The 230,686-nt window shown below is 42.3% G+C and carries 205 protein-coding genes, 6 tRNA genes, 3 rRNA genes, 4 pseudogenes and 1 riboswitch (2 of these 219 cut by a window edge); of the genes and pseudogenes, 131 read left to right on the forward strand and 87 right to left on the reverse strand.

Annotation, left to right across the window (positions count from 1 at the left end):
• On the forward strand, positions 1-1,034 hold the 3' portion of the coding sequence (locus ACFN7Z_RS02780; RefSeq protein ID WP_131230591.1) for a phospholipase D family protein. Its footprint begins 430 nt before the window's first position; only the last 1,034 of its 1,464 coding nucleotides appear in the window; its start codon lies off the left edge, out of view; the stop codon is at positions 1,032-1,034.
• Between the two features lie 108 nt (positions 1,035-1,142).
• Here the strand turns inward: ACFN7Z_RS02780 and ACFN7Z_RS02785 are convergent, their stop codons facing one another.
• On the reverse strand, positions 1,143-1,595 hold the full coding sequence (locus ACFN7Z_RS02785; protein WP_131230589.1) for a hypothetical protein: 453 nt from the start codon (positions 1,593-1,595) through the stop codon (positions 1,143-1,145).
• A gap of 197 nt (positions 1,596-1,792) precedes the next feature.
• Between ACFN7Z_RS02785 and ACFN7Z_RS02790 the strand changes: the two genes are divergently transcribed.
• On the forward strand, positions 1,793-2,248 hold the full coding sequence (locus ACFN7Z_RS02790; RefSeq protein WP_228260969.1) for an RcnB family protein: 456 nt from the start codon (positions 1,793-1,795) through the stop codon (positions 2,246-2,248).
• Positions 2,249-2,318: 70 nt separating this feature from the next.
• On the opposite strand, the gene ACFN7Z_RS02795 is transcribed toward ACFN7Z_RS02790, so the two are convergent.
• From ACFN7Z_RS02795 to ACFN7Z_RS02810, 4 genes are all read right to left on the reverse strand, one after another.
• Positions 2,319-2,816, reverse strand: coding sequence for a phosphate-starvation-inducible protein PsiE (locus ACFN7Z_RS02795; RefSeq protein ID WP_131230587.1), 498 nt, complete (start codon positions 2,814-2,816; stop codon positions 2,319-2,321).
• Between the two features lie 140 nt (positions 2,817-2,956).
• Positions 2,957-4,738: an acyl-CoA dehydrogenase C-terminal domain-containing protein gene (locus ACFN7Z_RS02800; protein WP_131230585.1), complete on the reverse strand. Its 1,782-nt coding sequence runs from the start codon at positions 4,736-4,738 to the stop codon at positions 2,957-2,959.
• Between the two features lie 193 nt (positions 4,739-4,931).
• Complete coding sequence (locus ACFN7Z_RS02805; protein ID WP_131230583.1) at positions 4,932-6,734, reverse strand: acyl-CoA dehydrogenase C-terminal domain-containing protein; 1,803 nt, start codon at positions 6,732-6,734, stop codon at positions 4,932-4,934.
• 305 nt (positions 6,735-7,039) lie between these two features.
• Positions 7,040-7,657 carry a hypothetical protein gene (locus ACFN7Z_RS02810; protein WP_131230582.1) on the reverse strand — a complete coding sequence of 206 codons (618 nt, stop codon included), beginning with the start codon at positions 7,655-7,657 and terminating at the stop codon, positions 7,040-7,042.
• Positions 7,658-7,794: 137 nt separating this feature from the next.
• Between ACFN7Z_RS02810 and baeS the strand changes: the two genes are divergently transcribed.
• The 3 genes from baeS (at position 7,795) to ACFN7Z_RS02825 (ending at position 11,719) form a co-directional block, all read left to right on the forward strand.
• Positions 7,795-9,447: a sensor histidine kinase efflux regulator BaeS gene (baeS, locus tag ACFN7Z_RS02815; RefSeq protein WP_131230580.1), complete on the forward strand. Its 1,653-nt coding sequence runs from the start codon at positions 7,795-7,797 to the stop codon at positions 9,445-9,447.
• 19 nt (positions 9,448-9,466) lie between these two features.
• Entirely contained in the window at positions 9,467-10,153 is a 687-nt protein-coding gene (locus ACFN7Z_RS02820; protein ID WP_004697755.1) for a response regulator, read from the forward strand.
• 210 nt (positions 10,154-10,363) lie between these two features.
• Entirely contained in the window at positions 10,364-11,719 is a 1,356-nt protein-coding gene (locus tag ACFN7Z_RS02825) for an amino acid permease (protein ID WP_395442580.1), read from the forward strand.
• An 898-nt stretch (positions 11,720-12,617) separates the two neighbouring features.
• Here ACFN7Z_RS02825 and ACFN7Z_RS02830 read toward each other — a convergent pair.
• The 7 genes and pseudogenes from ACFN7Z_RS02830 to ACFN7Z_RS02860 form a co-directional block, all read right to left on the reverse strand.
• Entirely contained in the window at positions 12,618-12,989 is a 372-nt protein-coding gene (locus ACFN7Z_RS02830) for an MmcQ/YjbR family DNA-binding protein (RefSeq protein ID WP_130235108.1), read from the reverse strand.
• Positions 12,990-13,058: 69 nt separating this feature from the next.
• The gene (locus tag ACFN7Z_RS02835; RefSeq protein WP_130235109.1) at positions 13,059-14,504 is read right to left on the reverse strand and encodes a YdiU family protein; all 1,446 of its coding nucleotides are present in this window, start codon (positions 14,502-14,504) and stop codon (positions 13,059-13,061) included.
• A 78-nt stretch (positions 14,505-14,582) separates the two neighbouring features.
• Positions 14,583-14,898: pseudogene (locus tag ACFN7Z_RS02840) on the reverse strand (DHCW motif cupin fold protein).
• A 119-nt stretch (positions 14,899-15,017) separates the two neighbouring features.
• Positions 15,018-16,184: a fatty acid desaturase gene (locus ACFN7Z_RS02845; RefSeq protein ID WP_010327490.1), complete on the reverse strand. Its 1,167-nt coding sequence runs from the start codon at positions 16,182-16,184 to the stop codon at positions 15,018-15,020.
• Positions 16,185-16,461: 277 nt separating this feature from the next.
• A complete protein-coding gene (locus ACFN7Z_RS02850) occupies positions 16,462-17,184 on the reverse strand; it encodes a glycerophosphodiester phosphodiesterase (protein WP_010327489.1) in 723 nt (240 codons plus the stop codon).
• A 306-nt stretch (positions 17,185-17,490) separates the two neighbouring features.
• Positions 17,491-18,069, reverse strand: a complete 579-nt coding sequence (locus ACFN7Z_RS02855) for a cob(I)yrinic acid a,c-diamide adenosyltransferase (RefSeq protein ID WP_010327488.1) — start codon at positions 18,067-18,069, stop codon at positions 17,491-17,493.
• A gap of 100 nt (positions 18,070-18,169) precedes the next feature.
• The gene (locus ACFN7Z_RS02860; RefSeq protein ID WP_029575107.1) at positions 18,170-20,005 is read right to left on the reverse strand and encodes a TonB-dependent siderophore receptor; all 1,836 of its coding nucleotides are present in this window, start codon (positions 20,003-20,005) and stop codon (positions 18,170-18,172) included.
• Positions 20,006-20,039: 34 nt separating this feature from the next.
• Positions 20,040-20,247: riboswitch (cobalamin riboswitch) on the reverse strand.
• A 143-nt stretch (positions 20,248-20,390) separates the two neighbouring features.
• On the opposite strand from ACFN7Z_RS02860, the gene ACFN7Z_RS02865 reads away from it, so the two are divergent.
• From ACFN7Z_RS02865 to ACFN7Z_RS02880, 4 genes are all read left to right on the forward strand, one after another.
• Positions 20,391-21,032 carry a phosphoribosylanthranilate isomerase gene (locus tag ACFN7Z_RS02865; RefSeq protein ID WP_010327486.1) on the forward strand — a complete coding sequence of 214 codons (642 nt, stop codon included), beginning with the start codon at positions 20,391-20,393 and terminating at the stop codon, positions 21,030-21,032.
• On the forward strand, positions 21,016-22,245 hold the full coding sequence (gene trpB, locus ACFN7Z_RS02870) for a tryptophan synthase subunit beta (RefSeq protein WP_010327485.1): 1,230 nt from the start codon (positions 21,016-21,018) through the stop codon (positions 22,243-22,245). The genes ACFN7Z_RS02865 and trpB overlap by 17 nt, the downstream gene beginning before the upstream one ends.
• A 514-nt stretch (positions 22,246-22,759) precedes the next feature.
• Entirely contained in the window at positions 22,760-23,272 is a 513-nt protein-coding gene (locus ACFN7Z_RS02875; RefSeq protein ID WP_010327484.1) for a DUF1543 domain-containing protein, read from the forward strand.
• A 162-nt stretch (positions 23,273-23,434) separates the two neighbouring features.
• Positions 23,435-24,427: a DUF2804 domain-containing protein gene (locus ACFN7Z_RS02880; RefSeq protein ID WP_010327483.1), complete on the forward strand. Its 993-nt coding sequence runs from the start codon at positions 23,435-23,437 to the stop codon at positions 24,425-24,427.
• Positions 24,428-24,475: 48 nt separating this feature from the next.
• On the opposite strand, the gene ACFN7Z_RS02885 is transcribed toward ACFN7Z_RS02880, so the two are convergent.
• Positions 24,476-26,308, reverse strand: a complete 1,833-nt coding sequence (locus ACFN7Z_RS02885) for a DUF3413 domain-containing protein (RefSeq protein ID WP_029575106.1) — start codon at positions 26,306-26,308, stop codon at positions 24,476-24,478.
• A gap of 113 nt (positions 26,309-26,421) precedes the next feature.
• Positions 26,422-27,297 (reverse strand): metal-dependent hydrolase, encoded by an 876-nt coding sequence (locus tag ACFN7Z_RS02890; RefSeq protein WP_010327481.1) that lies wholly within the window; start codon positions 27,295-27,297, stop codon positions 26,422-26,424.
• A 135-nt stretch (positions 27,298-27,432) separates the two neighbouring features.
• Between ACFN7Z_RS02890 and ACFN7Z_RS02895 the strand changes: the two genes are divergently transcribed.
• Complete coding sequence (locus tag ACFN7Z_RS02895) at positions 27,433-28,455, forward strand: AraC family transcriptional regulator (protein ID WP_010327480.1); 1,023 nt, start codon at positions 27,433-27,435, stop codon at positions 28,453-28,455.
• A 52-nt stretch (positions 28,456-28,507) separates the two neighbouring features.
• Here ACFN7Z_RS02895 and ACFN7Z_RS02900 read toward each other — a convergent pair whose 3' ends face one another.
• Positions 28,508-29,839, reverse strand: a complete 1,332-nt coding sequence (locus tag ACFN7Z_RS02900; protein ID WP_010327479.1) for a Na+/H+ antiporter NhaC family protein — start codon at positions 29,837-29,839, stop codon at positions 28,508-28,510.
• Between the two features lie 372 nt (positions 29,840-30,211).
• On the opposite strand from ACFN7Z_RS02900, the gene trpA reads away from it, so the two are divergent.
• Genes trpA through ACFN7Z_RS02920 form a run of 4 tightly spaced genes read left to right on the forward strand, consistent with a single transcriptional unit; the run spans position 30,212 to position 34,192 of the window.
• A complete protein-coding gene (trpA, locus tag ACFN7Z_RS02905; protein WP_004983629.1) occupies positions 30,212-31,015 on the forward strand; it encodes a tryptophan synthase subunit alpha in 804 nt (267 codons plus the stop codon).
• Positions 31,012-31,908 carry an acetyl-CoA carboxylase, carboxyltransferase subunit beta gene (gene accD / locus ACFN7Z_RS02910; protein ID WP_004697788.1) on the forward strand — a complete coding sequence of 299 codons (897 nt, stop codon included), beginning with the start codon at positions 31,012-31,014 and terminating at the stop codon, positions 31,906-31,908. The genes trpA and accD overlap by 4 nt, the downstream gene beginning before the upstream one ends.
• On the forward strand, positions 31,905-33,188 hold the full coding sequence (folC, locus tag ACFN7Z_RS02915) for a bifunctional tetrahydrofolate synthase/dihydrofolate synthase (RefSeq protein ID WP_010327478.1): 1,284 nt from the start codon (positions 31,905-31,907) through the stop codon (positions 33,186-33,188). The genes accD and folC overlap by 4 nt, the downstream gene beginning before the upstream one ends.
• Positions 33,179-34,192: an SPOR domain-containing protein gene (locus ACFN7Z_RS02920; RefSeq protein ID WP_372239167.1), complete on the forward strand. Its 1,014-nt coding sequence runs from the start codon at positions 33,179-33,181 to the stop codon at positions 34,190-34,192. Before folC ends, ACFN7Z_RS02920 begins: the two co-directional genes overlap by 10 nt.
• A 26-nt stretch (positions 34,193-34,218) precedes the next feature.
• On the opposite strand, the gene ACFN7Z_RS02925 is transcribed toward ACFN7Z_RS02920, so the two are convergent.
• From ACFN7Z_RS02925 to ACFN7Z_RS02935, 3 genes are all read right to left on the reverse strand, one after another.
• Positions 34,219-34,794 carry a dual specificity protein phosphatase family protein gene (locus ACFN7Z_RS02925; protein WP_010327476.1) on the reverse strand — a complete coding sequence of 192 codons (576 nt, stop codon included), beginning with the start codon at positions 34,792-34,794 and terminating at the stop codon, positions 34,219-34,221.
• A complete protein-coding gene (locus tag ACFN7Z_RS02930; RefSeq protein ID WP_010327475.1) occupies positions 34,791-35,615 on the reverse strand; it encodes an MBL fold metallo-hydrolase in 825 nt (274 codons plus the stop codon). The genes ACFN7Z_RS02925 and ACFN7Z_RS02930 overlap by 4 nt, the downstream gene beginning before the upstream one ends.
• 309 nt (positions 35,616-35,924) lie before the next feature.
• Positions 35,925-36,566: a peroxiredoxin gene (locus tag ACFN7Z_RS02935; RefSeq protein WP_010327474.1), complete on the reverse strand. Its 642-nt coding sequence runs from the start codon at positions 36,564-36,566 to the stop codon at positions 35,925-35,927.
• A 343-nt stretch (positions 36,567-36,909) separates the two neighbouring features.
• Here ACFN7Z_RS02935 and ACFN7Z_RS02940 point away from each other — a divergent pair, with 343 nt between their 5' ends.
• The 9 genes from ACFN7Z_RS02940 to ACFN7Z_RS02980 all read left to right on the forward strand — a co-directional run bounded on the left by ACFN7Z_RS02940 (position 36,910) and on the right by ACFN7Z_RS02980 (position 43,961).
• Entirely contained in the window at positions 36,910-37,335 is a 426-nt protein-coding gene (locus ACFN7Z_RS02940) for a hypothetical protein (RefSeq protein WP_010327473.1), read from the forward strand.
• A 214-nt stretch (positions 37,336-37,549) separates the two neighbouring features.
• On the forward strand, positions 37,550-40,273 hold the full coding sequence (gene secA / locus ACFN7Z_RS02945) for a preprotein translocase subunit SecA (RefSeq protein ID WP_010327472.1): 2,724 nt from the start codon (positions 37,550-37,552) through the stop codon (positions 40,271-40,273).
• A gap of 192 nt (positions 40,274-40,465) precedes the next feature.
• Positions 40,466-40,813, forward strand: a complete 348-nt coding sequence (locus tag ACFN7Z_RS02950) for a hypothetical protein (RefSeq protein WP_010327471.1) — start codon at positions 40,466-40,468, stop codon at positions 40,811-40,813.
• 157 nt (positions 40,814-40,970) lie between these two features.
• Positions 40,971-42,191, forward strand: a complete 1,221-nt coding sequence (argJ, locus tag ACFN7Z_RS02955; RefSeq protein ID WP_010327470.1) for a bifunctional glutamate N-acetyltransferase/amino-acid acetyltransferase ArgJ — start codon at positions 40,971-40,973, stop codon at positions 42,189-42,191.
• Positions 42,192-42,334: 143 nt separating this feature from the next.
• On the forward strand, positions 42,335-43,402 hold the full coding sequence (gene nadA / locus ACFN7Z_RS02960; protein WP_010327469.1) for a quinolinate synthase NadA: 1,068 nt from the start codon (positions 42,335-42,337) through the stop codon (positions 43,400-43,402).
• A gap of 153 nt (positions 43,403-43,555) precedes the next feature.
• Positions 43,556-43,632, forward strand: a tRNA-Pro gene (locus ACFN7Z_RS02965).
• Between the two features lie 46 nt (positions 43,633-43,678).
• A tRNA-Arg gene (locus ACFN7Z_RS02970) sits at positions 43,679-43,755 on the forward strand.
• A 35-nt stretch (positions 43,756-43,790) separates the two neighbouring features.
• A tRNA-His gene (locus ACFN7Z_RS02975) sits at positions 43,791-43,866 on the forward strand.
• Positions 43,867-43,884: 18 nt separating this feature from the next.
• A tRNA-Pro gene (locus tag ACFN7Z_RS02980) sits at positions 43,885-43,961 on the forward strand.
• Positions 43,962-44,076: 115 nt separating this feature from the next.
• On the opposite strand, the gene ACFN7Z_RS02985 is transcribed toward ACFN7Z_RS02980, so the two are convergent.
• Genes ACFN7Z_RS02985 through ACFN7Z_RS02995 form a run of 3 tightly spaced genes read right to left on the reverse strand, consistent with a single transcriptional unit; the run spans position 44,077 to position 46,293 of the window.
• Positions 44,077-44,556 (reverse strand): OmpA family protein, encoded by a 480-nt coding sequence (locus tag ACFN7Z_RS02985; RefSeq protein WP_010327468.1) that lies wholly within the window; start codon positions 44,554-44,556, stop codon positions 44,077-44,079.
• Positions 44,550-45,788 (reverse strand): sensor domain-containing diguanylate cyclase, encoded by a 1,239-nt coding sequence (locus ACFN7Z_RS02990; protein ID WP_063454543.1) that lies wholly within the window; start codon positions 45,786-45,788, stop codon positions 44,550-44,552. The genes ACFN7Z_RS02985 and ACFN7Z_RS02990 overlap by 7 nt, the downstream gene beginning before the upstream one ends.
• 4 nt (positions 45,789-45,792) lie before the next feature.
• Positions 45,793-46,293 carry a YfiR family protein gene (locus tag ACFN7Z_RS02995; protein WP_010327466.1) on the reverse strand — a complete coding sequence of 167 codons (501 nt, stop codon included), beginning with the start codon at positions 46,291-46,293 and terminating at the stop codon, positions 45,793-45,795.
• A 506-nt stretch (positions 46,294-46,799) separates the two neighbouring features.
• Between ACFN7Z_RS02995 and ACFN7Z_RS03000 the strand changes: the two genes are divergently transcribed.
• The 5 genes from ACFN7Z_RS03000 to rrf all read left to right on the forward strand — a co-directional run bounded on the left by ACFN7Z_RS03000 (position 46,800) and on the right by rrf (position 52,214).
• Positions 46,800-48,337, forward strand: a 16S ribosomal RNA gene (locus ACFN7Z_RS03000).
• Between the two features lie 61 nt (positions 48,338-48,398).
• A tRNA-Ile gene (locus ACFN7Z_RS03005) sits at positions 48,399-48,475 on the forward strand.
• A 67-nt stretch (positions 48,476-48,542) separates the two neighbouring features.
• Positions 48,543-48,618: transfer RNA gene (locus ACFN7Z_RS03010), tRNA-Ala, on the forward strand.
• 349 nt (positions 48,619-48,967) lie between these two features.
• Positions 48,968-51,861: ribosomal RNA gene (locus tag ACFN7Z_RS03015) — 23S ribosomal RNA — on the forward strand.
• Positions 51,862-52,099: 238 nt separating this feature from the next.
• A 5S ribosomal RNA gene (gene rrf, locus ACFN7Z_RS03020) occupies positions 52,100-52,214 on the forward strand.
• The 16S, 23S and 5S rRNA genes sit together here with 2 tRNA genes alongside, the layout of an rRNA operon.
• A gap of 161 nt (positions 52,215-52,375) precedes the next feature.
• On the opposite strand, the gene ACFN7Z_RS03025 is transcribed toward rrf, so the two are convergent.
• The 8 genes from ACFN7Z_RS03025 to ACFN7Z_RS03060 all read right to left on the reverse strand — a co-directional run bounded on the left by ACFN7Z_RS03025 (position 52,376) and on the right by ACFN7Z_RS03060 (position 56,732).
• The gene (locus tag ACFN7Z_RS03025) at positions 52,376-52,720 is read right to left on the reverse strand and encodes a roadblock/LC7 domain-containing protein (RefSeq protein ID WP_010327465.1); all 345 of its coding nucleotides are present in this window, start codon (positions 52,718-52,720) and stop codon (positions 52,376-52,378) included.
• 18 nt (positions 52,721-52,738) lie between these two features.
• Positions 52,739-53,287 carry an ATP/GTP-binding protein gene (locus ACFN7Z_RS03030; protein ID WP_004695077.1) on the reverse strand — a complete coding sequence of 183 codons (549 nt, stop codon included), beginning with the start codon at positions 53,285-53,287 and terminating at the stop codon, positions 52,739-52,741.
• A 9-nt stretch (positions 53,288-53,296) separates the two neighbouring features.
• A complete protein-coding gene (locus ACFN7Z_RS03035; RefSeq protein WP_228127582.1) occupies positions 53,297-53,854 on the reverse strand; it encodes a hypothetical protein in 558 nt (185 codons plus the stop codon).
• A 191-nt stretch (positions 53,855-54,045) separates the two neighbouring features.
• Positions 54,046-54,261 (reverse strand): hypothetical protein, encoded by a 216-nt coding sequence (locus ACFN7Z_RS03040; protein ID WP_224216478.1) that lies wholly within the window; start codon positions 54,259-54,261, stop codon positions 54,046-54,048.
• Complete coding sequence (locus ACFN7Z_RS03045) at positions 54,254-54,565, reverse strand: roadblock/LC7 domain-containing protein (RefSeq protein ID WP_010327464.1); 312 nt, start codon at positions 54,563-54,565, stop codon at positions 54,254-54,256. Before ACFN7Z_RS03045 ends, ACFN7Z_RS03040 begins: the two co-directional genes overlap by 8 nt.
• A 396-nt stretch (positions 54,566-54,961) precedes the next feature.
• Positions 54,962-55,621 (reverse strand): hypothetical protein, encoded by a 660-nt coding sequence (locus tag ACFN7Z_RS03050; protein WP_010327463.1) that lies wholly within the window; start codon positions 55,619-55,621, stop codon positions 54,962-54,964.
• Between the two features lie 17 nt (positions 55,622-55,638).
• Positions 55,639-56,070: a ClpXP protease specificity-enhancing factor gene (locus ACFN7Z_RS03055; RefSeq protein ID WP_010327462.1), complete on the reverse strand. Its 432-nt coding sequence runs from the start codon at positions 56,068-56,070 to the stop codon at positions 55,639-55,641.
• A gap of 8 nt (positions 56,071-56,078) precedes the next feature.
• Complete coding sequence (locus ACFN7Z_RS03060) at positions 56,079-56,732, reverse strand: glutathione S-transferase N-terminal domain-containing protein (protein WP_004695093.1); 654 nt, start codon at positions 56,730-56,732, stop codon at positions 56,079-56,081.
• A gap of 123 nt (positions 56,733-56,855) precedes the next feature.
• Between ACFN7Z_RS03060 and ACFN7Z_RS03065 the strand changes: the two genes are divergently transcribed.
• Positions 56,856-57,185: a hypothetical protein gene (locus ACFN7Z_RS03065; RefSeq protein ID WP_029575104.1), complete on the forward strand. Its 330-nt coding sequence runs from the start codon at positions 56,856-56,858 to the stop codon at positions 57,183-57,185.
• 125 nt (positions 57,186-57,310) lie between these two features.
• Here ACFN7Z_RS03065 and rpsI read toward each other — a convergent pair whose 3' ends face one another.
• Complete coding sequence (gene rpsI, locus ACFN7Z_RS03070) at positions 57,311-57,697, reverse strand: 30S ribosomal protein S9 (protein WP_004695095.1); 387 nt, start codon at positions 57,695-57,697, stop codon at positions 57,311-57,313.
• 12 nt (positions 57,698-57,709) lie between these two features.
• Complete coding sequence (gene rplM, locus ACFN7Z_RS03075; RefSeq protein WP_004695096.1) at positions 57,710-58,138, reverse strand: 50S ribosomal protein L13; 429 nt, start codon at positions 58,136-58,138, stop codon at positions 57,710-57,712.
• Positions 58,139-58,630: 492 nt separating this feature from the next.
• On the opposite strand from rplM, the gene pdxA reads away from it, so the two are divergent.
• The 3 genes from pdxA to ACFN7Z_RS03090 are packed head-to-tail and all read left to right on the forward strand — an operon-like array spanning position 58,631 to position 61,294.
• Positions 58,631-59,599: a 4-hydroxythreonine-4-phosphate dehydrogenase PdxA gene (gene pdxA, locus ACFN7Z_RS03080; RefSeq protein ID WP_010327460.1), complete on the forward strand. Its 969-nt coding sequence runs from the start codon at positions 58,631-58,633 to the stop codon at positions 59,597-59,599.
• Positions 59,600-59,631: 32 nt separating this feature from the next.
• The gene (rsmA, locus tag ACFN7Z_RS03085) at positions 59,632-60,444 is read left to right on the forward strand and encodes a 16S rRNA (adenine(1518)-N(6)/adenine(1519)-N(6))-dimethyltransferase RsmA (RefSeq protein WP_004695098.1); all 813 of its coding nucleotides are present in this window, start codon (positions 59,632-59,634) and stop codon (positions 60,442-60,444) included.
• Between the two features lies 1 nt (position 60,445).
• On the forward strand, positions 60,446-61,294 hold the full coding sequence (locus ACFN7Z_RS03090; RefSeq protein ID WP_004695099.1) for a symmetrical bis(5'-nucleosyl)-tetraphosphatase: 849 nt from the start codon (positions 60,446-60,448) through the stop codon (positions 61,292-61,294).
• Positions 61,295-61,337: 43 nt separating this feature from the next.
• Here ACFN7Z_RS03090 and ACFN7Z_RS03095 read toward each other — a convergent pair whose 3' ends face one another.
• From ACFN7Z_RS03095 to hflX, 5 genes are all read right to left on the reverse strand, one after another.
• Positions 61,338-61,787, reverse strand: a complete 450-nt coding sequence (locus ACFN7Z_RS03095) for a DUF2147 domain-containing protein (RefSeq protein ID WP_004695101.1) — start codon at positions 61,785-61,787, stop codon at positions 61,338-61,340.
• Between the two features lie 280 nt (positions 61,788-62,067).
• Positions 62,068-62,511, reverse strand: coding sequence for a DUF2147 domain-containing protein (locus ACFN7Z_RS03100; RefSeq protein WP_010327459.1), 444 nt, complete (start codon positions 62,509-62,511; stop codon positions 62,068-62,070).
• An 87-nt stretch (positions 62,512-62,598) separates the two neighbouring features.
• Positions 62,599-63,273: an LrgB family protein gene (locus ACFN7Z_RS03105; protein WP_004695104.1), complete on the reverse strand. Its 675-nt coding sequence runs from the start codon at positions 63,271-63,273 to the stop codon at positions 62,599-62,601.
• Positions 63,274-63,283: 10 nt separating this feature from the next.
• A complete protein-coding gene (locus ACFN7Z_RS03110) occupies positions 63,284-63,655 on the reverse strand; it encodes a hypothetical protein (protein WP_004695106.1) in 372 nt (123 codons plus the stop codon).
• 43 nt (positions 63,656-63,698) lie between these two features.
• Positions 63,699-65,030: a ribosome rescue GTPase HflX gene (hflX, locus tag ACFN7Z_RS03115; RefSeq protein ID WP_058951672.1), complete on the reverse strand. Its 1,332-nt coding sequence runs from the start codon at positions 65,028-65,030 to the stop codon at positions 63,699-63,701.
• 387 nt (positions 65,031-65,417) lie between these two features.
• Between hflX and ACFN7Z_RS03120 the strand changes: the two genes are divergently transcribed.
• Positions 65,418-66,242 (forward strand): 1-acyl-sn-glycerol-3-phosphate acyltransferase, encoded by an 825-nt coding sequence (locus ACFN7Z_RS03120; protein WP_029575103.1) that lies wholly within the window; start codon positions 65,418-65,420, stop codon positions 66,240-66,242.
• A gap of 4 nt (positions 66,243-66,246) precedes the next feature.
• Here the strand turns inward: ACFN7Z_RS03120 and ACFN7Z_RS03125 are convergent, their stop codons facing one another.
• On the reverse strand, positions 66,247-67,875 hold the full coding sequence (locus tag ACFN7Z_RS03125) for a phospholipase D family protein (protein WP_010327456.1): 1,629 nt from the start codon (positions 67,873-67,875) through the stop codon (positions 66,247-66,249).
• A gap of 101 nt (positions 67,876-67,976) precedes the next feature.
• Between ACFN7Z_RS03125 and ACFN7Z_RS03130 the strand changes: the two genes are divergently transcribed.
• The gene (locus tag ACFN7Z_RS03130) at positions 67,977-68,987 is read left to right on the forward strand and encodes a metallophosphoesterase (protein WP_010327455.1); all 1,011 of its coding nucleotides are present in this window, start codon (positions 67,977-67,979) and stop codon (positions 68,985-68,987) included.
• A 7-nt stretch (positions 68,988-68,994) separates the two neighbouring features.
• Here ACFN7Z_RS03130 and ACFN7Z_RS03135 read toward each other — a convergent pair whose 3' ends face one another.
• From ACFN7Z_RS03135 to ACFN7Z_RS03145, 3 genes are all read right to left on the reverse strand, one after another.
• Positions 68,995-69,417, reverse strand: coding sequence for a hypothetical protein (locus ACFN7Z_RS03135; RefSeq protein WP_010327454.1), 423 nt, complete (start codon positions 69,415-69,417; stop codon positions 68,995-68,997).
• A 142-nt stretch (positions 69,418-69,559) separates the two neighbouring features.
• On the reverse strand, positions 69,560-70,873 hold the full coding sequence (locus ACFN7Z_RS03140; RefSeq protein WP_010327453.1) for an MFS transporter: 1,314 nt from the start codon (positions 70,871-70,873) through the stop codon (positions 69,560-69,562).
• Between the two features lie 143 nt (positions 70,874-71,016).
• On the reverse strand, positions 71,017-71,658 hold the full coding sequence (locus ACFN7Z_RS03145; RefSeq protein WP_395442581.1) for a PAQR family membrane homeostasis protein TrhA: 642 nt from the start codon (positions 71,656-71,658) through the stop codon (positions 71,017-71,019).
• A gap of 106 nt (positions 71,659-71,764) precedes the next feature.
• Between ACFN7Z_RS03145 and ACFN7Z_RS03150 the strand changes: the two genes are divergently transcribed.
• Both ACFN7Z_RS03150 and ACFN7Z_RS03155 read left to right on the forward strand, forming a co-directional pair.
• Complete coding sequence (locus ACFN7Z_RS03150; RefSeq protein WP_279043895.1) at positions 71,765-72,979, forward strand: SAM-dependent methyltransferase; 1,215 nt, start codon at positions 71,765-71,767, stop codon at positions 72,977-72,979.
• Positions 72,980-73,038: 59 nt separating this feature from the next.
• Positions 73,039-73,473 carry a GNAT family N-acetyltransferase gene (locus tag ACFN7Z_RS03155; RefSeq protein ID WP_279043894.1) on the forward strand — a complete coding sequence of 145 codons (435 nt, stop codon included), beginning with the start codon at positions 73,039-73,041 and terminating at the stop codon, positions 73,471-73,473.
• A 32-nt stretch (positions 73,474-73,505) separates the two neighbouring features.
• On the opposite strand, the gene ACFN7Z_RS03160 is transcribed toward ACFN7Z_RS03155, so the two are convergent.
• The 4 genes from ACFN7Z_RS03160 to ACFN7Z_RS03175 all read right to left on the reverse strand — a co-directional run bounded on the left by ACFN7Z_RS03160 (position 73,506) and on the right by ACFN7Z_RS03175 (position 78,873).
• Complete coding sequence (locus tag ACFN7Z_RS03160) at positions 73,506-73,847, reverse strand: hypothetical protein (protein ID WP_279043893.1); 342 nt, start codon at positions 73,845-73,847, stop codon at positions 73,506-73,508.
• A gap of 188 nt (positions 73,848-74,035) precedes the next feature.
• Complete coding sequence (locus ACFN7Z_RS03165; protein WP_279698037.1) at positions 74,036-76,168, reverse strand: 3-hydroxyacyl-CoA dehydrogenase NAD-binding domain-containing protein; 2,133 nt, start codon at positions 76,166-76,168, stop codon at positions 74,036-74,038.
• Positions 76,169-76,466: 298 nt separating this feature from the next.
• Positions 76,467-77,672, reverse strand: coding sequence for an acetyl-CoA C-acetyltransferase (locus ACFN7Z_RS03170; RefSeq protein ID WP_279698036.1), 1,206 nt, complete (start codon positions 77,670-77,672; stop codon positions 76,467-76,469).
• 190 nt (positions 77,673-77,862) lie between these two features.
• Positions 77,863-78,873 (reverse strand): AraC family transcriptional regulator, encoded by a 1,011-nt coding sequence (locus tag ACFN7Z_RS03175; RefSeq protein ID WP_125274303.1) that lies wholly within the window; start codon positions 78,871-78,873, stop codon positions 77,863-77,865.
• A gap of 209 nt (positions 78,874-79,082) precedes the next feature.
• Between ACFN7Z_RS03175 and ACFN7Z_RS03180 the strand changes: the two genes are divergently transcribed.
• The 6 genes from ACFN7Z_RS03180 to ACFN7Z_RS03205 all read left to right on the forward strand — a co-directional run bounded on the left by ACFN7Z_RS03180 (position 79,083) and on the right by ACFN7Z_RS03205 (position 87,147).
• Complete coding sequence (locus ACFN7Z_RS03180) at positions 79,083-80,201, forward strand: CaiB/BaiF CoA-transferase family protein (protein WP_125274304.1); 1,119 nt, start codon at positions 79,083-79,085, stop codon at positions 80,199-80,201.
• Positions 80,202-80,320: 119 nt separating this feature from the next.
• The gene (locus ACFN7Z_RS03185; protein WP_279043891.1) at positions 80,321-81,598 is read left to right on the forward strand and encodes a carbohydrate porin; all 1,278 of its coding nucleotides are present in this window, start codon (positions 80,321-80,323) and stop codon (positions 81,596-81,598) included.
• Positions 81,599-81,782: 184 nt separating this feature from the next.
• Positions 81,783-84,185, forward strand: a complete 2,403-nt coding sequence (locus ACFN7Z_RS03190) for a glucose/quinate/shikimate family membrane-bound PQQ-dependent dehydrogenase (RefSeq protein WP_125274306.1) — start codon at positions 81,783-81,785, stop codon at positions 84,183-84,185.
• 380 nt (positions 84,186-84,565) lie between these two features.
• Positions 84,566-86,209: a nitrite/sulfite reductase gene (locus ACFN7Z_RS03195; protein ID WP_262470694.1), complete on the forward strand. Its 1,644-nt coding sequence runs from the start codon at positions 84,566-84,568 to the stop codon at positions 86,207-86,209.
• Positions 86,202-86,687 carry a DUF934 domain-containing protein gene (locus ACFN7Z_RS03200; RefSeq protein ID WP_062034136.1) on the forward strand — a complete coding sequence of 162 codons (486 nt, stop codon included), beginning with the start codon at positions 86,202-86,204 and terminating at the stop codon, positions 86,685-86,687. The genes ACFN7Z_RS03195 and ACFN7Z_RS03200 overlap by 8 nt, the downstream gene beginning before the upstream one ends.
• Before the next feature lie 106 nt (positions 86,688-86,793).
• Positions 86,794-87,147: a DMT family transporter gene (locus tag ACFN7Z_RS03205; RefSeq protein WP_395442582.1), complete on the forward strand. Its 354-nt coding sequence runs from the start codon at positions 86,794-86,796 to the stop codon at positions 87,145-87,147.
• A 14-nt stretch (positions 87,148-87,161) separates the two neighbouring features.
• Here ACFN7Z_RS03205 and ACFN7Z_RS03210 read toward each other — a convergent pair whose 3' ends face one another.
• From ACFN7Z_RS03210 to ACFN7Z_RS03220, 3 genes are all read right to left on the reverse strand, one after another.
• Positions 87,162-87,614 carry a VOC family protein gene (locus tag ACFN7Z_RS03210; RefSeq protein WP_010327441.1) on the reverse strand — a complete coding sequence of 151 codons (453 nt, stop codon included), beginning with the start codon at positions 87,612-87,614 and terminating at the stop codon, positions 87,162-87,164.
• Between the two features lie 183 nt (positions 87,615-87,797).
• A complete protein-coding gene (locus ACFN7Z_RS03215; protein ID WP_005400250.1) occupies positions 87,798-88,973 on the reverse strand; it encodes an acetyl-CoA C-acyltransferase in 1,176 nt (391 codons plus the stop codon).
• A 100-nt stretch (positions 88,974-89,073) separates the two neighbouring features.
• Positions 89,074-89,598 (reverse strand): GspH/FimT family protein, encoded by a 525-nt coding sequence (locus ACFN7Z_RS03220; protein ID WP_010327440.1) that lies wholly within the window; start codon positions 89,596-89,598, stop codon positions 89,074-89,076.
• A gap of 375 nt (positions 89,599-89,973) precedes the next feature.
• On the opposite strand from ACFN7Z_RS03220, the gene omp38 reads away from it, so the two are divergent.
• Positions 89,974-90,996 (forward strand): outer membrane protein Omp38, encoded by a 1,023-nt coding sequence (omp38, locus tag ACFN7Z_RS03225; RefSeq protein WP_010327439.1) that lies wholly within the window; start codon positions 89,974-89,976, stop codon positions 90,994-90,996.
• A 649-nt stretch (positions 90,997-91,645) separates the two neighbouring features.
• On the opposite strand, the gene ACFN7Z_RS03230 is transcribed toward omp38, so the two are convergent.
• The 3 genes from ACFN7Z_RS03230 to ACFN7Z_RS03240 all read right to left on the reverse strand — a co-directional run bounded on the left by ACFN7Z_RS03230 (position 91,646) and on the right by ACFN7Z_RS03240 (position 95,582).
• Positions 91,646-93,109: an amino acid permease gene (locus ACFN7Z_RS03230; protein ID WP_010327438.1), complete on the reverse strand. Its 1,464-nt coding sequence runs from the start codon at positions 93,107-93,109 to the stop codon at positions 91,646-91,648.
• Positions 93,110-93,118: 9 nt separating this feature from the next.
• Positions 93,119-94,144 (reverse strand): class I SAM-dependent methyltransferase, encoded by a 1,026-nt coding sequence (locus tag ACFN7Z_RS03235; protein WP_010327437.1) that lies wholly within the window; start codon positions 94,142-94,144, stop codon positions 93,119-93,121.
• Positions 94,145-94,211: 67 nt separating this feature from the next.
• The gene (locus tag ACFN7Z_RS03240) at positions 94,212-95,582 is read right to left on the reverse strand and encodes a uracil-xanthine permease family protein (protein ID WP_058951674.1); all 1,371 of its coding nucleotides are present in this window, start codon (positions 95,580-95,582) and stop codon (positions 94,212-94,214) included.
• 171 nt (positions 95,583-95,753) lie between these two features.
• Here ACFN7Z_RS03240 and typA point away from each other — a divergent pair, with 171 nt between their 5' ends.
• The 3 genes from typA (at position 95,754) to ACFN7Z_RS03255 (ending at position 98,699) form a co-directional block, all read left to right on the forward strand.
• Entirely contained in the window at positions 95,754-97,592 is a 1,839-nt protein-coding gene (typA, locus tag ACFN7Z_RS03245) for a translational GTPase TypA (protein WP_010327435.1), read from the forward strand.
• Between the two features lie 201 nt (positions 97,593-97,793).
• The gene (gene mscL, locus ACFN7Z_RS03250) at positions 97,794-98,228 is read left to right on the forward strand and encodes a large conductance mechanosensitive channel protein MscL (RefSeq protein ID WP_004695171.1); all 435 of its coding nucleotides are present in this window, start codon (positions 97,794-97,796) and stop codon (positions 98,226-98,228) included.
• Positions 98,229-98,354: 126 nt separating this feature from the next.
• A complete protein-coding gene (locus tag ACFN7Z_RS03255) occupies positions 98,355-98,699 on the forward strand; it encodes a gamma-glutamylcyclotransferase family protein (RefSeq protein WP_010327434.1) in 345 nt (114 codons plus the stop codon).
• A gap of 39 nt (positions 98,700-98,738) precedes the next feature.
• On the opposite strand, the gene ACFN7Z_RS03260 is transcribed toward ACFN7Z_RS03255, so the two are convergent.
• On the reverse strand, positions 98,739-99,023 hold the full coding sequence (locus ACFN7Z_RS03260; protein ID WP_004695176.1) for a peptidylprolyl isomerase: 285 nt from the start codon (positions 99,021-99,023) through the stop codon (positions 98,739-98,741).
• A complete protein-coding gene (gene mutM / locus ACFN7Z_RS03265; protein WP_010327433.1) occupies positions 99,020-99,874 on the reverse strand; it encodes a bifunctional DNA-formamidopyrimidine glycosylase/DNA-(apurinic or apyrimidinic site) lyase in 855 nt (284 codons plus the stop codon). Before mutM ends, ACFN7Z_RS03260 begins: the two co-directional genes overlap by 4 nt.
• A 353-nt stretch (positions 99,875-100,227) precedes the next feature.
• Between mutM and ACFN7Z_RS03270 the strand changes: the two genes are divergently transcribed.
• The 3 genes from ACFN7Z_RS03270 to ACFN7Z_RS03280 all read left to right on the forward strand — a co-directional run bounded on the left by ACFN7Z_RS03270 (position 100,228) and on the right by ACFN7Z_RS03280 (position 103,765).
• Positions 100,228-101,508 carry a carbohydrate porin gene (locus ACFN7Z_RS03270; RefSeq protein WP_010327432.1) on the forward strand — a complete coding sequence of 427 codons (1,281 nt, stop codon included), beginning with the start codon at positions 100,228-100,230 and terminating at the stop codon, positions 101,506-101,508.
• Positions 101,509-101,616: 108 nt separating this feature from the next.
• On the forward strand, positions 101,617-102,732 hold the full coding sequence (locus tag ACFN7Z_RS03275; protein WP_010327431.1) for an NADH:flavin oxidoreductase/NADH oxidase: 1,116 nt from the start codon (positions 101,617-101,619) through the stop codon (positions 102,730-102,732).
• 109 nt (positions 102,733-102,841) lie between these two features.
• Positions 102,842-103,765, forward strand: coding sequence for an AEC family transporter (locus tag ACFN7Z_RS03280; protein WP_010327430.1), 924 nt, complete (start codon positions 102,842-102,844; stop codon positions 103,763-103,765).
• A gap of 40 nt (positions 103,766-103,805) precedes the next feature.
• Here the strand turns inward: ACFN7Z_RS03280 and ACFN7Z_RS03285 are convergent, their stop codons facing one another.
• On the reverse strand, positions 103,806-104,615 hold the full coding sequence (locus ACFN7Z_RS03285; RefSeq protein ID WP_010327429.1) for a tetratricopeptide repeat protein: 810 nt from the start codon (positions 104,613-104,615) through the stop codon (positions 103,806-103,808).
• 292 nt (positions 104,616-104,907) lie between these two features.
• Between ACFN7Z_RS03285 and ACFN7Z_RS03290 the strand changes: the two genes are divergently transcribed.
• Together ACFN7Z_RS03290 and ACFN7Z_RS03295 are read left to right on the forward strand one after the other, a co-directional pair.
• Positions 104,908-105,153 carry a hypothetical protein gene (locus ACFN7Z_RS03290; RefSeq protein WP_004695190.1) on the forward strand — a complete coding sequence of 82 codons (246 nt, stop codon included), beginning with the start codon at positions 104,908-104,910 and terminating at the stop codon, positions 105,151-105,153.
• 337 nt (positions 105,154-105,490) lie between these two features.
• Positions 105,491-106,680: pseudogene (locus ACFN7Z_RS03295) on the forward strand (PQQ-dependent sugar dehydrogenase).
• Between the two features lie 73 nt (positions 106,681-106,753).
• Here ACFN7Z_RS03295 and ACFN7Z_RS03300 read toward each other — a convergent pair.
• Entirely contained in the window at positions 106,754-107,476 is a 723-nt protein-coding gene (locus ACFN7Z_RS03300) for a folate-binding protein YgfZ (protein ID WP_010327426.1), read from the reverse strand.
• A gap of 261 nt (positions 107,477-107,737) precedes the next feature.
• Between ACFN7Z_RS03300 and acnD the strand changes: the two genes are divergently transcribed.
• From acnD to ACFN7Z_RS03340, 8 genes are all read left to right on the forward strand, one after another.
• Positions 107,738-110,344 (forward strand): Fe/S-dependent 2-methylisocitrate dehydratase AcnD, encoded by a 2,607-nt coding sequence (gene acnD / locus ACFN7Z_RS03305; RefSeq protein ID WP_010327425.1) that lies wholly within the window; start codon positions 107,738-107,740, stop codon positions 110,342-110,344.
• A gap of 79 nt (positions 110,345-110,423) precedes the next feature.
• Positions 110,424-110,645, forward strand: a complete 222-nt coding sequence (locus ACFN7Z_RS03310) for a hypothetical protein (RefSeq protein WP_010327424.1) — start codon at positions 110,424-110,426, stop codon at positions 110,643-110,645.
• Positions 110,646-110,649: 4 nt separating this feature from the next.
• Complete coding sequence (locus ACFN7Z_RS03315) at positions 110,650-111,588, forward strand: hypothetical protein (protein WP_010327423.1); 939 nt, start codon at positions 110,650-110,652, stop codon at positions 111,586-111,588.
• Positions 111,589-111,660: 72 nt separating this feature from the next.
• Positions 111,661-111,891 (forward strand): antitoxin, encoded by a 231-nt coding sequence (locus tag ACFN7Z_RS03320; RefSeq protein WP_010327422.1) that lies wholly within the window; start codon positions 111,661-111,663, stop codon positions 111,889-111,891.
• The gene (locus ACFN7Z_RS03325) at positions 111,891-112,310 is read left to right on the forward strand and encodes a type II toxin-antitoxin system VapC family toxin (RefSeq protein ID WP_010327421.1); all 420 of its coding nucleotides are present in this window, start codon (positions 111,891-111,893) and stop codon (positions 112,308-112,310) included. The genes ACFN7Z_RS03320 and ACFN7Z_RS03325 overlap by 1 nt, the downstream gene beginning before the upstream one ends.
• A gap of 130 nt (positions 112,311-112,440) precedes the next feature.
• On the forward strand, positions 112,441-112,584 hold the full coding sequence (locus ACFN7Z_RS03330; RefSeq protein ID WP_004695201.1) for a zinc ribbon-containing protein: 144 nt from the start codon (positions 112,441-112,443) through the stop codon (positions 112,582-112,584).
• A 118-nt stretch (positions 112,585-112,702) separates the two neighbouring features.
• Positions 112,703-113,278 carry a DUF4126 domain-containing protein gene (locus ACFN7Z_RS03335; protein WP_010327420.1) on the forward strand — a complete coding sequence of 192 codons (576 nt, stop codon included), beginning with the start codon at positions 112,703-112,705 and terminating at the stop codon, positions 113,276-113,278.
• Positions 113,279-113,509: 231 nt separating this feature from the next.
• On the forward strand, positions 113,510-113,716 hold the full coding sequence (locus ACFN7Z_RS03340) for a hypothetical protein (RefSeq protein WP_004695205.1): 207 nt from the start codon (positions 113,510-113,512) through the stop codon (positions 113,714-113,716).
• An 81-nt stretch (positions 113,717-113,797) separates the two neighbouring features.
• Here ACFN7Z_RS03340 and ACFN7Z_RS03345 read toward each other — a convergent pair whose 3' ends face one another.
• Positions 113,798-114,151 (reverse strand): hypothetical protein, encoded by a 354-nt coding sequence (locus ACFN7Z_RS03345; RefSeq protein WP_010327419.1) that lies wholly within the window; start codon positions 114,149-114,151, stop codon positions 113,798-113,800.
• Positions 114,152-114,363: 212 nt separating this feature from the next.
• On the opposite strand from ACFN7Z_RS03345, the gene ACFN7Z_RS03350 reads away from it, so the two are divergent.
• The 14 genes from ACFN7Z_RS03350 (at position 114,364) to ACFN7Z_RS03415 (ending at position 124,272) form a co-directional block, all read left to right on the forward strand.
• On the forward strand, positions 114,364-115,062 hold the full coding sequence (locus ACFN7Z_RS03350) for a hypothetical protein (protein WP_010327418.1): 699 nt from the start codon (positions 114,364-114,366) through the stop codon (positions 115,060-115,062).
• Between the two features lie 106 nt (positions 115,063-115,168).
• A complete protein-coding gene (locus ACFN7Z_RS03355; RefSeq protein WP_010327417.1) occupies positions 115,169-115,441 on the forward strand; it encodes a hypothetical protein in 273 nt (90 codons plus the stop codon).
• A gap of 589 nt (positions 115,442-116,030) precedes the next feature.
• Positions 116,031-116,426, forward strand: coding sequence for a VOC family protein (locus tag ACFN7Z_RS03360; RefSeq protein ID WP_010327416.1), 396 nt, complete (start codon positions 116,031-116,033; stop codon positions 116,424-116,426).
• A gap of 637 nt (positions 116,427-117,063) precedes the next feature.
• Positions 117,064-117,729: an RluA family pseudouridine synthase gene (locus ACFN7Z_RS03365; RefSeq protein WP_029575102.1), complete on the forward strand. Its 666-nt coding sequence runs from the start codon at positions 117,064-117,066 to the stop codon at positions 117,727-117,729.
• 277 nt (positions 117,730-118,006) lie between these two features.
• Positions 118,007-118,963, forward strand: a complete 957-nt coding sequence (locus ACFN7Z_RS03370) for a DUF5660 family protein (RefSeq protein ID WP_010327414.1) — start codon at positions 118,007-118,009, stop codon at positions 118,961-118,963.
• A gap of 150 nt (positions 118,964-119,113) precedes the next feature.
• Positions 119,114-119,500, forward strand: a complete 387-nt coding sequence (locus ACFN7Z_RS03375) for a ribonuclease E inhibitor RraB (protein ID WP_004695219.1) — start codon at positions 119,114-119,116, stop codon at positions 119,498-119,500.
• A 169-nt stretch (positions 119,501-119,669) separates the two neighbouring features.
• Complete coding sequence (locus tag ACFN7Z_RS03380; RefSeq protein ID WP_010327413.1) at positions 119,670-120,116, forward strand: SRPBCC family protein; 447 nt, start codon at positions 119,670-119,672, stop codon at positions 120,114-120,116.
• A 59-nt stretch (positions 120,117-120,175) separates the two neighbouring features.
• Complete coding sequence (locus tag ACFN7Z_RS03385; RefSeq protein ID WP_029575101.1) at positions 120,176-120,526, forward strand: DUF488 domain-containing protein; 351 nt, start codon at positions 120,176-120,178, stop codon at positions 120,524-120,526.
• 179 nt (positions 120,527-120,705) lie between these two features.
• The gene (locus ACFN7Z_RS03390; protein WP_004695225.1) at positions 120,706-121,044 is read left to right on the forward strand and encodes a zinc ribbon domain-containing protein YjdM; all 339 of its coding nucleotides are present in this window, start codon (positions 120,706-120,708) and stop codon (positions 121,042-121,044) included.
• 141 nt (positions 121,045-121,185) lie between these two features.
• On the forward strand, positions 121,186-121,551 hold the full coding sequence (locus ACFN7Z_RS03395; protein WP_010327411.1) for a 5-carboxymethyl-2-hydroxymuconate Delta-isomerase: 366 nt from the start codon (positions 121,186-121,188) through the stop codon (positions 121,549-121,551).
• Positions 121,552-121,782: 231 nt separating this feature from the next.
• A complete protein-coding gene (locus ACFN7Z_RS03400) occupies positions 121,783-122,118 on the forward strand; it encodes a YegP family protein (RefSeq protein ID WP_004695228.1) in 336 nt (111 codons plus the stop codon).
• A gap of 110 nt (positions 122,119-122,228) precedes the next feature.
• Positions 122,229-122,675 carry a nuclear transport factor 2 family protein gene (locus ACFN7Z_RS03405; protein WP_004695230.1) on the forward strand — a complete coding sequence of 149 codons (447 nt, stop codon included), beginning with the start codon at positions 122,229-122,231 and terminating at the stop codon, positions 122,673-122,675.
• A gap of 98 nt (positions 122,676-122,773) precedes the next feature.
• Positions 122,774-123,178, forward strand: a complete 405-nt coding sequence (locus tag ACFN7Z_RS03410) for an NUDIX hydrolase (RefSeq protein ID WP_010327410.1) — start codon at positions 122,774-122,776, stop codon at positions 123,176-123,178.
• Between the two features lie 38 nt (positions 123,179-123,216).
• Complete coding sequence (locus ACFN7Z_RS03415) at positions 123,217-124,272, forward strand: DUF1176 domain-containing protein (protein ID WP_010327409.1); 1,056 nt, start codon at positions 123,217-123,219, stop codon at positions 124,270-124,272.
• On the opposite strand, the gene ACFN7Z_RS03420 is transcribed toward ACFN7Z_RS03415, so the two are convergent.
• From ACFN7Z_RS03420 to ACFN7Z_RS03435, 4 genes are all read right to left on the reverse strand, one after another.
• Positions 124,269-125,204, reverse strand: a complete 936-nt coding sequence (locus ACFN7Z_RS03420; RefSeq protein ID WP_010327408.1) for a tRNA-dihydrouridine synthase — start codon at positions 125,202-125,204, stop codon at positions 124,269-124,271. The genes ACFN7Z_RS03415 and ACFN7Z_RS03420 overlap by 4 nt on opposite strands.
• A 62-nt stretch (positions 125,205-125,266) precedes the next feature.
• Entirely contained in the window at positions 125,267-126,853 is a 1,587-nt protein-coding gene (locus ACFN7Z_RS03425; protein WP_395442583.1) for an ATP-binding cassette domain-containing protein, read from the reverse strand.
• A gap of 458 nt (positions 126,854-127,311) precedes the next feature.
• Positions 127,312-127,674 carry a hypothetical protein gene (locus tag ACFN7Z_RS03430; protein ID WP_010327406.1) on the reverse strand — a complete coding sequence of 121 codons (363 nt, stop codon included), beginning with the start codon at positions 127,672-127,674 and terminating at the stop codon, positions 127,312-127,314.
• A gap of 37 nt (positions 127,675-127,711) precedes the next feature.
• Positions 127,712-128,521, reverse strand: a complete 810-nt coding sequence (locus ACFN7Z_RS03435) for an inner membrane protein YpjD (RefSeq protein WP_010327405.1) — start codon at positions 128,519-128,521, stop codon at positions 127,712-127,714.
• A gap of 138 nt (positions 128,522-128,659) precedes the next feature.
• Here ACFN7Z_RS03435 and ffh point away from each other — a divergent pair, with 138 nt between their 5' ends.
• Together ffh and ACFN7Z_RS03445 are read left to right on the forward strand one after the other, a co-directional pair.
• Positions 128,660-130,066, forward strand: coding sequence for a signal recognition particle protein (gene ffh / locus ACFN7Z_RS03440; RefSeq protein WP_010327404.1), 1,407 nt, complete (start codon positions 128,660-128,662; stop codon positions 130,064-130,066).
• Positions 130,067-130,245: 179 nt separating this feature from the next.
• Positions 130,246-130,845, forward strand: a complete 600-nt coding sequence (locus ACFN7Z_RS03445) for an alpha/beta hydrolase (protein ID WP_010327403.1) — start codon at positions 130,246-130,248, stop codon at positions 130,843-130,845.
• On the opposite strand, the gene ACFN7Z_RS03450 is transcribed toward ACFN7Z_RS03445, so the two are convergent.
• Both ACFN7Z_RS03450 and ACFN7Z_RS03455 read right to left on the reverse strand, forming a co-directional pair.
• Entirely contained in the window at positions 130,836-131,567 is a 732-nt protein-coding gene (locus tag ACFN7Z_RS03450) for a type III pantothenate kinase (protein ID WP_010327402.1), read from the reverse strand. The genes ACFN7Z_RS03445 and ACFN7Z_RS03450 overlap by 10 nt on opposite strands.
• A 16-nt stretch (positions 131,568-131,583) precedes the next feature.
• Complete coding sequence (locus tag ACFN7Z_RS03455; protein ID WP_010327401.1) at positions 131,584-132,339, reverse strand: biotin--[acetyl-CoA-carboxylase] ligase; 756 nt, start codon at positions 132,337-132,339, stop codon at positions 131,584-131,586.
• Positions 132,340-132,367: 28 nt separating this feature from the next.
• Between ACFN7Z_RS03455 and ACFN7Z_RS03460 the strand changes: the two genes are divergently transcribed.
• From ACFN7Z_RS03460 to ligA, 5 genes are all read left to right on the forward strand, one after another.
• Positions 132,368-133,171: a sulfite exporter TauE/SafE family protein gene (locus ACFN7Z_RS03460; RefSeq protein WP_010327400.1), complete on the forward strand. Its 804-nt coding sequence runs from the start codon at positions 132,368-132,370 to the stop codon at positions 133,169-133,171.
• Between the two features lie 159 nt (positions 133,172-133,330).
• Positions 133,331-134,026, forward strand: coding sequence for a GntR family transcriptional regulator (locus ACFN7Z_RS03465; RefSeq protein WP_004983028.1), 696 nt, complete (start codon positions 133,331-133,333; stop codon positions 134,024-134,026).
• 10 nt (positions 134,027-134,036) lie between these two features.
• Complete coding sequence (gene smc / locus ACFN7Z_RS03470) at positions 134,037-137,489, forward strand: chromosome segregation protein SMC (RefSeq protein WP_010327399.1); 3,453 nt, start codon at positions 134,037-134,039, stop codon at positions 137,487-137,489.
• A gap of 4 nt (positions 137,490-137,493) precedes the next feature.
• Positions 137,494-138,489, forward strand: a complete 996-nt coding sequence (locus ACFN7Z_RS03475) for a cell division protein ZipA C-terminal FtsZ-binding domain-containing protein (protein ID WP_010327398.1) — start codon at positions 137,494-137,496, stop codon at positions 138,487-138,489.
• Between the two features lie 94 nt (positions 138,490-138,583).
• A complete protein-coding gene (gene ligA / locus ACFN7Z_RS03480) occupies positions 138,584-140,623 on the forward strand; it encodes an NAD-dependent DNA ligase LigA (protein WP_010327397.1) in 2,040 nt (679 codons plus the stop codon).
• 356 nt (positions 140,624-140,979) lie between these two features.
• On the opposite strand, the gene ACFN7Z_RS03485 is transcribed toward ligA, so the two are convergent.
• Positions 140,980-142,047, reverse strand: a complete 1,068-nt coding sequence (locus ACFN7Z_RS03485; RefSeq protein WP_010327396.1) for an aldehyde reductase — start codon at positions 142,045-142,047, stop codon at positions 140,980-140,982.
• Positions 142,048-142,321: 274 nt separating this feature from the next.
• Between ACFN7Z_RS03485 and ACFN7Z_RS03490 the strand changes: the two genes are divergently transcribed.
• The 5 genes from ACFN7Z_RS03490 to bfr all read left to right on the forward strand — a co-directional run bounded on the left by ACFN7Z_RS03490 (position 142,322) and on the right by bfr (position 147,456).
• Complete coding sequence (locus ACFN7Z_RS03490) at positions 142,322-144,463, forward strand: TonB-dependent siderophore receptor (RefSeq protein ID WP_010327395.1); 2,142 nt, start codon at positions 142,322-142,324, stop codon at positions 144,461-144,463.
• Between the two features lie 73 nt (positions 144,464-144,536).
• Positions 144,537-144,809 carry a hypothetical protein gene (locus ACFN7Z_RS03495; protein ID WP_155115400.1) on the forward strand — a complete coding sequence of 91 codons (273 nt, stop codon included), beginning with the start codon at positions 144,537-144,539 and terminating at the stop codon, positions 144,807-144,809.
• Positions 144,793-145,086: a hypothetical protein gene (locus ACFN7Z_RS03500; protein ID WP_058870177.1), complete on the forward strand. Its 294-nt coding sequence runs from the start codon at positions 144,793-144,795 to the stop codon at positions 145,084-145,086. The genes ACFN7Z_RS03495 and ACFN7Z_RS03500 overlap by 17 nt, the downstream gene beginning before the upstream one ends.
• 3 nt (positions 145,087-145,089) lie before the next feature.
• On the forward strand, positions 145,090-146,721 hold the full coding sequence (locus ACFN7Z_RS03505; protein WP_010327392.1) for a PepSY domain-containing protein: 1,632 nt from the start codon (positions 145,090-145,092) through the stop codon (positions 146,719-146,721).
• Between the two features lie 270 nt (positions 146,722-146,991).
• Entirely contained in the window at positions 146,992-147,456 is a 465-nt protein-coding gene (gene bfr, locus ACFN7Z_RS03510) for a bacterioferritin (RefSeq protein WP_004695301.1), read from the forward strand.
• Positions 147,457-147,557: 101 nt separating this feature from the next.
• Here bfr and ACFN7Z_RS03515 read toward each other — a convergent pair whose 3' ends face one another.
• Complete coding sequence (locus ACFN7Z_RS03515) at positions 147,558-148,127, reverse strand: peroxiredoxin (protein ID WP_029575099.1); 570 nt, start codon at positions 148,125-148,127, stop codon at positions 147,558-147,560.
• Between the two features lie 154 nt (positions 148,128-148,281).
• On the opposite strand from ACFN7Z_RS03515, the gene ACFN7Z_RS03520 reads away from it, so the two are divergent.
• The 5 genes from ACFN7Z_RS03520 to bioD all read left to right on the forward strand — a co-directional run bounded on the left by ACFN7Z_RS03520 (position 148,282) and on the right by bioD (position 153,035).
• Complete coding sequence (locus ACFN7Z_RS03520) at positions 148,282-149,028, forward strand: hydrolase (RefSeq protein WP_010327390.1); 747 nt, start codon at positions 148,282-148,284, stop codon at positions 149,026-149,028.
• Positions 149,029-149,133: 105 nt separating this feature from the next.
• A complete protein-coding gene (gene bioA / locus ACFN7Z_RS03525; protein ID WP_010327389.1) occupies positions 149,134-150,453 on the forward strand; it encodes an adenosylmethionine--8-amino-7-oxononanoate transaminase in 1,320 nt (439 codons plus the stop codon).
• On the forward strand, positions 150,450-151,607 hold the full coding sequence (locus ACFN7Z_RS03530; RefSeq protein ID WP_010327388.1) for an 8-amino-7-oxononanoate synthase: 1,158 nt from the start codon (positions 150,450-150,452) through the stop codon (positions 151,605-151,607). The genes bioA and ACFN7Z_RS03530 overlap by 4 nt, the downstream gene beginning before the upstream one ends.
• Positions 151,608-151,614: 7 nt before the next feature.
• Positions 151,615-152,394 (forward strand): malonyl-ACP O-methyltransferase BioC, encoded by a 780-nt coding sequence (gene bioC / locus ACFN7Z_RS03535; RefSeq protein ID WP_010327387.1) that lies wholly within the window; start codon positions 151,615-151,617, stop codon positions 152,392-152,394.
• Positions 152,391-153,035: a dethiobiotin synthase gene (gene bioD, locus ACFN7Z_RS03540; RefSeq protein ID WP_010327386.1), complete on the forward strand. Its 645-nt coding sequence runs from the start codon at positions 152,391-152,393 to the stop codon at positions 153,033-153,035. Before bioC ends, bioD begins: the two co-directional genes overlap by 4 nt.
• 72 nt (positions 153,036-153,107) lie before the next feature.
• On the opposite strand, the gene ACFN7Z_RS03545 is transcribed toward bioD, so the two are convergent.
• The 5 genes from ACFN7Z_RS03545 to ACFN7Z_RS03565 form a co-directional block, all read right to left on the reverse strand.
• Positions 153,108-153,524: a biopolymer transporter ExbD gene (locus ACFN7Z_RS03545; RefSeq protein WP_004695313.1), complete on the reverse strand. Its 417-nt coding sequence runs from the start codon at positions 153,522-153,524 to the stop codon at positions 153,108-153,110.
• An 18-nt stretch (positions 153,525-153,542) separates the two neighbouring features.
• Positions 153,543-153,968, reverse strand: coding sequence for a biopolymer transporter ExbD (locus ACFN7Z_RS03550; RefSeq protein WP_010327380.1), 426 nt, complete (start codon positions 153,966-153,968; stop codon positions 153,543-153,545).
• Between the two features lie 18 nt (positions 153,969-153,986).
• Complete coding sequence (locus ACFN7Z_RS03555; protein WP_010327379.1) at positions 153,987-154,868, reverse strand: MotA/TolQ/ExbB proton channel family protein; 882 nt, start codon at positions 154,866-154,868, stop codon at positions 153,987-153,989.
• Positions 154,869-154,902: 34 nt separating this feature from the next.
• The gene (locus ACFN7Z_RS03560) at positions 154,903-155,601 is read right to left on the reverse strand and encodes an energy transducer TonB (RefSeq protein ID WP_010327378.1); all 699 of its coding nucleotides are present in this window, start codon (positions 155,599-155,601) and stop codon (positions 154,903-154,905) included.
• A 141-nt stretch (positions 155,602-155,742) separates the two neighbouring features.
• Positions 155,743-158,424 (reverse strand): TonB-dependent receptor, encoded by a 2,682-nt coding sequence (locus tag ACFN7Z_RS03565; protein WP_010327377.1) that lies wholly within the window; start codon positions 158,422-158,424, stop codon positions 155,743-155,745.
• Between the two features lie 754 nt (positions 158,425-159,178).
• Between ACFN7Z_RS03565 and ACFN7Z_RS03570 the strand changes: the two genes are divergently transcribed.
• The 6 genes from ACFN7Z_RS03570 to ACFN7Z_RS03595 are packed head-to-tail and all read left to right on the forward strand — an operon-like array spanning position 159,179 to position 168,679.
• The gene (locus ACFN7Z_RS03570; RefSeq protein WP_165382158.1) at positions 159,179-160,969 is read left to right on the forward strand and encodes an ABC transporter substrate-binding protein; all 1,791 of its coding nucleotides are present in this window, start codon (positions 159,179-159,181) and stop codon (positions 160,967-160,969) included.
• 17 nt (positions 160,970-160,986) lie between these two features.
• The gene (locus tag ACFN7Z_RS03575) at positions 160,987-162,795 is read left to right on the forward strand and encodes an ABC transporter substrate-binding protein (RefSeq protein ID WP_010327375.1); all 1,809 of its coding nucleotides are present in this window, start codon (positions 160,987-160,989) and stop codon (positions 162,793-162,795) included.
• 24 nt (positions 162,796-162,819) lie between these two features.
• The gene (locus tag ACFN7Z_RS03580; protein ID WP_010327374.1) at positions 162,820-164,835 is read left to right on the forward strand and encodes a M3 family metallopeptidase; all 2,016 of its coding nucleotides are present in this window, start codon (positions 162,820-162,822) and stop codon (positions 164,833-164,835) included.
• 11 nt (positions 164,836-164,846) lie between these two features.
• Positions 164,847-165,785: an ABC transporter permease gene (locus ACFN7Z_RS03585; protein ID WP_004695335.1), complete on the forward strand. Its 939-nt coding sequence runs from the start codon at positions 164,847-164,849 to the stop codon at positions 165,783-165,785.
• A gap of 7 nt (positions 165,786-165,792) precedes the next feature.
• Positions 165,793-166,938, forward strand: a complete 1,146-nt coding sequence (locus tag ACFN7Z_RS03590; RefSeq protein WP_010327373.1) for an ABC transporter permease — start codon at positions 165,793-165,795, stop codon at positions 166,936-166,938.
• 10 nt (positions 166,939-166,948) lie between these two features.
• On the forward strand, positions 166,949-168,679 hold the full coding sequence (locus ACFN7Z_RS03595; protein ID WP_010327372.1) for an ABC transporter ATP-binding protein: 1,731 nt from the start codon (positions 166,949-166,951) through the stop codon (positions 168,677-168,679).
• 164 nt (positions 168,680-168,843) lie between these two features.
• On the opposite strand, the gene rluB is transcribed toward ACFN7Z_RS03595, so the two are convergent.
• From rluB to ACFN7Z_RS03625, 6 genes are all read right to left on the reverse strand, one after another.
• On the reverse strand, positions 168,844-169,950 hold the full coding sequence (rluB, locus tag ACFN7Z_RS03600) for a 23S rRNA pseudouridine(2605) synthase RluB (RefSeq protein WP_010327371.1): 1,107 nt from the start codon (positions 169,948-169,950) through the stop codon (positions 168,844-168,846).
• A 41-nt stretch (positions 169,951-169,991) separates the two neighbouring features.
• Complete coding sequence (gene scpB, locus ACFN7Z_RS03605) at positions 169,992-170,579, reverse strand: SMC-Scp complex subunit ScpB (protein WP_010327370.1); 588 nt, start codon at positions 170,577-170,579, stop codon at positions 169,992-169,994.
• On the reverse strand, positions 170,579-171,373 hold the full coding sequence (locus tag ACFN7Z_RS03610) for a ScpA family protein (RefSeq protein ID WP_005400316.1): 795 nt from the start codon (positions 171,371-171,373) through the stop codon (positions 170,579-170,581). The genes scpB and ACFN7Z_RS03610 overlap by 1 nt, the downstream gene beginning before the upstream one ends.
• A 449-nt stretch (positions 171,374-171,822) precedes the next feature.
• Positions 171,823-172,089: a hypothetical protein gene (locus ACFN7Z_RS03615; protein WP_010327369.1), complete on the reverse strand. Its 267-nt coding sequence runs from the start codon at positions 172,087-172,089 to the stop codon at positions 171,823-171,825.
• A 54-nt stretch (positions 172,090-172,143) separates the two neighbouring features.
• A complete protein-coding gene (locus ACFN7Z_RS03620) occupies positions 172,144-172,761 on the reverse strand; it encodes an L-threonylcarbamoyladenylate synthase (RefSeq protein WP_004695345.1) in 618 nt (205 codons plus the stop codon).
• An 85-nt stretch (positions 172,762-172,846) separates the two neighbouring features.
• Positions 172,847-173,509, reverse strand: coding sequence for an elongation factor P hydroxylase (locus tag ACFN7Z_RS03625; protein WP_010327368.1), 663 nt, complete (start codon positions 173,507-173,509; stop codon positions 172,847-172,849).
• Between the two features lie 97 nt (positions 173,510-173,606).
• On the opposite strand from ACFN7Z_RS03625, the gene ACFN7Z_RS03630 reads away from it, so the two are divergent.
• The 6 genes from ACFN7Z_RS03630 to lysM all read left to right on the forward strand — a co-directional run bounded on the left by ACFN7Z_RS03630 (position 173,607) and on the right by lysM (position 177,359).
• Positions 173,607-174,164 carry a DUF177 domain-containing protein gene (locus ACFN7Z_RS03630; RefSeq protein WP_004982945.1) on the forward strand — a complete coding sequence of 186 codons (558 nt, stop codon included), beginning with the start codon at positions 173,607-173,609 and terminating at the stop codon, positions 174,162-174,164.
• A gap of 76 nt (positions 174,165-174,240) precedes the next feature.
• Entirely contained in the window at positions 174,241-174,423 is a 183-nt protein-coding gene (gene rpmF, locus ACFN7Z_RS03635; protein ID WP_004279227.1) for a 50S ribosomal protein L32, read from the forward strand.
• 176 nt (positions 174,424-174,599) lie between these two features.
• Positions 174,600-175,586, forward strand: a complete 987-nt coding sequence (fabD, locus tag ACFN7Z_RS03640; RefSeq protein WP_010327367.1) for an ACP S-malonyltransferase — start codon at positions 174,600-174,602, stop codon at positions 175,584-175,586.
• On the forward strand, positions 175,583-176,317 hold the full coding sequence (fabG, locus tag ACFN7Z_RS03645) for a 3-oxoacyl-ACP reductase FabG (protein WP_010327366.1): 735 nt from the start codon (positions 175,583-175,585) through the stop codon (positions 176,315-176,317). The genes fabD and fabG overlap by 4 nt, the downstream gene beginning before the upstream one ends.
• Before the next feature lie 86 nt (positions 176,318-176,403).
• Positions 176,404-176,640, forward strand: coding sequence for an acyl carrier protein (acpP, locus tag ACFN7Z_RS03650; protein WP_004695351.1), 237 nt, complete (start codon positions 176,404-176,406; stop codon positions 176,638-176,640).
• 245 nt (positions 176,641-176,885) lie between these two features.
• Entirely contained in the window at positions 176,886-177,359 is a 474-nt protein-coding gene (gene lysM / locus ACFN7Z_RS03655) for a peptidoglycan-binding protein LysM (protein ID WP_004982938.1), read from the forward strand.
• Positions 177,360-177,425: 66 nt separating this feature from the next.
• On the opposite strand, the gene ACFN7Z_RS03660 is transcribed toward lysM, so the two are convergent.
• From ACFN7Z_RS03660 to atzF, 3 genes are read right to left on the reverse strand one after another with little or no spacing between them, the layout of a single operon-like run.
• The gene (locus ACFN7Z_RS03660; RefSeq protein ID WP_159151640.1) at positions 177,426-178,130 is read right to left on the reverse strand and encodes a GntR family transcriptional regulator; all 705 of its coding nucleotides are present in this window, start codon (positions 178,128-178,130) and stop codon (positions 177,426-177,428) included.
• A 3-nt stretch (positions 178,131-178,133) separates the two neighbouring features.
• Positions 178,134-181,736, reverse strand: a complete 3,603-nt coding sequence (gene uca / locus ACFN7Z_RS03665) for an urea carboxylase (RefSeq protein WP_395442584.1) — start codon at positions 181,734-181,736, stop codon at positions 178,134-178,136.
• A gap of 20 nt (positions 181,737-181,756) precedes the next feature.
• A complete protein-coding gene (atzF, locus tag ACFN7Z_RS03670) occupies positions 181,757-183,586 on the reverse strand; it encodes an allophanate hydrolase (RefSeq protein WP_159151642.1) in 1,830 nt (609 codons plus the stop codon).
• Between the two features lie 1,089 nt (positions 183,587-184,675).
• On the opposite strand from atzF, the gene ACFN7Z_RS03675 reads away from it, so the two are divergent.
• From ACFN7Z_RS03675 to ACFN7Z_RS03690, 4 genes are all read left to right on the forward strand, one after another.
• Complete coding sequence (locus ACFN7Z_RS03675) at positions 184,676-187,756, forward strand: type VI secretion system Vgr family protein (RefSeq protein ID WP_395442585.1); 3,081 nt, start codon at positions 184,676-184,678, stop codon at positions 187,754-187,756.
• Positions 187,753-189,231, forward strand: a complete 1,479-nt coding sequence (locus ACFN7Z_RS03680; RefSeq protein ID WP_005239026.1) for a hypothetical protein — start codon at positions 187,753-187,755, stop codon at positions 189,229-189,231. The genes ACFN7Z_RS03675 and ACFN7Z_RS03680 overlap by 4 nt, the downstream gene beginning before the upstream one ends.
• A gap of 5 nt (positions 189,232-189,236) precedes the next feature.
• Positions 189,237-190,304: a PoNe immunity protein domain-containing protein gene (locus ACFN7Z_RS03685; protein ID WP_029575095.1), complete on the forward strand. Its 1,068-nt coding sequence runs from the start codon at positions 189,237-189,239 to the stop codon at positions 190,302-190,304.
• A gap of 78 nt (positions 190,305-190,382) precedes the next feature.
• Complete coding sequence (locus ACFN7Z_RS03690; protein ID WP_010327360.1) at positions 190,383-191,306, forward strand: PoNe immunity protein domain-containing protein; 924 nt, start codon at positions 190,383-190,385, stop codon at positions 191,304-191,306.
• A 75-nt stretch (positions 191,307-191,381) separates the two neighbouring features.
• Here the strand turns inward: ACFN7Z_RS03690 and ACFN7Z_RS03695 are convergent, their stop codons facing one another.
• The 3 genes from ACFN7Z_RS03695 to ACFN7Z_RS03705 all read right to left on the reverse strand — a co-directional run bounded on the left by ACFN7Z_RS03695 (position 191,382) and on the right by ACFN7Z_RS03705 (position 195,896).
• Positions 191,382-192,665 carry a ribonucleotide-diphosphate reductase subunit beta gene (locus ACFN7Z_RS03695; RefSeq protein WP_010327359.1) on the reverse strand — a complete coding sequence of 428 codons (1,284 nt, stop codon included), beginning with the start codon at positions 192,663-192,665 and terminating at the stop codon, positions 191,382-191,384.
• 137 nt (positions 192,666-192,802) lie between these two features.
• Positions 192,803-192,940, reverse strand: a complete 138-nt coding sequence (locus ACFN7Z_RS03700) for a hypothetical protein (protein WP_164996881.1) — start codon at positions 192,938-192,940, stop codon at positions 192,803-192,805.
• Positions 192,941-193,064: 124 nt separating this feature from the next.
• The gene (locus ACFN7Z_RS03705; RefSeq protein ID WP_004695373.1) at positions 193,065-195,896 is read right to left on the reverse strand and encodes a ribonucleoside-diphosphate reductase subunit alpha; all 2,832 of its coding nucleotides are present in this window, start codon (positions 195,894-195,896) and stop codon (positions 193,065-193,067) included.
• 595 nt (positions 195,897-196,491) lie between these two features.
• Between ACFN7Z_RS03705 and bfmR the strand changes: the two genes are divergently transcribed.
• Together bfmR and bfmS are read left to right on the forward strand one after the other, a co-directional pair.
• Positions 196,492-197,208, forward strand: a complete 717-nt coding sequence (gene bfmR, locus ACFN7Z_RS03710; RefSeq protein ID WP_004695375.1) for a response regulator transcription factor BfmR — start codon at positions 196,492-196,494, stop codon at positions 197,206-197,208.
• A gap of 36 nt (positions 197,209-197,244) precedes the next feature.
• Positions 197,245-198,909: a sensor histidine kinase BfmS gene (bfmS, locus tag ACFN7Z_RS03715; RefSeq protein WP_029575094.1), complete on the forward strand. Its 1,665-nt coding sequence runs from the start codon at positions 197,245-197,247 to the stop codon at positions 198,907-198,909.
• A 55-nt stretch (positions 198,910-198,964) separates the two neighbouring features.
• Here the strand turns inward: bfmS and ACFN7Z_RS03720 are convergent, their stop codons facing one another.
• Positions 198,965-199,321 (reverse strand): hypothetical protein, encoded by a 357-nt coding sequence (locus ACFN7Z_RS03720; RefSeq protein ID WP_004695379.1) that lies wholly within the window; start codon positions 199,319-199,321, stop codon positions 198,965-198,967.
• 491 nt (positions 199,322-199,812) lie between these two features.
• Between ACFN7Z_RS03720 and ACFN7Z_RS03725 the strand changes: the two genes are divergently transcribed.
• The 16 genes from ACFN7Z_RS03725 (at position 199,813) to ACFN7Z_RS03800 (ending at position 216,852) form a co-directional block, all read left to right on the forward strand.
• Positions 199,813-200,361: an NADH-quinone oxidoreductase subunit A gene (locus ACFN7Z_RS03725; protein ID WP_004695380.1), complete on the forward strand. Its 549-nt coding sequence runs from the start codon at positions 199,813-199,815 to the stop codon at positions 200,359-200,361.
• A 6-nt stretch (positions 200,362-200,367) separates the two neighbouring features.
• Complete coding sequence (locus ACFN7Z_RS03730; protein ID WP_004695382.1) at positions 200,368-201,045, forward strand: NADH-quinone oxidoreductase subunit B family protein; 678 nt, start codon at positions 200,368-200,370, stop codon at positions 201,043-201,045.
• 88 nt (positions 201,046-201,133) lie between these two features.
• A complete protein-coding gene (gene nuoC / locus ACFN7Z_RS03735; RefSeq protein ID WP_010327357.1) occupies positions 201,134-202,921 on the forward strand; it encodes an NADH-quinone oxidoreductase subunit C/D in 1,788 nt (595 codons plus the stop codon).
• A 14-nt stretch (positions 202,922-202,935) separates the two neighbouring features.
• On the forward strand, positions 202,936-203,445 hold the full coding sequence (nuoE, locus tag ACFN7Z_RS03740) for an NADH-quinone oxidoreductase subunit NuoE (protein ID WP_004982912.1): 510 nt from the start codon (positions 202,936-202,938) through the stop codon (positions 203,443-203,445).
• Positions 203,442-204,773, forward strand: coding sequence for an NADH-quinone oxidoreductase subunit NuoF (gene nuoF / locus ACFN7Z_RS03745; protein WP_005400342.1), 1,332 nt, complete (start codon positions 203,442-203,444; stop codon positions 204,771-204,773). The genes nuoE and nuoF overlap by 4 nt, the downstream gene beginning before the upstream one ends.
• Positions 204,774-204,784: 11 nt before the next feature.
• Positions 204,785-207,466, forward strand: coding sequence for an NADH-quinone oxidoreductase subunit NuoG (nuoG, locus tag ACFN7Z_RS03750; RefSeq protein WP_010327356.1), 2,682 nt, complete (start codon positions 204,785-204,787; stop codon positions 207,464-207,466).
• A gap of 3 nt (positions 207,467-207,469) precedes the next feature.
• A complete protein-coding gene (gene nuoH / locus ACFN7Z_RS03755; protein WP_004695391.1) occupies positions 207,470-208,477 on the forward strand; it encodes an NADH-quinone oxidoreductase subunit NuoH in 1,008 nt (335 codons plus the stop codon).
• Between the two features lie 16 nt (positions 208,478-208,493).
• On the forward strand, positions 208,494-209,036 hold the full coding sequence (nuoI, locus tag ACFN7Z_RS03760) for an NADH-quinone oxidoreductase subunit NuoI (RefSeq protein WP_004651038.1): 543 nt from the start codon (positions 208,494-208,496) through the stop codon (positions 209,034-209,036).
• Positions 209,036-209,554, forward strand: coding sequence for an NADH-quinone oxidoreductase subunit J (nuoJ, locus tag ACFN7Z_RS03765; protein WP_171056751.1), 519 nt, complete (start codon positions 209,036-209,038; stop codon positions 209,552-209,554). Before nuoI ends, nuoJ begins: the two co-directional genes overlap by 1 nt.
• A complete protein-coding gene (nuoK, locus tag ACFN7Z_RS03770; RefSeq protein WP_004695395.1) occupies positions 209,554-209,862 on the forward strand; it encodes an NADH-quinone oxidoreductase subunit NuoK in 309 nt (102 codons plus the stop codon). Before nuoJ ends, nuoK begins: the two co-directional genes overlap by 1 nt.
• The gene (gene nuoL, locus ACFN7Z_RS03775; protein WP_010327355.1) at positions 209,859-211,748 is read left to right on the forward strand and encodes an NADH-quinone oxidoreductase subunit L; all 1,890 of its coding nucleotides are present in this window, start codon (positions 209,859-209,861) and stop codon (positions 211,746-211,748) included. Before nuoK ends, nuoL begins: the two co-directional genes overlap by 4 nt.
• Positions 211,749-211,755: 7 nt before the next feature.
• Entirely contained in the window at positions 211,756-213,363 is a 1,608-nt protein-coding gene (gene nuoM, locus ACFN7Z_RS03780) for an NADH-quinone oxidoreductase subunit M (RefSeq protein ID WP_395442676.1), read from the forward strand.
• Between the two features lie 3 nt (positions 213,364-213,366).
• Positions 213,367-214,863: an NADH-quinone oxidoreductase subunit NuoN gene (nuoN, locus tag ACFN7Z_RS03785; protein ID WP_005400347.1), complete on the forward strand. Its 1,497-nt coding sequence runs from the start codon at positions 213,367-213,369 to the stop codon at positions 214,861-214,863.
• Between the two features lie 122 nt (positions 214,864-214,985).
• Positions 214,986-215,621 carry a uracil phosphoribosyltransferase gene (gene upp / locus ACFN7Z_RS03790; protein ID WP_058870138.1) on the forward strand — a complete coding sequence of 212 codons (636 nt, stop codon included), beginning with the start codon at positions 214,986-214,988 and terminating at the stop codon, positions 215,619-215,621.
• An 81-nt stretch (positions 215,622-215,702) separates the two neighbouring features.
• The gene (locus tag ACFN7Z_RS03795; RefSeq protein ID WP_005400349.1) at positions 215,703-215,996 is read left to right on the forward strand and encodes a cold shock domain-containing protein; all 294 of its coding nucleotides are present in this window, start codon (positions 215,703-215,705) and stop codon (positions 215,994-215,996) included.
• 121 nt (positions 215,997-216,117) lie between these two features.
• Positions 216,118-216,852, forward strand: coding sequence for a cold shock domain-containing protein (locus tag ACFN7Z_RS03800; RefSeq protein ID WP_010327352.1), 735 nt, complete (start codon positions 216,118-216,120; stop codon positions 216,850-216,852).
• 33 nt (positions 216,853-216,885) lie between these two features.
• On the opposite strand, the gene gigC is transcribed toward ACFN7Z_RS03800, so the two are convergent.
• Entirely contained in the window at positions 216,886-217,764 is an 879-nt protein-coding gene (gigC, locus tag ACFN7Z_RS03805; RefSeq protein ID WP_010327351.1) for a LysR family transcriptional regulator GigC, read from the reverse strand.
• Positions 217,765-217,849: 85 nt separating this feature from the next.
• On the opposite strand from gigC, the gene ACFN7Z_RS03810 reads away from it, so the two are divergent.
• From ACFN7Z_RS03810 to ACFN7Z_RS03820, 3 genes are all read left to right on the forward strand, one after another.
• Positions 217,850-218,611 (forward strand): ferredoxin--NADP reductase, encoded by a 762-nt coding sequence (locus ACFN7Z_RS03810; protein ID WP_010327350.1) that lies wholly within the window; start codon positions 217,850-217,852, stop codon positions 218,609-218,611.
• Between the two features lie 132 nt (positions 218,612-218,743).
• Positions 218,744-220,411 (forward strand): sensor domain-containing diguanylate cyclase, encoded by a 1,668-nt coding sequence (locus ACFN7Z_RS03815; protein WP_010327349.1) that lies wholly within the window; start codon positions 218,744-218,746, stop codon positions 220,409-220,411.
• Positions 220,412-220,488: 77 nt separating this feature from the next.
• Positions 220,489-221,511, forward strand: a complete 1,023-nt coding sequence (locus tag ACFN7Z_RS03820) for a hypothetical protein (protein WP_029575092.1) — start codon at positions 220,489-220,491, stop codon at positions 221,509-221,511.
• Positions 221,512-221,596: 85 nt separating this feature from the next.
• Here ACFN7Z_RS03820 and ACFN7Z_RS03825 read toward each other — a convergent pair whose 3' ends face one another.
• The gene (locus tag ACFN7Z_RS03825; protein ID WP_395442586.1) at positions 221,597-222,847 is read right to left on the reverse strand and encodes a transposase; all 1,251 of its coding nucleotides are present in this window, start codon (positions 222,845-222,847) and stop codon (positions 221,597-221,599) included.
• A 157-nt stretch (positions 222,848-223,004) separates the two neighbouring features.
• Here ACFN7Z_RS03825 and ACFN7Z_RS03830 point away from each other — a divergent pair, with 157 nt between their 5' ends.
• Both ACFN7Z_RS03830 and ACFN7Z_RS03835 read left to right on the forward strand, forming a co-directional pair.
• Positions 223,005-223,328 (forward strand): endonuclease domain-containing protein, encoded by a 324-nt coding sequence (locus ACFN7Z_RS03830; RefSeq protein WP_010327347.1) that lies wholly within the window; start codon positions 223,005-223,007, stop codon positions 223,326-223,328.
• A 151-nt stretch (positions 223,329-223,479) separates the two neighbouring features.
• A complete protein-coding gene (locus ACFN7Z_RS03835; protein ID WP_129556767.1) occupies positions 223,480-224,169 on the forward strand; it encodes a hypothetical protein in 690 nt (229 codons plus the stop codon).
• 41 nt (positions 224,170-224,210) lie between these two features.
• Here the strand turns inward: ACFN7Z_RS03835 and ACFN7Z_RS03840 are convergent.
• The 3 genes and pseudogenes from ACFN7Z_RS03840 to ACFN7Z_RS03850 all read right to left on the reverse strand — a co-directional run.
• Positions 224,211-224,366, reverse strand: a pseudogene (locus tag ACFN7Z_RS03840) (hypothetical protein); the annotation flags it as partial.
• A gap of 35 nt (positions 224,367-224,401) precedes the next feature.
• The gene (locus ACFN7Z_RS03845) at positions 224,402-224,998 is read right to left on the reverse strand and encodes a hypothetical protein (protein WP_058951680.1); all 597 of its coding nucleotides are present in this window, start codon (positions 224,996-224,998) and stop codon (positions 224,402-224,404) included.
• Between the two features lie 62 nt (positions 224,999-225,060).
• Entirely contained in the window at positions 225,061-227,955 is a 2,895-nt protein-coding gene (locus tag ACFN7Z_RS03850; protein WP_010327342.1) for a valine--tRNA ligase, read from the reverse strand.
• Between the two features lie 184 nt (positions 227,956-228,139).
• Between ACFN7Z_RS03850 and ACFN7Z_RS03855 the strand changes: the two genes are divergently transcribed.
• Both ACFN7Z_RS03855 and ACFN7Z_RS03860 read left to right on the forward strand, forming a co-directional pair.
• Positions 228,140-228,814, forward strand: a complete 675-nt coding sequence (locus tag ACFN7Z_RS03855) for a hypothetical protein (RefSeq protein ID WP_010327341.1) — start codon at positions 228,140-228,142, stop codon at positions 228,812-228,814.
• 12 nt (positions 228,815-228,826) lie between these two features.
• Complete coding sequence (locus tag ACFN7Z_RS03860; RefSeq protein WP_010327340.1) at positions 228,827-229,633, forward strand: SDR family NAD(P)-dependent oxidoreductase; 807 nt, start codon at positions 228,827-228,829, stop codon at positions 229,631-229,633.
• Between the two features lie 94 nt (positions 229,634-229,727).
• Here the strand turns inward: ACFN7Z_RS03860 and ACFN7Z_RS03865 are convergent.
• A pseudogene (locus ACFN7Z_RS03865) lies at positions 229,728-230,686 on the reverse strand (agmatine deiminase family protein); it runs 77 nt beyond the window's last position.

Raw genomic sequence — 230,686 nt, forward strand, 5'->3', positions numbered from 1 at the left:
TATATGGTGGGCTATTACCTGAGCATTACCATAAGTTACGTCAGGCAGGCGTGGATGTAATTGAAACCGATTTACGTCCGCTCCGCGCATCGAATCCCATTTGGTCTGGTTTTTGGTATATCTGTTGTCAAAACGCAGGCAATAATCCCGACGGCGGTTGGTTAAGAAACCCGTTTGGGGATGAAAAAATTACTTTACGTAGTTATTTAAACTTATTTAACTTTAAAGCCAATCACCGCAAAACTTTGGTGGTCGATACCGCCGAAGGTTGGAAAACCTTGGTCACATCGGCGAATCCACATGATGGCAGTTCGCGACATTCCAATGTAGCCCTGTTGGTGACAGGCAATACAGCAATTGATGTATTGAAAACCGAGCAAACTGTGGCACATATGTCTCAGGGCGATGTGCCGATGGTGATTTTGGGCGAAATTGCAGGAATTCCATCGCAGCCGCAGGTACAGGTGCTGACGGAAAAAGCAATCCTAGATGCAACCCTCAACTTGTTGAATACTGCAAAAGCCAATGACCAGATTGATTTGGCGATGTTCTATTTGTCTGAGCGTCAAATTATCAATGCTTTAAAAGATGCGCAGAATCGTGGAGTTAAACTTCGGATTTTACTCGACCCAAATAAAGATGCATTTGGTCGTCAAAAGAATGGAATTCCGAACCGTCAAGTTGCGTCTGAGCTTAACGATGCAGGTATTACAGTGCGGTGGTGTAATACTCAAGGAGAGCAGTGTCATAGCAAAATGATTTTAAAACGCCATGCACAAGAAGCAGAGCTCATTTTGGGTTCAGCGAATTTTACCGCACGAAATTTGAAGAATTATAACTTAGAGACCAATTTACGTGTGATAGGCCAGTCTAATGTAGCGGTGTTTACAGATGCACAGCAATATTTTGATGGGGCATGGTCGAACTTAAATGGTCGTCAAATGAGTGTGGGCTATGAGCAATATAAAGATGAGTCAAAACTCAAATATGGGCTATATCGCTTTATGGAGTGGAGTGGTTTGTCGACATTTTAATTTCGAATTCCTTTTGCCATTTCATGAAAAGCGGCACTTCCTACGCTGTGCAAGATGAAAAGTCCCTCTTTTTAAAGAGGGATTTAGGGAGATTTAATTTTTAAGATTTTATTGCTCAGGATTTGGCGGGATGATTTGATCCAAATCTTTATCGGTCATCTTATCGAGTTCATGCAGATCGGTTTTGATTTTCCATTTTTCGGCATCTTCCACTGGGCTTGGTAGACGTGCCTCTAACCAGTCGCAAATGACATCGGGTGGAAAGTCAGGATGGTTACACTGAATGACCCATGCCAAGAATTGCTTGGCTTCACCATTCATATACGGCGGCGGTGACACAGGTAAAAACTGCGTCGGTAGGCGCTCATTTTTAGAAATATAGTTCAGTACATGTCCCAGCTCTTGTACCGTTTGCCATGCCAAAGGATGATCTACATCAATTTGAAACTTAAACCACCATGCACTTTTTCCATCTGTGCCATAAGCATCAATCAGATTTTTTTGAATACTGGGCACTTTTGTAAAATATTCATAGAGTCGATCAAAACTTAATTCAGCCACGATTGTTCATCCACTACATTTATAAACAAAGATTAAGTATAAACTGAAAACATATACGATTTTTTGCTTTTCAAAGAAATCCTGCTTCAAACCTTATAGCGGTGATAATGGGCAGTGATCTAAAATTGACAACTTGTGCATTTTTTATCCATAAAATAGGTTTAAAATAATAATATTCACCTCAGTGGAGGAAGAAGATGATGAAATATTTAAAAATAATCTATGGAATAAGTTTACTCAGCTTATGTCCTGCACTGAGTTTTGCTCAACCAGCGACGCGTTATTATGGAAAACCGCTGACTTCGCAAACCCAGCGTTTCCCAACCTATGCTGGGCCGTATCAAGGTGCAATGCCCAGACCTACATCACCGCCTCAAATTGAACCCCCTCATCACAGACCACCTCCGCACCATCCACCACATGGCGGATATCCAATGCGACCAGGTGTGAGTATTATTTACCGAGCACCCAGCTATTCAACCTATAGTCAGGAAACCAATAGCTATGTGTATGGGGATGGCGACTCCAGTATTGAAAGCCGTGATTATGTGCTGATTACCGATTGGCGACGTTTGGGATTGCCAGACCCACCTGAAGGCATGCACTGGATCTATGAAAATGGACGCTACGCTTTAGAAGCGGATTCAAAATAAATGAAGCTTTGATTGATATAAAAAAACCTCCGTTGTTTAGACGGAGGGGTTTTTAGTGGTCAATAAAGAATTAAGCGAGTTCATCATCTTGTGGGCGTGGTGTTTTCCCTTCAGGTAAAGGCTTGTCGGCATGTTTATCTCGAATTACTGAAGGATAATTCCACGATGCATAACGCACCACCAAAATTGCAATCGCCATAATTAAAATTGAACCCGTAATAATCACCAAATCCATATCCGCTTTGTGGTCATGCTGGATATCGGAAATTAAAAGTCGGGTGAGGGCCGTGATCGCAATATAAATTAAAAAGCGGACAGGCATGTGGTTGGTTTTAAAATAGATCCCGACCATTGCGCCCAGTTCTAAGTAGATGAATAACAGTAAAATATCATCAATTGAGGCATATTGTTTAATGGTCAGGATCTCATAAACGGTATGTCCTGCCGACCAAATCACCATACAGCCAATAATAAATAAAGCCATATAGTGAAAACTTTCTACTGCAGTATTGCCCAGTTTATCGAGGAGGGTTTCTATTTTCTCTATTTTAGGGTCTCGGTTAGTCATGGCTGCCTCCTGATATGTTGATGGTGGTTTATTGCATCATAAGCAAATTTCATGCACATGACGTATAAAAGCAAAAATAAAGCTGAGTAATAAAAAAACGCCTGACGAAGCAGGCGTTTTTTTATTCAGTCTTTAAGCAATTAAGCTTGGCTGGTGAAGTAGTCTTCAGAGAAGTTCATGATGACTTCTGCACCTGCTTTTACTTTTGCAATACGTAAGTCGATTTCAGGCAAAATACGTTGAGCAAAATAAGCTGCAAGCGCAAGTTTGTTTTGATAGAAGTCACCATCTTTAGCTTTTGCAGCATTGGCAATTCTTGCAAACATATAGGCAAAGCTGAGTAGGCCGACTGCATGTAAGTAATCTACTGCTGCTGCATTCGGGAACTCTGCACTTTCAGCAGCACGTTCAAGGATGTACTTGGTCACTTCTTCCACTTCAGTTGCTGCATCGAGTGTTGCATCTTTAATGAAGTTTAGGTCTGCATCTAAGCCGTTAGCAAAGTCACGGATTTCAGTAATGTAGTCTGCGATGAATGCACCACCACATTTAATGGTCTTACGACCGATTAAATCTTGAGACTGAACGCCGTTGGTGCCTTCATAGATTTGTGCAATACGTAAGTCACGTACACATTGCTCCATGCCCCATTCACGAATATAGCCATGACCACCGAAGACCATTTGTGAATCAATTATTGCGTTAAATGCAGTATCGGTTAAATACGCTTTTGCAATAGGAGTTAACAGTGCAACGCGGTCATTGGCTGCTTTCACAGCTTCAGGGTCTGTTGAGAACTTAGTGATATCCAGTTGCTGACCCACGTAAACTGCAAAGGCACGAGATGCTTCATTGTTCGCACGTGCATTCAGCAACATACGACGCACATCACCATGAACTAAAATGCTGTCCGCAGGTTTAGCCGGTGATTGAACACCAGACGCGCTACGACCTTGTAGACGGTCTGTTGCGTACTGTGCAGCATTTTGGTAGGCAAATTCAGATGCACCTAAACCTTGAATACCCATCGATAAACGTTCGTAGTTCATCATCACGAACATTGCCGCAAGGCCTTCATTTTCTTTACCGACCAAGTAACCTTTGGCACCATCAAAGTTCATTACACAAGTCGCAGACGCTTTGATCCCCATTTTGTGTTCAATTGAACCTGGACCTGCCGCATTACGCTCGCCTACAGAACCATCTGCATTCACTAGGAATTTAGGCACGATGAATAATGAAATACCACGTGAACCCGCAGGTGCATCAGGCGTTTTTGCCAAAACTAAGTGAATGATGTTTTCAGCTAAGTCGTGGTCACCGCCAGTAATAAAGATTTTAGTCCCTGTAATGTTATAGGTACCGTCTTCGTTGCGTTCAGCTTTAGTTTTGATAATGCCTAAATCTGTACCTGCATGAGGCTCAGTTAAACACATGGTCCCAGACCATTCGCCTGAGTAAATTTTAGGTAAATAAGTTTCTTTTTGCTCTTGTGATGCATAGCTGTTTAACGCCATGCCTGCACCTACAGAAAGAAGCGGGTAGAGCATGAATGATGGGTTAGTTGCAAACAGCATTTCATCAGACAGAACAGTCAGCATTTTCGGCATGCCTTGACCGCCCCATTCTTCATCTGCGCCTAGACCAATCCAGCCACCTTCAGCATATTGCTTAAACGCTTCTTTAAAACCAGCAGGTGTAGTCACTGCACCGTTGCTAAAAGTTGCGCCTTCTTCATCACCGGTGCGGTTGATGGGTAGAGTGACGTTTTGCGAAAATTTAGCCATTTCTTCGAGGATCGCTTCAGCCGTCGCACTGTCTACATGAGCTAGATTTTCATTAGACTGCCAGAACTGTTCAGCGTTAAAAACGTCATTGAGGATAAACTTCATATCCGCAAGGGGAGCATTATAAATGGGCATGTTGGTTCACCTGTTTATTGTTTGAATCCGGGTAGACTTAGGGCAGCTTAGTAAACAACTGCAGAGGTTGTTAGATGACCCAAGGGAAATAACGCTTTATTTATAAAGAAAAAGGACCATCAAAGCTATGACCGTCCTTTTTCATTTCTGTACTCAAGAGTACAACATTTTGAATATCATTTAGAGATTCAGATTAGAATGCAAAGTGTTCTGCATCTAATGCAAGTAACGGTTCTACGCCGCCTGCAATCACATCTACATGTGAACGAACACGTGGCAGAATCTTCTTAAAGTAGAAGCGCGCTGTCGTTACTTTCGCGTTGTAGAAGTCTACATCACTGCTGCCCGCTGCAAGCTTGTCTTGTGCAACCAAAGCCATACGTGCCCATAGGTAAGCAAGCGTTACATAGCCAGAGAAATACATGTAATCAACTGCAGCTGCACCCACTTCATCAGGGTTTTGCATTGCGCGCATACCAATTTGCATGGTTAAGTCGCCCCACTCTTTGTTTAGAGCAGCAAGAGGTTCAACAAACTCTTTTATTGCAGCATTGTCTTTGTTTGCTTCAACAAACTTATGGATGATTTTGGTGAAGTCTTTCAACATTGCACCTTGTGTACCCAACACTTTACGGCCTAAAAGGTCAAGTGCTTGAATCTCAGTGGTTCCTTCATAAATGGTAGAGATACGTGTATCTCGTGCAATTTGTTCCATACCGTATTCAGAAATGAAACCATGACCACCCAATACTTGAATACCGTGTTTTGCTGACTCTGAACCTGTTTCAGTTAAGAACGCTTTTGCAATTGGGGTTAAAAGAGACAAGATATTGTCAGAAGATTTGCGTTCTTCTTCAGTTGCACCTTGTTCAACGATATCTGCGTGTAGACACAACAGATACACTAGTGCGCGACCACCTTCTGCAAATGCTTTCTGCGTCAAGAGCATGTTACGTACCGCAGGGTGCACAATGATTGGATCTGCTTCTTTTTCAGGGGCTTTAGGGCCAGAAAGTGAACGCATCGCTAAGCGATCTTTGGCATAAGTCAAAGCACCTTGGAATGCACCTTCAGAGGCTGAAAGACCTTGTACAGCAGTACCAATACGTGCAGTGTTCATGAAAGTGAACATGCAGTTTAAACCACGGTTTTCAGGACCAATCAAGAAACCTTTCGCGTTATCAAAGTTGATGACGCAAGTTGCGTTACCATGAATCCCCATTTTGTGTTCGATTGAACCACAACGAACTGCGTTACGCTCGCCTAAAGAGCCATCTGCATTTACATTGAACTTTGGTACGATAAATAAAGAAATACCTTTGGTGCCTTTAGGTGCGCCTGGTAAACGTGCCAATACGATGTGCACGATATTCTCTGCCATGTCATGTTCACCAGCAGAGATAAAGATTTTCTCGCCAGAGATTGCATAGCTACCGTCTGCTTGAGGCTCAGCTTTGGTGCGAATGATACCTAAATCAGAACCTGCATGTGATTCAGTAAGACACATGGTGCCGGTCCAAACACCTGAAACCAAGTTAGGTAGGTAGGTGGATTTTTGTTCGTCTGAACCATGATGTTCTAGGGTACGTACTGCACCGTGAGAAAGGCCAGGATACATTCCCCATGCCCAGTTCGCAGTACCCACCATTTCAGAAATCACGTTACCTAAAGATACAGGAAGGCCTTGACCGCCGTATTGCTCTTCAGCCGACAATGATGGGAAACCCAGTTCGATATATTTTTGATACGCTTCTTTGAAGCCCGCTGGTGTTGTGACCACACCATCGTTCCACGTACAACCTTCTAAGTCACCGCTTTGGTTAATTGGAGATAATTCATTTTCACAGAAGTCTGCAGCAGCTTCTAAATATTGGTCAACCAATTCACGGTTTACAGTTTCCTGAAATGCAGGCAATTTAGAGTAATGTTCTTCTGCGTTAAGTAACTCATGCAGTACAAATTGCATATCACGTAAGGGCGCTTTGTATTGTGGCATCTCGGTTTCCTCAATACTGGTTTAACCAGCTTATAATCCTAATAAACATGAAAACGTGTCTTCATTGACACGTGTTGGAATGGTTCAATCGTGCAACATCTTCTAATTTGGTACAAGCGTTTCAGGGGCTTTTCTTGGTGACTGTAAAGTCAAATAAATATTATTTAAAATCGCTAAGTGGGTTGAGTGTAAACAGTTTTGGCTGTTCTAGCATGACATAAATAGTCAAAAAGCGTAAAAAGTTATGTCCAATAAAAAAGGCGCAATTAGCGCCTTTTTTATCTATTTATGCTTTTTAGAGTGGTTTAAGCGGCCTTATTCGGTGCTGAAACAGGGGCTTTAGGCTGGAAGTGAACCATACACTTGCCATCTACTGTTTGTGTGCCAATTTTTAACTGCACGGCTTTACCATTGGTTTGACCTTGGCAGGCTTTGGCCGCAGCTTGTTGACGCGCTTGATGTTCAGCTAAACGTTGATCGTATTGCTGGGTTAACTCAGCACGTTTCGCATCGGTTAGTGGTTCGCCGCGTTGCATATGCATGCCACGGAATTCACCACGATCGGCTTGATCACCATGCATTGGTCGATGTTCACCACGTTTCATTTCATCACGGTTCGGTTTAAACGAAATCGCACATGTGCCTTCTAGTGTTTGTTCACCTGCTTTAATTTGGACTGCTGAACCCACCGCTTTGCCATCGCAGGCTTTTTTAATGTCTTGCATGACCTGTTTGCGTTCAGTACGCATTTTTTCAAACTGTTCGCGTTGTTCAGGTGTCATGTGACGGTCTTTTTGATAATGACCATGCATATGTTGCGACTGCTCCATATCTTTTGGTGCTTGGGTGGATTGACAGGCAGTCAACGCACCTACAGATAAAACGCTGGCAGTGGCTAAAGCAATTTTTGTCATCTTATTCATTCTACAATTCCCCCATACAAGAGCATGTGATTTTGGATGATTAAAGATTAAATAATAAAGATGTAGAAACAATGGAGAGTTTTTTGATGCAGTGTTCTATACAATAACAAGGCAAAAGAACGACCGAGAGATTGCTTTTGAAGATTCGCCGCGTACCGATTGCTTTACGCTTATTCCTCACTGTATTGCTGACCACTTTGGTGATTACCACGGTGAGTTTAGGTGTGTTGCATTGGACGATGCAAAAGAATTTTGCCAAATATGTGGCGGACGTGGAAATGCAAAAGCTCGATCATCTGATTGATAACTTGGCAGGCGTTTATAGCACTTATCATGACTGGGGCAATGCCATTCAAGCGCAAATTTTGCAGATTGAAGGACATGCTGCGCCAGATGATTATGACCGTCTCTCTCGTTGGTGGTTACGTCGCCAGTACGACATTGCTTTGCAACAGCGTTATTTTAAAGAGAATACCAAAACCTTACTCAGTGATGTCTCTACCACTGAAGTCAAACATGAAAAACAGATTTTAACCGAACAAGAACTGCAAGCTTTGGAGGAAAACTTACCTTCGGAGTTTCAACCCTTTGAAGGTTTAAAGTTCCCGCTCAGCGCCAATCAAAATGTTTTCCGTCCAGATCGTAAAAAAGAAGAGATTGAACAAGAGAGCAAACAAAACACAGGCAAAAAACAGTTTATTTCCACGCCTGACCGTTTAGGCCTTAGCTCGCGTTTATCTTTATACGATACGCAGCGTCAGTTTGTGGTCGGTGAACCCTCGGATGATCAAGTTTCTTTCCGTCCTATTGTGGTGAATAACCAAGTGGTGGGGTACTTGGGGCTGAAACCAGTCCTCGATCAAGATGATGCATTGAGTATCAATTTCTTTAGTAATCAAAAACGTTATTTATTACTGGTCTATGGTTTAACCGTTTTTGCCAGTTTAATTGCTGCGTTGTTACTTGCGACTTATTTTAAGACACCGATTCAACGCTTGTTGAATGGTACGCGTGAATTAACGAAGGGTAATTTTCAGCATCAAGTTAAAGTGAATCGAAACGATGAGCTGGGTGATTTATCCAATGAACTGAACCAACTGGCGGTGATTTTAGATCAGCATGAAATTTCACGTCGTCAGTGGGTGTCAGATACTTCACACGAGTTGAATACACCGCTAGCAGTTTTACAAGCGCAGATCGAAGCTATGCAAGACGGTATTCGAAAGCCAACGCCTGAGCATTTTGAATCGATGTTACGCCAAGTCACCAGTTTGAAAAAACTCACGCATGATTTGGCCGATTTGGCACAAGCGGAAGCACAGCAATTAAACTGTTACTTTGCAACCGTGAACCCGTGGGCGGTGATTGAGCAAGAAGTGGAAAACTTTAAGCCCAAATTTGAACAGGCCCATTTAAGCATCAGTGTCGAAGGTGAGGGCGCCGAGTTACAACTTGATATTGACCGCTTTAAGCAAATCATGGTCAATTTGTTGGGTAATAGCATTCGTTATACCGAAGCAGGTGGTCAGGTTCGAGTTCATACGGAACAGTCTGCAACAGATTGGACAGTCTATGTCGATGACAGTCCATATGGTTTAACTGATGAGCAACTGGCACGACTCGGTGAGCGTTTCTATCGAGTCGATGACTCGCGTACGCGGAGCACAGGTGGTACAGGTTTAGGTTTGGCTTTATCGGCTAAACTGGCACAAGCTTTGGGCGGCGAATTGAATTTTGATCATTCGCCTTTGGGTGGTTTACGTTGCAAGTTAACGTTCCCAAAAAAATGAAACACAAAAGGAAGTATGTATGAAACATATTATGCTGGTTGAAGATGAAGTAGAACTTGCACAATTGGTCCGCGATTATCTTGAAGCAGCGGGTTTTGAAGTCAGTATGTTTCATGATGGTCAGGAAGCTTACGATAGCTTTACGCAGCGTAAACCGAGTCTGATGATTTTAGACTTAATGGTGCCTCGTATGGATGGCTTGACCATTTGCCGTAAAGTCCGTGAACAGTCGGATTTGCCGATTATTATGGTCACTGCACGTACGGAAGAAATCGACCGTGTGCTTGGCTTGAACATGGGGGCAGACGACTATGTGTGTAAACCCTTTAGCCCGAAAGAACTGGTTGCGCGTGTCCAAGCCGTGTTACGTCGTTTAGAGCGTAAAGCTGAGCCTGAAGATCAGTCTTTGTTCCGTATGGATAAAGCGCAACAACGCATTTGGTATCAACAAAAGCCTTTAAACTTAACGCCGACCGAGTTTCGTTTACTGGAGTTGTTTTTAGAGCATGTGGGTCAAGTCTATTCACGTGCACAGCTACTGGATCATATCAACCCAGACAGCTTTGAAGTAGCTGACCGTGTGATTGATAGCCATATTAAGAACTTACGTCGTAAGATTTCGGATGCAGCTGAAACAGGCAACCGTCATGAATGGGTTCAGGCGGTATATGGGGTAGGCTACCGTTTTGAATATCCTGAAGATTAATTCAGTTTTCTGAACGATAGAGGAAGCGGATAAGCCTTGGGCTATCCGCTTTTTTATGGGATGGAGTCAAAGCGGCAATCAAAATCAGCAGTTCACTTAAATCTCCAACTGGTGAAATGAAACCGAGTAATCTGCGATTTTAAAGGGCAAGACTGGTTGATCGCTTGTGCAAGCGGTACAATTCATTTTTTTATCAGATGAGCATGTGTTTTGAGCAGCGAGACGCCTAAACTTCAGCGCCGTTTAAAGAACCGCCATATCCAGTTGATCGCCATGGGTGGTGCAATTGGCACAGGGCTGTTCTTAGGTTCAGCACATATTATTGAATCTGCTGGCCCATCGATTATTTTGGGTTATATGATTGGCGGTTTGATTGCATTTTTAATTATGCGTCAGCTCGGTGAAATGATTGTGCATGAGCCAGTGACGGGTTCATTCAGCTACTTTGCCTTTAAATATTGGGGGCGGTTTTCAGGCTTTTTAACGGGCTGGAACTACTGGGTGCTGTACATCTTAGTGGTGATGACTGAGCTGACCGCGATTGGTAAATATGTGAATTACTGGTGGCCACATATTCCTGCGTGGGTCTCGGTGCTGGTGTTTTTTGTGGTGATCACACTGGCCAATCTTGCCAATGTCAAACTGTATGCGGAGTCTGAGTTTTGGCTGTCGATGATTAAAGTTGTGGCGATTATCGCCATGATCATTTTCGGGGTTTACCTGTTGTTGACGGCTGATGTCGCTTCAACCGCATCTGTCACGAACTTATGGGCACATGGCGGGTTTTTCCCACATGGCTTTGAAGGCTTGTTTTATATGCTGGCCTTTATGATGTTTGCCTTTGGTGGCATTGAGCTGATCAGTATGGCGGCTGCGGAAACCGAAGATCCTGAAAAGAACATTCCAAAAGCCGTCAATCAAACGGTGATTCGGGTTTTCCTATTCTATATTTGCTCGCTGGCGATTCTTTTGTCTCTGGTGACTTGGAATCAATTGGATTTGGGGGGCTTAGATAAAAGCCCATTCGTACTGATTTTTAAGCAAATAGGCATTGATTGGGCAGCGCATTTACTCAATTTTATTATTCTGACGGCATCGGTTTCTGTTTGTAATAGTGGGATGTATGCCAATAGTCGCATGCTATTAGGTCTGGCCGAACAGGGTAATGCCCCGCAAGTTTTTAAGCAGGTTAATCGACAAGGGACACCGATTGCGGCTGTTTTATTTTCAGCATTACTGATTTTTGGTTGCGTGCTGTTGAATTACTTTTTGCCTGAAAAAGCGCTCAGTTATCTGATTTATATTGTGGTCAGTGCTGCGGTGTTGAATTGGATGATGATCAGTTTGATCCATCTTAAATTTAGACAGAGTATCAAAAAGCAGGGCATTCAAACTAAGTTTCCAGCGTTATTTGCACCGTTTAGCAATTATTTTGTTTTAGTGTTTATGCTGATGATTTTATATATCATGTGGAATCAAGGTTTTATGCTTTCCGTGTTGATGCTTCCTGTGTGGATCCTCGTGTTATTTGTGTTATTTAAAACATTGAAGGCGAAGAAGAGCTAAAGCGCAAGTGATGATGTTGAAAAGGACTCATATTGAGTCCTTTTTTTATTGGGTTTTTGATCATTTAGGGTTCTGGTTCATGGGTGAATTATAAGTATCTAAAATAATGTTTTAATTTGTCTTTTTACTTTTACGTTTGTTTTAGACAAAGTCGATGAGTCGATATTCAAATCAGCAACTGAATATGAAAATGAACAAGATTTTACTGATTCTCAATGGGTCTTTATCTGAGGTTTGGCATGACCTGCTGATTAACTTGGGTGGAGAGTGAGCTACTCTCATACTTCAACTTTTCGGATTGATATGTATAGATAATTAAATAGGCAAAATTGAGAAAAGAGTGCTTGTATTTCCGACAGATTGAAGCAGTGGGCTATAAAGTTGCTTTTAAAGTACTCAAAAATTAACTTTAAGGAGTCAGGTTTAGCTTCGGTTATCCTGAAAACTATCCACAATTTCTGCGGATAATTTTGGGGGTAAGTCTAATTAAGCTTATTTTTCCATGTACGTTTTGGCTTACAACTATTCAAGTCGATTGCGTCTAGGTCAGTCCCAAGATTTTTTATATGATGCAGTCATAGAGAACAGGAAGTTCCAAAACATAAAACAAAAATGATAAGTTCAATACTAGGATGTGAGGTACGACAGGAGTTATACCTAGCTAACCAATACGAAAAAGCTCGACAGGATGTCGGGCTTTTTTTATGATCTATGAATGCCTCATTTCACTTTTCGTTTCAAAATTTGGGTTCAAATGGGCAATACGTAGAAAACGTCGAAAAACTGTTTAGCCGAGACAATATGCGTTCAAACCGATGATCTGTTTGATACAGTGATAGGGTTGTGCTTTAGAACATGTAATAGGAATAATTAACAATCTTTTTCACTCAATACATATTTAGGTGATGGCTTGAAGCGCAGCGATTCGCTGTCTTTGTCGTTTATTCAGCTTGGATACCACGAGCTCATAAGAGCTATGTACCAGATCAATGACTAAATCAGGATCTAAGTTTTCATCCTCATAAATTGAAATCCAATGCTTTTTATTCATATGCCATCCTGCATGAATATACGAATAAATATCACGTAGCATCGTGCCGTGGTCAGGCATAACTTTTAAGTTACTTAAAGCTGCCCCACTTAATGATGAATTGAGTAAAAACATTTTATCCATGACTTTATATACATCACAGCCTTCACCAAAGGGCTGACTACACGTCACTTCTGGCAGGGCAAGTGCAGCTTTTGCAGCAATAAGGTGTAAGGACATGGTGATCATCACTCAGTGGGCGAAGCCCTGTGGATATTGTTTAATTTATCCACAGTTTAAGCCAAACGCTTAAGATGAACAACTCACCATTACCTCAGGAACATCCGTTGGCAAAGGTGCTAAATCTTCCGCTTTCTCTAGTGCGACATTCCGCTCAAACGGTTGGCTAAGCAGGTCAAATAAGCGTTCGACTTCTGAGAAATCATTCCGCTCAGCCAGCTCAATCGCTTTTTGCGCCATGTGATTGCGTAGGATATAAACAGGGTTGGCTTGTTGCATGGCTGCATTGAGTTCTGCCGTGTCTTGATTTGCACGAATTTGTTCATACTGAGCGAGGAAACTTTCAAACTGACGACGGTCAAGGCAGTCATCTTTAATCATTTCATATTGCTGCTCTTGCAAACGCGTAAAGCTTTGTGTGTAGTCGAGCTGTTCAGTTTGTAGAATCCGTAAGAAAGTCATGGCACAGTCAAAACTGTCCGTGTGGAAATGAGGTAAGCCCATTTTCTGACTTAAACCTAGTTTGTAGTGCTCCAAGAACGTGGGTTCATAGTGCTCTAGGCAATCGGCAAGATCTTGCTTCCATTGTTCTTTGTCATAGTCTTGCGGACAAAGCGGAATGAGGTTATTCAACCATGTCCATAAGTTCCAGTGTCCAATGCTCGGCTGCTGCTGATAGGTATAGCGGCCTTGATAGTCAGAGTGATTGTTAATCCAATTCGGACGGAAGCGTTCCATAAAGCCATAAGGGCCAAAATCGAGGGTTGAACCTGTAATGTTTAAATTATCGGTATTCATTACTCCATGTGCGAAGCCGACCAGTTGCCATTTGGCAATCATTACCGCAGTCCGTTGAATCACTTGGGTTGCAAATGCCAAAACAGGTTGTTCCGCATCTAAACACTCGGGGTAATGCCATTCGATGCATTTCTGGCTAAATTCGTCAAGTAAGTCAGGTTGATACTGATTAATCCACTCAAAATGCCCCAAGCGAATATGACAGTCCGATGTACGTAACATCATTGCACCGAGTTCCAATTTCTCCCGTTGCACGCCTTGAGCCGACGAGGTAAAGCCTACGGCATTACTCGATGCGACGCCTAAATTATTCAGCGCATGTCCAGCCAAATACTCACGAATGACGGAGCGAAGTACCGCACGACCATCTCCCATACGCGAATAAGGAGTAGAACCTGCGCCCTTTAAATGCAGGTCAACGGTTTGCCCATGTTGATCGAGAATTTGCACAATCAATAAACCTCGACCATCACCGAGCTGTCCTGCCCACTGACCAAATTGATGCCCAGCATAGACCATTGCCAATGGTTCAAATTCACTAAAGGTTTTTTGTCCGCTACAAATCTCTATCCAAGACTGTTTGTCGGCTTCAGACCATTGCAACTGTTCTGCTAAAGCGGCATTGAAATGACCTGCTTTTGCCCCTTTTAGTGGCAAGGGCTGTTGATGGTGATAAAGTTTTGAAGGAAGGAGGGAGTAGCGTGAATTGAACTGCATAGTGAAGGATCACAAGGGATAAGCCATGACCCCATCAATATAGCAAAGTTTTAGTGTTAAGACATATATCCAACTGTTTTAGTCAACTATAAACAGCTTGGCACGCTTTGAGGTGGACGAGCGATGAGCTTTAGCTTGATCTGCAACTTGGTAACTCATGCCAGCCGTGAGGGTAAAAGTTCGACCATCATCTAGTTCCGTGTGTAGTTCGCCTTCTAAGAACGACAGGATATGTCCTTTAGAACACCATGAGGATAAATCAAGCACTGCTTTATTTATACACAAGGGCCATATAGTTCTCAGAATACTCCACCATACGCACGCGAATCGCGTCAAATTGCTGAGTACGCCATAGGGCAGAACCCTGATCACCTGTATGGCGGGTGGTTGGTATCTCGGCCTAGTTGGTGAGACCGAAAGGAATATTCTTAATATCCATGTTGTTATCCTTTATGAACTGCTAAAAAAAGCCCCTTGCGGAGCTTTTTTTGGAATGGTGAATCAGATAATTAATTACTGAGAAACAGGGGCTTTTTTAATGCTGCGCATCAGTGTGGTCAAGGTTTGACGATGATGACCTAAGCGCTGTTCGACTAACTGAAACTCAATTTTGAGCTTCTCATCCATTTGATGGATTTTTTCAGCCACTGCTGTTTTCTTGGCTTGAATTTCTTGTTCTTTCAATTTTGCCCAGTCATTCAAGGTTTGGGTGAATGCATCATACTCTTGTGCAATACGAGCTTTCGCGGAACTAATGTCATCACTGACATTTAGACCATGAACTTCTAAGTCTTGTTCAGCGTATTTAAACTTCATCGCAAGTTCAGCTTTTTTAATATTAAAGCTCGGAATACGACGTAAGTTTTTAGCTAAACCCAGTTTTGAGCATGACCAAATCAACCATTTGGTTGGATCATATTGCCACCATTTCACACCGTTACGATAGTCGTATTGGAAAATGTGGTGGTAGTTATGATAACCCTCACCCCAAGTGGCAATGGCTAACCAGAAGTTGTCACGTGCGGTATTTTCGTCTGTATATGGACGTTTGCCCCACATGTGGCATAAAGAGTTAATGAAGAACGTGACGTGGTGGCTGAGGATTAAACGCATTAATCCGCCCAACAATAACACGCCCCATAAGTCGCCTACAGCCCAACCAATCGGTAATAAAATACCCATGTGGACGATGATCACTAAAGGAACATAGTATTTGTGTTGGAACATCACCAATTTGTCATTGAGCAAATCGGGTGCATTTTTAAAATCAGGTTCTGCTGATGGATAGTCACGAAGCATCCACCCCATGTGCGCATACCAAAAACCATTGTTAATCGAGTACGGATCTTTCTCGATATCATCGACATGGCGGTGATGGGTACGGTGACCTGAACCCCAGTATAAAATACTGTTTTGCACGGCAAAGGTACCCATAATCATCAAAATGATTTTTAAAGGTAAGCTTGCTTCATAAGCACGGTGTGCCCATAAGCGGTGATAGCCAGCGGTAATACCTAAGCTACTAACACCCAGTAATACAAACATACTGATCCAAGCGGCTAAGCTGAAATCATGCTGAAAGGCATATAAGGGAATTGCAATCACAGCCACAATGGGAAGAAAAACCAATGCAAAAATTGCAACCCAGTTAAATGGGGCTTTGGGTAGGGGAGCATTCATCTCCAACAGCACTCCTGAAACCTTGGGAGGTATAAATGGAAGGTCAATCCATTACTTTTTGCATGGATTAAGCTACAGCATATTAGCATGAGCGAACCTTGGTTCACTAGCATTATTGTACAGATGTATTGTACTAAACAGTAACAGAATACGAATGTTTAGATATCGAAATTATCGAAGCATTTCTAAGCTTTATCGTAGCAGAGCGATCAATATGGAAAATCAATATTTTCAGTGCCACTGCTCATGTAAAACTCAAGTCAATCTTTGGCATTGTTCAATGCTCATCTGCCAAATGTTGTAGCATCATTTTAGGAAAATCGGTAATTAATCCATCAATGCCAAAGTCACGTAAATGTTTAGCTCGCTCGATGTCATTCACTGTCCAAACACTAATGGCTAAATTCGCTTGTTGTGTGGCTTTTAACAAGTCATCGGTTGCCAGTTGGTTCATCCAGCCGATTTGGCAACAGTCGTATTTGAGCGCTTGTTCAATCGCAAGATGTTGAATATCGTCTTCAATCAATAAGCCACGTTTAAATGTTGAGTGTTGATCTTGGAGTGCTTGTAGGATTTTAAGATCAAAACTAGTAATGACCGCACTGTGTTCAAAGCCTCTAAGTTGCTGTGTGAGATGTTGTGTTAGTCGTTCCGCTTCAGCGTGTGTTTCTACAGCTTTGACTTCAACTTCAAGATGTTCAAAGTCCTGCATAATCTGGAGTGCTTGTCGTAGTGTTGGGGTACTTTGCTTTTCCCAGTCTAGCCAAATATGTGCTTGGTTATAGCTATCGAGTTGTGTGCTGCTTAATGGGTAGAGCGCTTGGTCGATACCGGTGGTCCGAAGCATGTTGTCATCATGCATAATGATCAGCTCATGGTCTTTGAGCTGACGAACATCAAACTCAACCGCACGTATGCCCAGATCATGAATATATTGAAAACCGCCGAGTGTATTTTCTGGGGCTTCGCCACGTGCACCACGATGTCCGATGATTCTCATATTGAACCTGAGCTATATACGTCTTTTGAGTGATTGTAGCGCTAAAAATATTTGATTGGGATAGATTCTAAGGTGGAAATATCAGATATGAGTAAATGCGATTCGTAATGGTTTGAGGCAGAACTGAATTTGAATGAAAGGCTTCTGTGATATTCAAGATAAGAAAAGGCATTTGACGAGTTTTACGATTGGAAAAATGGTTTTGATTGCTTTGCCCAAAAGAAAAGTAACATCAAAAAGTCTTGCAGTGAATTGATCACTGCAAGACTCCGAAAAGATCTATTTCGTTCTAAAACTTAGAAACGTTTAAATAGTTTCATTGATATTTTTTTGCCAAAGCACTTCTGAGCCACCTTCAGCGCGTTGTAAAGCACGCGATGCAACAAAAAGCCAATCCGATAAGCGGTTGAGTAACTGTAGTGCGGTGTTTTGAATATTTTGATCACGCGTGTGTACTGACATTAAGCTACGTTCAGCTCGGCGACATACCGCTCGTGCTTGATGTGCATAGCTACATGCTAAAGAACCCGAAGGTAAGATAAATTCTTTCAGCATGGGTAAGTCTTCATTCATGCGGTCAATTTCTTGTTCAAGAAACTCAATACAAACAGGTTGGAGCAAATGATAGTTGGGAATGCACACTTCACCACCTAAATCGAACAGCCAATGTTGAATGAGGCTTAAGCTTTTATCCCATGTGGCTTTGTCCGTGATTTGACTTGCGGTAATTTGAGCACGAAGTACGCCAATTGTTGAATTAAGTTCATCCACATCACCAAGTGCGGTAATTCTTAGATCATCTTTAGTGACACGTGATCCATCACCCAGACCTGTGGTGCCTGAGTCGCCAGTACGGGTATAAATTTTACTTAAACGGTGGCCCATAATTTGTCCTGCCTAAAGAATGAAAAAAAGGATAATGCCGGTCAAAACATTATCCATAAACTGCGCTGTTTTAAATTGTTTTTTGAGTCTTTAGATTAAATTAATAACGGAAAGTGACTCCTGCGGTAGCTAGACGGCCGCTTGCAAGGTAGTAAGAACTAACTTCGTTATTCCATGCTGCTTTATAAGTTGTATCACCGAGGTTATGAATGTTTGAGAAAACTTTGACGTGTGGATTAATTTGCCAATAAGCATTCATATCAATCGTTGCATATCCAGGAATCTCTTGAACATCTTTAGATGGACCTTTAGCAACTAAAGAAGTTGTAAAGCCATAAACGCCATTATCCCAACCAGCAGATAATGTAAAGTTTTGACGTGGACGGTTTGGGGCATCTTCGTCAGTATCATCATTTTTTGGTTGTACATAAGCATATTCTGCATTTGCAAATAAGCTATCCTGTTTCCACTTTAAACCAAGCTCGGATCCAGTGAACGTTGCTTTCTTCAGATTATAAAACTTAAATCCTGTAGAGGCATCAGATACCATGAGGTTATCGACTTTGGTTTGATAAACAGAACCATACAGTTGAATACCGTAATTAAGGGAATGATCAAAACCTAGTTCATAAGAAATACTTTCTTCTGGTTTTAAGTCTGGGTTACCGCCCCACCATGATGGTTCAGAAATAATTTGGCCTACAACAGGTGCTCTAAACGCTGTACCTACGTTGGTATAAAAACTTGTCTTTGGTGTGGCAAAGTAGCGAGCAGCGAGTTGACCAACTGTGTGTGTTCCAAACTGCTGATTATCTTCTACACGAACACCTGCTTGGGTTGAGAATAAGTCATTTTTAAACTGGTGTTGTATGTAATAGCCAATAGTTTCATTGTCTGATTTAAAGCCTTCATCACCTACATAAGCTGCAACTTTCTCTGCTTCAGTTTTATTGTATTCAACACCAACGAGTATGTTTTGGTGTTGGGTGAATTGCCATTTTAAGTTGGAATCAATTTCTTGCTGCTCAGTATTTACAATAGACGGATATGAGCCTTTTACTACTTCATATTGGTCTTCAAATTGAGAAAGACGCGTATTCCAAGTTAGGCTATCGCTAAAGTTTAAGTGGCCTTGGACATTGTATAGGCGGTTAAGAAAATCATAAGCTTTAGGAGCGCCGAAGGAAAAATAATCGCCCGTTCCTTTATTTTCTTTAACTTCAGCAGAAAGACCATAAGCTTCTTTTTCTACGCCAACTTTCGCGCTATAGCCTTTTTGGTCAAAGCCTGCTTTACGGTCATCATTGGCAATAATTTGATCACCATCAGTTTCAAAACGTTGACCGCGGAGCTGAGCATAAAAACCGTCTTCTGCAACATCAACACCTAAAATAGTTTTATAGGTACTACGTTCACCCGCTTCAACCGTTGTGAATATTGAGTTTTCTGTTGGAATCTTAGAAATGAGTTGAATCACGCCCCCAATTGCATCAGTACCGTATTGGACTGATGCTGGGCCTTTAAGGATTTCAATTTGTTTAACATCCGAAAGATCAAAAAGGGGAATGTTAGTCCCAGCTACAGTTGCAATATTTGAGCGCATCCCATCTTGTAGAAATAAAGTATGTGATGCATTGGTTCCGCGTAAATATACTGATGCTGTTTGTCCGTAGCCGCCGACTTGCTTAACAGTTAGCCCTGCTTCTTTAGTAAGTAAAGTTGGAAGATCTGTAATTGGAGACTGTTCAATGGTTTTTTCATCAATTACAGAAATACGCGCTGGTACGTCTTTAACCTTTTCTTCAGAACGTGTTGCAGTGACAACTAGTGTATCTAAAGATGCATTAATGCTGTCTTGTGCAGATGCAGAAACGGAGAAACCCATCGCAATAGCGATTGCGCCCACTAAAGCTGTAGGCTGAAATAAATTTGGCATGCTGGCTCCATACATTCACCCCCCGTGAATGATTGAGTTAAATGGCGCAATAAGCAGGTCTCCGGACTTAAATATAAATATTGCGAACAATATTGGTATATCCATCTTCCCACACGAGTGCAGTGATGTAAGTGCAAACACTTATAAAGATATACGTTTCGTTTTACCGTTGCGGGGGCAGTGTTGGACTCTCACCAACTTCCCTAAAGCATAGTGCTTAGACTTATTGCATTTGGGCGAAGTATAAGGTTTGTATGTGAATTAAACAATCTATGTAAAGATTTTTCAGGATGAACTTTACGCAAGGTGAAAAAATTGCATTACAATGATTCGCCCTGTTATTTATAGATCAGCTATAAATAGGGTTGAGCCAGAGTCATAACCTATGCGAACCCGTGCCAAAATTTGTGGAATTACCCGTAGCCAAGATATTCAAGCTGTGGTCAATGCCGGGGCAGATGCAATTGGTTTTGTATTTTTCCCGCCTAGTCCACGCCATGTCAGTGCCGCTCAAGCTAAAGAATTGATTCGACATGTGCCTGCCTATGTGCAAACTGTTGGGCTTTTTGTGAATGCCACTGCGGATGACATTGCAGATGTGTTAAAACAAGTGGCGCTCGATATCATTCAGTTTCATGGTGATGAAACACCAGAAGACTGTCAGGCAATTGCGGCACAAGTGGGACGTCGTTGGTATAAAGCCATTCAAGTGAGACCTGAACTGGATGTAGTAGCAGAAGTTCAACGCTTTCAACAGGCAGGGGCAAGCGCAGTGCTCTTAGATGCATGGCATCCTGAACTGAAAGGGGGAACAGGACACAGTTTTGACTGGTCTCAATTCCCCAAACTGGATATTCCTTTAATTTTAGCTGGTGGTTTAACCCCAACTAATGTTGAAGACGCTATAAAGACGACTGGGGCTTATGCTGTAGATGTCAGCGGAGGCGTCGAATCCGCTAAAGGTATAAAAGACCAACAACTTATAGAAAACTTCATGCAAGGAGTCCATCGTGGATCAGCAAAGTAATGTGATTGACTATACCCAATACCCAGATGAACGTGGGCATTTTGGTATCCATGGCGGACGTTTTGTGTCAGAAACTCTAATGGCAGCATTAGAAGACTTAGAAAAGCTCTATTTCCGTATGAAAGATGATGAGCAGTTTCTGGCAGAATTCGACCGTGACCTCGCCTATTATGTAGGTCGTCCTAGTCCTTTATATTATGCTGAGCGATGGTCGAAAGAATTGGGTGGTGCGCAAATTTACTTAAAACGTGAAGACCTCAATCATACAGGTTCACATAAAGTGAACAACACGATTGGTCAGGCTTTATTGGCAAAATTGTCGGGTAAAAAACGAATTATTGCTGAAACTGGCGCAGGTCAGCACGGTGTTGCAACGGCTACGATTGCAGCGCGTTTAGGGCTTGAATGTGTGGTATTCATGGGTGCAGAAGACGTGAAACGTCAAGCCATGAATGTCTATCGTATGCGTTTACTCGGTGCGACCGTTGTGCCTGTGGAAAGTGGCTCTAAAACATTGAAAGATGCCATGAACGAAGCAATGCGTGATTGGGTGACCAATGTTGATTCAACTTACTATGTGATTGGTACAGTTGCAGGCCCGCACCCATATCCTCAATTGGTTCGTGATTTCCAATCGATTATTGGTCGTGAAGCTCGCAAACAAATTCAGGAACAAGCAGGGCGTTTACCTGATGCCTTGGTAGCATGTGTAGGTGGTGGTTCAAATGCAATGGGCTTGTTCTACCCATTCTTAAACGATGCTGATGTGAAAATGTACGGTGTTGAAGCTGCAGGTTATGGCATTGAAACGGGCAAACATTCTGCACCGTTAAATGCTGGTCATGTTGGTGTATTGCATGGTAACCGTACATATTTGATGTCTGATGAACAAGGTCAGATCATTGAAACCCATTCGATTTCAGCAGGTTTAGATTATCCAGGTGTAGGCCCTGAGCATAGTTTCTTAAAAGATATGCACCGCGTGGATTATGTGCCAATCAATGACAATGAGGCTTTACAAGGTTTCCGTGATTTAACCCATATTGAAGGGATTATTCCAGCACTGGAAAGCTCTCATGCCATGGCCTATGTGACTAAACTTGCGCCAACCATGTCTAAGGATCAAATTATTATTGCGACTGTTTCAGGCCGTGGTGATAAGGACTTAATGACTGTGGCACGTATTGATGGCGTAGAAATGGTTGAGATGTAATTTTTCCTTTGGTGTGAAGCTTCTCTCTGTGGAGAAGATTATACAATATGAAAATCGTGCTGAAGTAATTCAGCACGATTTTTTTGAAATAGACGTTTATCAAAAACATGAATAAGTGAAGGCGACATGGATGTTGCCCGTTGAGTAGCTTTACAGGGATGTAATGTCCGCTCAACAAGATGGTTTTGTTACTTTTGCTGAAACAAAAGTAAGATATTTCCTCCCAATGAAAGCTCTGGTCAAATCTATCTTACTGGTCATGTAGCGTTATCTGCATTTTGACGGAGTCTTGCTGCTTACACCTCAAATGTAAGGAGTTCATAATGTTACTTTGGATAAGCCCAAAGTAACCAAAGGCATTGTCATTCGCAAAACTCGTCCTATACTTTCATGTGATTAATGGAGTTGCAAAAACATGTCTCTCGAAGGGTAGTTTACCTCGAACAATTATGAATGATGCTTACGTGCAACGCCTGTTAGCTATAAAAAAATATCTCAAAAGAAAGGAAATAGAATGCCCAACCTATTTATGGTTATGCTCGGTGGTCGCCATGCCCGCGCCAATACCGAAGTCCATGATGTGGTATTTGCAGTCGCTGACAGTTTAGAAGACAGTTACCCACAACTTAAAAATGCATGGTTTGGTGAACAAAAAGGCTTACATATTGATGCTTGGACGCAAGTGAATGGTATTGAATGTCGAGGGAAAAAATACCAAATACAGTTTAGTGATGCCCAGCCTCAAGTCACAGATGCAAAACTGTGGCTCATCAATTTAGGTGGTTATGACGCACGTGAATTTGGGGAGTTACATCGTTATGTACTCGTCGTTGCTCCGCATACCGCGGAAGCTAAACAACTTGGCAAACAATATTTTGATCAAAAATGGCAAAAGCAACATACTGACCGTGTTTTAGACGTTGATGACTGTATTGCGATTGATTGTGTATATGGGCGTTATGTGGTTTTGGTTGAAGCTGAGTTTGATGCAAACATCTGGGAAAATACATATCTGATGTTAAATTAAGGTTGGATCATTCTTAATTTTTAAGTGGTGTCTTCAAATGAAAGAGAGTAGGTTTAGCGAACAATTTGATGAAAAAACAAACTAAAGACTTTTCACCTTTAAAATTATAGGCATAATAGGCTTAGGGATATTAATTAACTTTTGCTTAAGGATAAAGCATCAATGGATTTGATTCAGTCCAACGGACAACCCCATTATGGTCGGTTTAGCGAACTTCCAAAAACCATTGATTTAAATAAGTATCAGTATAAAACCCCATATGGTGAAGTACTTACGGGATGGCGGAAAAAGCTGAAATATAAGAAATTTAAGTTTTGTAGCATTCAACATGAACACTACACCATTGGTTTAGCGATTGCTGATATTGCTTGGGCTGGGCATGGTTTCGTTTATATTTACGATCATCTCAAAAATGAAGTACTTGAATGGAACGCCGTGAATTTTCTGGCGCGTAAAACCGTTTTAGATGAACAGCCTTTGTATAACCAAAGTGTGTTTGCAAATTCACCGTTTCAAATTGAAATTCAGCATGCTAATGGGGTGCGCTATGTTCAAGTCACCAAGTATGGTGAAATTAAGCTGAGTGCCCGTATTTTCTGCGCAGGCACTGATCCATTGAGTATGTGTAGTCCAACAGGGATTAATGGCTGGACTTATACCCAGAAATTGACCACCTTAGCTTGTGAGGGTTTTTTTACCAATAAAGCAGGGCAGATGATTCAGTTTAACGAGCGGACTTTGGCTGCGTTAGATGATACCTGTGGCTTCCTCCGGCCAGAAACAGCTTGGTTTTGGCTCTCTTGTAGTTTTTGGGATGCTGAGGGCAGACGTATTGGTCTGAACTTAGCCTCTGGTGTGAATGAAAGTTTTGGTAATGAAAACTGTCTGTGGGTGAATGGAAAGCTCTACAACGTGAGTGATGTTCTGTTCCAAATGAAAGAAGAAGGGCGTTGGAGCATTCGTTCTCTAGATGAACGCTTAAATTTAACCGTGACCACAGGTTGGCGCCGTTTTGAAAACCTAAATTTGCGTCTCGTGGGCAGTCAGTTTAGTCAGTGGCAAGCCAAGATTAGCGGTACAATTCAGCAGGGTGATCAAGAGATTGTATTGCTGAATGAATATGGGCTGCTCGAACAGCACTATGCAAAGTGGTAAAAAGACCTGTGATAAAAAACCGACATCATGCCGGTTTTTCTTTTGCCTTTATTTATTAAAACGACTAATTTGCTCCAATGCTGCTTGAACATGAGCATAGTTTGGCTCTTGATCTGACATTGGCTGATTCTTTTTATCTAAGATTTCGAACTGCCCAACAGCCCCCACTTCTAAGATGTTTTTAGGGGTAACAATGCCATATTTACTATAGCTTGAGGTTAAAATCCAATCACGTTGAATTTGTGGTCCCAACAAATCTTCACCCACTGAATAGTCGTGAATTTTTGTGGTCACACCCAAATAGTTCTTCATGAGAGTTGGAACAATATCTTGATGGCTAGTTAAAACTTGGTTATTCCATAGTTTATCAGCTTGAATCTTCGGACCAATGATTGCAAAAGGAACTTTGACTTGAGGGTCGGTAAAGTTACCATTATGTCCCCAGAAGTTTTGAAGATTATCATTCACCTCTTGTCCGTGGTCGCCAGTAATGATGACCAATGTGTTTTCTGCATCACCCGTTTCTTTTAGTTTATCTAAAACCTGTTTCACAATGCTGTCGACGTAGTGCACACTGGTTTTATAACGATTCATCATTAATGAACGATCAGAATCATTACTTAACTTGAGATAATTAACCTCATCCAGCATAGGTTTGTACTGGTGTGGATAGTCTTTAGGGAAGCTGTATCCGTGTGGGGAGTCGTAAAATAAAAATGAAAAGGTCGGTTTGTTTCGATCTCTTTTTTCATACCACTTTAACCAATCCTGCGTTAGTTCTTCATCTATACCCCCCGCCACTTTGCCAGAAGAACCAATACGTAAATTTGGCACTTTTGAAAACGCGGTTTCGTGGAATTCAGGGTTGGTTAATTTGGCAGCAGCAAATAAACCGAGTTGATAATTCAGTGCTTGCAAACGGTCAATAAATACTGGACTTTGGCGGTTCACAATCATGCCATGCCAGTAAGTACCAGGAATACCATAAAACATGCCGAAAATACCTGTGCGTGTGGCATTTCCTGTTGAATAGTGTTGATTAAAAATCTTTCCGTTCTGCGCATAACTCCACAAGTTTGGTGAGTTATCTGCATTAAATGTATCTGCACGCCAAGAATCAATCACGATAAACATAATATTGGTGGGTTGCTTTGGAGCTTCTCCAACAATCGGCGTCAGCGGATAATTCAGGTCACTTTTACGTTCTAAAGACATAGCCTTTTGTTTTTCTAAAGCTTCTTCATCAATCCAGCCGTATTTTTTCATGGTTTTATTCGAGGTCATCGGATAAAACATTGGTAAATAGCGTTGTGTCATGGTCACAGGCTGATACACATGTGCCGCTGCCCAAACATGGATACCATTACTTAAAAGTAACGTGACAAACACTAAGCCTGTAAACTTTTTACCAATGCTCCATGAAAACGTGGGTAATTTTTTCTCTAAGAATCGAATGAAGTAAAATTGTGCCGCAAAAATACAGGTAATCGCAGCAATGACCATCAGCCATGTTGAGAGTGAGAAACTCACAACCTGACCTGACATCACCAGTTCCAACATGACAGTATTGATGTGGAAACGGTACTGTGCATAAACAAAGGTATCTATGATCAGTGCAATGAGTGCCAAGCTAGCAATACTTGCTTGCGTAATATGACGTAGCGTATTGGGTAGAAATAAGCTCGGAATCAAGATCAAGCCAATCAGGGACGCAAGCACAGTCATGTGCGAGAATGTTCCAGTAAATAAGAAACTGAATCCCAGTAAATCTGTTGGAAACTCAGATAAATACAGGAAATATCTGCAAGCAATGAGCATCGAAATCACTGCATTGACCATGATCAGATAACCAAGAACGCGGAGTTTGAATTTAAACGACATTTTTAACTTCGGATGTAATTGGACATACAAATTCAACTTCATATGCCCATGTTTTAAGATGGGCGTATGATACCTAAACTCATCCAAAGTGTATATTTGTTGCGCTTACTGAATTATTTCCCAGCTTGCCAAAAAGCTTCACCTGCTAAAATTGGGTCATGACTTTCTGCTAGGGTGTCCATCCAAACATCGTACTGTGCAATCACAGGATGTTGATTGGGATGAAAGTCTTTCTTAAACCAATCGAGATATTGACCACGCATCCGAGACAGTATCCCTTTTTTCCCAAAGAACCAGGGCAGTCCTTTACGCATCATTTGCAAGCGTTGAATACGGCTAAAGCCATCATGCTTGAGCATGACATCTGCACGATAGGTAGTGAAACCAAACATCATCACCGTGGTAAAGGCCAATGCAAATAGACGCGTTGTTTCGGGTACATGTCCGACTTGTTTCATCACATCAAACGCCACATCACGGTGTTCCATTTCTTCAATGGCATGCCATGCAAATAAAGCACGCACATAAGGATGAGCCTCAGCCAACGTGGCTTTATGGCTATAAAAAGTCTCGGCCATCAGTGCAGTTAAATGCTCTGCCGCAGCCGTCATGGCAATGTTGTACTGAGGTGAGCGTTTACTCAGTTCAAATTTAAAAATTTTATTTAAACGCTGAATAAACTGATCGACTGGCATGCCTTGTTCTCGCATGACTTGATTCATTTTGTCATGGGCAATGCCATGCTGTGCTTCCTGCTTAATAAAATCGCTTACACGTGCAGCTAAGCTTGGGTCTGTAATTTGGTCCCGAAACAAACGCACGCTTTGAATAAAATAGCGTTCTCCATCGGGGAAAGTGAGGCTGAGTGCATCAAACATACGCGTCCGAAATGGGTCACCGCCAAACCAAAAACGGGGCACTTCATCAAGCTTAAAATTGAGTTGAGTTCGCACAATTGGTTCAATAGGGGCTGTAACAATGGCATTCATTTTGTTTTACTTCATTTGCCTTGGATGATTGCAGTATGTCGGAGAAAATGCAGTTTGTTTTGACAGATATTGCCATTTTTTATACATTTTACGCCAATGTGAAAATATCGCATGTCAAATAGTGGGTGGGCTATCATGCAAGAATTACAAATCCCCAATGGTTATTTTCAGCTCTGGAACATGTACCTCTTAGAGCAAGGAATTGATTTTCATCAACTCGGTTTTTTAGCGCAATATCAGTATGATCTGGAGCATGTATTACAACTGCCAATCGATACCCAATCGCCATTTTCGTTCTTTCAAACGATTTTACAACTGACGCGAGAACAATTGGATTGTCCTCAGTTGATTATGGAGATGGCAAAATTTATTCAACCTGAGCATTTTGGTGTTTTAGGTTATATGGCCACACGCAGTAATAGCGTGGCTGAAGCACTGAGTTATGTGATGCGTTTTAGTCGTTTGGTGATTGATGGTGCTGAAGTTAGTCCCATGCAGATGCAGCAAAGGGGCAGTGAGATTTGGCTGACTTGGCCTTTTCTCAATGAGAAATATGCTTCACTGAATGAAATGACCATGGCATCCATTGTGCATTTGGCCAAGAAAATTTTTCCCGATCAATTACAGTTCTTAAAAGTCCAAATGGCGCATCCAGCCCAAATGGCAAAGTATCATTATCAAAAATTTTATGGCTGTGAAGTGAGCTTTAATCAAGCCTGCTATGCCTATGTGATGAATGTGGACAGTTTGACTTTAAAATCGGGTTTTGCTGATCCTTCTTTAACGCAGCTTTTACTGAAACAAGCAGAGGTTGCAATTGCCCTCAAGCCTCGTTATGAAAGCGTATTGCAACAGATTCATAGCGCCGTGGCTGATTATCTTAAAGCGCATGCAGAAGCCCCTAAAATTGAACAGATTGCTAATGAATTACACTTGTCAACGCGGACCTTACAACGCCAGTTACAAGACTGGGATAGTTCATTTAAGCGAGTACTTGAGTCAGAGCGCATGAAGCGATGTGAATATCTCTTACAACAAGGTTTGAGTTTAACTGAAATCGCCTTACAACTCGGCTATTCGGGACAGTCTGCTTTAGCGCGTGCCTATAAACAGCACAGTGGACAGACCTTATTACAGTTGAAACGACAACTGAAATAACAGCAGGCATAAAAAAAGCGCCTTTTGGAAGGCGCTGAAATGTATGAAATGATCAGGCTGATTTCAGTCGTGGAAAACGGAATGCAATTGCAAGGATGGCAAAGATTGCCAGTATCCAACAGTAGTAAATGCTGCCGATGAGTTCAACTGGTGAAAGCTTTGCAATTGAGCAGGCCAATAGAAGTTGTGCACCATAGGGAATAAGCCCTTGTACAACACATGAAAAGATGTCGAGCAAAGCGGCTGCACGTTTTGGGTCTACGCCATATTCTTTCGCGACTTCACGCGCCATATCGCCCGATAAAATAATCGCTACAGTGTTGTTGGCCACAAAAATGTTGGAAAACACCACTAAAAAGCTCAATCCGATTTCCCCTGCGCGCTCACGACCAACTTTAAATAAACGGGTGAGGCTGTAAATACGTTGAATAAGCCAGTCGAGACCACCTTCTTTTTGCATAATGGTCGAAAGACCGCCCAAGAACATCGACAGTAAAGCGACTTCAAACATACCAACAAAACCATCATAGATGGCTGTGTTGAGTTGAATGACGGTAAATTCTGGCTGTGTAATCAGTCCCATCACCCCAGAGAGCACTACACCGACTGTAAGTACCGCAAGCACGTGTAAACGACTGAAGGCGAGGAAAAATACCACGACATAGGGCAACACCAGCCAAGGATTAAAGTCTTTGGATTGAATGGTTTCGGTTTGGTGAATGCTAAAGAAATAAATCGCGATCGTGACTAAAGCTGCAGGTACTGCAATCCAGACATTAACGCGAAACTTGTCTCGAAGCTGAACGTTTTGACTAGTGGTGGCTGCAATGGTGGTATCCGAAATCATTGAAAGATTGTCACCAAACATCGCACCGCCCACGACCGCACCTATGGCATAGACTGCAGCAATATCAGTGGCTTGAGAGAAACCAAAGGCAATGGGTGCACAGGCCGCAATGGTGCCCATTGAGGTACCCATTGCTGTTGCAATGAACGCTGAAATAATAAATAGCATCGGTAACACAAAGGCGGGTGGAATTGCAGACAAGCCCATTTGTACTGTGGCATCTACACTGCCAATGGCATTGGTGGTACTGGCAAATGCACCTGCCAGCATGAATACCATGAACATTAAGATAAGGTTCGGGTGACTTGCACCGCGCAGAAAGGTTTCGATGCCTTGATTCAGTTCACCGCGATAAATCAATACCGCCAAAATAATGGCAGGAATGGCCGCAACAGGTGCTTTCATTTGATAGAACGCAAACTCGGTTCCAATCACAGAATGGTAAATACCACTGCCTAAGAAAATGGCTAAAAAAACAATAAGCGGTAACAGCGCAAGCGCACGTGCTTGCACGAAACCTGAGTTATCGGTGGTCATAGGAGATAGGGAAATGAAAGAATGTGCGTAGTATAATGCAGGTTTTGCTATTTCATAAAACTTTAAATGTAAAAGCTAAGCCACCTATTTTTATCATTTTTTTGCAAATAAAAATAAGTTTATCTAAAACTTAGACATTTTGGTATTTCCTAAAATTAGGCATCTTTGATCATTGAGAAAAAAAGCGAAATATCAGTAAATGGTGCTTTACGGTTGTTCTGAAAATATTTGACGAAAAATGAATTGGAACGCGAACGCGATGTGCTCTATTCAATGAGTAAAAAATAGCGTTACAATGCAGCGTCTTGTATTTTTACAAAGCCAACTCCTCAGTAGTTTTAATTTTAAACAAGTTAAGGAAAGCACAACCCTATGTCACGTTTAGCCACTCGTTTTGGACAGCTTAAATCTCAACAGCGTAAAGCTTTGGTTTCTTATGTTATGGCTGGTGACCCTCATCCACAGGTAACAGTTCCTTTGTTACATCAGATGGTTGAGGCGGGTGTAGATGTGATTGAACTCGGTCTTCCATTTTCAGACCCTATGGCAGATGGTCCTGTGATTGCCCTTGCTGCAGAACGCGCATTGGCAGGTGGCACCAATACCTTAGACGCTTTGAATATGGTCAAAGAGTTCCGTCAAAAGGATCAAGAGACCCCAGTCGTATTGATGGGTTATCTGAATCCAGTTGAAGTCATTGGTTATGAAAAGTTTGTATCGACTGCGCATGCATGTGGTGTCGATGGCATTCTACTGGTGGACTTACCACCAGAAGAAGCAGCAGAGCTTGATGTTGTATTGAAGCAATTTGATATGGATCAAATCTTTTTACTAGCGCCAACCTCAACGGACGAACGCATTAAACATGTGGTGAAACAGGCGAGTGGTTTCATCTATTACGTGTCTTTAAAAGGGGTCACAGGTGCAGCAACTTTAGACGTTGCTGAAGCTGCAAACCGAATTGCGAAAATTAAAGCAGAAACAGATATTCCTGTCGGTGTTGGTTTTGGGATCAGTGATGCGACATCTGCCAAAGCAATGGGCGGAGTGGCTGATGCTGTGATTGTTGGTAGTGCTTTTGTTAAGCAATTTGCAAGCTTAGCACCAGAACAAGCCGTGGTTGAAACGGTTAATAAAGTCAAGGAGCTTCGAGCAGCGCTCGATGAGTTAGTATGAGTCAAGATGTTAAATCAGGGAAAATCCTAAGCCCATCGACGCCATGGACTGAACGTGGTGTACCCGGTATTCAAGTACCTGATGAGCAAACCTCACTCAAGGCGACGTTTACAGAACCAACGATTGAATGCCCTGAGTGCCATGCACTTGTTACACGTACTGCAATGTCATTTAACGCGTATGTTTGCCCTCAGTGTGATGAACATTTGCGTATGAAAGCCCGTGATCGTTTGAATTGGTTCTTTGACCAAGTGCAAACAGAGTTGGGACAAGAATTTAAAGCCAAAGATCCGTTGAAATTTGTCGACTCAAAGCCATATCCAGCGCGTATGAGTGAAGCACAGACCAAAACAGGTGAAACTGAAGCCTTGGTGGTGATGCAAGGTTTACTTAAAGGTATTCCTTTGGTTGCCTGTGCCTTTGAATTTGACTTCATGGGTGGTTCAATGGGTACGGTTGTTGGTGACCGTTTTGTGCAAGCGGCTGAAAAAGCCATTGCGGACAAACAACCTCTGATTTGCTTTGCTGCTTCGGGCGGTGCACGTATGCAAGAAGGCATGTTGTCTTTGATGCAAATGGCGCGTACATCAGCAGCCATCCAAAAAATGAAAGACGCGGGTCTGCCATATTTGGTGGTGTTGACGCATCCTGTTTATGGTGGTGTAACGGCATCTTTAGCGATGCTCGGTGATGTACATATTGCAGAGCCGAAAGCGATGATTGGTTTTGCTGGTAAACGCGTGATTGAACAAACGGTACGTGAAAAGCTAGAAGAGCCGTTCCAGCGTGCGGAATACTTGCTTGATCATGGTGTAATCGATCAAATTGTTCACCGTCACGCATTACGTGATACAGTTTATCGTATTGTCGCGAAACTGATGAATTTGTCTTGAACACAGCACCACTTGCAACAGACTCTTTAGAAACATGGCTCGATTATTGGGGCCATGTTCACGTTACGGGGATTGATTTAGGATTGGAACGGGTCATTCCTGTAGCTGAAAAGCTCGGTGTGACGCGTCCCGATGCTAAAGTTTTAACCGTAGCGGGAACCAATGGAAAAGGTTCGACCACCACCACACTGGCTGCCATTTTAAATGCGCAAGGCTATAAGGTGGGACTGTATCAGTCACCACATATTTACCGTTTTAATGAACGGGTTAAATTGCGTGGTGTAGAGGTCGATAACCAAAGCTTGGTCAATGCTTTTGTACAAGTGGATCAAGCGCGCCGTGATTGTGATTTAAGCCTCTCGTTTTTTGAGGCGACTACACTCGCGGCTTTTGTCATTTTTAAAGACCAAGCATGTGATGTTTGGGTGCTTGAAGTGGGTCTAGGTGGTCGCTTAGATGTGGTCAATGTAATTGAACCCGATGTTGCGGTGATTACCAATATTGGTTTAGACCATACCGACTGGTTGGGCGATACCATTGAAAAGATTGCTTTTGAAAAGGCAGGTATTATCCGTCCCAATATTCCTGTGGTGTTTGGCGGCTTACAACAAATCCCTCAAGCGATTATCGATAAAGCGGATGCTTGTGCTGCAAAACTTTATGCAGTGAATCGTGACTATTTTTATCAACGCAGTGAGCATGGTCAGTCGTGGATGTTTGCATCCTCTGGTACAACCTTAAAATTACCGCAGGGTGCACTCGCTGTTGAAAATATTTCAACAGCCGTTGCTGCTGTTTTATTGAGTGGTTTAACGGTTACTCAAGTGGCTATTTCTGAAGGAATTCAAAACGCAAAATTGCAAGGTCGTTTTGAAATTCGCCAAATACAGAACAAAACAGTGATTTTTGATGCAGGGCATAACCCGCATGGTGTTGCTTTTTTATTAAATCAATTGCGAAATTTCCTAAAATACAATAAACAGTACACTGAAGTAGTCAGTGTTTTCTCGATGTTGGCAGATAAAGATGTGAAATCTGTCACAGAGTTATTGAAAGACTCCATACAAACGTGGAAAATTGCGGCATTAACGGTCCCGCGTGCAGCTCCAATTGAACAATTGGATCAAGCGCTGCAAGGGCAACATGTGCAGCACTTTGACAGTGTGAAATTGGCTTTTAAATCAGCGCTCGACGAAACAAAGAATAATCAGCTGATTTTGGTATGTGGTTCATTTCATACCTTAGAAGCGGTATGGGAGTATTTGGAAGAATGTCAATGAATAGCAAACAACGTTGGATGGGTGGCGTTGTTTTATTAGGTGGTGGTGTCCTTTTGGCGGCATTACTGCTTAAAGGCAAAGAAGAAATACATCAAAATAATATTAAAACACCAGAGCTAGTCACACAAAATGTGCAACGTAATGCCGAAGGTGAGTTGGTTCAACTTCAGCCGTTAACGGTTGATGTCGAAACAGAAAAGCGTTTGCTGGAACAACAACGTGTAGCACGTGAAAAATCGGTTGCTGAACAAGAAGCTCGTGCGGCCGAATTTTTAGCAATGCAACAGCAAGCCGAAGCAGATGCTGCACGTAAAGCAGCGGAAGAATATGCCGCGTTGAATGCGCACCGTAATGCTGCACAGCAAAGCTCGGACAACATTCCACCAGAATTGGTTGAAGATGAAAAAGCCAAGCAACAGCGAATTGCTACGGACAAAGCGGCTGAAGTAAAGAAGTTGGAACAGCAAAAGCTGCAAGCGCGTACTGAAGCTGAAAAAGCAGCGGCTGCAAAAAAACTGGCTGAGCAAAAAGCCTTAGCAGAAAAGCAAGCACTTGAAGATAAAGCTAAGCGAGAAGCAGAGGCTAAACGTAAAGCAGAAGATGAGCGTAAGGCTGAAGCGAAAAAAGAAGCTGAACGTAAAGCAGATGCTGATAAAAAAGCGGAAGACAAACGTAAGGCAGATGAAAAGCGTAAAGCTGATGAAGCCAAGAAAAAGGCGGAAGCTGAGAAAGCGCGTGATTTGCTTGAACATGGCGATAAGCAATGGATGGTACAGGTGGCATTGGCTGCCAATGAAGCCAATGCGGATGCACTGGCTGCTAAGCTTCGTGCCAAGGGTTATAAGGTCACTAAAAGTCCAACCTCTAAAGGCGTACGGATTATGGTGGGGCCATCCAAAGACCGTGATACTGCCGATGCAGCCCGCAAGAAGATTACTTCAGATGCGAGCCTCGGCATGAAGTCCGCATGGGTGATTGACTGGGTGCCACTCGACAAACGCTAAGATCGGATTCAACCTAATTGCCTTCACTAAGATGGATTCAACAGTTGCTGTTGAATCCATTTTATATTTTCGGGACTAAATAACGGTTCGATATTTTGCCAAATCGGATGAAAACCATAACCGCCATATTTCATCTCAGCCAAGGCATCAGCGGTAGGCCAGTTTTGAAAGATAATGCGGTACATAGCTACACTCGCACCTGTACGGTCTGAGCCATGGTAGCAATGCAGTAAAACTTTTTGCTGGTTTTGCTCCGCATGTTGAATTTGCTGCATCACCTTTAACAAGTCTTCTCGGTCAATCGCCCATGTATGAATCGGGATATGTACCAGTTCAAACCCTTGGTTGGACAGTTTTTTAAGGTCTTGATTGCGTGAGCGTAAATTAATAATCACATCAATTTCTTGCGCCTTTAAACTCTGAACTAAATCTTGATCGGGTTGCTCACTACGAAAAACAGTTTCACTGATTTGATAGAAATTATGCGCAGGTTGGATAGACTGTCCCCAGTGTTGTGGACGCTCTGTCTCGGGCAGCGCAGGCGTAGTCATACAGCCAGAAACACTGATACACAGAGAAAGAATAACAAGATATTTGGTCATAGGATCAGGCTCTGATGGTGTGAAAGTTCAACCGGATCATGCGCGCAAAAGATTTCGATACGTGGTTCCGACTGTGCCAATTGTTGAATTTTATGCAGGTTGCTTAAACGCTGTGCATTATCTTCGGCAAAAAATACTTCCAAGGCATTTAAGCTGCGAAGTCTGTTTTGGGGATTGAGTTCTAGGTGGGAGTAGTAGGCATCCCCGCAGAAGAGTGTCCAACCCTGTTGGGTTTTAATGGCAATGCCACAGTGACCTTCAGTATGCCCAAACAGTGGAATCAAAAGAATCTCATTATGAAATAAGTCAAACCCTTGCACTTGAGTCAAATTAAACCATGCGTCACCGTGGATCGGCTCAATAAAGTGCCAATGGCGATGCTGCTGAAATTGTTGTGTTTTATAACGGGCTTTATTTTTAAATGATTTCAGGTTTTGTGCTGCATTATATTCGTTAGACAGAATATGTACGGTTGCATTGGGAAAGTCAGAAATACCCCCCGCATGGTCAAAATCCAGATGTGAAACCAAAATATGTTTGACATCCTTTGGGCTAAAGCCAAGTTTTTGGATTTGTGCAATTGCGGTTAATTCTAAGTTTTGTTCAATTTTTCCAATTCGAGCCACCAACTGCCCCAAACGCTGCTTGGTGTGTAGATAGTCCTGTATGCCTAAGCCCGTATCAATCAGCACCAGCCCTTGATCTGTTTCAACCAAAAGACAATGGCACACAACCTTAGCTTGAAAACCTTTTTGACCAAAGAGAGGGGCACACACTGGACACATGGTGCCGCAATGTAAATGGTGAATGTTATAAATCATAAAGTCGTTTTTATCGTATTGTTTTGATTGTTATAGCGGAAGATGTGAGTTTTAACAGTTTGATTTTGTTAAAGAGTCATGTGTATCTGCTTTAAGCGGAAAAAAGCCTGTCGATTGACAGGCTTTCAAAAGTTCAAACTCGGCTCGTCATTGGAGTTTGAAACGATCATACAAGGTGACTCTGAACGTATTTTTATGGGTTAGTTTCCTCTTTGGATTGCTTGGAGCTCAGTGTCCCATTTTTGTTTTCAATAGGGCTGCTCGGTTAAAACTTCGGGCTTCGCTTGTCTAGTGCAAGAGTAGAGTATTTTATCCTTGCTCAGGCTGTGGAGTCAGGCGTAAATACGGGGTGACTGCTTTATAACCTTTCGGAAAGCGCTGTGCGATTTCAGCTTCATCTTTGAGTGATGGCACAATCACCACATCTTCGCCTTGTTGCCAGTTCGCAGGAGTTGCAACTTTGTAGTGATCGGTCAGTTGCAGTGAGTCAATCACGCGTAAGATTTCATGGAAATTACGACCAGTTGATGCAGGGTAGGTAATAATCAAACGGACTTTTTTGTTTGGGTCGATAATCACTAAAGAGCGAACCGTTAATGTTTCACTGGCATTGGGATGGATAAAACCATATAACTCAGACACTTTACGGTCTTGGTCGGCAATGATCGGGAAGTTCACCGTGGTGTTTTGGGTTGCATTGATGTCTTTAATCCAACCCTGATGTGACTCGACATCATCGACTGAGAGGGCAATGGCTTTTACGCCACGTTTTTCAAATTCATCTTTGAGTTTTGCGGTAAAGCCAAGCTCGGTGGTACATACTGGCGTGTAGTCAGCAGGATGTGAAAATAGTACTCCCCAGCTATCGCCTAAAAATTGATAAAAATCGATTTCGCCTTCGCTCGAAGCCTGTTGAAAGTTGGGTGCGATGTCGCCTAAACGTAAACTCATGTTGAACCTCAAATTATCTTTATGTCTATGGAATGAACATCACTATGGCGCAATTTCTTTTGCATGAAAAATAGTGTTTTATTATTTATTTATACAAAATATTCATAATTAGTCGGATAGGTGTTCTGTATTTGGGTATACCAAAGATGACCTCATTGTTGCTCTAGAGACCGCTTATTTGCATATTTGGTAACGGTGTTTAGACGAGATTATTTCTGCTTCTGAAGTGTATCGCTCTATAGAATTGATCGCGTATATGATTGGCTACAATTCTTTTCATTATTGATTTATATTTGTTTTTTAAAGCAATTTCACAAAGTATAAAAACTTGAGTATTAGAACAATGAAAAAAATAGGTATCGCCCTGACTTTAGTGTTATGGGGACTGGAAGTAACCCATGCGCAGAATGGTGGGCAATTGAAACAAGCCCAAGTCAGTACTGCTTGCCAAACGCCACAACAAATTACAGATCAATATCTAGCGTCTCAAAAAAGCCTTACACAGCGGAAAGTGGCACTGTCTCAGGCTCTCGAGCGTGAGTTGGCTCAAGGTCAGAATACGAATGCGAGTAATGTCTATAATATTACCTGCGTACAGCTTGTTCCGATTCTTACCGCAATGCGGGTCAATGATGAACAACTCTTGGGTTTCCTACAGAGCATGAATCCAAGTCAGTCCAATAATGGGGTGAAAGCCTTGCTGCGGCAAAATCAAGCACTTGAAAGCAAAACCTTGAATAACTGCGAACAATTAAAGTCACTACTTTAAAAAAGACCTTGAATCCTGATGAGTTCGGATGAAATCTCTATGTCGGCTGTTTAAAATTTGTTACATTAGTTTGCCTTAGATTCGACGGGCTAGAAACAATGAATAGATTTTTTAAATGGTTTTGTGTAAAGCCCTTGTACTTCAAATTTCTAGCACCATAATAACGACTAAGAAAACATATTCATTTGACAAGCAAGATTTAGAGAGTCTATTCATGTTGGCAAGTCTGATCGGAGGAATCTTCGGTACCAAAAATGAGCGCGAACTCAAACGCATGCGTAAAATCGTAGACAAGATTAATGCGCTCGAGCCGACGATATCCGCTCTTGGCGATGCAGACTTATCTGCAAAAACTGAAGAATTTAAACAACGTTATAACAAGGGCGAAAGCCTCGATAAATTACTCCCGGAAGCATTTGCCGTCTGCCGTGAAGCAGCTAAGCGTGTAATGGGCATGCGTCATTATGATGTACAGTTGATCGGTGGTATTACCTTACACGAAGGTAAAATTGCAGAGATGCGTACAGGTGAAGGTAAAACCCTGATGGGTACCTTGGCGTGTTATTTAAACGCGATTAGTGCTCAAGGTGTTCACGTCATTACTGTGAATGACTACTTGGCACAGCGTGATGCTGAATTAAACCGTCCGCTGTTTGAATTCTTGGGTTTAAGCATCGGGATTATCTATTCCATGCAAGATCCAACAGAGAAAGCTGAAGCCTATCGTGCTGATATTACCTACGGTACCAACAACGAATTTGGCTTTGACTATCTACGTGACAACATGGTGTTCTCGCTTGCTGAGAAAAAACAACGTGGTTTGATCTATGCCATCATCGATGAAGTTGATTCGATCTTAATTGATGAAGCGCGTACGCCTTTGATTATTTCAGGTCAAAGTGATGACTCTTCACAGTTGTATGCTGCAATCAATAGCATTCCACCCAAACTGCATGCGCAGAAAGAAGAAAAAGTGGCGGATGGTGGTCATTTCTGGATTGATGAAAAACAACGTTCTGTTGAAATGACAGAAATTGGTTTTGAAACGGTTGAAAATGAACTGATTGAAATGGGCTTGTTGGCTGAAGGTGAAAGCCTGTATTCATCGACTAACCTAAACCTAGTTCATCATGTTACTGCTGCCATTCGTGCGCATTACTTGTATCAACGCAATGTGCATTACATCATCAATGATGGTGAAGTGATCATTGTCGATGAAAACACAGGACGTACCATGCCAGGTCGTCGCTGGTCAGAAGGTTTACACCAAGCAGTTGAAGCAAAAGAAGGCTTAGAAATCCAGCCTGAAAACCAAACGCTTGCAACTACGACCTTCCAGAACTATTTCCGTCTATACAAAAAGCTTTCGGGTATGACTGGTACTGCCGATACTGAAGCTGCGGAAATGAAAGAAATTTATGGTCTAGACGTGGTGATCATTCCAACGCACCGTCCAATGATTCGTCTCGACCAAAACGATTTAATCTATTTAAATCGTAATGGTAAATACAATGCAATTATTCAAGAAATTCAACGCGTACATGAGTCTGGTGTAGCCCCAATTTTGATTGGTACAGCAACCATTGAAGCTTCTGAGATTCTTTCTGATAAATTACGTGATGCTGGTATTCAGCACGAAGTGTTGAACGCGAAACAACACGAACGTGAAGCGGATATTATTGCGCAAGCGGGTGCACCGCGAGCAGTAACTATTGCAACCAACATGGCAGGTCGTGGTACAGACATTCTGCTCGGTGGTAACTGGAAAGCTTTACTGGCAAAAATTGAAAACCCAACCCCTGAAGATGAAGCGCGCTTAAAAGCCGAATGGGAACAAAACCATGAAATGGTATTGAGTTCTGGTGGCTTACACATCATTGGTTCTGAGCGTCACGAATCACGTCGTATTGATAACCAGCTCCGTGGTCGTGCAGGTCGTCAGGGTGACCCTGGTGTATCACGTTTCTACTTATCACTTGAAGATGACTTAATGCGTATCTTTGCGGGTGATCGTGTTGTGGGCATGATGCGCGCGATGGGCTTACAAGAAGATGAAGCCATTGAGCATAAAATGGTGTCACGTTCGATTGAAAATGCGCAGCGTAAAGTTGAAGCACGTAACTTCGATATTCGTAAGAACTTATTGAAATACGATGACGTCAACAACGAACAGCGTAAAATTATTTACTCGCAACGTGATGAGGTTTTGGCGGAAAGCACATTGCAAGATTACATCGAAGAGATGCAACGTGATGTGATGAAAGGCGTGATTTCTAACTATATCCCACCTGAGTCAATTCATGACCAATGGGATATTGATGGGCTTGAAAAAGCGTTACGTGAAGACCTTGCGATTGATTTGCCAATCAACCAATGGTTGGAAGATGACCGTCGTTTAGATGAAGAGTCTTTGGTTGAGCGTATTACTGATGAAGTGGTACAGCGCTACCGTAGCCGCCGTGAGCAAATGGGGGATGAAACAGCAGTTATGCTGGAGCGTCACTTCATGTTGAACTCGCTGGATCGCCACTGGAAAGATCACTTGGCGGCGATGGATTATTTACGTCAAGGCATTCACTTGCGTGGCTATGCACAGAAAAATCCTGAGCAAGAATACAAAAAAGAAGCGTATAACTTATTTGTAAATATGTTGGCGATTATTAAATCAGATGTTGTGACCGATTTATCTCGCGTACATGTACCAACGGCTGAAGAGCTGGCTGAAATGGAAGCTCAAAAGCAAGCTCAAGCTGAAGCGATGCAATTGAACTTGTCGCATGCAGACTTTGATGGTTTGTTGGCCGATGATCAAAGCCAATTCGCAGAAGTAGATGCACAGTACGAGCCTGTAGAAGAGTTTGCGGCACCTGCGAGTCGTAACGCGCCTTGCCCATGTGGTTCAGGCTTAAAATACAAACAGTGTCACGGTAAAATCTAAACTGTGAACGAGTGAAAAAGCAGAACTTCGGTTCTGCTTTTTATTGGCATGGCTGAAAAATTGACATTAAGATCAATCCAAATACGATTCTGATTACAGCTAAAGCGTTGCATAATGTGAATAGCATTTGCAGTGTTAGGCATTAAATGCTATTTAGTTGCTCATCATCTAAACCTCTAAAGTGGAAAGACAATGAAAAAAGTATTAAAACCAATCATGATTGTAGCTTTAGCGCTTCCAACTTTTGCATTTGCAGATACCACTACCGCAGCTAAAGTTCAACAAGCACGCGGTGCAACCACAGCACCTGCGGCACAAGCCAATGGTAATATTACGGTACAAAGTCCGCGTACAGGGATTCGCTATACCTTTGCCAACCCAAATCAACGTCCAGTAGTTCTGCAAACGGCTGCTATTGCTCCTGCAAATGCAGCAACGGTGAACCGTATTGTGGCTTCAAACCCAGCACTTTCTCCTGTAAGTCAAGAAAATGCTAAACAAGTGCTTTTGTCTAGCTCAGCACAGCTTGCTTCAAATTAATCAAATGCTGCTACATAAAACCAATCTTCGGATTGGTTTTTTTATGTCAAAAATGAGTGTGCATTGAAAAGTTAAAGCAAACAAAGTCTTCTGCTCGATTTTTTCTGAAAATTCTAATAAGCTGTGTTTTTTCTAACAAATGAATTGGACGTTTAAAATGCCAGTAGGTGACGTGTCAATGCCACAAATGCACGTGGTGAAAGGGGTGAGAATCGGAACGGCTGAAGCTTATGTGCGCTATCAGAACCGACGTGATCTTGTCATTTTCGAATTTGCTGAAGGAACGAATGTTGCAGGTGTTTTCACTCAAAATGCGTTCTGTGCAGCGCCCGTGCATGTGTCTAAAGCGCACTTACAAGTGGCGAATCCGCGCTACCTCATTATTAACACCGGTAATGCCAATGCTGGTACAGGCAAGATGGGCATGCTGAATGCTGAGCGTACTTGTGCAAAATTGGCTGAGCTTGCTGGTGTGAAAGCAACGGAAGTGTTACCGTTTTCAACAGGGGTGATTGGTGAACAATTGCCGTTGGAGCGTTTGTTAAATGGTTTACAGCCTGCATTAAATAGTTTGAGTGCTGATGCTTGGGATGCTGCTGCTACTGGGATTATGACCACAGACACCACACCGAAAGGAGCATCTGAGCAATTCGAATTGGATGGCGTCACGTATACCATGACGGGTATTTCTAAGGGTGCAGGCATGATTCGTCCAAATATGGCGACCATGTTGGGCTATGTTGCAACCGATGCACCGATCAGTCGTGAATTGGTTCAGCAACTGTTGAGTGAAACGGTGAATGTATCATTTAACCGGATTACCATTGATGGTGATACATCAACCAATGACTCTTGTATCTTTGCTGCAACAGGTCAAGCGGGTGGTACTGAAATTAGTTCAGCAGACGATGCGCGTTATGCTGTAGTGTTAGATGTATTGACGCGTATGATGAAGCGCCTTGCACAACTGATTGTGCGTGATGGTGAAGGTGCAACTAAGTTTATTACCGTTGCTGTTGAAGGCGGTTATGATACGCAAGAGTGCTGTGATATTGCCTATAGTATTGCCCATTCACCGTTAGTGAAAACGGCTATTTTCGCATCAGATCCAAACTGGGGACGTATCCTAGCTGCGATTGGTTATGCTGGGGTTAAAAATTTAGATGTTGAAAAAATTCAAGTTTGGTTAGATGATGTGCAAATCTGTAAGGATGGCGGAGCTGCTGCTGATTACACTGAAGCCGAAGGTGCTCGTGTGATGTCACAGGCTGAAATGACCATTCGTGTAGATCTAGGACGTGGGGCAGCGAAAGACACAGTGTATACCTGTGACTTATCTTATGACTATGTGAAGATTAATGCGGATTATCGCTCTTAATCTTAACGAGTTTAAAAAAGCCTCCTTTGGAGGCTTTTTTACCATAAGAACTTTTGAATGATTGGTCAAAAGCCGAGAAGCCATTTGGCCAATAAATTAAGTGCGGGACTTGCTTGCCGACAAGCAGAAGGGATGAATGAATGATGAACAATGCGACCAATTTAATTGCCAATGACGCAAAATCAATTGTGCAGGCGCATTTGGACCGTTTGGGTGAAACCAAAGACTCAAAGCTCAGTGAAGAAGTGAAGCAAGAAAAATTTGCTTTAATCTTGGCCGAGTTGAAAAAGCGCGATGCGGTATTGGTAGCGCACTACTATTGCGATCCTGAAGTGCAGGAATTGGCCGAGTTAAGTGGTGGCTGTGTATCCGATTCATTGGAAATGGCCCGCTTTGGTCGTGATCATCCAGCATCGACCTTGGTGGTGGCGGGCGTTAAATTTATGGGTGAAACCTCAAAAATTTTATCACCGAATAAAACCATTCTGATGCCAACTTTAGAGGCTACATGTTCTTTAGATTTGGGTTGTCCTGTTGAAGAATTTAGTCAGTTTTGTGATGCCCATCCAGACCATACAGTAGTGGTCTATGCCAACACTTCAGCAGCCGTTAAAGCCCGTGCTGATTGGGTGGTGACCTCAAGTTGTGCGGTCGAAATTATTGAGCATCTAGACAGTTTGGGTGAAAAAATTATTTGGGCGCCCGATCAGCATTTAGGCCGTTATATCCAAAAGAAAACGGGCGCAGAGATGTTGCTTTGGGATGGTGCATGTATTGTGCATGAAGAATTTCGTGCACGTGGCATTGCACAAATGAAGGAGCTTTATCCTGATGCTGCGGTGCTGGTACATCCTGAGTCACCTGAGTCGGTGGTGGATGTTGCTGATGCTGTTGGAAGTACGTCACAACTAATCAAAGCTGCGCAAACTTTACCCAATGAGCGACTGATTGTGGCAACTGATCGGGGTATTTTCTACAAAATGCAACAAGCGGTGCCCAACAAAATTTTGGTTGAAGCACCAACAGCCGGAGAGGGTGCAACCTGTCGTTCTTGTGCACATTGTCCGTGGATGGCAATGAATGAGCTGGATGGTATTTTAGAGGTATTACAGCGTGGCGATCAGGAAATATTTGTAGAGCCAGTACTTGCTGAGCGTGCGAAATTACCTTTAGATCGCATGTTGGATTTCAGTGCATCGCTAAAACGTTAAAATTTGTATAAAAAATGCCTGAAACGCTTGATTAATATACATTTGACGTGATTTTTTTATTTTTTTTAAATATAGGTGTTGACGTTATCAAGCGTCGCGCCTAGAATGCACACCGTACCGAACGAGATGTTCGATACAAAAGCTGAGATGAATCGGAGCATAGCACAGCCTGGTAGTGCACCTGGTTTGGGACCAGGGGGTCGTAGGTTCGAATCCTACTGCTCCGACCAATTCTTCAAGGCAAGGTTATCCATAATACCTCGTATTATTGGTCATGCGCCTGTAGCTCAGTTGGATAGAGCATCCGCCTTCTAAGCGGATGGTCACAGGTTCGAATCCTGTCAGGCGCGCCATTAGGTAGCTTGGTATTAAGAACCGAAACGTTATGGTGGATGTAGCTCAGTTGGTAGAGCCCTGGATTGTGATTCCAGTTGTCGCGGGTTCGAATCCCGTCATTCACCCCAACTTTAAAAAGTTGAAATCGGAGCATAGCACAGCCTGGTAGTGCACCTGGTTTGGGACCAGGGGGTCGTAGGTTCGAATCCTACTGCTCCGACCATTTATTGAAATGGTCGAGATAAAGATACCGCGTTAAGCGGTTTTTTTATGCCTGAAATTTAGTAAAGTACATAAAAAAGCCTTCGTAACGAAGGCTAAAGATAAAACATAAATGCTTAAGGAATAATAATAATATTTACACGACGATTCAGCGCTCGATTTTCCTCGCTGCTATTTTCTACCAGAGGTTGTGATGCACCGCGACCCATGCTCTGAATATTTTGAGTTTTAAACCCTGTTTCGATAAAAATCTGACTAACTGTTGATGCGCGTTTCTCCGAGAGTGTTTGGTTGTAGCTTGGGTCACCAATATTGTCTGTATGTCCAACCACTTTAATTTTATTTAAATTGTATTGCTGTAGCTGTTTAGAAAGCGCTTCGAGTGCGGGTTTTTGAGAGGCTTGAATATCTGATTGGTCAAAGCCGAACAATAATTTTTCAGGCAGTCTCAGCGTCCAGCCTTCTTCGGTCAAGGTAAAGCCTTGTTTCTTCAGCATGCGCGCTTGTTTATAGTTGAGGTGCCCTAAACTGAGACAGCCAGATAAAGCAGTGATAAGACCTGTGATAAGCATAAATTTGCAAACATGTTTTAACATGAGGGTTCATGATTAGGATTTATGCAAGGTGTGATATACCACCCTTGAGCTAAGTTTTTGGCTTTATACATGGCATTGTCTGCTTCAGCAATCAAATCTTCAGGTGTTGTTGCACATTTTGAGAAAGTAACGCCAATACTGAAACTAAAATGAATCTGATGTTGATCAAAATATAATGGTGCTTTACTGCATTCGATTAAATGCTCACAAATCAGTTCTAGGTGATCATAGTGTTTGATATTACGGAGCAGAATTGCAAACTCATCACCACCTAATCGTGCTACCACATCGTGGCTTCTGACATTCTTTTTTAAGCGTTGAGCCATTTCTTTGAGCACGGCATCACCTGCTAAGTGCCCATAAACATCATTAATGTTTTTAAAGTTATTGTTGTCAATAAAAAAGAGAGCTGTCTGGTTTTTCTCAGGGTGCTCAAATTGATTGAACAAAATATTGTAAAAATAATGACGATTCGGGAGTTCGGTTAACTGATCATGCAACGCTTGATGTGATAACTGAGAATTTTCGCTTTGTAGTTTTTCATTGGTACGCTGCACTTTATCTAATAAATTATTAAATGCACCACTGATGACGCGAAACTCATAAATGGGGGATGATGGAAGACGTGCTTGATATTGAGGATCAAGATTAAGGCTTTCAACGGTATTGACCATGGGTTGAATCGAGTGCATCAGTTTTTGATAGGTTGAATGTACCAACCACAACATAATCAACAGGATGATAAAAATCCCAGCGGAGAGACAAATCAAGAGCTGAAAGAAAAAGCTCATGAGTTGAGTGGCACTACCGTAAATGATCAATGTCCCGTACTGGTTATTTTGATGTTTGATGGTGCGTGTCACAGGGTGTTTAAAGAAGACCTTATCAAACAGATTTTCCATCCATGCAAACTCAGGTGTGGGTTTGTATGCTTCGGCCAGTGGTTTCCCTTGTAGGTTGATGACTTGAATAGCGCGAATTGGATATTGCTGAATATGATTGTTCAGTGTTTGCTGTAGTGTAATAGGATCATTGAAAATGACAGCAGGTTGAATTTGCTCACTTAAGGTTGCGCTAAAAATATTAAGGCTTTGCTTGGCGTAGGTATTCATGGTGTAGATGGAAATCACCACGAAAATTAAACTACAAATTCCAAGAGTAAGAGCAAAAATCAGCAATTGAGACTGACTAAAAATTTTTTGTAGAGAAGTATTAGAGCTTTTACGAAACATTGACTTAAGGCTCCGTAGATTTTGCTAATAATAAAACACGTGGATCTACACGTGCTTGGGACTGGGACAGGCTGGCCAAGTTTACCTTAAAGGAAGTTCGCGTTTTGTTTTGATATAAGCAAAATGCGCTACCTAATTTGCATTCAGTATTGTTAGAGCTAAAAGTCAGTGGAGCATCTTTTAGGTTATTTATAATATTTTGCTCTTCACGTGGTGTGTAGGTTGAGAAAAAAACAGCATTGCACATAATCTTATTTAATTCAGACAAACTGACCGCTTGAATTTGATACGCACTCTTGAGTTGCTGATTGACTTGAATGAACTGATTGGATAATTGGCTGTTATTTAAAATGCATAAAGAAATAGGATTGGGAGTATTCCAACGTACATAGCTCAAAATCGTCAACGTGGTTGCAGGGAGATTTAGTTGTGGCTGTGCCTGTACCTGAGAAATCATTAAACAGGACAAGAGAGTTAAATAAATTTTGTATTTAAAAGCTGTCATTATTCATTTTGCTTGGCAGCGAAAGTGAGCCTATTTTAACGAAAAATAAACAGTGATGGTTAAAATTGCTTTAATAATCGACAAAAATCACATTTTTGACCAAAAAATATGCGCTTGAAATGAAATAATCGAAAAAGGTGTTGCAAGGGATTAGAAATACTGTAGAATGCACATCCATCGGCGGTGATGTTGATTAAAACTTGTTGAGAAACAAGGATTTAGCCCAAGCGGTAGAATCTGGAGGTCTTGAATGAGTTTGAAAATAATTAACAAAACCAGTTGACTTCTTCTTGAAAGAGAGTAGTATAGCCGACCTAGCTTGCTGATGACGAATCAGCAAGAAGATCATTAAGAGATTATGAAGAACAACTTGTGTGGATTTTTACTGATTGATCGATCGAAAATATTTCATTGATTGAAGGTAAAAATTACTCGAAGTTTATTTGAGAAATATTTGTCAGAAAATTGATGAGCCAAGATTTGTAGCCATAAGCTACTAATGATTTTAACTGAAGAGTTTGATCATGGCTCAGATTGAACGCTGGCGGCAGGCTTAACACATGCAAGTCGAGCGGGGAAAGGTAGCTTGCTACCTGACCTAGCGGCGGACGGGTGAGTAATGCTTAGGAATCTGCCTATTAGTGGGGGACAACATTCCGAAAGGAATGCTAATACCGCATACGCCCTACGGGGGAAAGCAGGGGATCTTCGGACCTTGCGCTAATAGATGAGCCTAAGTCAGATTAGCTAGTTGGTGGGGTAAAGGCCTACCAAGGCGACGATCTGTAGCGGGTCTGAGAGGATGATCCGCCACACTGGGACTGAGACACGGCCCAGACTCCTACGGGAGGCAGCAGTGGGGAATATTGGACAATGGGCGAAAGCCTGATCCAGCCATGCCGCGTGTGTGAAGAAGGCCTTTTGGTTGTAAAGCACTTTAAGCGAGGAGGAGGCTACTTGGATTAATACTCTAGGATAGTGGACGTTACTCGCAGAATAAGCACCGGCTAACTCTGTGCCAGCAGCCGCGGTAATACAGAGGGTGCGAGCGTTAATCGGATTTACTGGGCGTAAAGCGTGCGTAGGCGGCTTTTTAAGTCGGATGTGAAATCCCTGAGCTTAACTTAGGAATTGCATTCGATACTGGGAAGCTAGAGTATGGGAGAGGATGGTAGAATTCCAGGTGTAGCGGTGAAATGCGTAGAGATCTGGAGGAATACCGATGGCGAAGGCAGCCATCTGGCCTAATACTGACGCTGAGGTACGAAAGCATGGGGAGCAAACAGGATTAGATACCCTGGTAGTCCATGCCGTAAACGATGTCTACTAGCCGTTGGGGCCTTTGAGGCTTTAGTGGCGCAGCTAACGCGATAAGTAGACCGCCTGGGGAGTACGGTCGCAAGACTAAAACTCAAATGAATTGACGGGGGCCCGCACAAGCGGTGGAGCATGTGGTTTAATTCGATGCAACGCGAAGAACCTTACCTGGTCTTGACATAGTAAGAACTTTCCAGAGATGGATTGGTGCCTTCGGGAACTTACATACAGGTGCTGCATGGCTGTCGTCAGCTCGTGTCGTGAGATGTTGGGTTAAGTCCCGCAACGAGCGCAACCCTTTTCCTTATTTGCCAGCGGGTTAAGCCGGGAACTTTAAGGATACTGCCAGTGACAAACTGGAGGAAGGCGGGGACGACGTCAAGTCATCATGGCCCTTACGACCAGGGCTACACACGTGCTACAATGGTCGGTACAAAGGGTTGCTACCTAGCGATAGGATGCTAATCTCAAAAAGCCGATCGTAGTCCGGATTGGAGTCTGCAACTCGACTCCATGAAGTCGGAATCGCTAGTAATCGCGGATCAGAATGCCGCGGTGAATACGTTCCCGGGCCTTGTACACACCGCCCGTCACACCATGGGAATTTGTTGCACCAGAAGTAGGTAGTCTAACCGCAAGGAGGACGCTTACCACGGTGTGGCCGATGACTGGGGTGAAGTCGTAACAAGGTAGCCGTAGGGGAACCTGCGGCTGGATCACCTCCTTAACGAAAGATTGACGATTGGTAAGAATCCACAACAAGTTGTTCTTCATGACGATGTATCTGAGGGTCTGTAGCTCAGTTGGTTAGAGCACACGCTTGATAAGCGTGGGGTCACAAGTTCAAGTCTTGTCAGACCCACCAAATCTGACTAACAAGCATTGTTAAATGCTGAATACAGAAAACAGAAACATTGACTTATTGATAAGCTGGGGACTTAGCTTAGTTGGTAGAGCGCCTGCTTTGCACGCAGGAGGTCAGGAGTTCGACTCTCCTAGTCTCCACCATAGATTATAGAACTTAGTAAGTTAAAGCTTATTAACTTCTGTGATTTATCACAGTTTCCTGACCTGACGAAGGCTGGAAAAATCATTAACAGAATATATTTGAGTTGAAATAATTTGTTCATACTCGTTTTTAAGATCGACATTAACAGTGATTTATTACTGATTGATGAAGATTGAAGAAATGAGTTACTAGCGAAATTAACTGAATCAAGCGTTTTGGTATGTGAATTGAATTGAAGCTGTACAGTGTTTAAGTACACAGAGCAACAAACTGTAAGGAAGTGATGAGAAATCATCATAGACTGTCTTAATCCTACTTGTAGGGATTAACGACTGTTTGGGGTTGTATAGTCAAGTAATTAAGTGCATGTGGTGGATGCCTTGGCAGTCAGAGGCGATGAAAGACGTAATAGCCTGCGATAAGCTCCGGGGAGGCGGCAAATATCCTGTGATCCGGAGATTTCTGAATGGGGAAACCCACCTGTCATAAGGCAGGTATCGTATGATGAATACATAGTCATACGAGGCGAACGAGGGGAAGTGAAACATCTCAGTACCCTTAGGAAAAGAAATCAATTGAGATTCCCTCAGTAGCGGCGAGCGAACGGGGAAAAGCCCATTAAGTCATATCAGTTTTAGTGGAATGCTCTGGGAAGTGCAACCATAGTGGGTGATAGTCCTGTACACGAAAGGGCTGATATGATGATGTCGAGTAGGGCGGGGCACGTGAAACCTTGTCTGAATATGGGGGGACCATCCTCCAAGGCTAAATACTCCTGACTGACCGATAGTGAACCAGTACCGTGAGGGAAAGGCGAAAAGAACCCCTGTGAGGGGAGTGAAATAGATCCTGAAACCGCATGCATACAAGCAGTGGGAGCCGACTTGTTCGGTGACTGCGTACCTTTTGTATAATGGGTCAGCGACTTACATTCAGTAGCGAGGTTAACCGCATAGGGGAGCCGTAGAGAAATCGAGTCTTAATAGGGCGTTTAGTTGCTGGGTGTAGACCCGAAACCGGGTGATCTATCCATGAGCAGGTTGAAGGTTGGGTAACACTAACTGGAGGACCGAACCCACTGTCGTTGAAAAGCCAGGGGATGACTTGTGGATAGGGGTGAAAGGCTAATCAAACTCGGTGATAGCTGGTTCTCCCCGAAAGCTATTTAGGTAGCGCCTCGGACGAATACCATTGGGGGTAGAGCACTGTTTCGGCTAGGGGGTCATCCCGACTTACCAAACCGATGCAAACTCCGAATACCAATGAGTACTATCCGGGAGACAGACTGCGGGTGCTAACGTCCGTAGTCAAGAGGAAAACAATCCAGACCGCCAGCTAAGGCCCCAAAATTATAGTTAAGTGGGAAACGATGTGGGAAGGCATAGACAGCTAGGAGGTTGGCTTAGAAGCAGCCACCCTTTAAAGAAAGCGTAATAGCTCACTAGTCGAGTCGGCCTGCGCGGAAGATGTAACGGGGCTAAAACTATATGCCGAAGCTGCGGATTTGCAATTTATTGCAAGTGGTAGGGGAGCGTTCTGTAAGCCGATGAAGGTGTATTGAGAAGTATGCTGGAGGTATCAGAAGTGCGAATGCTGACGTGAGTAACGACAATGCGAGTGAAAAACTCGCACGCTGAAAGACCAAGGGTTCCAGTCCAACGTTAATCGGGGCTGGGTGAGTCGACCCCTAAGGCGAGGCCGAGAGGCGTAGTCGATGGGAAATTGGTTAATATTCCAATACTTCTATGTAATGCGATGAGAGGACGGAGAAGGTTAAGTCAGCCTGGCGTTGGTTGTCCAGGTGGAAGGTTGTAGGCATGTATCTTAGGCAAATCCGGGGTACTCTATGCTGAGAACTGATAGCAAGCTGTACTTGTACAGTGAAGTGGCTGATACCATGCTTCCAGGAAAAGTCTCTAAGCTTCAGTTACATAGGAATCGTACCCGAAACCGACACAGGTGGTCAGGTCGAGTAGACCAAAGCGCTTGAGAGAACTCTGCTGAAGGAACTAGGCAAAATGGTACCGTAACTTCGGGAGAAGGTACGCTGCCGACGGTGATAGGATTTACTCCTTGAGCTATTGGCAGCCACAGAAACCAGGCCCCTGCAACTGTTTATTAAAAACATAGCACTCTGCAAACACGAAAGTGGACGTATAGGGTGTGATGCCTGCCCGGTGCTGGAAGGTTAATTGATGGGGTTAGCGTAAGCGAAGCTCTTGATCGAAGCCCCAGTAAACGGCGGCCGTAACTATAACGGTCCTAAGGTAGCGAAATTCCTTGTCGGGTAAGTTCCGACCTGCACGAATGGCATAATGATGGGGGCGCTGTCTCCAGCAGAGACTCAGTGAAATCGAATTCGCCGTGAAGATGCGGTGTACCCGCGGCTAGACGGAAAGACCCCGTGAACCTTTACTGCAGCTTGACATTGAACTTTGATCTTACTTGTGTAGGATAGGTGGGAGGCTTTGAAACCGAGACGCTAGTTTCGGTGGAGCCAATCTTGAAATACCACCCTGGTAATATTGAGGTTCTAACTCTGTCCCGTTATCCGGGACGAGGACCATGTCTGGTGGGTAGTTTGACTGGGGCGGTCTCCTCCTAAAGAGTAACGGAGGAGTACGAAGGTGCGCTCAGCGTGGTCGGAAATCACGCGTAGAGTATAAAGGCAAAAGCGCGCTTAACTGCGAGACCCACAAGTCGAGCAGGTACGAAAGTAGGTCTTAGTGATCCGGTGGTTCTGTATGGAAGGGCCATCGCTCAACGGATAAAAGGTACTCTGGGGATAACAGGCTGATACCGCCCAAGAGTTCATATCGACGGCGGTGTTTGGCACCTCGATGTCGGCTCATCTCATCCTGGGGCTGAAGCAGGTCCCAAGGGTATGGCTGTTCGCCATTTAAAGAGGTACGCGAGCTGGGTTTAGAACGTCGTGAGACAGTTCGGTCCCTATCTACCGTGGGCGTTGGAAATTTGAGAGGATCTGCTCCTAGTACGAGAGGACCAGAGTGGACGAACCTCTGGTGTACCGGTTGTGACGCCAGTCGCATCGCCGGGTAGCTATGTTCGGAAGGGATAACCGCTGAAAGCATCTAAGCGGGAAGCCTACCTCAAGATAAGATTTCCCTAGGACTTTATGTCCTCTAAAGAGCCGTTGAAGACTACGACGTTGATAGGTTGGATGTGGAAGCATAGTGATATGTGAAGCTGACCAATACTAATTGCTCGTGAGGCTTGACTATACAACACCCAAACAGTTGGTGTTGTGGTTCAAATCACTGCAAACAACTTGATTTAGTTATAAAGCTAGATACATGAGCGAGGAATAAACAAACATTAATTATGTTTGTCCGAGCGCAAGACATAAAGCTATGCTTTATGTTAAAATCAACTCAAATATACCTGTTAATAACTCATTTGATGAAAGTTAGGCATACACAATGTGTAAATAAGACCCAACGAATAGTCATAAACAGTTGTGCTGGCGACAATAGCAAGAGTGAACCACCTGATCCCTTCCCGAACTCAGAAGTGAAACCTCTTAGCGCTGATGGTAGTGTGGAGTTATCCATGTGAGAGTAAGTCATCGCCAGCTCATTAATTCTAAATCCCCCTCCGCTAAGCGCTGAGGGGGATTTTTTTATGCTGAAAAGATTAAAAATAAAAAGAATAGAGCGGAGAATGCGTGTTAAATTATAAAAAAATGCATTTATATAAATTAAAATTATGTGAAATATCTACCATTTATCAGAAATATCAGTATTGCATAATTTTGTTACTTGCATTTTTTAGGGTATACAAAGGAATCGAGGTTAAAATGGCTTTACCATTGTCCGCATCCAAAGTAATCGACTGACAACCTTCGAGATGAATTTCATTCATAAAAGCAGCAACCATAGCTAAAATCGAGCTACTAACTGCCGCAAGTTTAGTACTGTTATAACCATCTCTTTTATAAACATGTGCTAAATCGAAGCCATCTGTGCTACACAGCATGACATAATTGACGCTGCGGACATTCATGAGAACATCTTGAATTTCATTCTTAGCAAAATCAATTAACTCTTTTGGTGCTGAGCGGCTTTGCGCTAAAGTAAACATATAGAACCTCGTTAAGGGTTAATTGGCAATATTTGAGTTGATCTCAATGGATGTAATGAGCGCTTCTAATAATAACAAAACGTCATCTTTCTTCCTTGCATCGATAAAGAAGAGTGGAGAAAAGAGATCATTTTGTAATAACCAGTCTTTATAGATAGTGGTTGATTTGGTTGACTCAGAAAGAAGATCGGTATGTGTAATGCCGATCGCAATATTGTCGGTAAAGTTTTGAAAGGTTTCCAGATAACTTTCTAATTCTTGAATAGGGTTATCTGAATGATGGTCAATCAAAATTACAGCACCAATAGCACCTTTAGTAATGGCAGACCAAATAAAGTCGAAGCGGCTTTGCCCAGGTGTACCATATAGCCCAATGGTCAGGTTTTCATCAAGCGTGATTTCACCATAATCAATACCAACTGTAGTTTCCAATTTGGTATGGCGCTGTGCATCTGTGTTGAAAGCCTCCGTTTGCAGTACAGGAATCTCTGAGAGTGATCGAATCGCCTCTGTCTTACCCGCGCCCATACCACCAGCAAAAACAATTTTAAAGCGTTGTAAAATCATATTATTATCCTATATGCCTAGTTTTTTTCTTAGTTTTCCAAAAAAGCTTTTAATTAATCCTGCTTCTTCTGTAACTTGAGGCATTTCTGGTGGGTTAAAGTGTTTATCCCAAATATTGATTTTTGAGAGATTATGGGTCGCGATATTGGCTGCAATAAAGCGCTGCACAGTTTCAATAGGGAGATTCAACTGCGTTGCAATTTTTGAAATTTTACCACCTTGAATAAAGCAGCTGGAAAGTTGAAAAATGGTTTTCCTGTCCACATTACTTGCTGGCTTAGGCCACATATGGATCTTAAAATGTCCATCTTCAGGTGCAATTTTTTTCAAAAATATGGGTGAATCCCAAAAAAACTGCCATAACCAGTCGCTAAGTATATGGGGTTGCTTGCGTGAGACTTTCATGAAGTTGCTGGTGCTGGCAATGTCATAATCAAAACCAGAATCTGTAAAGGCTTGTTCTCGTTCTGTATTGAGCCAAGCGATATTTTTCTGAATATCAATAATGGCAATGGTGCCCAAAGTATCAAAAAGATGTAGCTTTGAGTTGCGTTCGGTATCCAGCATTTTGCTGAAATATTCTAATTTGTAGTGTGTTTTTTTATTCTGAGTTTCGATAGGAAGGATTTGTTGATTGTCAAAAGAGGGGGGCAGTAGATGTTGAATAATCCAATTCGAGAAGCTTTCAAGATGTGTAATTGGTAAAGAAATTGTGTTTTCGTGGAGTCGGTTTTCGTTATGGGTTTGCTTAGAAATTTTTAGCCATGGGAACTGACGACTTCGAATGATCTTTTGGATCCTTCGGTTTCATAAAAACTTTCATGGATAAATAAACGATCAATAGTTGGGTCAGCAGCGGAGCTCCAGTTAATTTGATACTCTTGAGGAATGAGATTACGTAGCTGTGTTTTAAGTTCGTCAGAATGGTTTGAACTCAGGCCAGTAATCGCAATATTAATATATTGCTTATTCATAGTGTTTCTTTAATTTAATTAGGTTGAAGAGGACAACGCATACAACCCCTTTCCCAAAAGGACGAATAAGGTGATACTGCTTACCTAGTGTAATTAAAATATCTTCGATGGTGTCATTCAAGTTCAATGCTTGTGCAACACGTCGTTTTGAGCGAACGACTTCAGTATTACCTGCAGCCGCGAGTTCTAAATCGATGCTTCCACCGCCTTGAGTTGCTAGGGCCAAACCGCTTTCCCCATCGACCAATGCTGCTGCATAGAATCCATCGATATTTGCTAATGCTTCCAATGACACTTTAGCCATAGTTTTTCTCTTTAATTTTATGAGTTTTGAAATCCTTTTAACTTGTTGTTTCACAATTCGATTTAATTATATGGACGGCGTGAAAAAATTATTAATATAAATAAATGTAACAAAAAAAAGATGAATAAATGTACGATTAAACCCGAGGCTTTTAGTCAGTTTTTGCTATAGATTCTGTGATTAAGTTTGCGTATTTAGAAAAGGAGTGTGAGAAAGCTTATTGTTATTTGAAAAAGTGTTTAATTTATTTGCTATTGCAACAAAATGTAAATTTTATCATTTGGACAAATAAAAGCAAAAAAAGAAATCGATTTTTTTGATTTTTAAAGATGAGATATATAATTATTTTTCATTAAAAAATAAAGGGATGCGCAAAATGAGTGCATCCCTTGGGAATTAGACAAACATTTGACTTGCTGCGCAATAAAGTCCCCATAAAATAACAATAGCCACAGCAGGCTCAATCAGTTTTGCCCATGTTGGCGTTGGATTTTGCTCTACTACCTGTGTGTGTAGCTGATCTGAGTGGTCAGTTGCGTGTTGATTTACCATTTGATTAAACTCCTTCATCGTCTCTTCTAATGATAGCTCTTCTTCAGGCTTTGGTTTAGAGCCAATCAGTTCTGTTAGCTCACTTGTTGTCCAAACCCAGTCATCAGCCAGACCAGAGAGGTGCTCGATTTGACCGACAAGCAGCTCACGAATTCCATGTTCGCCAAAGTTTCCCGTGACATCAAGTTGTTTGAGTTCAGCAAACTGAAGACCCAACATTGTAGTCAAGCTATGTTCTAAGTCTGCCTTCGCTAACTGTGATTCATTTTGCGGAGACGTGGTGAGATGCCTTGCAAGTTCTTGAATATAGAGATGATCCTGAGTTTGAATCTCTTGATAGAGCTTGGTGCCATCTTGACGCATCAAAGTGATGAGTTTTCCAAGGGAGAGGGTGTTGGCCTCAGACAGATATTGAAGTCGCTCCTCATCTGAATATTGACTCAGAAGCTCAGGCTTTTGAATTTTAATCTGCTCTGCAAAATATTGTACTAAATCAAAAGCCATATAATTACTCCATTTTATTAATCTAATAACCTTAAACTTGGTTTTTTCTTAGCGGGTTCAGTTTTTTCTTCATTGTCTGATTTTAAAGCATTTTGCTCACTTTGGGTATGATTGTCATACTCACTTGGATCGAAGAACAAGCCCTGTCCATTTTCACGGGCATAAATGCCTATCACAGCATTAAATGGGACATAAATATCACGAGATACGCCACCAAAACGTGCAGAGAAGGTAATCGCATCGTTGCTCATATGTAGCGCATGTACGGCATGAGGGACGATGTTTAAGACAATTTGGCCATCTTGAATAAACTGTTCAGGAACGAGAGTATTGGGCTGGGTTGCATCGACCAATAAATGCGGTGTCAGTTGGTTATCACAAATCCATTCATAAATGGCGCGAGCTAAATATGGACGAGTCGGCGTAAGGTTTAATTCTTGATCAGACATAATGTTCTCTACGGCTGTTTAAATTCAGATTGATAATGGTTTTTCTCCTGCAAAGTTAAAGACTTTAAAAATGCAGGACGACTAAAAATACGTTGACAATATAAATAGATTGGGCGGCATTGCTGTTTCGGTAAATGCACGCCCATGCTGTTTAAGCGTAGAAAGATAGGCGCAAGCATGCAATCTAAAATACTAAAGCTTTCCGACATGAAATAGGGGAAATGCTGGAACAATGGTGTTAAGGAAATGAGTGTATCTTTCAGTTTTTTTTGTGCTTTCAGTTTTGCTTGTTCATCAAGTGTATCCGGATGGCGTAACATCATATCGGCAAGTTTTAACCAATCTTGTTCAAAGCGCCAAATGTACTGACGCTGTTCCGCGCGAGGCATAGGCGCGTCGGCATAGAGCTTGTTTTGACGATAACGATCGTCTAAATACTCAGAGATGATATTGGCATTAAATAGTTTTAAATCATTTTCAATCAACATGGGCAGTTGATTATAAGGGTTTAAGCTGGCGAGATCTTCATCATCTGCATCACTTAAAACCAGATGGTATTTGATTTGCTTCTCTGCAAGTACATAACGAATCCAGTGGGAGCGAAAATCATCTGCATGGCTATACAGCGTAATTCCTTGAAGCGGAGTAGTTTCGACAGACATATTTCAAGAAACTAGGTGAAGTGAATCGGTTAGAATACTAAAAATAGCCAATAAAATCATCTTAACTTTAATATGCTTATACAATCGAACAACTTGGAATAAATGAAAAATAAGGATAGAACTATGCAGCTTAGGCTCAGAATCACCCAATCGATTGCAGTTATTATACTAATGACTTCCATCTCAAGTAGTTATGCTCAAAATCAAGATGCAGCCGAACAGGTAGATGTAGCGCAGCAGACTGCTGAATATGCAGCTTGTATTGCCGATGAAGCCTGTGATGTTGCTACTTCTGTATCTGAGGATGAGATGTATGGCGGCATTCAGCAAGAATATACAGTAAAAGGCTGTAAGGTCACTGTTTATAATGATGGGCCTGTGAAAATGGTCGATGAGAAAACCGACGAGCCATGTAATGCACCACTTCCCAAAGATCATCAATTTTCAAAATAAGCTGGAATATGTAACTACAGGGATGTAGTGCGAATAAAGCCAGAAGCATAGACTTAAAACTTGAAAATCACGTATAAAAAAGCCTTGGATAAACCAAGGCTTTTTTGTCCGATTCGGTAAACGAATTAACGTTTAGAGAATTGAGGACGTTTACGAGCTTTACGTAAACCAAGTTTCTTACGTTCAACTTCACGAGCATCACGAGTAACGAAACCAGCTTGACGAAGAGCAGGTTTAAGTGTTTCGTCAGAAGCGATCAACGCACGAGTAATACCGTGACGGATAGCGCCAGCTTGACCACCGATACCACCACCAGCAACAGTGATGTAAAGGTCATACTTTTCAGTAACTTCAAGAAGCTCTAAAGGTTGACGAACAACCATACGAGCAGTTTCACGACCGAAGTATTGCTCAAGAGTACGGTTGTTAATTACGAGCTTGCCTGTACCAGCTGACAAGAAAACACGTGCAGTTGCGGTCTTACGGCGACCTGTACCATAATTAGTAGCCATGTGCTGTATCCCTTAGATGTCCAAAACTTGTGGCTGTTGAGCAGCGTGTGGATGCTCTGTACCTGCATACACTTTCATTTTCTTGATCATTGCATAACCAAGAGGACCTTTTGGTAACATACCTTTAACAGCTTTTTCTAAAACTGCTTCAGGTTTGTGAGCGATTAACTTTTCAAAGTTAGTCTCACGGATACCACCAGGGAAGCCAGTGTGGCGATAGTATTTTTTATCAAGCGCTTTTTTACCAGTCACTTGAATTTCTTCAGCATTGATTACAACGATATAATCGCCAGTGTCAACGTGAGGAGTATAAGAAGTCTTGTGCTTACCACGTAGACGACGAGCGATTTCAGTCGCAAGGCGACCTAAAGTTTTGCCAGAAGCATCAACAACGTACCAGTCGTGTTGAACTTCAGCAGGCTTAGCGCTGAGAGTTTTCATTAAACCACTACCTATTATAGTTGGTTTGGACTATGGAATCTGTCCAAACAAAAGGAGACGCGATTCTAAACGAAGTTGCTCAGAATCACAAATGAAAATATAAAATTTCAAGAGCCGTATTTTAAGGTATTTCCCTACATAAAGGAAGAGATCAAAGTTTATTCTTTTTAAAAAACCACAAAAGAGTTCAAACTTTAAAAAAATGGGGAACAGCGATATTGAACTTTATGACTTCACTGAATGAAATGCAGGATTATCACCATAGAACCATTTTAAATTAACGGACAGTGCAGCAGTTACGACTCGCAATTTCTTTGCTCATGTTTGATGTGTTTGAGGCTTTATTTTTTTCTTTGAAAGTTGATGGAATGTGAAAACAGGATAAGTGAGGATTTAAATATAAAAGAATAGGTTCAAGTTGAGTACGGTGAATGCGGAGATACTGGGTGAGACGTTGTATAATAGTCAAAACGCATTTTATTTGAGTTGATCATGCTGCCTTTATATGTCACCAGTGGTGAACCTGCTGGGATTGGTCCAGATATTTGTTTAAGCCTTGCTGCTCGTATAGATGAGCGTCCGATCGTGGTCCTTGGTGATATGAACTTGCTACGTACACGTGCAGCATGTTTGGGATTGGACATTGAACTGATTGAATATTCAGGGCAAGAAGCATCATCAACTCAGGGTCAACTTTATGTTGAGCATGTGCCTTTAAGCAAAGCTGTTGTAATGGGTGAGCTCAATCCTGAAAATGCGCCTTATGTCTTAGAGCAGCTACGACGTTCGGCCGATTATGCTATGTCCGGTAAAAGTGTAGGTGTTGCAACTGCTCCTGTACAAAAGTCAGTCATCAATGATGCTGGGATTCACTTTAGTGGACATACCGAATACTACCAAGAGTTTGCTGGGGTTGAATGTGTGGTGATGATGCTCGCAACCAAGACCTTGCGTGTCGCGCTGGCTACTACACATTTGCCATTAAGAGCAGTACCCGATGCGATTACCAAAGAGCGATTGCATCAAGTCATTGATATTTTAACTCAGGACTTAAAAAGCAAATTTAAAAAAGAGCATCCCCACATTTTAGTGTGTGGCCTAAATCCACATGCTGGGGAGGATGGTTATTTGGGCATGGAAGAAATTGAGGTGATTAACCCTGTGCTGGAAAGCTACCGTGCTCAAGGCATAAATATGAGTCTGAGCCTACCTGCCGATACCTTATTCACCCCAGAAAACTTAAAAGATGCCGATGCTGTTTTGGCGATGTATCACGATCAGGGCTTACCTGTGTTAAAATCGCAAGGGTTTGGTGAAGCCATTAATATTACTTTGGGCTTACCGTTTATTCGTACCTCAGTTGATCATGGCACAGCTCTCTCCCTCGCAGGCACAGGTCTTGCGAAAAGCTCAAGCTTACAGGTCGCTGTTGATTTAGCGTTAGAATTAGCTCGTCACTAATGTTCAGTGACTAACTCACGTTGGAAAATTTTATGTATCAAATTAATGCCTTAAACCCTAAAGATGAAGGGCACCATACGCGGAAGCGTTTTGGGCAAAACTTCTTACATGACCAACGTGTGATTGCCAAGATTGTACGTTCAGTTGCACCACGTTCAGGTGATAACATTGTGGAAATTGGGCCGGGTTTGGCAGCCTTAACTTCTCCGTTGATTGGTGAGTGTGACGCACTTACGGTGGTCGAATTAGACCGTGATTTGGCGGCAGGTTTGCCGGGGCGTGTGCCACATCCTGAACGTTTAACCATTATTGAAACCGATGCACTGAAGTACGACTTCACCAATTTATTTGAAGATGGTCGTCCTTTACGGGTTGTGGGTAATTTGCCGTATAACATCTCAACGCCACTTTTGTTTCACCTTTTGGAGTTTGGTGACAAAGTTAAAGACATGCACTTTATGCTACAAAAAGAAGTGGTTGATCGTATTACGGCTTCTCCAAATAGCAAAGAGTATGGTCGTTTGTCGGTGATGATTCAGTATTTCTGTAAACCGACGTTCTTGTTTGAAGTGCCACCGGGTTCATTTAACCCACCACCCAAAGTGACTTCTGCGGTGTTCCGTTTAGAGCCGTATGCGGTTAAGCCGATTGTGGCAAAAAATGAAAAAGCCTTGGCACGTTTGGTCTCGCATGTCTTTACTCAGCGTCGTAAAACTTTGCGTAATAGCTTAAAAGGCATGTTGGTTGAAGATGGTTTTGAACAAGCAGGTGTTGATCCGATGGCGCGTCCAGAGACTTTAACACTGGCTCAATTTGTGGCATTAGCAGATCAAATGGTGGCTTAAGATGGCAGGTGCAGAGATTCGATACAATTATGTCATTGGTGATGTGCAGGGTTGTTTTGAAGCACTAAAAGCTTTGTTAAAGACCATACAGTTTGATCCTGACCAAGATTTTATTTGGTTTGCAGGGGATTTGGTTGCCCGTGGTGAAAACTCATTGGGTGCTTTACGCTTTATTAAAAAATTAGTAGAGCGTAATGCGGCTGCAACAGTTTTAGGCAATCATGATTTAACTTTGCTGGCGGCTGCACGTGGCATTAAAGCAATCAAAGACAAAGATAACATTCGTGATGTGATTGATGCGATTGATAGTGATGATTTGATTGATTGGCTACGGAAACAACCCTTGTGTGTGTTTCCGAACGCAACCACGGTTCTGACGCATGCAGGCATTCCAACCAATTGGACAGCAGAACAAACTGCTGCTTTAGCCGCAGAAGTTGAGGCGGTCATTGCAGCAGATGATTTTGATGTTGTCGATGCCTTTTTAAAAGAAATGTATGGCAAAGAGCCCACCTTATGGTCGGATGAACTGACGGGGCATGCGCGTTTACGTTGTATCGTAAATTATTTGACTCGTATGCGTTTAACCGATAGTGCTGGGCGTTTGGAGTTTAGTTTTAAAGACTCGCTCAACGACCCGATGCCTGAAGGCTTCAAACCATGGTTTGAATTTGCTTCGCAAGCGGCACAAACCCATAAAGTTGTGTTTGGTCACTGGGCAGCTTTACAAGGTAAAACCATTTCGGACTCGATTCAAAATGTAGATGGCGGTTGTGTTTGGGGACATCAATTAATGGCTTATCGTCTAGAAGATGAGACCTTATTTGCCGTTGATAATCCAGTTCAATAGCACATGCATTAAAAAAGCCACGAACTTCGTGGCTTTTTTATTCTTAGTCGATTCTTAACCAGGTTTGGTTACGACCTAAAGCAGAAACACCGATGTAAGCACGTAGCGAAAGACGCTTTCCTGTGGCATTCAGTTTCATTTTCGCATCATAAAGTTTGCCAGACAGCGGATCAATCACACGACCTTTTTCATAGTTATTGGTGCCGTCGACATGTTTTAAGCCTTTAATAATGTCCATACCCAAAATTGGTTTATTGGTATATGGCGTAGGGCAATTCACACAAGTTTCTTTTGGCGTATAACCTGGGCGTGGTGTAATTTTTACAATTTTTCCAGTGTAAGTATTATTCGATTCTTTACGAATTTCGATAATGGCTTTTGGTGAACCTGATTTATCATCAATTTGTTGCCATGTCCCTGTTAAGTCCTGTGCAAATGCTCCCCCGCAAAGCATGGACAATGTTAATCCCGCGATAAAAAACTTACTTTTCATATAAGGTTCTCTATAGTTTCACAAAAAGATATCCAAGACACAGAAAAATAAACAGTTTGCACAAGGCAAACTGTTTTGTGTTTAGATATGAATTAGGCAGTTGCCTTTAAAAAATGAAAAATCATACACGCTTAGCTGAAACACTTTTATTCATTGAATTTGAAACAATCAGACTAAGTTTGGAGCAATGTATAAGTGACTCAGTAGTGGTCTACAAAATCTAAAATGAATCGATCAAGTGATTGCGTAGACCAGGCCTGTTCAGTAATAAGAACCTAGATTATTCTCGAATCCAAGTTTGGCTGCGACCTAGAGCCGATATGCCCACGTATCCTCGCAAGGTTAAGCGTTTGCCATTCGAACTGAGTTTTGCTTTACAACTATAAATATTACCAGACAGTGGATCAATGATTTTTCCACCCGTGTAATTGGTATCACCGCTGTGTTTCAAACCTTTCATCACATCCATGCCTAAAATAGGCTTATTGGTATACGGCGCAGGGCAATTAATACAAGTTTCTTTTGGTGTATAACCCGGACGAGGCGTTACTTTAACGATCTTAGCGGTATATGTCCCATTTGATTCTTGGCGAATATCAAGGATGGCTTTTGACGACCCAGTTTTGTCATCAATATTTTTCCAAGTGCCGCTAATATCTTCAGCGAAAGCTGTACTACCCATAACGGTTGTAGCGAATGCGATTGCAAGTGTCAATTTGCTCATGAACAAAATCCTTTTATCATTTAATCAACGACAAACTCATCTTAAGTCGATTTTTTAAACAATACAATTGTTTATGTGAGGAACATATCACATTTTTTGCAAGTATAGAATAAACAAAGGTAACCAGATTGCTGTAAATACCGCATTGACAGCCATTCCAAAGGCTGCGTAACGTCCAGCAATACTTCCCCGTTGCCATGCTTGAGCTGTACCGATGGCATGAGCTGCAAGACCTAGCGCTAAGCCCGATGCTCGTTCGTCATTAATGTGTTTGAGGATCAGTGGTGAAAATGCAGCACCAATCACACCGGATAAAATCACGATTAAAATGGCCAGACTCACAGGGGCTTGTAGCAGTGTTGCAATGTTAATTGCGATAGGCGTTGTGACTGCGCGTGTGGCAAATGCCATAATGGTAGGGTCAGACAAATGTAATAGATAAGCCAGGCCCATCGGCAGTCCGACCGCACTGATACTGGCAAAGACCAAAATGCCCACCACGGCTTTGAGGGGGAGGTCGTCATAGCGCATGGCAGCCAATGGAATAGCCAATGCGACTGTGACATAACCGAGCAGATGGTTAAACACTGGATTTACCTGTGCCATATATTGCTCATACGGAATGTTTAACAACAACAGCAGGGCAATCACAAAGCACATGCCAAAAACAATCACTGGAATTTGTGGCAGTTTTTTGTTGAGTGGCTTTGCCAGTAAGTAGGCAACGAGGGTTAGGAAAAAACCGAAAATAATGGGAATCATGTGCACACTCCTAAAGCCATTTCTTAGACATTTTTGCGTAAACCCACAGTGGAATTAGTGTGCTGACAAACAGCACCACCAAAAACATTGGGATTTCACTGCCTAAATGCGTCATCATTAACAGGGAGCCTGCACTGATAGGTAGAAAAGCAAAGGCACTTTCTTTCATGATTTTATTGTTGGTATCCACCAAACGTGCTGGAATTTTATGAAATTTTCTCCAACCCAAAAGGACGATTAATAAACTAATCAGTCCAATTAAATTGCCCAGTTCAGGATGTCCAAAACGTCCAGTGATCCACACAGCCGCCTCACGAAAGATGATGATCAGGGCAACCGTGCCGATCCATGCTTTCCAATCAACAGTTTTTATCCATTCCATTTTGTTCTGTCATTAACATTTTACTTATCACGTTTTAACCGATTTAGCTTTTGATTTCAAATTCTTCGAGTTCACGATGAAATTGTTTTGCTTTCAAACCTAAAATTTCATCAATCGGTAAATGTGCTTGTTTGATCAATTGTTCAAGTTTATGTGGCGCAATATACACTTGTAGGTGTAGGTTGCCCTCATCATCATAATTTTCAGATTGAATCACATTTAGGGCGTACAGTTGATTACGCAATTTGCCATAGGCTGGTTTGAGTAGGACGTCAAAATTTTGAATTTGGCCCATCAAGCACTCTTGGACCGCTTGGCGTAGTAGATTAAATCCTTCGCCTGTATGTGCTGAGACATAGACACGCTCAGGTACATTGGGTTCAGCGTAAATGATTTTGGCTTGTTCGCCACTTTGATCGATCTTGTTATACACCCGTAGGATTGGAATATCTGCGCCAATTTCTTTGAGCACTTTTTCAACGGCTTCAATTTGTTCCATATGGTCTGGACTGCTCGAGTCAATCACATGCAACAGCAAACTGGCTTCTAATGTTTCCTCTAGCGTCGCTTTAAACGATTCCACTAAAGCATGCGCGAGATTCCGCACAAAACCAACCGTATCGGCTAGGACCAGTGGGCCAATACCATCCCATTCCAAACGTCTTAAGGTTGGATCTAAGGTTGCAAATAACTGATCTGCGGCATAAACATCAGATTTGGCTAGGGTGTTAAACAGGGTCGATTTGCCCGCATTGGTATAACCAACCAAAGAAACGGTTGGAATCGCGGCTTTTTGACGTGCAGCACGGCCTTGGATACGGGTCTGACGGACTTTTTCTAATTTATCTTTAAGTTGTCCAACACGGACACGGAGTAAACGACGGTCAGTTTCGAGTTGCGTTTCACCTGGACCACGGAGTCCAATCCCGCCTTTTTGGCTATCGAGGCTAATGCCTGTACCGACCAGTCGAGAAGACAAGTGATCCAATTGAGCCAATTCGACTTGAAGTTTACCTTCATGGGTACGGGCACGTTGTGCAAAGATATCCAAAATAAGGCGTGTACGGTCAATGACCCGGCACTTAATAATACGACTCAGGTTACGTTCCTGACTGGGTGTTAGGGCATGGTCAATAATCACCAGCGTGGCTTCAAGCTCCTCAACGCGAGCAGCAATTTCCTCTGCTTTGCCTGAACCAATGAAATATTTAGCATCGGGTTTGAATCTTTGAGCGTGAACATGCTCCAGAATTTCTGCACCTGCCGACTTAGCAAGCAAACGAAATTCTTCTGCATCAAGGTCTTCCAGAATATGGATGGCAACACTGACTAAAATGGTTTTTTCGCCACCTTGCTTCTGCTCAAAATATTCCACTAAATTCGATCTCACATTGAAAACTCTAGTGTAGATGAATTTGCTGAGATTGAGCGAAATAGTTATGCCGTTGCCTTACATTGAGCGAAATAAGTGAACCAAAAGCAGTAAGGTGCCAAAGTATAAAATACTGAGCCCTATAATAAATTTCAGTGCCTGAACAGGATTTAACGGCGGAGCTGGAGGATTTACGTGGTCGTTCATATACACACCATGTTTTAGTATTTCGATTGATTTATTTTAATTAATTTGTTTAAGCGATTAAAATTGAAAATAATCATCTGGGCCTTCGGTTTTTATGATCAATGCAAGTTGCTCAAGATCAGTATAGAATGAGCCGAAATCAATGATTAAATGTTGAATGAAGCTGTGCCAAGTGAACCGTCTATGCAATCGAATACTGAAATAAAAACAACATCAATAAAAGGTGTCTCTAAGCTTTTTCTGTATGGTAAAAAGCTGGCTTCAGGGCTTGGCGCCGTGTCCGAAGGGTTTTATTTGGTCTATCGACATGGCTTGTATAAAGACATTAACAATCCACAAAATACCCGTTACGTGCAGTATTTCTGTCGTCGACTGTGCAAGGTTTTTAACATTGATGTGCATGTCCACGGGGATATTCCACGTAAGCCTGCACTTTGGGTCAGCAATCATATTTCGTGGTTAGATGTCGCGGTTTTAGGTTCAGGCGCACGAGTTTTCTTTTTGGCCAAGGCTGAAATTGAAAAATGGCCTGTGTTTGGCAAGCTGGCAAAAAGTGGTGGAACTTTGTTTATTCAACGTGGTTCAGGCGATTCCATCAAAATTCGAGAGCAAATTACAGCGTTTTTAAAACAAGATATTCCTGTGTTGTTTTTCCCGGAAGCGACCACGACCGATGGTTCTAAAGTGAAAAAGGTTCATGGACGTATATTAGGCGCAGCAATTGAGGCCCAGCGTGATGTGCAAATTTGTTTGATTTGCTATGTGAATCAACAGGGCGGACTTGACCAAGTCTCTCCGTTTATCGGTAATATTAGTTTTGCCGAGCATGTTAAAAAAGTACTAGAAATGCCACAAGTCACGGCACATTTAGTTGCGCTCCCAGCCATTTGTACAGCAGGACATACGGTTGAGAGTTTAACGGCACTGGTCCAACAAAAAATGGTGCAAGGTTTGGCTGATTTACATCACAAAGTTTTGAAGTCCCAACCTAACATGCAACAAGCTTGAAGGCTTACATAAAGCCTTCAATCGGTAGCCAAGAAACGACTTTGAGACCAGCGCGTTTAAACCAATTCATTTTGGGTTCAGTAGTATAGGTTTTGGTAGAGCCATCAGCTTGTTTGATTTGCCAGTTAATGTTTTTGTTTGCATCTAGGACCAGCTTATAGGCATATTTACTGAGGTTTTGGTCCATGGTGTAGTGTACCGCTTTAGCCAGCGGTGGACTGTTCAGTAAAACCCCAATTTCTGTATTTAAGTTGGCAGAGCGGGGATCAAAATTAAATGAACCAATAAAAACCTGTTTCTCATCAATGGCCATGAGTTTGGCATGCAGACTCGAGCGGCTTAATCCTTTGATGCTGACTTTGGCTTTTTTGGAAATTTCTTCATTGTTTTCGTTTAGGGCTTCGGCCGCAGGCGTGGCTAAAAACTCATAGAGTTGAACACCACTTTCCAGCAAGTCTTCACGATATTTTCCATAGAAAGCATGCACCAACGGTACATCATTGGCTTTAAATGAGTTGGTCAATACGCGGACTTGAATGTCACTCTGTGCTAGGTTAGCCAGATGTTTTTTGCCTTTACGCTCAGGTACAAAATAGGCTGAAATAATGTCGATGCTTTCCATTGGCTTTTCTAAATGGGTTTGCAACTGGAAGTTTAAATGTTCTTCTTTTTTTGCCCGTGATTTGATTTTACTCGGTGAGTCCTTCACCACTTCGGCTTTGACCCAATCGAATTGGATACTATCATTTAACCAGTGTTCAAAGGCTTGCGAACGATTGGCTAGATCCAAATAATTTTGGACGGTCACTTCCTGATAGTGCTGCTCTAACTGGGTTTTTAAACCTTCATAACGCAAGCTGTAATGGTTAGCGTTGACAATTTGACGCACTGGAAAGGCATAATCGTCATTCCAGTATTCATCGAAGGAATGCACAATTTCATCTGAGGCAGAGCCGACCAACATCACATCAACATCTGAAAACTGATAACTGTCGCTGACGTTATAATATTGATTGCTCATGTTACGCCCACCAATCAACGAAATTTGATTATCGGCAATGAAGCTTTTGTTGTGCATCCGGCGGTTGATGCGTTTTAGATTTAAGACCATATCCATCGCACGATAGTGACGGAAGCGGTAGGGGTTATACAGTTTGATGTCAATATTGGCGTGCTGATCGAGCGCCAAATAAATGCCTTCCATTTTCTTGGCATTGTTATCATCGATTAGTAATCGAACCTTCACCCCGCGATCAGCGGCTTTCAAAATAGAATAAAGCGCTAAAGAACCAATACGATCGTTGTCCCAAATATAGTATTGTAGATCTAAGGTTTTTTCTGCCTTATCAATAAGATGGATACGCGCGGCCAATGCTTCGAGTGGATTATAGAGAACATGGAAACCTGTAAGGCCTGGATTTTGTTCACGTAAAGGCAGAACGATTTTGCCTAAACTGGTTTGATCTGTCGGTAGATCAAAAGCATAGACAGGCGTCTGTGGGATTTGTTTGGGTAAGGTATTACACGCTGGGACAGTCAAAACCATACAGCTCAGCAACAACAGTTTGGCACCTTGCTGAGTCGCAGATGAGCGGAATAAAGTTTGTTTCGCTAAGCCGTGAGGTTTTTCCATCGTCATAAAGTCTATAAATTTGGTTTGAGTATAATTCTGAGCTGTGAAAAGATAAACAGAAGATTATGTGTTCTTGATGAACAGTTTGTGAGTAAAAGTCTATGATGAATATACACTCCGTCGTGTTCTATTTTTATATTGCGATGGCCTTACTTGCGGGGTGGGCGGTGTATCAGGCATGGATCAGTCAAACCAATACGGAGACTATTCATCCGTTTAAAGCCTTTGTGCATTTGTTGGCTTTTTATCTCTCTTATTTACTCATTCCTTTGTTTTTCTTTAGCTTATATGCCGGTTTTCAGGGCTATTATTCATGGCATGAAGCTATTTTTGTGTTTTTGGTTAGTGGTGTGCTGTGTTATGCACGTTTCATTGAACCGCATTTTGTACATGTCAAAACTACTCAATATCAAATCCAAGAAGATTATAAATTACTCAAACCCGTTCGTATTGCCTTAATTGCCGATCTACATATTGGTCTATTTTCAGGGCATGAGCGACAACTGAAAACCATCGTCAAACGACTGAATGAACAAAAACCTGATTTGGTGGTGGTTGCAGGGGACTGGACGTATGAACCTGAAAATACACTGGCAGAAGAATTAGAGGTGTTACAAGAAATTAATGCCCCTGTCTATTCGGTCAATGGTAATCATGATGAGCAGTATCCTGGTCCGCCGATTCAAAATTTGTTAAGACATGCTTTGAAGGTGAATAATGTGATTGATATTGAAGGTCAGATTGTTGAATTTGAAGAGTTTCGTTTGATTGGAGTCGGAGATTTGTGGGCAGGTAAGGCGGATATGCGTTTTATGCCGCATTTACCGCAGGACAAACCATGGGTCATCTTATCGCACAATCCAGACACGGTCGATATGATACCCGCTTTACCCAGCCGTCCTTTAATGCTTTCGGGTCATACCCATGGTGGTCAAGTTGAACTGCCATGGCTCACAGACTATGTAATGAAAAAAGTATCTATATTAGGACACAAAAAAGGCTTGTACCGACATGAACATGCGGATGTGTTTGTCACGGTTGGAACAGGTATGGTGGGTGTGCCGTTTCGTTTTCGCGTACCACCGACGATCGATATTATTGAACTGATTTAAGTTGGGTTTAGAACCAATAAAAAATAAAGCTTAAAACCAAAATGACCACAGCCAAGACGATCCAAAGGTTGTGATTTTTTGTATGAAGCGCTTGTAGGTCTTGTATTGCATCGAGGTTATTCACTGCTGTGCTATGCGGGCTTTGTGGCTGTTGTTGTGTAAAGCTCTGTCCTTCAGACACAAGGGAGCTGCGGTGTCTTAATTCAGCGGTTGATATGCGTTGTTGTTGATGTCGTTTATGGCGATACATGCTTTTTAGTGCAGCATCATGCCGCTTCGTGAGTTCAGTCACGATCTCTTGTGCATCATCGTATTGAAAAGCGGTATGTGTGGCGATGTATTGAATGGCTTGAATAATTTTATTTTCTTCAACTAATACGATGACATCAAGGAGTTGTTCATTGGTGAGTTGTTGTATTTTTTCATCCATTTTTCGGTCCTATTCATCTGTATCTCTCTCTATTTTTGAAGTAAAACGACAGATTTTAAATATGGTTTTTGTAGCGTTTGTTAAAGCATTGGTATAAAAAAACCAGCATCACTGTGCTGGTTTTTAGACATCAAATTCAGGGTCAAATTTGATTATTTACATCATCATTTTTGGTTTCACGGATCATTAAGAACGCACATAAAGACAGTAGTGATGCCGCCGTGAGGTAGTAACCTACTGCGTGTAAACCGTAGGTGGTTGCAAGCTTGGTGGCAATGAGAGGTGCAAATGATGCCCCAAAGATCCCCGCAAGGTTAAAGGTTAGTGCTGAACCTGTATAACGAACGGATATTGGAAAAATTTCAGAGAGCACAGTACCAATTGGTCCATAGGTTAAACCCATGATGGATAAACCAATACACAGGAACAAGAACACAACAAGGGTACTGCCTGATTCCAACATGCTTGAGAACACTAAACCAAATAACGCCGCAGCAACACAGACAGCAATAGATGTGGTTTTACGACCAAATTTTTCCGCTAAAACTGCTGACAAGGGGATGAATGCAGCAAAGCACAGGGTTGCGACCAGTTGAAGTTGTAAGAACTGTTCGCGGGTGTAACCCAGCTGTTTGGTACCCCATTGCAAAGCAAATACCGTCGTGAGGTAGAACACCACAAAGGTACAAATGGCTGCAATGGTACCTAAAATCAACATGCCCCAGTGTTTGGTGATCACTTCTTTAAACGGAATGTTAACTTCTTTTTGCTTGTCTAAAACTTTCTGGAATGCAGGAGTTTCATGTAGTTGTAAACGAATCCATAGGCCTACAATCACCAGTAATGCACTCGAGATAAAGGGAATACGCCAGCCCCATGTCATAAACGCTTCTTCAGTCATAAAATGACCCAGCGTCAAGAATGAACCCGTTGCTAAAATAAAGCCAATCGGTGCGCCCAGTTGGGGGAACATGCCATACCAAGCACGTTTACCTTCAGGTGCATTTTCTGTGGCAAGCAATACCGCACCCGACCATTCACCACCTAAGCCGAGTCCTTGACCTAAACGACACAGCGCAAGCAGTAATGGTGCGGCAATTCCAATTTGTGCATAGGTGGGTAATAAGCCGATACACACGGTTGAAAGTCCCATGGTCAGCAAAGCTGCAACCAAGGTCGCCTTTCGGCCGATACGATCACCTAAATGTCCAAAGAGTGCAGCGCCAATCGGGCGTGCAATAAAGGCAATGGCGAAAGTTGCCAAAGACTGAATGGTTGCAGTCATTGGATCGGTACTTGCTGGAAAGAACAGGTACGGAAAAATAATGACAGCCGCAGTGGCATAAATATAAAAATCGAAGAATTCGATAGTTGTACCTACCAGACTGGCTGTAAGTACGCGGAATTTTGAGTTTACAGGCTGCTGTTCAGCAACAGCAGTATTTAATGACGCCATGGTAGACCTTACACTTAAAAAATAGTCGAACTGAGTTTTAAAAGCGTCATCTTTTTAAAAAAGGCGTAATTTTTTAAAAAAATACGAATGTTCCTCGGGCAGACTACGGAATTAGGGTTGCTAAAAAATGTAGTGTGCGCGGGTTATATCACGTAAAGATAGATGGACAGGAAATGTGATCCTGCACCAATCAATACAAAAATATGCCAGATAGCGTGCGTATATCTTACCTTTTTTAGCGCATAAAACAATGCACCGATGGTATAGGAAAGTCCACCAATGATTAAAAAAGTCAAAGCTGGTTTAGATAAAAAGCGTTGCATATCATCCATTACCAGCACAGCCAGCCAACCCATGAGCAGATAAGCAATCAGTGAGATTTTTTCAAAGCGATGAATGAAAACTAACTTGAATAGTGTACCAATGAGTGCAATCACCCAAAGTGCAATGAGTAGGTAATGGGCTTTTTGCGTGGGCAGTGCGATAGACAAAAATGGAGTGTAGGTGCCTGCAATCAGATAATAAATGGCAGTGTGATCTAATTTTTTATACCAGCCGCGAAGCTCTGGTGATTCCGCAAAATGATACAAGCTTGATGCGGCGAACAATAAAAATAGGCTCAAAGCATAGACCCACAGCCCGATCCATTGTGCTGTTTCTAAGTAAGACCCTTTGATAATCAATAAAATACCCGCTATGAGTGCAAGACCTGCACCAATAGCATGGCTAATAAAATTGATTTTTTCTTCAACAGGATCGTAGTTTACAACAGGGTGAGTGCTCATAAGTCATGTGCATTTTTATAAAATATACAACTGTATCGTAATTCAAATTTGCATTTAGCGTAAGACGCTTTAAAATTTAATCGCAATTCTTTTTTTGGTTTCTATTATGACCGTTTCGGTATCGTCCTCTGCACAAGAGCAGCAATTCCTTCAAGCCTTCCAGCAAGCGCTTGAATCTCAAAGTTTTGATCGGATGATTCTGAGTCAATATCAGGGTGAACTTGAGCAACTCGAGAAGATGACTTTTCGAGTCGTAATGTTGCAAGGACAGCCTGTATTGAGCTGTTTATATCGCCATAAAACCCAAGATGTCACCAAAAATTATTCATTAGACACAGCACTTGATACGGTAACTGCACTTTTGGCGCAGTGTAAACAAGCCAATCTGCTGACAACTGAACAAGAGTTGCAACTGAAGAAGAACAAGAAGAAAGCCATGCTGACGCAAAGTAAAAATAAAACGGTAACCAAAGCTGTTGAGCAGCAAGGTCATGACCGTGTCAAACAGCGTTTTGTAGATCAAGACAGTTATTTCTTACAGCCGCTTGGTATTACCGATGCAAAAGCGCAAATCATTCCCAGTATGGCGCGTAAGTGGAAACAGATTAATAAGTTTGTCGAAATTTTCTCAGGGGCACTAAGTCATATTCAACTGCCTGAACAACTGCGCGTGGTCGATTTTGGCTCAGGAAAAGGCTATTTAACTTTTGCTTTATATGATTATTTGCTGAAGCAAGATCTGAACCCTTTTGTGACTGGGGTTGAGCTAAACAGCAAGATGGTGGAGTTCTGTCAGGAGGTTGCGAACAAGTCGGATTTCCAGCAACTTGATTTTTTTCAGGGTGATGTTCGGACGTACCAACCTGAACGCCTCGATGTGATGATTGCGCTGCATGCATGTGATGTCGCGACGGACTTTGCGATTCATACCGGCATTCGTTTAAATGCTGAAATGATCATGTGTGCGCCGTGTTGTCATAAAGAATTGCGCCCACAGCTGAAAGCTCCGCTCGTGTTGCAACCGATGTTGCAGTTTGGCATTCATGCAGGACAGCAAGCTGAAATGCTGACCGATACTATTCGTGCCTTATTACTCAAAGCCTATGGCTATGAAACCAAAGTGTTTGAGTTTGTAGCACTTGAGCATACCAGCAAGAATAAAATGATTTTGGCAACCAAGCGTAAGGATTATCAAGCGCCCGATGTTGCAGTCTTGGCACAAATTCAAGCCTTGAAAGAGATGTATAGTATTCAAAAACACTCACTGGAATTGCTATTGAATAATCAATGGGATCAGCAAGATGTAGGCTGTAAATGCTGATCTGAACATCACTTTTTAGTGCAATGACCAATACAAAGATGATTTATAGGGAAATGAAAATGCCAAGCTTGAGAATTACGCACGGAACATGGGAAGAGTTGCAACAGGCTGCGAAAATGATTCGTGAACAGGTCTTTATTCAAGAGCAAAACATTGCTGCTGAAGATGAATGGGATGAGCAAGATGAAATCGCAGTTCATTTTGTGGTCTATGAACAAGATCAAGCCATCGCCACCGCACGACTTTTGCAAAATCATAGTATTGGACGTGTTGCAGTTTTAAAGTCACATCGTGGTTTGGGCGTAGGCAAAGTTCTGATGCAGGCGGTGATTGCATATGCTCAACAGCAACAGCATCCATTTTTAGTCTTATCCTCTCAAGTGCATGCGCAAGCGTTTTATCAGGCTTTGGGCTTTATGCAAGAGGGTGAGGAGTATTTGGATTGTGGTATTCCGCATATCCATATGCGTTTATCATCCATAAAAAAGCCCTGATCTTTCAGGGCTTTTTTATTAGTCACAGCATATTAGTGACCATGTTCAGATGACATTTTCGCATGTTCATCGGCATTCATACCGTGCTCATCAGAGCTTGCATGTTCTGTGGTATCTTCAGAAACTGATTGAGCTCTTGCTTCACGCGCTTCTTTATCCGCTTGCGCTTTGGCCATGGCTTCTTCAGACATCGCAGGCGCATTTTTAAAGGCATGTTGCTGAGAGTTTTGCTGCGTTTGCTGACTAGGCATATAGTCAGGCTCATTGGTGATCGCAAGGTAGAAGATACCTAAGAAAATTCCACTTAAAATGAAAGCAATAATCAGTGCTTTCCAACCCCATGGTGATTTTTCAGGAGAAGTATTGTCAGTCATGTGCAACAGCCCAATTGAATAAAAATAAATCTAAAACTATGTAACTTTATAACACAAAAAACTGCGTCGGGCTTGAAAAGAATGCACTAAAATAAGTCAAAATTAGATGCTGAATCAGCAGGTTAATTTTGTTGTGTGCTGAGAGTGCAAAAAAGGGATCTACCGATCCCTTTTTTAAGATTGAAGTTTTAGCGAATCTGACCCGATGGCACCGATTCAACCAGACGTTGTGGTGCTTTAAAACGCTCACCATATTTCGCTTCAAGTTGATTGGCACGTTGCTCAGCTTGCTCTAAACCATATTGATTTAAAAACTGAATTGCACCACCTGTCCACGGCGCAAAACCAATCCCAAAGATCGAACCGATATTGGCATCAATCACCGACTCTAGGACGTTCTCTTCATAACAACGTAAAGTATCTAGCGCTTGCACAAACAGGAAACGGTCAATCATTTCTTGTTCAGAAATATCTACATCTTTTTTCCAATGACTCAAACCCTCCCAAAGATGCTTTTTACCACCTTCTGGATAATCATAGAACCCTGCACCAGCAGCTTTTCCTTTACGGTTAAACGTGTGAATCATGGTTTCAATCACATCATCTGCACCTGACCGTGGTAAATCTTTACCCTCAGCTTGAAGCGCCTTACGCGTTTCATTGGCAACATGCTCAGAAAGCGTCAATGCAACTTCATCTTGAATGGCTAATGGGCCAACTGGCATACCTGCTTTGAGTGCTGCCATTTCAATACGAGCTGGATGTATACCTTCATGCAGTAAACGTAAACCTTCTTGAACAAAAGTACCAAATACACGACTGGTGAAGAAGCCACGACTGTCATTCACAACTATCGGAATTTTGCCAATTTGCTGTACATAATCATATGCTTTTGCCAAAGTTTCAGCAGAGGTGTTTTTACCTTTAATGATTTCAACCAATTGCATTTTATCGACTGGGCTAAAGAAATGCAGACCAATGAAGTTTGCTTGATCTTTCGATGCCTTTGCCAAACCAGTAATTGGTAATGTCGAGGTATTTGAAGCCATCACACCACCTTCTGCAAGGAATGCTTCGGCTTCTTGAGTGACTTTCGCTTTGAGTTCTTGATTTTCAAATACAGCTTCGATAATTAAATCACAGCCTTTTAAATCTTCCGCAGATGCTGTAGCTGTAATTAAACTTAAAACCTGATCACGTTTTTCAGCCGTCATACGACCTTGGGAGACCTTTTTATCCAGTAATTTTTGGCTATAGGCTTTACCTTTTTCTGCATTTTCTGCAGAAACATCTTTCAGTACAACGGGAACCCCTTTGATTGCTGTAGAGTAAGCAATACCTGCCCCCATCATACCTGCACCAAGTACACCAACTTTGCTTGCTTGCCATTTTGCAACGTCTTTAGGACGACTCGCACCTGCCTTAATTGCATTCATTCCATGCCAAAAAGTACCGATCATGTTTTTTGAAACTTGACCTGTGGCAAGATAAGTAAAGTAACGTGATTCAATAGTCAGCGCTGTATCTACATCGACTTGCGCACCTTCAACCGCAGCCGCCATGATTGCTTCAGGTGCAGGATAGCAACCTTTGGTTTTATCACGTAGCATCGCTGGAGCAATCGCCAGCATTTGCGCAACCGCAGGTGTTTTTGGATCACCACCCGGAATTTTATAACCTTTTACATCAAACGGTTGTTGTGATTTTGGATGTTCTTTTACCCAAGCGATGGCTTTATCCATCAACTCTTCAGGTGTTTCTGCAATGTCTTGAATTAAACCGAGAGATTTTGCTTTATCCACACCAAACTGCTTACCTTCCATTAAGAATGGAAAAGCATTTTGTAGACCTAAAAGGCGTACCATACGCACGATACCACCACCACCTGGCAGTAGACCTAAAGTCACTTCAGGCAAACCAAACTTCGTTTTAGGATCATTCAATGCAATACGTGCATGACAACCTAAAGCGATTTCCCAACCACCACCTAAAGCTGTACCATTCAATGCTGCAACGACAGGAACACCTAGAGTTTCGATATAGCGAAACTCTGCTTTCATTTTCTGAATCATTTCAAAAAATGGAGTGGCATCTTCCAAACGAGCTTGAATCAACTCATCCAAATCACCGCCTGCAAAGAAAGTTTTTTTCGCTGAACGGAAAATAATACCTGTAATAGACGTTTCAGATTTCAGTTTAGAAACAATATTTTCTAAAGCTACACGAAAATCTGCATTCATCGTGTTTGCTGATTGATTCTGAGAATCTAAAGTTAGAATAATAATGCCGTCGTCATTTTTTAAATATTGAATTGCGCTCATAAAGTTTTTATCCAAATGATTTTTTGAACTTGAAATGTATACTTCTGTATAGTTGTATGAATTTTCAGCATCGCAGAGTCATTCCAAATTTATTTTAATTTCGGGTTTAACCTTCGGTTCGACCTACCTTGCGAAACGTTGTTTCTCATTCGGTAAAAGTAGGCAAAACCATTGTCATACGCAAAACCTGTTTTAATGACTATTCCTATCGAAAGGATTGCAAAAACATTAGATTCAAAAAATGGGTAGGTTGCGTATGACTGATTTGTGTATCAAATGCTCAATAAAATTTAGGTGGTTATACCAACTCAATAATGGTCGCAATACCCATGCCACCACCCACACATAATGTTGCCAAGCCACGCTTTTTACCTTGACGCTCTAACTCATCCAGTAAAGTTCCAAGAATCATCGCACCTGTCGCACCCAGTGGATGTCCCATCGCAATTGCACCACCATTCACATTGACTTTCTCAGCAGGCACTTTTAATTCCGTCAGAAAACGCATCACCACTGATGCAAATGCTTCATTGACTTCAAATAGATCAATATCATCAATCGTTAAACCCGCTTTTGCCAATGCTTTACGAGCAGCAGGTGCAGGCCCTGTCAGCATAATGGTTGGATCTGAACCCACCAATGCGGTCGCCAATACTTTGGCACGTGGTTTTAAACCTTGTTCTTTGACCGCTTTCTCGGAAGCAAGTAATACAAGTGCCGCACCATCGACAATACCCGATGAGTTTCCTGCATGATGCACATGGTTAATTTTTTGTGCTTCTGGATATTGTTGTAATGCTATCGAATCAAAACCCATTGCGCCCATCATTTCAAAACTTGGATTAAGTTTTGCCAAACCTTCCGCTGTTGTTGACGGTTTGATAAATTCATCTTGATCTAAAATGGTCACGCCTGCTTTGTCTTTAATGGCAACCACAGATTGATTGAAATAACCCGCAGCTTGCGCAGCAGCAGCTTTACACTGCGAATTTGCTGCAAAGGCATCGACATCTGAACGTGTATAACCATCCAATGTTGCAATTAAATCTGCACCAATGCCTTGCGGAACAAAGTGTGATTTTAAATTGGTTTCAGGGTCTAATGCCCACGGCCCACCATCCGAACCCATTGCTATACGTGACATCGACTCGACACCACCTGCAACAACCACATCTTCCCAACCTGAACGTACTTTTTGTGCAGCCATGTTGACCGCTTCTAAACCTGATGCACAGAAACGGTTAATTTGCACACCTGCAACATCATTGTCCCAACCCGCAGCAATTGCAGCAGTTTTAGCAATATCACCACCTTGGTCTGCAATAGGCGTGACACAACCCAAGACAATATCATCCACTTTCGAGGTATCTAAATGATGACGATCTTTGAGTTCATTCAATAATGTTGTAAGTAAAGTAATCGGCTTTACTTCATGCAATGAACCATCTTTCTTTCCTTTTCCGCGTGGTGTGCGAATGGCGTCAATGATATAAGCCTCGCTCATAGCTGTTCCTTTTTATGACTTTTAAGTTGTTATGCATTTGAGTGTACAAATTAATGGCCGTGATGCAATGACTAGAACGGGTCAGGTCAGATGAGTCTTTTTGCCAATAGACTGAAGGTTGGGGCATAAAAAAACCCAAGACCGAAATCTTGGGTTTAGCAATGTGCCGAACCGTCGTCAAACTAAAAATTTAGTGGTAGCCGTGTAGTTGGCGATATAAACCGGGTGTGACCCCAGTCCACTTTTTAAAGGCGCGGTGGAAGGTACTGGTTTCACTAAAGCCTACTTGCTGTGCTACATCTTCTAAAGTCAAACCTGGGTTCAATAGTAGGTGGATTGCGGCATCACGACGTAATGCATCTTTCACGCCTTGGTAACTTTTACCTTCAGCAGCTAAGCGGCGACGTAGCGTTTGTGGAGATAAATACAACATAGAAGCCACATCATTCAGAGTTGGCATTTCCTCACCAATTTGACTCTTCAATACATCACGAATACGTGAAGTGAGTGAGTTGGTGTTTTTAAATTTCACCAGCAACTGTGCAGGAGCGGTTTTTAAGAACTCTTCTAACGTTTCTTCATTTTGACGAATTGGTAAGTCCAAATAATCTGCGGCAAAAGTGATTTCGGTACGTGGCATGTCGAACTGCATCACAGGTGCGAAGAACAGGGCATCGTACTCATCTGCATGAGTTGGACGTTCATAACCAAAGTGCACACGTTCCAGTGGCAAACGACGTTCAATCAACCACGATGCGAGACCATGCCAAATCATCAGCATACTTTCGGTAATGAAGTGATCTGGGTCCATCGATTTCGGAATTTGAGGAACAAGACGAGCTTCGTGCTTGTCGCGCTCTAATGTCACCGACCACTCATCGCCAAACAATTTATAAAACTGTGAAGACAGTTCTAAAGCATCACCTAAGGTTTTGGCATGAATAATCAGCTGACACATGATGGCAAATGTACCTAAACGACGTGGTTGCTTATCGAAGCCAACATGTTCGTCTTGGGTCACCATCCATAACATTTTAACGAAGCGAGTATATTGTTCTGGAGAAATACGGGCTTTATGTTGACGCAGCAGTTCTGCTTCAATACCTACATGAGAAAGTAATGTTTCGACATCCATGCCGAGACGTTTTACGCCAGTTAAAGCCGCATTGACGAAATGGATACTAATGGTATCACGGCTCATATTTAATCCTTCAGTCTCTTTTATATTCACTTGCGTTTGACCTAAATGACGCTAAAAAAAGTATTTTAGGCAATTTACACTAAAGTTTTTTGCCTTTTTACATGTTAAATTGCCGAAATGATCAAGGTAAATGGCTGAACATGACATTGTTTTGTTGCTTTTATATTTCTAAAATAGCTAAAAAATCAACATAAAAAGAGAAAATAAACATGGATATGGCATTGAAAGGATTGAAAGTTCTCGATTTTTCTACACTTTTACCCGGACCTTTTGCAACAATGTACTTAGCAGACCTAGGTGCAGAAGTGATCCACATCGAGTCTCCAACCCGCCCCGATCTGATCCGTTTAATGCCACCTTATGCCAATGGACAGGCCACTGCACATAGTTATCTCAACCGAAATAAGCATGCAGTGGCATTGGATTTGAAAGATCCTGCCAATATTGAACTGATCAAATCGAAAATTTCAGACTATGACATTGTGATTGAACAATTCCGTCCAGGTGTGATGCAAAGATTAGGACTCGACTATCAGACCTTATCTGAAATTAATCCACGCTTGATCTATTGTTCCATTACGGGTTATGGGCAAACAGGGGGGTATCAAAATAAAGCAGGACACGATATCAACTATGTGGCTTTGTCAGGGATCGCGGGACATAGCGGGCGACAGCACAGTGGACCACCACCAATGGGGATTCAAATTGCGGATATTGCTGGAGGCTCTTTGCATAGCGTGATTGGAATTTTAGCGGCAGTAATTGAAAGGCAGCGGAGTGGTTTGGGGCAGTATATTGATATTTCTATGACCGACTGTGTGGTGGGGCTCAGTAGCATGGCCGCAGCTGCGAGCTTAGCAGGACAGGAAAAACAAGGGCCTGAGCAAAGCTATCTCAATGGTGCGACTTTTTATGACTATTATGAAACCCAAGATGGACGTTATTTATCGATTGGGAGTTTGGAGCCACAGTTTTTATATGGGTTGGCCCAGATTTTAGAGTTGCCGATTGTGGCTGAAAAAGGAGCCTCATTGACAACCGAAGACCGTCAGGTGGTGAAACAAGCAATAAAAGACAAAATTAAAACCCAAGATTTTGCCACGTGGAACGCAATCTTTCAGCAGCAAGATGTCTGCGTTGAGCCTGTATTAAAGTTGGATGAAGCACTCAATTCGCAGTTGGCAAAAGATCGTGCATGGGTGGTTTCTGTACCTTTACAAGAGGGGAGTACAAAAAGCGAACAACAATTAGCTTGTCCAATTAAGTTTTCACGTTCAAAAATAAGATATGAATTTATAGGCAAACCACTTGGTTTTGATTCTTTATAAATATCATATAACGATAATTTGGATAGATTTAAAACAACAAAACGTCATAAAATGGGTTTTTATACAAATAAAGCGTATCATATCGATTAGTTGTAATTTTGTAAGAAAGGTCACCAATTATGAATAAATGTAAAAGAAGTTGGTGTTTGACGTTGAGTTTATTAACACTCAGCTGTTACCTACAAAGTGTGTATGCTGCAAATGCCTTTGAGGCACAAAGCCCTTGGATGCTGGGTGACTGGAATGGTCAGCGCAGCGCATTGCAGCAAAAAGGCTACGGCTTTAGCTTTGGCTATACGGGTGAAATGGCAACGTTGCTCGATGCCTCACATTCTTCAAGTCATGGTACCGAATATGCAGACCAGTTTGCATTTGATACGCACTTTGATTTAGACAAGATTTTGGGTTGGCAGGATACTGAGGCTCAAATCACCATTACCCAACGCAATGGGCGTTCACTTTCTCAAACATCCGATGCTTTAGATGGACACTTAAGCTCCACTCAAGAAGTGTGGGGGCGTGGACAGACATGGCGTTTAACCGATTTGTGGATTAAGAAAAAATTCATGGATCAAAAGTTAGACATCAAAGTTGGTCGTTTTGGTGAAGGTGAAGACTTCAACAGTTTCGACTGTGATTTCCAAAACCTTGCGCTCTGTGGCTCTCAAGTTGGTAACTGGGTTGGTGACCAGTGGTACAACTGGCCTGTCAGCCAATGGGCTGCGCGAGTCAAATATAACCTTCGGCCAGACCTGTATGCACAAGTCGGGGTGTATGAATATAACCCTGAAAACTTAGAGCGTGGCAAAGGTTGGAACTTAAGTACCGATGGTTCGCAGGGGGCCATTATTCCTGCTGAAGTGGTGTGGCAACCTGCTGTAGGTATAAATAAGTTACCTGGCGAATATCGTGCGGGTTATTACTACAGTTCGGCAGATGCCACAGACATTCAAAACCCACAGCAAACCTCACATAAACAAGGCGGCTGGGTCGTTGCCAAGCAACAACTCACAGCACATCATGGTGATGCTGCACGTGGTTTAACAGGTTTTGTGAATCTAACATTACATGATTCAGATACCAATACGGTTCGCGACATGCAGAACATTGGTTTGGTCTATAAAGGCGCTTTTGATGCTCGTCCTCAAGACGAAATCGCGATTGGCCTAGCCCGTATTAATATCAATGATGATGTCAATGACGCGAATATTGCCAATAACAGCGTCGATGCCCGTGGCTTACAAAGTGAAGAATATGATGCCGAGATTTACTACGGTATACATGCAGCTAACTGGTTAACCATTCGTCCCAATATCCAATATATCCGCCATGTAGGCGCGTATAAAAATGGTGAAAATGCATGGGTCGGCGGAATTAAATTCCAGACCGCATTTTAGTTTCTAGATCGATAAGTATTTGTCCAGCAAGGTTGATAAATACTTTTTACGGTTGTTCAAAGCATAAAACTGTTCGAAATAAGTCGTTTGGACAGATACTTAAAATCTAAAAACTGTCTAGGTGCTCATATCGATATTGAAACGATATGGGCTTTTAACAGAATCTAAGAAAAAGGTGGTCAATATGAGTACTCCGTCTTCAGGTTCAGGGCTTAAAACTTTTACAGCTGTGATTGCTGTGATCTTTGGTTTAGTCCTGCTGATAGGAGGGATTTATCTTGCAGTGCTTGGTGGGTCTTGGTACTACATCATTGCAGGTTTACTCTTCATCGCGACTGCAGTTCTACTGCAAAAATTAAAAAGTACGGCATTAATCGTTTATGCGTTATTGGTCTTGGGTACAGTGATTTGGGGCTTATGGGAAGTGGGTTCAGACTTCTTTGCCTTGGCGCCACGTTTAGATATCCTTGGTTTATTTGGCTTATGGCTACTCATTCCAGCGGTCACACGTGGCTTTGACAACGCTAAAAGTGCAAAACTGGTTTTAACAGGCTCATTGGCAATTACTATTGCAGTGATGATCTATGCTGTATTTAATGACCCTCAAGAAATTCGGGGTGAACTGAGCAGCAAGCAACCTGCAACCGCGCAGTCCATTCCAGGTGTTGCTGATGGCGACTGGCCTGCATATGGCCGTACTCAATCTGGCTTGCGCTATTCTCCTTTAACGCAAATTAATTCTGAGAATGTTAAGCATTTAAAAGTCGCTTGGACCTATAACACAGGCGACTTTAAAACAGAAAATGACTCTGGTGAAACCACCAATCAGGTCACCCCAATTAAAGTTGGGGACAATATGTATATCTGTACCACGCACCAAAAATTGGTTGCCCTCGACCCAGCTACGGGTAAGGCGAAATGGACTTTTGATCCGAAACTCAAAGCGGACAATACTTTCCAACATTTAACCTGTCGTGGCGTGTCTTATTATGATGCGAACAATACGGCTGGTTTTGAAGCCAGCTTGCAGAATAAAAAGTCATCGTCTGCGCTATGTCCACGTAAAGTAATCTTACCTGTGAATGATGGCCGTTTGGTTGCTATCAACGCTGATACTGGTGAGCGTTGTACTGACTTTGGTAAAAATGGTGAAGTTGACTTACAAAAAGATATGCCATTCCCTTATCCGGGTGGTTATATCCCAACTTCTCCACCTGTGGTCACAGGCACGACGATTATTATTGCAGGTTCAACCACAGATAACTATTCAACTGAAGAACCTTCAGGTGTGATCCGTGGTTATGATGTGAATACGGGTGCATTGTTGTGGGTCTTTGACACAGGTGCAGAAGATCCGAACGCGATTCCAGCTCCGGGTCAAAAGTATGTTCAAAACTCACCGAATGCATGGGCACCATTAGCCTATGATGCAGCTTTGGATATGGTTTACATTCCAACGGGTGTGGGTACGCCAGATATTTGGGGCGGTAATCGTACTGAGTTGCATGAGCGTTATGCCAACTCAATGCTGGCACTGAATGCCTCAACAGGTAAGTTGGTGTGGAATTTCCAAACCACGCATCATGATTTGTGGGATATGGATGTACCATCACAACCGACATTGACGGACATTAAAGATAAGTCAGGCAAAATGGTTCCTGCCATTTACGTATTAACGAAAACAGGGAATGCCTTTGTTCTAGACCGTCGTACTGGTGCAGCCATTGTTCCAATTACAGAAAAACCTGTACCACAAACAGTGAAACGTGGGCCACAAACCAAAGGTGAGCGTTACTCTGCGACACAACCTTTCTCAGACTTTGACCTTGCGCCAAAAGAGAAACTGACGGATAAGCAAATGTGGGGCGCAACCATGTTTGACCAGTTAATGTGCCGTGTGTCTTTCCACAAACTGAATTATGACGGTATTTATACCCCACCTTCAGAAAATGGAACTTTGGTTTTCCCAGGCAACTTGGGTGTATTTGAATGGGGCGGTATGTCCGTTAACCCTGATCGTCAAATTGCGGTGATGAATCCAATCGGTTTACCGTTTGTATCTCGACTCATTCCAGCCGATCCAAACCGTCCGAAAACAGCCAAAGGTGCAGGTACCGAAGCGGGTGTACAGCCGATGTATGGCGTGCCTTACGGTGTGGAGATCAGTGCGTTTTTGTCTCCATTTGGTTTGCCATGTAAACAGCCTGCATGGGGCTTTGTGGCAGGTGTAGATTTAAATACTCACGAAGTTGCATGGAAACGTCGTATTGGTACGATCCGTGACAGTTTACCGGGGATTCAATTACCACCATTTAAAATGGGGGTTCCTATGCTTGGTGGTTCAATCTCAACTGCGGGTAATGTGATGTTTGTCGGTGGTACGCAGGATAATTATATCCGTGCCATCAACGTGACCAATGGCGATGAACTTTGGAAAGGTCGTCTACCAGCAGGTGGTCAAGCAACACCAATGACTTATGAAAGTAATGGCAAGCAATATGTGGTTATTATGGCAGGTGGTCATGGGTCATTTGGTACCAAAATGGGAGATGCTTTGGTGGCATATGCCTTACCCGATGCAAAATAATCTTCTGTAGTCATTTAAACTTTCAAATAGCCTGATTCGTCAGGCTATTTTTATGTGGAGTTGGTTTAAAAGGGCAAAGTGAGAACGAGGAAGCAATAGAAAAATTGAGATTTGCCCAGAAAGCTGGGTTTAAAATTTATGCGGTAGCCATAGATGGGGTAGTGTGTATGTGATAGGCTGAACGGGGTTAGCTGAATAATGTATAAGTATCTAATAAAAAATACTTTAATCAGAAAAAACCTTTAGGATTAGGGACAAACAATACATCTACTTATCCTTATCAATAAAACAGCTATGAAATATGTAAAAAACGCATTTTGTTGATAGTTTAAATCTCGTTATGCTGTCAGCCGTTATAATGAAACTACTAGCTGTACGCCATGTATTTATATACTGATTTCGATCAGCAACTGATCAATGAACGTGTTGCACAGTTCCGTGACCAAACGGAACGTTATTTAGCTGGAAAACTCACTGAAGATGAGTACCGCCCATTACGTCTTCAAAACGGTCTCTATGTACAACGCTATGCACCAATGTTACGTATTGCTGTGCCTTATGGCTTAATGAACTCAACGCAATTGCGCAAAGTTGCAGAACTTGCAACTGAGTTTGACCGTGGTTATGCACACGTTTCAACGCGTCAGAATATTCAGTTTAACTGGCCTGCGCTAGAAAATGTTCCAGACATGCTTCAAGAGCTAGCTTCTGTACAAATGCATGCGATCCAAACTTCGGGTAACTGTATTCGTAACACGACTACAGACCAATATGCGGGTGTGGTTGCTGGTGAAGTGGCTGACCCACGTCCAACGTGTGAATTGATCCGTCAATGGTCAACCTTCCACCCAGAGTTTGCCTTCTTGCCACGTAAGTTCAAGATTGCTGTATCAGCACTTGAAGAAACTGATCGTGCAGCGACATCATTCCATGATATTGGGGTGTATATCGTTAAAAATGCAGCAGGCGAGATCGGCTATAAAATTAAAGTCGGTGGTGGCTTAGGTCGTACCCCTGTGATTGGTAGTTTCATTCGTGACTTCTTGCCACGTGAAGACCTGATTGCTTACTTAGAAGCAGTACTGCGTGTTTATAACTTACACGGTCGCCGTGATAATAAATACAAAGCACGTATTAAGATTTTGGTGAAAGCGTTGACGCCTCAAGTTTTTGCTGAAAAAGTCGAAGCTGAGTTTGCGCATACCATTAAAACTTTAAAAATTCAGCCTGAAATTTTGCAGAAATTAGACGAAGAATTTATACCGTTTGATTATCAAGATTATGCAGATGAAGATTTTTCTGAACAGTTTGCTGCGCATCCCAAATTCAAACAGTGGTTCAATATCAATACCAATGCTCACAAAGTGAAGGGCTATCGTATTGTAACAATTTCGTTGAAGCGCACTGGTATTGCACCGGGTGATGTGACCACGGAAGAGATGAATTTGATTGCAGACCTTGCAGACAAATACACCTTTGGTGAACTGCGGACCACGCATGAGCAAAATATTTCTTTGGTGGATGTTCCGCAGAAAGATTTATTTGAACTGTGGGCTATTCTTGAGAAAAACAATCTAGCACGTGCGCACATTGGTTTCTTAACCGACATTATTTGCTGCCCAGGTGGTGACTTCTGTTCACTGGCAAATGCGAAATCGATTCCTATTTCAGAAGCGATTTCACGCCGTTTTGATGACTTAGATACCATTTATAACCTTGGCAAACTGGATCTGAATATTTCAGGTTGTATGAATGCATGTGGTCATCACCATGTGGGCAACATTGGTATTTTAGGTGTAGACAAAAAAGGCGCTGAATTCTACCAAATCACTTTGGGTGGTAATGCCGATCATGATGCTTCAATTGGTGACATTTTAGGCCCTTCATTTGCAGCTGAAGTTGTGCCAGACATCGTTGAAGAAATTTTAAATACTTATCTTGACCTTCGTGCTGAGGGTGAAGAATTCATCGATACTTATCGCCGTGTAGGCATTCAACCCTTTAAGGAGCGTGCATATGCTTAATACAGCACTACAAGTCCTCTCTAAAGATGGCTCGATTGCAGACAATACTTATCAAGTGATTGGTGAAGATGGTGTTTTACCGCAAGGTGATGTGGTTTTAACGGTTGAGCAGTTAGATCAATTGGCTGAAGTTTCGGGTAAAAAAGCACTACTGGTTACAGTCGATGCTTCTCCTGAAACGCATGAGTTCCCTTTAGATCAGCTAGATGCCATCTTTATTGATTTTGCCGGTTTTAACGATGGTCGTGGCTATTCATTTGCAGCGCTATTACGTCGCCAAGGTTTCCAAGGTGAACTACGTGCAACAGGTGACGTGTTTAAAGATGTCTTGAACTACATGAAACGTTCAGGCTTTGATACCTTTGTCATTAAAGAAGGTAAAGACATTCTTGAAGCTGCTGCGGGTTTAAATGATTTTCGAAATCCGTATCAAGCATCAACAGCCGTTGCACAAGCCAGTTATCAAACGGGCGCTTAATTTTTTAAGCAAGCAATGAAAAGCTGGACTTCGGTTCAGCTTTTTTGTATTTATACGCAGCATTTTTGATGAACAAATTGAAGAAAAAGAAACAGGTAAATTGGACATGATGGCACTTTTTGCAAAAATTAATCCCGGTGTCATTTGGCTACTTATTGCTATTGCTACAGATGTGCTTTCGACTTTTTATTCCGCGAAAGGCAATGGCTTGGTCAATAAATTGGATCAAGGCATTGCACTGGTGCTTTATATGATTTCTTTTACGTGTGCAGCGTATGCCTTGAAATTTATGCAAGCGGGAATTTTATATGTGCTGTGGTCTGGCATTGGTGTCATTGCCACAGCACTTCTTGCTAAAGCATTTTTAGGACAGAGCATCGATTTGGCTGGATGGCTCGGTATCGGTTTTATTACCGTGGGGCTTACCATTATTGCGCAATTTTCAAATATTGATGTTTAAAAAGAAGATGCATTTTATCCTTCTTCTAATTGGCAATTCACCATCCATTTAATTCCAAACTGATCGGTAAATGCACCATAGAGTGCGCCCCAAAACGTTTTCTCTAGAGGCATTTCTATTTTTCCATTGACTGAAAGTGCATCAAATAAGCGTTTTGCATCGGCTTGTTCATGGGCATCTAAGTTAATGGAAATATAGTGGTTGTTGCCTACAGTAAAGACGGTATTGCTTTGAGCGCAAAACTGATCATTGGTATCCGAAGCCATCAGAATCGTGCTGGCATTGATGGGAAGCGAAACATGCATGATTTTTTGTTGGTCAGCTTCGGAAAGGGCGAATGAACTTTCATCTGAAGGTAAGTCTCCATAACGCATGAACGTTGCAAACTCTCCACCAAAGACAGACTTGTAAAAATTAAAAGCGGCTTCAGTTTGACCATCAAAGTTGAGGTAGTGATTCAGTTGCATTGTCTTATCCTTGTTGTTTTTTTCGTCGTTATTTTAACAAGTCGTTGAGATCGGCCCTAATACAATCTTGTAATAAAAAATCCCTCGCAGTCGAGGGATTTTCATAAATGTCGCTTTTATATCAGCTAATTATCCAATGTTTTATTGTATAAAATATGTCAATAAAAGAGGGTTGCTTGCATCTTAAAGTAATTCAATCGCTACAGCAGTCGCTTCACCACCGCCGATGCATAGTGCCGCAATCCCTTTTTTACCACCTGTACGTTTAAGCGCATGAATCAAAGTCAGGATAATACGTGAACCAGTTGAACCGACAGGGTGACCCAATGCGCAAGCTCCACCATTGATGTTCACTTTTGCTGGATCAAGTTTGAAGTCATCGATTGGACACATAGTTACCATCGCAAAAGCTTCATTGATTTCCCAAAGATCTACGTCCTGTGCATTCCAACCTGTTTTCTTAAGCACTTTTTCAATTGCACCGACTGGTGCAATGGTGAACTCTGATGGATGTTGTGAGTTCGATGCATAAGCCACAATTTTGGCTAATGGTGCTAAACCTTTGCTCGATGCATTTTCTGCTGAAGTTAAAACTAGTGCGGATGCACCATCCGAGATTGAACTTGCATTTGCTGCAGTGATGGTGCCATCTTTAGCAAAAGCAGGGCGAAGGCTTGGAATTTTTGCAATATTGGCATTGAACGGTTGTTCATCTTTATCAACGACAACATCACCTTTGCGAGATGAAACTGTCACAGGCACGATTTCATCTGCAAAGTAACCTTCGTTGACCGCTGTTTGTGCGCGCTCTAAAGAGCGAATCGCGAAGGCATCCATTTGCTCACGCGTATAGCCACGAGTATTGGCCATATCTTGTGCAAAAGAACCCATCAATCGACCTGTTTCTGCATCTTCTAAGCCATCAAGGAACATGTGGTCTTTAACATCGCCATGCCCCATACGGTAGCCCGCACGCGCTTTGGTTAAAATATAAGGAGCATTGGTCATCGACTCCATGCCACCTGCAACCACGATATTTGCTGAACCTGCTTTGATCATATCCGCAGCTTGCATTACCGCTTTCATGCCAGAACCACATAATTTATTGATGGTCACAGCACCTGTTGAATCAGGTAAACCTGCTTGGCGCATAGCTTGGCGTGCTGGACCTTGCTTTAATCCCGCAGGTAGAACACAGCCCATGATTACTTCTTCTACATCGTTTGCGTGTAGGCCAGCACGAGCAATCGCTTCTTTAATCGTTACAGCACCGAGCTCTGGAGCGGTTACACTGGCTAAACTGCCTTGAAAACCGCCCATTGCTGTACGAGCACCATTCACAATTACGATGTCTGTCATTTTCTTCTCCGAATCACTTATACGTTTTGTTGGAAACTTAAGCAGTATATGCAAATTTGCTAGCGAGAAAAGCTGAAAACGTGATTATGGACTCATGGGTCTAGTTACAGGCATCGAGGGGTTCAGTCCGGGTCTGCCCCATTTTGCTCATGACTAATTTAAAGTGATCCTGACTTTGCATAGAGCAATAATAGAAAGTTCCATTTGAGCCAAGGGGGAGGCCATTTTCAGCTTTAAAGCTTAACGATGGAAGACTGAGTGTGCCACGCCAATCAAGATTGCCATATTTGAGCTGCTGTTGTTCTGTCCGAATAATCGTTTCACTGGTATCTACTCGTCGGTTTTTATTATTATCGATAAATACAATAAAGCCCATGTTCCACTGATGATTTTGGCATTGAACGAGGTCTTGACTTGGGCAAATGGTGATATTTTGACGTTGCAGGTTGGCCATATTTTTGGCTGCCTGAATACTATTTCGTAATGTATTCAGTGTTTTGCTGCGCTCTTGTGAGGCCATATACTGATGAAAGTGAGGAAGTGCGATTGTACAAATGATCAGAATAATGCTAATAGTGATCATGAGTTCGAATAAAGTGAACCCTTTTTTATTGATAAAAAACATATGGTTATCCAGTTTTGTTGTTATAGAGCTATTTTTTATTTATTAAAGCTTTGTTTATAAAACAAATTTTATACATAATTAGTAGTACTCAACTTGTTTAAAAAGCTGTTAAAATGTAATACAAGTGAAAATAAGCTATTCGCAAGTAAAAATTGAGTAAAAAATTACCGAATTACAACGGAAATTGTAAGTAATTTTGTCAATAATTTACTTGATTAAAGTTATCAAGCACTTGGAAAAAAAATAAAGTGTTTGTATGATTCATTGCGAATAGCTTAAAAATAAAACTGGGGTATAAAAAAGCCTATCTCAGAATTGTTAAATAATTTTAAGCTTAAGCTTGAAAAACAATTGTTATCTCTGGAGGATAAATCCATGAAAATGAGTCGTATTGCATTAGCAATGCTCGTAGCTGCTCCTTTAGCTGCTGCAAACGCGGGCGTAACTGTTACTCCATTAATGCTTGGTTACACTTTCCAAGACACTCAACATAATAATGGTGGTGATCATTTGACTGATTCAGCTCAAATGGATGATGACCTATTTGTTGGTGCTGCACTTGGTGTAGAGCTTACTCCTTGGTTAGGTTTTGAAGCGGAATACAACCAAGTTAAAGGTGACATGGTTGACCAAGCGAATGCTGAATACAAGCAAACGCAAATCAACGGTAATTTCTATGCTACTTCTGACTTGATTACTAAAAACTACGACAGCAAAATCAAGCCATATGTACTTTTAGGTGCTGGTCACTACAAATACGAGTTTGATAACGATCTAGGTCGTGCTGGTCGTGGCCTTAAAGAAGAAGGTACTTTAGGTAATGCTGGTTTCGGTGCTTTCTGGCGCTTGAACGATGCTTTGTCTCTACGTACTGAAGCTCGTGCTACTTACAACATCGATGAAGATTTCTGGAACTATACAGCACTTGCTGGTCTTAACGTAGTTCTTGGTGGTCACTTGAAACCTGCTGCTCCAGTAGTAGAAGTTGCTCCAGTTGAGCCAGTTGCTCCAGTTGAACCACAAGAGTTAACTGAAGACCTTAACATGGAACTTCGTGTGTTCTTTGATACAAACAAATCAAACATCAAAGACCAATACAAGCCAGAAATCGCTAAAGTTGCTGAGAAGTTAGTTGAATATCCAAACGCTACTGCTCGCATCGAAGGTCACACAGACAACACTGGTCCACGTGCATTGAACGAACGTTTATCTTTAGCTCGTGCTAACTCTGTTAAATCGTCTCTAGTAAACGAATACAACGTTGATCCAGCTCGTTTGTCTACTCAAGGTTTCGCTTGGGACCAACCGATTGCTGACAACAACACTAAAGAAGGCCGTGCTATGAACCGTCGTGTATTCGCGACAATTTCTGGCAGCCGTACAGTTCAAGCTCAATAATCTGAGTTTTAACTAAAAAACGACTCTTCGGAGTCGTTTTTTTATGTCTAAAATAATGAAATTTATGTTAACTCACATCGTTGAAAATAAACTCGAGCTCAATGCAAGAGCCTTTAAGGCTTACGGTGGTCATGGTTAGCTACGTATAGGATATTAAATATAGTTAGAAGTATTTAATTTTAGAGGATGAATATAAGAAGAATGAAAAGTGGATTTCCGTCACTCATGCTTCACTACATCGATAATAATTTTGCCTTAAGAGTGAATGGATATTTCTAGTTATTGATTTTTATAAAGATTTGTTTGCTAGCGAGATAATATTTCTGGCTTGATATTTAGGGGCTAGGAATTTGAGAGAGATCAGTGCTCAATAAGCCGTTTTATTTAGTTATGGCGGTGCGAATTGAGAGGCTAAATTTTTACTACCTAAATATGTAAATTGTTCATCGCGCAAGTGAACGGATGCTAGTTACAGAATATTAACTAAGTTTAGGATGGATCCGAGTCATAACTATCGATTCTATGTAACTTCAATAATTGAACTGTCTTATTGAAAATTGCGTTATTAATTTATGCTTTACGGCTTTAGTAAATGAATAAATGATAATAAAAAAACAGCCCGAAGGCTGTTTTTTATTATGAAAGAATTTTATTCGCGATCAGGATTCATTGGACTGACATCCATTTCTTGGTAAGAAACCAGTTTGGTTTTGTATTTCCATTTATAGCCTAGCCAAATCGCCAAGAATAAGAAAATACCAATATAGGTCGATAAAACAGAGAGCCATTCGCCATCAAGTACCGCTTGGTAGTTTTGACCTAAAACAACAATGGCGCACAGGATAAAGGCAAACCAAGGGGCAAAGGGGAAGAATTTTGCACGATAAGCTAAGTCTTCAACCTTATGCCCTTGGGCAACATATCCTTTACGGAAACGATAGTGTGAAACAGCAATCCCTAACCAAACAATAAAGCCACACATACCCGACATGTTGAGCAGCCAATTAAAGACCTGTTCTTCGCCAATGAAAGTAGTTAAGAAGCAAAGTGCAGCAATTGCAGTTGTCGCATAAAGTGCATTCATGGGTACGCCGCGTGGGTCTAATTTGGCAAACAGTTTAGGTGCACTGCCATTTTGGGCCATATTGAACAGCATACGCGTCGATGAATACATCCCTGAATTACCTGCCGATAGAATCGCGGTTAAAATCACGGCATTCATAACACTGGCAGCAAAGGCAAAACCAGCTTTTTCATAGAGTAAGGTAAATGGAGAGAGTGCAATATTCTCTGATGAAGCCGCTTGTAACAAAAGTGGATCATCATATGAAATGAGTGTACCGATAATGAAAATACACACCACATAAAACAGTAGGATGCGCCAAAAAATCTGTTTGATGGCAATCGGGATCGTCTTTTGTGGATCCTTCGATTCACCTGCAGCAACACCGACCATTTCGGTACCTTGGAACGAGAACCCTGCAATCATAGCGACACCAATCAGTGCAGATAAGCCACCAACGAAGGGTGCTTCACCTTTGGTCCAGTTGGCAAAAGTTGCGACACCTGGCGTCATCATGATTTTACCAATCATGAAAATACCAATGATGATAAATACAATGATGGCAAGGACTTTAACCAAGGAGAAGAAGAACTCACTTTCACCAAAGCCTTTGACTGTCAGTGCATTGATCCCAAAGACAACAGCTAAGAAGAGAGCACTCCAGTAGAAACCGGGCAGATCGGGAAACCAGAATTTCATAATGAATTGGACTGCAACCAATTCAAATGCAACCGTAATGGCCCAGTTATACCAATAGTTCCAGCCAAGGGCGAAACCAAAACCACCTTCAACATACTTGGTGCCATAGGTGAAAAATGCACCGGATGTTGGGTTGTGTGTTGCCAACTCACCCAGACTGGTCATGAGAAAGTAAATCATCACACCAATTAAGCAGTAGGCCAATAACGCCCCGCCAGGGCCAGCATTTGCAATGGTTGCACCTGAGGCAAGGAATAAACCTGTACCAATTGAGCCACCAATGGCGATCATATTCAGATGGCGAGCTCCAAGCTTCCGCTTGAGTTGAGCTGGTTGAGTCATTTCGCTCATCATTGTTCCTTAAGATTTCTTTTGTGTGCTGGCAAACAGCACTTTAAAGCCTTGTTGATCGGCTTTGGTTGTACATTGGCCAAAACTTTGCTCAATGAGTAATGGATAATTCAGAAAGCGGTTGGCAACAATCCACAACTCGCCATCCGATTTAAGATGGCGACGGGATGTTTTGCATAAATTTTCGCTGGCATTGTAATCTGTATGAATGCCTTGATGGAATGGGGGGTTACTGACGATTGCGTGTAAAAACAGAGGAGCATCCTCAATTCCGTGTACCGCTTTAATCTCAAGTTGTTCTGGTAAAAGGTTATTTTTCTCAAAAGTCATTTTTGTTGAAGCTAATGCAAAGGCATCGACATCGAGTGCAAAAATGCGATTTTTCGGATTTAACTTGGCTAAATAAGCACTGATCACGCCTGCACCACAGCCAAAGTCTGCAATTTTTCCAGAAGTGACCTGTGAAAGATGAGGCAATAACACGGCTGTACCCACGTCCAGACGATTTTGACTAAATACACCCGGTAATGCGCAAATCTGTAATTCACCTTTCGGGGTTGGTACAGTGTAGTGTTGTGCCCAATCGGCCAAAGGTTTTGCCGTTACGGTTTTTTCGGTGACCAGTTGCCACATTTGACAATGTCGAGCGCTGTCTAATTTGAGGGTTTTACCAAAAGGTTGCAGCTGTTTAGAGGCGCGTTCTACACCGCCTTTCTTTTCACCAACTAAAAAGATCGATGCGCCTACGGCCAAACGACTCACCAGTTGGTGTAGCACATAATTGAGTAGTTCTTTTGACTTTGGAACAAACACGATGGCTTGATCAAAAGCGACATCAGGCAAATCTGTATCAAAATGCACATCACTTTGTTGGTTTTGGAAATATTGTAATTCGTTAAAATTCCATGTCCAAAAATGTGGTTCTACAGTACCAATTAACTGTGTGTTTAATTCGTCACACGGTGCATTGACCAGTAAAACTGAACCAGAGAGAAATTCTTGCTGGCGAAGAACAACTTCACTTCGTGGATCCATTTTATATACTCCATTGTAAAAACGATGCCCAGACAGTGCTGGGCAAAGTGCATACTGAAATGAACAATTATTTCTTCGTTTCAGGAAGAATAATATTTAATAACAAGGCTGCAATACCACCTGTCGCAACACCTGAACTGAAGATGTTACGGAATAATTCAGGTAAGTGTTCCAAAATTTGTGGAACTTGTGCAACACCTAAACCGAGTGCCAATGAAATGGCAATAATCAGTAGTGCGCGGCGGTCAAGATGAATACCTGACAGAATGTTAATTCCAGAAGCTGCTACAGCTCCAAACATTACCATTACAGCGCCACCTAAAACAGCTTGAGGCACTGCCTGAATCACACCTGCAACAGCAGGGAGTAAACCTAGAATCACCAATAATGCGGCAATCCAGATGCCGACATAACGGCTCGCAACACCAGTAAGCTGAATCACGCCATTATTTTGTGCAAAGACCGAACTAGGAAAGGTATTGAAAATACCAGCAAGGAAAGAGTTTGCACCATTCACCAAGACACCGCCTTTAATACGTTCCATCCAAGTGGCACCATCCACAGGCTGGTTGGAAAGTTTTGAAGTCGCGGTGATATCACCAATTGCTTCTAAAGACGTCACTAAATAGATGAAGGCCATTGGAATAAACAAGCTCCAAGAGAAGCTGAGTCCAAAATGCATTGGCGTCGGAACTTGGATTAAAGGTGCGTCTTTAAGACCAGAAAAATCCAGATGCCCCATAAAGCCTGCAAGAGTGTACCCTGCAATTAAGGCAATTAAGATAGCAGAACTTTTTACCCATGTAATACGGATGCGATTCAGCAAGATAATTAAGCCTAAAACCGTACACGACATGATTAGGTTGTCTGCATTGGCAAAGGTATTGTTTGACATGGCTTGATAGCCACCACCCATGCTGATCAGACCTTCTTTAATGAGGGTCAAACCAATCAATAACACCACAATGCCTGTGACCAATGGGGTAATGAGCATTTTCACCCAAGGCAGAATACGTGACACGCCCATTTCAATAAATGAACCTGCGATTACCACACCAAAAATTGCAGCCATGACGGATTCTACAGGAGTACCAGCAGCAACCATGGCAGAGCCAATTCCAATAATCGGTCCGATAAAGTTAAAACTGGTGCCCTGAACAATCAATAAGCCTGCACCAAAAGGTCCAACTTTTTTACATTGTAAGAAGGTTGCAATCCCTGAGATGACCAAAGACATGGATAAAATCATGTTAGTGTCTTCTTTCGACACACCAAGCGCTAGGCAGATGAGTAAGCCTGGAGTAACAATTGGGACAATAATTGCAAGGAGATGTTGAAAGGCAGCAAGAAAAGCAATGATTGGGCGAGGGCGGTCGTTTAAACCATAGACCAAATCGAGTTGATCTGTTTGATTGGGAGAGAGATTTTGATCAGACATATGTCAAAGGGTGTTAGCAAGGTGGCGCTATTCTAATCGCTTTACACAGCTTTACAAAATTAATTACACACCACTTATCAAAAAAAATGAGTCTGTCAATAAACTGTCACTACTAAATTCTATTATTTTTCTGTATAATTTGCCCTCAAACTTTAGGCGTATCGAATTTACATGTCAGATATCAAAACTCTCCGCAACATTGCCATCATTGCGCACGTTGACCACGGTAAAACCACTCTAGTAGACAAACTTTTACAGCAATCAGGTGCACTTGGCGATCGTGCAGGCGAGATTGAGCGTGTCATGGATTCAGGCGCGATTGAAAGTGAACGTGGTATTACCATTCTTGCAAAAAACACTGCAATCAAATGGTTAGATGCACGTACCAATACAGAATACCGTATTAACATCGTCGACACCCCAGGACACGCAGACTTCGGTGGTGAAGTTGAACGTGTAATGTCGATGGTTGACTGTGTACTTCTTCTTGTCGACTCTCAAGAAGGCCCAATGCCACAAACTCGTTTCGTAACGCAAAAAGCGTTCGCACGTGGTTTGAAGCCAATCGTAATTATCAACAAAGTCGACAAGCCAAGCGCGCGTCCAGATTGGGTTATTGATCAAGTATTTGATTTGTTTGATAACCTTGGTGGTTCTGACGAACAGTTAGACTTCCCAGTTGTTTACGCTTCAGGTCTTCGTGGTGTTGCTGGTCCATCTCCAGAAGAATTAGCGGAAGATATGACGCCGTTGTTCCAAACAATTGTAGACATTGTTGAACCACCAGCAGTCGATGTTGATGGTCCATTCCAAATGCAGATTTCATCACTTGACTATAACAGCTTCGTTGGTGTTATCGGTGTTGGTCGTATTCAACGTGGTTCTGTAAAATTAAACACACCAGTAACTGTGATTGATAAAGACGGTAAGACACGTAACGGTCGTATCTTAAAAATCATGGGTTACCATGGTTTAGAGCGTGTTGATGTTGAATCTGCTCAAGCAGGCGATATCGTGTGTATCACAGGTATTGATGAACTTCATATTTCTGACACCATTTGTGATCCGAAAAATGTTGAAGCTTTACCAGCATTGTCTGTAGATGAACCTACAGTAACCATGACTTTCCAAGTAAACAACTCTCCGTTTGCGGGTAAAGAAGGTAAATTTGTTACTTCACGTAATATCCGTGAACGTCTTGACCGCGAATTAATTCACAACGTTGCGCTTCGTGTTGAAGATACTGATAGTCCTGATAGCTTTAAAGTATCAGGTCGTGGTGAACTTCACCTTTCAGTTCTTATTGAAAACATGCGTCGTGAAGGCTTCGAGATGGGCGTATCACGTCCACAAGTAATCTTGAAAGAAGTTGATGGCGAAAAGCAAGAGCCATACGAAAACGTAACATTTGACGTTGAAGAACAGCACCAAGGTTCTGTAATGGAACAAATGGGTCACCGTAAAGGCGAAATGACGAATATGGAAGTTGACGGTAAAGGCCGTATCCGTATTGAAGCAACTGTTCCTTCACGTGGCTTAATTGGTTTCCGTTCAGAATTCTTGACCATGACTTCTGGTACAGGAATCATGACTTCAAGCTTCTCACACTACGGTCCAATGAAACAAGGTACTGTTGCGAAACGTCAAAACGGTGTGTTGATTTCTATGGTTCAAGGTACTTGCCTTGGCTATGCATTGTTCACATTGCAAGACCGTGGTCGTCTATTTGCTAAACCTCAGTTAGAAGTTTACGAAGGTATGATCATTGGTATTAACTCTCGTTCAGATGACATGACAGTTAACCCAACTAAAGCAAAACAGTTAACAAACGTACGTGCTTCTGGTACTGATGATGCGTTGACTCTTGTTCCTGCTGTTGAATATACGCTTGAACAAGCGCTTGAATTCATTGAAGATGATGAATTAGTTGAAGTAACACCTAAGTCAATCCGTATCCGTAAGCGCTACTTGACTGAAAACGAACGTAAACGTAATCGTTCTGGTAAATAAGTTTTAAAAATGATGTTGCCCCATGCGGGGCCGCAACATTTAAAAATGCCATCAATTTATTGATGGCATTTTTTTGTTTAAAATTAGCAAACCAATATATAAAAGCAGATGATTTCCGAGTAAATTACGTGGAAATGAAGCTATAAAATTAATGTATACTTCGTCACATAAATTAAAGTCAAAAAATAACTGGAGATTTAGATGAGTATTGTTCAAGAATTCCGCGAATTTGCGGTAAAAGGCAACATGATTGATTTGGCTGTCGGTGTAATCATCGGTGGTGCATTTGGTAAAATTGTCGATTCATTGGTGAAAGACATCATCATGCCATTGATCACGGTTGTGACTGGTGGTGGTGTAGATTTCACACAGAAATTCTTTGTTTTGGGGGACAACCCAAATAATTTACAGTCTTTAGATGAGTTGACCAAAGCTGGGGTGAACGTCCTGACTTATGGTAACTTCCTTACGATTTTAATTAACTTCATCATTTTGGCATGGGTGGTGTTCTTAATGGTGAAAATGATTAATCGTATGCGCCGTAAACAAGAAGAAGCAGCGCCAGAACCAGCAGCAACGCCAGAAGATATCGAGTTACTACGTGAAATTCGTGATGAATTGAAAAAACGTCAGTAATCGAACGGTTAAAATAAAACGGCACATTAAGTGCCGTTTTTTATGTCTGTATCTTATCCAAAGACTGGTTTTTATACAGTTTTGGTTTTATGATGCGCGCTGATTGAATAGCTGTGGTGATGCCAAATGAACCAATTATTTGTCTATGGGACGCTCCGTCCAAATCATGAAAATGCCCATCTTTTAGAGCGCATAGGTGGAACATGGCAAAAAGGCTATGTGCATGGCGTGGTGCATATTTTGGATTGGGGACCCGACAAAGGCTTATTCGCCATCGTCTTAGACCCACAAGCAGCAGCGGTTGAAGGATATTTTTTTAGCAGTGAAAAATTGGCCGAACATTGGGATGCATTGGATGAATTTGAAGGGATACAGTATCGACGGGTGAGAGTACAAGGGACGCTGGAATCTGGCGAACGCGTTGATGCTTGGACATATGAGATGAAAGAGGCTCAGATACAGTGTTCGTGATGTGCTTATACTCAAACACATCACACACTGGGTAACTATTTAAAAATCCATACGGAATTTAATTTCTAGTAAATGAAAACCAAATTGGCTCTTGATGGGGCCATGTAGTACTTTTTCAGCAGCACTAAAGACCAATTTATCAATCACAGGCACCAATTGGCCTTTTTTGACTTCACCTAGTTCACCACCGCGTTTAGCTGAATTACAGGTGGAGTATTGCTTAGCAATTTTGGCGAAATCGGCGCCATCGTGGATTTTCTTTTTCAGTTGTTCAGCGAGGTCTTTGTCTTTGACCAAAATATGACGAACAATGGCAGTTTTCATTTGGTTTTTCCTCGAGCTGTGGCTTTGGGCTTAGGTTGCACTTTTTTCAGCGGTTGGCATTCGGGACAAAACACAGAAGCACGCTGTCCCAGTTTGATGTTTTCAAGCGTAGTCTCGCAGTTCACACACATTTCACCTGCTCGACCATAAGCCAATAAAGTTTGTTGAAAGTAACCATTTTCACCCATTGCGTTGGAATAGTCCCGCAGGGTAGACCCACCTAAATCGATGGCCTGCTGCAAAATACGTTTAATCTCGACCACCAATTTTTCAATTTGGCTGGGTGTTAAACTAGACGCCACTTGCGCAGGGTGTATGCTCAAATTAAACAAACTCTCTGTGGCATAGATATTTCCGACACCAACCACCACATGGTTATCCATGATTGCAACTTTTATGCCGACCTGTTTGCTTTTTAACTTTTGGCTTAAATATTCAGCGTTAAAATCAGCACTCAGTGGTTCAGGCCCAAGGGTATCGATTAACTTGGTTTGCGAATATTCATCCAACCATAAAATACAGCCGAAGCGGCGCGGATCATGGTAGCGTAGCTCGACATCTTCAAAACGAATAATCAAATGATCGTGTTTACGCAGGGTTTCACCCACCTCACAAATACGGAAACTACCAGACATACCCAAATGCCAAAGCATCGTGTCTTGTTCAAAAATGGCCAAAATGTATTTAGAACGGCGTTTGAGTTGAATTAAACGCTGACCCACCAGTTTGCTGAGATCGGCGGGAATCGGCCAGCGCAGGCTCGACTGGCGAACTTCAACACTGAGCACTTGTTGATCTAATAACGGAGCTAAACTGGCTTTGGTGGTTTCAACTTCGGGTAATTCTGGCATGGCAACATGAGCTGATAAAACTTGAGGCTAATATTGCGGTGTACACGCGAGATTGCAAGTGATTTCAGCGAGAGGCTTGGCTTTAGCACATTTTTAGAAAGCTAAAGTGCGGGATTGTCTGCTGTGATCAGGAATCATCCTCCTTAAATTACACTCTTGAATTGAGTGAAAACTGCCATGAATCACTCAAATCAAATCTTCTATTTATAGCTGTGGGCGATATTGATAACTTTTTTTTGACTTAATGATAAAAATTTTGCTGAGATCTTTATTTAAAAATTATGTACTTTTCATTAAATTTTTCATTTAAATGAAATGGATTGTTCTTCATTTTAGTTTGGGGCTTGGGTTTTATGCGACAGTTTTCTTTTTCTTTATTTGCAACAGCAATGTGTGCCTGGGCGACAGTGAGTCATGCGGAGCAGATGTTAGATGTACAGGGTCAGTATTTGTTTGGTGACTGGCAGGGAAAACGAACTGAATTGGCGCAAAAAGGCATTAAGTTTGAAGCCAATGCTTTAACAGATACCAACTATTTGGCGGATGGCGGGCATAATGCAGGTGCAAGCCCAAGTACCGCTTCGCAGTTTTGGTTAGGCACACAATTTGATTTAGAAAAGCTAGCCGGCTGGGAAGGGGTCACCATTCGTTTTGTTGCGACTGCGCGTCAAGGACAAAGTACCTCAATTCGAGATTTGCAAGATCCTTCTGCACCGCAATTAGCCAATGTACAAGCCACCTATGGCCGTGGAAACCAAGACAGCCGTTTGTCAGAGCTTTCGATTGAAAAGCGTTTTAAAGAACAAGGGCTCAGTGTCAAAGTTGGGCGACTGGGTTTAGGTTCTGATTTTGATGTGATGGCGTGTGATTTTGTTAGTAATGCCTTTTGTGCCGCACAAATGGGGAAATGGCAGGGCAATATCTGGATGAATACGCCGGTTTCACAATGGGGCGGTCGCATTAAATATCAACTGACCCCTGAAGTGACAACTCAAGTGGGTGTTTATGAATTCAATCCAGATAATGGCAATGGCAAAGCCGAGGGACAAGGTTGGAGCCTAGACACAGAACATGCCGACGGTGTGACTATTCCAGTAGAAGTGATTTGGACACCGAAAGCACTATTGAATGGTTTGGCGGGGAGCTATCGGGTTGGTGGGATATATAACACCGCAGATGATCCAAATAACCAATATGATGTGGCTTATGGCAAAGGTGTGGTTGGCGAAGACCGGACATTTGCAGGATGGATTGCCATCGAACAGCAACTGACTTCAACGGGTGCAGGGCGCCAAGGTTTGCATAGTTTTGCCAACTTTACATGGCATGACCGCATCACCAATAAAGTAGACAACTCACAGCAAGTGGGGCTGAAATATATTGGGGTATTTGAGCAGCATCCGACGGATATTTTAGGTTTGGGAGTGAATCGTGTACATCTGAATGAGCGATTTACTGCGGGTAAAGCACAGTATGATGCGAGCGCAGAATACAATATTGAACTGAACTATAGCTATAACGCTACGCCGTGGTTAATGTTACGTCCCAACATTCAGTATGTGATCAACTCAGGTTCAAGCCATGTGGTGGATAATGCATTAGTCTTGGGGCTTGGAAGCCGCATTACTTTCTAAATGGATAGCCATAAAAGTGCAAAGGTTTGACAGCAGATTTGCACTTTTAGCGTTGAATGCAAGGCACTTTATTTGTTATAGATCATAGTGAGTACAGGGAGAGCTGTGATGCCATTATTATTTCAACCCATTCAATTTGGGGATTTAAACTTAACAAATAAAATCGTGATTGCGCCGATGTGCCAATACTCAGCCAATGATGCGGGTGAGCTGAGCTATTGGCATGAGCAACAATGGGCCAATTATGCTTTGTCAGGTGCGGGCTTGTGTATTGTTGAGGCAACAGCCGTACAAGCTGTAGGACGAATCAGTTTTGCGGATTTAGGGCTGTGGAATGATTTGCAACGTGCACAAATGAAGGCCTTGCTTCAAAAAGTCAAAACACTTTCACCAATGCCTTTTGCCATTCAACTGGCACATGCGGGGCGTAAAGCATCGACCGATCGTCCTTGGTCAGGAAAAGGTCAGATCAAACCGAATGAACCGCATGGTTGGCAAACGGTTTCTGCCAGTGATGTCCCCTTTAAGCCCGAAGAGCATGCACCACATGCTTTAAGTGTGACGGAGATGCAAGACATCATCGAAGACTTTGCCAGTGCTGCAGTACGCGCAGTAGATGCAGGTTTTGAGCTGATCGAACTACATGCAGCCCATGGCTATTTGTTGCATCAGTTCATGTCACCGCTGTCGAACCGACGTACCGATGAATATGGTGGAAGTTTTGAAAACCGTATTCGATTTACCTTAGAGGTCTTCCAAGCCATTAAACAAGCTATTCCTGAAAATTATCCCGTAGGTATACGTTTATCTGCAACTGATTGGATGGAGTCGACTGCAACAGAAAGTTGGGATATTGATTCAACGGTTGGGCTATCGAAAGCGTTAGAGCAACTCGGTGCGGCTTATATTCATGTTTCAAGTGGTGGCTTGCATGTGGAACAAGACATTCAGATTAAGCCCAAGTATCAAGTGCCTTTTGCCCATGCAGTGAAACAAGCGGTGAAAATTCCAGTCATTGCGGTGGGCTTGATTACAGAAGCTAAGCAGGCTGAACATATTTTAGAAGCGCAAGAAGCCGATGCAATTGGTCTGGCGCGTGCCATGTTGTATGACCCACGATGGCCGTGGCATGCCGCTGCAGAACTGGGTGGGAAAGTCTCTATCGCACCGCAGTATTTACGGTGTCAGCCACATGGGATCAAAGATTTGTTTTCTGCGTTCTAATCTCATAAGTGTTTTGCTTCGCCATTGGTCTTATAAAATATTTCAACTGAGTAAAGGTGTATCCTAGGATAGGTCTTTACTTACATCATCTGGAAAAGGAACAACTTGAATGATTTTTTCGGTAATTTTTCCAGTATTTTTCCTGCTCTTCCTCGGTTTTGCTTCTGTCAAAATCCAGTTGCTCGCTAAAGAGCAAATGACTGCAATCAGTGCTTTTGTCATCAAAATTGCGTTACCTGCTTTATTGTTGCACGCCTTAGCTTCAAAAGATTTGCATGAAATTTGGTATCCCGCTTATTTTTATGTTTATGCCGCTGTGACCTTTGGCTTATTTATTACGGCTTTTATTTTAGGTCAAAAGCTGTTTAATAATCACTTTACCCATGCTGCAGTCTTTTCACTGGGTGCATCCATGTCCAATACGGGGTTATTGGGAGCAGCAATTTTGACGCTGCTGATGGGGAGTGAAGCGATGATTTATATTTCATTGGTGGTGATCATTGAAAGTGTATTTCTTGTGCCGCTGATGCTCACTCTGGCGGAAATAGGGCGACAAAGACAAGCCAATTTAGCCTCTATTTTAAAAACCACATTTCTTACGCTACTTAAAAATCCGTTGTTCTTATCGGTAATGCTTGGCATGAGTTGTGCGATTTTTGAACTTCAAATTCCACATTTAATCGACCAAGTGTTTGCGATGTTAGGTCAGACCGCTGCACCTTTAGCGCTCTTTATTATTGGTGGGGGAATGGTGGGTCTCACTATTCAGTCTTTTAACCTGCAAACGGTTTATCTGGTGGTGTCTAAAAATATTTGTATGCCACTTTTGGTTTATTTAGGGCTGACCTATTTGACTGAATTGGACCCAAAGATGATTTATGCAGGGACCTTGATTGCGGCTTTGCCGATGCCGTCTTTGTTTGGAATTTTTGGGCAAGTGTATGGTTTGAATGAAAAAGCATTCACTCCACTGATGATCAGCACGCTATTGAGTTTTGTGGTGGTCAGTGTCTTGATTGGTATTTGGTGGTAAAAAAATACTCTCCGAGGAGAGTATTTTTTGAAGAAGAGATTTATTTTTTGACCGCAGCTGTTGCAGCAGGGGCTTTGGCTTGATCGGCAATCATTTTATCAACCATCGCCAAAGATTCTTTGGCTTGCGGTACATTTTCTTTAGCTAAAGCGGTGAAAATTTTCTTCGCTTCAGGCAAGTTCTGCGGAATGATATTGCCATTGGCAAACATATTGCCTACGGCCATCAGGGCAGGAATGTAACCTTTTTTGGCTAAGTCTTGAATGCTGTTGAGACCTTTTTGAATGGGTGCTTCTTGTTTGTTTTTAAAGCCTGTGCTGATGTCGTACAGGGCTTGTGCATGAATGGCTTGATAGTTGCCTTTTTTCACCAAAGGCTCAAGTTTCTTAAGGGCTAACTTTTCAGACTCTGGTTTATTTTCAGAAAATAACAGCACGGCATATTCAACGGTTGCATCATCAAAGCCTAGTTTAGATGCGGCTTCAAAGTGTTGTTTGGCTTTGTTAATGTCTTGAGGCAAGCCTAAAGTACCCGTGACATAGTTTTTCGCAAGCACATAATGCGCAACGGGGTAGCCTTTGTTTGCAGCATCTTGATAGAGCTGAATGGCTTTCTTCTCATTCTTCGCTGTGCCTTGGCCAGTCTGAGTCAAATAAGCCAAGTTATACATGGCTTGTGGGTTGCCAGACTTTGCCAGTTTTTCTAAAGCCTGATATGCCCCCGCCATATTGTTGGCTTTAACCATTTCCTCAATCTTGGCAAATTCGGGGTTGATGGTATCTTGAGTGGAGGCTGCAAGTGCAAGCTGGCTAGAGAGTGCAATTAAGCTTGCAAGTACGATTTTCTTCATGTTTTATAAACCTTTTTCTTACACATAAGTCCATCTATGTGTGTATTTGTTTTTAGTCATTTCACATCATAAGTTGAATTGTGTGAATGTAAATATCTGAATTGTGTCTTGGTCTTACAAATTTCCGTTGATTGTGTTGATCGGTATATATTTTTCCAATACAAACCGCGTGATGTACAGTGGAAAGGAGTGCAATGGGTTATTGGTATTTGCAGCTGATGGCTTCGGGTTTTATTAGAATTCTGGCTTAGATTCTGTTTAAATAGCGCTGAAAATGAGTAGCGAGTTCAGCATGTTTATTAAGTCAATTAAGCGAAATTATTTAAAAGTTTTGGCCGATGAGTCGATTCCAGATGGCGAAAAAATTGATGCCTTATTGATGAAATTGGGTGGTGAGTTTTTAGTGAGCAAAGATGACCGTGTATATATCTTTGAAAAAGACGGTGTGACTGCAAAATTTGATGCTAAACATGCGCGAGATTTTTCATTTAAAGACTATCTCTGCAAAGACATGAATAAGCTGTTTCATGATTTTTGATGTTTAATCTTCATTGAAGATGAGTGAACTATTAAATAAGGCTCTAAAAATAGTTTAAGTCCTTGGATGAGCCTTTTATCCAAGGACTGATGCTTGCTATAGAGTTAAAGCAATATTTTCTATGTTCTGTTTATAGCCGCAGAACGAGTGTGAATGGATTTACCCACTGTAAAGATACTTGCAGTGGTCAGGCTAAAAGATAATATAAAATAATAGTTTGTATAGAAGAGCCTATACGTTTTTCTAGCAAAAGCGTTTGATTATGCACTCATCATTCAAGTTATATCCTATAAAAAAGAAGATTACTTTTCATAAGATGAATCGAGACGTCTCTAAAATGATAAAAATATTCTCAATCTTATTCATATGTTTAGTTGGTTCAATGGCAGTTTTAGCTGGGCAGCCAAATCTTGTTCCTCATCAAATCAACTTGAAAAATGGGAAGCGCTTTTCTCTAAACCTTCCAGCAAATTACGACATCATTCCTGCGGCTGAGGGTTTAAAACGTGTTCGTTTTTTAGCAAAGCACCTGACGGTAGAATGTTTGTCACAGATATGCGCGATTTGACCGACAATAAAAAAGGCATCGTTTATATTTTGGATGAATGGAATGCTGAGACAGGAAAATTCGGCAAAATTATTCCTTATATGACAGGTTTGAAAAATCCAAATTCAGTCCAGTTTTATACAGACTCTTCTGGGCAAGACTGGTTATATTTGGCTGAAACTCATCAGCTCACCCGACGAAAATTCACCCAAGGTGAAATTAAACCCACGGACAAAACCGAAGTTTTAGCGACTTTTCCTGATTATGGTTTAAGCTATAAATATGGTGGCTGGCATCTAACACGAACCATTGCCGTGGGTGGGAACGGTAAAATTTATGTTTCAGTCGGCTCAAGTTGTAATGCTTGTACCGAGAAAGAGAAAGTTAGAGCGACAGTTTTAGAAATGAACCCCGATGGTTCTGAACAAAAGATTTATGCCACAGGTTTACGCAATGCTGTCGGTTTGAAATGGGTGGGTAAATTTTTATTTGCCACCAATCAAGGTGCAGACCATCTGGGTAAAAATAAGCCTGATGAAACGTTTTATGCACTCAAGCGTGATGCAGATTATGGTTGGCCATCTTGTTATTCGTCGAATGGTAAAATTTTAGCAGACCCAAAATTTAAACGTCCAACAGGATGTAAAAATGTACCGCCTCCTTATGCCTATTTCCCATCGCATTCATCTGCACTAGGCTTTGACTATTTTGATCATCCAAATACGGATGACACCATTAAAAATTCTTTTTTAGTTGCTTTACATGGTTCTACGGATGCCACGATTGGTCATGGTTATAAAATTGTGATTATGCGTAAAGGGCAAAAACTTGAAACCTTTATGGATGGTTTTTTAGTAGGGAATAAGGTGAATGGTCGACCTGCGGATATTTACCGTATAGATGCAAATTCCTTTTATTTTTCAGATGATCGAAGTGGTGTAGTTTATTTTGTGAGGAAGAAAGAGTCCTCATCGCTCTAAGTTTTAAAAAGCCCCCAAAACCAAGAATAAGTTTTAGAGGCTCATTTATCATAACAGCATAAAATTTAAAGTCTTACTGAGGTCGTGCCACATCACTATTTAAGTGTTCTGGTAAGTCTAAAACTGTCACATCAAGCTCGCTCAAAGACTCAGGACGTGCCACCACTAACGCGACATAACCGCCATCAATCGCAGCGCTATTCACCACTTGAATACCTTTATTCAACTGTTCAGCTTGTGCAGGTGCACTGCCTGTACCCTGAATTAAATGCAACCATGCTTTTGGTTTGGCTTTAAACCATAAACGTGCAATCACTTCCTGACCCAAGTAACAGCCTTTGTCATAGTGCACGCCTTCACGTTGGTGTAAACGTAGCTCTTGAGGTTGAAACACATGCTCAATGGCTTGGTCGATAAACGCTTCACCATGAGTAATGGCTTGCACTTGCCATGCAGCAATATCGGTAGGCTCAGCAGAAAAGGTGGTGCGGTCTTGCGTAAAGGTTGGGAAAACTGAACCCATAGGTTCAAGTTTCATTTTAGAGAAAGCACCAAACTTTTTAATGTGCTTAGCAAATTCTTCCGACTGGTCTTGAGTGGTGACAATTTCAAAATGCTCAGGGTTGCGTTTTGTCAGCCACAAACCAAAGTGGATACGGCCTTTCAAGTCACAAATTGCGGTGTATTGCGTTGTATTTTCAGCTAAAGCTTCAACGTTGACCGTCACTTGGCCTTGTAAAAATTTGAGTGCATCTACACCAATTAAAGTGAAAGAGGAGAAAGCTAGATCGCTCATGAATTGCTCGCCTACCTTAAAATCTAATACTAAAGAATTAGGGCTATTTTCCGCTATTTTTCAGAAAAAATCATATTTAAAGTAAATATTTAAAAGTTAATGTAACTAAATATTTCAAAAATCCCTGTTTTTATATCTAAGTTTATGAAATATAAACGATTTGGGAAATGGGTTTTCGACAGTGTAGTATGCCTAGCAGACAAAGATGAATTGTCTAGTAAAGACAGTGAAGAAAAATGAAACACCAAAGGCAGGAACGCTATGAACAATAATCACCGCAAACCACTGCAAGGCACCCAGCTAGAATACTTTGATGTGCGAGAAGCCGTTGAACAGATTCAGCCAGGCGCTTATGCAAAACTTCCATACACCTCAAAAGTATTGGCTGAACAGTTAGTGCGTCGTTGTGATCCTGCCATTTTGGAGCAGTCACTAAAAGAATTAATTTTCTCAAAACAAGATCACGATTTCCCTTGGTATCCAGCTCGCGTCGTCTGTCATGACATTCTTGGACAAACGGCATTGGTTGACCTTGCAGGTTTGCGTGATGCGATTGCAGACCAAGGTGGTGACCCATCGAAAGTGAATCCTGTGGTGCCGACTCAGTTGATTGTCGATCACTCTTTAGCTGTGGAATTCGGTGGTTTTGACCCAGATGCTTTTGAGAAAAACCGTGCTATTGAAGACCGTCGTAATGAAGACCGATTCCATTTCATTGAATGGACCAAGACTGCTTTTGAAAATGTCGATGTGATTCCTGCGGGTAATGGCATCATGCACCAAATCAACTTGGAGAAAATGTCTCCTGTAGTGCAAAGTCGTGAAGGTGTGGCATTCCCAGATACTTGTGTCGGTACAGACTCACACACGCCACATACCGATGCGCTTGGTGTGATTTCGATTGGTGTGGGTGGACTCGAAGCTGAAAATGTAATGCTCGGTCGTGCATCGTGGATGCGTCTTCCAGACATTATCGGGGTGGAATTTGTTGGACAACGTCAAGCGGGTATTACTGCAACCGATATCGTTTTAGCACTGACTGAATTCTTGCGTAAAGAACGTGTTGTCGGTGCGTACCTTGAGTTCTTCGGCGAAGGCGCGGACAGCATGTCAGTGGGGGATCGTGCCACGATTTCCAATATGACCCCTGAATATGGTGCAACTGCGGCAATGTTCTATATTGACCAAAACACGATTGATTATTTAACGCTGACAGGTCGTGAAGCTGAGCAAGTTGCACTGGTTGAAAACTATGCCAAAGAAATTGGTCTTTGGGCATTGGATATGAAACAAGCGGAATATCCACGTGTCCTTCGTTTCGATCTTTCAACAGTAACACGTAATATTGCAGGCCCATCAAACCCACATGCACGTGTATCTACAGCAGATTTAAAAGAAAAAGGTATTGCAGGCGTGGTTGAAAACCGCACCGATGGTTTAATGCCAGATGGTGCTGTCATCATCGCTGCAATTACTTCGTGTACCAATACATCCAACCCACGTAATACCGTTGCCGCAGGTTTATTGGCACGTAAAGCCAATGAATTAGGCTTAACCCGTAAACCTTGGGTGAAATCATCATTTGCACCGGGTTCTAAAGCAGCTGCGCTTTATCTTGAAGAAGCAGGCGTATTAGACGACTTAGAAAAACTCGGTTTTGGTATCGTGGCGTATGCATGTACCACCTGTAACGGTATGTCAGGTGCTTTAGATCCTAAACTACAACAAGAAATTATTGACCGTGACTTGTATGCAACAGCGGTACTTTCGGGTAACCGTAACTTCGATGGTCGTATCCATCCTTATGCAAAACAAGCGTTCTTGGCATCACCTCCGCTGGTTGTAGCGTATGCGATTGCAGGAACCATTCGTTTTGACATCGAAAAAGATGCATTAGGAAACGACAAAGACGGTCATCCAATTTATTTGAAAGACATTTGGCCTTCGGATGAAGAAATTGATGCTCTGGTCAAAGAAGCGGTGAAGCCTGAACAGTTCCGTAAAGTGTATATTCCAATGTTTGATTTGGGTGTCACTGAAAAAGCGGCAAGTCCTTTGTATGACTGGCGTCCGCAAAGTACTTATATCCGCCGTCCGCCGTATTGGGAAGGGGCATTAGCTGCACCACGTACACTGGCAAATATGCGTCCGCTTGCCATCTTGCCTGACAACATCACCACGGATCATTTGTCACCATCGAATGCAATTATGATGGATTCGGCAGCAGGTGAGTACCTACACAAAATGGGTGTACCTGAGGAAGACTTTAACTCCTATGCAACGCACCGTGGTGACCACTTGACTGCGCAACGTGCAACATTTGCTAACCCGAAACTGTTTAATGAAATGGTGGTTCGTGCGGATGGCACCATTAAGCAAGGTTCGAAAGCACGTGTTGAGCCTCAAGGCGAAGTGATGCGTATGTGGGAAGCGATTGAAACTTATATGAATCGTAAGCAACCGCTCATCATCATTGCAGGTAAGGACTATGGTCAGGGTTCTAGCCGTGACTGGGCTGCAAAAGGTGTACGCCTTGCTGGTGTTGAAGCGATTGTGGCGGAAGGTTTTGAGCGTATTCACCGTACTAACTTGGTCGGTATGGGCGTGTTACCGCTTGAGTTTAAAGCGGGTGTTGACCGTAAAACTTTAGGTTTGGATGGTACTGAACTTTATAGCGTGATTGGTAATATCGCACCGCGTTCGACGTTAACTTTAGTGATTGAACGTGCGACGGAAGATGGTAAGAGTGAAATCGTTGAAGTGCCTGTAACCTGTCGCCTAGATACTGAAGAAGAAGTGTCTGTATATGAAGCGGGTGGTGTATTGCAACGCTTTGCGCAGGACTTTTTGGAAGGGAATGTGGCGTAGTTTAAATAAGTCTTTTTAATACTTGAAATAATTTTATAAAGCCATATTTCATATATGGCTTTATTTTTTGAGTATGGATATGGAAAGATATTTGGATTTAGATGATGATTCAGGTGTAGTTGGATATGAAATTGGGGATACTTTTATAAGGGTTAAATTTAGTGGTACAGCTAAAATTTATACTTATAGTTATCGAAGTGCAGGTATTGAGAAGGTTGAACGTATGAAGCAGCTAGCTAAAGTTGGAAATGGTCTCAATGCATATATTAAATTAAACGCAAATAGCCTTTACGAAAAATAAGAATATGAAATTTAAAAGCAGAAACCTAAGAGCGATTGCTGAGTGCATTATTGGTGATAATAAATCCTTTAAATATAGAAGTAGCACGTATATTACTGAGTTTTTCGAGGAGTGTGATTTACCATTTCAACATGATGGTTCAACACGTTGGGCTTGGACATCAGATAGATTAGCCGAATTACTGGACGAATCTTGCCCACCAAATATGTTGCCTCCACGATTTGTACATGTATTAAGGGTCTTAATGCATAAATCTGAAGCAACAGAGGATGATCCGCAACGTATCAATGCTTTAATTGAGTTAAATAAGCCTTTAAGCAGAGAAGGATATGAGGCTTTTTATAGTAATGATAATAATTTATATATTAAAAACTTAAATAATAATCAGATTATAAAACCTTCTGAAAATCCTCATCGAATATTCTCAGAAGAGGAAATCAAAAAAAGAGATTTGTTAATCAATTATTTAGATAAATGCTCAGAGGATCAACTAATTGAAAATATATTATTACCACTATTTCGAATATTAGGTTTTCATCGAATCACAGTAGCAGGACACAAAGATAAAGCATTGGAATATGGAAAAGATATTTGGATGAAATATACACTGCCTACACAGCATATAATTTATTTTGGAATTCAGGTAAAGAAAGGAAAACTAGATTCTTCAGGTGTTTCCAAAGCTAGCAACCACAATATTGCTGAAATTTATAACCAAACAACGATGATGTTGGGGCATGAAATTTTCGATCCTGAAACAAATAAAAGAGTATTGGTAGATCATGCTTATATCATTGCAGGCGGTGAAATCACAAAAGCAGCAAGAAACTGGTTAGGTAATAAATTAGATGCAAATCGCAGAAGCCAAATTATTTTCATGGATAGAGATGATATTTTGAATTTATTTACTGTGAATGTTATTGAAGTACCTCAAATTCATTAAATTTAATTCGCTTGAAAAACACTCAATAAATACCTATCATAAGGTATATATCAAAACTGATGGAGTAGCCTTATGACTACCGCAAAAGTTTTTATGACTGGTCGAAGCCAAGCTGTTCGCTTACCCAAAGAATTTCGCTTTGAAGGTACAGAAGTCGAAATTTTCCGTCGTGGCGATGACGTGATTCTGCGTGAAAAGCCAGTCACCGTAGATCGGTTATTTAAAGTATTAGCGCAAATGCCGAATGACTTTTATGCAGAAGAAAGAGTGGATGAACCACCACAGGAACGAGAAGAGTTCTAATGCAGACACAATATTTATTGGATACGAATATTTGTATCTACATCATCAAACATCAACCTGAAATTGTCCGTCAGCATTTTGAAAAACATCTCCCACATCGAAATATTTTAATTTCAGTCATTACTTTGGGGGAGTTGCGTTTTGGTGCAGAGAAAAGTCAGCAAAAAGAAAAAGCCCTTAAAGTGATAGATGAATTAACCTCAATGATTCAAGTGGTTGAGTTAGATGAATATGTCGCTGATCACTATGCGCAAATACGCCAAGACCTTTCATCTAAAGGGCAGATTATTGGTGCGAATGATTTGTGGCTTGCCGCGCATGCACGTGCGAATAATTGGGTGATGGTGACCAATAATGAAAAAGAATTTTTGCGTGTCGATGGATTGCAGATCGAAAATTGGGTGACTAACACCTTGTAAGGCGTTTAGATTTTCTAGGGAAATTATTTCTTGCCCAAATGCCATCATCATTTGTCGAAATGATCAATAGACATTCATCATAAAAGGCATATACTAGTAAGACCATTTTCTAAACATATGGAGAACAAAAATGGTTACTGCTGGCGAAAAACCTGGAACAGGCTTCTATTTTTGTGTTCAATGCGGACACCGCGTCTACTTAGAAATTGGTACAGATCGTTTACCCCCGTGTACCAAATGCCAAGGCAATCAATTTAACAATAAGAATGCCTAAGCCCAAGATTTAACAGTTACCCACTGTTTAAAAGAAAAGCCCTATCACCCGATAGGGCTTTTTGCTAAGTTATAAAAAAGATAAAAGTATCCCAACTTAAGCCACATAGGAAAAGCACATGGAAACCATATTAGGACTTTGTATCGGCATTGGCTTAAGTGCGGCCTGTGGCTTTCGTGTTTTTGTCCCACTCTTGGTCATGAGCCTTGCATCTATTATGGGTTGGTTCGAGCCCATGCAAGGTTTTGAATGGTTAAGCATGCCATCGGTATGCATTGCCTTAGCTATTGCAACTGTCTGTGAAATCGCAGCTTATTACATACCATGGGTAGACAACGCTTTAGACACCATTGCAACGCCAGCCGCGATGGTCGCAGGAACACTCACCACTATGGCGGTCAGCAGCGGGGAAATGTCGCAGTTTGCCAGTTGGGCCGCAGCAATTATTGTCGGTGGGGGAACAGCAGGCGCCGTGCAAATGAGTACCGTTGCTGTCCGAGGGGTTTCAACCGCGACGACGGGCGGGGTCGCCAACCCACTGGTGTCTACAGTGGAATGGGTCGGAGCCGTTTTACTGTCCGTGCTGTCACTACTGGTTCCAGTCTTGGTGGTGATTGTGGGCATTATTTTGGCGATTTGGGCCGTACGTTGGTTTAAACGTAAAAAACAACAAAGTATCAGCACACCTTTATAGTTTCAGCAGTTTTCTTATGGTGTTGCTGGGCCTCTAAATTTAAAGATAGCATGGCTAATTTTTCGGTTATATGGACATCAATTCTTTTAACTTGATATGACTTAGAGGTCAGTTTCACTTTTAAAATAATGATTGATTTTTATACGGCATCCGTTTAATTTTATAAATACATACTTTTTGTATGGTTTTGTTTGTGGTTGAACTTTATAAAAATTATTCGGGGAGCTGTAAATGATAAAATTTATTGTAAATGAACAGCCTAGTGAAAAAGGCATCCATCATATTCATAATGCGTCCTTAGGCTGTGCAGACTTACCCAGCTCGGAGGATCAAATTCTAATTGGTTATTTTGCCAATTATGAGCTGGCTTATAAACGGGCAAGAATGAACTGGCCCAGAGAAAAAGTCGAAGGTTGTGACAAGTGTTGTTTCAAATAGCCAAAAGCAAAAAAGCTCTGCAAATTATGCAGAGCTTTCCATTGTTAGATATGGATGTTCAACTTTTTAAGCATTACAACATTAATGAATTTCAATTCGGGTCGTGACCTTAATTTTTCGACACTCTCGGTCAGCTTCGACTAAAGCACGAATTTTAAAGTCAGAAAATCGCACTACTCGGTTTTGCATAGCAAATTGTTCAGGTGTTTTAATTTCTAAGCACTGAAAAGGACGCAGATTTTTTAGGATGTGCTTTTGTTTATCCGTCATGTTCTGTGTCGATAAATATACATAGCCTTTGGTGGTTTTTAATAACACTTCATTTGGCTGTGCTTCAGTTGAGCTGGTGACTTTAACGATATGTGTTTTTAACACTTTGCATGCACTGAGGGAAAGCGCAAGGCACAGCATCAGCAGGGCAGTTTTAGTTTTCATGATGAAACGTATTTGAATGGTCTTCCGTCACTTTAGCCGAAAGTTTTCAGCGGCAGCAATCAAAATATGACACTGATACGGTCATCTGTTTTAATTGTAGAGCATCCTATAAATAGGCTTCTGATAAATGCTAATCTGTAGTACAGATGCCAAAAATGAGGCATTCATTAGCGTGCTCGCTTAACTACTTTATTTTAAAAATTAAGAAAACTATGAAAAAACAGTTCATTCAAACTTCTCTAATGTTCGCTGCAATGTTGGGTATATCCACCAATCTCTGTGCTGAAAACTTAAGCGCTGAGAACATTCAGCGGCAAAAAGCGACCAACCAATACCAAGCTTACCTTCCCGCAAAATATACGGTGTATGAGGTTGTGCAAGGGGACTTAAACAAAGATGGTTTAAAAGATGTGGTTTTAATCGTCAAAGGTACAGATCCGAAACAATGGGTCACCGATGAATACCGTGGAAAACTAGACCGCAACCGCCGTGGTGTGATTGTGCTGTTGAATACCAAAGGGCACTACCAAAAAGTCGTTCAGAACCTGTCACTGTTTTCTTCAGAAAATGAAGATGGCGGTGTGTACTTTGCGCCTGAGTTGGTGCCCTCTATCGAAAAAGGCGTGTTAAAACTACATTATGCCCATGGCCGTTATGGATATTGGGCCTATCAGTTCCGTTTAGAGGGGCGTGATATGCGTCTGATTGGCTATGACAGCTCCGATAATTTCGGCCCTTATGTGAACAGCGAAACCAGTGTCAATTTTCTCACCGCTAAGAAGCTGGTCAGAGAAAATCTCAATAAAGACCCGGATAGTGACCCTAAATTTAAAGAAACATGGAGCAAAGTGAATTTTGCTCCACTGTATTTGAGCAAAATTCAAGACATCGATGATCTGAGTCTTGAATAGTATTGGCTTAGTTTTTGCTAACTTATATCTCAAAATGCACTTTTATAAGTGACGTGAGTCTGAGGCATCAGTCACATGACTGCTTGATCATGTATAGGGGAAAGAGATGGAAAATAAAGAACTGGCCTTGAGTGTTGAAGAGAAACCTAAGCTGAGTACGGCTGCTCATTTGATGGCAGGTTGGCCTTTGTTTTTAGTGATGATTGGTGGTGCAATCGGTGGAGCCTTAGCTGTGGTTGCGTATGTAATTAACCGAAAAATCTATCTGTCTCAGCTCAGCAATATGCAAAAGGTGCTTGCCAATTTACTCTGTGGTATGTCTGCGATCAGTTTGTGGTGGTTTATTGCAACATGGTTGCAAGGCTATATGGCGACTTAAACGTTCTGGAATGATGGTGTAAAAAATGATACAAGTTCATTTTTATGCGATGAAATAGATGATTTAAGTGTCATGATGAATATCTTTATCAAATTTAGTTTTATTTATGGAAATATTTTTCATCATCGCTTGAAATTAGCCAATCTTCGAAAATTCATCCCGTACCAATTTGCTTAATATAACGTTTAAGGGCACAGGAATCGAAAAGAGTAGTTTGCGACTCGTTATCTATCAGATCAGCGTCGTACTTACCCACAAGGTCTCGATTCAGCTTAGGACGCTATAGATTATCCATTTATAGGCAAAAGTTTAGAACTTACCCAGTTTTAATCGTTGAAGTTATCTCCTGATCCCTAGAAACTACATGATAAAAACAACACGATAAAAGACAGGTCCATTCAAATATTTTCTTCCATTTTAAACTTCTATATTGCCCCGAATTTATCCAAATATTTGCTTTAACTGTGCCAAAACAAATTGGCGCTTTGGTTTGCGAAAACGGCTTTAAAAAAATTGCGATTTGATAACATTGGAACGCTTAGAGTTCTGCTATAACCATTAAAAGTCTGATAAAAAATATGGAACAACAATGAAAATATATGTCACCAGCATCATGGTCGATAGCCAAGAAAAAGCCTGTCAGTTTTATACAGAAAAACTCGGTTTTAAAGTCAAACATGATGTACCTGTGGGGGATTATCGTTGGCTGACTTTGGTTTCCCCCGAAAGTCCTGAAGGTGTTGAACTGCTACTGGAGCCTGATGCACATCCTGCGGCACAGCCGTTTAAAGCTGCAATTAAAGCAGACCTGATTCCCTATACTTCTTTTCAAGTGGATGACCTAGATGCGGAATATGAGCGACTCAAAAACTTAGGGGTACGCTTTACCAGTGAACCGATGCGGGCAGGAAAAGTTAAAGTTGCAGTCTTTGATGATACCTGCGGGAATCTCATTCAGCTGATGCAGGTCTGTGCAGGAAGTTGAATTTCTCATCTGTGATGCAGCAAAGAAATAAAATCCTGAGAAAAGTGCTTTTATGTGAGAAAAAAATCATAAATACTCTGCATTTGGGAAAATATTTTTTAGATAACCTGAAAGCCAAGATTTTTTTCCAAAAATAGCCGAAAAGACTTTATCTTCGGGAAACAATCCCGCCCTTGGATTGTTAAATTATATCTCAAGGGTGTGACGGGATCGAAAAGAGTAGCATGCTACCAGTGGCGCAAAACGCGTGAGTAGTACTTACCCAAAAGGTCTTGATTCGGCTTAGGACGCTATAAATCAAAAGTTTATAGGCTATAAGATCATCACTTACAAAGTTATGATAGTTGAAGTAAACAACATGTTTTCCCAGACACCCTAAAAAATTTGAACTCGAATAAAAGATAAATCAAAAAAATAAATTTTAATATTTCCCGCGAAAATCGAAAAATCCTGCTGTTGTAGTTTCACTTACATCATTTTATTTTAAGCTTTCAATCCAATCAGCCCTGCTAAAAAGCTGGCTTATATGGAGTGATGGACGCCTAGGATTAAGGCTGTTTTCCATATTTCTTGAATGATTGACAGCAGAAACACGGCTTGCTATTTTTCGCGCTCGCTTTTTTATGCTGTTATTCCTATGGCTCTAAATGACAACTTTATTTATGCACCACCCCAAGAAGACTTGGTGATCGTTTATGAAGACGATGATTTGGTGGTAATTGAAAAGCCTGCGGGCTTGTTGTCTGTACCAGGGCGTTTACCAGAACACCAAGACAGTGCCTATTTACGGGTTTTAGCCCAGTATCCACATGCCAAAATTACCCATCGTTTAGATATGGCGACCTCGGGGATTTTAATGTTTGCCAAGCACCGCGATGCCGAAGTTGCCGTCAGCAAAATGTTCCAAGCCCGCACGGTGGATAAACACTATATTGCTTTAGTTCAAGGCCAGTTGGATGCTGAAGGCAGTGTTGAAGTACCACTGATTACTGACTGGGAAAATCGACCACGGCAGATCGTGCACTTTGAGTTGGGCAAACCTGCAAAAACACTTTATCAAGCACTTAGCTATGATACTGAGACCGATATTACGCGAGTTTTACTGACCCCAATTACGGGGCGTTCGCATCAGCTCCGTGTACATATGCAATATATTGGGCATCCAATTACAGGGGATAAGTTGTATCACCCTGAGCCGACACGAAGTCCATTAAAACGTATGGCTTTACATGCCAGTTTTCTCGCCTTTCAGCAGCCTTTAAGTGGAAAAGCGGTTGCGATTCATGGAAGTGTGCCATTTTAACTGTGTCACACTTTACCTATATTTTGAGAAATACTTAAAATTTGGGATATCGGGCAGTTTAAAAAACCGTTAGCGTAAGTTGTGTAAGTGCAGTTTTATCCAGTGTGCTTATCTTTGTGGAAATTAACATTTGAGTTTGACTTTTTGGCCATAGTCACGATTGATTGAAATTGAATGAAAATATGTTTGTCTGTTCCAAGGCTTACTGTTCGAATTTCATGTGTTCTTACAGCGGAGTCTTTAAAAGAAAAATGACGTTCCCGTAGGGAGATAGACCATGCTTTATGTATTCGCTGTCATTCTTGTCCTGCTGTGTGCGGTTATATGCGGGCAAATAATACACAGCCTTGCCCAAAAAAAGAAGATTGAATCCTTAGAAAGTAATTTAGAGCGCAGTCGAAACAGTTTAGAAGTTTATGAACAGCAGCAAAGTGAATTACAACACCGGCTGACCAGTTTAAGAATTGAGCTTGGAACACTCAGACAACGCAATGAAACTTTGAGTCCTTACCAAGAAATTATTGATGTCGAACACTATGTCATTGAACGACACAACCAAGTTGAATTGTTTGCTGAAACAGTCAAATTTGATGCTGAACAAATGCTTAAACAATGTCGGCAGCGCATCGAAAAAGTACATCACTTTTTAACGGAATATGAGCGTAAAGCCAAAGAAATGAGCATGCTGCGCGCCAGAGAAAAACTGGGTGCTTTTTTTCACATGGCTGAAGAACGACAACATCTGGCTGAAATATCAAAGGCCTTACATCATAAAATTGAAACCTACAGCCAGAGTTATCAACTGCCTTCGGAGCAGTTATTAGATGAACTCATCGAAGGCTATGGGAAAACAGATGCGGCCGGTCATTTACAAAAAGTCCGGCAACAAGTGATTCGTGCGGTTGAGCAAAACGACGTTGTGACCTGCGCCTTTATGGATGAACATCGACGACTATCGATGATGGTGTTGGTTTCACAGTTATTTAATACGAAAGCAGACTTTTATTTACAACGTGTGAGCAAAGACAATCTTGGCCTTTTGATTCAAGCTTTGCAGGATGACTTTACCCTCATTAATCACTATGGTGTGGCTTTCGGTCATACTCAGATACAAGAGAGTTATCTGGCTTTACGCTTAGAAGAACTTAAATTTGCGGCTCTATTAGAAAGCCTAAAAAGCAGTGATTTACAGTTTCAAGCGGACATTTTAGTTGAGCATCGGGTTTTACAATAATCTGGCAAAGTCTGCGTGAAATAAAGTCCAAACAACCTTCGAAAAATCAGATGTAACTGCTATAAAAATGAGCAAAATATGCTATGTTGAAGTCACTATTTTGTCACTTGCCAACGATATATTGGCTAAAAAGATAACAAGGACATACGCATGACACGTGATTATGAATTATATCCAGATGATGATAACGGAAATGTACTTTGGCAAATGGCTGAGGATGGCGACGACCTATCTGAACCGCATGAAATAGAATATTCGATTGCCTTTCAAGAGCAGTCACAAGCAGAAAAGTGTGCGTTGTATTTATTACAAGAAGAGCAAAAAATCACTTTGTTTGTCGATGAAGAAAGTGATGTATCTGAGTGGATTATTACCATCTATGTGTACATGGAACCTGAGTATTCAGACATTGTCGACTTAGAACAATGGTTTACTAAAATTGCAGAACAGTTTGGTGGTGAATATGATGGCTGGGGCTGTATGGCCTATGTCTATGACGACGAAGATGATGAGGACTATGAGCAAGGTCAAGCCTAAAAAATGGTCAAATTTAAAGCATGTTGAAAAACATGCTTTTTTTGTTGGTGGGTAGAAAAAGACAGCTGGCCACGTTTGGCTATTTAAAAAAGATGCACAAAAAAAATACAGTATGTGGGGTTGAGCGTTCTAAACTAAATCTGAATATTTGAAAAGAACGAGAAAAATCATGTCAAATAGCGTCCAATTACACCGCGTATTTAGTGCGCCCGTCGAGCGCGTCTATCGTGCTTTTACCACTGCAGATGCTTTAGTCAAGTGGATGGCACCACATGGCTTTACCGCACATGTCGATCAGTTCGATCTGCGTGAAGGTGGTCAATATCGTATGTTCTTTACCAACTTCAGTACAGGCATGCAGCATTCATTTCATGGCACTTATCATGAAATCGTTGAAAACAGTTTATTACGCTATACCGATGAGTTCGATGTACCTGAACTTGCAGGTAAAATTGAAGTGCGTGTTGAATTTAAAGAAGTATCTGTCGGTACAGAGGTTCATATTACGCAGTCTGGTTTGCCCGATGTGATTCCTGTCGATGGCTGTTATCTAGGTTGGCAAGAGTCGTTGCAACTCTTGGCTTTTTTAGTGAATCCAGACATTCCTGATGAATAGTGCTTCGTCATCGTTGAACAATAAAACAAGTTGCACCATAGATTTAAAAGGAGTTTTGCATGCCAATACGCATGAAGCGAATTTATGCGCCTGTCGAGGCAGAGGATGGCAAACGGATTTTAGTTGATCGGTTGTGGCCTCGAGGGGTCTCAAAACTTGAGGCCAAAATAGATGAATGGCCAAAAATTCTCACACCATCCAATGAACTACGGAAATGGTATCACCAAGACATGGTGGCACACTGGGATGAGTTTAAAGTCCGTTATATGAAAGAACTGGAAGCACATCCCGCCGAGTTGAATGATTTGCGCCAACTGGCAGTGCGTGAGCAGATCACGTTACTCACCGCAGCCAAAGAAGAACAGCATAACCATGTGGTGATTTTGAAGCAGTGTTTGGAACAAAAGTAAGTGTTGAGCTGATGCTATTACAGGGAAAATTTATACTTTCCTAGGCTTTATTTTATTCATCCCGTGACAAGGCTAAAGCCTTAAAATAAATAGGTGATTCGCATCGTTTTTGTCTGAAAAATGCTATATTGGCGTTTTGAGCAATGTGAATTGCTTATTTTTTTATTTTTGAGGTTTTTATGTCTTTACCCAACTGCCCAAAATGCCAGTCCGAATATACCTATGAAGATGGTGACTTGCTGATCTGCCCTGAATGTTCAAACGAATGGAAAGAGGGAGAAGCAACTGAAGAAGTGGTAGCAATTAAAGATGCCAACGGCAACTTACTTGCTGACGGTGACACGGTAACGGTGATTAAAGATTTAAAAATTAAAGGTTCGTCATCGGTGGTGAAAGTCGGAACCAAAGTGAAAAATATTCGTTTACTGCCAGATGCCGCAGATGGTCATGACATTGACTGTAAAATTGACGGTGTCGGTGCGATGAAACTGAAATCTGAGTATGTGAAAAAAGCCTAATCCGCTGAGTTTGCAGTTCGAGATTAAAACGGAGTCAATTGGACTCCGTTTTTTGTTTTTTCAGCCATTTTGAAAAGACATTAAGCGTTGAAACACCCGCACAGCATGCTATAAAGATAAAAACTTGTTGAAGAATACGCTATGCCACATATCCACCTTGAATATTCAGACAATATCGACACCCTTGAAGTTAAGCCGATGTTATTGGCGTTAAACCAAGCTTTGCTGGATGGTCAGTTTGTACAATCGGGTAATGACATCAAAAGTCGTGCCATTCGACAGTCCGATTTTGTGATTGGGGTGGATGGTGATGCACAGGCTTATTTGCATGCCAAAGTGTCTTTATTAAGCGGACGAGATGAAGCCACCAAGTGTGCCATTTCGAGCCAATTGCTTAAAACCTTGCAGCAAAACTTTACCGCTCCTCAGGATTTAACGGTACAAATTTGTGTAGAAATTATTGAAATGCCAAAAAGTAGTTATAGCAAATTGGTATTAAAAGCATAGAATTAGGAAGAGTACCAAGCCGTATTGGGCCGATATCGAGTGTCATTTAAACGGTTTGAGGCTGTCATGCGTTATTCATATAGCGCTGTTATTTTAAAAAAATAAAAATTGGGCTGGTAGTAAATGCACTTTTTTTTATAAAAGAAGTCATTTATATTTTATGAAATTGGATGATTTTTTATTCGGTTTTGGTGGATCTACAATCACTTTAAAATAACAATAGGTGAGCTTATGTCAGGATGGTACGAAGTAAGTCAGGCAAATGATGGCCAATACCGCTTTGTTTTAAAAGCGGGAAATGGCGAGGTCATTTTGACCAGTGAACTGTATAAAGCAAAAGCGTCAGCACATAATGGAATTGAGTCGGTGCAAAAAAACAGCCCCGATGATACGCGTTATGAACGCTTAGAAGCCAAAAATGGCAAACCTTATTTTAACTTAAAGGCTGCCAATCATCAGATTATTGGTACCAGTCAGTTTTATGCCAGTGAGCAATCCCGAGACAAAGGCATTGAATCGGTCAAAAACAATGGTTCAAGTACCACGATTAAGGATTTGACGACTTAAGATCAGATTACATATTTTGCTTGTTTTAAGAATTGAAGAAAACCGCGTGTTTGCTATGGATGGCGCACGCGTTTTTTTATGCAGTTTGATTTGTAGTGTGGGAGGGCGATGTGGATTTTCGATTAGTTGGAGATGAGCATGCAGGGCATGAAATTATCTTCAAACTCAAACAATGGGATGATGCCATTTGTAAAATGGATGTACAAAATATCATTCGTCTTTGTCAGAGTGATGTCAGCTTGTTTGATATTGGGTTTGAGCTGCAAGGTGTGCAAGCCTATCAAGAATTGTGGAGACGATATGCCCCATTTTTTCAGGGGGAAATCAAAGTGTTTAGGCGTAACATCAATATTTTTAGTCGTGACGGTTTAGCTTTTTTACATTGTTATTCTAAATTGGATCATGCCAGTGGTGTTGCAACTCCAGAGATTCCTTGGTGCAGAATCACCCTATGTTTTCAAAAAACGGCAGGTGAGTGGTTGGTTGCCCATCAGCATATTTCGGTGCCTGTGGACTTTGAAACTAAAATGTCAAAGCCGATTTATTTTCCAGACTGAGTTCGACTAAAGCTTTGGCTTTGGCACAGATCGAGCCACCTCAGTTTTAGTGAGTTATGTTTTAATGACAACATGAACAACTTAAGAAGAAGGTATCTATGGCATTTCAAGACTTTTACCGACTGAGTTCTCATGCGGTGCTAACCAATGCTGTAGGGCAGGTTTTATTACTGAAAGCCAATTATGCCGATCAGGCTTGGGGGCTGCCAGGTGGAGCCTTGGATATGGGAGAAACCATTCATCAGGCTTTGCTGCGTGAGTGCCAAGAAGAACTCGGTTGTCAGGTTCAGATAGAGTATTTGTCGGGTGTGTACTTTCATGCGGCAGTGACCTCGCATGCCTTTATTTTTAGATGCCATCTGGCTGCATCTGCTGAGATCAGGCTCAGTGATGAACATACGGCCTATGCTTGGTTTGATCTAGATCAGCTGTCGAAAGTACAACGGATTCGCGTTGAAGATTGTTTAAATTATACAGGTATCGTGCAAAGCCGAAGTTTTTGAGTGCAAGATTATATTCCTCTAAAGTGGAGTGAGTGCATATGTTGAATAATAAGATCATAAAACGAAATAGTCCCATTATTGGTGTGTTGCTGATGAGTGCCTTGAGCCAGTTGACTCATGCTGAAACGGGTAACTATTTTATGCATAAAGACTGGGAGCTTGCCTGTGATAATACGGGTATGTGCCGCGCGGTGGGTTATCAAAGTGATGCTCAGTTTGGTCATCCAGTTTCATTACTGATTTCTCGTCCCGCAGGTGCAGGCAGTGCGGTACTCAGCCAAATTCAAGTGGTTGAGGAGTTTACGCAGGATACTGAAGCCAGTTTAAATGTAGGAGGAACATCTCTAGGGAACCTAACCATCGATGCCAAGAAAAGTACCGCGAAACTGTCCAGTGCTCAAAGTGCGCAGTTGCTAAAGGCTTTGGTAGGCGCAGAAGATATTCGTCTCACGACCCAAGCACAGCAATGGCAAATTTCAACTGCTGGGGCAAATGCAGTTTTGCTCAAAATGGATGATATACAAAAACGTGTAAATACACCGAACGCGGTATATCAAAAAGGCAATCAGTCTGAGCAAAATGTTTTACAACCCAAAGCCATCCCTAAAATTGGTATTACGGGATATCGACCTGCAGTTGCCAGTCATTTTGCCGTGGACAGTAAAATTGCCAATCAACTCTTTAAAAAGTTAAAAGCAAAAACAGATGAACAAGACTGTCCAAATCTCTATGAGGCACGATTTTTTGAGGAAGATCGGGTTTCAGTCTATCCGCTGAATGCAGAGCAAGTGGTGGTTCAAGTGCCATGTTGGCGTGGAGCGTACAATGAAGGTCTAGGCTACTGGGTTATGGACAAAGCATTACAAAAGATTCAGCAGCAAGTCACGACATCAGGCTCAAGTTTTAGTGAGGCGCAGATTTTCTCAGAGCAAAAAGGTCGGGGTATTGCTGACTGTGGTATTAGTTCAGAGTGGGCTTGGAATGGAAAGGCTTTTGTCCTTAGTTATCAGGCACAATCGCAGCAATGTAAAGGCTTTGCAGGTGGTGCGTGGAACTTACCCACTTATGTCGCGATCGTTGCGCGAACGGATTAAGTTGAGCTTGCGTTTAGTTTAAGAATAATGTCATCCAGCGGCTTGATACGTTTGACTTCATCCCAGAGGGCTTTGGCTTCTGGATAGTGTTTAGACATCATGCCAAGCCATTGCTTATAACGTCCGACCATATTCATTTCTTTTTTATAGCCGCCGTTTAAGAAACGGATTTGTAAGGTTAGTAGCTCATTCCATGTCAGCAAAGGTGTGTCGATATTTTGACGAATACATTGGGTCAAATCAGGTATGGTCACGGCACCACGTCCAATCATCAAATCTTCACAGCCAGACTCTAAGCGACACTGTTTCGCGTCTGCATTGTTCCAAATTTCACCATTGGCAATCACATTGATCTTCAATGCTTCACGAATCGGGCGGAGCTGATCCCAAAAAGCGGGTGGGGTATAACCATCGGCTTTGGTACGTGCATGCACGGTAACCCATGCTGCACCTGCATCTTCAATGGCATGAGCATTGTCCAACATAAAATGTCGGTCCATATAGCCTAAGCGCATTTTCGCAGAAACAGGAATATGTGCAGGAACCGCATCACGCACGGTTTTGACCAGTTCATGCACTACTTCTGGCTCATCTAAGAGTACAGAGCCACCACGGTGACGGTTCACGGTTTTGGCTGGACAGCCAAAGTTCATATCAATGGCGGGTGCACCGAGTTTCACCGCACGGATGGCATTGGCAGCCAGCATTTCAGGGTCATTGCCCAAAAACTGCACATGCACGGGTGTTCCTGCCGCCGTTTTTCCGCCATTGAGTAATTCTGGGCAATACTGGTGGTAAATATGATCGGGTAAGACCGAATTGGTCACACGGATAAACTCGGTCACACACCAGTCGAAGCTACCTACAGACGTGAGAACATCACGCATGATTGGGTCGGTTAAGCCTTCCATTGGTGCAAGAATGAGTTTCACAGCGGTGTCACCAGTCAAATAGAAAAACGGTGTTATACGCAAATCCGATCACGCTGTCTAGTCTAATCCGTTTGGGTTAAATCGAAATAGTTTTCAATCTGTGTCTCCTCGATAAAGGCATCATCATGCGAAACTAAAATAACCGCCCCTGTAAAATCGCGTATAGCCTGTGCCAACAGTTGTCTTGAGTTGATGTCGAGATGATTTTCGGGTTCGTCCAGTAACAGTAAGTCCACAGGCTGTGCTGCGAGACTGATACACAGTAAAGCGACTTTGAGTTGTTCACCGCCACTGAGTAGTGAGATGGGAAGCAGAGCCTTATCTCGTCGAATTCGAAGTTGCCCCAATTGATTCCGACACTCCTCATCGGACAAAGACGGATTCAATAATTGTAAATTGTGTACCGCATTCAGTTCTGGATTCAGTAGGCTAAAGTTTTGATCTAAATATAACGATGCTCCACGCTTAAAAATGTCTCCCGATTGAACATGACTATGATTTTGAATGGCACGAAGTAGGGTCGACTTACCTGAACCATTTTGGCCGCGCAGTTGGATTTTTTCTCCGTTGTGTAAGGCGAAAGAAATAGGCGAGATAGAAAGTGCTGCTAAACCCACTTCTTTCAAACGAAGAATTTCACCTGTTTGTTTAGGTTGAAAATGGAAATCAAACTTTTGTGACTTAATCTGTTCTAGTTGCTGCTGTTTGTTTTTGAGCTCATCTTGCGCTTGTTCCTTTTGGCGAAGTTGTTGCTGCGCGACTCCCGATAAGGTTTGACTCGTACGTTCTTTTTTAAAGTCGAGTAGGATTTTGGCTTGAGAACCAGAGCTTCGTAATTTCTTCCCAGACTTTTGCCTTTTCTGAGCTTTCATGCGCTGCTCATGCTGTTGGACTTGTAATTGTTTTAGTTCGCGTTTCTCTTGCGAGATATTGTGTTGTAGTGCCTGCTGTTGTTGCTCTGCTTGTGACTGATACTCGGCATAGTTGCAACGGAAGTGTTGTAAACCAAAATCATTTAAAACATAGGTATTGGAGATTGGATTTAACAATGTGCGGTCGTGGCTAATGACTAAACAGCCCGCAGGATGCTGAAGGATTTTTTGACTTAACCATGCACGACTTGCATGGTCTAAGTGATTACTGGGCTCATCAAGAAGTAAATAATGCTCAGTTTGTAAAAAAAGGCGACACAGTGCCAGTTTAGTTTTCTGACCTTCACTCAGTTGAGAAACTGAGCTAGATAGATTTGTAGGTAAGTTTGCACTTTCTAGCAATTTCAACCATTCAGTGGGTTGATGCCATGCATGTTCGACGCGGTCATAGTCTTCAAAGCTCGCAGTCGATTGTTCAATACGTTGAAAACTTGCATGTAAGTCAGCAATGTTAAGGGCTTCGGCAAGTGTACAGTTGCTTAAACGCTCGAGCTGACTTAAGTAGGAAAATGACATATGCCAAATCACTTCGCCACTCGCATAATTGGGCATGTGCGCCTGAGTGAGTAGGGACATTAATATTGATTTGCCTTGACCATTTCGTCCAATCAGAGCTGAACATTGGGCAGCGGGCAATTCAAAGTTTAAATGCTGAAACAGTGGTTCATGAGCAAATTGAACGCTGAGATTTTTTACAGTACAGGCCTGTTGGATCATTGAAGACTCCTTTATACAGGACATACAAAATAAATTTTTATAGAGATATAGAGCAGTAAATAAGTTTATTTTGCACGTCAGAAAACACATAAATTAGATTTGACGGAAAATAAGACTTACTTCATTGGTGTTACTCTAAATTGGAAGAAGGGGGGATATTTAGCCAGTATAACAGGTGGATAAAAAATGATCCATTTCATTGTCTTTCTTATGTACTTAAGGTTTATCGATCAATGCTATTGGTTAGGGAGTTTGTCATATACACTAGTCGAAGCTTTCTGTAGATGTAAGTACAACCCGCACGATTGGTTAAGTGAGGCTTTTGTGAGTGCGTGGATGAGTTTTACAGTGGTGCTATACGTTTTTAGTAGGGGTGATAAGCAATAGATAACTAAAATATTGTAGGGTGGTTGGGGGAGTTTTTAGTGTTATGTTACATAAGCTCTATTCTGTAAACTTTATGGAAAATTATTAATTTTGTTCATATTTGTTAGAATTTTTATAGTATCCATATAAGTGTGAATGTAAGTATATTCATAACAAATTTTTTCCCCTTGCTTTATTTCTCCAGAGTATTTTATGTTCTGATGCACATCAAATTCAGGATCAAAATTAAATTTATCTATTTCCTTTTGATTATTCTGTATTACAAAATACTCCTGACTAAATCTAGCTTTTGTTGACTTAATGCCCAACAAGTAGCCACAATTTTTAATTTTATTTGTTGAGTTTATTGCAGAATCTAATTGTTTTTTATGAAAAAAATCGCTGCAAACCCATGTGATTAAAGTGAATGCAAATACTACAAAGAAAAATTTCATTATAAGTTTAATTTTCCTAAAGTTAACATAAAATACTTTATCGACCTAAAATCATTTCCAATACAAACTTAGATCCGATAAAACCGACAGCCAACAAGAAGAATCCAATTAAGGTAAAACGAATCGCTTTTTGACCGCGCCAACCAAAACGGTAATGTCCGATGAGCAAAGCCCCATACACAAACCAAGAAATAATACTAAAAGCGGTTTTATGTGCCAGATGTTGGGCAAAAAAGTTATCGATGGTAAAGAAACCAAACACCAATGCTACAGTCAGTAAAAGAAAACCCGTTTTAATCAAGTCAAACAGTAAAGATTCCATCGCTTGAAAAGAGGGCAGTAAGTTGACCCAAAAGCGTTTTTTTTGTTTGTTCTTTAACTCTCGATCTTGGAACCATAAAATCACGGCTTGTATGGTCGCCATGAGTAGCACTGCATAGGCCGACAGCGATAAAATAATATGAATATCTAAACCCAATGAGCGCTGTTCAATAAATTGAGTGGACTGACTAAAGGCAAAACCTAAAATGAGTCCTGTCGCGGCCACAGGAATGCCAATCAGGTTCAAAGCTAGAATTGGACGATAAGTGCTATAGAGTAGACTAAGTAATAGCATGAGCCCCGATGTAAATGACATTAAGACAAAAACGTCATAATTCACTCCCATCGGTGTGAGCATGTCATGGTACAAAACAGTGGCATGTAGCAATAAGCCTAGGCCTAAAATAATGCCAATAAACCAATGGTTTGGATCACGTTTAGCCATTAATTTGAGAAACAAATACCAAAAAGAGGTGGTATAAGCGACTAATGCTAAGATGGTGTAAACCAAGGGCAGGCTAATCATGTCAAACCTTTTTCAGGATGATGAATATTCATTTATATAAATTCGGTGCGAACTACAGTATCCTATAGCATTCTATGCATAAATTTTCTATTTTAAGAAAGATTTTTTTGCAACTAGCAATTTTAAGCGGATTTTGCAATGTTTGATACCTTAACGGAACGACTCACGCAGAGTTTAAGAAATGTTACTGGCTCTGGGCAGCTAACCGAAGACAATATTAAAGATACCCTACGTGAAGTACGTATGGCACTTCTTGAAGCCGATGTTGCACTTCCTGTAACTCGTGAATTTATCGCGAAAGTTAAGGAAGAGGCGTTGGGTCAAGAAGTCATGACTCAATTATCGCCGGGCCAAGCATTTGTTAAAATCGTGCATGACGAATTAACAAAAATGATGGGCGAGGCAAATGAAAGCCTTGATCTTGCAGCAAAACCTCCTGTTGTGGTTCTACTTGCAGGCTTACAAGGTGCAGGTAAAACAACAACGGCTGCAAAACTTGCTCGCTTCTTACAAGAACGCCAAAAGAAAAAAGTAGCGATGGTATCTGCCGATGTTTACCGTCCAGCAGCAATTAAACAGCTACAAACCGTTGCAGGTGAAGTAGGCGCGATTTTCTTTGAATCGAGTGCTGATGAAAAACCGATTACCATTGCAACGCGTGCAATTGAACAAGCCAAAATTCAGTTTGCGGATGTCTTGATTGTCGATACAGCAGGTCGTCTACACGTAGACGATGAAATGATGGACGAGATCAAAGAACTTCACGCGGCGATTAAGCCAACTGAAACTTTGTTCGTGGTCGATGCAATGACCGGTCAGGATGCGGCAAATACAGCCAAAGCCTTCAATGATGCACTGCCATTAACAGGTGTGATTCTGACCAAAACTGATGGTGATGCGCGCGGTGGTGCGGCGCTTTCAGTACGTGCAATCACAGGTAAGCCAATCAAATTCTTAGGCATGGGTGAAAAGCTCGATGCCTTAGAGCCATTCCATCCTGAACGTGTTGCACAGCGTATCTTGGGTATGGGTGACGTACTTTCTTTGGTCGAAGAGCTTGAACGTAAAGTCGACAAAGAAAAAGCCGAAAAAATGGCGAAAAAACTGCAAAAAGGCGGCAGCTTCAACTTTGAAGATATGCTAATGCAGTTTGAGCAAATGAATAAAATGGGAGGCATGATGGGCTTCTTGGATAAGTTGCCTGGCATGAGCAATGCAGGGATTCAAGATGCGTTGGCGCAAGCGAACCCTGAAAAGCAAGTGAAAAAGATGGAAGCGATTATCCAATCGATGACCATCAAAGAGCGTCGTAATCCGGACCTGATGAACCCAAGCCGTAAAAAGCGCATTGCAGCAGGCTGTGGTATGGATGTTGTTGAAGTCAATAAATTGATTAAACAACATGCGCAAATGGCGAAAATGATGAAGAAATTTGCCAATCCATCGGGTATGGCAAAAATGATGAAATCATTAAGCGGTATGCAAAAACAGTTTGGTGGTGGCGGCGGAATGGGACCATTATTTGGTGGGAACGATAAGAAGTAATCTGCTTCTTACCATTTCAGAAAAAGGCGCGTTGAGCGCCTTTTTTTTGTTGTTTTGTAAGTCATGGAAATTATTGTGTGCGTTTTCAATACCGTCGCTTAATAACAAAAACGCACTGTTTATGGCTTGAAAGTTGCGTAAAATTTATTCTTTTCAAACATTATAATAAGAAGTTGAAAATGAATGGATCAAAACAACATATCTATATTGTGCATGGCTATCAAGCATCGCCCAATGACCATTGGTTTCCGTGGCTAAGTCAAAAACTCAGTCAGATGGATCTGCATGCTGAAGTAAAACGCTTAGTGCTTCCGCATAGTGATGCACCACATTTCGAAGAATGGCAACAGGCTTTGGCCCTGCAAATGACCACTTTGGATGAAAATACCATCATTATTGCGCATAATTTGGGGTGTCTGGCGACTTTACATTATCTCAGTAGTAAACTGCGTGAACGTCGAATCAAAGCGATCTTCTGTATTGCGGGCTTTAAAGCGGCTTTAAAAAGCTTACCTGAGTTAAGTGGTTTTATTGCGCAAGCGAAGCTGGACAGCGGTATACTCCACTCTCACATCGCTTCACGTGTGGTGATGTTTTCCAATAATGACCCTTATGTTCCACCGCCTTTGGCGCTTACCTTTGGACACTTTTTGAGTGCAGAGGTATTGGAAGTGAAACGTGCAGGAAATTTTATGCGGGAAAATGGCTATGCTGAATTTGAGCTACTGCTCAATACCTTAAAACCCCTTTTACAACAACAGGCGGTGGCTCAGGGTTGATGCTGAATATAATATTGTAGCCCTTTAAGTAATAAATCATTTTCAATACGTGGTGCATACTCTGCCAAATAGCGTGCAAATACAGGCGCATCACCGCCAGTTAAAATCAGTTGGCGTGGAGACTGTTGCAAGACTTTTTCAATGGTACTGACCAAACCGAGCAAAATCCCATGATGCACTGCGTCGATGGTATTACGACCGGGCCCAAGTTCATCAAAAGCCGCATCTGGAATTTTAATGCCTTTGGTGTTTTGGATCAGCGAGTCTCTTTGTAAGTAGAGATTTGGTAAAATATAGCCGCCCAAATGCTGTAAACCATCTGCCAAGTCGATGGTCAGCGCCGTACCACAGCTAATCACACAATAGTTCTGCTCTGGATTACGTGCGACGGCCAACACTTGCAGCCAACGGTCAATTCCGAGTTGTTCAGGCTGTTCGTAACCACACTGCAGGCCTGCATAGTTGGCCTGCACTTGAGCAAAGGTGATCGGCACATTTAAACTTTTTAAAAGTCTACGGATTCGGTCATTATTTTTTTTGTCCTGAACCGAAGAAACACCAATCTGTTGGATGTTTAAGTTTTTAAAATGCTGAATTAGACCTAAAAGCAAATCGGCAGGGGACTGTAAATGTAACTCAGCCCCTTGCTCTAAAATTTGATCTTCCTGCGTAATCCAATATTTTAGGCGGGTATTACCAATATCTAACCATAAATTTTTCATGATGATGCTCAATCATTTAAACAGGGGTCACTGGGCGTAAACGGCCTTGATAAAAATTTTCAACACCATTGGCGGTCTGAATTTGTACCGCACCATCATCTTGAATGCCTAAGAATAGGCCTTGAGACAGACCCTTCATATGTTCAAATTCAACGGGTTGCTGCATAAAGGCTGCGTAATGATTGAAACGAGAAGCCAGATTTGCACTGTTATGGGTGAACCATAGGCCTGCTTGTTGAATTGCCAGATATAGTTCCGCCATTAAGCGAATTCGCTCTGCTTGGGCTAAACCCAGCTGTTCAAGTGAGCTGGTGGCTTGATCAAGCTGGGTATCTTCGACTTGGTTGATGTTGATGCCCACCCCAATAATCGCTTGGTGGCTTGACAGTGGTTCAACTAAAATCCCGCCCCATTTACCTTGAGCACTATAAAGGTCATTCGGCCATTTCACTTGCAGAGCAAGGCCTTGCAAACTCGGCATTTGCAAGATATTTAACGCAATTTCTAAAGCCAAGCGCCCATCTATAGGTGTTTTGGTCTGTAGCAATGTGCTTAAATAGATGTTTCCTTCAGGAGAAACCCATTGTCGTTGACGCTGTCCACGACCTTGAGTTTGTCGTGTACTGCAGACCAAAACGCTCTGAATCCCTTTTTGCGCAATTTCACGCACATCGTCATTGGTGGATGTGGTAACTGGCTTAAGCAATAAAACTTCAGGAAGTTGCTGTGCTTCAGCGAGAAGCTGTTGTAATTGGCGTGTCTCTAAATCCATATGAATCTGAGAAAAGTGAAAAATGATCATGGAGTTAATCATATATTTACTGATTGGTGCAATCGCTGGTTTTGCTGCGGGGCTATTTGGGGTCGGTGGTGGACTCATTATCATCCCGATTTTATATGTGGTGTTTACTCATCTGAACTATGACCCGAGTGTCATTATGCATATGGCGGTTGGCACATCACTGGCTACGATTATTGTCACGTCAATGAGTTCAGTGAGTGCGCATCATAAACGCGGGGCAGTGTTATGGTCTGTGTTTCGCAATTTGGCTCCAGGTTTAGTCATGGGTGCTTTTTTAGGTGCGGGCATTGCAGACTATATGTCGGGACATGGCTTACAACTGCTGATCGGTTTTTTTGCGGTATGGGTGGCGTACAAAATGTTTAGTGGCGCACATGTTGAGGTCGATCCTTCGCGTCAGTTACCCTCTACAGGCAAACAGTTATTTGTCGGTGCAGGCATTGGTGTGGCTTCTGCGATCTTTGGCATTGGTGGGGGAAGTTTGACGGTGCCGTACTTAAACCGTCATGGTGTGGTTATGCAAAAAGCGGTGGCGACGTCTGCGGCTTGTGGCTTACCAATTGCAGTGGCTGGAGCTTTAGGTTTTATGTGGTTCGGGCATCGGGCTGAAGTGAATGTACCGAATACCATTGGTTATATTCATGTCTATGCATTTTTCGGGATTGCGGTCATGAGTTTTATCACTGCCAAGTTTGGGGCAAAAGTGGCGCATCTTTTATCGCCTGCGATGTTGAAAAAGTGTTTTGCTGGTTTGTTGGTGGTAGTTGGTTTATATTTTATTTATCAAGGTTTTAGTTCTTAATTTCTTTGACAATGTTGTGTGCGTTGCTGTTGATTGGCATTATAGACGGTAAAATTGTTAGACAATGACATAGTGTTTAGCGTTTAAGATCGGGTAAAACCTAAAAATAGGTCACTAAAGACCATGGATTGCATCTTATAAAAACAAGTTAGGAACAGTATGCAAGCACATGATACAGAGAGTTTGTCCGAACAAATTGCCAAGCACATCAGTGAACAAATCATTCGCGGTGAGTTGGTCGAAGGTGAGCGCATACAAGAATTACGTATTGCCGCTGAACTGGATGTGAGTCGCGGCTCGGTGCGTGAGGCCTTGTTACTGCTTGAACGTACACATCTGATTGAAATCTACCCGCGCCGCGGCGCCATCGTTTCTGAAATGTCCGCTCAGCAAGTGCGCGCCTTGTTTGACACCAGCAGTCTACTGTTGGGGCAAATTGTGCAACGCATAGCGGAAACATGGCGTAGCTATGAAGCGGAACGTTTACAGCTGTTATTGGATGAGTTGGGGAATCAACTGAAACAGGGTAGTATCGAAAAATTTTATGATTTGATTTTTGAAGGATTGGCGCGCCAGCATGAAATGGTGGGCAATGCTTATTTGATGAAGTTTTACCAAGAACTGTTACCCTCGATACGTCGGAGCTATTTTTTAACCTTAAATACTTCGCGTAGAGAGTTACAAGAATCTTATGATTTATTTAAACTGGTGACTGATGCGGTTTTAATCAGAAAATCACAACAAGCTACTTTATTTATGGAAGATTTTTGTCGACACTTACGTAACTTGGTGTTGGAATCTCTGACCCGAATGAAACAAATTGAACTTGCGTGGGCGAGACGCTCACGACGTTAGTCAGGACATTATGCGTTTAAGCAGTTTAAAACTTTCCGGCTTCAAATCTTTTGCCGACAGCACCACGTTACACTTTAAAGATAACCGCACAGCAGTGGTTGGGCCGAACGGTTGTGGTAAATCCAATGTGATCGATGCTATTCGTTGGGTCATGGGCGAATCCAGTGCTCGTCAACTGCGTGGTGGTAGTATGCAGGATGTCATTTTTACCGGTACGGCAAAGCGCAAACCCGTGAGTGTCGCGAGTGTAGAACTGCGTTTTGACAACACTTATGGCAAGTTGGGTGGTAGCTATAATGCCTATACCGAACTGGCGGTTAAACGTCAGGTCAACCGAGATGGCAAGTCTGAATACTTTTTAAATGGCACCAAATGCCGTCGTCGGGATATTACCGATATATTTTTGGGCACAGGTTTAGGGCCACGTTCTTATTCGATTATTGAACAGGGCATGATCAACCGTTTGGTCGATGCAAAACCTGAAGAAATGCGAGTTTTTATTGAGGAAGCCGCAGGGGTTTCTCGTTATCAAGCACGTCGCCGCGAAACTTTATTGCATTTGGATCACACCACGCAAAATTTATCGCGTTTAGAAGATATTGCCTCCGAGTTAAGATCACAGCTAAAAACTTTAAAACGTCAGGCTGAAACCGCGATTCAATACAAAACACTGGAAAGCCAAATTCGCACCATTAAAGTCGAAGTTTTATCTTTTCAGTGTGAACAAAGCAGCCGTTTACAGCAAGAATATACGCTGCACATGAATGATTTGGGTGAGCAGTTCAAACTGGTGCGTTCAGAGTTAACCACTTTAGAGCATGATTTGACGTCAACCAGTGAGCTATTTCAACGCCTGATTCAGCAGTCCACGCCACTACAGAGTGAGTGGCAACAGGCCGAGAAAAAGCTGGCTGAGCTGAAAATGACTTTGGAACAAAAGCAGACACTGTTCCAGCAAAACACCACCACTTTGGCACAGCTTGAACAGCAGAAGGCGCAAACTAAAGAACGTATGCAACTGATCGAGCTGCAACTGGAAAGTTTGCACGAACAAAATGAGCTTCATACCGAACAGTTACAACAGCAAGAAAGTCAAAACCAACAGCAAAGCCAAGGTTTAACGGATTTAAAAGCACAGCAGCAACAGCTGCTTCAACAGTTTGAACAAGTCAAAAGTTTGGTTGAAAAACAGCAGCAACAAAAAACGCAAATGTTGGCGCAAAGTGAACAGTTGGCCAAAAATATTTTACGCTTTGAACAGCAAAAGCAGATTTTAGAGCAGCAAGCGGCGCAAATTCAAAACCAAAGCCAGTTGGATGCGATTGATCAACTGTTACATGCCAAGCAAAACGCCGAGGCACAGCAGTTACAACGTGAGCAAAGTATCATTGAGGTACAGTTGCAGCTGGATGATTTGCGTATCCAACACCAAGCTGCTCAAACTGAGCTGAATGAACATAAAGCAGATATACAGGTTTTGAGTGCCGAACAGAAGCACCTCAAACAGCTTCTGGTCAAAGTCAGTGCCTTAAAAAATAGTGATCATCCACAGTTGATGCATGTGCTGCAGCTTAAAGATGCGGCTAAAACCCATGCCGCGCTGGTCGAAAAATTCTTAGCCAAATGGCTTTCAGCGCATTGTTTGGACAACAGCGATGCATTCACCGATGCCGTTGCACGTCAGTTAACGCCTCAGCCGCATGTTGAGCTGATCGAAATTGCAGGTTGCGATAGCCTAGCCAGTTGGATTGAATCGCCACAATCCTCTTTGTGGCAACAGGTGGGAGTGACCACCAACTTAAAACAAGCCCTCGCTTTGCAAAAGCAATTGAAAGATGGTCAGTCTCTTCTAAGTTTAGACGGTTATCATGTTGGCGTGGACTGGGTGATTGGTCTGGATTATGACGAAGCGAGCCAAGCTGGACAGGGGGCGCTCAGTCATCGAATTCGTTTAGATGAAATTGAACAGAGTCTTGCTGAAAAAACAGGACTTCTGACTCAGCTTGAAACGAAAACCACAGAACTTCGTACTCAAGTTCAAGCAGTAGATGAGCAGTTAAAAGCGGATCAACAGCTATTGAAAAAAGAAGTTCAGGCAACCCAGCAGATTGACTTGAATATCGCCAAAGTACAAAGTACCAACCAAGCCTTTGAAGTGCAAAAACAACAATTGGCCAATCAACTGGCACAGTTAGACAGTCAACTCGAAGAAGATGCCATGCAAAAAGATGATTTGGAGATTGATCTGCATGCATTGACTATTAAGCTAGAACAAAACTTGCCTAACTACAAAACCATGCAGTTCCAAGTGGAGTCTTTGACTGAGCAACTGGATGACAGCCAGCAGCAGGCACAGCAGGTTTGGCAAGCGCTTGAAATGGTACGTCGTCAGGCGGTACAAACTACACAGCAGATTGAACTGTTAGAAAAAGACAGTACTTTCTTAAAAGCACAGTATCAGCAAATATTGTCACAAATGGAGCAGGCCAAAAAGTTTATTGACCCTGTACAACTTGAGTTACCCGCCTTAGAAAGCCAGTTTAGTGAACAAGCACAGATCACTGAAAAGCTACAAAAAACATGGTCTGAATGGCAAGTTGAGCTGAATGCGGTACAAGAGCGTCAGCAGAGTTTAACCGAACAACGTCATCAGCATCAGCAACAAGATGAAAAGCTGAGAACTCAGTTAGAAGAAAAACGGTTAGCGTGGCAAGCTGCAAAGTCAGACTTACAACATTATTCTGAACAGCTGAAAGAGATGAATGTTGAAGCTATTGAGGGTTTGAACATTGAGATCAGCAGCCATCAACAGATTTTGGAAAAAGCGCAGCAGCAGTTTGAGAAATTGGGTGCAGTGAATTTGGCGGCTTCAGAAGAATATGAAGACGTGTCTAAACGTTTTGAAGAGTTGAGCCATCAAATTCAAGATTTGGAAAATACCGTTGAGCAGTTGCGTGCTGCAATGAAAAGTATTGACCAAGAAACCCGTAAATTGTTCATGAGCACTTTTGATCGGGTCAATACCGAACTACAAGATCTGTTCCCGAAAGTTTTCAATGGCGGTGAAGCGAGTCTGACTTTAGAAGATGACTGGCAGTCTGGGGTTAAACTCATGGCCCGTCCGCCAGGCAAACGCAATAGCTCTTTGGCGCTACTTTCAGGGGGAGAAAAAGCCCTGACCGCATTGGCCTTGGTGTTTGCAATTTTCCGTCTCAATCCATCGCCATTTTGTGTTTTGGATGAAGTTGATGCGCCTTTGGATGATGCGAACGTGGGAAGATTTTGTAATCTTGTAAAAGAGCTTTCTGAACAGGTGCAATTCATTTACATTACCCATAATAAACTCGCAATGACGATGGCGACCGACTTGTTAGGTGTTACGATGCCTGAACCGGGAACATCAAAGTTAGTGACTGTAAATTTAGAACAGGCAAAAGAATACGGTTTAGTCGCGGAGGCCTAATAAGATGGAATACACAACAATTATTGGTATCGTCATAGCAGTGATCATTATGCTGTTTGGGGTTCGAATGATTTTTCGAAAGCCGGCAGATGCAGCGCCTTCACTTGAGTCCGCATTGCATATCGATGCTGACAGTCAAAAACCGATTATCCCGCGTCACGTACGTGACCAACTGCAAACGGCATCAGTTGAAGAGGCTGAACGTAAAGAGCCGACTTTAAACGAAAGCTCTGTAGAAGAGACACTGCCTGAAAAAGCCGAACCGAAAGCTTTGGATGCAGACAGTGTGCTCGAAAGCAGCAGTACTGAACCAAGTTTGGATGCATCAGCTGAGGTAGAAAATAAAGCAGTAGACTCAGTCGCTCCTGAAAATGCAGTAGCAGATGCAACGGAATTAACGACTGAAAGCGCAAGCTCCTCGCTTGTCGATGACCAAGCAAAAGCGGATAAAGCTGAATTTAGTTTAAATGCCAATGTCGAAAAAGCCGAAATTTCAGAGTTTGACGATGAAAGCAGCATTTTAGATGCACATTTGTATGAGCAAAAAATTGTCGATGATGAAAGTGCCTTAGCCACAGCAGAGTCGTTTATTGCCCTGAATGTTTATCCTGAACGTCGCGCGTTGTCTGGTGAGAAAACCTTAAAAGTTTTAATGAAGTATGGTTTACGTTTTGGCGAAATGTCTTGTTTCCATCGTTATAACGAAGATGGAACCAAATTGCTGTTCTCTGTGTTGCAAATTACTGATACAGGCATGGATGGTTTTGACTTGGAAAATCTGTCGACCGATCCAATTAAAGGCTTGGCATTTTTCTTGGCCTTACCACACCGTGACGTGCAAAATGCCTTCGACACCATGGACAGTATTTCACGTTTGATTGCTCGTGAAATCGATGGAACGGTTTATGACCAAAACAACCAAGAGTTCACGCCACAACTGCGAGAGCATTGGCGCCATTTGGCGATTGATTACCGTGCTGGACAAGCAATCGACGCTTAATCTGATTGAAAGCAGTGGTAACGATTTCTATAATAGACAGTAGAAATACAATTTTTAGGGCGGAACAAAGACCGCCCTTTTTTATGGTGAAATTATGACTCAAACTTCGACTGTCGTTGCGCAAATGCGTCAACTGATCCAAATTTTGGCACAGCATAATCATGCTTATTATGTGATGGATCAGCCGACTATTTTAGACAGTGAATATGATCAGCTTTTTCATCAGTTGAAAGCTTTAGAAGAACAATACCCTGAGTGTATTCAGCCAGATAGCCCGATCAATAAAGTCGGTGCTAAACCTTTGGCGAAGTTTACGAGCGTGACCCATGTGGTACCGATGCTGTCTTTAGGCAATGTGTTTAATCAAGAAGAACTTTTTGCCTTTGCACGCCGTGCAGAAGAACGTTTGCCGAATCAAACGATTCAATATGATGTCGAACTGAAGTTTGATGGTCTTGCGATTTCACTGTGGTATGAACAGGGTGTGCTGGTTCGTGGAGTGACGCGTGGTGATGGTGAGACAGGGGAAGACATTACCCAAAACGTCAAAACCATTCGTAACTTGCCGAAGGTGTTGACCACAAATCAGGGCGAAGTACCTACGCTACTGGAAGTTCGTGGCGAAGTTTTGATGCCTAAAGCAGGATTTGAAAAGCTCAATGCAGAAAATGAAGCCAAAGGTGAGAAGACTTTTGCCAACCCACGTAATGCCGCGGCTGGCAGTCTACGTCAGTTAGACCCGAATATTGCGGCTTCGCGTCCACTTGCATTTTATGCTTATGGTATTGCGCAGTGTGAACCAAATCATGGTCAAAGCACCATGTCGGAAAGTCTAGAGTGGTTGCAACAGTTTGGTTTTGCAGTTGGTGAGCGTCATTTTGTCTGCGATAGTATTCAAGAAGTCCAAGCTGTTTATGAGCAAATCAATGCGGAACGACCACAATTGAGTGTGGAAATTGACGGCATGGTGATTAAGGTCAACAGCCTCAAACAACAGCAACAGCTCGGCTTTTTAAGCCGAGAACCGCGTTGGGCAACGGCTTATAAATTCCCTGCGGTGGCTGCGCTCACCACGGTTGAAAATATTGACTGGCAAGTGGGACGTACAGGTACATTGACCCCTGTAGCGCGGTTGAATCCTGTCGCTGTCGGCGGCGTGACCGTTTCAAATGTGACCTTGCATAATATTGGAGAAATCCACCGCCTAGATGTGCGAATTGGCGATACTGTCAGTGTTTACCGTAGTGGTGATGTGATTCCCAAAGTGGAAAAAGTATGGCCTGAGTTCCGTCCTGTCGATGCCATTGAAGTTGAACTCCCGAGCCAATGTCCCGTGTGTGAATCGCCAGTGGTGATGCCCGAAGGTGAAGCTTTAGCACGTTGCTCAGGTGGTTTGTATTGTGCCGCACAGCGTATTGAGGCAATTCGCCACTTCGTGTCACGTAAAGCTCTTGATATTGAAGGTTTGGGAGATCGTTGGGTCGAATCACTGTTACATCTTGATCTGCTTAAAGATGTGGCTGATATTTATCACCTACACGAGCACCGAGAAAAGCTATTAACCATTGAAAAAATGGGTGAGAAGTCCGTTCAGAACTTGATTGATTCGATTGAAAATAGCAAGAAAACCACTTTGGCTGCATTTATTTATGCACTGGGGATTCGTGGGGTGGGTGAAACCACAGCACGTATGTTGGCCAATACTTTCCAAACTTTAGATGCGCTACGTGTCGCAGACATTGAAGCTTTAAAGAAAACCCCAGATGTAGGGGATATCACGGCGGAGTGGATTGTCGACTTTTTCCAAGCGCCGCATAATCTTGAAGTTTTAGACCGATTATTGGCGGCAGGTATTCACTGGGACGCGCCTGTGGCACCAAGTCGCCAGCCTCTAAATGGAGAAAGTTGGGTCGTGACGGGTACACTCAGTACGATGGGGCGTGATGAAGCAACACAGCTCCTACAAGCACTGGGCGCACGTGTCAGTGGTAGTGTGTCGAGTAAGACCAAGTGTGTTGTTGCAGGTGAAAAAGCAGGTTCAAAGCTGGATAAAGCAGAGAAGCTTGGGATTGCTGTGATTAATGAAGCTGAGTTTATTCAACTGATGAAAGATTATGGCCAGTTAGAGGCTTAGATTTTTGATTTGGATCAAAAAGATACTGTTCAGATAATTGCGTTCAGTTAAAGCACGACTAAAACGACTTTTAATGATGAGGGGTTCACAGCGGAGTCTTACGTATTCGCATCAAATGCTTGAAGTTCGTATGTTACTTTGGATTAGCCCAAAGTAACCAAAGGCATTAGTCATCAGCAAAACTCGTTCATTGCCATCAATGAATAAAATTGTCGCAGAAACAATTTTTTTCTAATGTAGTGTTGTCTCGAACAGTTGCTGATGACATTTCGTGTATCCCATACCTTCATAAATTTAGAAAAAGCATAATGCTCGTCAGTTATGAAATTGACTAGTACTATGCTTTTTATTTATTTTTAAGGAATATATTGCTTAATGACACCGTCATCGAGCAATTGTTGAAAGTGCTCAACCAAGCTTTCTTTGACATCTCGATACTCTAAACCCAATTCTTTTTGGCTCTTGTTCGCATCAAAATAAATCGGATAACCCATATTCAATTCAACAAACTCGCGGCTAAAACCAATGAATGGGCCAATCACCTTAAAAGCTGCTTTGGGAAGTTCATTTCGTGGAAATGGAAACTTCCAACCAAAATGTGCTTTAAGCAATTGACCGATTTCAAGCAGACTTAAAGTTCCACCACTTACAATGTAACGACCTGTTGCTTCTGGGTTGAATGCTGCTTGTAAGTGCGCTTCAGCAACATCTTGAACATCGACCACACCATTCCACATAGGTGGGACACCCGCTAAAGTCAAACCATTGGTAAACTGTTGTAAGACCTCAATTGAGCCTGACTGTGTATTTGGTGTCAATGAACGACCAAAGACCAACGCAGGGTTAATGCATACCAACTGCCAACGATCTTGTGCCTCAGCCATTTCCCAAGCTTTACGCTCAGCCATCACTTTAGAATATGGATACGGCTGATGGGTCTCAGAACTGCTGGTGTTCCAGTGACTTTCATCGAAAGAATTATGGTCTGTTTTTAAAATATCAATGGCATCGCCATAGGTCGACGCAATACTCGAAGTGACAATGACGCGTTTAACGGACTCGGTTTCATTTACGGTGTTTAAGACATTTTCTGTACCCAAAACAGCAGGTTCAATGATGTCTTTCACCGCATCCTTATAGTTAGTAACGACGAAAGGAGAGGCCATATGAAAGACAATTTCACAGCCTTGCATCGCTTCTTTAAAGGAATTGGGCTCGAGCAAATTGGCTTTAAAGAGTTTCAGTGTTCCAGCACTGCTGTCTGCAATTTTAGATAAATGCGCGAAGCTTTGGGTTTTGTTCAAGTCACGTACAGTGGCATGAACGGTATACCCTTGGGTTAATAATTTTTGAATCACCCAACTGGCAATATAACCCGATGCACCTGTAACCAGTACCGGTGCTTGTGTTGCTAAGTTTGTCATAGATTACCCATTGTTGTTTTAAGTATTGGCTTAGTGTAAACGTGAATGCCATGAAAGTCTTTGCCTATGGGGTGAACAGGTGTCTGACTTATGCGTCATTTTATAATACTGCACCAAACTGTATTGAAATTGAGCGAGTAAAACGTATTTTTTAGCAGTAATCTTAAATTTGTATTTTAGATCATATAGATAAGTCAAATGATAAAATACAATAAATAATGATAATTATTTTACATATAATAATGATTCTCATTAAAAATAAGCGTTGTTTAAAATGAAATCCTTCTCTAAGAAAATTCTTGCAAGCTCTGTTGGGCTTTTGATGATGGGTGGAGGCTGTTTACAGCTTGCTTTTGCAGAGGAGGTTTCAGTTTTACCTGCCTTAAAATCAGAAGCGCAATCACAACAAGGCTATGCCGATGGTAAATTGGCGAAGGCAGCTGACTTGGGTGCTTTAGGGAATAAGTCAACGATTGATACGCCATTTACGGTTTCTACTTATACAGAGCAACTGATTCGTGATCAACAAGCATCTACAGTGGGGGAAGTTTTAGAAAATGATGCCAGTATTCGTGCGACGACCAATCAAGGTCATTTAAACGAAAACTTCCAAATTCGTGGTTTTAGTGTCGGCTATGACGATATGGCTTACAACGGGTTATACGCTGTAGCTCCTATGGGACGTATACCAACAGATTTACTAGAATCGGTAACAGTATTGAAAGGACCGAATGCTTTGGTTGCAGGTATGGCACCAGCAGGAAGCGTTGGCGGAGTAGTGATTGCGAATTCTAAACGTGCCGATCAAGATCTAACACGTATTTCGACGTCATTAGAAGATGAGAGTTATTATAAAACCAATGTAGATGTTTCTCGTCGTTTTGGTGACCAAAACCAATTTGGAGTTCGTGTAAACGGCACATATGGAGACGGTGAGCATCTTATTGAAGGTATGGATGACCGTTTAGCACTGGGTTCGATTGCAGCGGACTATACGACCGATAAATTAAAACTAAACTTTGATGCTTATGCCATTCGTGAAAACCGTGATAATGGTTCACCTGCAATGGTCTCTATGCAAAAAACAGGCGTAGTTGCTGCACCAAAGGGGGATAGTAATTACTTTGATCAAATTCATGGGGAAACCTATAGCCGTTATGCGGGCTTAAATGGAGAATATAAATTCACCCCTGATACCAAAGTTTTTGCAGGTGTAGGTTATGTTGAAAAAGGTTATTCGGGTCATATTTTTGGTACGCGTATGATCTTGCAGAACAGTGCAGGTGATGCAACTTCGCAGTACTATCGAGTCGCATCTAAAGAAAATAACCTAAGTGGTAATACGGGTATTGAAACTAAATTCAATACAGGCGCCATTAAACATACCCTTGGGTTACGTGCAGATTATGTGCATCGCGAATACGATCAACACTCTCGTGCGACCAGTTCATCATTTACAACGAATCTTTATAATCCTAACTCGAACGGGACAATGCCAACGACCTATCCAACAGTTGTACCTTATGAAGATGATAAATTCATGAGTTATACCTTGACGGATCAAATTTCAATGTTGGATGACAAATTTCAGTTGATTTTGGGTGCTCGTTATCAAGATATGCAGTTGGAAAGTCTCACTACAGATGTGAAATACGATGAAAATAAGCTTTCACCAAGTTTAGGCATCGTAATCAAACCGTTTGGAGAAAATTTATCTTTTTATGCAAGTTATGTTGAAGGTTTATCAAAAGCAGACTCAGTAACTTCTACCGCGGATGTGAATGAAGGAAAACTATTTAAGCCTTACGAAACGAAGCAATATGAAGTGGGGACAAAGTATCAAGCTGGTTCTTGGTTAAATAGCTTGGCACTTTATCAAATTGAAAAACCGACTCTGATCACAACAGCTTTGGCGACAGCGGTTAATGGTAATACACAGATCACTGAAGATGGTGGGGAAAGTCGATCACGTGGTATTGAATGGTCCTTCTCAGGGAATGTGACTGAGGACTTAAGTCTACTGGGAAGCATGGCTTATATTGATGCTGAATATACAAAAGGTTCTACAAGCACCACTGATATTTCAGGCAATACGATTTATGGTGTGCCCGACTTTACTGCCTCATTAGGCTTGGATTATGCCGTACCTGTGATAGATGGTTTAAATGTTAATGCTCGGGCTAACTATGTTAGTGAACAATATTTAGATAGTTTGAATACCTATAAACTTCCTGACTATACTATTCTCGATGTTGGTGCGCGCTATAAAACAAAACTGGGTGGTGTAAACACGACTTTCTTAGCCAATGTAGATAACGTGACAAATAAAAAATATTGGGAAGGTGTGTTCAATTCTTACTATGCAACGGTTGGTGGTGCACGTACCTATAAACTTGGCGTCACTTTCGATTTCTAATTTTACTGAACAGCCCATTGCGATGCAGTGGGCTTTTTTATGTCTGAATGCTGCCTCATTTAAGTTGAACGCAATGATGAAATTTCTCGGTTTACTCCTGTGCTGTGGTGGTTGTGTGCTGCTGTATTTGACCCATCCTAACCAAACGGTTCTTAAACAGACTGTGGCGAAAAAGTATCGTTGGGTCGGGTGGATTGGTTTTGTTTTGGCATTGACTCTTTTACTGGCGGTATTACCAAAACTGGTGGCGGTGTTGATGTGGTTACTGATGCCATTGGTGTTGTGGTCAGCACTACCATTTCTTCCTTTATTACATGGGGCTTTGACGCATGAGGTTACTACGTGATCAAAAGATACAACCTGACTGGTGGACGAAAAGCTTTGCAGGAGCAGTTCTTGGACTCAGCCTAGCTTTCGCTTTAGCTGCATTAATCACAATGTGGGGACTGCAATCTGAGTATCGTAGTCTTGCTCCACAGTTAGGTATGTGGTCGATTCCTTGGATTTGGCTACCACTCTTTTTCGTGGCCTATTTTATTCCACGCGGATGGCAGTCCATTGTGATTTATCTGTTTTTCAATGTTGTGGCTTACACACTCATATTTTGGCTCAGAGGAGAATAGGGCATGAAGGTACGTACAGATATTCTCCGACTGGCCAAAGAGTTACATACATGGGTGGGGATTTGTGCAGGCATTCTCTTGTTCATTTGCTTTTTTGCAGGTGGGCTGAGTATGTTTCAGCATGATTTGAGTAAGTGGGCAACGCCGCCGCAACAAAGTCTAAATACGGTTGAACTCCATCAGTACAACGATTTGGTGTCACAGGTACAGCAGCAGTATCCTGAAGCGCAAAAAAGTTTCCAGATCAATTTAAACTCCAAAGAGTTTCATTATGCCCCGATTCAGTGGCAACCTGCGCAAAGTCAAGCACATGATGATCATGCCTTTGATACCGATCAAAGCGCGATGTTGGCGACACTGAAACCAGATGGCACTTTACAGGTTGAACAAGAAAACTTATCTAAACTGGGTTGGTTGATTGAACAACTGCACGAAACGGCAGGCATTCCAGGGATGCTTGGGCACCATACACTCGGTGTTTATGTGATGGGTGTGGTATCCGTCTTATACTTTTTAGCGCTAATGACAGGTTTGATCATCCTCTTGCCGACGTTGGTCAAAGACTATTTTGCGATACGGCAAGGTAAGAACAAAAAACGCTTTTGGCTCGATGCGCATAATGTGATTGGCATTACCAGTTTACCGTTTCATATTTTGATTAGTGTGACGGTAATTGTTTTTGCATTTCATGATCTCTTTTATGATGGCTTGGGGCAGTTGGTCACCAAAGGTAAACCACTGTTTGAACGTCCCGCTGCGGTGCAGATTGTAGATCCAGTTCCTCAACTGGATGTTGAAAAAATACTCTTACAGGTACAGCAACAAGCACAGGGCTATGAGGTCTCGTCTGTAAGCTTTAACAATCTAGACCAACCCGCCAAGGCATCGGCACGCGTCAGTTTATATAGTCCAGATCAGATGTTACGTGGAGATAACTTCGACGTGATGTTTTTCAATCCTTACCAGCCTGCACCCTATAGTACAGACAATTTAAATACCCAAAGTTCTGGTCTAGATCAATTGATTCGATCGATGTTCAGTTTGCACTTTGGTAACTATGGCGGAGATTTTACCCGGTGGTTGTATTTGGCCTTGGGGCTGGGCGGAGCATTTTTATTTTACTCAGGCAATATTCTATGGATTGAATCGCGTGTAAAGCGACAAAAAAATCCAAATTTAGCACCACCTGCACAGCGTAAGGATGTGCAATTCATCGCAAACTTAACCATAGGCGCATGTTTGGGAGCGGTCTTTGGCATTGTTATGAGTATGTTGATCGGGCGCTGGGCCTATGTACTCAGTCCTGAACTACACAGCATCAACGCATGGTTTATGTATATCTATTATGCGATTTTTATTTTCAGCTTAATGCTGAGCTTCGTACTGGGTGGAGCACGGGCATTACCAACGTTATTGCTGTCGATTGTGATTGTTTTACTGCTCATGCCTTTGACTTCTGCTATCGCATTGCTCTTACCTGAGATTGGATTATGGTCATCTTCTTCCTCTTTATGGTGGGTTGACGTCTTTGCTATTATTTTTGCTGGGTTATTTTTCTGTTTTTATCGCCAAGCTCAGGCCCGAGTCCAGTCCGCAGAAGTGGGGTCTCTTTGGTCCGTTGCTCAGAAAAAATGAAAGATTGTGCACCGTTCCAAGGTTGAAATAAGAAGCATTTTTAATGGTTACAAAATGAAGCACAGGGCGGTTCAAGCCTAAAAAGCCTTTGCAAAAAGGATAAAGTTTTGCAAAGGCTTCTTTTATAACTATTATTTTGATGACTCATACTGCAAATGCGTATGTTTCTCATTTTAATTTTATAAAAATCATAAACTTACATAATTTATCTTTTGCAAAGTGAATTAAATGTGTCCATAATAGTTGCATTAGAGAATGGAGATTTTGAAAATGCGTGGCAATCCTGAAGTCGTAGACTACTTAAATATGTTGATCGGTGGAGAATTGGCTGCACGCGATCAATATCTCATTCATTCACGTATGTATGAAGATTGGGGTTTGAGCAAAATCTTTGAACGTATTGATCATGAAATGCAAGAAGAAGCACAACATGCAGATGCGATTATTCGCCGTGTTTTGTTTTTGGAAGGCACACCAAATATGCAACGTGATGACGTTGAAATTGGTGAAGATGTGGTTTCATGCTTAAAAGCCGATTTAAAGCTTGAATATCATGTACGTGAAAAATTAGCGCAAGGCGTAAAATTGTGTGAAGAAAAGGGTGATTACATTACCCGTGATATGTTACGTCAGCAAATGTCAGATACCGAAGAAGACCATACTTATTGGTTAGAAAAACAATTACGTTTAATTGAATTGATTGGTCTGCAAAACTACATTCAGTCTCAAATGTAAGAGATGCCAGCTACCAGTTTTATGTAAAGGTGGCATGTGTATTTACATACTGAGTAATCAAAAAGCCTTCGAATCAATGTCCGAAGGCTTTTTTGTATGGGTTATTTTTTAGAGAACTTTTGAATATCTGCTAATACTTGTCCTGCATGGGTTTGGGTATTCACACTGCTGTAGTGATAGACCACCGTACCTTGTGGGTCAATCAGAAAGGTTTCACGTTTCGCAATTTTCGCGATGCCCAAGTTCCGCACGATGCCGAGTTGATTTGCCAGTTGATGATTGTTATCAGCCAAAATAGGGAAATTCAGTCCCAACTTTTTAGAAAATTTTTGATGCGACTGTACATCGTCCAAACTCACGCCTAAGACCACCGCATTATTTTTGCTAAATTGTGGGTAGAGTGCTTTAAACTGATTGGCTTCTTGGGTGCAGCCCGGCGAGTCATCCTTCGGATAAAAATATAACACCACCCATTTGCCTTGATATTGTTTGAGCTCATGCCATTTGGCATTTTGATCTTGTAACTTAAAACTCGGTGCGGGCTTGCCTACCCATTGTTTTTGGTCTGATGAAGCGCTTGAAAAAGCTGGTGCTGCATAAGTGGCGCTACTGATGGCACAGAAACTACCTAGCGAAATTAAGCTAATCGTTGCCATTTGCATTATTTTCATTGTGTAGGCTGTCCAGAAATGTATTTCATTGATCTTAGCAAATTTTAAGGCACTAAAGTGCTGAGATTCTGGTGTCTAAATCTGAATTATTTATTTAAATTTACTGTTCATTCAAAGGGCTTGCTTTGCAACGGAGTCTGAGGTTTTATACTGTTTGAAATTTACAGTTTTAGAGTCTGCATTGAATCAACGTATTTTACTCATCACGGGCTGGGGTGGTGGGACCAAGTTACTGCAACCTTTGTCTCATGCTTTGCAGCATAAAGGCCATTCGGTTGAGCTGATCAATATTTTTAATGGATTGGATACACAGGCGTTGCAGCAACATGCTGAACAAGCCAAAGATTTTGATATCATTATCGGTTGGTCTTTGGGGGGGCAACTGGCGACTTTATTGATCGATGCTGTTGAACAGCAGTATCAACAGCAAAAAGTATTAATTACTCTGGCTTCAAATCCGTGCTTTGTGGCGCATGAAAACTGGCCAACCGCGATGAGTCCAGCGACATTTAAAAGCTTTAAACAATCCTTCGAAGCAGATGCGATTGCAACCTTAAAGAAATTTGGATTTATGGTATGCCAAGGGACGGCAACCACCAAGCAAGATTTTTTGCAGTTGCAAAGTTTGATTCAGCCTCAGTCTTTAGATCTGTTAAAACAGGGACTCAATTGTTTAGAGCATTTAAATACGGTTGAGATCTTACACAATTATACGGGGCATCAACTCCACCTGCTGGCTAAACAAGATTTTTTAGTTAGCTACAAAGTCTTGGATAATTTAAAAGCTTTGGGTGCAAATTTTTTAGATGCGGTGCTTTTAAGTGGTTCACATGGACTTCCAGTTTTTCATGCCGATGAAGTAACTGACAAAATCTGCCAATATTTACAAAAAATGGATTAAACAATTCGCTGAGTGGCGAATATCGCAATTTCTTTTTGATGCGCGCAGGTTTAAGATCAGTCAAATTGAAATTTTGCTGTAACTGTAGTCGATATGGAGTTAAGGATGACTGAGATCAATGCCAAATTGGATGGTGAGTTGGATGACTTAGCATTTGATCGGGAACATATTTGGCATCCTTATACCTCGATGACCAATCCGCTCCCCACGTTTAAAGTTAAAAAAGCCTTTGGTTCAACCATTGAGTTAGATGATGGTCGTCAGCTGATTGATGGGATGTCTTCGTGGTGGTGCACCATACACGGCTATAACCACCCTGAACTGAATCAGGCCGTGACAGATCAGCTGCAAAACATGTCGCATATTATGTTTGGTGGTTTTAGCCATGATCCTGCCATTCAACTGGGCAAATTACTGTTGCAAATCACCCCACCAAGTTTAGATAAAATTTTCTATGCAGACTCGGGTTCTGTTGCGGTTGAAGTGGCGTTAAAAATGGCAGTTCAGTATTGGACTTCGCTTGGGAAACAAGACAAAACTAATTTTGTCACCCCGCGTTCGGGCTACCACGGTGATACATGGAATGCGATGTCGGTCTGTGATCCTGTCACAGGGATGCATCAAATTTTTGGTTCAAGTTTACCCAATCGTATTTTTGTTCCTGCACCGCAAGTTGCCTTTGATGCAGCATGGAATCAGGATGATATCCGTGAACTTGAAAACACCTTAGCAACACAGCATGAAAGTATCGCCGCGCTGATTATTGAGCCGATTGTTCAGGGTGCAGGAGGGATGCGTTTTTATCATCCTGAGTATTTACGGCAGGCCAAATTGCTCTGTGAAAAATACAGCGTTTTACTGATTTTTGATGAAATTGCGACGGGTTTTGGGCGTACGGGGAAACTTTTTGCTTGGGAGCATGCACAGGTCGAACCAGACATTATGTGTATGGGTAAAGGTTTAACAGGCGGCTATATGACCTTGTCTGCAACCTTAACCACAAAGCATATTGCTGAAATCATCAGTCGAGGCGAAGCGGGTGTGTTTATGCACGGCCCAACGTTTATGGCCAACCCCTTGGCGTGTGCGGTGGCGGCGAAAAGTACAGAACTCCTGATCTCACAAGATTGGCAAAGCAATATTCAACGCATTGAAACACAACTTCATACCGCTTTGACCCCGTTGCAGTCACTTGAATATGTTCATGAAGTTCGTGTATTGGGTGCCATCGGTGTGGTTGAGCTGACGTTTAATGTGGATATGAAAACCTTGCAACAGGAGTTTGTCCGCCGTGGTATTTGGGTGCGACCCTTTGGAAAACTGGTTTATGTGATGCCTCCTTATGTGATTACCTCACAGGAACTCAAGACCTTACTTGAGCAATTGGTTGAAGTGGTGGTGCAGATGCAGGAGCCTGTTGTATGAAGCATGTAGAACATTTTGCAGCACAACTGGATGTACTTAAACAGCAAGGCAATTTGCGCCAGTTTACGTCTAATGTGCAGCAAGGGCGGATGATTCGAATCCATGATCATGAGATGTTGAATTTGGCATCGAATGACTATCTAGGATTGGCTGCAAATATCGAATTACGTGAACAGTTTTTCGATGAAACACCGAATACACAGCGCTGGATGAGTTCAGCCTCTTCACGTTTATTGACGGGTAATTTTCCGGAATATGAACAGTTTGAAGCAAGCCTAAGTCGGGCTTTTCATGGTCGTGCTGCTTTGGTATTCAACAGCGGCTATCACATGAATATTGGTATTTTACCTGCGCTAGCGGACAGTAAAACCCTAATTCTGGCTGATAAATTAATTCATGCCAGCATGATTGATGGTATTCGTTTATCGACTGCGAAGCTGGTACGTTATCGCCATAATGACTTGGCACATTTGACTCAACTTTTACAGAAGTATCATACCGATGATACTTTTGAGCGAATCATTGTGGTGACGGAGTCCATTTTTAGTATGGATGGTGACGAAACTGATTTGGCTGAATTGGTTCGCATCAAAAAACAGTTTGAAAAAGTCATGCTCTATGTCGATGAAGCACATGGTATTGGTGTGCGTGGTGAGCAAGGTTTGGGCTGTGCCGAGCAATATCAAGTGATTGATGACATTGACTTTTTGGTTGGTGCTTTGGGTAAGGCTATGGCTTCAATCGGTGGCTATCTGATTTGTCACCCTGTGATTCGAGACTATCTCATCAATACTATGCGCCCATTGATTTTTAGTACGGCACAACCGCCGATATGCATGGCGTGGAGCAACTTTATCTTGCAACAAGTCTTGCGGTTAAAGACTGCACGACAGCATTTGCATAGTATCAGTCAGACCTTACAGCAAGCAGTTCAGGCCAAAGGTTTTGATTGTCCATCAACGTCTCAAATTGTCCCTGTGATCATCGGTGATTCGAGCAAAACGGTAGAGAAGGCGAAAGCTTTGCAACAAGCAGGTTTTTATATTATGCCTGTACGACCACCGACTGTGCCGCAGCATAGTTCTAGACTACGTATTTCCTTGACCGCTCAAGTTCGCCATACTGATTTAGATCAGTTGATTCAGTTGTTGTGAGTGAGTCGTGAAGAATTTAGAGATTGATAAAGCACAAGTCGCATTGCGCTTTGCTCAGGCAGGGCAAAGCTACAGTGAACATGCGGTTGTGCAAAAACAAATTGCACGCCGGCTTTTTAATTTAATCCAACGTCATGCTGCTAAAACGCAATTTGAGCGGGTGTTTGAAATTGGTTGTGGTTCAGGCAATTTAAGCCATCTTCTGCTGAACGATTTCCAAATTCAGCACTATTTACTGAATGACTTATATGCTGAGGTGCAGCAGCACTTTCAGGGTTATTCAAATATAGACTGGTTATTGGGCGATATTGAACAGCTTGTTTTTCCAGCTCATTTAGAACTGATTGTATCGACCTCTGCACTGCAGTGGATGACGAATCTTGATGCTGTTTTTCAGAAAGCGAATGACAGTCTGCTTCCACAAGGTCTATTTTGTTTTTCCACCTTTGGCGAGCGGAACTTACAAGAGATTAAGACTTTAACGGGGCAAGGTTTAGATTATGTCAACCTCGATCAACTACGGGAAAAATTGCAAAACCAAGGCTTTGAAGTTCTGCATTTGTCTGAACAAATTGAGTACTTAGACTTTGCGACACCGAAACAGGTACTGCAACATTTAAAAGCCACAGGTGTCACGGCAACTGCATCGAGCTTTCGTTGGACCAAGCACTCGCTTGAACGCTTTTATCAAGATTATCGACAATTTTCACAACTCGATACATCAGGACAGATTCATTATCGCCTGAGTTATCACCCTATTTATTGTATTGCACGGAGAATGCCATGACTGGATCAGTTTACTTTATCAGTGGAATCGATACAGGCATTGGGAAAACCTATACCACGGGCTACTTAGCCAAGCTTTGGAATGAACAAGGCCAAAAAACCATTACCCAAAAGCTAGTGCAAACGGGCAATGTTGATGTTTCTGAAGACATTGAACAGCATCGTAAAATTATGGGTATGGGCTGGTTTCCAGAAGATGACAGTAAGCTGACCATGCCTGAAATTTTTAGTTATCCTGCATCGCCACATTTAGCGACTAAAATTGATGGTCGTGAGATTGATTTTGCAAAAATCGAGCGTGCTACTCAGCAGCTGGCTGAAAAATATGAGGTGGTGTTGTTAGAAGGTGCGGGTGGTTTGATGGTGCCTTTAACCACAGATTTGCTTAGCATTGACTATATTGCAACCAAGCAACTGCCTGTAATTTTGGTGAGTTCGGGGCGTTTGGGCAGTATTAACCATACTATTTTAAGTTTAGAAGCACTGAAAAGTCGTGGTTTAGAGCTTTACGCTTTAGCCTATAACCTAAATGATGAATCTCAAGATGAACTCATTTCTAAAGATACTGCGACCTATTTAAAAGCTTATTTGGCGACACATTTTCCGCAAGCATTGTGGATCGACATCCCCGTATTGAAGTAATTCGTAGAGTCATTAAAAAAGAAAAAAACCGCTAACAGCAAAAGTTGTCAGCGGTTTTTTTGACGGTTTTATTTATTGATTACTCACGACTCCAATTTTTTTCACATCAAGGCGTTGGGCTGCGGCCATGACCATCGCAATGTATTTATATTCCGTTGCGCGGTCAGCTTTGAGTTTAATTTGGTCTTGATCTGCTTTTTGAGCAACGGTTTGAAACAAGGCTTCGAGCGCTTGTTTGGACTCCACAGCTTGTTCATTCCAAAACATTTTGCCTTGAGCATCTAAGCGTAGTTCCACGATTTCAGGTGGTTTTTCCTGAACTGGTGGTGGTGTGCCATTCGGGAGGTTGATATTAATGGCGTTGTTTGGCAATGGAATCGTGATAATGAACATAATCAGCAATACCAACATGACATCAATCAAAGGCGTCATGTTGACATCGAGCATGACATCTTCATCATCTTGATTGGAACCAACATTCATACCCATAGCTGAATCCTTCTTTGATTAAGGTGAAGAGGGCGGTGTGGTGACAAAGGCAATTTTGCCAATCCCCGCTTGCTGCGTGGTTGTAATGACTTGGTCAATCGCATCGTATGGCGTAAGTTGGTCACCACGAATGTGGACATCGGGCTGAGGTCTCTTTTGTGCCTCTGTCTGTAACCGAGAGAGTAATGTTGCTTTATCGGCAATGTAACTTTCATTCCAAAAAATATCGCCATTTTTATTGACTGCAAGTTGAATATTTTCAGGTTTGGTTTCATAAGGCACATTCCTTTCTTCAGGCAAATTGACTGGCACGGTATGAATCGCAACAGGCACTGTAATGAGGAAAATAATCAGTAAAACCAACATAATATCAACCAGTGGGGTGGTATTAATGGTTCCGATTACATCATCATCGCTGTCATTTGAATTTACCGTCATTCCCATGGCTGATTCCTCATGTTCTTATTTCATGTCACGGTTAACAGGATTGTTGGTGCTGATTTCACCACTTAACAACACCGCATGCAGGTCTGAACCGAAGGTACGAACTTCTTCCATCACGGCTTTATTCCGACGAGTTAACCAGTTGTAACCAAGCACTGCTGGAACAGCCACGGCTAAACCAATTGCAGTCATAATTAAGGCTTCACCCACAGGGCCTGCGACCTTATCAATAGATGCTTGACCCGATACCCCAATCGCGGTTAAAGCATGGTAAATGCCCCAAACGGTACCGAATAAACCCACGAAAGGTGCGGTTGAACCTACAGTTGCTAGAAAAGCCAGCCCACCACTTAAATGACTGTGAATTTTGTCGATAGCACGTTGAATCGAGATAGTGACCCAAGTATTAAAGTCAATACGCTCTAATAATGTTCCACCATGGTTTTTTGTCGACTTAATACCTTTTTCAGCGATAAAGCGATACACACTGGCATCATCTAAACCTTCAGTTGCAGTATCGAGAGAGGTTGCTTCCCAAAAGTTTTTATCGGCATTTTGGCCTTGTTTGCGAATTTTGCCTTGCTGTAAGCACTTGGTGATGATGATGTACCATGTCCCAATCGACATAATCACCAAAATAAACAGCGTCACTTTAGACACCAGATCACCTTCTTTCCACATTGCTTCTAAGCCATAAGGGTTATGTACTTTTTCTGAAGCAGAAGGTGCTTTCTCAGCTAAGGGTGGGGGAACAGGTGTTGCTGCTTTCTCAGTCGCAGTGACTGGTGTAGTCATTGTTGTAGTGGGCGCAGCGGTTTCCTCTGCGAAAACAGCTTGTAGAGGAAGTAATGTGCTCATTCCAAGTAGGCTTGCTGCGGTAAAGTTTTTTAAATTTTGCATTGTGTAACTCCTAATGTCGGCTGATCTTTTTCAATTATTCGAGAACAAATTCGTATGGGATGTCGAACCAAGCGCTTTGAGCTACGCCATCTTTCATTGCAGGTTTAAATGTGCACAAGCTATACGCTTTCGTTGCTGCTCGGTCTAAAGTACGGTCACCTGTTGAGCGTTTCACTTTGACTTCTTGCGCCTTACCATTGGTATCGACAAAGACCGAAATCAGTACGGTGCCAGAAATGCCACTCATCTCTGCTTCGCGTGGATAGCTTGGTGCTTTGCATCCAGCTTCACCTTCCGATACTCCACGTGTAACACCTGTGGGTTTGGGTGCAGGTGATGGAGTAGCGGCAGTCGGTGACGGAATTGGAGATGGGCTTGGAGAAGGCGATGATGCAACTGGCGTCGGCGTGCTTATCGTCGGTTTAGTGACGGGTGTAGCAACTGTTTTTTGCACTGGGACTACTTTTTCTACAGGTTTGGGGTCAGGCTGCTGCGCTACTTTTTCCACCATTTTCGGTGGCTCTGGTGGAACTTCTTTAGGTGGTTCAGGCTCAGGTGGCTTGATATCTTGCAGAATGACCAATTCCACAGGTTCGGTTGAGGGTTTAACAATATCTTTTGCCAAACCTGCCATTAGCACCAAGCCAACAAGAACATGTAAGAAAATCACAACGCCAATACCTGTGAGTTTTTTGGCGGAGTTTTTTTCTAAATCTTCAAATGTAGTGCCCATAGTTACTCCTAAAATTTAAGCCAAATCTACTTTTTAAAAGCATTGGATTGCACTTGGGAAAATCCATATATATCTGGTTAAAGTTGAGCATGTATAAACATCACCACAGATTGAATACTTCAATCTGTGGCTCAGATCCGCTTAGAACGTATATGTACCTCTTACATAGAAAGTACGTCCTGTTGGGTCGCTGTAACGTGGGTCATAGCCGTATTGGAAGTTATCGAGAACATTCGATGCAGCAGGTTCTTCATCAAATAGGTTTTTGATGCCACCCGTTAGGGTTAAGTTTTTGAAACCTTTATAGGTGCCTGCAATGTTGTAGAGGGTATAGTCGGGGACTTTGTGATTATCAAAGCCTTCTTCACCTGTTGCATTTTGGTCGTGATAGCCTCGGAAAAATTGCTGTTCAAAGACCAATTTCCAGTCTTCATAGCTCCAGTTGATGTTTGCGGTATGTTTCCAGCGCAGTACTGCAGGGTCATCATAAACGCCCACTAAGCCCTCCCAGTCTCCATCTTTTTCTTCTTGGTAGTCATTTTTGATGACATAGGTTCCATTAATTCCAAAGCCAAACCGACCTGTTGATGTCATAGGAGTCAGGTAGTCTAAGCTAATGTCGATCCCTTCTGTTTTGATGCCACCTGTATTCATTAAAGTGGTATTGATGTATTGGATACGACCATCTGCATCTCGCACAAAGCGATCTGCATATTTGGTTGGATCTTCGAAAATGGAGGTTTCACCCGTTAAGCCAATAAGATTCTCAATTTCGATATTGTAGTAATCGACTGCTAAGACTAGGTTCTTAAGGGGCTCAAAAACAAAGCCTGCTGTAAATGTGGTTGATTCTTCGGGCTGAAGCTCAGAGTTACCACCTTGCATACGCTTAAACTGGGTATTACATTCTGTTTGATATTGCGGTGAAGTTGCTACGCCACCTGGACAGAGCACAGGGTCATCGTATTTTGCCCCCGTGTAAGTTTGGCTTTGCGGTGCATTAATTTCATATAAGCTTGGTGCACGGAAACCTGTACTGTAAGTACTTCGGAACATTAATTGCTTTAAAGGTTCCCAGCGTAAACCCACTTTCGGGTTGAAGGTGTCGCCAAAGTCACTGTAGTCATCATAACGTGCTGCAAGTTGCGCTTCTAAAGTTGAGGTAATCGGAATTTGTAGCTCTGAGAAAACGGCTGTAATGTCGCGGTCACCCTTACTGATAGGTTTGTCAGGGTCAATGCCACTACCTGGGACAAGTCGAACAAGATCTGAGTTTACCTTTGCTTCCCAGTCTTGTGTGGTAAAGCTACCACCGAAGGCAAAGCCCACATCACCCGCAGGAAGTGTGAAAATTGGACGGCTGATCGTAAAGTCAAAGGTGGTGGAGTCTAAGGTCGCATCATTGGTCGTACCGCTGACTTCTAATGAACTCCAAACACTTGAATCCGCTGAAGGACCAAAGGGGTTAATGGTACCGTTATCTAGTCCTTCTTGTAGTTGACTACGATTTAAATAGCCACTAACGAAACTGTCCTTTGCTTTACCTTTTGCATAGGTCACGCCGCTGTCGATGTTCCAGCCATATGCTTCACCTTCAATCCCTGCAAAAATACGATGTGATTCATTGGTTGTCTTAGAAACACGGTTACCTGCTTGTGAGCGTAGGTAGAGTTGTAAAGGATCACCACTTAAACCGGGAACAGCAGGAGTGATACTTTCACCTGGATAGTATTGGCTTCCTTTGGGAAGTGTCACAGATCGGCTATAGACATCGGGTGCGATTGAGGTAGTGACTTCATTTTTTGCATATACATATTCAGCAATCGCGTTGAATTGGTCACTGAGTTTGAACGTTGCACGCCCTAGTGCCGATAAGTCTTCTGTTTCTGGTTGAATACCAATCAAGGCTTGAGTGTTTAAAAAACACAGACCATCTTCCGCAACGACATTAGGAGTGTTATTACAGTTGGCATTACCGTAAGGATTGGCTAATACACCACTGGTTGGGTCATAGAAGTTAGCAGGAAAACCATTCGCAGAGCCAGCATCGATCCCTAATTCAGGTAAAAGCCCACCACGACGGCTAACTTTACGGTCTTTGGCCATAATTTCTTTAGACTTTTGGTAGCTGATTGCGCCATATACGTTAAAACCTTGTTCGTCTAAGTCGCCATAGCCACCAAAGATAGAGACATCGTATTCTTCCCCCCCTTTTTCTTCGGGTTTGAGTACACCGCTGCTGATACCGAAACCTTCATATTGTTTTTTTGTGATGAAGTTGATCACCCCAGCAATGGCATCTGCGCCATATACCGCGGATGCACCATCTCGAAGGACTTCAATTCGTTCAACCATTGCTAGAGGAATTGTATTGAGGTTGGTTTCAGAGGTACTAAAAGGGCTATAAGCCAAACGGCGGCCGTTTAATAATACTAAGGTTTTGTCTGGACCTAGGCCACGCAAGTTAGCTGTTGAACCAGAGGTATTACTTGCCCCCACGTTTTGCGCGGTTGTGTAACCCGCTTGGTTGGCACTGATTTTGGTTAAAGCTTCTTCGGCAGTTGTGACGCCTTGTTGCGCAAGCTCTTCAACTTTAATGACGGTAATGGGTGAAGAACTTTGAGCTGCAACTCCTTTGATAGAGGAGCCAGTGACAGTCACTTTAGCAACTTTTTTAGTTGGTTCTGCTGAGACTGAGCTTTCGGTTTCTTCTGCATGAGCTAAAGACAAACACATCATACTTAAAGTCAGGGTACTTAGTTTAAGTAGTGATTTGCTGATGGTTGGGGTCCCCATAGATCGAACAAGTTTGTTTTTTTGCATCGTAAATTCAACCCTTCTTTTTCTATATTTAGCGGTATTGCTGTGCTGATGGAGTGCAAGGCAAATGCCAACTTTCAGGGATAGACAAAAGACTGTGAATTAAGTTATTGGAAAATATTGTTTTATTTTATTATTTGTATGGATTTATGTAACTTTTTTTCATTTTTCTAGAATTTAAAAAATTAAAATGGCAAAAAATTACTTATAAATCGATTAAAAAATAATCATAAAAAGATTATTCATATAATAAGTGATCAAAAATGAGTCGTTATTTTTTGAATTTTTAATACAAAATCTTATTTGTAATTATACTGAAATTTTAATATTTATCTTTAATAAATAAATGCTTGTGATGTTTTATTTGGTTTTTTGTATTTCTTGTGATGTTCGAATTTGAATCATTGGTGTATTAAATCTGTGCAATAGTTTATTTAAATTGAATGTTTAAAAATAGCTACTAATTGGCAAAATGTTCCGATGTGAGTTGAGCCTCTCATTTATAACTAATTAATATCCATATATTTTTCTTACAAAATGTTAAATTAGAATGATAAAAAAATAGGCGTGGCATGATATTCGCTTTATTGCTGAGGTGAAGATTTGCCTATGACCGTTTTTTAAATTTTGATAATTAAAATTTAATTTATAAAACATGGGTTTATGTTTTAAGTTTTTGTCAGTGTTGTCTGAAAAATAAAACACTGACATTGAACATGGATGGCATGAGATCACCTTGCTTAAAAAAAAGATGTGTATAGGTATGAACTTGAATTCAAAAAAACTGAAGCTTGCTGCTTTATCCCTTGCGATGGGTTTTGGCTTTTCTGCCTATGCAAAGTCGCCTGCAGATCCAAACAAAGTATTAAATATTGCTTATGAAGCGCCTGATGATGGTTTTGATACGGTTAAAACCTATAATTTTTATAGTGGTAGTATTGCCCAAGCCATTTTTGAACCACTTTTAAAATACGATTATTTGGCGCGCCCCGCTCAATTGGTTCCAAATACAGCAGTGGCGATGCCAAAAATAGAACAAGAGGGCAAAGTCTATATCTTTAAAATTCAGCCCAATATTTATTTTAGCGATGATGCGGCCTTCAAAGGCAAGCCGCGAGAGTTGGTGGCGCAGGATTATATTTATTCCATGATGAGGATTATGGACCCGAAAAACCGCTCACCGACCTATTCATTTATTGAAGGCAAAATTGTCGGTGGCGATGCTGCTGTTGCTCAAGCCAAGAAAACAGGCCAGTTTAATTATGATGCCGCGATTTCGGGTTTAAAAGCCCTCGATAAATACACACTACAAATCACATTGACCCGTCCTGACTATAACTTTCCCTATATCTTAGCCTATGCCACATTTAGTGGAACAGCGCGGGAAGTGGTGGAGTTTTATGGGGATCGAATTGCGCAGCATCCAGTGGGGACAGGGCCTTATCAACTGAGTAAATATGTACCGCGGAGTCGTATTGAACTGGTGGCCAACCCGAAATATCGTGGTTTTACATGGAACTTTAAATCTACAGGTTCGAGTTGGGACAATCGTCTGGTCAAGGAGATGCAAGGCAAAAAAATGCCGCAAATCGGCAAAGTCAGCGTCAGTATTATTGAAGAAGAACAGTCTCGCTGGCTCGCGTTCAAATCGGGACAACTCGATTTTGACAAACTGACTTCCAATGCGGTACCACAGGCTTTAAATGGTAAGCAACTCAAACCTGAACTGGTCAAGCAAGGCATTCAACATTTTCCCAATAAAGACGCTGAAATCACCTATACCATGTTTAATATGCAAGACCCTACAGTGGGTGGTTTTGGGCTTGAAAAAGTTGCATTAAGACGTGCGATTAGTCTGGCTTATAACCAAGCAGAAGCCATTAAACAACTGTATAAAGGGCAGGCGGTGAAGTCGGAGATGTTGGTGCCTGAGGGGGTACAAGGCTTTAATCCGAATTATCGGAGTAGCGTGGCCTATAACCCACTCTTGGCGAATAAATTACTGGATCGTTTCGGTTATAAGAAGGGAGCAGATGGTTACCGTCGACTACCGAATGGTCAGCCTTTAACGCTCAAGTTTATGACTGAAAACAGTTCCAGTTCGGTGATTCAATCTGAACTGTGGAAGAAAAATTTAGATGCGATTGGTCTGCGTGCTGACTTTGTGGTGAGTAACTTTGCTGACAATTTAAAAGCAGCGATGCAATGTAAATACATGATCTGGGGCGGGGCTTGGATTGCGGACTATCCTGAAGGGGAAAACTTTGCCCAACTGCTGTATGGGCCCAATTCGGCTCAGGGCAATCTCAGTTGCTACCAGTCCAAAGCCTATGATGCACTTTATACGCAGGCTATGGCCTTACCACCTCCTCAGCGTTTGCCATTTTATGAAAAACTCAGTCGTCAAATTGAGGCCGATAATCCATGGATTATTCATAACAGTCGTATTCGAAATTGGTTGTTACATCCACAAGTTCAGGGTTTTAAAGCACATCCGATGATGAACACCAATTGGCAGTATTTGGATATTCAGCCCATAAAAAAATAATTGAGATGTAGAAAATAATGAGAGATCTAAATCAGAAATTGAAACGATGGGGTTTGGGGATTTTGGCAGGCAGCATTCTGCTGAGTAGTTCAGTTTCCAGTTTTGCACAAAGCCCTGCCGACCCGAAAAAAGTTTTACGTTATGTTTTTCCTGTGGCTGAAACAGGCTTTGACCCTGCGGGCGTGCATGACTTGTACTCGGCCCATGTTAATGGATCGATTTTTGAAACGTTGTTTACCTATGATTATTTGGCCTCACCTGCGAAATTGGTACCACGAACAGCTGCGGCTTTACCCGAGGTGAGCCCGGATGGATTGACCTATACCATTCGTTTGCAAAAGGGGATTTATTTTGCTGCAGACCCAGTGTTTAAAGGTAAAAAGCGTGAGCTGACTTCGGCTGATTATGTGTATACCTTTAAGCGTTTACTGGATCCGAGTTTGCATTCACCCAACAGTTGGTTATTTGATGGGCGAATCTTAGGGATGGAGGCTTTGCTGAAACAGGCGAAGAAAACGGGAAAATTCAATTACGACCAATCTGTCGCGGGCTTGCAAACACCAGACCGTTATACCTTGGTTATTCGCCTGACCAGCCCAGATCAGAACTTTCCAATGTTGCTTGCGCATCAGCCTGCAGGCGCGGTTGCACGGGAAGTTATCGAAAAATATCGTGACAAAGCGGGTTTTGTGATGGGGCATCCAATAGGAACGGGGCCATATATGCTCAGTCGTTGGACGCCGGGTTCGCGGATTATTTTAAAGGCCAATCCTGATTTCCGAAGTTTTGTTTGGAACTTTAAAGCCAGTACGCCTGAGGACCAAAAGATCGTCAAAGCCATGCAAGGCAAAAAGATGCCGCAAATTGGCGAGATTGATATTCAGGTAATGGAAGAGGGGCAATCACGCTGGTTGTCTTTTATTAAAGATGAAGTGGATTTGTTTGCCTTAGATGGTGAGTTGACGGTTCAAGCCTTGCAAAATGGAAAACTAAAACCGGAATTGGTCAAGAAAGGCGTACAGCTGTCACGGATCACCGATCCTTCGATTGACTATCATTATTGGAATATGCAAAACCCAATAGTCGGCGGCTTAAGTAAAGATAAAATTGCCCTGCGCCGTGCCATGGCGATGGCATTTTCAGCCGATAACTACATCAATATTTTACAAAAAGGCGATTCGCAAAAACTGCAAGCACCGATTCCAAGTGGTGTGGTGGGCTACGATCCCAATTATCGAAGCAGTATTCCTTACTCAGTCAAAGCGGCAAATTTATTGTTAGATCGTTATCACTATAAAGTAGCTGCGGATGGTTGGCGTACTCAGCCGAATGGGAAACCTTTGGTGATTGAGATGACGCTTTCGGGTAATAATTTACGCAGTCAACAACAGGCCGAGTTTTGGAAGAAAACTTTAGACAGTATCCAAATCAGAATGACCACCAAGTCGATGCCTTTTGCTGAGGCTTTGAAATTAGAAAAACAATGTAAAACCATGTTTAAAGCATCAGCATGGATTGCAGACTACCCAGATGCAGATAACTTTATGCAGCTGTTTTATGGCAAGAACATCAAGATCACCAACAATGGCTGCGTCAAAATTCCTGAATATGACCACCTATATGAACAAGCCCAAAAGATGATACCGAGCCCAGAGCGCGATGCAATCTACGCCAAAATGTCGCGTCTGCTAGAGGTGTATATGCCTGTGCAGGTGATTGGTGCGCGTTACCGTAATATCTTGGCACAACCGCGTGTGATTGGTTTTAAAAAGCATCCCATACTGCCCGCAGAGTGGATGTATATCGATATTGATTTGAAGAAATAGAAATTAAACAAAACTGGAGTCATGATGAAAAAGCAACATTTTAAATTCACTGCATTGTGCATGTTGGGCCTAGGGATGAGTCAGATGGCTTTGGCGGAAACAGCACCGCGCCAAACATTACCCAGCTTTCAAGCCAAAGACATCCCTACAATGTGTAATGCCAAAATTGCGGATGTGAAAAAGCAACTTAAAACGTTTGAAAATAAGCCCCTTAAAAACGAAACGGCGGCAGCGCCTATATTGGCTGAATGGGATCGTATTTTTGCATCATTTGAAGATTTTTACGGCCCGATTGGTCTGTATAGCAATGTTGACCCTGATGAAGCACTGCGTAAAGCGGCTGAAGACTGTGAAATTAAAATTAGCCAATTCCAAACCGATGTGTATCAGAATCCAAAGCTATATCAACAAATTAAGAAAATTAAAATTGCTGATCCGATTGAAGCCAAGTTCCGTGAAGATATTTTGGAGGGCTTTGAAAAAACTGGGATACAGCTTTCAGCGGATAAACAAGCACGCTTAAAAGCGATTTTTGATGAACTGGCAAAAATTGAACAAGAGTATGCGCGTAATGTACGTGATAATCCTGAAAAACTCGAATTTAGCCTTGATGAGCTAAAAGGCCTGCCACAAAGTTATATCGACGGCTTAAAGAAAAATGACAAAGGCAATTATTTACTCGGTTTTGAGTATCCCGATTATCGTCCTTTTATGGAGTTGGCAGATAACGATGATGCACGTAAGCGTTATCAAATTGCATTTACCCGACGTGGCGGTGAGAAAAATCTGGCGCTGCTGAAGCAAGCCATGGACTTACGTTATGAGTTAGCCAAACTGTTTGGTAAGTCCAGTTATGCCGAGTGGGTACTGAAAAGTCGTATGGCGAAAACCCCTGAAACCGTGAATAAATTCTTGGCAGAGGTACATGCTACCGTAGCACCCCTAGAGAAAAAGGAAGTCCAAACTCTACGTGAGTTTAAAGCGCGAAGTTTAAATATTCCTGTTGAGCAAGCTAGTATTGAGCGTTGGAGCGAAGCATATTGGAGTGAAAAATTACGCAAAGCCAAGTATCAGGTCGACCAAGAACAGCTACGTCAGTATTTTCCAACGCAAGCCTCTCAAGACTGGCTATTTGCCATTTCTGAAAACCTGTATGGCATCAAGTTTAAGCCTGCCAAAGTCGAGGTTTGGCAAGATGAAGTGGAATATTACGATGTGACCGATGCCAAAACAGGGCAACTGCTCGGTGGTTTATATATGGATAAATTTCCACGTAAAGGCAAATATGGACATGCTGCTGTGTGGGGTGTTTATGGCGGAAGTAGCCTAACAGGGCGCAAACCAATTTCAGCACTGGTCACTAACTTTAACCGCAATGGTTTAAATAGCGATGAGTTAGAAACTTTTGTACATGAGTTTGGTCATGCGTTGCATGGCATTTTATCTAACACACGTTTTTCATCTCAGTCAGGAACTTCAGTTGAACGAGACTTTGTCGAAGCCCCGTCACAAATGTATGAGGAATGGGCACGACGCAAAGAGACTTTGTCAAAGGTGGCGGACTACTGCAAACCTGACTGCCCACGTGTGGATGATGCGCTGATTGCCAAACTCAATGCCGTGCATAGTTATGGGCGTGGTTTGCATTATGCTCGTCAGACGTTGTATGCGCAGTATGACATGGCGCTACATGGCAGTGATGCACGAGAGGTTCAGCCCTTAAAGGTTTGGGAAAAAATGGAAGGGGAAACGGCTTTGGGTTATGTTCCAACCACCGAGTTTCCGGGGCAGTTTGGTCACATCATGGGCGGTTATCAAGTCGGGTATTACGGTTATATGTGGTCAGAAGTGATGGCGTTGGACATGCTTTCAGCCTTTGGTGATAACTTAAATAACCCTGAAGTGGGACAGCACTATCGTCAAACCATTTTGTCCCAAGGTGGTCAAAAACCTGCCAAAGCATTGGTCAAAGACTTTTTGGGTCGTGAACCTGATAACAAAGCCTTTTTCGATGAAATTACCGGTCAACGGGTGAAATAAGGGGCATTTTTATGCTGGCATATATTATTCGTCGAATTTGGCAAATGATCCCGACCATGCTTGGGGTGGTGTTGCTGATTTTCTTCTTGTTTAACTGGGTCGGTGGCGACCCTGCCTATATTTTGGCAGGGAAAATGTCGAACCCTGAACAGATTGAAAATATCCGACAGCAGCTTGGGGTCGATCAGCCCTATTATGTGCAACTGTGGATTTTCATTAAGCAGATTTTGACTTTTGATTATGGGTTAAGTTGGAGTACAGGAGAGTCAGTATCGCAAATCATCACGACACGACTCGGGCCTTCACTGACTTTGCTCATTCCACTGACGATCTTACAAACCATCATTTCTATTGTGTTGGCTTTGGCGGTAGCAGCGGTACGCGGCAGTTTAACGGATCGTATGGTGATGATGCTGTGTACGATTGGCATGTCGATCAGTATCTTGGTGTATATCATTGTTTTTCAGTATGTCTTTGCCTATCAGCTGAGCTGGTTTCCAGTCCAAGGCTGGAGTGATAGCTTTAGCGAAAACCTGTTTAAGTATGCTTTATTACCTATTCTGATCATGTTGGTGGTCAGTATTGCCCCGACTTTACGGTTGTATCGTAGTTTTGTTTTGGATGAAGTCAATCAAGACTATGTTCGTACTGCACGTGCCAAAGGAATTGGCGAACGGCGCATTTTAGGTGTGCATGTGCTACGCAATGCCTCGATTCCAATTATTACAGACGTGATGGCAAGTTTGCCTGCTTTGCTGATTGGTGCATTTTTGATTGAGCGTTTCTTTGGTATTCCGGGCATTGGTCGTGAAGTGATTATTGCGGTAGAGCGTAGTGATTTTCCTGTGATTAAAGCCATTACTGTGTACGTTGCTCTCGCAACGATGTTTTTCAACTTGATTGCCGATTTGATTTATAAATGGGTCGATCCACGTGTACAGTTGAAGTAGGTGAATTATGCTCAGTGTTCTCACTAAAAGAAAACCAGATACTGCTGAACCTACAACAGCATCTACAGGGCTATGGCAACTCGCCATGCGCCGTTTAAAGCGCGATCGAATCGCCATGTTTTCCCTCCTAATCGTACTGTTTTATTTGGTGCTGTTAATTTTGTCATCCACAGGATTGATTGCAAAAGACTGGAATAAAGAAGTCGCGGTGAGTTATGCACCGCCTACGTTTATCGGTGCAGCAGCGATACCTGCTACGCAAAGTGAAACACAAAAAGTCGAAGCGGCTGTGCCTGAAAACCCTGTCGATCCTTTAAAAGATGTGATTCGTGAGCTCAACGCAGAAATTGCTGCTGAACAGGGTGTAGGTGGTGCTATTGATTACTATGGGGTTGTTGATCCTTTAGCTGAAGACATGAAAGCGATTGACCAAGCGCTGGATGGTCATTTACTAGATCAGCAAGCGGAACTCAAGCAAAGCCTGATTTTAGGTGCCGACAAATGGGGACAAAGTGTTTTACTGAAAACCATTAAAGGCGCAGAAACATCAATTATTGTGGGCTTAGTCGCAGCTTTTCTTGCTGTCGTGATTGGTACCGTTCTAGGTGCAATTTCGGGCTACTTTGGTGGCTGGATCGATGATGTCTTGAACTGGTTTTATAACATTTTTACTTCGATTCCTTATCTGCTCTTGGTTTTAGCGATTGCTGCAGTACTACAACAAAAAGGCGTCTTATCCATTGTTTTGATTTTGGGTTTAACGGGGTGGACGGGAGTATATCGTTTAATTCGTGCCGAATATATGAAGCATACTTCGCGGGAATATGTGCTGGCGGCAAAAGCGATTGGAGTGAGTCATAGCCGACGTATCTTTGTGCATATATTTCCCAATGTCAGTCATATTGCACTGGTTCAAATGTCAATTTTAGTGGTGGCCTTTATTAAGTCAGAAGTGATTTTGAGCTTCCTAGGTTTTGGTGTCCCTGTCGGTGTGGTGTCATGGGGCAGCATGTTGAATGAGGCGCAAAGTGAATTGATTTTAGGCAAGTGGTGGCAGTTAGCGGCTGCATCTGTGGCGATGGCTGTTCTGGTCACTGCATTTTCAATGTTTACCGATGCACTGCGAGATGCATTAGACCCGAAACTGAAATAGGAGCATGAGAATGTCTGAACTCAATCATATGACAGCGCCAGCCTTACTTCAGGTGGAAAACTTGCGTGTCAGCTTTAAAAATGAAGAAAAGCAGTACATTGAAACAGTCAAAGGCATCAGTTTTAGTATTCCAGTGAATACAACTGTGGCCTTGGTTGGGGAGTCAGGCAGTGGGAAGTCGGTCACATCGCTAGCGACCATGGGACTATTGCCTCCTGAAAGTAGTCAAATTGCTTTGGACAGTAAAATTCTGTTTGAGGGGAAAAACCTACTCGACTTACCGCGCCGTGAAATGCGGAAAAAGTGCGGCAAAGATATTGCCATGATTTTTCAAGAGCCGATGTCATCACTGAATCCTGTGTTTACGGTAGGTTCACAAATTGCAGAAATTTTGCAGTTACATTTGGGCATGAGCCGTAAGCAGGCGCGTGTACGTGCTTTGGAACTCTTGATAGAAGTTGGGATTCCATCTCCTGAAACCAAGATTGATGCATATCCGGGGCAATTGTCGGGTGGGCAGCAGCAGCGTGTTATGATTGCCATGGCAATTGCGTGTAAACCCAAACTATTGATTGCCGATGAACCGACGACAGCGCTGGATGTCACCATTCAAAAGCAAATTTTAAATTTGCTGGAGTCGTTGCGGAAGAAGCATCAAATGTCGATGCTGTTTATTACCCATGATTTGGCTTTGGTCGGGGAAATTGCCGATCAGGTTATCGTAATGCGGCAGGGTCAAATTCGTGAACAAGGCAGGGTTAAAGATGTGCTTGAACGCCCTCAAGATGTCTATACCAAAGCGTTGTTGCATTGCCGTCCGCAACTATCTAAACGTCCCATGCGTTTGCCCATGATCAGTGACTTTATGCAACAAAAGGGCGATGACTATATTGAAACGCATACTGTCGATGTCGAGTCACTTCAACAAAGATCTCGCGGCTTAACTGGCCAAGAAGAGATCATTTTAGATGTACGTGACCTTAAAAAGTCATTTTATAGTCGTAAAGGATTATTCGGCAAAGAGGAGTTTCAAGCGGTCAAAGGCGTGAGTTTCCAACTGGCAAAAGGCAAGACTTTGGGCTTGGTGGGTGAGTCTGGTTCGGGGAAAACCACCATTGGATTATTGCTGATGCGTTTACAGGAGGCGACAGGAGGAAAAGCGCTGTTTGAAGGTCAAGATATTTTGGCCATGTCAGAAAAAGAGTTTGCTCGGTATCAACGCAAGATTCAAATCATTTTCCAAAATCCCTATGCATCACTCAATCCTCGTTTTACTGTAGGGCAGATTTTAATGGAGCCGATGCAAGTGCATCGTATCGGGGCGGATGATACTGAACGCAAACAGATGGCTTTGGACTTGTTGGAACGCGTGAGCTTACCTGCACAGGCTTTTTATCGTTATCCACATGAGTTTTCAGGCGGACAGCGTCAACGTATTGCTATTGCCCGCTGTCTAACTTTAAAACCTGAGGTTTTGATTTGTGATGAGTCGGTATCAGCATTGGATGTTTCGGTACAAGCCCAAGTACTGAATTTGCTACAAGATTTACAGGATGAATTTGGACTGAGTTATATCTTTATTTCACATGATTTATCAGTGGTGAAATATATTTCAGATCAAATCATGGTGATGAACCATGGTGATTTGGTGGAAATAGCCAATTCAGATGATTTGTACCAGTCACCGCAGCACGAATATACCAAACGCTTACTCAGTGCTATTCCACAAAGTGTGTCATGAATGGGTGGTGGCTGTTGGCGGGAGAATAAAAACGCTCAATAGGTTGGGCGTTTTTTATGAGGAGCTTGCAGCTTGTTCGTGTTACAGAATAGAAAGTGATTATTGCAGCGTAAACACATATAAAAAGAGCCACTCGAAAGTGGCTCAAATTTTGACTTTAAAAATTAAAACTTTTTAAAGCCTTTATTTCCAAAAGGTTTACGTGGCGCATTTTCATCACGCGTGTCGCGTTGACCATAAGTGCCTTTGTTGCCAAAGTTCTCTGGACGGCTGTCACGTTGTGCATAGCCTGAGTTTTGGCGTGGTTCACGTTGACCATAACCAGTTTGTGCATTGTCCTGACGACGTTGGCTATGTCCATTTGGATTTTCACGGCGTTCACGATTGAAAGCTGGCTTCGCTTGTTGTTGGCCTTCATCTTCATTGTCACGGCGCTGTTGGCGTAAGAAACCACCACGACGCGCAGCCATTGGTTTTTCTTGCATACGTTCAGTACGACGTTTTGCCATGCCGTATAAACCAGTGCCTTGGCGCGGCTTTAGCTCAACCGCTTTGGTTAAGTTGTCGATGTCGTTTTTGTCCAACTCCATCCAACGACCGGTACGTAGTTCGCGTGGTAAAATAACCGTGCCATAACGTGTGCGGAGTAGACGGCTGACTTTTAAACCTTGCGATTCAAAAATACGACGTACTTCGCGGTTACGACCTTCTTTTACCACCACTTGATACCAACGGTTAATCCCTTCACCGCCAATTTCAGAGAATGACTCAAATTTCGCTGGGCCATCATCTAACACCACACCTTTGAGCATGTTGTTCTTAATTTGAGGCGTCACTTCACCCATAACACGTACAGCATACTCACGTTCAACTTCATTTGATGGGTGCATCAAGCGATTCGCGAGTTCGCCATCATTTGTGAACAATAGTAGACCTGTTGAGTTAATATCCAGACGACCCACCATCACCCAGCGATCATTCGCGATTGCAGGTAATTGATCAAATACCGTTGGACGTGACTCAGGGTCATTGCGTGAACAAATTTCGCCCTCTGGTTTATAGTAAATCAGAACACGACGACGAATTTCATCTTCAATTTGGAACGATACTTTACGACCATCGATGCGAAGCTCATCACCTGGTTCAATACGTTCGCCTACTTGGGCAACTTGGCCGTTGACACTCACACGACCAGCGGCAATGACTTCTTCCATATAACGGCGAGAACCCAAACCAACTCGTGCGAGTACCTTTTGCAACTTTTCACTCATGACAGCATAACCTTAGAAATTATCATCAACAGTTCACCTATTTACGACTTCGGTGCATTCGCATCGAGCGCCATAAAAGCTTCCTTGGCATCCTGCAGGGGAGGCAACTGACCTAAAGAATTTAGGCCAAATGCATTTAAAAATTGGGGCGTCGTAACTAACAACGCAGGTCTTCCTGGGAGTTCACGAAAACCAGATTCTTTAATCCAGTTCCAATCAAATAACGTGCGTAACAGTTGACTGTTATTTGAGACTCCTCGAATTTGTTCTATATCTGCTCGAGTGACGGGTTGATGATAGGCAACCACGGCCAACATTTCGAGTAGCGATGGCGAGAGACGAGTTGGTCGCTCTGGCCACGTTTGTGCAACGATTTGACGGTATTTTGCTCGAACTTGAAAACGAAAACCTTGAGCAGTTTCAATCAGTTCAATCGAACGACCATGTTGTAACATGGCAAGTTGTTGTAAAAACTGGCGTAAATCTTGTTTGCTATATTGATTTTGGAACGATTCTTTCAATCGTGCAAGTGAAACAGGCGCATCACTGGCAAAAATAATCGCTTCTAACTGCATCAACACTTCATGCAAGTTATCTTCATTTGTTACAGGAGCGGTTTGTTCTAACATTATTTTTTGACTCCTTGTATCGAAAGCGGTGCTTCAACACCTGAACTCACAATTTGAATACGTTGCTGACGGGTTAGCTCTAAAATGGCCATAAACGTCACGACCATGCCCATACGACCTTGGATGGGACGCAGTAAAGATTCAAAAACTAAAACTTCACCTGAAGCGACTTTGCTTTCAATAAAAGCCATGCGCTCTTCAAGTAAAACTGGTTCTTGTGCAATTTGATGGGTAATCGGCTCAGGTCGGTTAAATACACAGAACAGTGCATCACGTAGCTGTTGCACATCATGACCGTCATTATTATCTAGAGTTTGGCCTAAGCTGACATTGGTTGAGAAGGTGTCTCGCTCTAATATAGGCATTTGCCCCAAGCGTTCAGCCGCTTGTTTAATTCGTAGGTAAGTTTCTAAACGGTCAATCAGCTCTTGTTTTGGGTCTTTTTCAATTTGGATTGCATTGGGTGCTTTTGGCAATAGCAAACGTGACTTTAAATCAGCCAAGAGCGCGGCCATCACCATATAGTCTGCTGTCAGCTCAATGTTAAGCGACTTCATGGCATCCATATAAGACAGGTATTGCGCTGCAATCGGGGCAATATCTAACTGTAATAAGTCAAAGCCATTTTTTTGAATCAGGTAAATCAGAAAGTCGAGTGGTCCTTCAAAATGCTCTAAAAGAATTTCAAATGCAGCGGGAGGAATATATAAATCCTCAGGGATGGAGTCATGCCACTCATCCATAACACGGATTTGTGGGAGATCTTCCATGGCATTATGGACGGATTGATTCATTACAGTTATTGGCCACGCGAATTTTCAAAGGCATGATTATGTTTTTTCGAATCAGTACTTAGGAGAAAAAGTAGAGGTGATTTAAAAAATACATAATTTTAATAGGGCTTAGTGTAAAACAAATTGCGGTGTGAATACATGATTTCACCGACCAAATAACAAAAAAAGCTGTAAATAAATATAGAGTATTTATTTGTGTGATGCTTTTTATCCACTGATGTCGTAGCTAAATTTGCAGAAATGGGGTGGGTTTGAGACAACTTGGCACACTTAGGGCCTAGTCCTGTGGTTTGCAAAATAATCGATTTGCTGCAGATAGTTAGATGGGTGATACAGATTTATTGAGATTAGATTAGTGATGGACAACGCTTTAATTTTATAAATGGTTTGAAAGAGTGAAGAGAGTAGCTGAAGCTCAAGTTAATGTCAGTTGACGCCAAAGAAAAGATTTACTCAGGTGCTTGTAGCGCAAATTCAATGATGCGCTGACAGCTGTCTTGTAGGCAGAGATTTTTGGGTTCGAGGTATTTGAAATATTGTTGGATGGTCGAGATCGGTAGGAAATAGTTGTACAGATTCTTTTCCCACATAATGCAGTTGATTGAGCTATGGCGTTGCACCAAAGTCTCGGACTCAAGCGTCCAAGGACGCTGCACATATAAATTATGTTGCTCGGGAAATTGGTTGAGATTGAGCAAAACCATAAACAGGGTCATGTTGATCTCTTGAGAATGTGAGATTCAGTTTCCCTAGCGAATAAATGCAGCGCATCACTCAAATGCGCTGACATCGCCAAGCCCACGGCGAATCACTTCAGGGTGATCACCTGATAAGTCGACAATACTGGTGGTGCTCAAGGTACCCAGCCCGCTGTCGATAAACACATCAATTCGTTTTGATAGTTGCATTTCTATATCATAGGGATCATCCAGTGGTTCTTCCTGATTCGGCAGGATTAAGGTACTGGTTAGTAGTGGTTCACCCAACTCTTTGAGTAACATTTGGCACACTGGGTTACTTGGAATACGTAAACCAATGGTTTTTTTCTTCGGATGCATCAAGCGTTTAGGCACTTCACTGGTTGCAGGCAAAATGAACGTGGTCACGGCTGGTGTATTGTTTTTCAGTAAACGATACATAGCATTGTCGACTTTGGCATAAGTGGCAATATCGGACAGATCCGCGCAAATGATGGCATATTGATGTTTGGCCCCAAGGCCGCGAATTTGAGCAATCCGCTCCATGGCATTTTTATTCCCAATCTGGCAGCCAATGGCATAAGCGGCATCGGTCGGGTACACCACCACATCGCCTGCGCGAATCCGTTCTACTGCTTGGCTGATTGAGCGTGCTTGAGGGTTATCAGGATGGACTCTTAAATGAAGCATCGTTTTTATCTCCTGATGGTTTTTTCAACATTATCGCGCTTTATCTCGGTGCTGTTCAATGGCCAAAATGTGAATCGTGCTAAATTTAGTCGAGCATTTCTCTTTGAAATTCATCGCTCTGTAATGTTTTGCCAGCACGAGTACATAGGCAAATACAGTCAATGAAGTGTTTTGCATCACGTGGTAATTGAGCTTGGCCTGAAAAATAAGCCTGAACTTGAGCGAAAACATGGTCTTTGAAGCGGTTGCCGTCACCACCTTCACCAGTCAGATTGTCTAAGGAAACACGGAACTTCCGACCAAAAGCTGTGGCAAATAACCATTCAATGGCTTGTGGTTTAATTTCAACCTGTTCAAATAAAGCTTGTTGCTCAGCCGTACGACCATCGGGTGCATACCAGTAGCCTAAGTCTGGGAGTAGACGGCGTTTATCTCCTGCAATGCTCCAATGGCTGATTTCATGTAAGGCACTATTAAAAAAACCATGGGCAAATTGGATGCGTGCAGGGGTGCTGTCAATCGCGGGAAAATATTCAGGTTCAAAGTCACCTTTAACCAAGTTGACATTCAGGTGGGAAAACCAACGATTAAAGTGTAAGATGAGCCAATCAACTTGTTCTGCTTCTGTACACAAATTCTCCCACGTCGAGAGTTGCACTTGGCGGTTTGAAATGTCAGAATCGACAGTTGAAATTGTGCTCACAAGTGATGAAATACTCACTTCTGTTTGCGGCTGCAACAGATGCATGACTTAAGTTACCCAAATGGTCTGTCTAAATAAGTACAAAATTGTATCTTAATCTTTGACAGAGTACTGATGAATTTGTAGAATTGCCGCCTTAATTATGTCAGCAAATACCTTTCCGGCACAGATTGAGCCGTTTAAATGGGCCGAACAAGGCTTTACATGGTCAGGAACACTGCCATTGTCTCGCTTTGCTCGTATAGCCCGTGAAGCTGTTGGATCAATTGATGATCAATTGATTAACATAGACTGTAAGCTATCAATGGATGCGTATCATCGTATTGTATGGCTAGATGGTCACGTTGAAACGAACGTTCCAATGGAATGCCAGCGCTGTTTAGGCACGGTAAACATTGAACTCGTTTCAGATTTTCATCTAGCTCTAGTGGATGATGAGTCACTGATAGAGCGCTTGGATGAGGATGCTGATTTCATCGTCTTAGGTGAAAGTGAAGCAACGACGAAAGGTAGCTATGATGCGCCTGCGACGGCTGATTTACTGTCTCTGATAGAAGATGAATTGTTATTGTTGATGCCTTTGTCTGCTAAGCATGACGCTTGTGAACATAAGCACCAACCTGCCGTTGAAGAACTTGTTGAAGAAAAGCGGGATAATCCGTTTGATGTTTTGGCAAGTTTGAAGGGTAAACTTAACTAATTTTTGTGTTATACTCTTCCGTATAAGACAACTGAATTTGTTCTGATCCATATTTTTCGATTTGTAAGGAGCCATCATGGCCGTTCAGCAAAACCGTAAAAGTCGCTCTCGCCGTGACATGCGCCGTTCACATGACGCTTTAACCGAGAATGCATTAACTGTAGACCAAGCTACTGGCGAGACTCACCGTCGTCACCACGTATCTAAAGATGGTATCTACCGTGGTCGTCAATTATTCGCTAAAGCATCTGCTGAATAATTGTCGAAGCATTAAGCTTAAAGCTTAGTCGAAAAAAGGGGAGCGTAAAGCTCCCTTTTTTTGTTGTCGAATTTTTATCGCTGCTGTTTTTGTTGTATTTGGCAATTACATCGACCTAAATTAAGTGTTAAATTTTCGCTCCATAAACGAGAGCAAAGACAAGAAAGGACTTTTTTATGTCTGCGAAACAACTTGATCAAGTCGCTCAGGCAACAAAAACAGCTTTTGTATTTCCCGGTCAGGGTTCACAAAAGGTTGGCATGTTGGCTGAATTGGCAGAACAATTTGCCAGTGTTGAAGCAACATTTGCAGAAGCCTCTAAAGCGGTTGGATTCGATTTGTGGCACATTGCACAATCTGGTGAAGGTTTAGACCAAACTGAATTTACCCAACCGGTATTGTTAACTGCCAGCATTGCTTTGTGGCGTGTATGGTTAGAACTTGGTGGTGTTGCACCAAAGTATTTGGCGGGACACTCACTTGGTGAATACAGTGCGTTGGTTGCAGCAGGAAGTCTAAGCTTAGGCGATGCAGTCAAGCTGGTAAACTTGCGTGGCAAGTTAATGCAAAGTGCTGTACCTCAAGGTAAGGGTGCAATGGCAGCAATCTTAGGTTTAGATGATGCGCAAGTTGTTGCTTTATGCCAACAAGTTTCGAGTCAAGCTGAAGGTTCAGTTGAAGCGGCTAACTACAATGCTCAGGGTCAAGTGGTGATTGCTGGTGAAAAAGCAGCAGTTGAAGCAGTCATGGCTTTAGCCAAAGAAAACAGCGGCAAAGCGATTGCATTACCAGTTTCTGTTCCATCGCATTGTTCATTGATGAAGCCTGCTGCAGAACAGTTCGCGCAAGCTTTGGAACAAACTGCCATTGAGCTGCCTAGCATACCTGTAATACAAAATGTGGGCGCGGAAATTGCTACAGATGTAGCACAAGTCCGCCAAGCACTTACAGCTCAGTTATATGAGTCTGTACAGTGGACCAAAACAATGCAGTTTATTCAGGATCAAGGGATCCAATATGTTGCAGAGTGTGGTCCAGGCAATGTTTTGGCAAACTTGGCAAAACGTCTACCTAATATTGAAAAAGCATTTCCACTCGATAGTAAATCACGCTTGGAAGATGCACTAAATGCCATTTTAGTGGCTGAAGGAAAAATTGCATGACACAGGAACGCAAAATTGCACTCGTGACAGGTGCAAGTCGAGGGATTGGTGCTGCCATCGCTCAGCAACTTATTCAAGACGGTTATTTTGTTGTGGGTACTGCGACATCTGAGCCAGGTGCAGAAAAACTTGCTGTAAGCTTCGGTGAACACGGTGCAGGTAAAGTGCTTGATGTTCGTGATGGTGCTGCCATTGATGCGCTTGTCACTGACATTGAACAAAACTATGGCCCTGTGTTGGTTTTGGTGAACAATGCTGGGATTACCAAAGATAATTTGTTACTACGTATGTCAGAAGATGACTGGGATGACATTTTAAATATCCATTTAAAAGCAGTTTACCGTTTGTCGAAACGCGTTTTAAAAGGTATGACCAAAGCGCGTTTTGGGCGAATTATTAATATTAGTTCTGTGGTTGCACATTTTGCTAACCCAGGTCAGGCCAACTATTCAGCAGCGAAAGCTGGTATTGAAGCATTTAGCCGTAGCCTTGCAAAAGAAATGGGTAGCCGTCAAATCACTGTAAACTCAGTGGCGCCTGGTTTTATTGCAACAGAAATGACTGAGCAATTAAGCGAAGATATCCGTAAAAAAATGAGCGATCAAGTGGCCTTGAACCGTTTAGGTGATCCACAAGATATTGCAAATGCGGTGAGCTTCTTGGCATCAGACAAAGCAAATTACATTACTGGTACGGTAATGCATGTAAATGGTGGTCTATACATGAGCTAATTGGCTGATGGATAAACTTTCAAAATTTTAAAGATTCAATTAAACTAACGGCATTAAAAACGCCACAAGCAATGAGGAGAATTCCTGTGAGCGATATCGAACAACGCATCAAGCAAGCAGTTGCAGAACAACTTGGTCTTAAGGCTGAAGAAATCAAAAACGAAGCATCTTTCATGGATGACTTAGGTGCTGACTCTTTAGACCTTGTTGAGCTTGTTATGTCTTTCGAAAACGACTTTGACATCACAATCCCAGATGAAGATTCTAACGAAATCACAACTGTACAATCTGCGATTGACTACGTTTCTAAGAAACTAGGTTAATACATATTGTTTCAGCTTTGCTGAATGGAAAAGCCACCCACTTGGGTGGCTTTTTTATGCCTTTCAAAAACGCAAAGCGCCTAACTCATCTTTAAAATCTGCTATTTACTGGGGTAACTTACAAAGCTTTACCTTAAGAGGACTATTCGCTACCAAATCTGTTGTCTTTTTTGGGTATAAAAAAGGGTGTCTCATTTTTGAGCATTCAATATAACAACACTGATATAACAAGATGGAGCATAAACATGGGTCTTTTTGATTTTGTTAAAGGCATTGGTAAGAAAAATACAGCAGCAGCCGAGCCTCAAGCTGCACCAAGCACACCAGCAGAGCCATCTGCTCAAGAAATTGCCAACAAGTTATTGGGTCATATCAAAGCATTGGGCTTACCTGTGACGGGACTTTCAGTTAGCTATAACTCCACCACGGATTTGGCGACAGTGAAAGGGCAAGTTCAGACTCAAGCCGATAAAGAAAAGATTGTTTTAGCCGTCGGTAATATTGACCATGTGGCACAAGTCGATGATCAACTCACTGTGGCTAGCCCTGAACCTGAAAGTAAGTTCTACACAGTTAAATCGGGCGATAATCTATCAAAAATTTCCAAAGCATTTTATGGTGATGCCAACCAGTACAATAAAATTTTTGAGGCCAACCGTCCGCTATTGAAAGATGCAGATGATATTTTCCCAGGCCAGGTCCTGCGTATTCCTGCTTAAATTAAAAGGCTAAAAAAGGCGCATGAAGCGCCTTTTTTATTTGAGAGTGGAATGTTGATCGAGTGCTTAGCGACTTGCTTTCACAACAGCATGCTGACTGAGCATACCTAAGGTAATTTTTTTTACCTCATCTCGACTTTGTTGAATGTGAGCACTGATCTTTTCAACGGCAAGCTCCATCTGTTGCTGTGCTATATAATTCAAAATGGCTTGATGTTCCGCATAGGTGGCTTCAATTCGATCCATTTTTGAAAAATCGAGGCGCCGAATAATGCGAATTTTTTCACTGACTTCTTGGTGAATTTTGATCATTTCTTGATTGCCAATGGCACGAACCAATGCACAGTGAAAATCTTCATCAATTTTCGCCATGGCTTTTAAGCTTGACAGATACTGCTCAGGTGCAACCATCCAAATTTTGTGTAGGTGTTTGATTTCCTTCGACGGCTGAGATGCACTGCTGCATAACTTTCGAATTGCATACTGCTCAATCATGATGCGTAGCTCATACAGCTCATCGTAGTATTGCAAGTTCAACGGACGGACAGTCCAGCCACTACGAAATGCCACCTCTACATAGCCTTCTTGTTGCAATCGATATAGCGCCTGCCGCGCAGGCGTGCGGCTGACCTGATAGTTCAAGGCGATTTCGGATTCGGTAAAACGTTCACCCGGCATCAATTTGAAATCAAAAATATCGTTTTTTATTTGCTGGTAAACAAGTTCAGACAAATTGTCTGAACTTGAACCTGCACGTGTCATATTGGGCATGTGTTATTCCATATAAACCAAAGGCTCACCGCTATGAACGGTTTGTCCAGCCCGACAAATAATGGCTTTGACAGTACCATCATCCGCAGCGTACACCGGTAATTCCATTTTCATGGCTTCAATAATAGCAATGGTTTCACCTTTTTTCACAATCTGACCTTGTTCCACTAATATTTTCCAAATATTACCGGTCATCGAAGCATGTAGCGCTGCATAGGCACTGTAGTCAGTCTCATCAGGTGCTTCTGCAACCAGATGTTCTTGATGATCAACGCTTTCTTTCCATAAGCCCACTTCAGCGCTAAAAGCGTGTTGTTGCTGTGCTTTAAACTCGGCAATGCTGTCTTTTTCATCTTCAAGTAGTTGTAAATACGCTGCATAGTCAAATTCAGTGTCTTCAATTTGAATTTGTGCTTGACCATTTTCAAAGTCGGCACGCCATTGCTCTAACTCTGACTCTGATACGGGGAAGTATTTGATTTGATCAAAGAAGTTTAAGAACCATTCTTTGTCACCAAACTGTTTGTTCTTTTTAAATTTATTCCAGTTGGGGAGGGTGCGTCCGACCAGTTGGTAGCCTCCCGGAGAGTCCATGCCGTAGATACACATATACATCCCGCCAATGCCCACGGTGCCTTCAGCGGTAAAGGTACGGGCAGGGTTGTATTTCGAGCTTAATAAGCGATGGCGTGGGTCAATCGGGACTGCACATGGGGCGGTGAGGTAAACATCGCCGAGGCCTAAAATGAGGTAATGGGCATTGAAAATAATTTCTTTGACTTGCTCACGACTGTCTAAACCATTGATGCGTTGAATAAAATCGACATTGTTCGGTAGCCAAGGCGCTTTGGCACAGACACTTTCTTGATAGCGTTCAACGGCACCTAAAGTTGCGCTGTCTTCAAATGCCATCGGCAGATGGATGATCCGTGACGGGATCTTAATTTGGCTTAAATCTCCCATTTGCTGTTCAAGTTTGAGTAGAAATTCGATCAATTGATGCTGTGGAAGCGTGAGTCCATCATATTTGATTTGCAGCGAGCGTACACCGGGGGACAGTTCCAATATGCCTTTAATATTGGCTGCGCGGATTAATTGTATCAATTGGTGAACGCGCAAGCGCAGGGCCAAGTCTAAAACGTTGTCACCGTACTCCAGTAAGATATAGCTGTCACCCGCTTGGCGGTATACCGTGCGTGGAGATACATCAGTTGCCTCTAAGCTGGCAAGAATTGCGGATGTTGGAATATCACCGCTTGGGGGCTCAGAATTAAGTGCTGCGTGGGCAAAGTTTTCGATCCGTTCAATTTGTTGTTGTTCTAAGGCATTGGCTTGTTCAACAGTTAAAGGATAAAAGCTGATTTTATCATCGGCTTTAAGCTGACCCACTTTCCAAAGTTCAGCTTTGGCAATAGTTACAGGGCAAACGAAGCCCCCCAGGCTTGGCCCATCTTTGGCGAGAATGACAGGAAAGTCGCCTGTGAAGTTAATTGCACCAATGGCATATTCACAGTCATGGACATTCGATGGGTGAAGTCCTGCCTCACCGCCATTTTCACGTGCCCAGCTTGGTGTTGGCCCTGACAGTCGGATGCCTAGACGGTTGGAGTTAAAGTGTACGGTCCATTCAGATGCAAAAAACTCTTCAATATATTCGGGTTTAAAGAAGTCAGGTGCACCATGTGGTCCATACAGCACCCCAATTTTCCACTCTTTGCCATAGCTTGGAATCAGTGCTGAAGATAGAGCCTGTGGTTCTTGCGGGGCTAAAGGTGTATCGCTATTTGGATGCGCTGTGTTGACGAGTTTGATCATGTCACCTGCACGAAGCACGCGTCCTGCATGCCCGCCAAAGTTACCTAAAGCAAAAGTCGAACGACTGCCCAAATATAGGGGGACATCGAGTCCATGACGAACGGCTAAATAGCTACGGCAACCAGATTCGACCTGTTCTAAGCTGAGTACTTGACCTGCGCGAATATGAATCGGCTGCCAAAAGGTCACGGGCTTGTCATCCAGTTGGGCAGGGCATGGCGCACCTGTCAGTGCAATCACACTGTCTTGGTGGAACTTGAGGCTTGGGCCTTGCAGGGTGAACTCGAAACCTGCTGCGCTAGCATCATTCCCTACAATTTGATTGGCCAATTGAAAAGCATAGTCATCCATAGGACCCGATGGTGGTACACCGATATCCCAATAGCCAACACGTCCCGGAAAGTCCTGAATTGAGCTTTGCGTGCCAGCTTGGAGTACTTCAATCACATTTGGTACGTAGTCAAAGTCATCTAGCAAGCGTGTCCAGATTTGCATTTGTGCAAAGCGTTCATCAGAGATCACGCTATGTGCATAGTCTAAATTGGTGCTGATGCCATTTAAACGAGTTTGAGAGAGCACACTTTTTAGTTGCTCAATGGCTTGTTCACGGGTATCCGCATGTACGATGATTTTGGCAATCATCGGGTCAAAATATTGCGAAATTTCTGTCCCTGTTGAAACCCATGTATCAACACGACAATTGTCTGGAAATGCAACTTCGGTCAGTACACCCGGGCTGGGTTGGAAGTTTTTAACTGGATCTTCTGCATAAATACGCACTTCAATCGCCGCACCTTGCGGTTGGATGTTGCTAAGTGCCGTCCAATCCAGTGCATCGCCCGCAGCAACTTTAAGCATGCATTCAATCAGGTCTAAACCCGTCACCATCTCAGTGACAGGATGTTCCACTTGTAGTCGGGTATTGACCTCAAGGAAGTAAAATTCATCGCGTGCAGCATCATAAATAAATTCGACCGTACCTGCGCTGCGGTAATTGACAGATTTGCCGAGTTCAACTGCTGCTTGGTGTAGTTTTTGACGTGTGGCTTCGGGCAGATGAGCAGCAGGGGTTTCTTCCACAACCTTTTGGTTACGACGTTGCAATGAACAGTCGCGTTCGCCTAATGCAACCACTTGACCTTGACCATCACCAAAAATCTGAACTTCGACATGACGCGCACGGTCAATAAAACGTTCTAAAAATACGCCCGAATCTTTAAAAAATTGTGCACCTAAACGTTTGACGCTTTCATAAGCTTCAACTAAGGCTTGTTCATTATCACAGCGGGTAAGACCAATGCCACCGCCGCCTGCGGTGCTTTTCAGCATGATGGGGTAACCAATCTCTGTAGCCGCAGAAATTGCCTCATCTAAGCTTTCAAGTAAGCCTGTACCCGGTGTCATAGGCACCTGTGCAGCGGCAGCTAGTTCACGTGCACGGTGTTTTAAACCAAACTCTAAAATTTGTGTCGCGGTTGGCCCCATAAAGGCAATATTATTTTTCTCACAAGCCTCTGCAAATTCAGCACTTTCTGATAAAAAGCCATAGCCGGGGAAAATAGCTTCAGCCCCCGTTTTTTGAGCGGCTTGAATCAATTTTTCAATGCTTAAATAAGTGTCGGATGGTTTTAAGCCGTCTAGAGCAATGGCAATGTCCGCGTCTTTGACATGTTGTGCGTAACGATCACTGTCTGAATATACCGCTACACTGGTCATCCCCAGTTTTTTTAAAGTGCGAATTGCACGTACGGCAATTTCGCCACGGTTTGCAATCAATACAGTTTTAAACATTTTATAATTCCTAAATTTGACTAAGCTTGTTCTACTTTTGAATTGTTACGGTGCTGGATATAGGTGCGCCAACCGCCAAAGTGACTGATGTTTTCGGCATCGTTTAAGCCATAAGGTTCACAAATGAAACCTTTCACCCATCGACCGTCTGCCAGTTCGACATTGCCCATGCCCAGTGGTGTCGGAATCTCTGCGACAAATTCGCCAAAGCGAGCGGTCGGTACATCCCACAGTTCAACAATGATCTGCTGACCGTGTTCATCGACTCGGGCTAGACCGGGTTTAGGCGGGATCGCGCCATTCAGGGCAAACAGGGCATAGTGCTCAGCGGTATGCGTGGTTTCCACAAGCACAGCATCACGGGTGAGCAATTGGAAGTTCAGCGGCATTCCAGTCAGGTGTGCCCCAACCACCGCAACACGGATATGATGTGGAGAGACTGAGTTCTGTAGCCTTGGAATGGGTGCATAGCGGTCTAAAGCCCCCAGCTTTAAGTTCAAATGCGTCTGCCAAAATTTTCCAAATTCAATCAGAGCTTGGTCATACCATGCAGGTGCAATTAGGCTGATGCCGAAAGGTAAACCGTCGGTGCGGAAACCCGCGGGCAGGGCGAGGGCACTTAAATCGGCGAGGTTGGTAAAATTGGTATAAGTCCCAAACTCAGAGTTCAGACTAATCGGTGACTGTTCCATTTCCGCAAGGGTATGAATGGTTGGGGAGGTGGGAACAATCAATGCATCAAATTGGGCCCAAGTGTCTTGAATTTTTCGGCTTAAGTCTTGCTTTAAGTACTCCGCGTTATAGGCATCAACTGCACTAAAATCATGACCTTTTTGAATGATTGCACGTACTGTCGGATCGAAAACCTCAGGCTGCTGCGCCAACAACTCAGCAACCGCGGCTGTACGTTCTGCCACCCATGAGCCTTGATAGAGTTGGGCTGCCAACTGTTCAAACGCTGAAAAATCAATTTCAGTAATTTCAGCCCCGAGAACTTTTAACTGTTCTACAGCCAGTTGGAAGGCATACTTAGCTTGGTCATCACCAAAGAATTCCAGTTTTTGGGGAATAGCAAAATGTGGTTTAGCCGAGAGTTTCGCAGGTGTAGTTTTGGGGTGCTGGCGTGAATAGCTATCTAACGCATCGTAATGTTCTACCGTTTGGGCAATGGTGTCGGCGTCTGTTACCGTTAATGCAAAAATCGAAATACAGTCCAAACTTTTACAGGCGGGGAGTAGCCCACGATTTGAAAAACGGCCTTTAGTCGGTTTTAGCCCAATAATATTGTTAAATGCAGCAGGAACACGGCCAGAGCCTGCAGTATCTGTTCCGAGTGCAAAGGGCACCAAGCCACGAGCTACAACACTGGCTGAACCAGAGCTAGAGCCACCACTGACATAGTCAGCGTTAAACGTGTTACTGACTGCACCAAAAGGAGAGCGTGTCCCGACAAGCCCCGTTGCGAACTGGTCTAAATTGGTTTTTCCCACGACAATGGCCCCTGCATTTTTAAGCAGGCGAATGGTTTCCGCATCTTGCGTAGCAACAGTTGTCAGGGCCTTGCATGCGGCCGTGGTGATAAATCCAGCAACATCGATGTTATCTTTCACTGCAAACGGAATGCCGTATAAAGGCAATTCTTTGCTGAGGTCTGTGGCTTGCTCTGCTTTTTGCTTTAAGGCTTCAATTTGTTGGGAAAGTATTTCTGTCGTAGCAATTGAAATCCATGCATGATCAGGTTGTGGTAATTGCGCTACATAGTCGATTAAATCTTCAAGATGAATATCTTGGTTGAGATAAGCGGTTTGCCATTCTTGAAGTGTCCAGCCAATGCATTTGTTCTGACTCATTTTTTGCATTCCAACTTGTATACATGATGGAATACAAAAAAGCAGAATCTATGCCAATCTAATCAATTTGATTTATCCTTGGTTATAATTGTTATAAATCAATTGGTTGAGACTGTAAATTTGGTTTAATTGAGTGGTTCTAAGTGTTTTTAGAGTTGCACCAAAATAAGTGCATAGGGGAGCTAATGGTGCTTTTTATGATCAAGCCTTGGGTAGTTTGACGTTAAACTATTTAAAAATAGGGTTTAAATCATATACGTTTTTTATGTGAATTAAAGCCAAAAGAATTGAGGTTAAAACATATTATAAAATAGGATGATTCAAATAAAATATACACACTCAGTTTTTAATTTTTATGTATAACTGAATGTATTTGAGCTATACCAAATCTGGAAAGTTGCAAGTTTTATTTAATTCGTGACCAATATAACCGTTGAAATTTGCAGAGATAATCAATAAATCATACGTATAACTTATAATATAAACTATTATTTTTATCATTTTTCATTCAGCTTTTCTCATCTTTCCTGTGTAATTAATTCTATGCCATATATTGATATACATAAGCTGGCTGGATCCTAATTCAAATACTAAGATGTAAATATCAAGGTCTTTTTTTCGAATAATAATTGATGTACTTAACTTACATTTATCCTGCATAAGATGATGATCTAAACTCTCTGTCGGTAGCAGGTCAATTGCTTCTATTTGTAAGCTATTGGCGTGAATAGCTTACTTTATCTATGTGGGAGAGGCCTATATTATCCTGATAAGCAACAGCTTCAAGAATTGCGGGTTATGTAGAAGGCTGTAATTGTTAACGGGTTAAACGAAGTTTGAGTAAATTGCAAACCAGTTTGAAGAAAATAAAATTTTAATACTTCTATGGCGGATAAAGGAATGAATTGGGTTAAGCTGAATATGACTGGGATAATATCAAAACTAGAAAAATAGAAACTTACAGATGGATCGGTCATTTATTGAAAAAAAGGTTCTGAAATTTAAAAATTTTATTAAAGTTACAAAAAATTAAAGAAATTTTTTGAGACTTTTGTACAATCAGCCACAACTTAAAATTTAATAATAACGATGCCCAATAATATTTATGCTGCAATAGAGCAACTTGGACTTTGTGCACAAAAACGTGCCATTCATATTCAGTTCAGCAATACTTCGCTCAACGAACAAGTATTCCTTCAGCGCATAGATGGAACACATGAACTGAATGCAGGTATAGAGTTACAGCTCCTTTGCTTATCTACCTCCGCTCATATTCCGTTAAAGCAATTTATTGGTAGTCAGGTGGCTGTCGATATTGTCACTGATAAATCAGAACTCAATCGTATTTCGGGCATCATCACCAAGGCCGATGTAGGAGCAAGCGATGGCGCTTTAACCATATACCGTTTAACCGTGGAAGACCCGACAGCTTTATGGAAGCATCGACGTAACTGTAGAGTTTTCATGGCGAAGTCTGTTGTTGAGGTGGTTCAAACTATTTTTGCCGAGTGGCAGCAACGTAGTCCCTTATTTGCTTCGAGTCTGACATTGGATAAAGGTGGTTTAAGCAAAGAATATGATGTGCGCCCATTCATTATGCAAGCGAATGAGTTGGACAGTGAATTTATTCAAAGGCTGCTCTCTTCAGAGGGGATTAACTGGCTTATTGATGAGTCTCAGCTCAAAGTGTCCAGTTCAAGTGAACCTATTCAGCCACAAAAACTTAGACTGATTGATGACAACGCCCAATATCAAAGTTTAGAGCGTCAGAATATTCGCTTCCATCGTAGCAGTGCTGTAGAAAGCAGTGATTCGATTACAAATTTTGTCGGGCAGCGTTCTATACAACCAACATCTGTTTATATTCAACGTTGGCAAGCAAATACTTTAGAAGTAGAAGAAGGTGCGGGTTCAGTTCAAAGCAAACATAGCCATAGTGATAATCAAGACAACGCCAGTCTAGGTTTAGAGCAGGCATGGCATTTCTCACCTGCATGGATACAAGACCTTAAAGGTGAAGATGGAACAACCAAATCAAGCAATGGTCAGATTGAAAAGTTTAATCAAAACCTTGGTCATTATTACGACTTACAAGCCAAGCAATTTATGGCTACCTCGACTGTACGAGATGCACAAGTGGGTTACTGGTTTGAACTCAACGAACACCCTGAAATTGATCAGCATAGTGGTTCAGACAAAGAATTCTTAATCACATCTAAAAAATTCTATAATCAGAATAATTTGCCTAAAGATTTGACCGATCAAATCACAGCTTTGCTGAAACAAACCAATTGGCAACAGGCTGAAATTACGACAAATAATAAAGAAGAACGCCAAACCAATCACCTCGTCTTACAACGACGTAATATCAGTATTGTTCCAGAGTACAATCCGCTGCGACAACGACCTATTGCATCACCACAACGCGCGAAAGTGGTTGGACCAAGTGGTGAAGAAATTCACGTGGATGAATGGGGGCGTATTAAAGTCCGTTTCTTGTTCACGCGTAGTGAAGACAATACTCACGATGGCGGTGCAGGTTCAAATGATAATGACACAGATTCTGCTTGGGTTGATGTGCTCACACCTTGGGCAGGTGAAGGTTATGGTGCACGCTTCTTACCGCGTATTGGTGAAATCGTGGTTATCGACTTCTTTGATGGCAATATCGACAGACCCTTTGTCGTGGGGCGCATCCATGAAGCACAACGTCTTCCAAGCAAATTTGACAATACAGGCAAACTGCCTGATACGAAAAAACTGGCAGGGATTCGATCAAAAGAGTACCAAGGAGAGGGCTTCGGGCAACTACGCTTTGATGACACGACGGGTCAGATCAGTACCCAACTACAAAGCAGTCATGGTGCGACACAACTGAATTTAGGGAATCTGAGTCATCCTAAAGAAACGGACACAAGTGATGGACGAGGTGAAGGTTTTGAACTGCGTACTGACCAGTGGGGGGCCGTCCGTGCTGGGCCAGGCTTACTTGTTTCCACGTATAAACAAGATCAAGCCAAAGGTGAGCATCTAGATGCTGAAATTGCCAAGAAACAACTAGAAGATAGTCAGACGAACAGTAAAGCTTTAAGTGATATTGCTAAAAATCAACAAACCGATCCATTAGAAATACTGGATAATCTAAAAGAGTTTATTGAACAAATTGAACAAGAAAGTGAGGCGAAGGCAAAAGCATTTAAACAAGCTTTAATGATATTGACCTCCCCCCATTCGATTGCTCTGACTACAAATGAAGATGTTCACCTTTCAGCAGATGGTCAAATTGGTCACAGTGCAGGGGACAGTATTAATTTTAGTACCCAAAAGAATTTACTTGCACATGCACAAAGTAAAATCAGTTTGTTTGCAGCACAGGACGGTGCGAAATTCTATGCAGGTCAAGGCAAAGTTGAAATACAGGCTCAAGCAGATGGGGCTGATTTGATAGCACGTAAAGGTGTTCAGATCATTTCAACTGAAGATGCTATTTACATTACCAGCCCTAAAGAAATTAAATTAATCGCTGATGGTTCGGAACTTAAGATTAATAGTTCTGGAGTCTTTGCAACAACTAGTGGAAAGTTTGAGGTTAAGGCGGGGCAGCATTTGTTTATGGGTGGGGCGAGTGTTTCACCTAATTTTCCAGCATTGCCAGCTCTAAATCTATTGCCTAAAGAGCTGGAGTTAAAATATGTCTATGATGATTTAAAGCCAGTAATCCAAGCACCTTATAAGTTAATATTTTCTGATGGTACCTCTCAGGAAGGAATACTTGATTCAAATGGCTATGCTAAGGTTCCTATTCCTGGAGATAAAACACAATCCAAAGTTTATTATGGATTTAGTCATGTAGAGGCAAAGCCTGATAAAGAAAAAGTAGCTAATCCTTTTAAAGATAGGAAAGTTATGAATGTCACAGAAGCAGAACAACTCATTGAACAATATAATCAACAAGAATTAGCAACCTTATTAGATGAATATTTTCCTGATGAGATTGAAGATATGATTAAAGGAGATGATATCGAATATGATGATCATATTAGTGATTATGAAGAACATTTAATTGCATCAGAAAATAATACAGAGGATGTACTGGAGGATGATGCAGAAGAAATTCTATTAAGCAGCGAGGATTCAACTTCTGGGTTAGGGCTAGGAGATAAACAATGAATACAGCTGTAGCAAGAACAACATCTCAAACAATGAGAGTTACCCAGAAAGGTGAGGAGTCGGCAGCTCAATGGATTAAAGGGGTACTTGATGGTAGTGGATCAAGCCCAGCACAGATTATTGTTGCTGTTGTGATTGGTTGTATTCCTTTTGTCGGTCAAGGGGTAGACGTTGGGAATGTCATTGTTTCTGTAGTGAAGATAGCTGAAAAACCAGAAGAGAAAGATAACTGGTTTGATTTGGTTTTTAATCTTGTGGCATTTATTCCTGTAGCTGGAGATGGGTTAAAAATTGTCTTTAAGCAATTACGTTCAGGTAAAGCGATGGGGGCTATTTTAGATGCGATTCCAAGTAAAACCATGCGAGGGAATGTTGATAAGTGGTTTAGGAATGTAAACTGGAATACTTATACCAAAGAGCTGCAAACGACCTGTAATAAGATTATTGATGGTTTAACTGATGTTTTTGATAGCTGGTTAACCAGAGCTGTATTGGGACAAGCCAGATTAAAAACTTTGGTTACTCAGTTGAAGCAAATGAAAAAAGTTGCCAATCAAAAAATTGATATGGTAATGAAAGAATTACAGGCTGCACATCAAAAAGCGTTAGGAACACCTTACCCTAATACTACAGCACGAGCTCCAGTTGTGACGACGAGAGCACCCTCAACACCAGCGGCAAAGACCCCTAGACAACCGAATCAACAACCTGCGCCTCACACACCGCCAAATGGTAGTGTACCTAAAAATACTGGTGGAAATGCGGCAAATGCTGGCACACAAAATAATTCAACCAAAAGAAAGCAAAGAAAGAGAAGACGACGTTCAAATCAAGAGTTAGGCTCTGGTGGTGAACATATAACGGATTACTACTATGTTAAACGCATGAAAAGTAGGACTAAAATCAATTTTAATGGTGTGCTTTATGAATATCATGATAAAGGTCACAACGGGATTGATCATGTATGGCATAGTGCAAGATTAGGGCATAAATACCGAGTAACCGACAGTAAGGCGACCAATGCTTTAAGTCATAGATCATTGATGACCCCCAAAGCTGCGATGATGGCTTTGAGAATGGGCTTAGATGTTTATATGGCTTCAGACGAAGACGATAAAGTAAAGCGTTCCGTAGGTACGACTGTGGGAGATGGCGTGCAAATGTCACATCTCTGGGTTTCTAGTAAAATCGAATCAGCAAGAATTATTCCTGCACATGATAGTTTAATTGAAGCTATTGAAGCTTGGAGACGAGTAGATTTTAAGCCATCAACAGAAAGAGTATTTAAAAATGGTAAAAGACAAACAATGGCTGTCCGTTGTCCTTATGATCGTAGTTTAGTAACTATTACTGGGGACAAATTTGATCATCATCAAAAATGTAAAGGACTTGATAAACCGAAGTGTACACGTACAGTGACAGCACATGGTATTAAATTGGAATTTGTTTTACCAAATGATATGTTGCCGGAGTAAGAAAGTTGAATAACCAAATAAATGATTTAAATATTGATTGGGAACAGTGGTTTAATCAACAAATACTAAATTATGGAAAATATAGAGATAGTTTCTTACAAGAAGATATGTATCAAAGGCGGTTTGATGCTTTTCTTAATGGTGTTTATTCAGTAACTGACGGTTTTCAAAAATATAAGGCAAATGCTAAATCCAGTAAAATGATGGCTGCTGGACATCAAAGAGTAAAAGATGTCTTAAATTTAATGTCATTACAGTACTCTGCTGGTGGAGATATTGCATTTATTCAGGAACTTTATCCATATCTTTTAAACTGGACAGAAGAATATGCCGAAATTCACAGTCAATATCATCAAAGCCCAGAGGCAGATGGTCGATATGTTTGGCATATCAGTTTAGGAACAGAAGACTATTGGTATATTGCTTTACGTCTGATTTGTTTTGGACTGTTGACTGGTTATGCGGATCAGATGGATCGGATTATGCCAATCATTGACTATGTAGAAGCAACGCCTGATGGACAGGAAAAAGATGGATTAATTGAACGTTTAGTTGCTCCTTTTGTTGCAGATCGTGGAACTCCACCAGATGAAGCAAGACGACATTTGCCTTATCGTAAGCTCATTAAAGTGTTTAATGCTTCACCTGAACAGCGTCCAGCTTTAATGCTGCAATACCTAGAAGACTGGTATGAGGCGAGCCGCCGAGAACCTTATTATGATCAACATCCTCAACCAGACATAAGATCTGGAGTTAGCTATTATGGGTATTGGTCATGGGAAGCAGCAGCGGTAACGTGGTTGCTGGATATAGATGATACGTCATATCGTGAACATCAGTTCTATCCAAAAGATTTGGTTAATTTTGCTCGAACACAGTCAAAAGTAGTTTTAGATGATCAACAATTAGAACGAATGAAAGTTAAGGGTGGAGAAGCCTGTATTAAAACAGGTTATTGGAGAACACCAGCACAACCAGATTTACGACAATACTTTAAACAGGGTGAGATTGTTCCTGCATTTATCGAGCTGGATTGGGGGGGAGTATATTGGTATTGGGATGGTGAAAAATAAGTTAATCATTTGAGAAAAGCCATCCTCTTTTGGATGGTTTTTTTACTTTTACCGAATGACATGCTGGAGCGTTAATAAATGTCCATACAAGTAAATGAGCAGACAATAGATTGGCAAAAGTGGTTAAGTTTAGAAATAAAAGACCCTGCTTTATTTAGAGATAATTTGCTTGAACAAAAAATGTATAGCAAAAGATTTGATACATTTGTGAATGGGATATATTCCGTAACGGATGGTTTTAGTAATTATAAAAATGAAAAAAAATATGGTGGCTATATTGCGGCAGGTCATCAGCGTTTAAACGATGTCTTAAATTTAATGTCTTTACAGTATTCGGCAGGCGGAAGTCTTGAGTTTTTAAAAGAAATATATCCATATCTACTTCATTGGACAGAAGAGTACGCAGAAGCAAGCCATTTATACAATTTAAGTCCTGATGCTGATGGACGATTTGTTTGGCATTTCAGTTTGGGAACTGAAGACTATTGGTATATTGCTTTACGTCTGATTTGTTTTGGGCTATTGACTGGCTATGCAGACCAGATGGATCGGATTATGCCAATCATTGACTATGTAGAAGCAACACCTGAAGGGCAGGAAAAAGATGGATTAATTGAACGTTTAGTTGCTCCTTTTGTTGCAGATCGTGGAACCCCACCAGATGAAGCAAGACGACATTTGCCTTATCGTAAGCTGATTAAAGTGTTTAATGCTTCACCTGAAAAGCGTCCAGCTTTAATGCTGCAATATTTAGAAGATTGGTATGAGGCGAGCTGTCGAGAGCCTTATTATGATCAACATCCTCAAACTGACTTAAGATCTGGAAGAGGCTACTATGGCTATTGGTCATGGGAAGCAGCAGCGGTTACTGTTATATCAAGAATAGATGATAGTAGCTATCGAGATAAACCTTACTATCCTAAAGATTTGGTTGATTATGCTCGAATTCAATATACGTCTTTAGATCAACAAGGTAATACTATGATCAAAGAATTACGATAATTTGTTTCTAATAAAAAAAGGCTGCAAATAGCAGCCTTTTTCTATGACAACATATGTGTCGCGTGACGTTTTACCTTACCAGCTCAACGCACCGCCAGTTTGATAGTCTGTTACACGTGTTTCGAAGAAATTCTTCTCTTTACGCAAGTCCATCATTTCAGACATCCACTGGAACGGGTTGCTCACACCAGCAAACTGCTCAGGCAAACCTAACTGAGCTAAACGGCGGTTACAAATGAATTTCAAGTATTCTTCCATCATCGCAGCATTCATACCCAATACACCACGTGGCATAGTGTCACGCGCATATTCGATTTCAAGCATCGTACCTTCAAGAATCATTTGAACGATTTCTTCTTGGAATTCAGCAGTCCATAAGCTTGGGTTTTCGATCTTGATTTGGTTAATCATGTCGATACCAAAGTTCAAGTGCATCGACTCATCACGTAAAATGTATTGGAATTGCTCAGCAACACCATTCATCTTATTACGACGGCCCATCGACAAGATTTGGCTGAAACCACAGTAGAAGAAGATCCCTTCAAGGACACAGTAGAACGCGATCAAGTTGCGAAGCAAAATTTGGTCGTTTTCAGGTGTACCAGTTTGGAAAGTAGGATCACTTAAAGACTGCGTATATTTCAAGCCCCAAGCTGCTTTACGCGCAACTGATGGAACTTCGCGATACATGTTGAAGACTTCGCCTTCGTCCATACCTAAAGATTCGATACAGTATTGGTAAGCGTGAGTATGAATAGCTTCTTCAAACGCTTGACGCAAAATGTACTGACGGCATTCAGGGTTGGTAATGTGACGGTAAATCGCCAACACCAAGTTGTTTGCAACCAATGAATCTGCTGTAGAGAAGAAACCAAGAGAGCGCATAACAATGGTACGTTCGTCTTCAGTTAAGCCATTTTCAGACTTCCAGAGCGCGATGTCATGGTTCATGTTGACTTCTTGTGGCATCCAGTGGTTTGCACAACCGTCTAGATATTTTTGCCAAGCCCATTCGTATTTGAACGGTACAAGTTGGTTTAAGTCCGCACGACAGTTAATCATGGCTTTGTCGTCAACTTGTACACGTTGTGCACCCATTTCTAGTTCTTCTAGACCTGGAGCAACATCTAAGCTTTCTAAGGCGTTAGATGCTCTTGCCAACGGATCGGCTGGATTTGTTGATCGGCTTCGAGCGGTTGAAGCGGGTTGTGCAGTTGCCACATTCTTCTGTGGTTGCTCTGCAGCAGATACCATCTGCGGATTAGCCGCTTTTTGCGGTTCGACGGGCGCAGACTTGTGTTCAGGTGCAGCCGGTTTTTGCGAATCATCTTCGAAATCGTCCCAACTTAGGATAGACATATCAATTCTCTCTACGTTGCTTTATATCTTTTATCGACATCCAGCAGTGCTGAGATGTCTTACTATACGCTTAATTTGTGAAAGCAAAATTAAGTTTTGCCAATCATTGTTCTAAAACTGTGCATAGAACGCGATTCTCACGACTTATTTTGCTTTCGCTTTTTGTTTTGGTTTGCTTTTACCCAAAAGTAGGCAATCGGCATATAAAACAAAACCACAAAGGAAATCACCAAGGTCGCAAGACCTAACATATAGTTATGAGTCATATGAAGCATGGTGATTTCCTAGGTTGTCTTTAATTTTTTAATCTCCCTAAATCCCTCTTTTAAAAGAGGGACTTTCACACCTCAATAAGTTTGGTGTAATTCCCCTCCTTTTAGGAGGGGTTAGGGGAGGTTATTACTGACAAGCCTCACAGTCTGGATTGTCAATTGAACACGCCATTGGCACTGGAGCTGCTTGACCGAAGCCTTCATCTTCAGCAACCACTTCTGGTTTAACTTCCTGAGCAACTGCTGCAACAGGCGCTGCCGTTACAGTTGCAGGTTTTACTGCATTCAATGCACCCGTGTTAATGGTTGATTTCTCAGCAGAAGTTGCACCTAAAGCTCGGAGGTAATACGTCGTTTTCAGACCACGTAACCAAGCCATTTTATAGGTCAAGTCCAGTTTCTTACCGTTTGCACCAGAGATGTAAAGGTTTAAAGACTGCGCTTGATCGATCCATTTTTGACGACGTGATGCAGCATCCACAATCCAGCGTGGCTCAACTTCAAATGCCGTCGCGAAGATTGCTTTAAGCTCTTCAGGAATACGAGAAATCTTTTGAACTGAACCTTCGAAGTGTTTCAGATCATTCACCATCACAGAGTCCCACAGACCACGGTCTTTCAACGCACGTACTAGGTACGGGTTGATCACTGTGAATTCGCCTGATAGGTTCGATTTTACATATAAGTTTTGGAATGTTGGCTCAATCGATTGAGACACACCACAAATGTTCGAAATGGTTGCAGTCGGTGCAATGGCCATCACGTTTGAGTTACGCATACCGTCTTTTTGAACTTTGGCACGTAAAGTGTCCCAGTCCAAACGTTGAGTGCGGTCAACTTCAAACATACGTTCAGGACGTGTTTTTGCAACAAGGTCTAGCGAGTCAATTGGCAGGATACCTTGATCCCACAGTGAACCTTTGAATGTCTCATAAGTACCACGTTCAACAGCCAAATCACTTGATGTTGAAATTGCGTAGTAGCTGATCACTTCCATCGATTCATCAGCAAAGTCTACTGCTGCATCAGAACCATAAGCGAGTTGCATTTCATACAGCGCATCTTGGAAGCCCATGATACCCATACCCACTGGGCGGTGTTTCAAGTTCGAGTTTTTCGCTTGTGGCACAGCATAGTAGTTAATGTCGATTACGTTATCGAGCATACGAACCGCTGTTTTTACTGTACGTGCAAGCTTTTCACGGTCTAACACACCACCTTGAACGTGTTGTACAAGGTTGATTGAACCTAAGTTACATACCGCAATTTCATCTTTGCTTGTATTTAATGTGATTTCTGTACACAAGTTAGATGAGTGAACTACACCAACGTGTTGTTGTGGTGAACGTAAGTTACATACGTCTTTGAATGTGATCCACGGGTGACCTGTTTCAAACAACATCGACAGCATTTTGCGCCACAAATCTTTTGCACGGATTTTCTTGTGCAACATGTTTGTTTCTTTCGCAATTGCTTCATAGTGTGCATAACGCTCAGCGAACTCTGCACCCATTAAGTCGTGTAGGTCTGGTGTTTCAGACGGCGTGAACAGGGTCCATTCAGCATCTTCAAAAACACGTTGCATAAATAAGTCAGGAACCCAGTTTGCTGTGTTCATGTCATGCGTACGGCGACGGTCATCACCAGTATTTTTACGTAGCTCTAGGAACTCTTCGATGTCCAAGTGCCAAGTTTCAAGGTATGCACACACAGCACCTTTACGCTTACCACCTTGGTTAACTGCAACAGCAGTATCGTTCGCCACTTTAAGGAATGGAACTACACCTTGTGACTTACCGTTTGTACCTTTGATATATGAGTTCAAGGCACGAACTGGCGTCCAGTCATTACCTAAACCGCCTGCCCATTTAGATAGCATTGCGTTATCACGCATAGCGCCATAAATGTCATATAGGTCATCATCAATGGTCGTTAAATAACAACTAGACAACTGTGGACGTAGCGTACCTGAGTTAAACAGGGTAGGCGTAGACGCCATGTAATCGAAGCTCGACAATAAGTTGTAGAACTCGATTGCACGTTCTTCACGGTTTGCTTCGTTGAGTGAAAGACCCATCGAAACACGCATGAAGAATAATTGTGGTAATTCGAAACGTACGCCATCTGAGTGGATGAAGTAACGGTCAAATAATGTTTGTAGACCTAAGTACGTAAATTGGTTTGAGCGTTCTGGTTGAATCGCTGCGGCCAATTTCGCAAGGTCAAAGTTAAGAAGCTCTGGTGAAAGTAGGTCTAGCTCAATACCTTTCTTCAGGAAAGTTTCTAAAGCATCGCCTTCAGCTGTGTCTTCAGACAAGCCAAGGAAAGTTAAACCAGTTGCGACCAATTCATCACGAAGTAGGCGAGCTGTCACGTAGGTATAGTTTGGTTCTTGTTCGATACGGGTACGTGTTGCCATCATCATCGTGGTTGCGATGTCAGACGCTTTTACACCGTTGTAAAGGTTTTTAATGGTTTCATCGATGATCGCTTGAACATTGATGCCTTCTAAACCTTCAGCCGCTTTTGTTACAGTCGCTTCGAGCTTACGCATGTCAAGCGGTTGAAGCTGACCATTGGCGTCAGTGATTTGTAAGGTTGGGTGATGGTTTTCACCTGCTTGTTTACGTGCATCAGCACGTTGATCGCGGTAGATGACATACGCACGAGCAACTTTCTGTTCACCTGTACGCATTAGCGCAAGTTCAACTTGGTCTTGGATTTCTTCGATGTGAATTGTACCGCCAGAAGGTAGGCGGCGACTGAACGTATTTAATACCATCTCGGTAAGTTGAGAAATACGATCGTGGATGCGGCTTGAGTCAGCACTTTGTTGGCCTTCAACAGCCAAAAATGCCTTACCAATGGCAACAGAGATTTTTTCTGCGTCAAAGCTGGCAACATCTCCAGTGCGTTTAATCACCTGAATTTGACCAGGGGTTGAATTCGATACGCTCATGCTAGCATAGCTCCATTTTGTCATCTATTTTTATGTCTATGGACCGTTTGAACTGGGCAGTTTTTATGCCACAGTGTTTGAGGTTTAAACACAAGACCTAGTGGTTTAAAAATTAATTGAACACAAGATACGGGAAAATTCAGGGTAGATCAATATTGACATTTTATTAAATATTTTGATCGATCTGGTCTCGAAAAGATCTCAAAAAGATCCCTTTTTTATGATTCTTGTATTAAGCCTTATTAGACAAGGCGATAGCATAACAAAGCTCGGTTTAAGTGCTTATAGATAACATTGTGGATAAGTTCAAAACAGACGAATGAGTGAGTTATAAACTGTTCAAACAGTGACTTGGTATGAAAAATAGCCATTTTGTAAAGAAACGTTTCTTTTGCTTTGGTTGGATATACAGCAAACGCGAGAAAGCGCTCATTTGGAGGCTAAAAAAATGTATAACAAAATGCTACTTTGATGTATCAGTTTGGTGAACAAGATCTTGTTTACAATGTAAACGTGTGTATATTGCAAAATATATCAGAGCGTATCCCTTGGATTTTAAAGGATACGTTAAGTCGTCAAAATAAAGGGGCACTCCATGAGCCAAGAAGAAAAGTTACCAAAAATTTTAATCGTAGAAGACGATGAGCGTCTAGCTCGCTTAACTCAAGAATACCTAATCCGTAATGGTCTTGAGGTTGGGGTAGAACCCGATGGTAACCGTGCCATTCGCCGTATTATTGCAGAACAACCTGATATGGTGGTGTTAGATGTGATGCTTCCTGGTGCAGATGGTTTAACCATTTGCCGTGAAGTTCGTCCACATTATCACCAACCGATTTTGATGTTGACTGCACGTACCGAAGATATGGATCAAGTGCTTGGTCTAGAAATGGGTGCAGATGACTATGTGGCAAAACCAGTTCAGCCACGTGTTTTACTTGCACGTATTCGTGCTTTATTACGTCGTACTGACAAAGCGCCTGAAGATGAAGTTGCACAGCGTATCGAATTTGATGATCTGGTGATCGATAACGGTGGTCGTTCAGTGACTTTAAATGGTGAGTTGGTTGACTTTACCAGTGCTGAATATGACTTATTGTGGTTGCTGGCTTCAAATGCAGGACGCATTCTTTCTCGCGAAGACATTTTCGAGCGTTTACGTGGTATTGAATATGACGGTCAAGACCGTTCAATTGATGTGCGTATTTCGCGTATTCGTCCAAAAATTGGTGATGATCCTGAAAATCCAAAGCGTATTAAAACGGTACGTAGTAAAGGCTACTTATTTGTAAAAGAAACCAATGGTCTTTAAGCCGTTTATTTGATTCGTTAAAACGGGACATTTTTAGTGTTCAAACACAGTATATTCTTGCGTATCTATGCTGGGCTGGTAGTGCTAGTCGCTATTGTTGCCCTCATGGGATATTTGCTTGTACAAATTATTAACTATCAGCGAGTGCAAGAATATCGCGAGTCTTTGACGGACGGGATTTCCTTTATTATTAGTGAAGGTGTATCCCGTCAGACCAATGCACAGCAAAAAGCAGACTGGATTTCAGATGCTTCAGATTTGCTTGAGCTGCCGATTAATATGATCCCTGCCAATAAGGTTGATTTGAGTCGTGCAGAGTTAAAACGGATCAGTGAGCGTAAAGCGGCTGTGCGTTATGATGCGCAAACGCAAGTGGCGTACTTGATCATTGGTCTAAAAGATGATCCGAATCATTTACTGTATATTAAAGTAGATAAAATTGGTGAGCTGCAAATGAAAGCACTCCCGATTTTTATCCTAGATTATTTGGTGTATTACCCAGGTCAAGAAGAAGAGTACTTGGAAAAAGTACAGAAACATTTCTCTTATCCTGTGCAGATTGAAGAAGTACAAAATCTGGCTTTAGAGTCTGAGCAGATTGGTCGTTTGCGTTTAGATCATAGCGTGATCTTATATCGTGATAGTGCTTCTGTGCGTGGTACCACCATTTCTATTGTGTCTCCACCTTTACCTAGTTCACCGAGCAAGGTTTTGGTATTGGGGCCTGTGCCTATTTTCAACTGGATGCCGTTTCAGCTCGCAGCAGGGATTACCTTGTTGAGCCTTTTTGTACTCAGTTTGGGGGTCTATGGCTTGCTTGTACCGATGCAGCGTAAACTGCGTGAGGTCAATTACGGTTTAAATCGTATGAAGGCAGGCGATATGACCCTACGTTTGCCTGTCGACGGCACGGATGAGATGGCCAGTCTAGCCAATAGCTATAACAGCATGTCAGACCATATTCAGCGACTCATCGAGGCGCAGCGCGAGCTGATGCGTGCGGTATCGCATGAGCTTCGTACGCCCGTTGCTCGGATTCGTTTTGGTATGGAAATGCTGGCTGAAGAAGATGATTATGAATACCGTCTTCAACAAGTCGATATGATTGATAAAGACATTGAGGCTTTAAATACCTTAATTGATGAAATCATGACCTACGCCAAGTTGGAGCAGGGCACACCATCACTTGATATTGAAAACATTGTATTGTTTGAAGTCTTAGATCAGGTGGTGGTTGAGACGGAAGCACTAAAAACCCAGAAAGAAATTCATTTAAATGCTCCTCCTTTAACCTTAACGGTTGAGGCTGAACGTCGTTATTTACACCGCGTGGTGCAGAATTTGGTTGGTAATGCAGTTCGTTATGGCGACCATCAGGTGCTGGTCAGTGGTGGTATTAATGACAGCGGTATGGCCTATGTTTGTGTTGAAGATGATGGGCCCGGTATTCCAGAAGACGAGCGAGAGCGCGTTTTTGAAGCCTTTGCACGTTTGGATGATAGCCGGACTCGAGCATCGGGTGGCTATGGTTTGGGTTTGTCGATTGTGAGCCGAATTGCCTATTGGTTTGGTGGTAGCGTTAAAGTGGATCAGAGTCCAAGCCTCGGTGGTGCACGTTTTACCATGACATGGCCGGCACATCGCTTTAGTAAGTCTAAAAAGAAGTATAGTGTTAAAGATAATACAGACTCAAAAAGCTAAGCATTGAAAATAAAAAAGCACCGAAATTCGGTGCTTTTTTATTTTCAATGCTGACTTATTCTTGGATGCTGGCATCGGGAGAAATAATCTGCTTGCCTTGTTTTAGGCTTTCAAGCGCATCTGCATTAAAGTCAATCAATAATGAGTTATTTTGGGTGTCTATGCCATAACGGCTAATGAGCTTCTGATCACCATTAATCGTTTCAATTTTATATTCATCCACAATATTCATAATGCCATCAAGGTTGGTGGTGGCTGAAGCTTTGTCTTGGCGAAAAAGCTCATAAATGTCGCGTAAATCAAAGATGGCATTATTGGCATCGGGGTGTTTACGAACATAAGTTTCAACATGGCGAATAAGCAACTGGGCAAATAAAAAATAGTTAGGTTTATGGGTGAATTCCAGACTCATGTGGTGCTCCTTATTCTTTGTTGTTGGTTGTCTATATCAATAGCACAAGAAAAAGCCAAGTGCATTAATTGATTGGAGTGATTTGCAAAAAAATACAAAAAATATGAGTGACTTAATCTACTTTTGTACTTTTTAAATAAACAAAATGGAGCGGTTGTTGAGCTTAGTTTTTTAAACTGCTGATTGTGTGATTGTTATCGGAATGAGGTTGAAAAATGGTTTATAGGCTTTGTTTGAATGTCAAAATTTGGAAAAATAATAGAATAGTAGTGTTTTATTAGATAAAGCGATTGGTTTCGAAATAAAAGGGCTTTCATCGAAAAAATCTCAAAAAACGAAGAGAAATCATCCTAAAGACGAAGGTCTATAAGCTAGCAACTTACGTCAGCAATCGGGTACAATTGGCGGGATTAATTTTGTGTTTGGTGTATTTGAAGGCCAATACATGCATTCTTTGTTAATAAATTAGGCCTGCCAGGAGTTATCCCCGCATGAGTGCCATTACTCCATACGAATGGGCAATTATTGCCTTCGTGATCGGCGTTACATTTCTTTGCGTCTTTATGCTCACTGTCCCATTACTCCTTGGGGGTAAGTCATGGGGCCGTGCAAAGCAAGAGCAATTTGAATCAGGTGTGGTTGGTGCTGGTGGTGCACGTATCCGCCTGTCAGCAAAGTTCTATTTAGTTGCAATCTTCTTCGTCGTATTCGACTTGGAGGCGCTTTACCTTTACGCATGGGCTACATCGGTTCGTGAAGTAGGTTGGGTGGGTTTCACCACTGCAGCAGTATTTATTTTAGTTTTACTCGTTGGTTTGGTTTATGAGTTGTCTACCGGTGCGCTTAACTGGTCGCCTTCTGACAAACGTAAAGCAGCAGGGATTAAACCTAAAGTTGGTTCTCCAAATATGAATCTTGCAGAAATCACTCGCTTTAATTCAATTGAAGAGTTGGTTATGGACCCTACAGGTCAAATCCCAGCTCAATCATCTGGTCGTGTGAAAGATAAGTCACCGGCTAAATCGTCTGATAAGGAGTAACTCGGGATGAAATATACATTAACCCGTGCGAATCCGGATGCTGATCAATATCCACTTCAAGAGCGTCAAATCGTAACGGATCCGCTTGAAGAAGAAGTGAATAAAAATGTGTTCATGACTCGTTTAGAGGATGTGGCACATACAGCAGTGAATTGGGGTCGTAAGAACTCAGTTTGGCCGTTTAACTTTGGTACATCTTGCTGCTACGTAGAGTATGCAACGACTTTAACAGGCGTGCATGACTTGTCGCGTTTCGGTGCCGAAGTAATCCGTGCTTCACCTCGTCAGGCTGACTTGATGATTGTTGCAGGTACATGTTTCGTCAAAATGGCTCCAGTTATTCAACGTTTATATGAACAAATGTTGGAACCGAAGTGGGTTATTTCAATGGGCGCATGTGCAAACTCTGGCGGTATGTACGATATTTATTCAGTTGTACAAGGTGTGGATAAAATCATCCCAGTCGATGTTTATATTCCAGGTTGCCCACCCCGTCCAGAAGCATTAATCCAAGCATTAATGTTGTTACAAGACCAAATTCAATTAGAGCGCCGTCCACTTTCTGCCGTGATTGGTGATGATCTTAAGCCAGTGTATAAGCCAAAGATGATGCCAGAACGTGACCGTAAGAATGCTGAACGTATTGCAGTGAAAAACTTACGCTCTATGGATGAAATTAAATAATTTAAACGACAGTTGTTTTGATGCACCCGGTCTGGGTGTAGTTGTCGTTTAGGTTGAATGAATTTGTATTAAATAGGAAGCCAAGCCAATGGCTGAAACTGAAAACGCTATGCCAGAGTCAGCGCAAGTTGATTCACGCCCAGCATTTGCAATTGTAGAAGAGCTCAAAACCAAATTTGGCGAGAACTTCTATGTGCAAACGACTTTTGAAGACTTTCCAACAGTCTGGGTTGAGCGCGCGCGCGTACAAGAAGTTTTAATGTTCTTGCGTACAGTGTCACGTCCATACGTGATGTTGTTTGACTTGTCTGCGGTAGATGAACGTTTACGTACACACCGCGACGGTTTGCCTGCGTCTGACTTTACTGTGTTCTATCACTTATTATCGCTTGAGCGTAATAGTGATATTCGTATCAAAGTTGCATTGAGTGAAAATGATGTAAATCTTCCAACTGCAACCAATATTTGGCCAAATGCCAACTGGTACGAGCGTGAAGCTTACGATATGTTCGGGATCAATTTCGAAGGGCATCCAATGCTCCGTCGTATTTTGTTGCCAACCTATTGGGAAGGTCACCCACTTCGTAAAGAATACTCTGCACGTGCCACTGAATATACACCGTATATGCAGAACCAAGCGAAGCAGGATTACGAACAGGAACACCTTCGTTTCGTACCTGAAGATTGGGGTATGAAGCGCGGTAATGACGACGAAGACTTCATGTTCTTGAACTTAGGTCCGAACCACCCATCTGCGCACGGTGCTTTCCGTGTCATTTTGCAGTTGGATGGTGAAGAAGTGAAAGACTGTGTGCCTGATATCGGTTATCACCACCGTGGTGTGGAAAAGATGGCTGAACGTCAAACTTGGCATTCATTCATTCCTTATACCGACCGTGTGGACTACTTAGGTGGTTGTGCGCAAAACATGCCTTATGTGATGGGTGTGGAGCAAATGGCGGGTATTACTGTACCTGACCGCGCGCAATGTATCCGTGTCATGATGTCTGAATTGTTCCGTATCAATAACCACTTATTGTATATCGGTACTGCGATTCAAGATGCCGGCGGTATGACGCCAGTCTTCTACATGTTTGCGGATCGTCAAAAAATCTATGATGCGATTGAAGCAATCACCGGTTACCGTATGCATCCAGCATGGTTCCGTATCGGTGGTACAGCGCATGACTTACCAAACAACTGGCAGCATCTGATACGTGAAATCCTAGATTGGATGCCGAAGCGTATGAATGAATACTACACAGCGGCGCTGAAAAACTCTGTATTTGTAGGTCGTACGCGTAACGTGGCTCAATATGACGCGAAATCTGCGTTGGCTTGGGGTGTAACTGGTACTGGTCTACGTGCAACAGGTATTGACTTCGACGTTCGTAAATATCGCCCATACAGTGGCTATGAAAACTACGACTTCGATGTGCCACTTGAGTACGAAGGCGATGCGTATGCGCGTGTTCTTGTTCACTTCCGTGAAATTGAAGAATCACTCAAAATCGTGAAGCAATGTTTAGACAACATGCCTTCTGGTGCATACAAAGCAGACCATCCATTGGCTGTTCCACCACCAAAAGACAAGACTTTACAAGATATTGAAACCTTGATTACGCACTTCTTAAGCGTATCTTGGGGTCCTGTAATGCCTGCAGGTGAAGCATCTGTAATGGCGGAAGTGGTCAAAGGTGCGTCGAACTACTACTTGACTTCAGACAAGTCAACGATGAGTTATCGTACCCGTATTCGTACACCGACTTTCACGCATTTACAGCAAATGCCTTCTGTGATTAATGGCAGTCTGGTATCTGACTTGATCATTTATTTAGCGACAATTGACGTCGTTATGGCTGACGTGGATCGCTAAGGGGTAAACGCATTATGATGATTTTGACTGATAAAAAGCCACGCGTGAATGTTGAAGGGATTTTGACTGCGGACGAAATCCACGAAATTGAACATCACATTGGTCACTACCCGTACCCACGTGCAGCATCTTTGGATGCTTTGAAGTGTGTACAACGCCGTAATGGCTGGGTAGATGACGCGCAGCTAAACGCCATTGCTCAGTTATTGACAATCAGTGTTGCTGATTTGGAAGGTGTTGCAACTTTCTATAACCGTATTTACCGTCAACCCGTGGGTCGTAACGTCATTTTACTTTGTGACTCGATTGCGTGTTTCTTGATGGGTGCGGAAACTTTAGCAGAAGCTTTTCAGCGCGAGCTAGGCATTCAGTTTGGTCAAACGACTGCTGATGGTCGTTTTACTTTGCTGCCGATTTGCTGCTTAGGTAACTGTGACAAAGGCCCAACCTTGATGGTGAATGAAGACACTCACGGTTTGGTTGAAGTTTCTTCAGTGAAACAGTTATTGGAGAAGTATGTATGAATACCGAACCAAAACCAATTTATGGCGAAGGTAACCCAGAAACGCATCCATTAACTTGGCGTTTGAGTAAACAAGAGCACGTTCGTAATGCCGATGATTACGAAGCGCTTGAAGGTTACGCGGGTCTGAAAAAAGCAATCACCATGCCGCCGAAAGATGTGCTTGAAGTGATTAAAGCTGCGACCGTAAAAGGTCGTGGTGGTGCAGGCTTCCCAGCAGGGATCAAATGGTCTTTGATGGCGCCAAATGACAACTCAGGTCCACGTTACCTGATTTGTAATGCCGATGAGATGGAACCAGGGACCTTTAAAGACCGTTTGTTGATGGAAAAACTTCCTCACCAATTGATCGAAGGGATGTTGATTGCAGCGTATACGTTAGAAGCAACCCATGGTTATATCTTCATTCGTGGCGAGTACATTGAAGCAGCTGCTTACTTAAATGAAGCGCTTGAGCAAGTTCGTGCCAAAGGTTACTTGGGCGAAAACATCCTTGGAACTGGCTGGAACTTCGAGTTGCATGTGCACACGGGTGCGGGTCGTTATATCTGTGGTGAAGAAACTGCATTGATTAACTCGCTTGAAGGTCGCCGTGCAAACCCACGTACGAAACCGCCATTCCCACAAGTTGCAGGTGCTTGGGGTCGTCCTACGATTGTTAACAATGTAGAGACCTACAACAACTTACCAGCAATCATGTTGCGTGGCCCTGAGTGGTATATCGGTTTATCTGCGGGTAAGTCGAAAGATCCAGGCACAAAAATCTATGGTGCATCTGGCAAGGTGAAATTCCCAGGTCTTTGGGAGCTTCCATTTGGTACAACTGCGCGTGAAGTCATTGAAGACTATGCGGGCGGTATGCGTGATGGCTTGAAGCTTAAAGCATGGTTACCGGGTGGTGCGTCTACAGACTTCTTGGCTGCTGAACACATTGATCTACCGATGGATGCTGAGAGCATCATGAAAGCAGGTTCACGTTTAGGTACGTGTTTGCTGATGGTGGTTGATGAAACGCAATGTATGGTTTCAGCGACTCGTAACTTAGAAGAATTCTTTGCACGTGAGTCATGTGGTTTCTGTACGCCTTGTCGTGATGGTTTACCGTGGGCGGTGAAAGCACTGAAAGCATTGGAAGATGGCACAGGTAAGAAAGAAGATATCGATCACTTACAAGAACTTACTCGTAAGCTTTGGATTGGTAAGACTTTCTGTGCGCATGCTCCAGGTGCAATGGAACCGTTGATGGGTGCACTCAAATATTTCCGTGGCGAGTTTGAAGCAAAAGTAGTGAATGCTGCTGCGCAAACTAGCAACGTAGAACAAGCTTAAGGAATTCGACTATGGCTACAATTCATGTCGATGGCAAATCGTACGAAGTCAATGGCTCAGAGAACTTGCTGCAAGCATGTTTGTCTTTGGGTATTGATATCCCGTACTTTTGTTGGCATCCATCCTTAGGTTCTGTCGGTTCTTGCCGTCAATGTGCCGTGACTCAATACGCGAATCCTGAAGATACGCGTGGCCGTTTAGTCATGTCATGTATGACACCTGCATCTGACAATACCTACATCTCGATTGAAGACAAAGAAGCGAAAGACTTCCGTGCGTCAATTGTTGAGTTCTTGATGACGAATCACCCACACGACTGTCCAGTCTGTGAAGAAGGTGGGCACTGTCATTTACAAGATATGACCGTGATGACTCAACACGACCGTCGTCGTTACCGTTTCACTAAACGTACACACTACAACCAAGAGCTGGGCTCATTCATTTCACACGAAATGAACCGTTGTATCGCATGTTACCGTTGTGTTCGTTACTACAACGACTATGCGGGTGGTACTGACTTTGGTGTGTACGCAAGCGCGTCACGTGTTTACTTTGGTCGCCCTGAGTCAGGCACTTTAGAGTCTGAATTCTCGGGTAACTTGACTGAAGTATGTCCGACAGGTGTATTCACCGACAAAACTCACTCAGAACGCTATAACCGTAAGTGGGACATGCAGTATGCGCCAAGCGTATGCCAAGGCTGTTCTTCGGGTTGTAACATTTCTCCGGGTGAGCGTTATGGCGAACTTCGTCGTGTCGAAAACCGTTTCAACGGTGAAGTGAACCAATACTTCCTTTGTGATAAAGGTCGTTTTGGTACAGGTTATGTGAACCGTGCAGATCGTCCACGTCAACCGCAGTTCCGTGATGGTGCTGAAGCAACTACAGTTTCTGTAGATCAGGCATTAGATACCGTTATTGCAAATATCCAAGGCAAAAAAGTTTTGGGTATTGGTTCTCCACGTGCATCACTTGAGTCGAACTTCGCGCTTCGCGAATTAGTTGGTCAAGAGAACTATTCAACGGGGCTGTCTCAAAAAGAGCAAAACTTGGTTGAATTGGCTGCATCGATTATGCAAACCGAAGGTGTATATAACCCGGGTATGCGTGAAATCGAAAGCTATGATGCTGTGCTTATTTTGGGTGAAGACTTAACGCAAACTGCGCCACGTATGGCGTTGTCTGTTCGTCAAGCGGCGAAAAACAAAGCCAAAGAAATGGCTGCGGAACGTCGTACTCAAGACTGGTTAGCAGAGCCGCTACAACGTATTGCTCAAGATGCGAAATCACCGATTTTCATCCTCGCTGCAACGCAAACACGCTTAGCTGATGTTGCAGCAGGTGAAGTGGTTGCTTCTCCAAACGATATCGCTCGTTTAGGTTTTGCCGTTGCTGCAGCAGTAAAAGGTGATGCAATTCTTGGTCTAGCGGATGATGCGAAAGCATTTGCTCAGAACATTGCAGATACATTGAAAGCGGCGAAGAAACCACTGATCATTTCAGGTACAAGTTTACAAGACGCATCAATCATGGAAGCTGCTGCACAAGTTGCGCAAAACCTTGGTGGAAATGCTGGCTTAAGCTTGACGGTTCCTGAAGTGAACTCTATGGGCTTAGCAATCTTCGGTGGACAAAGCTTAGAGCAAGCATTTGCACAAGATTATGACACGGTTGTGATCGTTGAAAATGATCTATTCCGTCGTTTGCCAGCGGTACAAGTTGAAGCAGCACTTTCTGGTAAAGACGTGATTGTTCTAGATCACTCTGAAACTGAAACTGTGAAGAAAGCGGATATCGTACTTTCTGCTGCGTCATTTGCTGAAGGTGATGGTACGGTTGTCTCTCAAGAAGGCCGTGCACAACGGTTCTACCAAGTGTATGACCCTAGCTACTACAAACCTGAACTGGCGATCAAAGAATCTTGGCGCTGGTTACATGCCATTGAAACCGGCGTGAAGGGCAAAGCGATTTCTTGGACCTTGCTTGATGATGTGATTGAGTCAGTTGCGAAAAACGTACCTGCACTTGCTGCGATTCAAGATGTGGCTCCAGATGCGGGCTTCCGTGTCCATGGTTTGAAAGTTGCGCGTGAACCGCGTCGTTACTCTGGTCGTACCTCTATGCGTGCACCATTGAACGTGCATGAACCGAAACAACCGACAGATATCGACTCGGCATTAACATTCTCTATGGAAGGTTATGTCGGGAACCAGACTCCGTCTCCACTGGTACCATTTGCATGGTCAGCAGGTTGGAACTCACCGCAAGCTTGGAATAAATTCCAAGATAACGTGGGTGGTCACTTAAAAGGTGGTGATTCGGGTGTGCGTTTATTCGATCGTTTAGCGAAGCGCCCAGCACGTACTTTCGTTGCTCCAGCAGTTATCGTTGCAAACCCTGAAAGCTTCCGTTTAGTGCCGATGCATCACATTTTTGCTTCTGGTGAATTTACTGTGAAAACACCTGCTATGGAATCGCGTATTCCTGAAGCGGTCTTTGCAGTGGGTGAGCAAGATGCAACTCGTTTGAATGTTCAAGATGGTCAAAAAATCACTGTGAAAGCAGGTGAGACTTCGATCGTACTTCCAGTTCAAGTGATTGATTATTTACCTACAGGTTATATTGGTTATCCAGTTGGTCTTGCACCTACGGTTTCACTTGCTGAGCCTGTATCAGTCGCGGTAGGAGCGTAATTCATGCAACAAGAATTAATCCGTCAAACGCCGCTTTGGGCTGAGAACTGGCCAATTGCCTACTCAGTCATTCAAGCGATTGTGATTTTACTCGTTGTAGTACTCATCGCTGCGTTGATGTCTTTTATTGAGCGTCGTTTACTGGGCTTATGGCAAGACCGTTATGGTCCGAACCGTGTAGGTCCTGGGGGGATGTTCCAGATCGTTGCCGACATGTTGAAAATCATGTTCAAAGAAGACTGGACACCAAAGTTTGCTGACAAATTGACTTTCCGTTTAGCTCCTGCTGTTGCCATGGCAACAGCGGTGATGTCGTTCATGGTTATTCCTGTATCACCATACTTAGGTGTTGCAGACATGAGCATCGGTCTATTGTTCTTTATGGCAATGGCAGGTATTGCAGTCTATGCGGTATTGTTTGGTGGTTGGTCATCAAACAACAAATATGCATTGCTTGGTGGTCTACGCTCTGCAGCTCAAACCATTTCGTATGAAGTGTTCTTGGGTATTTCATTGATGGGTGTGGTTGCAATTGCAGGCTCATTCAACATGCGTGAAATTGTAGAAGCACAAAAAGATGTATGGTTTGTCATCCCACAGTTCTTAGGTTTCTTAATCTTCGTGGTTGCAGGTGTTGCGGTAACTCACCGTCACCCATTTGACCAACCAGAAGCAGAACAAGAATTGGCGGAAGGTTACCACGTCGAGTACGGCGGTATGAAATGGGGGATGTTCTTCGTTGCAGAATATGTCAACGTAGTTCTGATCTCTGCATTGATCGTCACGCTATTCTTCGGTGGTTGGTTAGCGCCATTTAACATCGATATTCCGTTCATTCCACCAGTATTCTGGTTCATTATCAAAACAGCATTCTTTGTGATGATGTTTGTCTTGGCTCGTGGTTCACTTATGCGTCCGCGTTATGACCAAGTGATGAACTTTGGTTGGAAGATTTGCTTACCATTAGCGTTAGTTAACTTATTAGTTACTGGCGCAGTGATTCTGTGGTAAGGGCAGGGAGAATAAAATGTATAAAATTCTAGCTGGGTTCGGGTCAATCGTACGTTCACTGTGGATGGTTTTCTCACACGTGACACGTAAACGTGACACCATTCTTTACCCAGAAGTGCCAGCCGAACAAATTGTTCCACCACGTTTCCGTGGTCGTATCGTGTTAACACGTGACCCAGATGGTGAAGAACGTTGTGTTGCGTGTAACTTATGTGCAGTTGCATGTCCTGTTGGCTGTATTTCACTACAAAAAGCAGAAAAAGAAGATGGTCGTTGGTATCCGGAGTTTTTCCGTATCAACTTCTCACGTTGTATTTTCTGCGGTATGTGTGAAGAAGCATGTCCGACGACTGCAATTCAAATGACTCCAGATTTCGAGTTGGGTGAATACGTTCGTCAAGACTTGGTATATGAGAAAGAAAATTTACTCATTTCAGGTCCTGGTAAATACCCAGATTACAACTTCTACCGTGTAACAGGTATGGCTGTAACTGGAAAAGACAAAGGTCAAGCGCAGCGTGAAAGCGCACCAGTTGATGTACGGAGCTTATTACCATGATGTGGCCATTTTATTTGATGGCACTTGTGGCCATCGTTTCGACGATTCGTGTTGTGACCAACGCGAATCCTGTACACGCTTTATTAAGCTTGATCGTGTCACTTCTTGCGGTTGCAGGCATGTTTATGATCGTAGGTGCGCCATTTGCTGGCGCGCTTGAGATCATCGTCTATGCAGGCGCGATCATGGTGTTATTCGTATTCGTAGTGATGATGTTAAACCTTGGTCAACACACCGTTGAACAAGAACGTAAATGGTTAACATCGTCTGCTTGGGCATATCCAGCACTCATGAGCTTCTTAATGGGCTTGGTGTTGGTGTGGATGCTCGGCTCTGACTACACAGCTGCTGGCCCTGTTATGGGTACTGAAGTTGTGGGTCCAAAAGTCGTTGGCCAAGCACTCTTTACTCACTATTTATTATTGGTTGAAGTTGCTGCCATGTTATTGCTTGCTGCGTTGGTTGCAGCATTCCATCTTGGCAAACGTGAACCAGGTGCAGAAGAGGACAAACAATAATGGGCAACATCCCTTTAGAACATGGTTTGATTGTTGCAACCATTCTTTTTGCACTGGGTTTTTACGGTGTGATGGTGCGACGCAATCTATTATTTATGTTAATGAGCCTTGAAATCATGATGAACGCAGCTGCGCTTGCGTTTGTTTTGGCTGGTAGTGCATGGGTACAACCAGACGGACAAATCATGTTTATTCTGATCTTAACGCTTGCTGCGGCAGAGGCTTGTATTGGTCTTGCGATCGTCCTTCAGTTCTACCATCGCTTCCATCACTTGGATGTGGATGCTGCTAGTGAGATGCGCGGATGAGTTTTTTATATTTAACAGTATTATTCCCGCTCATTGGTTTTGTCCTTTTAGCGGCAGGTCGTAACAAACTTCCTGAAAATGTCGCTGCCATTATTGGTGTGGGGGCGGTTGGCCTTTCTGCATTGGTTGCTTTGATCGCTGGTCTAGACTTTGTTAATAACGGCAAAGTGACCTATGTTCAACATCTTTGGACATGGTTCAATGTAGGCAATCTAAGCCCAGGCATTAGCTTACATCTTGACGGTTTATCACTGCTCATGATGGGTATGGTGACGGGTGTCGGTTTCCTTATTCACATCTTTGCATCATGGTATATGCGTGGTGAAGAAGACTTCGCGCGTTTCTTCTCTTATTTCAACCTGTTCGTTGCTAGCATGTTGCTGCTCGTATTGGGCGATAACTTAGCGTTATTGTTCTTAGGTTGGGAAGGCGTAGGTCTATGCTCTTACTTGCTGATTGGTTACTACTACCAAAACCCTGCAAATGGTTTTGCGGCAATTAAAGCATTTACCGTAACACGTGTTGGTGATGTTTTCTTACTGATCGCTTTGTTCTTAATTTACCAACAGTTCGGTACTTTAAACATTGCAGAAGTGGTTGCAGCTGCACCAACAGTGATGACACAAAGTTCATCTTTAACCATTTGGACAGCACTGATGTTGTTCTTGGGTGCAGCAGGTAAATCTGCACAGATCCCATTACAAACATGGTTGGCCGATGCAATGGCAGGTCCTACACCTGTATCTGCATTGATCCACGCTGCAACGATGGTAACCGCAGGTGTTTACCTGTGCTGCCGTATGTACACCGTGTTTGAAATGGCACCTGAAGTGATGATGTTTATCTCAATCACAGGTGCGGTAACGTTGTTAGTGGCTGGTTTTGCTGCATTGGTTCAAACCGACATCAAACGTATTTTGGCTTACTCAACGATGAGTCAGCTGGGTTATATGTTTATGGCAGTGGGTGCTGAAGCTTACCAAGCAGGCTTGTTCCACATGTTAACTCACGCATTCTTCAAGGCATTATTGTTCTTGTCTTCAGGTGCCGTGATTTTAGCTTACCACCACGAACAAAACATCTTCAAGATGGGCGGTTTGTTCTACAAGAACAAATTCCTATTTGCTTGTTTCGCCATTGGTGGCGGTGCATTGGCCGCGATTCCATTCATTACCGTGGGCTTCTTCTCGAAAGATGCGATCTTGGGTGCAGTTTGGGTACAAGGCGAATCAATCGCAGTGTATAACTCATTGTACTGGGCGGGTGTAGCAGGTGCATTCTTAACGTCGATTTACACATTCCGTCTCATTTGGGTTGTGTTCTTTGGTAAAGAAAATACACCGTATCATGCGATTAAAGGCATTACTTTCTGGGGTCCTTTGGCGATTCTTGCTGTACTTTCAACTTTCGTCGGTGCGGCACTTAAAGCACCAGTGGAAAGCATTTTAAATGCAGCAAAAATTCCAGCATTTGTGATTCCTGAAGCTTTAGAACATGGTATGCACAGCGCAGAATATACTGCTGTGGGTATTGCATTGGTTGGTTTAGTGATTGGTGTGGTCTTGTTTGCGTTTGCTTATAGCGCAGTGAAAGGCTTTGCTAAAACGTCATTGGGTGCAGGTCTTGCAAACATTTGCCGTAATGCACTAGGCTTCGATGCGCTTTATGACATCGTTTTTGTGAAACCATATTTGCTTATTGCGAAGATTTTAGGTCGTGATCCAATTGATCGTTTGTGGTTAGTCTTGCCTGCACTTGTAAAAGGTGGTCATAGCTTCACAAGTTCACGTCAAACGGGTTCATTGCGTGATTACGCATCAAGCATGGCATTAGGTATCTTTGTATTACTAATGGTCTTGATCGTAACTCAGATCGTGGGGAAATAAGATGGAAATCACAAACAACTGGATTCTACCCGCGCTGATCTTAGTTCCGTTCATTGCAGGTTTTATTTGTTGGTTAGTCGACAAACTCGACGACAAACTGCCGCGTTATATTGCGCTGATTGGTATGCTCATTACTTTGGGCTTAACATTTGCGCTGTGGCAAACAGGTACATTTAACTACGAACTTGGCGCGAAAGTGCCATCGTGGTCTGCTGAATTCATGTTGCCATGGATTCAAACTTTAGGCATTAACATCCATTTAGCGGTGGATGGCCTATCTCTATTAATGGTGGGCTTAACGGCACTTTTAGGTGTGTTGGCTGTCGGCTGTTCTTGGGGTGAAATTCAAAAGAATGTTGGTTTCTTCCACTTAAACCTTTTATGGTCTTTGGGTGGTGTGATCGGTGTATTCTTAGCGATTGACATGTTCTTGTTCTTCTTCTTCTGGGAGATGATGCTTGTACCTATCTACTTCTTGATCGCGCTTTGGGGTCATAAAGGGGCAGAAGGTAAATCACGTGTTTACGCTGCAACCAAATTCTTTATCTATACGCAAGTCGCTGGTCTTATTATGTTGATCGGTATCCTAGGCCTAGTGGTTTATGGTTACATGATGACAGGTATGATCGGTTTTGATTACAACTACTTATTAGCTGTAGCCAACACTTTAGACAAAGAATTACCTACCGTTGCTTATGCATTCATGCTGTGTTTATTTGTCGGTTTTGCGGTAAAACTTCCAGTTTTCCCATTACACGGTTGGTTACCAGATGCGCATGCACAAGCACCTACAGCAGGTTCGGTTGACCTTGCAGGTATCTTAATTAAGACCGCTGCATATGGTTTACTACGTTTTGTGATTCCATTCTTCCCAGCGGCTTCTTCACAGTTTGCAGACATCGCGATCATTTTCGGTTTAATCGGTATCTTCTACGGTGCTTGGTGTGCTTTCCAGCAAACCGATATGAAACGTTTACTTGCGTATACGTCAATTTCACACATGGGCTTTGTTTTACTTGCGATTTACGCAGGTAACATCTTAACCTTCCAAGGTTTGATGATCATGATGTTGGCACATGGCCTATCATCTGCTGCATTGTTCATTATGTGTGGTCAAGTGTACGAGCGTGTTCATACGCGCGATATGCGTTTGATGGGCGGTATGCGTGGTCAGTTCCCATATCTTGCATTCTTCCTCATGTTCTTCGTGGCGGCGCTTGTAGGTATTCCGGGTCTAGGTAACTTCATTGGTGAGTTCCTGATCCTGATGGGTTCTTATGCAAAATTCCCAGTGTTTACTATTCTTGCAGCAGTAAGCTTAGTATTTGCAGGTCTTTATGGCTTGATTCTGATCCACAAAGCGTTGTTTGGTACGCCAAACGAAGAACAACAGCAGCACTACAACAACCCATTGAAAGACTTAAATGCACGTGAAGTAGTGATCTTGTTAATCTGTGCTTTCGGTCTGTTATGGCTTGGTTTGTACCCACAAAGCTTCCTTGATATTTCAAATTCAAGCATGGCGTGGTTAGCGAACAGCTACATTCCTGTACAAGAAGTAGTTGACGTTGCGAGTCAAGCAACTGTTCAACTCGAAAATGTGGAGATGCAATAAGTCATGAACTTCACAATGTCATTTTCTGAGCTTATGCCTTTAGCTCCTGTGATGATCGTTGCTTTAACAACGATTGTCGTGATGATTCTTACTGCAATTAAGCGTAACCATAACTTAATTGCAACAGCATCAGTGGTGGGCTTAAACCTTGCAGCAGCATATGTACTATTCACAATGTTCGGTGGTGCTTTTAAACCTGCGAACGTGATGGGTATGTTCATGGTGGATGCGTTCACCTTGCTGTACCAAGTAATTATTCTAATTGCTGCTTTGGCGTGCTGTACTCTGTCGCATGCCTATATTGAAAGCTATAAAGATAACCGTGAAGAACTGTATATCTTAATGTTGTCATCAGTGACTGGTGCAATGTTAATGGTGGCAAGCTCTCACTATGCATCGTTCTTCATTAGCCTTGAGTTGATGTCGATTCCTGTATATGGCTTATTGGCCTATACACACCAACGTTCTAAGTCTTTAGAAGCGGGGGTGAAGTACTTGGTGCTTTCAGCAACAGCTTCAGCAATGTTGTTGATGGGTATGGCTTATATTTACGCGTACACAGGATCAATGTCGTTCTATGACAATGTTCAAGCGTTAATGCAAAATATCCAACAGCCAATGGTACTTTTAGGTTTAGGCCTGATCGTTTTTGCTGTGGCATTCAAACTGTCTTTAGCGCCATTCCACAAATGGACACCAGACGTTTATGCAGGTGCACCAACACCGATCGCAACTTTCCTTGCTACAGCTGCAAAAGTAGCAACGATTGGTCTGTTTGTACGTTACATCCTTACTTCAGGTGCGATCCTTGTTGACTCAATCGTGACGATCTTAACCGTGATTGCGGTGTTATCGATCTTGGTGGGTAACTTCCTTGCAGTGAAACAAGTGAATTTGAAACGTATCTTGGCATACTCTTCAATTGCGCACTTTGGTTACTTGTTGATTGGTTTAATCAGCATGACTTATGCAAGCCTTGGTAACGTATCGGTCTATGTGATCACTTATGTGTTAACCACGATTGGTGCGTTCGGTGCGGTTGCATTGATGTCTAGCCCATACAACAACGTAGACGAAGCAGAAAGTCTAGCGGACTACCGTGGTTTATTCTGGCGTCGTCCAGTGTTGACAGCGGTGTTAACCGTGATGATGCTATCGCTTGCGGGTATTCCTTTGACAGCGGGCTTCATTGGTAAGTTCCTTGTGGTCATGGCTGCAGTAACGACTCAACATTGGTTCCTTGCTGCGATGATCATCGTTGGTTCTGGTATTGGTCTGTACTACTACCTCCGTGTGATGGTTGTTATGTACATGACACCACCAGATGCACCTCGTGTAGACGCTGTGGATCATTGGGGCCAAAAAGTGGGTGGTATTATGGTGCTTTTAGCTGCAGCAGCAGTGCTTGTGATTGGTATCTATCCAGATCCAATTATCAAGTTAGCACTTCAGTCAGAGATTCTATCTCCAATCCACTTTATGCTTTCTCAACAGCACTAATTTTTAAAAACGTTTCGTTTTAACAAAAAAGCCTCCATCAATTGGGGGCTTTTTTGTTTTTATCGCACGATAAAAAGCTTTATAATGTAAGGAATTTTATTTTACCTTTTAGGTGCTCTCCCGTGGCTATCCATGAAATTCGTCATCCACTGATTCGTCATAAGCTTGGTCTTCTTCGTCGTGCAGATATCAGCACTAAAAACTTCCGTGAGTTGGCTCAAGAAGTGACCATGCTGTTGACCTATGAAGCGACCAAAGATTTACCTGTTTGCGACCATGAAATTGATGGTTGGAATGGTAAAGTAACGGTAGATCGCATTGTGGGTAAAAAAATTACGGTTGTGCCAATTTTACGTGCGGGTATTGGCATGTTAGATGGTTTCTTAAACCTGATTCCAAGTGCAAAAGTGTCTGTACTGGGTTTAGAGCGTGATGAAGAAACGCTTGAAGCACGTACTTATTACAAAAAATTAGTTCCAGATGTACAAAACCGTTTAGCGATGATCATCGACCCAATGCTTGCAACGGGTTCTTCATTGGTTGCTGCGATTGATGTATTGAAAGCAAGTGGCTGTAAAGACATTCGTGTGATGGTGTTGGTTGCGGCGCCTGAAGGTATTAAACGTGTTTTGGATGCGCACCCAGATGTCACTATTTTCACGGCTTCAATTGACCAAGGCTTAAATGCCAATGGTTATATCGTGCCGGGTCTAGGCGATGCGGGCGATAAAATCTTTGGTTCAGTTCAAAAAGATTAAGATTGAGCCCCAGCAAAAAGAGGCTTTTATAGCCTCTTTTTTATATACTACAACAAAGCGTGTACATATTAGGATCTGTTTATGAAAGCCGAGCAATATCAAGGAAAAGTTAAGCAATATAACGCTGACAAAGGTTTTGGCTTTATTTCCTCACCTGAAGGCGACGTATTTTTTCATATCTCGGATTTCCCTGCAGACTCAGGTGAGCCGAAACGCAATGAACGCGTGAAGTTTAATGTGGTTGAAAATGGCGATCGCTATAAAGCAATTAAAATTGAGCGGGTTGAAGACAACTCTGCCAAAGCCAAGAAATCGAAAGTCTCAAGTCATAATAAATCGATTACCACAGACTTATTGTCTAATTTTAGACGCTAAGTCAGCGTTGATTCAGAGTTCAATCGTGCAAAGATTAATCTTTGCATTTTGAAGCAAAGAGGCTTTTTAGCCTCTTTTTTATTGATTACAATACGAAAAATACAGTTGAATAGAGCAGATTATGTTTCTGAAAGGAAAAATCAAAAGCTTTAGTACCTCCCGTGGTTTTGGTTTCATTGAGGTGGAAGGGGATATTGATGATGTATTTTTTCATATCAAAGATTTGCCACAGCACAACATTGAACCCAAGATTGGTGAAGTACTTCAGTTTATGATTGTAGAAGACCAAGGCAAGTTTAAGGCTGGCAATATCCAGCGGCTTGGTCTGTCCTCAGAAAGCAAAGCAACGACATCACCAAATAAGAAAAAAGCACGTACCCAAGCCTCACCACGTTACCATGAGGCAGGGCATAAAAGTACCATCATCACCGTGATTGGGATCATCATCGTCGCGGCATTGGGCTTTTTGATCTATGGGAAATATCAAAGTTATTATAGTGCAGAAAAACAGCGTAAAGCTGAGCAGTTGATGCTCGAGCAACAACAGATTGTAGAAGAACAGCGTAAAGCTTTAGGAAAGTTGCCCGATCAAATCCTATCTGAGCAAGGGAAGCGTAATTTAGATGCAGGTCTGCATCAGACCAATCAACCCCGTTCTGAACGCGTAACGGAAAGTATTGATAAACAAAACGGTCGTTTACCTGTCAGCACTGGACAGTTTAAATGCGATGGACGTACCCATTGCTCCCAAATGCGTTCTTATGAAGAAGCGGTTTACTTCTTAAGGAATTGTCCAAATACCCAAATGGATGGGAACAATGATGGTGAGCCTTGTGAGCGCCAATTTGGGAAATAAAAAAGCACCCTTGGGTGCTTTTTACTTACTTACTTATTTTTCGCAGAATTTCATAAAGGCTTTGAGTCCTGGGCCTTGGTACTTCTGACGATGCACCAACATGAACAGTGGACGTGTGAGAGACCAAAACGGCGTATCAAGCACCACCAACTGGCCTTTTTCGCGCAAAGGTTCCGTTGCCAGTTTTGAAATGCATGACATCCCTAAACCACCTGCCACGATTTTTAAAATTGCTTCATTATGACCCAAGGTCAGACGGATATTGGCATCAGGCAAGTCTTTTAAAATAGCATTATCAAACACTTCACGCGTACCTGAACCTTCTTCACGCAAGATCCACTCGACCGATTTAAAGTCTTCAGGTGTTAATGTACGATTTAACTGCGCCAAAGGATGATCTGGTGCACAGCAGACGGCTAACTCATCGTCACGCCAGTGAATACATTGCAGTTGCGGCAAGTGACAAGAGCCTTCAATCAGGGCCAAATCTAGTTGGAACTGATTCACCGCCTCAATCATTTGACGGGTATTACCAACTTGCAGCTGTAAATGGGCTTGAGGTTGAATTTGTAAGAAGTCAGCCATCAGGTCAGGCATGAGGTAGTCACTGATGGTCAGGGTTGCACCCAAACGTAAATCAATGCTTTGTAACTCACCTTTAGCGGCTTGCTCGAAAGCATCACAGCGACCCAAAATTTCTAAAGCTTGTGGCAGCAGGAAACGACCCAGATCATTGAGCTGAAGACGCTTACCTAGACGGTCAAACAGTGGAGCCCCTAAACCGTCCTCTAGATCTGCTAAAGCCATACTCGCAGCACTCTGGGTGAGTCGAACCGCATCACTGGCTTTGGTTACTGTGCCTTCTTGAGCAACTGCTACAAAAACCGCCAACTGGCGTAAAGTCATGCGCATGAATATAGCCTTAACATTTAAAAAATATTAACAAATTATGTGGTCATGCTAACATGAGCAACGTCTTTGATGCCACGCTGAAATCATGTCAATTGAAAAATTTAGCCTAGAAAAGGTTTTATCCGTACACCGTTGGACCAATACACTTTTTAGCTTCACCATGACGCGACCTGCACATTTTAAGTTTACCGCAGGACAATTTGCCCGTATTGGCATCAAAGTGGGTGATGAATTGGTGGTTCGAGCGTATTCGGTGGTGTCTTCTCCCTTTGATGAAACTTTAGAGTTTTTCTCGATTGTGGTGCCTGAAGGTGCATTTACTTCGAACTTACAACACTTAAAAGTCGATGATGACATCTACCTTGAAAAGATCCCGTACGGTTTTTTGACTTTGGCGCGTTATCAGTTGCCGTTACCAAAAGACTTATGGCTACTTGGTACAGGGACAGGGCTTGCACCTTTTATTTCGATGTTGCAAGACTTTGAGACGTGGTCGAAGTACGAGAGCATTACGCTGGTTTATAGCGTACGTACAGCCTCTGAATTAGCGTATGCAACACGTATTCAAGAAATTGCAGAGACCTTTGGTGAAGGACATACAGGCTTTAAATTTGTGCCGATTATTACACGTGATCCACATGCGCCACTGCATGACCGCTTACCTGTACTGATTGAAAATGGTGACTTGGAAAAAGCAGTCGGTTTGAGCCTGAACCCTGAAACCAGTCATGTGATGCTGTGTGGTAACCCGCAAATGGTCGAAGACACCAAAGAAGCCCTAAAAGCACGTGGTTTGACGATGAACCGCCGTGGTGAAGGAAATATTGCGGTCGAAAACTATTGGTAAGATTCAAAAGCTCACATGGATAGCGATATCAAAGTATTGCTAAAACATCGCTTTAGCACAGAGAAAGAGTCGAAATATCGCGCAGGTTTTGTTGTTGACTGAAACACTTTAAACTGAGGAGCAGTGGGGTAAATGCTAAAAATGGATTCATTTCGTAATCGATTGATGGTGTTATTTGCTGGTTTGGCGTTTACTTTGGGGCTCTGTATTACCTTATATATCGGTAAAACTGCTTCGGCTCAAATGAGTAAATCCAGCGGTCAAACCTTATATATTGCTGCGAAGAGTATCAGTAATACTTTGGCAAATTCGTTGACAGAACGTGAACGGGAAATGGTGCTTTTGAGTCAATCACCGTTTATTGCTGAGGCAGACTTTAATAATCCACGTGTTCAACAGCAACTCGATCAAGTTAAAAAATCATATCAATATTATGCATGGCTTGGGATTGCTAACCCCGAAGGTAAAGTCGAAGTTGCGGCAAACCATTTATTGCAAGGTGCAGATGTATCTGAGCGGGATTGGTTTATTCACGGTTCCAAGCGAGTATATTTGGGCGATGTACACAAGGCTGTTCTGCTCGCCAAAAAAATCAAAGCCATTAACCCGAATGAACCGATGCGTTTTATTGATTTTGCGACTCCCATTTATGACCCTACGACGCATAAAATAAATGGCGTTTTGGCTGCGCATGCAGACTGGAGCTGGGCAAGCCATGTGCTGAAAAGTTCATTGTCTGAAAATGCCGCACAACGTGGGATTGAAGTCTTTATTGTGAACCAAGCGGGTGAAATTCTGTATCCGTTTAAAAGTATTGGTCAGGTGAACCCTCCGAGTTTTAGTAAACAACATGGCAATTACTTTGTGCATGACTGGGGAGAAGGACAAAACTACCTCACCACGGATGTTCCTGTATTTTCAAAAACACAGATGAACTTAGGTTGGCATGTCATGATTCGCCAGCCAGTTTCGATAGCCTTGGTAGAAGTTCGGTCACTGCAACATCAAATCTTAGCTATTGGTTTTGTGATTTCATTACTGCTACTTTTTGTGACTTATCGCTTAGCGAATCGTTTTAGCCGTCCAATTGAAAACTTGGCAAAAAGTGCGCATGCAGTCGAGCAGGGACGTGAAGATGTTTACTTTGAGGCGAATACCAGTATTCGAGAAATTAAAGGCTTGTCACAGTCATTAAATAGTATGACCGACACACTGTTGACACAAAAACATCAGCTAATGGATGCCAATACAACGCTTGAGCAAAAGGTTCAGGAACGCACAAAGGAACTTAAAGCGGCCAATATAGAATTAGAAAAGTTGGCACGGCATGATGCACTGACAGGACTATATAACCGCCGTGCTTTGACCGATTATCTGGATTATTTATACGCTCAGTTTACACGTAGTCACGTGGGCTATGCGGTGCTGTTGTTGGATGTGGATTACTTTAAAAAAGTGAATGATCAGTATGGGCACGAGGTGGGTGATCGAGTCTTAAAAGGGGTGGCGCAGGTGTTGTCCTCGAACATCCGTGAGTCGGACTTTGTTGCTCGTTATGGTGGTGAAGAGTTTGTGGTGTTGTTACCCACGACCACGCTTGAAGGTGCAATGGTTTTGGCTGAAAATCTACGACAAACTGTCGAACAAGCCCCAATTTTGGATCAGCATCCCATCAGTATTAGTATCGGGGTGAGTGTGGTTCAGGTTACAGATAGCGATGCACAGACCGCCATGCGCCGTGCAGACCAGCATTTGTACCAAGCTAAAGCGCAAGGGCGTAACCGTGTGGTTGCACTTTAACATTGAGGCTTTGACTGTGGCAGATTGGAGTGATCTGCTACACTGAAGTATCTTCTGCTTTACTGTGCATTGTTGTGATGTCTTACGATATAAAAATGAGCCAACTGCCTAAGGTTGAGCGCTCCCCGCAGCAGAAAAAATTAAATCGTTTAATTGATCAGATTGAACAGCAAAAACAAGAGCTGGCAGCATGGAAAAATGCGCAAGCCGACATTCGAAACTATACACGCAGTAAGCTTTTACCTGTGTATAGCGAGTTACACACGGTTTTATTTGCACAGCTTGATACCCTGTGGAAGCACTTAGCCAGTGACGCCTTTAGCAAAGTTGATCTGGCGCAGATTGACACCAAAATAGCCGCTTTAGCCAAGATGCTAAAAAAATCTCAGATGCTAACTTCCGTGCAGAAAGAACAGGTAGAGAAAGTGGATACTTTCTATATGCAGCATGCAGAGCATGTATGGGCGAAGAAAACCAAAACGAACTCAATACAAAATCATGACCTCGCTGAAACGGTAGTACAAAACGTGGATGTGGACTGGGAAAATTATGAATACGATTCTACCCAGTATGACGCAGAGCGGGAACGTGCCAAGCAGTTAAAACAACAAGAAAAACGTGAGCAAGCAGCCAAAATGGCAGTGCAGTCGCTGAAAACGGTGTATTTAAAAATTACCGCGATGATTCACCCAGACCGTGAACCTGACGAAGCGAAGAAGTTGGAAAAAACTGAGCTTTTACAGAAGGTCAATGATGCTTATGCAGAGCAGGATTTATTTTATTTACTAAAACTTCAGTTACAGCTAGAGACCAATAAAGGCTTAAGCTCAAAAGCTTTAAGTTCTGAACAAGTGAAGTTTTATCAGTTGTCTTTAGAAGCACAGAGTCAGAATTTGCAAAGTCAGTTAGAAGAGATTTTTGCGTCTTTTCACTTAAGCAGTCATATCAATACCAAACAGCTCAAAATGAGTGATGTGTATAAGGTGGTTGATAAGGACGTTGCTGAGTTAAAGCAACAGTTGAAGTGGGAAAAAGAACGTTTAAAGCATATGAAAAAGGTGAGTGGGGTCGAGATGTTGTTGGAGCATGGGGTGCTTTAATGCTTTTCTCCCTCTCCCTTAGGGAGAGGGAGCTGCAAGTGATTTTATAGCACCATGAATTTAATAATGAAAATTCCCTCTCCTTTTAGGCATAGGTATCTACACATCTTGATGTACCTAATGCAATTGTTGCGATTTCATTCAGTTCATCTATTGAATATTCTGAGAGCAGTTGAAGAGTGTTCAGTAAAATCGAAAGTCCTGCCAATATTGCAGGTGCACTTTCCAACTTACCTCTCTTCTGCTGTCGGCCTGAAAGACGGGCCAGAAATATACGAATTTTCTGATTTTGTTCATCTTCAGAACGCTGTATTCGCCAAGTCAGTACACACGCCATACTGCTGATCAGGAGCCGTCTTAAAATCGCTGCAGGTGTGGTCTGAAGCCATGATTCAACGTTATGGCCTGCCTGCTTCAGAAGCTTGAAATAGCACTCAATTGTCCAGCGCCAGTAATACCAGGTGGTTAATTCTACCGCATCAATCTCTGAAGAAACATTGCTGATCAGCGACCATCTCGCGACTGTTTTACCTTGAGCATCTTTCACCACAGCAACAATTAATCTGGCTGTAACTGCCTTGCCTGGCTGGGGAGCAACCCGTTGGCCTAAATCATCTTTTCTCTTCGGTTTTGCTGCACGCGTTATCCGAATATCGGTTTCTCCAACATGCAGCATATGCCTGTTTCCTTTATAAGCAATCGGCTTAACTTGCTGAGTTACTACTTTTTCTGCGACTTCTGCAACTTTGTAGGTTTCCCCTTGATGCTCAATCCGATGGCTTTCTTTGGCCCGAATCAACCATTTGAAACCATGGCTGCTGATTTCCCTCAAGTGGGCAATCGAGTCTCCTTCACGGTCAATGATATGGACTTTTGTTTTCTCAATCGGATACTGTTCAATCGTTTTGATTTGTTCTGCGAGTGAGTCCAAATGGGACTTGCGCTCGCTGTATTGTTCACTGAATGTGGAATAACAGCCGGATGCATCTGTTAGCGTCTGAGCTAATGGCGCAATTGGGAGCCCTGATGACGCATCGACAAGTAAACTGCTTTGCAATTCATAGCCTGAATTCGCCTCTGTTCTTTGAAGACGCTGAACCTTATGACTGTGCTTCACATACTGCAGTTGAGACCAGTCATGAACGATTAATGCATACTGATGCGGTGATGTCTTGATCTGTTCGCATGCAAGAAGCTTAATCGGCTGGTTTAATTGACTAAAAGAGATTTTATTATTATTCAGGAATCGCCAAACAGCCTGTGTAGTTGAGAAACTCGACTTTTGGGTAGAGGCCAGGTCTTTGATTGCGGGAGCAAGTGAAGCAAGAGGATTCATATAGAGTTTTACAAGGCTGTTATAACGTTTGACAAGACGCTGATCCAGACCAGAGATGTTAAATTGAAGAGCATGCTCTTCAATTTAACGCAAAGCTCGGAAATTGTGTAGATACCTATGCCTTTTAGGAGAGGGCTAGGGAGAGGTAATAATAAAAATGATAGACCCACAATTATTAGAATTCGCCAAAACTATGCGAAGCAATGCCACAGATGCAGAACATTTAATATGGCAATTACTTCGTGCTAAACGATTTATGAATCTTAAGTTTCGCCGTCAGCATGTGATCAAACCTTATATTGTGGATTTTTACTGTCATGAAATTGGTTTGGTCATTGAGTTAGATGGAAGTCAGCATGGCACAGACGATGCGATTGAGTATGATGCCGAACGTAGCAATTTTTTAGAGACTTTGGATTTGAGTGTGGTGCGTTATTGGAATCATGATGCTTTGAGTACTAATGTTATAGCCTATGAATAGTTTGGATGGGACTAAAATATACATGACAAGTTTTTCAATCACTTTCTTACTTGCTTAAGTGGAAAAATGATGCTATCTAATCTTAAATTTTTGATTAATAACTAGTTGTTATAGAAACTGGCGGTGTGTTTTGGATTTTAAGAAGAAAATTTTGGAACTTCAACCCACAGAGTTGATGGTTTTAATAACGGTTTTATTAGTGATGTTAGGAGGTTCGAACCTCTATGCATATTTTAGTACTTTGGGGGTGGAATTTTTAATTAAAGATATAACAATATCTTTATTAGTAATGTCCACCTTTAAGCTATTCATATTCTTTTTATTATGCTTTGTTATAGCATATATAATATTCCAATTAGGAGTTCTTTTAGCATTTATATTAAATGTAATTTTAAGTTTTTTCAATTTTGAAAATATAAAAGAACATTCTTCTTTACTTTGGATTTTTGTTGCCTCTCTTCCCTCATTGTTTTTTTTAGTTTATTGTCTTCAATATGAAGATTTTAGATCACTTATTCTATTGATTTTTTTTAGCTGTACTGCATTAATATTTAAAGAAATTAACAATAAGTTTTCAATAGAGGATATAAATGTACTTATTTGTTTGTTAATTTCATGTTTTGCTATAGGGAATTATCAAGCAAAAGTTGATTCAGATGTTACAAGAAGTAAATTAGCCAAAGTTGAAAATTATGCTAAAAATCAAGATTGGAGAATTTTAACTTATCTAAATGAAAATGTAATTCTGTTAAATTTGAAAAAAGTTAATAATAAAACTGAATTTAAAATAGTTAAATTTGAAAATTTGGAGTTTTCAGTTGATAAAAAAAGTTATGAATAATCAGCTCTTTATACTACAAATTAAATCAAACTACCAACACATTAAAGCGCTGCAATCTGCTCCATATTCGCTTTAATTTTCGTTAACTGGTCCGCAAACTCAGCCAATTTTACTTTTTCACCTTCAACCACAGCCACAGGAGCTTTCGCTACAAAGCCTTCATTAGAAAGTTTGGTGGCAATTTGGTCATGCTTCTTTTACTTTTATATGAGTTTTTACGATCAGTTTTTAATTAAAAATTAATATATATTAGATAAATACAGTCTTTTCTATCAAATGATGTAGTTTCATCAACTATTATGAGATTCTCCTTTAGTTCTTTTGATAGATTGATATAATGTTGATTTGCTGCTCTTACTGATTGATTTTCAAGAAAAACCATAAATTTAAAATATTCTGTCGTATTGAATTTTGACTTAGTCTTACCATAAAGTAGGTTATTTAAATCTTTAGTTATACCATTTCGTTGAGCAGACCCATATTTTGTCCCACCATTAATTGGAATATTACACTTAACTTCAGCTATCAATTTTATAATTTCATTTGAAACAAGATCATAACCATTAGTACTAGGTTTTATGGATAAAATTTCATCGGTTAATTTTTGTTTTGACTCTTGAGAAAGATGAAACTTTTTTGAAATCCAATTAACAAATGAAATTGTTATTTTCATGGTTAATAGGTTATTTATATCAGAGAGAGCCATTTTCAAAGAAATTATTTTATCACTGTCAAGACGACTATAATAATCATCTTCTGGAAGAGAAAATTGCGTGATAAAAAAATTATTTAATCTACTTTTAAGTTCTTCTTCACGATGATATTTCATAAAAATAAAGGGCTGAATAATCAGCCCTTTATATTACAGATTAGATTTTTAATTACAACACCTTAAAGCGCTGCAATCTGCTCCATATTCGCTTTAATCTTCACTAATTGGTCAGCAAACTCAGCAAGTTTAACTTTCTCGCCTTCAACTACGGCCGCAGGTGCTTTCGCGACAAAACCTTCATTAGAAAGTTTGCCTGCAATGACGTCATGCTGCTTTTGCACTTTGTCTAAGTCTTTTTGCAAACGACCCAATTCCGCTTTCGGGTCAATTAACCCTTTCATAGGAACAAAGACAGACACGTGACCTACAACAGATGAAGAAGACAATGGTGGTTGTTCACCGTCAGCCAAGAAAGTAATGCTTTCCACTTTCGCCAAGGCTTTAAACAACGCTTCAATACGTGTGATCTGTGCTTTCTCAGCTTCCGTCGTGTTTTGTAGAAGCACTGGTAATAGACGTGCATTACCTAAGCCCATTTCACCACGGATGTTACGTACTGCACCAATCAAACCTTGAAGCCATTGCATGTCTGCTTCAGCCTGTTCGTTTACACGCTCAGGGTTAGCAACAGGGTACTGCGCCAGCATAATGGTTTCGCCAGAAATACCGAGTTTCGGTGCAAGTGTTTGCCAAATTTCTTCAGTCAAATACGGCATGATTGGGTGTGCAAGACGTAAAGATGCTTCCATCACCGCAAGAAGTACACGACGAACTTCAGCTTTACGCTCAACCGATACGTTTTCATCATTCAGAACAGGTTTCGTCAGTTCGACATACCAGTCACAGTATTCATTCCAAATGAACTCGTAAATTGCTTGTGCAGCCAAGTCTAAACGGTAAGTTGCAAAGGCTTGTTGTACCGCAGCTTCTGCTTTTTGCAGACGGCTCAAGATCCACTGTTCAGGCAATTCCCAAAGGTCTTGACGAACTTCGCTACCAATTTCTTGATTTTCACAGTTCATCATTACGAAACGGGTTGCGTTCCAGATTTTGTTGGCAAAGTTACGGTAACCTTCAACACGTTTCATGTCGAACTTAATGTCACGACCTGTGTTCGCCAGTGCACAGAAGGTGAAACGAACTGCGTCTGTACCATAAGCTTGAATGCCTTCTGGAAACTCTTTACGGGTTGATTTTTCAATCTTCGCTGCTTGTTTCGGGTTCATTAGACCTGTAGTACGTTTTTGTACCAAAGTCTCAAGGTCAACACCGTCAATCAAATCCAGTGGGTCAAGCACGTTGCCCTTAGACTTCGACATTTTTTGACCTTCGCCATCACGAACTAAACCGTGAACGTATACCGTTTTAAACGGAACTTGTGGCGTACCATCTTCATTTTTCATGAAGTGCATCGTAAACATAATCATACGAGCAACCCAGAAGAAGATGATGTCAAAACCAGTCACTAACACATCAGTTGGGTGGAAAGTATTGAGGAAATAGTTTTCCGCATCGATCGAAGCATCGCCAGTCCAACCAAGGGTTGAGAACGTCCACAGTGCAGAAGAGAACCATGTGTCCAGTACGTCTTCATCTTGGCTAAGCGCAACATCAGCAGGGATGTTGTTTTTGGCACGGACTTCAGCTTCGTCACGACCCACATAGATGTTACCTTCAGCATCGTACCAAGCTGGGATACGGTGACCCCACCAAAGTTGACGAGAGATACACCAGTCTTGAATGTTGTTCATCCACGCCATGTACATGTTGCTGTACTGTTCAGGCACGAACTTGATGCGACCGTCTTGAACCGCTTCAATGGCAGGTTGAGCCAATGGTGCAATTTTTACATACCATTGGTCTGTCAATAATGGTTCAACGATCACACCTGAACGATCACCACGAGGTGGTTTCAAGGTGTAGGGTTGGATTTGGTCTAACCAGCCTTCAGCTTCAGCTTGTTCAACCAATTTTTTACGTGCTGCAAAACGCTCTAAACCAATATAGTCCGCAGGGGCAGCAATGGTTTTCGAGATTTGTTCGCCCGCTTTCGCGATGTATTCAAACTCTGCCAACACTTCTGCATTTTTATTGAAGATATTGATGATAGGCAATTCACAACGCTTGCCAACTTCATAGTCGTTAAAGTCATGTGCAGGCGTAATTTTCACACAGCCTGTACCGAATTCTTTATCGACATATTCATCTTTAACGATTGGAACGGCACGACCTGTAATTGGCAGGATTATATTCTGACCCACAAGGTGTGTATAGCGTTCATCATCCAGTGCCACAGCAACTGCAGTATCACCTAACAATGTTTCAGGACGTGTGGTCGCGACAACAATGTGGTCTTTACCATCATGGGTACGTAGGTTTTTATCTTCAAAGAAATATTTGAAGTGCCACAGTGAACCTGCTTCTTCTTTATCTGACTCAACTTCGAGGTCAGAAAGCGCAGTTTGCAGTTTTGGATCCCAGTTCACCAAACGTTTGCCACGGTAAATCAAGCCGTCTTCGTGCAGTTTAACGAACACTTCTTTTACTGCATTGGATAGACCTTCATCCATCGTGAAGCGTTCACGCGACCAATCGACTGATGAACCTAAACGACGGATCTGACGGGTGATGGTGTCGCCTGATTGCTCTTTCCATTCCCAGATTTTTTCGATGAATTTTTCACGGCCAAGGTCATGACGGCTGACACCTTGAGCACCCAATTGACGTTCAACTACCATTTGCGTTGCAATACCCGCATGGTCTGTACCCGGTTGCCATAAGGTATTTTTACCTGACATACGGTTGTAGCGGGTTAACGCATCCATAATGGCATTGTTAAAACCATGACCCATGTGCAAGCTACCGGTGACGTTTGGTGGCGGAATCATGATACAAAATGACTCACCTTTTTCAGAGGGCTTGAAATAGCCACGTTCTTCCCAAGTTTGGTACCATTTTTTCTCGATCTCGGTCGGATCGTAAGTTGTAGCGATATTTTGCGCTGAATCAGTCATAGTTCAAACAGTTCAAAAGTAGATAAAAAATTGCATCTATTGTAGCAAAGAAATCGCAAATGGGGGCATGTAAAGCAAATGCGTTGATCTAGCAATTGCGACATGATGCAGAGCGCTTTATGATGTGTCTAAACCTAGAGTGCGCTTTGTTCGCAGTAAAAAATCAAAAAAAGGGGGGATCACTATGACTTATCAAATATCATTAAAATTAAAACCTGAAACTCACCAACGCTTTGCCCACATTCATCAACAGCTTAATGCCGGCGAAAGCCAAAACCTTGCCAAACCTTTGGGTGAGGTTTTAGCGGATATTTCATGTGAAGTGATTGATCAAGTCTTTGGCGATCTTGCACGCTTGTCTACCTCAGTCGATGGGGAGTCTGAGAAAATTATTCAGCACATTGTGGACACTATGCGTAAGTACATGCCGTGGTCTGTGTCTTTTTTTTCAAATGACCGTCTAATTCCAATGGTGAATTATCTAGAGCAAAGGATGTATGACACCGAGAACATGCATTTTTTAAGCTACCCAGTCGAAAAAACCTTAGTTACCGAACTTTTGGGTTGTGCGGAACAGATGGAAAAGGGCAATAACAGTTATGTTGCTCCAGCTTTGAAGGTATTTACGCAAATTGTCGATCAAGGGGTGACCAGTCTGGTCCGTGAACCCAAAAAAATGCTTAAATTTAATCTGGTGGTCGATAAAACACTAAATGGGGTGATTAACTTAACGACCCAGTTGGGCTATAAACGTTTTGATAAGTTAGGGCGTATCTATGATGCGCAGATGATGAGTCAATATTTCGATCATTTCCTGACTTTTTTAAATGATCAATCTGCAAATAAAACTTCGGTATGAGGCAATAAGGACATGGCACAGTTAAACAGTTTAGACGCTAAGGTGGTGTGGATTACGGGGGCATCTTCAGGGTTAGGAGAAGCACTGGCTAAAGAATGTGCTTTACAGGGTGCTGAGGTGGTCCTCACGGCAAGACGTTTTGACGAACTCGAAAAAGTTCGTGTCGGGCTGCTCAATCCAGATCAACATATTTCCATTTGTGCCGACATTACCGATGAAGCTCAAGTTCGTCATGCCTATGAGCAAGTGCTACAGAAAAAAGGTCGAATTGATTGGCTGATTAATAATGCGGGTTTAAGCCAGCGTGCCTTGATTGCTGACACCAGCATGCAGACTGAACGTGCGATTATGGAAGTGGATTATTTTTCACAGGTGTTTTTAACCAAAACCGTTCTACCGACATTTTTAGCGCAAAAATCTGGCCGTATTGCCTTTGTTTCGAGTGTTGCGGGGTTGTTGGGGACGCAGTACCGTGCCAGCTATTCAGCAGCTAAGGCTGCCATTCATATGTGGGCAAATAGCCTGCGTGCCGAAGTGGCAAACGAGGGCGTAGACGTATCGGTGATTTTCCCGGGCTTTGTTAAAACCAATGTCTCGTTTAATGCTTTAAATGGCGAGGGTAAACCACAGGGTCATCAAGACGAAGCGATTGAAAATGGTTTAGAACCTGATATTTTTGCGCAAACGGTGGTGAGTGCTTTGCTTAAAGGTGAAGAATACATCGTAATCGGTGGGCGTAAGGAGAAAATGGGGGTTCTGGTGTCTCGTTTATCGCCTACAACGTTGTATAAAATGATTCGTAAGATGAAAGTGAAGTAAATTGAAAAAGGCAGGAGGAACGTCACTTCCACCTGCCTTTTTGGGGATGTTGTTCCCATATTCCCTATACTTTGATAGGGGAGATAGAGTTGTACTACTTACTGATTTTATTTAAATAGTTTAAAAACAATTCCGCATTTTTCCCACGCACTTGCCAAGACAAACAGCGCACACCGCCGCCCATATGACAGACATTAGAAGACTGTATTGGGACAACAGTACGTTTGGTTACGCTACGAATTTGTTGTAAAGCGACAGTATCCTCTTTAATCCCAAATTGCGGGAAGTAAATCCGTTCAGGCGTCACCAGCATATTGGTGTATAGGCCACATGCAGAACCAAATTTTTCATCGTAGATTTCACTGCCATCATAAGGGGTGATGATTTCACGAATTTTAACATTGGGAATACCGCGTTTTAAATCGGCTTTGAGTTGCTTAGCATAGTCGGGATCTTCAGGGTAAGAGTTAATTACCAAGGTATTTTGGTCGACAAAGCTGACTACGCCATCGGCATGTTCCAAGCCCCCTTGTTCATCGGCTTCAATGAACGCAATCTGTTTTGCACCCGTCAGCGCCATTAATTTCTTACGGGCTTCACTTTCGGTGAGCTTGTTATCCGCTAGGAATTTGGTGCTGAGGACGACATTGCCATAACCATCTTCCACCCAGTTTCCGCCATCATTCAATAGTTTGCTTTGCGTAAACTGTAAGCCAGCCTTTTGGCTGTAGTATTTAAACTCGTCTTGCACTTCATCTGAAATGGCCTGACCTTTTTTAGCGCCACCTTGTCCTGCCGCCGTGTAGCGGAACATGATGGGTTGAGCTGGGTTGGCGCTGGTGAAGTCGCGCATCCAAATGTCATGCATCGGTGCGATTGCCACATGCTTTTTGCCCAAGGCTTTGACATAGTCGGGGTAGAGGCCCTTGTCCGTCAGAACAACGACATTGTCTCCATTTTTAATAATTTTTTTTTGCATAATCGACGTGAAAATCAAAAATATCATCAATCATTTTTGCATAGTACGCATCATTACTTTGAGGGGATGCCAGT

Origin of the sequence: Acinetobacter sp. P1332 (genome assembly GCF_044057475.1) — a bacterium.
GTDB classification, from domain to species: Bacteria; Pseudomonadota; Gammaproteobacteria; order Pseudomonadales; family Moraxellaceae; genus Acinetobacter; species Acinetobacter johnsonii.

Bases quoted from the DNA above. Each gene is read 5' to 3' on its own strand.
- ACFN7Z_RS02790 (WP_228260969.1), top strand. From the start codon at position 1,793: ATGATGAAATATTTAAAAATAATCTATGGAATAAGTTTACTCAGCTTA.
- ACFN7Z_RS02795 (WP_131230587.1), bottom strand. From the start codon at position 2,816: ATGACTAACCGAGACCCTAAAATAGAGAAAATAGAAACCCTCCTCGAT.
- ACFN7Z_RS02800 (WP_131230585.1), bottom strand. From the start codon at position 4,738: ATGCCCATTTATAATGCTCCCCTTGCGGATATGAAGTTTATCCTCAAT.
- ACFN7Z_RS02805 (WP_131230583.1), bottom strand. From the start codon at position 6,734: ATGCCACAATACAAAGCGCCCTTACGTGATATGCAATTTGTACTGCAT.
- ACFN7Z_RS02810 (WP_131230582.1), bottom strand. From the start codon at position 7,657: ATGAATAAGATGACAAAAATTGCTTTAGCCACTGCCAGCGTTTTATCT.
- ACFN7Z_RS02820 (WP_004697755.1), top strand. From the start codon at position 9,467: ATGAAACATATTATGCTGGTTGAAGATGAAGTAGAACTTGCACAATTG.
- ACFN7Z_RS02830 (WP_130235108.1), bottom strand. From the start codon at position 12,989: ATGTCCTTACACCTTATTGCTGCAAAAGCTGCACTTGCCCTGCCAGAA.
- ACFN7Z_RS02835 (WP_130235109.1), bottom strand. From the start codon at position 14,504: ATGCAGTTCAATTCACGCTACTCCCTCCTTCCTTCAAAACTTTATCAC.
- ACFN7Z_RS02845 (WP_010327490.1), bottom strand. From the start codon at position 16,184: ATGAATGCTCCCCTACCCAAAGCCCCATTTAACTGGGTTGCAATTTTT.
- ACFN7Z_RS02850 (WP_010327489.1), bottom strand. From the start codon at position 17,184: ATGAGAATCATCGGACATCGTGGTGCACGTGGCGAAGCCCCAGAAAAT.
- ACFN7Z_RS02855 (WP_010327488.1), bottom strand. From the start codon at position 18,069: ATGGGCCACCGTTTAAGTAAAATTTATACCCGTACTGGCGACTCAGGC.
- ACFN7Z_RS02860 (WP_029575107.1), bottom strand. From the start codon at position 20,005: ATGCCAAATTTATTTCAGCCTACAGCTTTAGTGGGCGCAATCGCTATT.
- ACFN7Z_RS02865 (WP_010327486.1), top strand. From the start codon at position 20,391: ATGCGAACCCGTGCCAAAATTTGTGGAATTACCCGTAGCCAAGATATT.
- ACFN7Z_RS02875 (WP_010327484.1), top strand. From the start codon at position 22,760: ATGCCCAACCTATTTATGGTTATGCTCGGTGGTCGCCATGCCCGCGCC.
- ACFN7Z_RS02880 (WP_010327483.1), top strand. From the start codon at position 23,435: ATGGATTTGATTCAGTCCAACGGACAACCCCATTATGGTCGGTTTAGC.
- ACFN7Z_RS02885 (WP_029575106.1), bottom strand. From the start codon at position 26,308: ATGTCGTTTAAATTCAAACTCCGCGTTCTTGGTTATCTGATCATGGTC.
- ACFN7Z_RS02890 (WP_010327481.1), bottom strand. From the start codon at position 27,297: ATGAATGCCATTGTTACAGCCCCTATTGAACCAATTGTGCGAACTCAA.
- ACFN7Z_RS02895 (WP_010327480.1), top strand. From the start codon at position 27,433: ATGCAAGAATTACAAATCCCCAATGGTTATTTTCAGCTCTGGAACATG.
- ACFN7Z_RS02900 (WP_010327479.1), bottom strand. From the start codon at position 29,839: ATGACCACCGATAACTCAGGTTTCGTGCAAGCACGTGCGCTTGCGCTG.
- trpA (WP_004983629.1), top strand. From the start codon at position 30,212: ATGTCACGTTTAGCCACTCGTTTTGGACAGCTTAAATCTCAACAGCGT.
- accD (WP_004697788.1), top strand. From the start codon at position 31,012: ATGAGTCAAGATGTTAAATCAGGGAAAATCCTAAGCCCATCGACGCCA.
- ACFN7Z_RS02920 (WP_372239167.1), top strand. From the start codon at position 33,179: ATGTCAATGAATAGCAAACAACGTTGGATGGGTGGCGTTGTTTTATTA.
- ACFN7Z_RS02925 (WP_010327476.1), bottom strand. From the start codon at position 34,794: ATGACCAAATATCTTGTTATTCTTTCTCTGTGTATCAGTGTTTCTGGC.
- ACFN7Z_RS02930 (WP_010327475.1), bottom strand. From the start codon at position 35,615: ATGATTTATAACATTCACCATTTACATTGCGGCACCATGTGTCCAGTG.
- ACFN7Z_RS02935 (WP_010327474.1), bottom strand. From the start codon at position 36,566: ATGAGTTTACGTTTAGGCGACATCGCACCCAACTTTCAACAGGCTTCG.
- ACFN7Z_RS02940 (WP_010327473.1), top strand. From the start codon at position 36,910: ATGAAAAAAATAGGTATCGCCCTGACTTTAGTGTTATGGGGACTGGAA.
- secA (WP_010327472.1), top strand. From the start codon at position 37,550: ATGTTGGCAAGTCTGATCGGAGGAATCTTCGGTACCAAAAATGAGCGC.
- ACFN7Z_RS02950 (WP_010327471.1), top strand. From the start codon at position 40,466: ATGAAAAAAGTATTAAAACCAATCATGATTGTAGCTTTAGCGCTTCCA.
- argJ (WP_010327470.1), top strand. From the start codon at position 40,971: ATGCCAGTAGGTGACGTGTCAATGCCACAAATGCACGTGGTGAAAGGG.
- nadA (WP_010327469.1), top strand. From the start codon at position 42,335: ATGAACAATGCGACCAATTTAATTGCCAATGACGCAAAATCAATTGTG.
- ACFN7Z_RS02985 (WP_010327468.1), bottom strand. From the start codon at position 44,556: ATGTTAAAACATGTTTGCAAATTTATGCTTATCACAGGTCTTATCACT.
- ACFN7Z_RS02990 (WP_063454543.1), bottom strand. From the start codon at position 45,788: ATGTTTCGTAAAAGCTCTAATACTTCTCTACAAAAAATTTTTAGTCAG.
- ACFN7Z_RS02995 (WP_010327466.1), bottom strand. From the start codon at position 46,293: ATGACAGCTTTTAAATACAAAATTTATTTAACTCTCTTGTCCTGTTTA.
- ACFN7Z_RS03025 (WP_010327465.1), bottom strand. From the start codon at position 52,720: ATGTTTACTTTAGCGCAAAGCCGCTCAGCACCAAAAGAGTTAATTGAT.
- ACFN7Z_RS03030 (WP_004695077.1), bottom strand. From the start codon at position 53,287: ATGATTTTACAACGCTTTAAAATTGTTTTTGCTGGTGGTATGGGCGCG.
- ACFN7Z_RS03035 (WP_228127582.1), bottom strand. From the start codon at position 53,854: ATGCTGGATACCGAACGCAACTCAAAGCTACATCTTTTTGATACTTTG.
- ACFN7Z_RS03040 (WP_224216478.1), bottom strand. From the start codon at position 54,261: ATGAATAAGCAATATATTAATATTGCGATTACTGGCCTGAGTTCAAAC.
- ACFN7Z_RS03045 (WP_010327464.1), bottom strand. From the start codon at position 54,565: ATGGCTAAAGTGTCATTGGAAGCATTAGCAAATATCGATGGATTCTAT.
- ACFN7Z_RS03050 (WP_010327463.1), bottom strand. From the start codon at position 55,621: ATGGCTTTTGATTTAGTACAATATTTTGCAGAGCAGATTAAAATTCAA.
- ACFN7Z_RS03055 (WP_010327462.1), bottom strand. From the start codon at position 56,070: ATGTCTGATCAAGAATTAAACCTTACGCCGACTCGTCCATATTTAGCT.
- ACFN7Z_RS03060 (WP_004695093.1), bottom strand. From the start codon at position 56,732: ATGTCTGTCGAAACTACTCCGCTTCAAGGAATTACGCTGTATAGCCAT.
- ACFN7Z_RS03065 (WP_029575104.1), top strand. From the start codon at position 56,856: ATGCAGCTTAGGCTCAGAATCACCCAATCGATTGCAGTTATTATACTA.
- rpsI (WP_004695095.1), bottom strand. From the start codon at position 57,697: ATGGCTACTAATTATGGTACAGGTCGCCGTAAGACCGCAACTGCACGT.
- rplM (WP_004695096.1), bottom strand. From the start codon at position 58,138: ATGAAAACTCTCAGCGCTAAGCCTGCTGAAGTTCAACACGACTGGTAC.
- pdxA (WP_010327460.1), top strand. From the start codon at position 58,631: ATGCTGCCTTTATATGTCACCAGTGGTGAACCTGCTGGGATTGGTCCA.
- rsmA (WP_004695098.1), top strand. From the start codon at position 59,632: ATGTATCAAATTAATGCCTTAAACCCTAAAGATGAAGGGCACCATACG.
- ACFN7Z_RS03090 (WP_004695099.1), top strand. From the start codon at position 60,446: ATGGCAGGTGCAGAGATTCGATACAATTATGTCATTGGTGATGTGCAG.
- ACFN7Z_RS03095 (WP_004695101.1), bottom strand. From the start codon at position 61,787: ATGAAAAGTAAGTTTTTTATCGCGGGATTAACATTGTCCATGCTTTGC.
- ACFN7Z_RS03100 (WP_010327459.1), bottom strand. From the start codon at position 62,511: ATGAGCAAATTGACACTTGCAATCGCATTCGCTACAACCGTTATGGGT.
- ACFN7Z_RS03105 (WP_004695104.1), bottom strand. From the start codon at position 63,273: ATGATTCCCATTATTTTCGGTTTTTTCCTAACCCTCGTTGCCTACTTA.
- ACFN7Z_RS03110 (WP_004695106.1), bottom strand. From the start codon at position 63,655: ATGGAATGGATAAAAACTGTTGATTGGAAAGCATGGATCGGCACGGTT.
- ACFN7Z_RS03120 (WP_029575103.1), top strand. From the start codon at position 65,418: ATGCAATCGAATACTGAAATAAAAACAACATCAATAAAAGGTGTCTCT.
- ACFN7Z_RS03125 (WP_010327456.1), bottom strand. From the start codon at position 67,875: ATGGAAAAACCTCACGGCTTAGCGAAACAAACTTTATTCCGCTCATCT.
- ACFN7Z_RS03130 (WP_010327455.1), top strand. From the start codon at position 67,977: ATGATGAATATACACTCCGTCGTGTTCTATTTTTATATTGCGATGGCC.
- ACFN7Z_RS03135 (WP_010327454.1), bottom strand. From the start codon at position 69,417: ATGGATGAAAAAATACAACAACTCACCAATGAACAACTCCTTGATGTC.
- ACFN7Z_RS03140 (WP_010327453.1), bottom strand. From the start codon at position 70,873: ATGGCGTCATTAAATACTGCTGTTGCTGAACAGCAGCCTGTAAACTCA.
- ACFN7Z_RS03145 (WP_395442581.1), bottom strand. From the start codon at position 71,658: ATGAGCACTCACCCTGTTGTAAACTACGATCCTGTTGAAGAAAAAATC.
- ACFN7Z_RS03150 (WP_279043895.1), top strand. From the start codon at position 71,765: ATGACCGTTTCGGTATCGTCCTCTGCACAAGAGCAGCAATTCCTTCAA.
- ACFN7Z_RS03155 (WP_279043894.1), top strand. From the start codon at position 73,039: ATGCCAAGCTTGAGAATTACGCACGGAACATGGGAAGAGTTGCAACAG.
- ACFN7Z_RS03160 (WP_279043893.1), bottom strand. From the start codon at position 73,847: ATGACTGACAATACTTCTCCTGAAAAATCACCATGGGGTTGGAAAGCA.
- ACFN7Z_RS03165 (WP_279698037.1), bottom strand. From the start codon at position 76,168: ATGAGCGCAATTCAATATTTAAAAAATGACGACGGCATTATTATTCTA.
- ACFN7Z_RS03170 (WP_279698036.1), bottom strand. From the start codon at position 77,672: ATGAGCGAGGCTTATATCATTGACGCCATTCGCACACCACGCGGAAAA.
- ACFN7Z_RS03175 (WP_125274303.1), bottom strand. From the start codon at position 78,873: ATGAGCCGTGATACCATTAGTATCCATTTCGTCAATGCGGCTTTAACT.
- ACFN7Z_RS03180 (WP_125274304.1), top strand. From the start codon at position 79,083: ATGGATATGGCATTGAAAGGATTGAAAGTTCTCGATTTTTCTACACTT.
- ACFN7Z_RS03185 (WP_279043891.1), top strand. From the start codon at position 80,321: ATGAATAAATGTAAAAGAAGTTGGTGTTTGACGTTGAGTTTATTAACA.
- ACFN7Z_RS03190 (WP_125274306.1), top strand. From the start codon at position 81,783: ATGAGTACTCCGTCTTCAGGTTCAGGGCTTAAAACTTTTACAGCTGTG.
- ACFN7Z_RS03195 (WP_262470694.1), top strand. From the start codon at position 84,566: ATGTATTTATATACTGATTTCGATCAGCAACTGATCAATGAACGTGTT.
- ACFN7Z_RS03200 (WP_062034136.1), top strand. From the start codon at position 86,202: ATGCTTAATACAGCACTACAAGTCCTCTCTAAAGATGGCTCGATTGCA.
- ACFN7Z_RS03205 (WP_395442582.1), top strand. From the start codon at position 86,794: ATGATGGCACTTTTTGCAAAAATTAATCCCGGTGTCATTTGGCTACTT.
- ACFN7Z_RS03210 (WP_010327441.1), bottom strand. From the start codon at position 87,614: ATGCAACTGAATCACTACCTCAACTTTGATGGTCAAACTGAAGCCGCT.
- ACFN7Z_RS03215 (WP_005400250.1), bottom strand. From the start codon at position 88,973: ATGACAGACATCGTAATTGTGAATGGTGCTCGTACAGCAATGGGCGGT.
- ACFN7Z_RS03220 (WP_010327440.1), bottom strand. From the start codon at position 89,598: ATGTTTTTTATCAATAAAAAAGGGTTCACTTTATTCGAACTCATGATC.
- omp38 (WP_010327439.1), top strand. From the start codon at position 89,974: ATGAAAATGAGTCGTATTGCATTAGCAATGCTCGTAGCTGCTCCTTTA.
- ACFN7Z_RS03230 (WP_010327438.1), bottom strand. From the start codon at position 93,109: ATGAGCGAAATGACTCAACCAGCTCAACTCAAGCGGAAGCTTGGAGCT.
- ACFN7Z_RS03235 (WP_010327437.1), bottom strand. From the start codon at position 94,144: ATGGATCCACGAAGTGAAGTTGTTCTTCGCCAGCAAGAATTTCTCTCT.
- ACFN7Z_RS03240 (WP_058951674.1), bottom strand. From the start codon at position 95,582: ATGTCTGATCAAAATCTCTCTCCCAATCAAACAGATCAACTCGATTTG.
- typA (WP_010327435.1), top strand. From the start codon at position 95,754: ATGTCAGATATCAAAACTCTCCGCAACATTGCCATCATTGCGCACGTT.
- mscL (WP_004695171.1), top strand. From the start codon at position 97,794: ATGAGTATTGTTCAAGAATTCCGCGAATTTGCGGTAAAAGGCAACATG.
- ACFN7Z_RS03255 (WP_010327434.1), top strand. From the start codon at position 98,355: ATGAACCAATTATTTGTCTATGGGACGCTCCGTCCAAATCATGAAAAT.
- ACFN7Z_RS03260 (WP_004695176.1), bottom strand. From the start codon at position 99,023: ATGAAAACTGCCATTGTTCGTCATATTTTGGTCAAAGACAAAGACCTC.
- mutM (WP_010327433.1), bottom strand. From the start codon at position 99,874: ATGCCAGAATTACCCGAAGTTGAAACCACCAAAGCCAGTTTAGCTCCG.
- ACFN7Z_RS03270 (WP_010327432.1), top strand. From the start codon at position 100,228: ATGCGACAGTTTTCTTTTTCTTTATTTGCAACAGCAATGTGTGCCTGG.
- ACFN7Z_RS03275 (WP_010327431.1), top strand. From the start codon at position 101,617: ATGCCATTATTATTTCAACCCATTCAATTTGGGGATTTAAACTTAACA.
- ACFN7Z_RS03280 (WP_010327430.1), top strand. From the start codon at position 102,842: ATGATTTTTTCGGTAATTTTTCCAGTATTTTTCCTGCTCTTCCTCGGT.
- ACFN7Z_RS03285 (WP_010327429.1), bottom strand. From the start codon at position 104,615: ATGAAGAAAATCGTACTTGCAAGCTTAATTGCACTCTCTAGCCAGCTT.
- ACFN7Z_RS03290 (WP_004695190.1), top strand. From the start codon at position 104,908: ATGTTTATTAAGTCAATTAAGCGAAATTATTTAAAAGTTTTGGCCGAT.
- ACFN7Z_RS03300 (WP_010327426.1), bottom strand. From the start codon at position 107,476: ATGAGCGATCTAGCTTTCTCCTCTTTCACTTTAATTGGTGTAGATGCA.
- acnD (WP_010327425.1), top strand. From the start codon at position 107,738: ATGAACAATAATCACCGCAAACCACTGCAAGGCACCCAGCTAGAATAC.
- ACFN7Z_RS03310 (WP_010327424.1), top strand. From the start codon at position 110,424: ATGGAAAGATATTTGGATTTAGATGATGATTCAGGTGTAGTTGGATAT.
- ACFN7Z_RS03315 (WP_010327423.1), top strand. From the start codon at position 110,650: ATGAAATTTAAAAGCAGAAACCTAAGAGCGATTGCTGAGTGCATTATT.
- ACFN7Z_RS03320 (WP_010327422.1), top strand. From the start codon at position 111,661: ATGACTACCGCAAAAGTTTTTATGACTGGTCGAAGCCAAGCTGTTCGC.
- ACFN7Z_RS03325 (WP_010327421.1), top strand. From the start codon at position 111,891: ATGCAGACACAATATTTATTGGATACGAATATTTGTATCTACATCATC.
- ACFN7Z_RS03330 (WP_004695201.1), top strand. From the start codon at position 112,441: ATGGTTACTGCTGGCGAAAAACCTGGAACAGGCTTCTATTTTTGTGTT.
- ACFN7Z_RS03335 (WP_010327420.1), top strand. From the start codon at position 112,703: ATGGAAACCATATTAGGACTTTGTATCGGCATTGGCTTAAGTGCGGCC.
- ACFN7Z_RS03340 (WP_004695205.1), top strand. From the start codon at position 113,510: ATGATAAAATTTATTGTAAATGAACAGCCTAGTGAAAAAGGCATCCAT.
- ACFN7Z_RS03345 (WP_010327419.1), bottom strand. From the start codon at position 114,151: ATGAAAACTAAAACTGCCCTGCTGATGCTGTGCCTTGCGCTTTCCCTC.
- ACFN7Z_RS03350 (WP_010327418.1), top strand. From the start codon at position 114,364: ATGAAAAAACAGTTCATTCAAACTTCTCTAATGTTCGCTGCAATGTTG.
- ACFN7Z_RS03355 (WP_010327417.1), top strand. From the start codon at position 115,169: ATGGAAAATAAAGAACTGGCCTTGAGTGTTGAAGAGAAACCTAAGCTG.
- ACFN7Z_RS03360 (WP_010327416.1), top strand. From the start codon at position 116,031: ATGAAAATATATGTCACCAGCATCATGGTCGATAGCCAAGAAAAAGCC.
- ACFN7Z_RS03365 (WP_029575102.1), top strand. From the start codon at position 117,064: ATGGCTCTAAATGACAACTTTATTTATGCACCACCCCAAGAAGACTTG.
- ACFN7Z_RS03370 (WP_010327414.1), top strand. From the start codon at position 118,007: ATGCTTTATGTATTCGCTGTCATTCTTGTCCTGCTGTGTGCGGTTATA.
- ACFN7Z_RS03375 (WP_004695219.1), top strand. From the start codon at position 119,114: ATGACACGTGATTATGAATTATATCCAGATGATGATAACGGAAATGTA.
- ACFN7Z_RS03380 (WP_010327413.1), top strand. From the start codon at position 119,670: ATGTCAAATAGCGTCCAATTACACCGCGTATTTAGTGCGCCCGTCGAG.
- ACFN7Z_RS03385 (WP_029575101.1), top strand. From the start codon at position 120,176: ATGCCAATACGCATGAAGCGAATTTATGCGCCTGTCGAGGCAGAGGAT.
- ACFN7Z_RS03390 (WP_004695225.1), top strand. From the start codon at position 120,706: ATGTCTTTACCCAACTGCCCAAAATGCCAGTCCGAATATACCTATGAA.
- ACFN7Z_RS03395 (WP_010327411.1), top strand. From the start codon at position 121,186: ATGCCACATATCCACCTTGAATATTCAGACAATATCGACACCCTTGAA.
- ACFN7Z_RS03400 (WP_004695228.1), top strand. From the start codon at position 121,783: ATGTCAGGATGGTACGAAGTAAGTCAGGCAAATGATGGCCAATACCGC.
- ACFN7Z_RS03410 (WP_010327410.1), top strand. From the start codon at position 122,774: ATGGCATTTCAAGACTTTTACCGACTGAGTTCTCATGCGGTGCTAACC.
- ACFN7Z_RS03415 (WP_010327409.1), top strand. From the start codon at position 123,217: ATGTTGAATAATAAGATCATAAAACGAAATAGTCCCATTATTGGTGTG.
- ACFN7Z_RS03425 (WP_395442583.1), bottom strand. From the start codon at position 126,853: ATGATCCAACAGGCCTGTACTGTAAAAAATCTCAGCGTTCAATTTGCT.
- ACFN7Z_RS03430 (WP_010327406.1), bottom strand. From the start codon at position 127,674: ATGAAATTTTTCTTTGTAGTATTTGCATTCACTTTAATCACATGGGTT.
- ACFN7Z_RS03435 (WP_010327405.1), bottom strand. From the start codon at position 128,521: ATGATTAGCCTGCCCTTGGTTTACACCATCTTAGCATTAGTCGCTTAT.
- ffh (WP_010327404.1), top strand. From the start codon at position 128,660: ATGTTTGATACCTTAACGGAACGACTCACGCAGAGTTTAAGAAATGTT.
- ACFN7Z_RS03445 (WP_010327403.1), top strand. From the start codon at position 130,246: ATGAATGGATCAAAACAACATATCTATATTGTGCATGGCTATCAAGCA.
- ACFN7Z_RS03450 (WP_010327402.1), bottom strand. From the start codon at position 131,567: ATGAAAAATTTATGGTTAGATATTGGTAATACCCGCCTAAAATATTGG.
- ACFN7Z_RS03455 (WP_010327401.1), bottom strand. From the start codon at position 132,339: ATGGATTTAGAGACACGCCAATTACAACAGCTTCTCGCTGAAGCACAG.
- ACFN7Z_RS03460 (WP_010327400.1), top strand. From the start codon at position 132,368: ATGGAGTTAATCATATATTTACTGATTGGTGCAATCGCTGGTTTTGCT.
- ACFN7Z_RS03465 (WP_004983028.1), top strand. From the start codon at position 133,331: ATGCAAGCACATGATACAGAGAGTTTGTCCGAACAAATTGCCAAGCAC.
- smc (WP_010327399.1), top strand. From the start codon at position 134,037: ATGCGTTTAAGCAGTTTAAAACTTTCCGGCTTCAAATCTTTTGCCGAC.
- ACFN7Z_RS03475 (WP_010327398.1), top strand. From the start codon at position 137,494: ATGGAATACACAACAATTATTGGTATCGTCATAGCAGTGATCATTATG.
- ligA (WP_010327397.1), top strand. From the start codon at position 138,584: ATGACTCAAACTTCGACTGTCGTTGCGCAAATGCGTCAACTGATCCAA.
- ACFN7Z_RS03485 (WP_010327396.1), bottom strand. From the start codon at position 142,047: ATGACAAACTTAGCAACACAAGCACCGGTACTGGTTACAGGTGCATCG.
- ACFN7Z_RS03490 (WP_010327395.1), top strand. From the start codon at position 142,322: ATGAAATCCTTCTCTAAGAAAATTCTTGCAAGCTCTGTTGGGCTTTTG.
- ACFN7Z_RS03495 (WP_155115400.1), top strand. From the start codon at position 144,537: ATGATGAAATTTCTCGGTTTACTCCTGTGCTGTGGTGGTTGTGTGCTG.
- ACFN7Z_RS03500 (WP_058870177.1), top strand. From the start codon at position 144,793: ATGAGGTTACTACGTGATCAAAAGATACAACCTGACTGGTGGACGAAA.
- ACFN7Z_RS03505 (WP_010327392.1), top strand. From the start codon at position 145,090: ATGAAGGTACGTACAGATATTCTCCGACTGGCCAAAGAGTTACATACA.
- bfr (WP_004695301.1), top strand. From the start codon at position 146,992: ATGCGTGGCAATCCTGAAGTCGTAGACTACTTAAATATGTTGATCGGT.
- ACFN7Z_RS03515 (WP_029575099.1), bottom strand. From the start codon at position 148,127: ATGAAAATAATGCAAATGGCAACGATTAGCTTAATTTCGCTAGGTAGT.
- bioA (WP_010327389.1), top strand. From the start codon at position 149,134: ATGACTGAGATCAATGCCAAATTGGATGGTGAGTTGGATGACTTAGCA.
- ACFN7Z_RS03530 (WP_010327388.1), top strand. From the start codon at position 150,450: ATGAAGCATGTAGAACATTTTGCAGCACAACTGGATGTACTTAAACAG.
- bioD (WP_010327386.1), top strand. From the start codon at position 152,391: ATGACTGGATCAGTTTACTTTATCAGTGGAATCGATACAGGCATTGGG.
- ACFN7Z_RS03545 (WP_004695313.1), bottom strand. From the start codon at position 153,524: ATGGGTATGAATGTTGGTTCCAATCAAGATGATGAAGATGTCATGCTC.
- ACFN7Z_RS03550 (WP_010327380.1), bottom strand. From the start codon at position 153,968: ATGGGAATGACGGTAAATTCAAATGACAGCGATGATGATGTAATCGGA.
- ACFN7Z_RS03555 (WP_010327379.1), bottom strand. From the start codon at position 154,868: ATGCAAAATTTAAAAAACTTTACCGCAGCAAGCCTACTTGGAATGAGC.
- ACFN7Z_RS03560 (WP_010327378.1), bottom strand. From the start codon at position 155,601: ATGGGCACTACATTTGAAGATTTAGAAAAAAACTCCGCCAAAAAACTC.
- ACFN7Z_RS03565 (WP_010327377.1), bottom strand. From the start codon at position 158,424: ATGCAAAAAAACAAACTTGTTCGATCTATGGGGACCCCAACCATCAGC.
- ACFN7Z_RS03575 (WP_010327375.1), top strand. From the start codon at position 160,987: ATGAGAGATCTAAATCAGAAATTGAAACGATGGGGTTTGGGGATTTTG.
- ACFN7Z_RS03580 (WP_010327374.1), top strand. From the start codon at position 162,820: ATGAAAAAGCAACATTTTAAATTCACTGCATTGTGCATGTTGGGCCTA.
- ACFN7Z_RS03585 (WP_004695335.1), top strand. From the start codon at position 164,847: ATGCTGGCATATATTATTCGTCGAATTTGGCAAATGATCCCGACCATG.
- ACFN7Z_RS03590 (WP_010327373.1), top strand. From the start codon at position 165,793: ATGCTCAGTGTTCTCACTAAAAGAAAACCAGATACTGCTGAACCTACA.
- ACFN7Z_RS03595 (WP_010327372.1), top strand. From the start codon at position 166,949: ATGTCTGAACTCAATCATATGACAGCGCCAGCCTTACTTCAGGTGGAA.
- rluB (WP_010327371.1), bottom strand. From the start codon at position 169,950: ATGAGTGAAAAGTTGCAAAAGGTACTCGCACGAGTTGGTTTGGGTTCT.
- scpB (WP_010327370.1), bottom strand. From the start codon at position 170,579: ATGTTAGAACAAACCGCTCCTGTAACAAATGAAGATAACTTGCATGAA.
- ACFN7Z_RS03610 (WP_005400316.1), bottom strand. From the start codon at position 171,373: ATGAATCAATCCGTCCATAATGCCATGGAAGATCTCCCACAAATCCGT.
- ACFN7Z_RS03615 (WP_010327369.1), bottom strand. From the start codon at position 172,089: ATGACCCTGTTTATGGTTTTGCTCAATCTCAACCAATTTCCCGAGCAA.
- ACFN7Z_RS03620 (WP_004695345.1), bottom strand. From the start codon at position 172,761: ATGCTTCATTTAAGAGTCCATCCTGATAACCCTCAAGCACGCTCAATC.
- ACFN7Z_RS03625 (WP_010327368.1), bottom strand. From the start codon at position 173,509: ATGCATCTGTTGCAGCCGCAAACAGAAGTGAGTATTTCATCACTTGTG.
- ACFN7Z_RS03630 (WP_004982945.1), top strand. From the start codon at position 173,607: ATGTCAGCAAATACCTTTCCGGCACAGATTGAGCCGTTTAAATGGGCC.
- rpmF (WP_004279227.1), top strand. From the start codon at position 174,241: ATGGCCGTTCAGCAAAACCGTAAAAGTCGCTCTCGCCGTGACATGCGC.
- fabD (WP_010327367.1), top strand. From the start codon at position 174,600: ATGTCTGCGAAACAACTTGATCAAGTCGCTCAGGCAACAAAAACAGCT.
- fabG (WP_010327366.1), top strand. From the start codon at position 175,583: ATGACACAGGAACGCAAAATTGCACTCGTGACAGGTGCAAGTCGAGGG.
- lysM (WP_004982938.1), top strand. From the start codon at position 176,886: ATGGGTCTTTTTGATTTTGTTAAAGGCATTGGTAAGAAAAATACAGCA.
- ACFN7Z_RS03660 (WP_159151640.1), bottom strand. From the start codon at position 178,130: ATGCCCAATATGACACGTGCAGGTTCAAGTTCAGACAATTTGTCTGAA.
- uca (WP_395442584.1), bottom strand. From the start codon at position 181,736: ATGTTTAAAACTGTATTGATTGCAAACCGTGGCGAAATTGCCGTACGT.
- atzF (WP_159151642.1), bottom strand. From the start codon at position 183,586: ATGAGTCAGAACAAATGCATTGGCTGGACACTTCAAGAATGGCAAACC.
- ACFN7Z_RS03675 (WP_395442585.1), top strand. From the start codon at position 184,676: ATGCCCAATAATATTTATGCTGCAATAGAGCAACTTGGACTTTGTGCA.
- ACFN7Z_RS03680 (WP_005239026.1), top strand. From the start codon at position 187,753: ATGAATACAGCTGTAGCAAGAACAACATCTCAAACAATGAGAGTTACC.
- ACFN7Z_RS03690 (WP_010327360.1), top strand. From the start codon at position 190,383: ATGTCCATACAAGTAAATGAGCAGACAATAGATTGGCAAAAGTGGTTA.
- ACFN7Z_RS03695 (WP_010327359.1), bottom strand. From the start codon at position 192,665: ATGTCTATCCTAAGTTGGGACGATTTCGAAGATGATTCGCAAAAACCG.
- ACFN7Z_RS03700 (WP_164996881.1), bottom strand. From the start codon at position 192,940: ATGCTTCATATGACTCATAACTATATGTTAGGTCTTGCGACCTTGGTG.
- ACFN7Z_RS03705 (WP_004695373.1), bottom strand. From the start codon at position 195,896: ATGAGCGTATCGAATTCAACCCCTGGTCAAATTCAGGTGATTAAACGC.
- bfmR (WP_004695375.1), top strand. From the start codon at position 196,492: ATGAGCCAAGAAGAAAAGTTACCAAAAATTTTAATCGTAGAAGACGAT.
- ACFN7Z_RS03720 (WP_004695379.1), bottom strand. From the start codon at position 199,321: ATGAGTCTGGAATTCACCCATAAACCTAACTATTTTTTATTTGCCCAG.
- ACFN7Z_RS03725 (WP_004695380.1), top strand. From the start codon at position 199,813: ATGAGTGCCATTACTCCATACGAATGGGCAATTATTGCCTTCGTGATC.
- ACFN7Z_RS03730 (WP_004695382.1), top strand. From the start codon at position 200,368: ATGAAATATACATTAACCCGTGCGAATCCGGATGCTGATCAATATCCA.
- nuoC (WP_010327357.1), top strand. From the start codon at position 201,134: ATGGCTGAAACTGAAAACGCTATGCCAGAGTCAGCGCAAGTTGATTCA.
- nuoE (WP_004982912.1), top strand. From the start codon at position 202,936: ATGATGATTTTGACTGATAAAAAGCCACGCGTGAATGTTGAAGGGATT.
- nuoF (WP_005400342.1), top strand. From the start codon at position 203,442: ATGAATACCGAACCAAAACCAATTTATGGCGAAGGTAACCCAGAAACG.
- nuoG (WP_010327356.1), top strand. From the start codon at position 204,785: ATGGCTACAATTCATGTCGATGGCAAATCGTACGAAGTCAATGGCTCA.
- nuoH (WP_004695391.1), top strand. From the start codon at position 207,470: ATGCAACAAGAATTAATCCGTCAAACGCCGCTTTGGGCTGAGAACTGG.
- nuoI (WP_004651038.1), top strand. From the start codon at position 208,494: ATGTATAAAATTCTAGCTGGGTTCGGGTCAATCGTACGTTCACTGTGG.
- nuoJ (WP_171056751.1), top strand. From the start codon at position 209,036: ATGTGGCCATTTTATTTGATGGCACTTGTGGCCATCGTTTCGACGATT.
- nuoK (WP_004695395.1), top strand. From the start codon at position 209,554: ATGGGCAACATCCCTTTAGAACATGGTTTGATTGTTGCAACCATTCTT.
- nuoL (WP_010327355.1), top strand. From the start codon at position 209,859: ATGAGTTTTTTATATTTAACAGTATTATTCCCGCTCATTGGTTTTGTC.
- nuoN (WP_005400347.1), top strand. From the start codon at position 213,367: ATGAACTTCACAATGTCATTTTCTGAGCTTATGCCTTTAGCTCCTGTG.
- ACFN7Z_RS03795 (WP_005400349.1), top strand. From the start codon at position 215,703: ATGAAAGCCGAGCAATATCAAGGAAAAGTTAAGCAATATAACGCTGAC.
- ACFN7Z_RS03800 (WP_010327352.1), top strand. From the start codon at position 216,118: ATGTTTCTGAAAGGAAAAATCAAAAGCTTTAGTACCTCCCGTGGTTTT.
- gigC (WP_010327351.1), bottom strand. From the start codon at position 217,764: ATGCGCATGACTTTACGCCAGTTGGCGGTTTTTGTAGCAGTTGCTCAA.
- ACFN7Z_RS03810 (WP_010327350.1), top strand. From the start codon at position 217,850: ATGTCAATTGAAAAATTTAGCCTAGAAAAGGTTTTATCCGTACACCGT.
- ACFN7Z_RS03815 (WP_010327349.1), top strand. From the start codon at position 218,744: ATGCTAAAAATGGATTCATTTCGTAATCGATTGATGGTGTTATTTGCT.
- ACFN7Z_RS03820 (WP_029575092.1), top strand. From the start codon at position 220,489: ATGTCTTACGATATAAAAATGAGCCAACTGCCTAAGGTTGAGCGCTCC.
- ACFN7Z_RS03825 (WP_395442586.1), bottom strand. From the start codon at position 222,847: ATGAATCCTCTTGCTTCACTTGCTCCCGCAATCAAAGACCTGGCCTCT.
- ACFN7Z_RS03830 (WP_010327347.1), top strand. From the start codon at position 223,005: ATGATAGACCCACAATTATTAGAATTCGCCAAAACTATGCGAAGCAAT.
- ACFN7Z_RS03845 (WP_058951680.1), bottom strand. From the start codon at position 224,998: ATGAAATATCATCGTGAAGAAGAACTTAAAAGTAGATTAAATAATTTT.
- ACFN7Z_RS03850 (WP_010327342.1), bottom strand. From the start codon at position 227,955: ATGACTGATTCAGCGCAAAATATCGCTACAACTTACGATCCGACCGAG.
- ACFN7Z_RS03855 (WP_010327341.1), top strand. From the start codon at position 228,140: ATGACTTATCAAATATCATTAAAATTAAAACCTGAAACTCACCAACGC.
- ACFN7Z_RS03860 (WP_010327340.1), top strand. From the start codon at position 228,827: ATGGCACAGTTAAACAGTTTAGACGCTAAGGTGGTGTGGATTACGGGG.